A 228,901-nucleotide genomic window follows, 5' to 3' on the forward strand; every position below is an offset into this window, starting at 1 on the left:
GTCCAAGGTTGAATGTGCATAGAATGATTCCAGAAAGGTATCAAATGTTTACTCTGGACCAAGCACGCAGTTTCGTTGCCGTTGCCGAGGAATTGCACTTCGGCCGTGCCGCCGAGCGGCTGAACATGACCCAGCCGCCGCTGAGCCGGCAGATCCAGAAACTAGAGCGCACGGTCGGCGTGGAACTGCTCGAGCGCGACAACCGCCGCGTGGCCCTCACCGCGGCGGGCCACGCTTTCCTCCAGGATGCCCGCCGGCTGGTCGTGGCCGCCGAGCGTGCCCCGGACAATGCCCGCCGCATCGCCGCCGGCCAGCTGGGCGAGCTGCGCATCGGCTTCACCGCGGCCTCGGGCTTCAGCCTGCTCGGCCCGCTGCTGGGAGAAATCTCGGCGCAGATGCCGCAGGTGCACCTGGAGCTGTCGGAAATGGTGACCGGCGAGCAGGTCGACGCCCTGCTGGACGGCGACATCGATCTGGGCTTAGCCCGCCCGCCCTTCGACGAGAAGCTCTTCGAATCCGCACTGCTATTAACCGAGGGGCTCTACGTGGCAGTGCCCTCCGGCCACCGGCTGGCCCGGCTGCAGCGGGAGGTATTGTTCGATGACCTGCGCAACGAACCGCTGATCATGCACTCCCCCACCAAGGCCCGCTACTTCTACGACCTGGTGGTGCGCCGCGTCGACATCGAGCACAAGAACGTGCGCCATACCGTCAGCCAGGTGCTGACCATGCTCGCGCTGGTCTCCGCCGGGCGCGGTATTGCTTTCGTCCCGGAGAGTGCCAAGCTGCTGGGCGTGGGCGGGGTCAGCTACCTGCGGCTTGGCGAGGTTACCGACGATCCGGTGCAGCTGCACGCCATCTGGAGCAAGTCCTCGCGCAATCCGGCGCTGGAACGGGTGGTCTCGATCGTGCGCCACGCGCTGCACGCTGAATGATGCACAGTAGGTATCAAACAATACAAATATGGGCTTGGACAGGCATCATAGAGGGTTCCTAGGCTGAGGGTAATACCAATGCACCGCCCCCAGCTTTCCCGTCTCGCCTGAGGTGGGAACCAGTCAAAGGAACAAACCATGGCCCAGTACACCCCCGCCGAACTTGCCTCCAAGCTCAAGGACGGGTTGCTCTCCTTCCCGGTCACCGCATTCGACGCGAACCTGGAAATCGACGAGGCCGCGTACCGCAACCACCTGGCCTGGCAGTCCAGCTTCGATGTCGCGGGACTGTTCGCCGCCGGAGGCACGGGCGAAGGCTTCACGCTGACCCCGGCAGAGGCCTCGCGTGTGGTCCGCATGGCAGTGGAAGAAGCCGGCTCCAAGGTTCCGGTGCTGGCCTCGGCCGGCGGTTCGACCAAGCAGGCCATCCAGAATGCGCAAGACGCCGAGGCCGCAGGGGCCGAGGGCCTGCTGCTGCTGCCGCCGTACCTGACCGAATGCGACCAGGAAGGGCTCTACCAGCACGCGTCGGCCATCTGCGCATCGACGACGACCGGCGTAATCGTCTACAACCGCGCCAACGCGATCTATTCGGCGGACACCGTGGCCCGGCTGGCCGATAACCACGAGAACTTCATCGGCTTCAAGGACGCGCTGGGCGACATCGAGCACCTGACCAAGGTGTACGCCAAAAACGGCGACCGCCTGTTCTACCTGGGCGGGCTGCCTACCGCGGAGACCTTCGCGCTGCCGCTGCTGCAGCTGGGCATGAGCACCTACTCCTCGGCCATGTACAACTTCGTTCCGGAATTCGCGCTGGACTTCTACAAGGATGTGCGCGCCCAGGACCTGAAGGCGGTCAACGAGAAGCTGAACCGCTTCGTGCTGCCGTACCTGGAAATCCGCGACCGCGTCAAGGGCTACGGCGTATCCATCGTCAAGGGCGGGCTGAAGGCCATCGGCCGCGACTCCGGCTCGGTGCGCCCGCCGCTGCAGGATCTGACCGAGCAGGACCTGGCGGACCTGTCCGCGCTGATCCAGCAGGCAGGCATCGTTCCCGCCGGCGCGAGCCTCTAACCAGCACTGGCACTTTACGACACACCAATCAGTCGACTCAGGAGCAATTCATGAGCACAACCACGCAGAACCTCACCGGCCAGTCCATCCTCGCCGGCGCCAGCACCGAAGGCAACGGGCGCAAGGTCAACGGCTATAACCCGGCGACCAACGAGCGCCTGGAACCTGCCTACAGCCTCATCGATGAGCAGCAGCTGAAGCTGGCCACCGCTGCGGCGGCCGAGGCCTTCGAGTCCTTCCGGTCCTTGGAACCGTCGAAGCACGCAGAGTTCCTGGAAGCCATCGCGGAGAACATCGAGGCAGTGGGCGCCGAACTGGTCGCTCGCGCCATGGCCGAAACCGGCTTGCCCGAGGCGCGCCTGACCGGCGAGCGCGGACGCACCACCGGACAGCTGCGCCTGTTCGCGCAGGTCGTTCGCCAGGGCGACCAGCACGGCGTGCGCGTGGATCCGGCCCTGCCCGAGCGCACCCCAGCCCCGCGCGTGGACATCCGGCAGCGCAAGATCCCGGTGGGCCCGGTCGCGGTGTTCGGCGCGTCGAACTTCCCGCTGGCGTTCTCCACCGCCGGCGGCGACACCGCCAGCGCGCTGGCGGCCGGCTGCCCGGTGGTCTTCAAGGCCCACAATGCGCACCCCGGAACCAGCGAGATTGTTGGCCATGCCATCAGCAAGGCCGTCGCCGACTTCGGGCTGCACCCGGGAGTCTTCTCCCTGGTTTATGGCCCCGGCGCGTCGATCGGCCAGGCGCTGGTGAAGGATCCGGCCATCAAGGCCGTGGGCTTCACCGGTTCGCGGGCCGGCGGCACCGCCCTGATGGCCGCCGCGGCCGCGCGACCGGAACCCATCCCGGTGTATGCCGAAATGAGCTCCATCAACCCGGTGATTTTCTTCGAGGGAGCCTTGGCGCAGGATCCCGTTGTGCAAGCCAAGGCCTACTTGGCTTCTGTTGTCGGCTCTTCCGGGCAGCTATGCACCGCACCGGGACTCGTCTTTGTTCCCACCGGAGCTGCCGGCGACGCATTCGCCCGCGCCGTCAGCGGCCAGGCACCGGAAACTTCCGGGCAGACGATGCTCACCGAGGGAATCTACAATTCCTGGACCGCTGGTGTCCAAGCGCTCGGCAGCCAGGACGGTGTCGAACTGCTGGGCCGTGGCACCGAAGGGGCAACCGAGAACGCTCCGGCACCAGCCATCTACACCGCTGGAGTGGAGCAGCTGCTGGCCAACCCGGTGCTGCAAGACGAAATCTTCGGAGCCGCCTCGCTGGTGATTCGCTACGCCGATGCCGCACAGCTGCAAACCGCGCTGGGCCGGCTGGAAGGCCAGCTCACCGCCACCTTGCAGCTGGACGATTCGGATCACGAAGCCGCAGGGCAGATCATCGGGACGCTGGAAACCAAGGTCGGGCGCATCCTGGTCAACGGATGGCCAACCGGTGTGGAAGTGGGCCACGCGATGGTGCACGGAGGTCCGTTCCCGGCAACGTCCGACCCGCGGACCACCTCGGTGGGCACCCTGGCCATCGAGCGCTTCCTGCGCCCGGTCGCCTACCAGAACCTCCCGGAAGCGCTCTTGCCCAAGCCCATCGCGGAAGACAATCCGTGGAAGCTGACCCGCCGGATCGACGGCGTCCTGCAGGCGAAAGGCGAATAGTCCATGACTTCCCAGCCCACCATTGCCTCGGTGAAGGTCATCCCGGTCGCCGGGCACGACTCCATGCTGCTGAACCTCTCCGGGGCGCACGGGCCGTTCTTCACCCGCAATATCGCCATCATCACTGACTCCGAGGGCTGCACGGGCCTCGGCGAGGTACCTGGCGGCGAAGCGATCCGTTCGACCATAGAGGAGGCCGGCACACTGATTACCGGCGCCCCTGTGGCGACTTACCGTTCGCTGCTGCGCCAGGTGGCAGCCCGCTTCGCAGACCTCGATTCCGGCGGACGCGGTGCACAGACCTTCGATTTGCGCACCACCGTGCACGCAGTCACCGCACTTGAGTCTGCACTGCTGGATTTGCACGGCCAGTTCCTCGGAGTGCCGGCGGCCGAACTGCTCGGCGACGGGCAGCAGCGCGACGCGGTTCCGATGCTCGGCTACCTGTTCTACGTGGGCAACCCGGATACGACGGATCTGCCGTATCTGCGCGAACCGCAGGGCAACGACGACTGGGAGCGCTTGCGCCGCGAGGAAGCCATGACACCAGAAGCCGTGGTGCGCCTGGCCGAGGCGGCTCAGGCCCGTTACGGGTTCAAGGATTTCAAGCTGAAGGGCGGCGTCCAGGACGGGGACTCCGAGGTCGATGCTGTCATCGCTTTGAAGGAACGCTTCCCCGAAGCCCGGATCACGCTTGACCCCAATGGCGGCTGGCTGCTCGAAGATGCTATCCGGCTTGGCAAGCGCATGCGTGGAGTGGTGGCCTATGCCGAGGATCCGTGCGGCCCTGAGGGCCGCTTCTCGGGCCGCGAGGTCATGAGCGAATTCCGCAGGGCGACCGGTCTGCAGACCGCCACGAACATGATTGCGACTGACTGGCGAGAAATGGCGCACGCGGTGCGCACCAATGCGGTAGACATCCCCCTGGCAGATCCGCATTTCTGGACCATGTCCGGTTCAGTGCGTGTTGCCCAGCTGTGCAACGAGTTCGGACTGACTTGGGGGTCGCACTCGAACAACCACTTCGACATCTCGCTGGCGATGTTCACCCAGGTCGGCGCCGCTGCTCCGGGCGAGATCACGGCACTCGATACCCACTGGATCTGGCAGGATGGACAGGGCCTGACCGAGGAACCATTGGTGATTCGGGACGGAGAGATCAAGGTTCCGCAGCGGTCCGGCTTGGGTGTCAGCCTGGACATGGATCGGGTCGCCCAAGCCCACGAACTGTACCTGGAACATGGGTTGGGCTCGCGTGACGACTCGGTGTCCATGCAATACCTGATTCCCGGCTGGACCTTCGATTCGAAGAGTCCCGCGCTGGTTCGCTGACAGGCTGCCAGGGAATCTGAATAATGCACCGTGGACGGTAGAGGGAGCTTTCGCACCCTCGCCGTCCACGGCTTCGAGAAGCCCCGGAGCTGGGAACACCAGTACCGGGCGGGAAAGGCAATATGCAAGGAGTTCTACAGGGATTCTCCGTTGTCTTGATCCTCATCGGCATCGGCCTGCTGACGTCGGTCGCACTGCCGCGACAACGCGCGGCCATTGCCCAGGGGCTGACCCCGCTCATCTTCTACATCACCAACCCCGCCCTGATGTTCACTCTGCTTGCCAGCACCGATCTGCATGCGGTGGTTGGTGTATTCACCCCGATAGCCTTGATGGTTGCCGTGCTGACCGGCTCCGCTTATGCCTTGGTCGCGCGGCTGGTCTTCAAGACTCCAGCTCGTCGGCTGCCCGTTGCGGCCATGTCCACGAGTTATGTGAATGCTGGAAATATCGGTGTGCCGCTGGCCCTTTATGCGGTGGGCAGCACCAGTCCCGTAGTGTCGGTGCTCATCGCGCAGTTGCTGATCATCGCTCCCGTCTACCTGTGCATGTTCGCGGTGCTCTCCCGCGCCAAGTCGGGTGGCGCGGATAGCCTGCCCGGTGCGAAAATGATCCTCAAGTCCATCGCCAACCCTGTCACTATTGCGACCTTCCTCGGTGCGGTGTTCTCCTTCTTTGGCCTGGCACTGCCCGAAGTCATTCGTGCGCCAGTGCAAATGATTGGCGACGCATCCATCCCCCTGTTGCTGATGTCCTTTGGAATGGCGCTATACGGCCAGCGTCCATTGTCAGATAAGAACCTGCGCGGCGAAATCTATCTGGCGACCGCGTTCAAGGTGTTCTTCATGCCTTTGCTCGCCTGGCTCGTAGCCCGCTTCGTTTTCGGCCTATCCGGAATCGAACTTATCGGAGTGGTGATCATGGCGGCGCTTCCAACCGCGCAAAACGTCTTGCTGTTTGCCCAGCAATTCAAGCTGCCCGTCGCCGTGCCGCGCGAAGTGGTGCTGGCAAGCACCCTGCTGACCTTTCCCAGTGTGCTGGTCATTGCCTTCTTGCTGGGCTAGATACGTGCAGCACCGGTATTCGCTCCGGTGGGCATCTTGAGCTTGCCGAAGCAAGCCGTTGCCAGCTGTCTCCCGAAGGGTAACTCGGCGGAACTGATTAGTTGGCGAAGCCTCCAGCCGATGAGCTGGCAACCAAGGCGCTATCGGCCATCGCACGGTGCCGAATCCGGAGGGACCCCATTTATTCAATGAATTAGCCAAGATACCTATCACGCTTGGAACACGGCTTCGACGCCAGGAGAGCTGGATCCCGGAATGTACTTCTAGCGTGAAACAACTTCGGAAAGATAGCGTTCGCTATGCAAATAATTATGTGTTTTCCATGGTCAGTGCGGATCTGAAAATTTCGAACTCCCCAAACATGCAGATAACCATCATTCATTTTTCGAATCTGCGAGTCCGCCGGGATAGTTCCACAGAAATATGTGAAACACCTTTTTAGTACATGAGCGAATATAAAAGATTTATTTGAGAAGTACTTCCTTTAGGAGTTGCCGAGCAGTTACGCTCCTACCGGCACACACCACATCGATTGATCACCGACCTTTGTGCGCCCAAAAACCCTACAAGGAGAACATCAATGGCACGTTTTTCTACCCCTCTTCGGAGAACCCTGGCCGTCTCCGCGGCCGTAGTGATCGGCATGAGCGGCTTCGGCGCTGGCGCCTTGCCAGCTACCGCCTCCCCCGTGTCGGCTCCCGCTGAAAAGTCCCTCCCCAAGGCAAATGGCGAAGACAAGGTCAAGATCGGTTCGGTGCAATCAGGCGAGGCCTACGACCAGTTCATCGTCACCTACAAGGCTTCAGCCACGCAGACGGGCAAGTCCTCCCGCGCCAAGGCCTGGGGCAAAGCAGCCAAGGCAGCAGGCGTTACCGTCAAGGAAATGCGAGCCATGGCCACCGGCAGCTTCGTGGTGAAGGCCGACAAGAAACTCAAGGGCAACGGCGCCAAGGAGTTCATGGCCGATATTGCGCAGTCTGGTCTCGTGGAATCGGTGGAACCCGATGCCATCATGAAGATTTCCATGACGCCTAACGACACCCGGTACGGCGAGCAGTGGCACTACAGCGGCACCAACGGGATGCGCTTGCCTTCGGCCTGGGACATCGCCACCGGCGAGGGCAGCATCGTCGCAGTCCTGGATACCGGCATCACCTCGCACTCGGACCTGAACGCCAACATCGTTTCCGGCTACGACTTCGTCTCCAGCTCTGCCTCGGCCCGCGACGGCAACGGCCGCGACGCGAACCCCCAGGATGAGGGCGACTGGTACGCCGCTGGTGAATGCGGCGGCAGCTACTCGGGCAATTCCTCTTGGCACGGCACCCACGTGGCCGGCACCGTAGCCGCAGTCACCAACAACTCCAGCGGCGTGGCCGGAGTTGCACCGGATGCCAAGATCCAGCCGGTCCGCGTCCTGGCCAAGTGCGGCGGCAGCCTGTCCGATATCGCCGATGCCATCATTTGGGCTTCGGGCGGTGCGGTCCCGGGAATTGCCAATAACCCAACCCCGGCAGACACCATCAACATGTCCCTGGGCGGTGGCGGCGCTTGCGGAACTACCTACCAGGCGGCCATCAACGCCGCGGTTTCGCGCGGCACCTCGGTGGTAGTTGCCGCCGGCAACGAAAGCCAGAACGCTTCGAATTCCCGCCCGGCCAACTGCGAAAACGTCATTACCGTAGCGGCAAGCAACCCTTCGGGCGCTCCGTCGTACTACACGAACTACGGCTCGGCCGTTGACGTCACCGCACCTGGTGGCGACACCCGCTACGCCGGCCAAGGCGTGCTGTCCACCATCAATACCGGCACCACTACTCCATCCAGCCAGGGCTATGCCTTCTACCAGGGCACTTCCATGGCCACCCCGCACGTAGCGGGCATGGTCGCACTGATGAAGTCGGCAGACCCTGGGATGTCCCCCGCCTCCGTGGAAACTGCGTTGAAGCAGGGCACCCGCGCGATGCCAGGCGGTTGCAGCATCGGTTGCGGCGCCGGACTGGTGGATGCCGCCAAGATCATGAATGCCCTGGACGGCAGAAACCCAACACCAACCCCGGAGCCAAGCGGCAACCTGCTGAAGAATGCTGGCTTCGAGAACGGGGCGGATTACTGGACCGCCAACCGCGCCGACACCTTCGAGTCCGGCTCGGCAGCCCGCTCCGGCAGCGGATTAGCTGGGCTGAATGGTTGGGGCAATTCCAACACCTACACCCTGGACCAGAAGGTCGCCATCCCGGCAGATGCCACCAATGCGCAGCTGGAGTTCTACCTGCATGTGCTGACCAATGAAACTACTGCCTATAGCCAGTACGACAAGCTGACCGTACAGGTTCTGGACGGCTACGGAACCTACAACGTGGGCACCTGGTCGAACTTGGATGCCGGCTCGTCCTACGAACTGCAGGCTGTTGACCTGAACAACTTCCGCGGTAAGACCGTTACTTTACGTTTCAAGGGCGTGGAAGACAGCTCGCAGGCTACCTTGTTCCGCATTGATGATGCATCGGTAGACGCCAGCTAGAGGATCGACCAGAAAAGTCCACTATTACGTGCGCAAGCGCGGCACCAATCGGTGCCGCGCTTGCTGCGGGAAAGATAGGGAGATCGCCTAGCTCAAGGTCCAGGAGCGCTTGGACAGGCCGTACCAGAAACCGTCAATTGCCGTCTTGGCATCGATTCCACCCGAGGCGTATGCCGCTCCCAGCGCAACGTACAGCGGAGCCCAATGCTCCGAGCGAGGGTGCGCTTCACGGGCCGCCGGGGCCTTGTGCAGGAAGTCGAGGATCGAGTCCACATCCCCGCGGACCATCGCCTCCTCAGCCCAGTGGTCGAACTCGCTGGAGGCCGATGGCGGCGCCGAATCCGGCCCGCCGGCTGGGTTGAACCAGCGCAAGTTGTGGGTGGTGAATCCGGAGCCAACGATCAAGGTTCCCCGCTCGCGCAAGGGTGCCAAGCTCTTGCCCAGATCAAAGAGTCCTGCAGGATCCAGTGTTGGCATGGACATCTGCACCACAGGTACATCCGCATCCGGGAACATTTCCTTCAGCGGCACGTAGGCGCCATGGTCCAGTCCACGCGTCTCGTCGCGCTCCACGTGATGGCCATAGGCCGAGGTCAGCCGTTCGACTTCATTGGCCAGCCCGGGCGCCATTGGCGCATCGTAGCGAACGTCGTAGTACTTCTGGTCGAAGCCCCAGAAGTCGTAGACCAATTCGTTCTTCTGCTGGGTAGCACTCAGCGTCACCGGCGCATTTTCCCAGTGCGCGGAGATCATCAGAATATCTTTCGGCTTCTCGAAAGTGCCGGACCAGCTAGCCAGCTCCTGGGTCCAGCGCTGGTCGTCGGCGAGTGGCGGTGCACCATGGCTAAGGAACAAGACGGGAGGGGTATCGGATAGCTGATTCATGATTAAAAACTACCAACCATTAGTTGAAGCGTCAAGCTTTATTTTCATGAATCCCGATATCCAATTCATGCAAGACCCTCAATGCTCTCCAAGAGGCCCGTGGACAGTGCGGACAGATTCGCCGCACCACGTTGGGTCCAACGCCAGCGGCAACGGAGGCCATGGCTTTCTTGCTCTGCTTCTGAGCGGCGGCGGAAATCTATTGCTTCTCTAATCACGAATGCAATTGGCAAGTCGTTCCTAAGCTGCGCCGGAGAAGTGGAACTGTACGGCTTTGCAGGCATCAGGCGTTGTCTGGCCAGTCTTTTCCAAGCCATTAATTACGCTCAGCTGGGGATTCGCAGTGCGTTCAACACTTCGGCTCCGAACGGCTGCGGAGTCCAAAATCAGACTTATTGGCCATTAATCTTTAGAATGGTTCGTATGCAAGAAGAAGAACTGATGCAGACGGTCGAAGAAGAATTCACCGCCATCTTATTGCGCGCCCGCCAGATGCTGATCCGTCGCGCCAAGATCATCCACCCGGACCTGCAGGATCCGGGGTACCGCTTGCTTGCAGTGGTCATCCGTGATGAAGCCCAGCAACAGGGAGCACTCGCAGAAAAGCTGCGTCTGGATAAGGCAACTATTTCCCGCCTCGTGCAGCACCTCGAGTCTCTGGACCTTGTCACCCGCACCCAGGATCCTTCCGATGGCCGGGCCCAGCTGGTCTCGGCAACAGAAATCGCCAAGGAGAAGTGGCGCTCCAGCGGTAACACGCTGCGTGAGGAACTGCGCCGCCAGCTCAAGGAATGGGAAGCCTCCGAACTGAAGAATTTTGGAGATCTCCTGCACCGCCTCAACGACAGCTTTGAACAGATTCTCTAGTTCCCGATCATCAGCTGAAGCCTTGGAGACCTTGTGGTTTCCAAGGCTTCAGCTTTTTAGGCTCATTCCATCAGCGCCAGGAAATCATCGGCACTTAACGCCGCACTCTGCGCGGCTTGGGCAGTCTCTCCCAGGACATCATTGAACAGCTGCGTCTTCTTGGCCTGCAGCGCGAGCACCTTGGATTCGATGGTGTCCTTTGCCACCAAGCGATACACATAGACCGGACGAGTTTGCCCAATGCGATGGGCCCGGTCAATAGCCTGGGCTTCAGCCTGCGGGTTCCACCATGGGTCCAGCAAGATGCAGTAGTCGGCGGAAGTGAGATTAATGCCGAAGCCGCCGGACTTCAGCGAGATGAAGAAGACCGGGAAATCTCCTTCGCTGAAACCGTCAATCAGTTCCTTGCGCCGAAGGCCAGTGGTGGATCCGTCAAGGTATCCGTGCTCGATGCCCAGCTCTTCTGCGACGTCGCGCGCCTTGGCCAAGAAGCTGGTGAATTGGCTGAAGACCAGAATCTTATGCCCTTCAGAAACCGCGTCCCCCATGAGTTCGCGCAGCATTTCCAGCTTCACGCTCGGGGCATCGCCCTCGCCTACCAAGGACGGATCCAAGGCCAGCTGGCGCAGCAAGGTCAGCGATTGGAGAATCTGGAAGCGATTCGAATCAACGTCGTCAACCAGGCCCAGGACTTCTTGCCGCACACGCTGGAAGCGGCGGTCATAGGCTTTGCGGTGCCCCGGCTCCAGTTCGACTTCCAGAACCTGCTCGGTCTTCGCCGGCAGCTCTGGAACGACCTGTTCCTTGGTACGGCGCAGCACGAACGGACGCAGTCGGCTCTTCAGTCGCTCCAGGCGCTCCTGGTCTCCATCGGCAATTGGCTTCTGGTAGTTGTCCTTGAAGGACTTCGCACCGCCCAGCAGGCCTGGTGCAGCCAGTGAGACCAACGCCCACAGTTCCAGAAGGTTGTTTTCCATGGGAGTGCCAGTGACCACGAATTTGCACGGCACAGGCAGCTGCCGGGCCTGCTTATAGCCTTTGGAGGCATGGTTCTTCAGTTGCTGGGCCTCGTCCATGATCATGACGTTGAAGCCGGCGGCTTCAAAATCCTCATAGGCCAGGCGGAAGATCGTGTAGCTGGTAACTACCAGCTGGGCATCACCGATCTGCGCAGCCATGCTTTGGCCGCTCTTTCTGGCTGTTGAAGTGATGCCGGTGACGCTCATCTGCGGCGCAAACCGCTGCGCCTCATTGATCCAGTTGCCCACCACCGAGGTAGGAGCCAGCACCAAGAATTTCTGGGCAGGATCCTCGACGCGCGCTTGTTCAAGGCAAGCCAGCAGCTGGACGGTCTTGCCCAGACCCATATCGTCGGCAAGGACGCCACCGAGATCATGGGTACGCAAGAAGTTGAGCCAGGAAAGGCCGTGTCCCTGATATGGGCGCAGTTCAGCGTCGAAGGTTTCCGCTAGTTGGACCGGCTGCATTTCTTCGCCGCTTTGCAGCTCCTTCATGGTCTGCAGCCACTGGTTGTGCTGGGCTTCGATAATGCCCAGATCCACCAGTTCTTGCCACCAGTCGATGCTCAACTTGTGGATGCGGATCGTATCGCCTTGCACCGTGCCCAGCTCCCCGGTCTCGGATATCAGCTGGCGCAGCTGCGTGAAATCTGCACCATCAATCGGGATCACCGTAAGGTCATCGAGAACGAGGTACTCATCTTGCTTGGTCAAGGCCTCCAGCAGCAGTGGGAAAGGGACCTTGGTCTCGTCCAGGAGCACTTCCACAGACAAGTCGAACCAGTCCCCCGTGCTTTCGCCGGCTTCGACACTGACAGTGGCCGGCGCGTGGCTGATCCGGTACTTCGGCAGCCTGTTCTGCTCTTCAACGACCACATCGGGATGCTCTGCCAACAGCGGCAATGCGTAGACCAAGAATTCAATGGATTCGGACGTGCTGAATTCCTTCGGCGGGAATATTCCTGAAGAGGTCAGTTGCCCCAAGAAAGCCTGCGCGCCGAGCTTATCCTGCACCGAAGCTGCAATTTCCTTTTCCACGGCATACTGGCGGGGGCCCGCGGAGGCGTACTCCCAGGAATAGCTCACGGTCAGCGGAGTTCGGATGCTCTCCAGGGACAGCTTGAGGCTGGGGCGTGCTGGAACAGGGATGCTGTAGCTGTCATCCTCGCTCTTCAACGGTGCCATCAGGCGCAATCGGTCCAGGTGCTGGCGCTCGAAAAGCTCAACGCCTTCCTGCGGGATGGATTGCGCACCGGATTCAATAAATGTTGCCAGTTCCTTCGTGACCGGTTCAGCGAACCGGGCCAAACCGATTTCCCTGGCCTTGGGCAAGGGGCTGGATGCGTAAGCCAACAAGGTCGGCGGCGTGCCTATCGGCAAGAGGTAGACGTGCTCTTCGCTCGGCCCGCGCAGCTTCCCCTCCATGCTCAGGCCATGTTCACCGCGACGCACATCCACGTGTGCCATGGCTGGTTGCTCGCTGAACTCCACCGGGGCCTTGGCCGTAGAACCGCCGTTGACGATCTGCACTCCAGCTTCATGCAGGGCTTCGAACGCATCCAGCAGGTCCTGGCCTGGAAGATCCATCAAGGAGATCCACTCCTTGGGATCCCACGAATGGCGATAAGTATCGTGTTCAACGTGTTCACGCAACCGGTCCAGCTCAACGACCGCACGACGCTGCTTCTTGGAGAAGCGCGCATCAAAGGCAACATTGCGCCAGCTGATCCCGGTTTGGATCCAAGGGCTCTTGGTGCCCTGACGGGCCGGGCGTGCCTGCAAGGTCAGTGCGTCCTCGCCGCCATAACGGGGTTCACTGACCACCTTCAGGATCAATCCCAGCGGTTCTTCGGCAGCCAGCGGCTCATCGGAAATGACTGGAAGCAGACGGTCAAGGGTACGTTCCCACTGCGGCTTGCTATTGCGTTTCCATGCGTGGGGATCCACCCCGGAGTCGGAGACGAAGAAGCCCTGGTCTTCTTCGGTGGTGACCTCAATGAGCAAGGCGGCCACATCTTCACAGGACTGAACCCCCGGATGCTTGCCGCAGAAGCTGGTGAAGCTGATATTGCCCTCGGTGATTTCCAATTGGGCCATCACCGATTCGCGCAGCACCACACCGGAAATGCGGGTAGATCCCGGTTGCATTACCCGGTTGGCGATCTGCACTTTTCCGGAATCACACAGGAACTGGCCCAGGTTGTATTCGGATTCGGTCACCAAGGTCTGGGCCGCAGAAAGTGTCAGCTGGAATTCCATACTCGCCGTTCATTGTTCGTGCAGTGGGCGCCCGAGAGCTAGATTCCATCTTAGCGAGCCGGCAACCAAGATGCCCGGTGACGAAAAGTTACTTCTGCCATTTACCCGCGGGCCCTGCAACCGATAGAAAAGAATCACTGAATCACGAGTTCCACTCTTTGAGCCCTGGCTGAGTGGACGGCAACCCTCCTGCGTCATTGTGCGGGGTGCCCCAGGTGAAGATTCGACGCATCTTGAACGCCAAGATGCGTAAGCGATGGCGCCCCTTGCGCCAGAAAGGGGATCAATTCCCCATGACTAATGCAGCATCTGCCCCGACCGTATCCGAAGACCGCGCACAGCGCCTGCAGGAAGCAGGCAGGGGCTGGGGCGAACGAATCTCGGCTGCCCCGCAAAGTGCCCAATTGACCTTCACCGTCGAGGGCGAAGGCTTCGATTCTGTAGCCAGCAACATTGTCTCGGGCAAGCACACCTTCCAGGTCGACGAACCGGCTGCCCTGGGTGGCAGCGACCTGGCCGCAAGCCCCGTGGAATACGCGCTCGGAGCGCTCATCTCCTGCCAGGTTGTGGTCTACCGCTTGTACGCGCAGAATCTCGGCATCCAGGTGGACGACGTGAAGATCCAGGCCAATGGCCACCTCGATGTCCGCGGACTCTTCGGCATCGACCAGACCATCCGCCCCGGCTTCTCGTCGGTGTATCTGGACATCCGGATTGCCGGACCGGAATCAGCTGAACGCTATGAAGAACTGCGCCGCGCAGTGGATGCCCACTGCCCGGTGCTGGACCTCTTCGCCAATCCGGTGCCCGTGACAACCGCGGTAAGCATCGCAGAGACCAACTAGAGTTCGCTGAACCAAAAAGCACCGCGGCGGCCCCCGACTTCAGGGGCCGCCGCGGTGCACCTCTAGCTGAAGCCAACTACTGCCCCAGGAAGTTCAGCAGGACTTTGCCGGAGCGAGCCGAATCCTTGGCCGTTTCGAAGGCTTCAAGCGCATCGGCGACCGCGAACTCGTGGGTTACCGCGTCGGAAACCTGCAGCGATCCGTCGGCCAGGGCAGCGAGCACCTGGTCGATTTCGTCGTTGAAGCGGAAGGAACCAACCAGTTCCAGCTCGCGGGTAATAGCCAGCGAAATGAGTGCTGGCTGTTCTCCTGAGGGCAGCAACCCGACCATGACCACTCGACCGCCGCGCACGGCACCGCGCACTGCGGAGGCCAACCCGCGGTAATTACCGCTGGCCTCGATGACCACGTCCGCGCCCACCTGGGCAAGAGCTTCCTGGTCATCGGCTCGCAAGGTTGAAGTGGCACCGAGTTTCCTGGCGATTTCCAACGGCTTGTCGTGCATGTCCACTGCGATGATTTCTTTGGCTCCGGCACGCTTGAGCACTGCTATGGCGAGAGCTCCGATCGGTCCAGCACCAATAACCAGCGCCTTCTTGCCGGCGACTTCACCGGCGCGCGACACCGCATGCCAAGCAACCGCAGCCGGTTCTGCCAGTGCCGCATCACGCAGTGCTAAGCCAGCAGGCAGCTCACGCAGCATGCGTGATGGCAGGTTCACTTCGCGGGCGAATGCGCCCTCGGTGTGCGGGTAGCGGGCGGCCGAGCCCAGATAGGTGCACCCCGGGGAAAGATTCGGGCGGTCGGCCGGGTAGGGTTCCCCGGTCTCGCCTGGTGTTGCCGGGTGCACGGCGACTTTGGTTCCGGATGCCGGCCCGCTGCCGTCAGCGGCGGCCTGCATGACGGTCCCGACGATTTCATGCCCGAGAACCATTGGAGCCTTGAGGATCGATTCCCCGGCGGCGCCGTGGCTCCAGTAATGCAAGTCTGATCCGCAAATACCGCCGTAAGCGATGGCAACGCGTGCTTCATCTGCTCGCGGCGCTGCCAGCTCGATTTGTTCAATACGCAAATCACCGGCTGCATGGGCTACGACGGCCAACGTGCTGGTGGCGAGGGAATTAGACGACAACGCTCATGCCTCCGTCGATGAAAATGGTCTGCCCGTTCACGTAATTCGATCCATCCGAGGCCAACCAGACTGCTGGTCCGGCCAGATCCTCGACAGTTCCCCAACGGGCAGCCGGGGTGCGGCCCAGAATCCAGGAGTTGAATTTTTCGTCATCCACCAGATTCTGTGTCATTTCGGTGTGGATGTAGCCCGGTGCGATGCCGTTGATCTGCAGTCCCGAACCAGCCCATTCGGCGGTCATGGCGCGGGTGAGATTGCGCAGGCCGCCCTTGGCCGCGGTGTAGGCGGAGATGGTGGGGCGGGCCAGGTCGGTTTGCACCGAGCAGATGTTGATGATCTTGCCTTCGCCACGCTGCACCATGGAGCGTGCGACTTCTCGGCCTACCAGGAACGCGCTGGTGAGGTTCGTGTCGATCACGCGCTGCCAGTCAGCCACCTCCAGATCCAGCATGGGCACGCGGTGCTGGATACCCGCGTTGTTCACCAAAATGCGGATGGGGCCGATGTTCTTTTCAATGGCTGCGATGTTCTCGCGCACGGCGGCATCATCGGTGACATCGAAACAGGCGCTATGGATTCTTTCGGTGCCATAGCGGGTACCGAATTCGGCGGCAGTTTCGGCCAGGCGTTGCGCATCCCGGCCGTGAAGGATGATGGTGGCACCGGCATCCGCCAAGGCGCTGGCAAGTTCGCGGCCAATGCCGCGGGAGGATCCGGTGACCAGGGCCAGGCGTCCGGACAGGTCAAAAAGTTGGCTCATGAATTCCCTCGCATGAAGTGTCGATGGTACATCGACGGGAACACATCAGCGGTATGAACCAGCTGTTTAATCCGAAAAATCAGCCCCGTCGCTTCCCCAAAACATATCAGATATAAGAGGCGCGAGGGGCAATAAAGTCCGACTTATTTATTTGAAACTATCCTGCCGGATCTAGCGGGTCTGCGAGTAGAACCAGTTGATGTGCTCTTCGAGCAGCTGGGCCGCCCGTTCGCGCTGGTTCGTCGCGAATGCGTGGTGGATGGCCTTGTGCTGGCGGCGCAGGACGCGCACCACCGGCTGCCAGGCCTCGTCGCTGGGCACCGATTCGGAGACATAGTCGCTGATCGAGTTGCGCAGCGATTCCATCATCGATTCCACTACCGCGTTGCCGGCCATGGAGGCCAGGAGCACATGGAACTCGGCATCAATGCGGTGGAAGGCCTCGCGCGAGAGCTGCGCGTCGTCCATGCGCATGATCAGCACCGCGGTGCGGTCAATGACCTGCTGGGCATGGATTGGATCGCGCGGCGTCATTTGCGCTGCCCAGGTTTCCAGCAGGATACGGGATTCGACGATCTCGCGGACGTTGATCCCCTTGGCCGCCAGATGCAGGCGCAATGCCTGCGAAATGCCAGCCGAGGGGTTGGAGATGATCACCGCTCCGGAGTTGGGCCCGGAGCCGGTTGAAGTCTTGATAATGCCCATCACATCAAGGATGCGGATGGCATCGCGGACCGAGGCCCGCGAGATCCCATGCTGCTCCGCGAGCGCACGCTCGCCGGGAAGCTGGTCTCCAACGGAGAGCTTCTCCTTGCGCAGATCCTCTTCAATTGCTTGGAGAACAATCTGGTACGCACGCGGAGCTGGGTTTACTGGCATCGGATCTATTTTAGCCGTTCACGGCTAAGGCAGCATCCAGGACAGAACCGGGGTGGACTGCAGGTAAACCAAGCAGCACAGCACCAGCAGCATGCCTACGGACCAACCGGCAACCTTCTTGAGGATCACCGACTCCTGGCCTTCCATCTTCACCGAGGTAGCGGCGATGGCCAGGTTCTGCGGGGAGATCAGCTTGCCGACCACGCCGCCGGAGGTGTTGGCGGCAACCAGCAGGTTCGGATCGATGCCGGCATTGATGCCAGCGGTCTGCTGCAGCTTGGCGAACAGCGCGTTGGCCGAGGTGTCCGAGCCGGTCACCGCGGTGCCGATCCAGCCCAGGATTGGCGACAGGAAGGCGAAGAATGCGCCGGTGCCTGCCAGCCAGGTGCCAATGGTGATGGTCTGGCCCGAAAGGTTCATTACGTAAGCCAGGCCGAGGACCGACAGGATGGTCAGCGCGGCGTAGCGCATGTTGTAGACGGTCTTGCCGATTTCGGCAGCACCCTCGGCGAAGGTCATCTTGTACTTGCCGTTGCCGTCGTTCTTCGCGTAGACCAGGGCCACGATCAGGCCGGTGATCAGCAGCAAGGTGCCCGGGGAGGATAGCCACTGGAAGTTGTAGATGGTCGAAGATACCGCTTCGCCATCAGCATTCAGGATCTTGCCGTCCAGTCCTGGCCAGCCGAACTTGATGTCCGTGGTTGCCAGCCATGCAGGAATGTCCACGCCCAGCTTCCACAGCTTGGCCACGCCGAAGATGACGATAACCAGCAGGTACGGGAACAAAGCCATCCAGGTGTTGACCGGGTGCAGCTTGGCATTGGCCTCGTATGGAATAGCGGCGGCTTCAGCAGTCAGCACGCGCTGGCGTGCCTCGTCGGCACCCTTTGGAGTCCAGAAGCGCAGCAGGATCACTGCGGCGGCCAGGCCAACCAGCGCAGCAACGATATCGGTCAGCTCATAGGAGAAGTAGGTCGAGCACAGCCACTGGGCGACACCGAAGGAAATGCCGATGGTCAGCGTTGCCGGCAGGGTCTGGCGCATGCCGCGCCAGCCGTCGAGGATCAGCACCAGGATCGACGGGACGAACAGCGCCAGCAGCGGGGACTGGTGGCCAACGATGGCGCCGATGTCGGCAGCCGGGATGCCGGTCAGGGCACCGGCGGTGGTGATCGGGATCGCCACGGCGCCGAAGGCCACCGGGGCGGTGTTGGCGATCAGCACGGCGCAGGCTGCGCGCAGCGGCGACAGGCCCAATGCCAGCAGCATGGTGGCGGTAATCGCCACCGGTGCGCCGAAGCCTGCCAGCGCTTCAAGCAGGCCGCCGAAGCAGAAAGCAATCAGCACGGCCTGGATGCGCACGTCGCCGCCGCCGATGACGTCGAAGACGCGGCGCAGGTCTTCGAAGCGGCCCGACTTGACGGTGACCTGGTAGAGGAAGATCGCCATGACAACGATCCAGACAATAGGGAAGGCACCGAAGACCATGCCCATCAGTCCGGAGTTCAATGCCAATCCAACCGGCATGTTCCAGCCGAAGATCGCCACGAGGATGGCAACAGCGAGCGAGCCGAGGCCGGCCCAGTGGGCCTTGACCTTGACTACCGCCAGAAGTACGAAGAAGGCTACAAGCGGGATCAGTGCGATGAGCGCTGAAACAGCTATGCTCCCCGCGATCGGATCCGTGGAGGGTGTAAACACGGTGTGGGCGTCCTTACTCGAGATGGTCTGACCATATGTGGTCCGACCACCTAGAGTACAAGGTGAGAGCTATCACAACAAGTCTTGACTATTACGAAGTGCGTGGCATAGTATGGTCTGACCACACCCTGAAAGAGTCATTTATTATGCGAATTGCTCTCTTTGCCACGTGCATTGTGGATGCTATGTATCCGGAAACCGCCAAGTCGACAGTGAAAATCCTGGAACGCTTGGGCCATGAAGTCATTTTCCCCAAGGCGCAAGCCTGCTGTGGGCAAATGCACATGAATTCCGGTTATATGCCTGAAGCCCTGCCCGTGGTCGAAAACCACATCAATGCCTTCGACACCGAAGACTATGACGTCGCGGTGGCCCCCTCGGGCTCCTGCGTTGCTTCGGTCAAGCACCAGCACCCTTTCCTGGCAGAGCGCCTGGGCAAGCCGGAGCTCAAGGAACGCGCAGTTGCCGTGGGCAAGCGCACCTATGAACTGAGCCAACTGCTGGTGGATGTCCTGGGGATCACCAACGCCGCCGAGCAGCTGGGCAGCTACTTCCCGCAGACCATCACCTACCACCCTTCCTGCCACGGCATGCGTTCGCTGAAACTCGGCGATCGGCAACTTGATCTGCTCAAGACCGTCGGCGGCATCACCGTCAACGAGCTTCCGGAAGCTGACCAGTGCTGCGGCTTCGGCGGTACCTTCTCGATCAAGAACTCCGATGTCTCCACGGCAATGCTCGAAGACAAGATGAAGAACATCTGCTCCACCGGCGCCTCGGCCTGCGCGGGCGGCGACGCCTCCTGCCTGATGCACATCGGCGGCGGACTTTCGCGCACCGGAGCCAAGCCAAAGACCCTGCACCTGGCAGATATCCTGGCCAGCACCATGGAAGAGACGGTGTCACTGTGACTCAGGTATTCCTCGGCATGCCTGCCGGCGGGCAGGGCAACCTGTTCGAGACCGAGCCATTCCCCAAGGCCGCGCACCGCGAACTGGGCAACACCCAGATGCGCAAGAACCTGCGCCACGCCACCCACACCATTCGCGACAAGCGGCTGAACGTCGTCGGCGAGCTTCCGGACTGGGAAGAGCTGCGCGACGCCGGCAGCGCCATCAAGAACCTGACGATGGCCAACCTCGAAGAGCGTTTGGAAGAGTTCGAGAAGAACTTCACCGCCCGGGGCGGCATTGTCCACTGGGCCCGTGACGCGGACGAAGCCAACAAGATCGTTACCGAGCTGGTCAAGGCGACCGGCTCGAAAGAGGTCGTCAAGGTCAAGTCCATGGCCACCCAGGAAATCGGCCTGAACGAGCACCTGGAGACCGAGGGCATCGAAGCCTTCGAAACCGACCTTGCCGAGCTGATCGTCCAGCTGGGCAACGACAAGCCAAGCCACATCCTGGTTCCGGCGATCCACAAGAACCGCACCGAGGTGCGCGACATCTTCCTCAAGGAAATGCCGGTAGTGGATCCGAACCTGACCGATGAGCCAGCCAAGCTGGCCGAAGCTGCCCGCAAGCACCTGCGCAAGAAGTTCCTTTCCGCCAAGGTCGCCATCTCCGGCGCGAACTTCGCGCTGGCTGATACCGGCACCCTGGGCGTAGTGGAATCCGAGGGCAACGGCCGCATGTGCCTGACCCTGCCCGAAACCCTGATCACGGTCATGGGCATCGAGAAGGTTCTCCCCCACTGGGAGGACATCGAGGTCTTCATGCAGCTGCTGCCGCGGTCTTCCACCGGCGAGCGCATGAATCCCTACACCTCGCTGTGGACCGGCGTGAGCGAAGACGATGGCCCGCAGAACGTGCACATCGTGCTGCTGGATAACGGCCGCACCCGCGCCCTGGCCGACCGCTTCGGCCGCACCGCGCTGAACTGCATCCGCTGCTCGGCGTGCATGAACGTGTGCCCAGTGTACGAGCGCACCGGCGGCCACGCCTACGGTTCGACCTACCCGGGCCCGATCGGCGCAATCCTCTCCCCGCTGCTGACCGGCATCCAGGTCGAGGAAAACGGCTCCTTGCCATATGCTTCCTCGCTGTGCGGCGCCTGCTACGACGCTTGCCCGGTGAAGATCAACATCCCGGAAATCCTCGTGCACCTGCGCGGCGAGGATGTGGATGCCAACCGCGACAAGCACAAGCTCCCGACCCAGATGGATCTGCTGATGAAGGGCGGCTCCTGGGCGTTGGGCAAGGGCAAGAACCTCGGCCTGCTCGAAAAGGCCTTGCCGCTGGGCCGGCTGATGTCCGGCAAGGAAAAGAAGATCAAGAAGCTTCCGGGCATCGCCGCAGGGTGGACCGCCAGCCGTGACATTCCCGCCCCGCCAAACAAGTCCTTCCGCGACTGGTGGAGCGACGAGAAGGAGTCCAAGTGAGCGCAAAAGACGAAATCCTGGGACGGATCCGCTCGGCACTAGCCGATGCTCCCGTCGCCCAAGAGGTACCCCGCGAATACCGCAAGACCTCGGATATGGGTGAAGCTGAGCTCATCGACCTGCTGGTGGACCGCTTGGTGGATTACAAGGCCGGGGTGGACGTCATTGACGCCGCGCAGATCCCGGAATACGTAGCGGCCAAGCTGGCGGGAGCCTCCAGCGTTGTCTACCCGCATGGCTTGGACACCGGCTGGCTCTCAGGGCTGGGCGAGAAGGTCGAGCAGCGCATCGATGCCCCGGGCGCACGGCTGAGCATCGCCGAACTGGATGAAACCAGCGCCGTGGTCACCTCGTCGGCCGTTTCGGTCGCCGAGTCCGGCACCATCATCCTCGATGGCGAGCCAAACCAGGGCCGCCGCGCGATTTCGCTGGTACCCGACCACCATGTGTGCATCGTGCCGATCTCGTCGATCGTGCGCCTGCTGCCAGAAGCCATGCCGCGACTGGCCATCACCCGTCCGCAGACCTGGATCTCCGGCCCGTCGGCCACCAGTGATATCGAGCTGGAGCGCGTTGAAGGCGTGCACGGCCCGCGTACCTTGGACGTCCTGATGGTTCGCGGCCTGTAAGGCTGGCGCAATAAGCTTTCGCGGCCGCTTCCCCCCTCCTAAACCTCCAGGGGAACCGGCCGCGAGTGCATTTAAGCGTGCTGTCGGCTTCTGCCTTAGCCGCCGGCAATGAAATCCTTCAGGTCCGCTTCTATTCGATCGCGCGCGGCAAAAACCGAAGCCGACAGCCCGGCCTCGAACATTTCGCGGAAGCGCACCGGTGGAATGGAAACGCTCAACCCCGCGATGACTTCCCCGGCTCCATCGTGACGGCAATCCGTTATGCTTCCCTTGCCTCGGATTTTCATTACCGGATATACCTGACGCACCCAGCCCGCCAATCCTGTCCAGGCTTGGACGTGTCCATGGTGCTGCCGCTGGACGCGACCGGTGAGTTGGGCGAATTCTTCGCTCAATTCATGACTGAAGCACCAGTAACTGCCTAGCTGCCGATCCGTCATCTGCCCGTGGCAGCTGTCATCCAAAACGGCATCAGCGGGCAGATTCTGATTACATGGATAGGCAGGCGGAAGATTCTCACTTGAAGGGCCGGGATGGAGAAACAACAGGACCTTCGGATTTCGGTACGCACCATTCCCGATTCGGCTTTGCGCTTCGTCGGCTTCCTTTCCTTCTTCGACCGCTATGGCACCCCTCCCATGCTGGTCGCACTTTCGCTGGGCACCTCGCTCAGTTTCGCCCAAGCCGTCCAACTGGTAGCTTCCTATGCCTTGTTCTATGCCATAGGCCAGCCGATCTGGGGCGTGCTTAGCGATCGTTTCGGGCGTCTTGCGGTTTTGCGCGCGGCGCTCATGGGCGCTGGCCTCGGCGCGGTCGCCAGCATCATGTTCACCGACTATTTGCCGCTACTCATTGCTCGCTCCGTCACCGGGTTCATGTTCGGCGCACTGTATCCAACCCTGATGACGCTCCTGGGCGATACCCGCACCGGGGTGGAACGCGCTCGCGGCTTATCTGATTTGCAGATCTATTCCTCGCTGGGCACCACCCTGGCGACATTGGCTTCAGGAGCATTGGCAACATACGCGAACTGGCGGCTGGTGTTCCTGTTGCCTGCACTGGGTTGCTTAGCGGCCCTGTATAGCTTGCGGAAGGCGGCAGAGCCCGAGCATTCGCGTTCCGGATTCAAATTCCGTGCAGCTTTGCGTCCTATGAACTTGGCTCTTTATGCCATCGTCTTCCTCGAAGGCGGGCTACTCATGGGATTGCTGACCTATATCGTTCCCGCCTTGCAAGAATCCGGTGTCGCTATTGGCTTGGCAGGAGCGCTAGGTTGCGCTTTTGCCCTGGGAGTCATTCTGGGTGCACGCTTGATGCGCCGATTGGTGGCACGCTTCGGCCGAACGTGGCTTATTGGCGGTGGAGGCCTGGTGCTTTGCGCAGCTTTCCTCCCTTCGGCGTTCGCCCCGTCCCCTGCCTCATATACCTTCACCGCGTTCTTCCTGGGTGCCGCGAACGCGATCATGCACTCATCGATGCAGGGGTGGGCGACCGAAATCTCGCCTGACGCGCGAGCCACCACCGTTTCACTGTTCGTTTTCGCCCTGTTCGCCGGGGCCTCTGCGGCGACCTACCTAACTGCAGATCTAGCGCAGAATGGCCACTACGGACAGATCTTCGGGATCGGCTTGGCACTGAGCCTGTTACTCGTGGCGTTGGCGACTGGCACTCATGCGCTGTGGCGCAGAATGCATCCAGCCAGCTGACTTCCCTGGCAGGTACGGGGCATTCTGGCATTGCAGAGAGTTCTTCTAGAGATTAGATGTTATTGCCGGTTGCATGTGAGAATCTTGAATTAAGCGAACGAGCCTCACAAGTGGAAAGCAGGTTGCCATGACCAGTCCAGGCGAAGAACCACGAAACCCTTATTCTTCAGGGCACCAGGGTCAGAACCGGCAGTACCAGCAGCCTGGTTCCTACGATCTCAACGGCGTCCCGCAACAGCCTTACTACAATCAACAGGCACATGGCCAACCGGGCCAGTATCCCCCGGGCAACTTCGGCTATCCGACAGCATCCCAATTTCAAGGCACCCAGCTGGCACAGACCTCGATGATTCTTGGCATTGTGTCAATCTTCGTAGCAGGCGTGATCCTTGGCCCGATTGCTATTTTCAAGGCCAATAAAGCCGAAAGGGAATTCAATACGGTATCCACGGTCGGCAAAGTGACCGGTTGGATCGGCACCATTTTGGGCGTGCTCTGGATCGTGTATGTCGCATTCCTTGTCATCGGTGCTATCGCATTTTCCGTGGACCCGTCGTTCACCGGGTCCTAGGCACGTTTTCCCTCGACTTTAACGACAAAGCCTCCAGCTCACTTTCGTGAGCCGGAGGCTTTGCCGGTATCGGCCCTTATCCCGTCATCCCCATGACGGACTTCGGGAAACTTTTACTCTGCGGTTGGCAGTACGAACGAAGCGTCGATTTCGATCTTGACCTTGTCGCTGACCAGAACGCCACCGGCTTCCAGTGCTGCGTTCCAGGTGATGCCGAATTCCTTGCGGGAGATGGTCGTGGATGCGAAGAAGCCAACGCGGGTTGCACCGAAAGCGTCTACAGCTTCGCCGCCGAGCTCTGCTTCGAATTCAACTTCCTTGCTCACGCCGCGGATGGTCAGATCGCCAACGAGAATGAACTCGCCAGCCTCGCCCTTGACCGCAGTGGACTTGAAGGTCATGGTTGGGAACTGCTCGGCGTTGAAGAAGTCCTCGCCCTTCAGGTGGCCGTCGCGGTTAGCGTCCTTGGTGTTGACCGATGCGATCTGGACGGTTGCCTCGACCGAGGAATCTGCCAGGGTTGCGCCGGTGGTCAGGGTTGCGTCGAATTCAGTGAAGCTGCCGCGAACCTTGGAGATGCCTGCGTGGCGAACCGAGAAGCCAATCTCGGAGTGCGATGCATCGAGGTTCCAGGTTCCGGTGGTCAGTGCAGATGCAGTCATGTCTAAATCCTTTCGTCGGGCCATCAAGTAGTTGACGCCTCAATTTGTTTTGCTGATACCAGTATGACACTAATGAAGTTGAAGCGTCAACCACTTTCCCTAAAAAAGTTCCATCTGACTCTTCAAGAGACCCTTATTTTGATACTGACTAGGAAAGTTTCCACTGAAGTTATTTTTCATGCACCCCTTTACTCCGACGTGTACATGGCTAGACTGAGGCCATGAACGCAAATGACCCAGTTCCCGATCATGCCCAAGAAGAAGCCGAGTTATCCGCAGAGCTAGAGGAAATTTGGCAGGAAGAATCCATCGCTACCGCTGCCCCGACCGAAATCGCCGATGAAGTCGACGGCGAGCTAGGTACCCGGAATCAGCAATAGGTAGATGGCCTCCACCTATTTCCATCCTGCAAGCAAATCCATCCGAGAGAAACCAATCCCCAGTGAATCCTCGGCGACATTGAAATGGATCCCCGGCATCGCGATGCCGGGGATCCATTGCTTAATCCATGCAGTTTTCGTTGCCTCGATTAGGGATTGGAGACCAAGCCTTGGCCAACCATCCATTCGAAGGCAACATCCGCCGGTTCACGGCCAACCACGTCCACCTGGTAATTCAGGTCCATCAAGACCTGATCAGTCAGCAACGGAGCGATCTTGTCCATGATCTGCTGGATTTCCGGGTGCTTTTCAAGGAATTCTCCGTTGAAAGCCGGGGCGGCGTTGTAGCTTGGGAAATACTTCCGGTCATCTTCCAGCACGGTCAAGTTAAGCGCCTTGATGCGCCCGTCAGTGGTGAAGACTTCACCGAAGTTGCACGCGCCATTAGCGGTTGCCTGGTAAATGGCACCCACATCGTACAGACCGATATTGTCCTCAGCCACTTCTGAACCACGGTCGATATCGTAGTGTTCCAGCATTGGAGTCAGACCGTCTCGACGGGAATTGAATTCCGGGTCGACGCAGAACGTCAGATCTTCGGGGTCCAGCGTCTGCAGTTCGGAAAGCTTGGTGATACCCAGCCGCTTGGTCGTTTCTTCGTTCATCGCCAATGCGTAGGTGTTGTTCAACGGTGCCGGATTTCCCCAGATAATTCCATTGGCAACATCCTCATCGTGCACCGACTGCCACTGCTCTTCTTCACCCACAACAGGTGATTCGTGGCCCAAGTAGGTCAGCCACGCGGTACCGGTGTACTCCCAGAGCACGCTCGCGTCGCCGGAAAGCAGCAACTGACGTGCCGGCTGGGAGCCAGGAACATTGGTCAGGTCGGTGACGTCATAGCCGGCAGCCTTGAGCGCGATCACGGTGATCTTCCCCAGCAGCAGCTGCTCGGTAAAGGACTTGGACGTGACGGTCACGGTGGTGTCTTCAGCGTTTTCGACCAGCGGCTTGATCTCGGCGGGGCCGGCGTTGGGCACCGTCCCGGTCGATGGGCTAAGTCCGCACCCAGTCATTCCGATCAGCGCGGCCATGGACAGGACAGCTAAATTCAGTTTGCGGTTCACGAAAGTCCTCTCGGTCGTGCCACCTGTTCGACGACGCGGCCAAGCCAATCAATCGTCAAAGCCAGCAAGGCCACTAGCAACGAGCCGGCAATCAGCACCACATTCAGGTTCAGGTTCACTCCCGTAGTGATCAAGATGCCCAGCCCGCCGCCGTTGATAAAGGTTGCCAACGTCGCGGTGCCTACCAGCAGCACCAGGGCTGTGCGGATGCCCGATAGCATCACCGGGACGGCCAACGGCAACTCGACCTTCAACAGCACGGACATCTGGCTCATGCCGATTCCCCGCCCGGCCTCCACCAGGCGTTCATCAACCTGCTGCAGGCCAACAATGGTGTTGGAGAGTACCGGAAGAATCGCATAGATCACCAGTGAGACAATGGCAGTTTTCGGGCCGAACCCCAACCAGAAGGCCAAGAGCACGATGACGCCAATGGCGGGTGCGGCTTGGCCGAAGTTGGCAATGGCCCGCACCGCCGGGGCTGCCTTGCGCAGCCCGGGGCGAGTGAGCAGCACGCCGAGCGGAATCGCGATCAGCAGAACGATGAGCGCCGAGATGACCGTGATCTTCAGGTGGTCGAGGGTGTAGCCCCAAATCGTTGCCGGATCCAGCGTTTGCTGTTCGGTCTCGGTCAGGTCGGCTGTTACCAGCCAACCCACCAAGATGGCGAAAGCAGCTGCGATTCCGGCGATCTGCCAAATCAAGCTGCGGGTTTCGGATCTCATGCCGATTCACCATCCTGCCCGGTGGCCGCACTATCGATATTCACGACGTTGATGGCACCCGAGTTCAGGCCAACCGGCGCCTCGTGATTAGCATCCGTGGTGTTGTTCGCGGCCGCGATCGCCTCCATGACGGTCTGCACCGTGATGACACCCGTGAGCACATCACGGCGTCCCGTTACCAGGGCCGACTCGGAACTGGCCACCAGCATGGTGTCCAATGCGTCGTTCAAGGTGGCCTGCTCACCGACGACCGGCATGGATTCATCATAGGTACCCTCGATGATCTGGGCACGCGACAGTTGCCGGCGGTCCATGCGGCGCAGCGGACGTCCCCGCGAATCAAGCACTACCGCGTATTTGCGTCCGGCGCCCTGCAGCTGCGAGAGCACCTCCGAAGCATTCTTGCCCGGTGTGGTGGTGATGGCTTCTCCCAGTTCCACTTCGTTCACCCGCGTCAGGGTCAGCTGCTTCAAGCCGGCACCCGAACCGATGAAATTCTCCACGAACTCGCTGGCCGGATTGGCCAGGATCCTTTCTGGGGAGTCGTACTGCTCCAGCTGCGCGCCTTCGTTGAAGATCGCAATCCAGTCGCCGAGCTTCACCGCTTCGTCGAAGTCGTGGGTCACGCACACGATCGTCTTCTGGACTTCAGACTGGATGTTCAGCAGCTCATCCTGCAGACGCTGGCGGGTAATGGGGTCAACTGCACCGAATGGCTCATCCATCAGCAAGACCGGTGGATCCGCTGCCAATGCACGGGCGACGCCCACACGCTGCTGCTGGCCGCCGGAGAGCTCCTTGGGGAAACGGTCCCGGTAAAGTTCCGGATCCAGCGAGACGAGTTCCAGCAGCTCGTCGACGCGGGCAGCGATCTTCTCCTTGGGCCAACCCAGCATCTTTGGAACCATGGCGATATTGGTCGCCACGGTCATATGCGGGAACAGGCCGCCAGCCTGGATCACATAGCCAATGCGGCGGCGCAGTTCATCACCGTTCATGCCGGTGACATCTTCGCCATCAATGACGATCTTGCCGCTGGTCGGCTCGATCAGGCGATTAATCATCTTCAGGGTGGTCGTCTTGCCGCAGCCCGATGGCCCCACGAACATCACGATGGACCCGGCAGGGATCTCCAGGGTCAGGCCGCCTACGGCCGATTTCTTTTGTCCCGGGTAGGTCTTGGTTACTTCTTCAAGCATGATCGAAGCGCCAGTGACATTCTGGGCCACGGCATTTTCAGGGATCTTATGTTCAGACACGGATACCTCGCGGGGTAGTCAGTCGGCCAATGCCGAGCAAAATCAAATCAAGGATGAGCGCCAGGATCACGACGCCAACTACGCCGGTGATCACGGATTCCAGGGAGTTCGCGCCGCCCAGACGCGAGAGTCCTTGGAAGATGAACCCGCCGAGGCCAGGACCCAGGGCGTAGGAGACCACTGCAGCGACGCCCATCACCATCTGGGCTGAAATTCGTACGCCAGTCAGGATCACCGGCCAAGCTATGGGAATTTCTACTGATATCAGAGTCTTCAGCCGACTCATGCCGATGCCGCGCGCTGACTCGATAATGGTTGGTTCGATGTTGTTCAGCCCAACGATCGCGTTGCGCAGAATTGGCAGGGCGGCGAAGAACGTCACCACGATGACTGCCGGAGTAACCCCGAAGCCCACGGGGACAATAAGCAAACCGATCAGGGCAAAGGACGGAATAGTCAGGCCGATGGCGCTAATGCCGTTAGCCAAGCCTGATAGGGGCTTGTTGCGGTATACCAATACGGCAATCAGCACAGCAATAATTGTCGCCAGGATCAAGCACTGCGCGACTAGCGAGAAGTGCTGCCACGAGGCGAAGAGGATATGGCGAGATCGCTCGCCAAAAAAGTCACCCACATTAAAACCTGCTTCACTTTAGTTTCGTATCTAGATCGTTATTTCAAGACTGGTCTCTGGGACCGTAGCTTGCCATGAGTTTAGCCGGGTCAGCGGAGCATGGCCAAGCCACGTTTTCCAGATCAAAGCTCTGGCTCGGCCGTATTTAAGGCCAATTGCTATCAATTGCCGATCACGAAATATGGTGCACTTTCAGCGAAAAGTGTAGTGAGATAGATTCATGAAACTTGCAACGCTCCGCCTCGCCAGCGAACCAGGCCATACCACCGCTGCTGTCATTGAAGATGGCCGCGCCTACTACTTGGACAACCTCGATTCAGTGCAGCGTTTCCTGCGTCTTGATGACGCAACTCAGCAAGAAGTAGTTGCTCGCGCTTTGGTGGGTGATTCCATCGCCGAGGGCGAAGCCGACTACGCTCCGCTGATCCCCAAGCCGGAGAAAATCTACTGCATCGGTTTGAACTACAAGACGCATGCGGCCGAGGTCGGCGAAGACCTGCCGAAGTATCCGACGGTGTTCGCGAAGTTCGCTTCCACCCTATGCGGCGCCAAGGACACCATCGAAATTCCAGTGGAAGACCACCGGGTGGACTACGAAGCAGAGCTGGCTATCATTATCGGCAAGCCGGGTCGCCGCATCAGCCAGGAGGATGCTGCCGCGCATATTGCCGGCTACGCCGTGGCCAGCGATGTGTCGATGCGCGGCTACCAGGGCCGCACCCAAGAGTGGCTGCAGGGCAAGATCTGGGATCGTTCCACTCCCCTGGGCCCGTGGCTCGTGACCCCGGATGAGCTGGATCCCGCCGCCCGCATTACCAGCACGGTCAATGGCACCGTGGTGCAGGACGAACAGATCGATGATCTGATTTTCTCGGCTGACGCCTTGGTTTCCTACCTCTCGACATTCAATGAATTGCAGCCAGGCGACGTCATCCTGACGGGTACGCCCTCTGGTGTTGCGTTAGGCCGCCGCGACGAGAATGGGCGTCACCCGTGGCTCAAGCACGGCGATTCACTTGAAACTTCGATCGAAGGCCTGGGTACCTCTGCGGTAGTTTTCAACGCGCCGCAGAACTGATATTCCTTGTCGCTTCCGGGGGCCTGTCCGCATTGGCGGGCGGGCCCCCGAGGCGTTAAGCCCCGTTCCCAATTTTGCTATTGAGACTCATTCTCATATAAGCTTGAACGCGTGAATCTCATCGTTCTCTCCGCACTTGATACTTCCAGCCGCGACTCCGGCCTCAGCCACCTGGGACACCACCATCCTGACGCCGTCATCTTGCGCTATGACTTCGTCGACGGCAATCGGCTGGTGCGCCACGTCTCCGGATCTGCAGCCGCAGAACATGCCGAAACCGTTCTTGGGCACCCCTGCATCGGCTGTGCCACGAAGTTCGAGATCCTGCCGACGATCCAACGCCTGGCCCCCGAAGATTCCGAGGCCACAATGATCCTGGCGTTGCCCGCCACATGGCATAGCGGAACAGTACTGGACATGCTCGGGACAAAGCTCGAACCACTGGAAATCCGGATCAGCAGCATCGTCTTGTCCCTGGATCCCGCCGAATTGGAAAACCAGATGTGGGACCGGCACACCCTCTGGGAATCGGGATTCAACGCCATGGAACGCGATGCGAGGACGTCGGGAGAGTTCTTCTTCACCGAATTGATGCAGGCAGATACCCTCATTCCGGTCGAAGGACTGGAAACCCAGCTGCTCGAAAGCGCCACTGGTCCACGACGCGCTGGTGGCGCCGACTATGAAGCCGGCCTCGAATTAGCTCGGCAGATGGCACCGCATGCGCATATCTGCGTGCACGAAGAAGGACTCGGCTCCTTCCACCCCGGAGCAGCGCGCCAACGCACCAGCGCCGGGCACCTGCCGCGAACAGCAACCAATGCCCGCACTGCGCCGATCCGCCTGCACGCCGAACGTCCGCTTCATCCCGAGCGCTTCCGCAAGGCCCTGCCTTCCCTGGCCGAATCCTGCACCTGCATCCGCGGCATCCTCTGGGTGGCTAGTGCCCTCAGCGAGCGCGTGGCCATCGGCGGAGCCGGTCCGCGCATCTGGATGGAAAACACCGGCGCGTGGAATTCGAATATCGCCGTCTCGGAATTGCTGCTCTACGGATCCGAACACGAAGCTTCGCAGATCGAGACGGTCTTCGAGCAATGCCAGGTCACCGAAGAAGAACTCAAGGACCTGTTCAGCTCCGCACATCATGAAGGAGGTGAATGGCATGAAAGTTAGGAATTCCATCCGCGCATTGAAGAAGGCGCCCGGCTCCCAGGTAGTCAGACGACGAGGTCGCGTCTTCGTGATCAACAAGCAAAATCCGCGCATGAAAGCGCGGCAAGGCTGAAGCCCGGAAATTGCCGGCGTCCACTTCGGTGGACGCCGGCAATGCAGCAGCCAGCCCGAGCCCCGGGCCTGATCGTGAAATAAAGTTAACAAACCGGACATGGCATCCGCCAGCGCGCTTTGTGACACGGCTCTCCCCTTGTCATATGATGGCACTCACATAAGGGGATCGGCTTCTGGCTTGAGACTCTTGATCATCAGTCACTCGCAAATAAGGATGTTAAATCCATGGACGATTTGGGCGCTCTCTTCGGAGATATTTCCTCCGTCATTTGGGGACCGTTTGTCCTCATCCCGCTACTTTTGGGCACTGGCCTGTACCTGACCATCCGCTTGGGCGGCCTGCAATTCTTCAAGCTCGCTGCCGCATTGCGCCTGGGCCTGCTCAAGCGCAAGGATGCCGAGGCAGAAGGCGACATCTCGCAATTCCAGGCACTGACCACAGCGCTGGCCGCCACTGTCGGAACCGGTAACATCGTCGGTGTCGCAACCGCCATCGGCATCGGCGGCCCAGGTGCCCTGTTCTGGATGTGGGTCACCGGCCTGCTGGGCATGGCATCGAAGTACACCGAGGCCTATCTCGGCGTGCGTTACCGCGGCACCGACGCCGCAGGCGAAAAGTCCGGCGGTCCGCAGTACTACTTGGAACGCGGCGTCAAGGGTCCGTTGGGCAAGTTCTTGGCCCTGTTCTTCGCTATCGCTGCCACCCTGGCCAGCTTCGGCATCGGCAACATGACCCAGGGCAACTCGATTGCCGCCAACTTGGATAATTCCTTCCATGTGACCCCTTGGGTTACCGGCGTTATCCTGACCGTGCTGTCCATCGCCGTATTGGTTGGCGGCATCAAGTCCATCGGCCGCGTTACCGCTGGTTTCGTTCCAGTGATGATCGTCTTCTACGTAGCAGCATCGATCTACATCCTGATCGCCAATGTGGGCGGCATTCCTGCCGCCTTCGGCGAGATCTTCACCGATGCCTTCTCCGGCACCTCGGCAGTGGGCGGCTTCGTCGGCTCGGCCATCATCATTGCTATCCAGTATGGTGTGGCCCGCGGCATCTTCTCCAACGAGTCCGGCATGGGTTCAGCAGCGATCGCCGCCGCTTCGGCACAGACCACCCACCCGGTTCGCCAGGGCCTGGTCTCCATGACCCAGACCTTCATCGACACCATCATCGTTGTTACTTGCACCGGCCTGGTCATCATCACGACAGGTACCTGGAAGATGCTCGATGGGGAAACCGGCGAGCAGATCTCCGCTGCACTGATGACCGGCCAGGCATTCACCAATGGCCTGCCCGGACAGTGGGGCCACTGGATTGTGACCGTCGGTCTGGTCATGTTCGCCTTCTCCACCATCCTGGGCTGGTGCTACTACGGCGAGCGGAACATCGAGCGCCTCTTCGGCCGCAAGCTCGTGATGCCGTTCCGCATCGTGTTCTCGCTGGTCGTCTACGTAGGCTGCACCACCGAGCTGACCGCCGTTTGGAACTTCTCGGACATGATGAACGGCCTGATGGCGCTGCCGAACCTGATCGGCCTGCTAATCCTCTCGGGCATGGTGGCCCGCGAAACCCGCTGGTACCTCAAGCATGACCCGAAGCTGGAAGCCAACAAGGCGCAGATCGAGGACTTCATGAATGAGCGTCCGGGTTGGGCTGAATGGAAGGCTGGCGACGTCGTCGGTTCCTCGCGCAACCGCGGTGCCCACGAGGCATAGGCTCCGCAAACAGCAAAGAACCCGTCCAGCATCTGATTGATTCCAGATGCTGGACGGGTTCTTTTCTATTGGAAGACAGCTAAAAGCTTAGGCGTTCCACAGGCCGTAGGAGTCGGCCAGGTCGGCAATCTTCTGGGCACGGGCCAGACGCGGCAGGTATGAGCCATCGCCCACCGAAGCGCCGGCAGCGTGCGCTTCGAGCAGTTCCATGGCCCAAGACAGCTCGTCTTCACTGGGTGCCAATGCGGCGTTGATGCCATCAACGTGATCGGTGGACAACGACAGCTTGCCGGTCATGCCCATGGAGGCGGTGATGCGAGTTTCCTCCGTCACCTTGGCGGCGTCGGCACCTGCCGGTGGAGGTCCGTCGATAGCGCCAGGCAGCTTGCCTACACGCGAAGCGATCACGAGCCGTCCGCGTGCGTAGGCCAATGCCATCGGGTCGTCGGAGACACCGGTGTCCTTGCGGAAGTCGTTGATGCCGAACGCTAGGCGGAAGGTACCCGGGGCCGAAGCGATCTGCGTAGCATTCTCGATACCCAAAGCGGTTTCGATCAAGGCCAGGACGGGAGTACCCGCGCGAAGCCGCATTGCGCTGTAGGTAACCTGTTCAGGCTGCTCGGTCATGGCCAGCATGATTCCACGCAGGCCGGGAGTTCCCGACAGCGCGGCAAGATCATCGGCCCAGAAATCAGTGTCAATGCCATTGACGCGTACCCACGCAGTCATGCCATTGGACAGTGCTCGCACTACGTTGTCGCGAGCCTGGATCTTCTGGTCGTCAGGAACGGCAGCTTCCATGTCAAAAATCACCGAGTCCGCTTCACAAGCCAGTGAAGGAGCGAAAGTTTCCTCCTTGGCCGCATTGACCAAGAGCCAGGAACGGGACAATTTTGCAGGAAGAGCCGCAGCTCGACGATTTCGGAATGCCATACGTCCTACACTACTCACTCGGCCCTCCAAGCTTCCACTGGCCATGTACAGTATTTGCTTCAAGTGAACCGAAAGGCGCGGAATGCAGCACTGGAGCAGTCCGGATGCACGGCACCAACCTGAACCGGGTAGCCTTCTGCGCAGTGGAGCTGAGCATGGATGCAGTGTTGCCTGCGGCGCTCCACGGGCTCCCGCGTTCTGCCATTTCCGAAATCCTACCGCAGGCTGGAAACGCGGGAATTGATCATCGGTGGTTCTGATTCTGCAGATCAACTGCCTCCCGCTAACTCCATTCGCCGGAACCGGAGGATTTCCTTCGCATAGTTTCCCGCGGCTTCATTCTCGGACACAGGCTGCCACCCGGAGGTCCAGCAGCAACCAAATGCCCCATTCAAGTGCAGGTTCAGCCCATCTGGCCACTGCGCGAAGCAGCGGACTACCTACCCGAATCCAGTGGCGTATAACCAACTTCACAACTGTTAAGCTTGCTCGCAGTCCAAGGTGACGAACAAATATAGCTGGTCAATATATCTGCGATAACCTCTTTCAGCGGTCTCGTTCTCCTTCGAAGCAGGCCGTCTCCTTCGAAAAACCGAAGGGATCTGCTCATGAAAGGTGCAGCCGTGGCGATCGATTCCACGCAACTGAAAACCGTTTCCGATGGAACGAATCTTGAGCGCGGACTGTCCAGCAGGCACATCCAGCTCATGGCGATCTCCGGAGCGGTCGGCACCGGATTGTTCATGGGCTCCGGCAAGACCATTTCCGCTGCTGGTCCGTCGGTCATCTTCGTATACATGATCATCGGCTTCATGCTCTTTTTCGTCATGCGTGCCATGGGCGAGATCCTGCTCAGCAACTTGAACTACAAGACCTTCGCAGATTTTGCCGGCGATCTCTTGGGACCTTGGGCTGCCTTCTTCACCGGCTGGACCTACTGGTTCTGCTGGGTCGTCACCGGCATTGCGGACGTAGTCGCGATCGCCCAGTATGTCGCCTACTGGTGGTCCGAGATCCCGCTATGGCTCCCGGCGCTATGCTGCATCCTGCTATTGGTCGGGCTGAACCTGCCCACCGTCAAGGCTTTTGGTGAAACCGAGTTCTGGTTCTCATTGGTGAAAATCGTTGCAATCCTGGCATTGATCGTTTGCGGCTTGGCAATGATTGCCACCGGATTCAGTTCTCCCGAGGGAGACACCGCTTCTTTCGCCCACTTGTGGGCGCACGGTGGCATGTTCCCCACTGGTTTCATGGGCTTCGTCGCAGGCTTCCAGATCGCCGTTTTCGCCTTCGTCGGCATTGAATTGGTAGGTACGGCCGCGGCTGAAACCAAGGATCCTGAAAAGAATCTCCCGAAGGCCATCAATTCCATTCCGCTGCGCGTGATCCTGTTCTACGTCGGTGCCTTGACCGTCCTGATGGCCGTCACCCCCTGGTACAAGTTCTCCGCGGATGCATCGCCATTCGTTAGCATGTTCTCGATGGCTGGTTTGGCCGCAGCTGCGGGTCTGGTCAACTTTGTCGTGCTGACGGCCGCCGCTTCAAGTGCAAATTCCGGGATCTATTCAACATCGCGCATGCTGTACGCCCTGTCGCAAGACGGAGACGCTCCGCGGAAGTTCAGCAAGCTTTCTGCCACGCAGGTGCCACGCAATGCGTTGCTGTTCTCCTGCATTTTCCTTCTTGCTGCCGTCGTGCTGTTGTACGCGGGTGACTCCGTAGCCCAGGCCTTCACGTTGGTGACCACGGTGTCTGCCCTGTGCTTCATGTTCGTCTGGTCAATGATCCTTATCAGCTATTTGGCCTTCCGCAAGCGCCGCCCGCAGCTGCATGATGCCTCCAAGTTCAAGGTCCCCGGCGGCATGGGAGCCCCGTACATGGTCCTAGCTTTCTTCGTATTCGTCCTGTGGGCATTGACCACGCAGGCCGATACGCGTGCTGCGTTGCTGGCTACGCCCCTGTGGTTCCTGGTAGTTGGAATGTTCTACCTGAAGGTGCGCAAATCCGATGGCCATCAGGCTCTGCGCGCAGCACATCGGGCAAAAGTCCGCGCGGAGAACGAGGCCGCTGCAATCCATCGGCGAAGCTAGGCCCTTGGCAAAGGATGCCAAGGGCCTAATTGTGCCGGGCAACTACATATTCGTAAGGGATATCCCTGCCGACGAGTAAGACTTCTAGCAGCCCCAGGCTTTCTCCGTATCTCTGATAAGCCAAGGGCACCTGCTTGCGGATCCCGGTACTGATCTTGGAGAAGTACAACAGTGTTCCGTCCTTCCAGCGGCCGGTGTGCCCGTGGGCGAAAACCTCATTCCATTCCAGCACGGACGCAGAAAATCCGTTGAGCATCTGGATGCTGTCATCCATGTCCAGCCCTCGAACAAGGAATTCTGGGTGCCCGATGCGACTCAGGCCAACGGTGTAGGCAAGCGATGGGCTGATCCGGTCCGACTCAACAAAAATCACTTCATGTCCGTAGTCGCGGATCCGCTGGGCGATCAGGGCTTCCAGTTGCTTGCGTGTCATGCCATTGCACATATCGCACATGGTCAAGTTCCTTTCCTCTGCCTGCTCATCTTTTGACGATGCGGCGCAGTTCCTAGTGAGCCGACTGTTGCTGGATCACGGCGAAGTCCCTGGGTTCCGTGCAATGCAGAGTTCTTATCGGGATGTCGCCAAGGATCAGACTGGTGAGGGGAAGAGTGTTCAGTTCCGCCTCTGGCTCCGAGAAAATGAGCTCGCTAAATAGCGATGTGTTGTGGGTACCTTCGGAAAAGACTTGTCCATGCTCGACGACTTGTGATGCCAGATGCGTGAGAAGCCCAAAAACATCATCTTCGTCTCCACCGATACTGACGATTTCAGGATGCCCTCGTTTCGCCAATCCCAGTGTGTACCCCAGGACCTGTTGCTGCCTTGCCATAGTGCTGAGCACTACGGCATACCCCTTCTCTGATATTTCGCGCAGCGCAACAACGCCAAGTAGCTGCATTTCGGGCAACGAGCTGCGGACACTGAGATGGACGCCTTCAGGATTACTCATCGCATTCCTCCTTGGTTGATCTGATGCCAGCAAGTGTGGCGCGAATTCCTCGCCCCGGCAGGAACTTTCTACGATTGTGGATATCCCAAGACAACGGCCTCAGAACAGGCCGGCGCATGAAAAAAGCACTGCCCGCAACGAGTCGTTGCAGGCAGTGCTTTTTCGCCAGTTTTTTCTACTTGGCCTTTTCTGCTTCCGCAGCCACAGCCGCGGCAACAGCAGGCATCACGCGGTCATCAGTTGCCGAAGGAATGATGTAATCCGCTGCCAGATCATCGCCAACCAGGTCGGCAATGGCATGGGCCGCCGCGACTTTCATGCCCTCGGTGATCTTCTTGGCGCCCGAGTCCAGGGCGCCGCGGAAGATGCCCGGGAAGGCCAGCACGTTATTGATCTGGTTCGGGAAGTCGCTGCGGCCAGTGGCCACCACGGCCGCATACTTCGCGGCAGCATCCGGCATGATTTCCGGGGTCGGGTTGGACAGCGCGAAGATGATGGCGTCCTTGTTCATCTTCGCCACGGCAGCTTCTTCGAAGGTCGAGGAGGAAAGTCCTACTACGACATCCGCGCCGTCCAGTGCCTCGGCCAGGCCACCCATGACATCTTCACGGTTGGTGCGGCTGGCCAGGTCGGCCTTGACCGGATTAAGGTCGTCTCGATCGCGGTGGATGGTGCCACGCGAGTCGAGCACGATGACGTCATCCACGCCGGCCGAAAGCAGCAGGTTGGTGACGGCGACGCCAGCCGAACCAGCGCCGGAGATGACGACCTTCAACGAGCTGATGTCGCGCTTGGTCTGGCGGGCAGCGCCGATCAGAGCTGCCAGCACTACCACCGCAGTGCCGTGCTGGTCATCGTGCATAACCGGGATATCCAGCGCCTCGATCAGGCGCTTTTCGATTTCGAAGCAGCGCGGGGCGGAGATGTCTTCCAGGTTCACGGCGCCGAAGCTCGGGCGCAGGCGAATGACGGTTTCGACGATTTCATCGACGTCGGTGGTGTCCAATACCAGCGGGATCGAATCCAGACCGCCGAATTCCTTGAACAGGGCGCTTTTGCCTTCCATGACCGGAAGCGAGGCAGCGGCGCCGATGTTGCCCAGGCCCAGCACAGCGGTGCCGTCCGAAACCACAGCAACCAGGCGGGAGGCCCAGGTGTGGGTGGCGTGCTTGGCTGGATCATCTGCGATGGCCTGGGATACCTTGGCTACACCCGGAGTGTAGGCGATGGACAGGTCGCGCTTGGTGTTCAGCGGCATTTGCGATGAGACGGAAAGCTTGCCGCCAAGATGGGCGTCGAAAATCTCTTCGTCGGTGATGGTGGACAGGTCTTTAGTGGATTCAACAGACATTGAATAGCTCTTCTTTCAAGAAAGTTCTGATTGACGAAAACGCAGTACCCACGAAATTGGTGGCAGAGCGTAGGAACGCGCATGACCATTCATCCGACCGCAATGGAGCGTGACCCACAGGCAATTAAGGAGGGCGTCAGGCTTCCATGTACACAATTCCCAGAGGGGCTCCGCCGGGTGAGGCTGAAGGATCCGTCATGGTGTGCCGGAAGATGGCTGGTCAGTACTTTCTTTAGACCTACGTTTTCCACCATACGGGAACCGCTTGGCGCTGTACAACCCCCATTCGTCGCATCTGTGTCATAAAGGAGTTGCGACAGGCAGTCCATTTGCAGCGTCATGAGGTGCGCCCGAAGGACATCTCAGGCAAAATAAGGGCCATGGCATCACCGACTTCAGCACTGGGCAGGGTCCGCACCTTCGAGGCGTTAGATGAGAAGACCACCGCGCGGCTACGCCGCGCGCTAGACGAGTCGGATGACACGACCGTGTTCGTCAACGGCACCGCGTTGAAGTTGCCCAAAGAAGCGCACCAGGCGCTGATCGAGGTGCTTTCACGGTTTGCAGATGGCGAGTCCGTCAGCATCGGCACACCCGAGCTGCTCCTTAATACTTCCCAAGCAGCCCAAATGGCCGGGATTTCCAACAGCTACCTGCGCAAGCTGGCCGATGCGGGGATTATTCCGGTGGAATACCGTGGAACGCATCGCCGCATTCGCCCAAGCGCCATCCAGTCTTGGCTGGATTCCCGCACCGAAACCGAGAAGTGAGCCAACCAGCCGGCGAATACGCCAGCGGCCCGCAGGAAGTCGGGTGATGGGATCGCCTGCTGATCAGGGTCCCGGATTATTCCCTGTTCGCATGGATGGGCGCCTCCCGGTCTTGGGTATTTCCGGGCTTCGGCGGGCTGCGTCGATTTGCTGGTCCTCTTGGTCCGGCAGTGCTGGCTGGCCGGGAGCTAACCGCGAAACCTTTCCGAGAAACTTCACGGCCGCGTCAATGCGGCGTTGGGCCAGCTGAAGATTGAGGAACGCAACGCCTCGCCTGGAGCAAAGAATCACGTGGTTGAAAACTCAGCTCTTGCCAAGCCTTGAATTTCCTGCTGGAATACCAAAGTATTCTATTTGAAAACAATTCTTGTGCCGCACCCAGCGCAGGAACCCCGCTCCCCCGCCCCGGGAGCCTTGCCGAGGAGAACCATGACCACCGCATCAGAACCGCTGACCACTTCGCACGAATCCTTGCTATCCGAGCGCGCGGCCGGAATCAAGCAGTCCGCGGTGCGCGACGTATTCGAGCTCTCCTTGGACCCTTCCCTGGTCTCCCTGGCCGGAGGCAACCCCTACCTGCAGCTGCTCCCGCTGGAAAAGGTCGGTGAAATGGCCCGGCGCATCATCGTCGAGCAGGGCCCCGAAGCATTGCAATATGGCTCCGGACTTGGCACTCCTGAACTGCGTGCACAAATTATCGATGTCATGGCAGCTGAAGGCATCACGAACGTGGGGGTCGAAGATGTCGTGGTCACCAACGGCTCCCAGTCAGCACAGGACATGGCCTGCAAGGTCTTCTGCAATCCCGGAGACACTGTGCTCTGCGAAGATCCGACCTACGTCGGGGCCCTGAATACCTTCGAGGCCTACCAGGTGTCCGCCCGCCCCGTGGGCACCGATGCAAATGGCTTGATTCCTGATGCCTTGCGTGCGCGCATCGCCGAATTGCGCGCCGCCGGCGAGCGCATCAAATTCCTCTACACCATCCCGAACTTCAACAACCCATCAGGGATCACTCTGGCGGCCGAACGCCGCCAGGAAATCGTGGACATCTGCCGCGAAGCCGGCATCCTGATCCTGGAAGACAACCCGTACGGAATGCTGCGCTACGAAGGAGCCCCTGCGCCCACCCTGCGGAGCCTGGACCCGGAAAACGTCATCTACATGGGTTCCTTCTCCAAGATCTTCGCGCCCGGCCTGCGCATCGGCTGGGCCGCGGTCCCGACCCACCTTTTCCGCCGCTTCTACCTGGCCGGCGAGGCGGTAGCCCTGTGCCCACCGACCTTGAACCAGATGATCATCAGCGCCTACCTCAACGAGCATGACTGGAAGGGGCAGATCACCAAGTACAACGACCTGTACCGTTCCCGCCGCGACGCGATGCTCGAAGCATTGGCCAAGTACCTGCCGGCAGGTGTCACCCACACTCGTCCCGAAGGCGGCTTCTTCGTCTGGTTGACCTTGCCTGAAGGCATTGACACCTACGCGCTGCTGCAGCAGGGCGTGAAGGCCGGGGTCATTTTCATTCCAGGCGCGGCATTCAGCCCGAGCGGCCAAGCCGACAATAAGCTGCGCTTGGCATTCTGCTCCGTTGACGAGAAGACCATCGACGAAGGCGTCCAGCGTCTGTCGGGTCTGCTCAAGAACGAGATCTTCAAACTCTAAGTCCGGAGGCTTGTACCGGGAGCCCACGGCCCGGTACAAATGGCCGCCCTGCATCCTTGATGGGAAGCTTGCTGTCCGCCTCCTGGCCAAGTCCGCACAGATCCAGTCGGGGCTGGATCTCCGGCTAGCCCTGCGCGATCCGGGATTCCACGGAAATCTCAAGCAGCTTCTGCTCGGTCGCTTTCAAGACACGGTGCGCAGGCCATATCGCCCGCAGCTCGCGTAACAGCGCCGGCCCATCAAACGGGATCTCGACGAGCAGCCCCTGCTCCAATTGGCTCTCTACCGCCAAATGGCTGAGCACAGCGGGTCCCATTCCGCGCGCCACGCACTGGCAAATCGTTGCGTTCGAGTTGAAGACAGCGACCGGATTCGGGCGTTCGGCATGGGCAATGTAATCCAAGAATGCCCGGGTGCCGGAGCCTTCCTCGCGTTCTATCAGCGCCGTGCTTTGCAATTCGTGAAGGCTCAGCGGTTCCTTCCGTTGTGCCCAAGCATGTGAAGGCGACGTGACCACGAGCATTTCATCGTGAAGTACCTGCCGGCTTTTCAGGCCCAGAGGAATGTGCGGGGTTTCCACGAATCCTAGTCCCAATTCCTCCTGCTGCACTGCACGAATAACATCTTGGGAATTCATGATCTTCATTCGAGGGATGACTCGTGGCAGGGCACGATGCAGTAGTCCGATCCAATTTGGCGCCAAGAATTCTGCCACCGTCATGCTGGCTCCGAATTCCAGCTCTCCCTCTCCGGTTTCAGCCAGCGAGCGCGCGCCAGCGGCGAAGGCTTCCAGGCTGGACAGGACTTCACGAGCCCACTGGACGGTCAGCACTCCCTCTGCCGTCAAGCGCGATCCGGTGGTCTTGCGTGCCACAAGCTGGTATCCCAGCCGGCGCTCCAACGTTTTCAATGCGCGGGTGGCATTTGGCTGCGCCATCCCGGCCGCACGGGCACCGGCGCTCAGGCTCCCGTGATCGGCGATGCCGACCAGCAACTCCAATGAGGAGGGTTGAATCCAGCGGGCAATGTCTTCGAGAGATGACGAGCTGCTTTCCATATCATGATCATATGTCCGCGATAGCAAGAAGTGGTATACCGCAATTCGCCATGCCGGAGAAGAATTATTTCCATGCACGACTCCACAAGTCCCGTCAAAGAATCTGCCACCTCCAAACGTGACCAGTCCGGACATCGAAAACCTGCTTCGCGTTTCGCTCCGGCTCTTCCGGGACTGCTCCTCTGCCTTGCCGCCGGCATCTTGTGCATGTTCGCCAGCCGCTACATCCATGGCCTGAGCGCCCTGCTGCTGGCTATCCTGCTCGGTGCGCTGTGGCGCAATCTTGCCCCGGTCCCGCAGGCTTTTGCCCCCGGCACGGCAATTGCCGGCAAGAAGCTGCTGCGCCTGGGCATTGTGCTGCTGGGCTTGCAGCTCTCGCTGGGCACCATCCTCGGCTTGGGCCCCGGGGTACTGCTGGTGGTGGCCCTCTCGGTTGGCATCACGTTCTTGGCCACCTTGTGGATCGGCAAGAAGCTCGGCATGGATCTGCCGCAGCGCCTGCTCATCGCCACCGGCTTCTCCATCTGCGGTGCCGCCGCGGTCGCAGGTGCGGAGAACGTCGTCAAGGCCAAGCAGGATCAGGTCGCCACCGCGATCGGGCTGGTAGTGCTCTTCGGGACATTGATGATTCCGCTCATGCCGGCGGTGGGCTTGCTGCTCGGGCTGGATGAACGCAGCATCGGCATGCTCATCGGCGCGTCCACCCATGAGGTCGCACAAGTCGTCGCCGCCGGCGGTTCGGTAGGTGCCGGCGCCTTGGCCGTGGCGGTGACCGTCAAGCTGGCCCGGGTGGTCCTGCTGGCTCCAATCATTGCCGGCGTCGGCGTCTTCATGCGGCGGCGCCAATCGGTGCCAGGCGGCAAGAACCCGCCACTGGTGCCGCTGTTCGTGCTCGGGTTCCTGGCGGCAATGCTGCTGCGCACCACCGGGCTGGTGCCCGAGGAGTGGCTTGCAGTTGCGGCCAGCACGCAGACGCTCCTGCTTGCCGCGGCCATGTTCGCCTTGGGGCTCGGGGTCCACCTGCGCAGCATCGTAAAAACCGGCGGACGTTCATTGCTGCTGGGGTTGCTGTCTACCTTGGTGATCATCGCCGTGTCGATCGGCGGAACCCTGCTGTTCCCGCCGGCCTAGGCATGGCAGCCATGCGGGCCCGCCGCACCTATTTCGCGCTCCAGCCGCCATCCATGGTGTAGGACGCTCCGGTCACCATGCCCGCGGCATCCGCACTGAGCCAGGCCGCCAGCGAAGCGACTTCCTCTGGCTCAACCAGGCGCTTGATGGCCGATTCGGCAAGCATGATCTTCTGGATGACATCCGACTCGTCAATGCCATGCGAATTCGCTTGATCGGCAATCTGCCGCTCCACCAACGGGGTACGCACATAGCCCGGGTTGATGCAGTTGCTGGTGATCCCGTAGTCGGCACCTTCCAATGCAGTGACCTTCGACAGTCCCTCCAACCCGTGCTTGGCCGCAACGTAGGCGCTCTTGAACGCACTGGCCCGGAGCCCGTGGATCGAAGAAATATTGATGATGCGGCCGAAGCCGCGCTCGCGCATGCCGGGCAGTGCTGCCCGGATCAACAGGAACGGCGACTCCAGCATGAGCCGATGGATCAGCCTCCAGGCTTCGGGGTCGTACTCATGGATTGGAGCCACCCTTTGCACGCCGGCGTTGTTAATCAGGATGTCGGTATCCACGCTGAGATCTTCCAACGACGCGGTATCCGAAAGATCCACAGCCCATGCTTTTCCGCCGAGCTCGCGGGCCGCTTCTTCAGCGGCCTGTTCATTGAGGTCGGCAATCGTCACAGTGGCACCGGCGTCGGCCAATGCCCGGGCACTGGCCAGGCCTATGCCGGAGGCGCCACCGGTAACCAAGGCGCGGCGCCCCTTCAGACCCTGAGGCCATGGGCCAATTTGTTCCGCCATTGCGCTCATCCTCTGCTCGGCTCCCCTGCGGCTTCCAGTTGCGATGCCCGCAGCTTCGCGCAGGTCTCTGTGATTCAAACTAGGCTCCGCCAGGAATCCGGTCAACGGCATTTGCTGTGCAGATTCCGCAGGTCAATGTGCAAGCATGCACAGCGGTTTCTGCCGGTTGCCCGTTTGCTGTGCGCTGGAAGCTAAGCTGGCTCTCGAAGGCTATTTTCACTTCCAAGAGCCAAGGACATGGTAGGCAATGACGACTTCCCCGATACCTGCGACTCCCGCAGAGGTCCCGATCCGCAAAGCGGCCAGTGTTTTGCTGCTGCGCGAGGCAGCTGGCGGGTTTGAGGTTTTCGTCCAGCATCGCGTGAACACCATGGACTTCGCAGCCGGCATGGTGGTTTATCCCGGCGGCCGAGTTGATGCCCAAGACGGCCAAGCGGTGGCGGCAGGAGAGCTGGATCCCGCCTTGCTCAGCGAGCACGCCCGGCAATGGGCGCGCACCTCGATCCTTGGGGAAGGACCAGATCGCGCGGAGCATCTGGCCGGGGAGATCCTGGCCGCAGCACGTCGTGAAGTCTTCGAGGAGACAGGGCTGCTGCTGGATCCTGGTCAACTGCGCCCCTGGGCCAATTGGGTCACCCCAGCCGGTTTCCCGCGGCGGTTCGATACGTACTTCTTTGTCGCGGCCTTGCGCCCCGGCCAGGAACCAGTCCACCAGACCACCGAAGCGGTGATCTCCACATGGATCAGCCCCCAGGAGCTCTTCGCTTCCCTGGAACGCGGCGAGATTAAAATGATGCGCCCCACCCAGCGCACCTTGCGGGATGCGATGGAGCAGGGCGGCATCGAGCAGATCATTTCCAGCGAGCCGGCCATCTCATCGGTTCATCCGGATCCCCGCGATTCCCTCTCGGGAAACGCTGTGCGGAATTCGGAAAAGCAGTTCAACGCCTGATTGCCGCCGGTCAGGATTCCAGCAGCGTGCGTCCAACGATGAGCGACATGATCTCGTTGGTGCCTTCCAGGATCTGGTGCACGCGCAGATCCCGCGTGATCTTCTCCATCCCGTAGTCCGCGAGGTAGCCGTAGCCGCCGTGCAGCTGGATAGCGCTGTTGGCGGCGTTGAACCCGGCGTCCGTGGCCATCTTCTTGGCCATCGCGCAGAGGCGGACGCGGTCCGGGCTCTTCGCGTCCAGTGCGGCGGCGGCACGGCGCAGCAAGGAGCGGGCGGCTTCCAGCTCCATGTCCATTTCGGCCAGCTTGAAGACCAGCGCTTCCTGTCTGGTCAGCGGTCCGCCGAAGGCCTGGCGCTCCTTCAAATACAGCGCCGACTTCTCCAGCGCGCTCTGCCCGCCACCCAGCGAGCAGGCCCCGATGTTCAGGCGGCCGCCATTGAGTGCCTGCATGGCCATGGAGAATCCCTGGCCTTCCTCGCCCAGCAGGTTGGCGGCGGGAATGCGCACGCCTTCCATGATCACCTGGCGAGTGGGCTGCGCCTTCCAGCCCATCTTCTTTTCGTTCGGCCCGAAGCTCAGGCCCTCGGCATCCCCGGGAACAAGGAAGGCGCTGATGCCGCGCGAACCGGTATCAGCGGTACGGGCCATGACGATGTAGAGCGCCGAGCTTCCAGCTCCCGAGATGAATTGCTTGACGCCGCTGAGCACATACTCGTCACCGTCCTTGCGGGCACGGGTTGACAGGGCCGCCGCATCGGAGCCGACTCCGGGCTCGGTCAGGCAGTAGGAGCCCAGGTCGTCCATGGCGGTCATCGATGGCAGCCATTTGGCGCGCTGCGCGTCGTTGCCGAAGGTGTCGACCATCCACACGACCATGTTGTGGATGGAAATGTAGGCGGCCAAGGTCGGGTCGGCCTTGGCGAGTTCCTCGAAGACCAGCACCGCATCGCTGCGGCTCAGACCGGATCCGCCATGATCTTCAGAAACATAGATTCCGCCCATGCCCAGCTGTCCGGCTTCGGCCAGCACATCCACCGGGAAGTGCTGTTCCTGGTCCCACTTCAGGGCATTGGGAGCAATCCTGGTCTCGGCGAAATCATGGACCATCTCGATCAACGACTTCTGGTCTTCGCTTACTTCAAACAACACCGGCTCCTTTGCCTGCACCTTGCGTCTTTGACCTCAGTCTATGTGACGCAAGATACAATGAGGGCCAATAGGATGAGTTCCGAAGCATTCATTTCGAAAGAGTTGGGCTAAGCGCATGCAAATCCGGACAAGCACCGCCGGGGATTGGCCTGGGATCTTCGGCTTCTACCGCAAAATCATGGATGAGGGACAGACCTACGCCTTCCCCCAAGGCCAAACCCTTGAAGAAGCCCGCCCCTGGTGGATGGAGACGCTACCGGGGCAAACGGTCGTTGCCGTGGCAGATGGCAGGATCATCGGCTCGGCCAAGATGGGGCCAAACAAGCCCGGACGGGGAGCCCACATCGCCACCGCGTCCTTCCTGGTCGATCCGGAATGCCGCAATCGCGGCGTGGGACGAGCACTGGGCGAATACGTGATCGACTGGGCCCGGCAGGAAAATTATCACGGCATCCAGTTCAATGTGGTCGTCGAGACCAATGAGGCTGCAGTGCGTCTATGGCAATCGCTGGGCTTCAAGATCCTGGGCACCATTCCGGGCGCCTTCAACCATCCGACCAAGGGGCTGGTGGGCCAGCACTTCATGTTCCTGCCGCTGCGTCCTGCTGCTCCACCTGGCCATTAGCCGCGCGCGTCGAACCGCTCACGGGCAGCGAGCACTTTGGGCACATGCTCCTCGGACCACAGGCGCAGGATTTCCATGGGTTCCAGGATCCCGCGTCCCAAATCAGTCAGCTCGTAGTCGACCCGCACCGGCACCTGGGCATATACGGTGCGCTGCACCAACCCGTCACGCTCCAGGTTGCGCAGGGTATTGGTGAGCACCTTCGGGGTGACCGCGCCGATGCGCTGGCGTAATGCAGAGAAACGTTGCGGGCCGCCAGCCAGGGACAGGAGGACCAGCGGAGTCCATTTATCGCCTAGGCGCTGCATGATTTCACGTGAAGGGCATTGCTGCACGAACACGTCAAAAGAGCCATGGCTATCCATGAGGAAACCTAGTTTCGTTGTAGTGGGCGGTATCTAAAAGATACCATTGTGCCGGACCCAATTTCCCAAGGAAAGAGAACACCATGAAGATTGCAGTTTACGGAGCTACCGGCATGGTCGGCTCGGAAGTCGTTGCCGAAGCCATTTCACGCGGCCATGAGGTCACCTCGGTCTCCCGTTCGGGCAAGGGAATCGACGGAAGCACCACCGTGGCCGCCGAGCTGGGCGACGGGGCAACCTACCGCGACCTGGGAAAGAACAACGACGTGCTCGTCATTGCCGTACCGCCATCGCGCACCGGTGGCGACCACCAGGAATACCTGGATGCCTTCGAGCAGATCACCGAAACCCTGGTCCCAGCCCGCCTGCTGGTTGTCGGCGGCGCCGGCGCTACCGAGGTAGACGGCGTCCGCCTGGTCGACACCCCGGGCTTCCCGGAGGAATACAAGGCCGAAGCCACCACCTGCGCCGAGGTCTACGACATGTTCACCTCGGTTTCCGGCATCACCTGGACCGTCGCGGCTCCAGCCCCGGTGATCATGCCTGCACGCCGCACCGGCAGCTACACCCTGGGCACCGATTCGCCAGCAGGCGACTTCGTTTCCTCCCAGGACTTCGCCGTGGCCATCCTCGATGAAATCGAAACCCCGGTCCACCAGAACCGCCGCATGACCGTGGCCAGCGAAAAGTAGATCCCTCGCGCAGTGCCGCTAGCCAGGTTTCGTCGGATCGGAGCGATTCGCTCCGATCTGACGAATGCGTTCCAGATGGCTAGAGTTGGTTTGGTCATCACCACTAGTTCATCGAGGTAAGCCCTTCCCCATGCAACGAAACTCGCGCGCGTCCAGGATCCTTGGCTGCGCTATCGCGCTCCCGCTCCTTGGATCCCTTCTAGCCAGCTGCTCGGCAGGTGCAGGACCCGATTCCCCCGCAGAGGAGGCGAAGCCGGTTGCCGGCGGCACCCTGGTCTATGCTTCGGGCGACGCCGAGCCGGCCTGCCTGGATCCGCATGTGGGCGGCAACTACCCGCAAGCCCTGGTAGCAAGCCAGTACCTCGAATCCCTGTTCACCAAGGATGCGGACGGGAAGATCATCCCGTGGCTGGCCGAAAGCACCGAAGTTTCCGAGGACGGCCTGACTCGCACCATCACCCTGCGCGATGGGATTTCCTTCACCGACGGCACGAAGCTCACCGCCAAAGCCATCGAAGCCAACATCGAGCACCTGAAGGATCCGAATACCGCGTCCTCCACCGGCTACCTGGCCGTGGGCAAGGTCGTGGATATCGAGATCGCCGATGAGCTCACCGCCAAGCTGACGCTCTCCGCCCCGGATAACGCGCTGCTGGAATCGCTGTCCATGCCATGGACCGCCATCGAATCCCCCAAGGCGCTGGAACGCGACCAGGCGACCAACTGCGCCTCACCGGTAGGCACCGGCCCGTTCAAGGTCGAATCCTGGGAGCACCAGAAGGCCGTGAACCTGGTCCGCAACGAAGACTACGTGCCGCCGGTCAAGAACACGGAGCGCTCCGATTCCAAGGCCTATCTGGAGGCCATCACCTGGCGCTTCATCCCTGAGGCCGCCACCCGCTACGCAGCCCTGGTCTCGGGCGAAGTCGATGTCATCGACAACGCGCAGCCGGACACCATCGCCACGGCAAAGCAGGACGGCTCGCTGGGCCATCTGGACGCCCCGCGCCCGGGTGCTTCCAACCGCCTGGAGCTGAACAGCTCCAAGGCGCCATTCGATGACCAGCGCGTGCGCGAGGCCTTCATCCGTTCCGTGGATGCCAGCGCCGGCGTCAAGGCCCTCTATTTCGGCACCACCGAGCGCAGCTACTCGCTGCTGTCGTCAGCCGAGCCGCTGGGCTACTCCGATGAATCGCTGTTCGGCACCGATGCGGCCAAGGCCAACGCGCTGCTCGATGAAGCAGGCTGGAGCGAACGCGACGCCGAAGGCTACCGCGTGAAGGACGGCAAGCGCCTGTCGCTGGACTTCCCGGTCTCCACCAACCAGTCGGTTCCTGCCGAGCAGTCCCTGTTCGAGCAGTTCCAGGCCCAGGCCAAGGCCGTGGGCTTCGAGGTGAAGATCCAGCTGCTGGACCTGTCCAGCTGGTACGGCGCCCTGGCCAAGCACGATTACAATCTGGTCTCGGCTCCCTACACCAAGGTCGGCCCGTCGGTGCTGCGCATCCTGTACCACTCCGACTCGACCGTCCCGGCGCCATCGGGCTACTTCGCCAACAACGCGCAGGTGAAGAACGAGAAGCTCGATGGGATCCTGGCCCAGGCCGAAGAGGCCAACGATGAAGCCCAGCGCGCTGCGCTGTACGAGCAGGCCCAGAAGCTGGTCCTGGAGGGCTACTACGTGCTGCCGCTCTACGACCAGCAGAACCACTTCCTCTACGGCAAGAACGTGCACGGCATCGGCGCCACCACCGCGGTGTCCTCGCCGGTCTACTACGACACCTTCATCACCAAGTAGCACCCCATGGGCACGATTGCTTGGGCCGGGCGCAAGATCGGCGGCGCGCTGGTGGTGCTGTGGCTGGTGGCCACCGCCATCTTCATCGCCATCCGGCTGATCCCCGGCGACCCGGCCGAAGCAATCATGGGCGGCCCCGGTTCCCAGGCCTCGGCCGAAGCGCTGGCCGCGGCCCGCGCCGAGTACGGACTGGACCTGCCGCTCATCTCCCAGTACCTGATGTACCTGGGCAAGCTGGCCACCTTGGACTTCGGCACCTCCTATTCGCTCAAGCAGCCGGTCGCCGGCATCATGGGCGATCTCCTGCCCAATACCCTCTGGCTTGCGCTGCTGGCCCTGGCGGCCGCCTGGGTGCTGGCCATGGGCTTCGCGGCATCGGCCATGCGGGCCAACCGCTTTGGCGCATGGCTGGGAAATATCGTGGAGATCATTGCCGCCGCCGTGCCGCACTTCTGGCTCGGCGCGGTGCTGATCATGCTCTTCTCCTCGATGCTCGGCTGGCTGCCGGCCGTGGATAACGGCACCGCCCAGGGTTTGGTACTTCCCGTGCTGACCTTGGCATTGCCGCTGGCCGGGTTCCTCACACAGCTGATGCGCGATTCGCTGAGTGCAGCCCTGGGCAGCCAGTTCGCGCTGGCCGCGCGTGCCCGTGGCGAAAGCCGGCTGGCGGTCTTCTGGCGCCATGGCTTGCGCCATGCCGCCTTGCCTGCCCTGGGCCTGACCGGCTGGGCTTTCTCCTCGCTGCTTTCCGGCGCGGTGGTGGTCGAGGCGATCTTCGCCCGTCCGGGTCTGGGGCGCTCGCTGCTTTCTGCGGTGCTGGCCCGCGACATCCCGATGGTCACCGGCATCGCGCTCTTCTCCGCACTGGTCTACATCGTGGTCATGGCGATCACCGAAGGCATCGAGCGAGCCATCAATCCGGCAGGGGCGAGCTCATGAGCCGCACCGCAAGAATCTTCGCCGCCGCATTCGTCGCCCTGTGGGTGCTCATCGCGCTGGCTCCCTCGGTGCTGGCCCCGGGCGACCCATTGGCCATCAACCCGGCCGAGGCATTCAGCAAACCCGGGGCCGCGCATTTCTTCGGCACCGACGAATCGGGCCGCGACATCTATACCCGTGTCATCCATGGTGCCCGCGACTCGCTGGCTATCGGCCTGGCGGCCACGGGATTGGGCATGGGATTGGCCATCGTCTTGGGCACAGTTGCGGCATTGTCCCCGCGCTGGCTCGACGAGATCATCCTGCGCGTGCTCGAAGCGCTCTACGCGATTCCATCCTTGCTCATGGCACTGCTGATCATTGCCTTCACCGGCCCCGGTGTCGGTCCGGCCATCGTCGCGGTGGGCCTGTCCACCGCACCGGGATATGCCCGGCTGGTGCGCAGCCAGATCCGCACGCTGAAGAGTTCGGAAATGCTGGAGGCAGCCACCGTGCTGGGCCGCGGCTCGTGGCTGTTGGTCCGCAACCATTTGGTTCCCAACGCCCTCAAGCCCCTGCTGGCTCTGGTGACCTTGGGGATCGGCCAAGCCGTGATCTGGGCTGCTGCCCTGTCCTTCCTGGGCTTGGGCACTCCCCCGCCAGCTCCCGAATGGGGTGCCATGCTTTCGGCCGGGCGCACCTACCTGCACTTCGCGTGGTGGATGAGCTTGTTCCCCGGCTTGGCGATAGTTGTCGTGGCCGCAGGCGCCACGCTGATTGGCCGCGCGCTGGGCGGAAGGGCAAGGACAGCATGAACGAGCAAGCACTGATTACGGTCAAGGACCTTTCGGTCCGTTTCGGTTCCGCCGTGGCGGTGAAGAACATTTCCTTCACCGTAAAGGCCGGACGTTGCCTCGCATTGGTCGGCGAATCAGGGTCGGGCAAATCCGTGACTGCCCGCAGCCTGCTGGGACTGTCCGGAGGCATCGCGAAAGCCGACGAGCTGACTGTCTGCGGGCAGGACGCCTTGGAGCTTTCCGACCGCGGCTGGCAGCAGATCCGCGGGAATTCGGTGTCCATGATCTTGCAGGATGCGCTGATGGCGCTCGATCCGCTGCGCCCGGTGGGCCGGGAAATCGGTGATGCGCTCAAGGCGCACGGCAAGATGTCCAAATCCGAGCGCCAGCAGCGAGTGCTCCAGGTGCTGGAATCCGTGCGCATGCCCGAGCCCGGGCGCCGTGCCAAGCAGCGTTCCACCGAGCTCTCTGGCGGCATGCGCCAGCGTGCCCTGATTGCCCAGGCCCTGGCCGGCAACCCGCAGGTAGTCATCGCCGATGAGGCAACCACCGCCTTGGACTCGGCGCTGACAGCACTGGTCCTTTCGCAGCTGCGCGAGCTCAAGGAGCAGGGCCGCGGCGTGCTGATGATCAGCCACGATCTGGCCCAGGTAGCGCATTTGGCCGACGACATTGCGGTGATGCGCAACGGTGCAATCGTTGAGGCCGGCAGCACCGGGCAGATCCTGGGCGACCCGCAGCACGAGTACACCCGCCAATTGCTGCGGGCCGTGCCTTCGGGGATACCGCGCTTCGCCCCGTTGTCGGCAGCCAGCAAGCCGTTGACGGCACCACCGCCAGAAGCACCCGCCACTACTGCCCCCGCGTTATCAGTCACGCAGCTGTCCAAAACGTTCGGCAAGCACCAGGCCGTGGATGCGATCAGTTTCGAACTGCCCCGGGGCAAGACCCTGGGCGTTGTCGGCGAATCCGGGTCCGGGAAGACCACCACCGCGCGCATGGTGCTGGGCTTGCAGAAGCCTGATGCAGGCAACGTCAAGCTGCTCGGCGAGCACTTTGCCCCGGCCCTCGAATCCCAGCGCCGAAAGCTGCGCGAACAAATGGGTGCGATCTACCAGAACCCGTTGGGGTCTTTCGATCCGCGCTATTCGGTGGGGCAGCTGCTGGCCGATGCGCTGAGCCGCGGCAAGTCCAAGCGCGCAGCCGAGTACCGCAAGCCGGCGGCTGAACTGCTCGAACAAGTCGAGCTGTCCACCGAATTGCTGGGCCGCAACCCGCGCGAGCTTTCCGGCGGGCAGCGCCAGCGCCTGGCGATTGCACGCGCGCTAGCGCCCAAGCCGCAGGTGCTGGTCCTTGACGAGCCGGTCTCGGCCTTGGATGTATCAATCCAAGCCACGGTGCTGGACCTGCTGGATCGGATCCAGCTGGACACCGGAACCAGCTACCTGTTCATCAGCCATGACCTGTCGGTGATCGAGCACATGAGCGACTCCGTTGCGGTGATGCATGAAGGCAAAATCATCGAGCAGGGCTCTACTGACCAAGTCTTCGGCGCCCCGCAGCATGACTACACGAAACTGCTGCTCTCGGCGATGCCGCGGTTGCGCTAGACCAGATCGACCATCTGGTCCTTGACCTGCTTGCGCAGGATCTTGCCCAGCAGCGAGCGCGGCATCTCATCGATCTGCACAATGCGCTTAGGCACCTTGTAGGCGGCCAGCAGCTCGCGGCAGTGGGCGCGCAGCGCGTCCTCGTTCAGCCCGCACCCCTCTTCGAGCTGCACCGCGGCAACTACCATTTCGCCGCCGCGGGCCAACGGCTTTCCGAAGACCGCGGCATCGGCCACGTCAGCGTGCTGGCGCAGGGCGATCTCGACCTCGGTCGGTGAAACGTTGAAGCCGCCGGTGATGATCAGCTCCTTGGCGCGGTCCACCACCTGGGCGAAGCCGTCCTCGTCAACGGTGACCACATCGCCCGAACGCAGCCAGCCGTCCCCGGTCTTGGCCTTGGCCGTTTCCTCCGGGTTGTTCCAGTAGCCCTGGAACACCTGCGGGCCCTTGATCAGCAATTCGCCCGGTTCTCCCTGGGCCACTTCCCGGCTCGGGTCCTCCACGTCGACGACCTTCATCAGTGTCGAGGGGAAGGGCACGCCGATGGTGCCGGTGCGGCGGCTGGGGTGGAACGGGTTGCCCAAGGCCACCGGCGAGGACTCGGTCATGCCGTAGCCTTCTACCAGCAGGCCGCCGGACATCGATTCCCACAGCTCCACCACATGGTCGGGCAGGTTCATCGCCCCGGAGATGCAGTACTTGGCGCTCTTCAGCGAGACACCGCGCTCCTTGGCCGCCAGGGCGGTGCGCTCGTAGATCGGCGGCACCGCGCAGTACACGGTGGCCGGGGACTTCTTCCAGGCATCCAGGATCATCTGCGGATCGAACTTCGGGAAGAGCACCAGCAGGCCCTGCTTCTTCACGCCGAAGGTCAGGTACAGGGTCATGCCGAAGGCATGGAACATCGGCAGGATCGCGTAGAGGATTTCCTCGCGCTCCTGCGCCCCGAGCATCCAGGCCTCGCCCTGCAAGGCGTTGGAATAGAGGTTGAAGTGGGTGAGCATGGCGCCCTTGGGATGGCCGGTGGTCCCCGAGGTGTACTGGATGACCGCCAGGTCATCGACATCCGGATGCGGGTGGTTCGCATCCAATTGCGCACCGGAGAGCAGGTCCTTCCATGCCACGGTGCCCGAGGTGCGGGCCGTGAGCGACGCCTTGGTCTCGCGCAGCTTCTTGACCGGCAGGTTCAGCGCCAGGCGCTTGACCGCGGGGAAGGCTTCGAGCAGGTTGACCGAGACGATCGAGTCCAGCTGCACGTCCTTGGGGAATTCCTGGACGTTGGCCACGACCTTGTCCCAGGCAATCGCGATGCGCGCCTGGTGGTCCTCGAACTGGTGGCGCAGTTCCCGCGAAGTGTACAGCGGGTTGTGCTCCACCACGACGGCGCCAAGGCGCAGGATCGCGTAGAAGGCGATCACGTGCTGCGGGCAGTTGGGCAGGATCAGCGCAACGCGGTCGCCGGCGCGCACGCCGAGCTTGCGCAGGCCCTCGGCGGCCTTGGCTACCTGCGCGCCCAGATCGGCGTAGCTGGTGCGGCGGCCGAAGAACTCGGTCGCAGGGTTCTGGCCGGCTTCACGCACGGAGCGCTCGAACATGCGGCTGAGCGGTTCGGTGGGCAGCTCGATTTCGGCCGGGACTCCCGGCTGGTAATTTGCCACCCATGCGGGCGCAGCACTATTTTCCATACCTCCAATCATGCCCTGTAACGAAGCGCGGCGCGATTCCAGGGCTTCCCAGGCGCAAACGACGCGCTGCAGGTGGCGGATCCGCCCGCTGGCAGAAATACCCCGGCACCGCACAGCTGGGATTTTCCTGCGAACACCCGGAGCAGGGCAGCGATCGGCGATAGCGTGTGCGTGATTGCACGGCTACGCAACTACCGGGAGGCGTCCATGGCAGCACGCCGAAGCAAACGGCTTCCCATCACGCGCCGGCGCGCGGGAACCGGCTTCTTCTATCTGGAAGGGGCACGCACGGTGAAGGACCAGCACCTGCTGGATCGGATCAGGCAATTGTCGATCCCGCCGGCATGGAAACAGGTCCAGATCGCGGCCAGTGCGCGGGCCAAGGTCCAAGCTCGCGGAATCGATGCGGCAGGGCGCACCCAAATGATCTACCACCCTGATTTCCGCGAGCGGCAGGATGCCGCCAAATTCGACCGGTTGCCGGCGTTCGGCCGCGCACTGCCCAATCTCCGCCGCCAGCTGCTGCGGGATCTGCGCCGGGGAAGAAACGACAAGGACAGGGTCACTGCGGCCGTGGTCCTGCTGCTGGATCTGCACCTGCTGCGCATCGGCACGCACGCCTACTCGCGTTCCAACCAATCCTTCGGGGCCGCTTCGCTGCGAGCCAAGCATCTGGAGGTCCAAGGGCATTGCGCCACCCTCGAGTTTCCCGGCAAGAGCGGCCAGCAGCAGCATGTGAAAATCAGGAGCCGGCGACTGGCACGAGTGCTGATCCAATTGCGCGATCAGCCGGGCTACGAGCTTTTCCGCTACCTGGATGACGATGGGCACTCGCACCTGCTCCAGCCTGCGCAAATCAACCGGTACCTCGAGGAGCACCTGGGTAGCGGATTCACCGCCAAGGACTTCAGGACCTGGGGCGGCAGCTTAGCGGCTTTCAGGGCACTGATCGAGGCTCCCGCCTCGGCTATGGCTGCCGATGATGCCAGGAATCTGCGCAAGCTGGCCATCGAGCAGGCCGCCGGAAAACTGGGCAATACTCCCGAAATCGCGGCCGGCTCCTATATCGATCCCCGTGTGCTGGAGCTGGCGGACGATCCGGAAAAATTGGCGGCGCTGCGCCGTTCCAAACGGCAGCTGGGGACCAAGAACCATTTGGATCCGGCTTCGCGCTGCCTGCTGCGGTTCCTTGAAAGGGCCAGCTAGGTTCAGAATCTAGAAGTTCAGTCCGCGGGCCGCTACATCCCATACCTCGCTGGTGCCGTCCTCATGCACTGCCAGCACGTTGTCGACCAGGTTCACCGCGACGCAGACATGGTTCGGGATGACGTGGAGCTGCTCGCCGTGGGCTGGCAGGTCCAAGTGCTCGGGCCACAGCACGGTGGCGTGATGCTCCGATAGTGCGCTGATGCGGGCTTCAGGGCACTGGGCGATGCGCCCGTATCCGGTGGCCCAGGCCGGGCGGTCGCTTCCGAGCACCTTGCTGCCGGCGTCCAGCACGATGCGCCGGGGAATCTGCCTATCGCCTTCATGGCGGCTGATCACGGTGGACGCGACGGTCAGGGAAATATCCTCCCAGCGCACGCGCCCCAGCTCGAACTGCTGCGCATCGCCGAAGACGTACACCCCTGGACGCACCTCGGTCAGCACCGAGTTGTCGCTCAGTTCGGCGGTCGGGGTGGAGCCCCCGCTGATGCGTTTGATGGCATGCCCGGCCTCGCGCAGCAGGCACGCCGCTTCGGCCAGGGCCTTGTGCTCATCGTTGAGTGCCGCGTCGATGCCGTCCGGCGAGTAGCTGTGGCCGGGGAAGGTGAAGATCCCATGCACGCGCATGCCTGCCGCACGGGCGGCATCGGCTATTTCCACCGCGCCTTGCGGGCTGGTGCCGCTTCGGTGATGGCCGCTGTCGATCTCGATGACGAGCTTGATCTTGGAGGCCTTCTCCCCCAGCATCCTGGCCATCTGCTGCACGGCCTGGACAGAGTCCGTGCCGATGCTCAGCTTGGCACGGCGCATCAGCTCCAGGATGCGTGCCGCCTGGGATTCATTGACCCACAGAGGGTAGGCGATGAAGATCTTCGCGACCCCGTGCAGCGCAAACGCGAGGGCTTCGCCGACAGTTGCCACGGTGAGTCCGGCGGCACCGGCGTCCATCTGGCGTTCGGCGATTTCATGCATCTTATGCGTCTTGGCATGCGGGCGCAGTTTCAGGCCCTGGCTCGCCACCCGGTGGGCCACCCGGTCAATGTTCTGCTGGAGCTTCGCTACGTCAACGATGACCTGCGGGGTGTTGATTCCGGCCGGGATAGTGCCCAAATTTTCCGTCCTTCTGCACTTGGCTGCGTCACGGAGAATCCTGGAAATAGGCATTCCCGCCGATCTGAAAGATTACCGCAGGAAGCTTTGTACAGGGGAAGGAAAAACTAGCGTGGCAGCGTGCTTGACCGGGCCGACAGCTTGGTGGACAACTCATGCGCGTGGTGCAGCAGCAGGTTGCCCAGCTCTTCGCGGCGGTCCGCTTCAAAGCGCGTTTGGATCCCGGTCAGGCTCAGTGCCCAGGCAGGCTGTCCCGAGTTGTCGAAAACCGCAGCACCCATGCCCCAGCTGCCCTCGACGATCAAGCCGGGGTTGACCGAATAGCCCAGCTGGCGGGTTTCGGCGACCTTTTTGCGCAGCTCTTCGCGCGAATGCGCCGGCCCATATCCTGGCTCTAGATCGGCATCGCGCAGGTAGCGCTCAATGCCCTGTTCAGGCAGGAAAGCAAGGATCGCGATTCCGGCCGAAGCGACTCCCAGCGGGAAGCGCCGTCCTTCATACAGCACGAACGAGCGGATGGGAAAGGCTCCATCCTGGCGCAGCAAGCACACGGTTTCGTCGCCTCGCCGCGCCGAGAGGAACGCACTTTCCCCGGTCGCCTCGGCCAGCGCGGCGACATGCTCGCGGGCCAGTTCGCTGATGTCGTAGCGCTCGGCTGCCACCGCGCCCATGAGGTAGAGCTCGGGGCCAAGCAGCCAGCGGCCGGTGCGATGATCGTGGTCGCAGAATCCTTCGGTGGCCAACGCGCTGAGCAGCCGATGCACGGTGGGCCGGGCCAAACCGGTGCTCCGGGCAGTTTGCGTCGTGGTGATGCCCTCGGGCATTGCTGTGCTCACGGTGCGAAGCACGGCAGCCAGCCGCCCTACGACTTGGGTTCCAGCCGGGGAATTGCTCATGACCACATTATGGACGATCGGTTACGGGCCGGATAATTCCCGCTTCATACTTTGTCGCCGTACCCCTGTTGCTATCGAGCTGGTCGGCGGATAATTCAGCACATGGAAAATACATGGCAAATCGTCATCGACTGCGCCTGCCCGCAAGCAATGGTCCGGTTCTGGGCCGAAGCCTTGCGCTACGTTCCCGAGCCCGCCCCGGACGGGCATCCCACGTGGCGCGCCTACTGGCAGTCCATGGGCGTGCCGGATGATGAATTGCCGCCCGGAACCGGTGATGAACCGGAGTCGCTGGTCGATCCGCAAGGTGGTGGGCCAAGGATTTGGTTCCAGCAGGTACCGGAGGCCAAGAGCATCAAGAATCGCCTGCATCTGGACTTGCTGGTCAGCGGCGGCCGCGGCGTTCGCTTCGAGGAACGCAGGCAAATCATCACCGACGAGGCAGAGCGCCTGGTGGCACTGGGGGCCAAAGTCCGCACCGTTCACGACATGCCGGAGATGGGCCATTTCGCTATCTGCATGCTCGATATCGAAGGTAACGAGTTCGACATCGTCTAGCCCTCTCAGATGTGTCCATAATATGGACCCCTTGGCCATTCCTCCTCACCATCCGACCAGTTACCCGGCAATGCACCGGGTCTATTGCATGCTCACCTGCGACTACGTACGTTAGAGGATAAGCAGATCCGCGCTCCACATAGTGGACACATGGAGGAATCGATGACAACGAAGTTTCGGGATGACGCAGCCGCCGCCTTGGCTGCCGTCGTCAAGGATGGCATGACCATCGCAGTGGGCGGTTTCGGCCTCTCCGGCATCCCCAACCGCCTGATCACCGCACTGCGGGATTCGAAGGCAACCAACCTGACCATCGTGTCAAACAACATGGGCGTAGACGGCAAAGGGCTGGGCATCCTGCTGGAAAATAAGCAGGTCTCCAAGGTCCTGGCCTCCTACGTCGGGGAGAACAAGCTGTTCGCACAGCAGTTCCTCGATGGGGACCTGGAAGTTGAATTCTGCCCGCAGGGGACCTTGGCCGAGCGCTTGCGCGCCGGCGGGGTGGGCATTCCCGCCTTCTTCACCCCCACCGGCGTGGGAACTCCGATCGCCGAAGGCAAGGAAGTCATGGAATTCAACGGCAAGCCAGCGATCCTCGAGCGTGGAATCTTTGCCGATATCGCACTGGTCAAGGCGCACCAGGCCGACGCCGAAGGCAACCTGCGCTACCGGATGACCTCGAAGAACTTCAACCCGCTGGCCGCCATGTCCGGCCGCCATACCTTCGCCGAAGCCGAGGAAATTGCCGAGGGCTACCTGGATCCGTCGCTGGTGGAGACCCCCGGCATCTTTGTGCAGACCCTGGTGCAGGCCGATGCGGTCAAGGACATTGAACAGCGCACCGTGCGCAGCCGACAGGAGGCCTGAGCATGTGGACTCGCGATGAAATGGCGGCCATTGCCGCTAGCGAATTAACCGATGGCCAGTATGTGAATCTCGGTATTGGAATCCCCACGATGGTGGCCAACAACCTGCCGGAAGGCGTTTCGGTCAAGCTGCAAAGCGAAAACGGCCTGCTGGGCATGGGTCCCTTCCCCTATGAAGGTGAAGAAGATGCGGATCTGATCAATGCAGGCAAGCAGACCGTGACCATCCTGCCCGGCGGCAGCTTCTTCGATTCGGCGACCTCCTTCGGCATGATCCGCGGCGGCCACGTCCAGACCGCGATCCTCGGCGCCCTGCAAGTGGCTGCCAATGGCGATCTGGCCAATTGGACCATCCCGGGCAAGCTGGTCAAGGGCATGGGCGGCGCCATGGACCTGGTCGCCGGCACCCCGCGCGTGATCGTTCTGACCGATCACGTGGCCAAGGACGGGACATCCAAGATTGTGGAGAAATGCGACCTGCCGCTCACCGGAGTCGGCGTGGTCAACCGCATCATCACCGACCGAGCAGTGTTTGATATAGAAAACTCGACCTTGACCCTGCGTGCAGTAGCCCCGGGTGAAAGCGTGGAAACCATCAAGGACATCACGGCAGCAGAATTTGCCGTGGATATTGTGGAGGATCTGAAAGCATGACCGCAAAAATTGTGGGCTACGCCCGTACCCCATTCGTGAAATTCAACGGCGCCTTCGCCGCTGTTCCAGCCACCGAGCTCGGCGCCCATGCCGGCAAGGCCGCGCTGGAACGTGCCGGAGTTGATCCCAGCGAAGTCCAGCAAGTCATCGCCGGCCAGGTGCTGCAAGGTGGCGCCGGCCAGAACCCGGCCCGTCAATCCGCTGTGGGTGCCGGTATTGCGCTGGACGTTCCGGCCATCGCCGTGAATGCCGTATGCCTCTCAGGTGCCGAGGCCGTTGTGGCAGGGGCCCGCCTGATCAATAGCGGCGAGGCAGACGTTGTCCTGGCTATCGGCCAGGAATCCATGTCGCTGGCTCCGCACGTGCAGCGCGCCCGTGCCGGAACCAAATACGGTGCCATTGAACTGATTGACACCCTGGAATACGACGGCCTGACCGATGCTGCCGAGAAGCGTTCGATGGGCGCTTCCACCGAGGAGCACAATGCCAAGTTGTCGATGACCCGCGAGGCCCAGGATACGGTCTCGGCCGCATCCCACCAGCGCGCTGCCGCGGCCCGAGATTTCGCAGCCGGCGAGATTGCGCCATTTACCATTTCCAGCCGTCGCGGCGACACCACGATCAGCGAAGATGATGGCATCCGCGAAGCAACCACCGTGGAATCCTTGGGCAAGCTGCGTCCGGCCTTTGCCAAGGAAGGCACCATTACCGCAGGCAACTCCTCGCAGATCACTGACGGCGCAGCAGCCGTGGTGTTGGCCAGCGATGCGGCCATTGAGCGCCTGGGCCTGGAGCCGCTGGCTGAAATTCTCTCGCACGCTTTCGTTGCCGGCCCGGACCGCACCCTGCACGAGCAGCCATCCAATGCCATCAGCGCAGCCCTGGAGAAGGCCGGCGCCAAAGCCCAGGATCTGAAGGCCGTCGAAATCAATGAGGCGTTCGCCGCTGTTTCGGTGCAGTCCACCAAGGCACTGGGTCTCGATGCCTCCATCGTGAATCCGCATGGTGGCGCGATTGCCCTGGGCCACCCGATCGGCGCTTCCGGTGCACGCATCATTGGCACGTTGGCCCGCCAGCTCCACGAGATGCCGGCCGGCTCGCTGGGCGCCATCGGCATCTGCGGTGGCGGCGGCCAGGGCACCGCAATGGTGCTGCGTTCGCTGTAGCCGCTGTCCGATTAGCCAGTGCGGTTGGGTCTGTCGGGATCCAACCGCACCGGCTTTTCCTTTTACCGGTGAAGTGAAAGGCGGAACTCGCTCCTTAACCCGCCGCATGTTTCTTAACTGGACTTTGTTCTTCCACTTACTTGTTATGTAATTGGAAGGTCATATTCCAATTGTTCGACTTTAAGTTTCCAAGAACGCCCGGATGTGACGCCATCATCGCACCATGTGAGGACTCACCTTGGAAAATACGCAATTGCCTGATGATCCGAAGGTGCCACCGGCACCTTCGGATCCATTGCCAGCGCCGGCGGCACCGGCGAACCCGTTCCAGAATGCCGGGCAGAACCGGCAGGTCAGGAAATTCACCAACGCGGTCCTGGAACTGAAGTCCCGTGCCAGCCTGCAGCTTCTTGGATTCCAAGCCGGCGCCATTGCGGCCATTGGCATCGTCCTGGCTCTTTGCTACCTGATCCCCCTGGCCTCGATGGCCAAGGAGATCGGTGGCGGCAGCTCCGCTGAATTCAACGTGGCGTCCCAGCTCAATTCCTTCAAGGCCTTCATCATGGTCTTCGGTGCCGTCCTGGGCGGCGGGCTGAAGATCACCGGATCCGGAGGCGGATTCGGCATGTTCGGCGAGCTCAGCCTCGCATTCGCCCTCGTTTCGGTCACCTCCATCGTGGCAATCTGCGCCGCGAACTACCTGATCGTGCGCAAGCTGCGTCGTGGCGCACGCAACGGCGGTTGGAAGAGCGCTGCATTGGCCTCCGGACTGCACGCGCTGGTCCTGGCATTGGTCTTCCTGGTCATTGCGCTCTTCGGGAAGCTCAGCATCCAGGGTGGCGAATTCTTCTCCGCCGCGGTGTCCCCGCGATATGCAGGTGTCTTCTTCACGATTGCCTTGGCCGTTTTCTTCTCGCAGTTCCTTGCCACCGCACCCCAGCGCGCCAACGCCGGATCCCCATTGCTTACCGGCGTCCGCGAGGCCGTGGCCCTGGCCGTTTCGACCTTGGCGGCTTTCGCCTTGGTCGGCATCATTGCCGCATTCACCCAGCGTCCAGATGACATGCCCTGGAGCTTGGGCCTGATCCTGCTCCCGCTGCTGGGAACCATCGGTTCATATGTGGCAGCGTTGGGCTTCCTCGGGGCGCTGGCTCCGAATGTCTCCGGCATGGCCAGCTTCCTGGGCGAATACACCGCCGATGCCATGCCCGAATCCGTCCTGCGCATCTGGGATATCGCCGACGGCAAGGGTGCTTGGCTCCTGGTCCTGAGCGCCCTCCTCGTACTCCTGGCGGCTATCCGTATTGGCGTGCACCGTGGTCGGCTGGCCACTGGTTTCAACCTGCAGCGCGCTTGGCAGCTGCCAGTAGCGGCTTTGGTCCTGTGGATGATTCTTGCCGGGCTGACCAACATCTCCCTGGGTGGCGCCATCACCGCCAACGAGATGGGCAACATGAGCGGCAGCATGTCCTATGGCATCACCTGGTACTCGGTGATCTTCTTGGCACTCGGGGCCGCAGTTGTCTCGCTGCTGGCAGAAGTCCTGCCCCTGCAGGTCTATCGCTTCGCCCCATCCCTGCTGGCAGTGATTGCCGGCAAGGACGCCGCAGCGCGATGGATTTCCGGCCAGGCACCCGCCGTTGTTCCGGCTTCGCCGGTTGCAGCCGCACCCAGCCAGGCTGCTCCAGTTGCCGCCGCAGCCCAATCCACCCCTGCCGTGTCCGCCAACGGCCAGCCGATGGCTGGTGAACCGGCTCCGGCGCTGGCCCCGGCCTCGGAAGAATCCAAGAAGAAGGCCAAGGCCGTTGGCTTCTCGATTCTCGCGCTGGCAGTCATTGCCGGTCTGGGCTTCGGTGCCATCGCCTACCTGAACGGGCAGCGCAAGCCCGAAGCTGAAGTTGAGAAATACCTCGCGCTGCTTGCCGAGGGCCAGGCCGGCAAGGCGACCGAGATGGTCGACCCGGGGATCGACAACGCCTCGCGCGTCCTGCTCAGCGACGATGTCCTGGGCAACGCCAAGCAGCGCTTGGAACTCGTTGATGTCATCGAGGAATCCAAGGGCAAGGACTCGGCCCGTGTGCGAGCGATCTACTCCATCAACGGCGAGCGCCACGAACGCTCCTTCAATGTCGACGCGGGCGACAAGGACTTCGGCCTGCTCGATACCTGGGTGCTCAATGAAGCATTGATTGTTCCGGTGGAGATCACCTCCGATAAGAGCTCGGAAGTCACTGTCGGCAAGGCCAAGGTCAAGCTGCTTGAAAGCGAGGACTACTACGGCGAGGGACGTTCCTTCACCGGCAGCTTCTACGCCTACCCGGGCATCTATGATGTCTCAGCGCCTGGCAATGAATACCTGACGAGCGAAGCGCAGGAATTGCGCGTCAAGCATCCTGATTCGCAGCCGGCACAGGCGGCGCTGGTTACGACCACCACCGAGAAGCTCGACGAGCTGGTTCTGGATGAGGTCAAGAAGTTCGCTACTGCCTGCGTGACCGTTCCAACCAACCTCGATGACGGTTGCCCGAGCACCTTGCAGTCCAAGGACATCGCATCGTTCTCTGTGAAGTCGCATGCTGAAAGCGTGGCCATCGAGGAATCGGGCAGTTTCTCAAGCTCCGAGATCGTCTTCAAGTACAAGCTCAATGACACGGAGTTCATTGATTACGACGAAGAAGAGCTCACCCGCAGCTTCACGGGCAGCGTGGATTGGTACGGCGAGAAGCCCCAGGTCACCGTCGAAGGCGCATCCTGGTGGTAAGCCGCTGCTTCAGCTGTTGCTAGCCCGCCGCTGACTAGAACGCAAAGCCGCGTGCCGGCCATGATCCATGGCCGGCACGCGGCTTTGCTCTTTGCTTCCTAATGCCACAGCGGTTCGCGCGAGACGTGGTTGACCAGTAGCTGCGCATCCAGCTCGACATAGGTTCCATTGGCCATGCGCGGATTGCTTTCGCCGGTGAGCGCGGCGATTACCGAGCAGATCAAGGCGCTGTGGCTCACGACCATCACGTTCTGCCCGGGATGCTGATGGCAGATCTTGAACAATGCGTTCACTGCACGCCCCACCAGATGCTCTTCGGTTTCTCCGGTGCCAACCAGCAGTTGGCGCTGTTCGTCGGCGCCATCGGCCACCAGGGTGCCTTCGAGATCGCCGAAGTCCTGCTCCATCAGTTCCTGGTTTTCGTGCAGGGCACGGATGCCCAGGCTATTGGCGAGGATCTGCGCTGTTTGACGGGCACGGAACAACGGGGAGGAATACACTGCGCCCCAAGTGCCTTCGGGTGCCAGCTCGGTGGCCAGCTGCTGGGCTTGGCGGATGCCGGTATCGTTCAGTGGCAGGTCGCTGCGTCCATGCAGGCGTCCTGCCTTGTTCCATTCGGTCTGTCCGTGGCGGATCAGGATCAGTTTCTTTGCGCTCATCGTCTTCTTCTTTCTGGCATGCACCGAAGCAACAGGTGCCCGGTGCGAAGTAGTGTTCTGGAGTCAGTTGCCGGTCTGCGAACTCTTGACCGGCGCTGGCAGCGGGGTGCTCGCGTGCAGCGCGGCGTACTGGCCGCTGGATGCAGCGAACGCGTCGACCGATTTCGCCCCGACCTTGATGACATTGAATCCCGCTGCGGGCTCGTCAACGATCTGCGTCGGGGCAAATGGATTCATGTTGTAGGACACTGCAGGAGCCATGAACACCGGGGTGCTCAACAGCTGGCTGGTGGACGCCTGATGGTAGTGGCCGCAAAGGATTGCACGGATATCGCTTCCGGCGGCGATGGCCGCCAGCTCCATCGGGTTCTCCAGCCCGCGGCCGGCGCGGGCTTCATTGGCGGCTTCCACCGGAGGATGGTGCAGCAGAAGCAGGGATCCGCGCGGCGCCGGAACCGCCAGCAGCGAGGCAAGCCAATCGAGCTGCCGCTGTTCCAAGCGTCCCCGGGCCAACTGGAATCCCCCGCTGTCCAAGCCGATAATCCGAAGCCCCAGGACCTCGTGCACCGTGTCGGCTGGATGCGGACCGGTGGACAGACGCCTGGTGTTGAAGGATTCTCCAATCGCGCCCAACGGATCATGGTTGCCCGGAACGGTGATGACCGGGCAATCCAGTTCGCGCTGGGCCTGGTTGAAGATCCCTGCGGCCCGCTCATGGATGTCCGAACCGCGGTCTGCGATATCGCCGGTCACCACAATGGCATCCGGATCCAGGCACGCGGCTGCTTCCAGCGCCTGTTCTGTTCGTTGCCACGAATCAATGGATCCGTGAAGCAACTGCCCTTCGGGACGCAGGTGGGTGTCGCTCAATTGGATTATCGTCAGAGGTTCCATTTTTTCCTCCTTCACGGCTGCTGCATTTCATCCCATTGAACGCCGGGGTTCTGGCCAGCAGGTGAACAGGGCGTCGACGCCATATGAAGTCCTGAAGAATCGGGGTTTTGCCGATAATCGGACAAATGGGCCATGGAAGGCAGGTAAAACTGGCTGACACATGCTTTCTGGCGCATATGAACGGCGAGTAGCATCCAAAACGACTAATCTTAGAAGAGAAGATTTGAATCCACCGAGGAGCTATATCCATGACCGGCAGCAAAGTCGTCGCCTTTGGCCACTTCCAGCCAGAGCGCATCGTCCCTAACACCGAGCTGGAAAAGTTGGTGGAAACCAGTGATGAATGGATCACCCGACGTGTCGGCATCGAAGAACGCCGCTGGGGAACCGGTGTTGAAACCGTAGACTCCATGGCCATCAAGGCCGCAGAGATGGCGCTGGGCAACGCAGCTGGCATCAAGGCAGCCGATATCGACATGATCATCGTCGCCACCTGCACCGCTACGGACCGTTCGCCGAACATGGCCGCACGCGTAGCTAACGCCCTGGGCATGGACCAAGGGCCGGCAGCGGTGGACGTGAACGTGGCTTGCGCAGGCTTTGCCCACGCAGTTGGCCTGGCCCAGGGCGCCATTGCCGCTGGCTCGGCGACGAATGCCTTGGTTATCGGCTCGGAGATGCTCACCGACTACACCGACTTCACCGATCGCACCACCTGCGTGCTGACCGCGGACGGCGCTGGCGCTTTCGTGATCACCGCATCGGAAGACAACGGCATCTCGCCGGTGGTCTGGGGTTCGGTTCCATCCCTGTCCGATGCAGTGCGCATCGAAGAGGAAAACAACATGAAGTTCGCGCAGAACGGCCAGAGCGTTTACCGCTGGACCGTCACGCAGCTGCCGAAGATCGCTTCGAAAATCATCGACCGTGCCGGCATGAAGCCTGAGGCGCTGGATGCCATTGTCCTGCACCAGGCCAACCTGCGCATCATCGAGCCATTGGCAGAGAAGATCGGCGCACCGAACGCGCGCGTGGCCACCGATGTGGTGTACTCGGGCAACACTTCGGCCGCTTCGGTTCCGCTGGCCCTTTCCAAGTTGATGGCTTCGGATGAGCCATTGCCTTCGGGTTCCAAGGCGTTGCTCTTCGCCTTCGGTGGCGGCCTGGCTTACGCCGGCCAGATCATCACGATCCCTTAAGTATTTTCGCCATGAGTGGGCGCTACGGCATTTTGCCGTGGCGCCCACTAGTGCTTTAACGGCGCCTTCCGCATCAGCCTAAAAAGCTGCTCCGAACCCCTTGCAACAACGCGTTAGTGACTGCTAACGTATTTTTCATGCTTGATCTACTGGAAGTCGCTTCCGAGCCAACGCGCAGGCGCTTGATTCAGTTGCTGGGTTCCGGGGAACGCACGGTGACGGAACTGGCCGCGAACTTCGCCGTCAGCCGCTCCGCCATCTCGCAACACCTGCTGCTGTTGATTGACGTAGGACTGCTGCAAGCCCGCAAGGATGGCCGCAGCCGCTACTACTCGCTGGACCCTGCAGGCATCACGAAGCTCAAGGCCCTCCTTGACTCGTTCTGGAATACCGAACTCGACCTGCTCGTTGCCGAGGCCGCCGAATTGGCGTCGTTCAATGGGCCACCGCACCAGCCACCAGGAGAAAAGCCATGAGCTTTGAACGAACAGTCATCCTCCCCGTTGACGCCGACACCGCCTTTGCACTGGTCACCAACCCGGAACGCCTTCGCCGCTGGCAAACCGTTGCCAACCGCGTTGACCTGCAGACCGGCGGCAGCTACCGCTTCACCATGGGTCCGGGCCACCAGGCCTCGGGCACTTTCACCGAAATCGAGCCCGGCAAGCGCCTGGTCTTCACCATGGGATGGGAAGGTTCGGATGCCGTTCCGCCCGGCGATTCGACGGTTTTCATCACCCTGGAACCGCTGGATCAGGGCACGGCCCTGACCTTGCGCCATGAGGGGCTGGACGCCGAGCAGTCCTCGGGCCACGCCGAGGGATGGAACCACTTCCTGGATCGGCTGAAGGAGTTTGCCGAAACCGGCGAAGCAGCCATCGACGAGTGGAACGCCGTGCCCGAGCCGCAGAATCCGATCGTTTCCGCCGAGGGCTCCGTGGCAGCCCTGCAGTTCATCCTGAACAACATCTGCGCAGCGGACCTGGCCAAAGCCACTCCCTGCTCCGAGTTCTCCGTGAGCGAGCTGCTGGATCACCTTGCGGGTTCGGTCTCGATGATCGGCGGTGCTCTGGGCGCTGCGGTATCCGATGACCCGGCCCTGGCGCCGGAAGCACGCATCGCCAACCTGGTGCAGCCGACCCTGGAGGCTTTTGCCGCTCGCGGCGTTGCCGGCGAGATTGATCTCGGATTCGCTGTCATGCCGGCTTCAGTGGTTGCCGGGATCCTGAATCTGGAACTGATGGTTCACGGGTGGGACTTCGCCCAGGCGACCGGCCAGGAGTTCGCGATCCATCCTGGCCACGCGGAATACGTACTGGGCTTGGCACGCAAGACTGTGGGACCGGCTCAGCGCACCTCCGGTTCCTTCGCGGAAGAAACCATGGTCGCCGAATCCGCCAGCAGCCTGGATCGCCTGATTGCGTTCACCGGCCGCGTTCCCGCAGGAGCCTGAGGACCTCCCATGGTTGACGTCTCCACGAGCATCGCTATCGACCGGCCACGTTCGGTGGTGGCCGGCTACGCGATGAACCCGCTGAACGCTCCAGCGTGGTACCGGAATATCCACTCGGTGCGCCGGCTGGATCCCCATGGCTTCGGCCTCGGATCACGCACCGCCTTCGAAGCCAGGTTCCTTGGACGGAAGCTTTCCTACACCTACGAAGTCACCAGGTTCGCGCAGAACGAGGAACTGGTCATGGCCACCGCGCAGGGCCCGTTTCCCATGCGCACCACCTATCGCTTCGAAGCGATAGGGCCAACGGCGACCCGGGTCCACCTGCGCAATGACGGCGAGCCAACTGGCTTCGGCAAACTGGCCGGCCCGCTGATGGAAATGATGATGCGGCGAGCCAATATGGCTGATCTCCGGGCGCTGAAAAGCATCCTGGAGAAAGACTGAGGACCAGCGGCGAACACCGCGGATACCTTGCCTGTGGCATCGTGTCCGCGGTGTTCGCGCGTCACTGACCTGAGCATTCCCGATTGCTCCAGTTCTCGACTTGACGTTAAGTGGATCACACCCCAGACTGGTACACGTGAACCTGTCTGACAGCTGGACACCCGGACAGCAACCGATCGAACGACGATCCGCTGCCGAAGGCGTCTTCCATGCACTCCGCCTAGCCATTGAAGCCCAGGAAATCGCCATCGGCGCGAAACTGGGATCCGAAGCTGCCCTCGCGGCCGACTACGGCGTGAGCCGCTCGGTCATCCGCGAAGCGCTGCGCTCCTGCGCGGCCCTGGGCCTGACCCGCACCGAAACCGGGCGCGGCACCTTCGTGGTCTCCCACCGGCCCACCCGCGAGCTGAAACTGGGCACGTTCTCCTCCGACGACCTGCACGAAGCCCGTCCGCATATCGAGATCCCGGCTGCCACCCTCGCCGCCACCCGGCGCACCGCCGAGGACCTGGAGCGGATCAGCGGGCTGATCGAGGCGATGGAGCAGGAAGACGACCCGGCAGCCTGGGTCGAGCTGGACGCCGCCTTCCATGCCGCGATCGCCCAGGCCAGCGGCAACTCGGTGTTCTCCAAGGTCGTCGCGGACATCCGCGAGGCCATGGCCCGCCAGTCCGAGACCGTGAACCTGGTTGCCGGCCGCCGGTCGCCGTCGAACTCGGAGCACCAGGAAATCTACCAGGCCATCGCCGCCCAGGACCCGCAAGCGGCCAACAATGCGATGGCCAAGCACCTCAATGCGGTGCAGCAAGCAGTATCCACCATAGTCAGGAGCAAGAAGTGACCCCCGCCGATCCCCAGACCCTGCGCGCTTCGCTGGTCGTTGAGGCACTGCCGCAGCACGAACCGCTGGTCATCGCCACCCGCGGCGAGGCCGTGGAGTCCATCCACTACGGCTCGGCCGTGCTGCTGGATCCCGCCGGCTCCATCGCCGCCAGCCGCGGCGATGCCCAGGCCGCGTTCTACCCGCGCTCGGCGCTCAAGCCGCTGTTCGCCGTGGGCATGCTGCGCGCCGGACTGCAGCTCGATGACCAGCAGCTGGCCTTGGCCTCGGCCAGCCACTCCGGGAGCCCGCGCCACCTGCAGGTCGCCGAATCCACGCTGGCCGCCGCCGGCCTGGACCACACAGCGCTGCGCAATTCCACCGACCTGCCCTACGGCATTGCCGAGCGCCAGGACTACCTGGCCGCTGGCGGCAAGGCCACCACGCTCGCGCAGAACTGCTCGGGCAAGCACGCCGCACTGGCGGCCCTGTGCGAGCTCAAGGGCTGGGACACCGCCAACTACCTGCACGACGAACGCCTCCTGCAGCTGCTGCAGGACACCGTGGAGGATCTTTCGGGCGAACAGATCTCCGGGGAGAGCACCGACGGCTGCGGCACCCCGGTCTACCGGATGACCCTGGCCGGATTGGCCCGCGCCTTCGGCAAGCTGGCCAGCGCCGCGCAAGGCACCGCCGAGGCACGCGTGGCCGCGGCAATGGCCGGCTACCCGGAACTGGTAGCCGGCGTCGGCCGCGATGTCACCGCCCTGATGCGCGCGGTGCCCGGCTCCGTGGCCAAGGACGGTTTCGAGGGCATCCAGGCCGTGGGCCTGCCCGATGGCAGCGCGCTGGCCGTGAAGATCGCCGACGGCTCGGACCGCGCCCGGATGCCGATCACCGCCAAGCTGCTCGCCGAGCACCTGGGCTCCGAGGCCGCATTGGCCCTTGAACCGCTGGCTACCAGCCCGGCCTTTGGCGGCGGTGCGCCCGTGGGCCTGCTGGCCGCACTGTAATTTTTTCCGTTCCAACCATTTCAACGAATCCTGGAGAAGAATCCACCATGCCTGAAACCTTGCTCAGCGGCCAGACCCGCAGCGAGCATGACCTGATCGGCGACCGCGATATCCCGGCGGATGCCTACTGGGGCGTGCACACGCTGCGCGCCAAGGAGAACTTCGACATCACCGGCACCGAGCTGTCCGGCAACCCGCACCTGATCCGCGCATTGGCGCGCGTGAAGCAGGCCGCGGCGCGTGCCAACCACGAGCTGGGGCTGCTGGACGCCCAGCGCGCGAACGCCATCGACCAGGCCTGCGAGGCCATCGCCGGCGGGGCGCTGCATGAGCAGTTCATCATCGACCCGATCCAGGGCGGGGCCGGCACCAGCACGAACATGAACGCCAACGAGGTCATCGCCAACCTGGCGCTGGAAATCATGGGCCATGCCAAGGGCGAGTACTCCTTCTTGCACCCCAACGACCATGTGAACCTCTCGCAGTCCACCAACGACGCCTACCCGACCGCGGTGAACATCGCCACGCACTTCGCCACCCAGCCGCTGCTGGCAGCCATCGAGGTGCTGCAGGATTCGTGCATCGCCAAGGCCGCCGAGTTCCGCACCGTGGTGAAGATGGGCCGCACCCAGCTGCAGGACGCCGTGCCGATGACCGTGGGCCAGGAGTTCCGCGGCTGGGCCGTGACCCTGGGCGAGGACCGGGCGCGGCTGGAAGAATCGCTGTGCCTGGTCACCGAGATCAACCTCGGCGCCACCGCCATCGGCACCGGGCTGAACGCCCCGGCCGGCTATGCCGAGGCCGCCTGCCGCCACCTGCGCGAGCTGACCGGCCTGCCGCTGACCACCAGCCCGGACCTGATCGAAGCCACCTCGGATGTGGGCGCCTTCGTGCACCTCTCGGGCGTGCTCAAGCGCGTGGCGCTGAAGATCTCCAAGATCTGCAACGACCTGCGCCTGCTCTCCTCCGGTCCGCGCGCGGGCCTGAACGACCTGCAGCTGCCGGCCGTGCAGTCCGGCTCCTCGATCATGCCCGGCAAGGTCAACCCGGTGATCCCGGAAGTGGTCAGCCAGATCGCCTACCAGGTGGTGGGCCACGACTTGACCGTGACCATGGCCGCCGAGGGCGGGCAGCTGCAGCTGAACGCCTTCGAGCCGGTGATTGTGCACTCAATCGGGCTCTCCCTGAAGCACCTGGCCAACGGCTGCCTGACCCTGGCGCACAAGTGCATCGACGGGATCACCGTGGACGAGCAGGCGCTGCGCCGCGAGGTGGAGAACTCCATCGGCCTGGTCACCGCGCTGAACCCGCGGCTGGGCTACGCGGCATCCACCTCGGTGGCCCTCGAAGCGCTGCACACCGGGCGCGGCGTGGCCGAGCTGGTGCTCGAACGCGGCCTGCTCTCGGCCGAAGACCTCAATGAGCTGCTCTCCCCCGAGCGCCTCGCCAACCTCACCGACTAGATCCGAGGAATCATATGGATAATTCCACTCCGCACGCCACCGCGGCGCACGTCCCCGATGCCGCGCTGACGGCCGGCGACAACGATTACCACAAGGGCCTGTCCTCCCGGCAGATGCAGATGATCGCCATTGGCGGCGCCATCGGCACCGGGCTGTTCATGGGTGCCGGCGGCCGGTTGGCCGAAGCCGGACCGGGCATTGTCATCAGCTACGCAGTCTGCGGCTTCTTCGCCTTCCTGATCCTGCGGGCGCTGGGCGAACTGGTCATGCACCGCCCGTCCACCGGTTCCTTCGTGTCCTACGCCCGCGAGTTCTACGGCGAGAAGGCGGCCTTCGCCACCGGCTGGCTGTACTGGCTGAACTGGGTAATGACCGCCATTGTCGATATCACCGCGGTGGCCCTGTACATGGGCTTCTTCGGCAAGTACGTGGGGTGGATCAGCTCGGTGCCCCAGTGGCTCTGGGCGCTGCTGGCGCTGGCCGTGGTGCTGGCCATGAACCTGATCTCGGTCAAGGCCTTCGGCGAGATGGAATTCTGGTTCGCACTGGTCAAGGTCGTGGCCCTGGTGGCCTTCCTGATCATTGGCTGCTACTTCGTCATCTTCGGCACGCCGCTGGCAGGACATGAGGTCGGCTTCTCGCTGCTCAGCTCCAATGGCGGGCTGCTGCCCAATGGCCTGCTGCCGGTGCTGGTGCTGATGCAGGGCGTGGTCTTCTCCTATGCTTCCATCGAGCTGATCGGCACCGCCGCGGGCGAAACGGAGAATCCGGAAAAGGTCATGCCCAAGGCGATCAACACCGTGATCATCCGCATCGCCGTATTCTACGTCGGCTCGCTGGTGCTGCTCTCGCTGCTGCTGCCCTACACCGCGTACAGCGCCGGGGAATCGCCGTTCGTGACCTTCTTCGGATCCATCGGCGTGCAGGGCATGGACGTGGTGATGAACCTGGTGGTGCTCACCGCGGCGCTGTCCTCGCTGAACGCCGGGCTCTACTCCACCGGGCGCATCATGCGCTCCATGTCATTGAACGGCTCGGCGCCGAAATTCGCCGGGCGGATGAACAAGGCCGGGGTTCCCTACGGCGGCATCGTGATCACCGCTGTGGTGGCCGTGTTCGGCGTGGTGCTCAACGCCGTGGTCCCGGCCAAGGCCTTCGAGATCGTGCTGAACTTCGCGGCCATCGGCATCATTGCCTCCTGGGGGATGATCGTGCTGTGCCAGATGGCGCTGGTGAAGTCCGCCAAGCGCGGCGAGCAGCAGCGCCCCGGCTTCCGGATGCCGCTGGCTCCGGTCTCCGGCTGGGTCACCCTGGGCTTCCTGGCCCTGGTGCTGGTGATGATGGCGTTCGATAATCCCATCGGCACCTGGACCATTGCCTCGCTGGTGGTCATCATCCCGTTGATCATCGGCGGCTGGTACCTGTGCCGCGGACGAATCAACGAGATCGCCAAGGCGCGGCTGCACAACGAGCAGCCGGCCAACCAGCGGTAGCAGGATCCCGGGACCGGCCCGGAAGCAGCCCCGCGCTGCTTCCGGGCCGGTCTTTTCTTGCGTTCCGGGCTTGGCCTAGCCCTTGGCCGGCTGCACGCTGAGCAGGATTTCGCGCACCAACGCGTATTCCTGGGTATCCAGGAACTGCTGCGCCTGCTGCTTCACCGGGTCATCCGGGACGCCGTGGTCTTCCAGATAGTCCTCTTCGACCCACATCATCGGCGACTGCTCGCCGACCTTGAAGAAGTTCAGATCCGGGTTCTCATTGCGCTGGGCGAGCACTTGGTCATCGACCAGGGCAATATCGAACCCGGAATCCTTCTCGCCATCTTCCTGGCTGGTCGATTCCCAGAACTCGGCAATGAGGCTGGCGGGATGGAAGCCGGTGCCAGCTCCGGGGTCCGGCAGCTCTTCGCGGTCCAGTAGCTCCCGCTCGTACAGCGACATGTCCCCATCCGGCGAGGTTGCCGTGGTGGGGATCAGCGTGAGCACATGCTTGCCCTGCGCGTCCTTGATCTCCCATTCATCCCATTCGGTGCATTCACCCTCGCAGTCATCCCCGGTGGCGGTCCACTGCTCCGGGGTCATGAACTGGATGCCATGCACTTCATGCTCCTGGCTCAGCTCGGGCGCCGCCGTGCTTGGCGCATCCGGGCTTTCGGCGCCTGGCGATGGGCTGGATTCGGGACTCGAAGCCTCCGGCGAGCTGGCACTTGCCGATGGCGATGCGCCGCTTGGCGCAGGTTCCTGGCTGGGTGTCGAGTCCGGCTGGGCTCCCTGGCAGGCAGCCAGCATCAGGGCTGCTGCGCACATCATCGGGAGCGCGCCGAGACGGGTTCTGGCACGGTTCATCTTTTCCAACTCCTTGATCCATGATCCGGTCATGCAGCTGACATCGCGAGCTCCCCCATTGAATTCATCCTCCACTCAATTGCAGGTTTTTCCAATGGCGGCGGCATCACGCCTTGGTTGCAAGTTGTCCCGATCTTGTTGCCGATGCCGGGTAATTTTCGATTTCCGGTAGTGCCCAGCCGCGAACAGTGGCAAGATATGTGAAGTGGAACACTCTAAGCATTCATTTCATAATTTAGATTCATTTATCGGCCTGGGCCGCCTCGGCGGCCTGGCGCTCTCCCCCGACGGCACCAAGCTCGTCACCACCCTCAGCGAACTTTCCGAGGACGGGACGAAATACGAAAGCGCCCTTTGGTCGCTGGATCCCAAAGGCGAAGCACCAGCACGCAGGCTGACGTTCGGCGAGCACGGCGAATCGCAACCGCAGTTCACCGCCAACGGCGACCTGCTCTTCGTGGCCAAGCGCTCGTCGAAGGAAGACGCCAAGGCCGAAGGCTGGATCCTGCCGGTAGCAGGAGGCGAAGCCCGCTCGGTGATTTCCCACCCTGCCGGGGTGCAGTCCTTGCGGATCTGCCAGCAGTCCCCGCAGACCATCGTGCTGCGCACCTCGGCTTTCTCCCGCGCCAAGGACCTGGACGCCGAAGCGGCACTGCGCACCGGCCGCAAGGACAAGAAGGTCTCGGCGATCCTGCACACCGGCTACCCGGTCCGCTACTGGGACGAAGATCTGGGCCCGTCCACCCCGCACTACTACACCGGGTCCCTGCCGGGCCTGCAGGACGCCACCAGTACCCAGCTCACCGACCTCACCCCGGGCATCGGCGCGAATCTGGAGGATACCTCCTACGACGTTGCTTCCAATGGCAGTTTCCTGGTCACCGAATGGCAGGTTCCCGAAGGCCGGGCTTCCTCAGCCCCGGGAGTGATGCGCATCGACCTGCACACCGGCGCCCACGAAATGCTGCTGGCCCCCGACGACACGTACGAATATACGCTGGGCAAGATCAGCCCGGATTCAACCCAGCTGGCCTACGCCCGCTGGGAGCGTTCCACCGCCGATACCGCCCCGGTCTTCGAGTTGTGGCTGATGGATCTGGCCGACGGCGCCACCCACCGGATCGCCGCCGGCTGGGACCGCTGGGTCAATGACCTGCAGTGGGTTCCCAACGGGCGCTCGCTGCTGCTGACCGCCGATGACAACGGCCACGCCCCGGTCTTCCATCTGAGCCTGTACAACGACAAGATCACCCGGCTCACCGATGACGGCGCGTACACCGATCTGGCCATCAGCAGCGACTCGCGTACCGCCTACGCGCTGCGTTCCAGCTACCTGTACCCGGCCGAACCGGTAGCCATCGACCTGGCGCATACCGGGGACCTGGAGCAGGGCGAATTCGCGGCCTTGACCGAACTGCGCTCCCCGGTCTCCCGCCCTACCCTGCCCGGAACGCTCACCGAGGTCTCAGCCACCGCCGAAGACGGGTCGAACATCCGCGCCTGGCTGGCCCTGCCCGCTACCGCTTCTGCCGCCGACAAGGCGCCGCTGCTGCTGTGGATCCACGGCGGGCCGCTGGGCTCGTGGAATGCCTGGAGCTGGCGCTGGAGCCCGTGGCTGCTGGTGGCCCAGGGCTATGCCGTGCTGCTGCCGGATCCGGCCCTGTCCACCGGCTACGGCCAGGAGTTCATCCAGCGCGGCTGGGGCCGCTGGGGCCAGGAACCGTACACGGACCTGCTGGCCATCACCGATGCCACCGAGGCGCGGCCGGACATCGATGAAACCCGCACCGCCGCCATGGGAGGCTCCTTCGGCGGCTACATGGCCAACTGGGTGGCTGGGCACACCGACCGCTTCAAGGCCATCGTCACCCACGCCAGCCTGTGGGCGCTGGAAGGCTTCGGCAAGACCACCGACGCCGCGTTCTACTGGACCCGCGAGATGAGCCCCGAAATGCGCGAGCAGAACTCGCCGCATCATTCGGTGGGCAGCATCGTCACCCCGATGCTGGTCATCCACGGCGACAAGGACTACCGGGTGCCCATCGGCGAGGGCCTGCGCCTGTGGTACGAGCTGCTAGCCGATTCGGGGCTGCCCCAGAAGGAAGACGGCAGCACCGAGCACCAGTTCCTGTACTTCCCGGATGAGAACCACTGGGTGCTGTCCCCGCAGCACGCCAAGATCTGGTACCAGGTAGTCACCGAGTTCCTCTCCCAGAAGGTGCTGGGCAACGCGCCGCAGGAACTGCCCGAGCTGCTGGGCTAGAACCGCGCAGTGCCGGACTGCCGGGGCGGAGTCATTGCCGCCCCGGCAGCTGGACTTCCGCCGGCGCATCCCCGCCGGCACCGCGGCTGGCCAGCACCAGCGCCTTGGCCCGCCGCGACACATCGGCATCGCGTTCGCCCAGCAGCGCTACCAGCCGGGCCAGATGCGCCGCACGCTGGGCATAGCCTGCGGCAAGCCGCTGGCCCAGGGTCATCGAGGATAACTCCTGGGCTTCGCGCCAAGCCATCATCAAGGCCCGCTCGAACAATCGCTGCCCTGCCTCGTCCGCATTCGGGGCCGCGGTCGCGCCGAGCACGGCCACCGCATTGATCTGCGAATCCTCCAAGCCCATGGCCAGCTCCTCCAGCTGCCGGCGCGAATGCTGGACGGACCGCGAGCCGCGGGAGAACCGGGTCAGCTGCGACGTCGCCCCGAGCAGGTACTGGAGGACCTGGACCACATTGACCACCGTGAAGAACAGCATGAACACGAGCATCCAGTACAGCAGCGAGGTGCTGTAGTCCGGCTGCTCGTACCCGGCCTGCTTGAGCACCACGGCGAAGTCCTCGGCCGCGCTGGCAGCTTCCATGGCCGGATAGTTCGACTCGTAGATGCTTCCATGCTCCCACCCGCCGGTCGTGCCCCAGGAGGCGGTGCCGCTGATGACTGCCCCCGAGATCAGCCCGGGGACGATTCCCTTGCCCTCGTCGGTGATCAGCAGCGGGATGATCGTCAGGTCCTCGGGCAGCTCGCCGTTGGCCGGATCCGCGCGATCGGAGTATTCGTCCTTGATCCGCAAGATCGCTGTGCGCACGCTCTCGGGCGTCGAATCACGGTATTCCGAGCCGTCGAAGTGCTTGAGTTCCAGGTAAGCTTCGGCATCGCGCACCGCAACCAGGATCTGCTGCGGGGTGTCGAAGTCCTCTTCCATGTACCGGCGGATCTCGGCCTCGTCGACCAGCTTTCCCTGGTCATCGATGTCAAGTTCCATCCCCCGTCCGGACCCCTCATGGGTGCGCCCGGGCTCGTTGGCTACCGACGACACGATGAGCCCCGCGGCGATCAGGCTGCCCAGCAGCAGGGCAGAGAGCAGCCCCGCCGTCCACGCCCGGCGCAGCTTGGGCGGTTCATCGCCCTGGGTGCCCACGGTGCCGGCGAACTTGGCCAGCGCGCGCCGCCAAGCACCGGGCTCGCGCGGCATGCCGTCTGCCTCGTGGTCGGTCTGAAGCGTATCGCCGAGAATCCCGCGTGCCAGCGAGTTCGCCGTGGCGATCTGCGCCAGCGCACCCTGCTTGGATACCGGCGGCAAGCCCAGGCTGGAGCGCAGCTCATTGTGCTGGGCGCCGATCTGGGGCACCGGCTGCTGCAGGCCCCGCGGATACCGGCGCAGCCGGGCAGCGATCTTCCCGGCGAGCTTCGCCAGCCGCCGTTCGGCCTCGGCCCAGCGCTCGATGGCGGTGCGCTGGCTGGTATCGCCATGGGCGGCATTGAGCAGTTCGCCGAGGGCACTGCGGAAATCCGCCAGGTCCTTGCCGGCCACCATGGTGCCCGGGGCGGTGTCCAGCCGGATCAGCAGCGCCGTGGCCGCATCGTTGATCGGGCTGCTGAGCTTGTCGAAGGTGGATCCGGTGCCAGCCAGGTGCGCATGCACCGAGCCGGCGCCCATCAGCGAGTCGGCCAGTTCCGTCAGCTTGCGCGTGTCGGCCTCGAAGGCCGCCAGCTGCTGCCCGGTGCTCTGCTCCAGGCATTCAGCCCGGGTGAACAGCGAGCGCACCAAGGGCGCTTCGCGGCGGGCGGCATCCAGGGACAGGGATTCGAGCTGCCGCCACGCCTTGGTGAAGCCGGCAGGACGGCGCGATTGCTCGGTGGCCTGGTAGGTCGCTTCCAGTGCTTCGAGGTCAAGGAGCACGCGGGCCAGCTTGCGCTGCGCCGCGGCCAGCCGCCGGTGGCGCGATGCCCACCGCGAGCGGTAGCGCAGGGCGCTGGCCAGGAACGCGGCGGTGAGCATGGCGCTCGCACCCACGGCCGCGAACCAGAAGATCGCCGAGCTGCTGGGCGAATCGTCCAGCAGCACGGCGGCAGTATGCGCGGCGGCCACCGCCGCCTTGGGCCCATGGCCTACCGAAACGTTCTTGGTGAAGGCGTGCTCGATGTCGAAGCGCAGGTCGGTATGCGCGTCGTCGGATGCTGCAAGGCTGCGGTCCAGGCCCACCCCGGCGAAGCGCTGATCAGCGTCGCTTAGCCCGGGATCCCTGTTCTCCATCCTGGTCGAGACGATGATCTGGTTTTCCGGCACCTGCCCGCGCAACAGTTCATCACCCGTGAGCCAGCGGTCGGTGATGACCAGCTCCAGCGGGGCCGTGGCACGCACCGGGTGCCGGGCCAGCTCGGCGTCCACCGCCTGCTGGGTGATGTTGAAGCCGTTATCGCCGCGGACCACCACCTGGACCTCGTAGGGGTCCGGGACGTTGGCTGCCTGCACGGCCAGCACCGCGCGCACGCCCAGCGCGGTGGTCACCAGCGCCATGATGATGGCGGCGATGGCAGTCCAATGGAAGGGGCGGTGCAACCGCCGCCCGGTGGAATCGTGCATCAAGCGGGCCGGCATCAGCGGGTCCCGCTTCCTGGCGCGAAATTCCGGAGCACCGCGATGGGATCGTCCTCCATCGGATCGGTTTTCCGCTGCGCGCTTTCCATCGACTCGCCCAGGCCGTGGGGAATCTTCAGCCTCGCCTGGCCGGCTTGGGCCAGTGCATCGTGCAAGACGCCATCGAGTTCGTCGCGCAGTTCCCACAGCCTGTCCAGGATCCCCGGGGCCGTATCCGCGCCGCTACTCCTGCGGCTCAGGCGGGTGTGCAGCAGCTGCAGCTCATCGGTATGCGTGATGATCACGGTGCGCGCGGCCTGCGCGCAAGCCAGTTGCCCGGCACCGGGAAGATCGAGGAACAGCGCCAGGTCCTCCAGCCGCGCACGGTGGTATTCGAAAATCCGGTTCCAGGACTCGCGCGAATCCCGTGGCCGTGCCGTGAAGGCGTGGGCCAGCTGCACCGCTCCGCGCAGCAGCGAGAGCTCGTGCTCGCGGTCGCGCAGCTGGGCCAGCTGCGCTTCGGAGACCTGCTGCGGCTGCAGGGAATCCGGGGCCATACCCAATGCGCGCCAGGCCCCTGGCTGGGAGCCGGCCCGTTGCCTTTCAAGTTCTGCCATGACCTGCGCCAAGCGGCTCTCCCGCGTCAGGCCGGGATCGGGCACCGGATGGCGGTCCAGGTAAATGCTTGCCCGCTGGATCCGTGATTCGAGCAGCTCGGCCTGCTTGTTGCGATCGGCGGCGGCTGCCTGCCGGGCCTTGCGGCGCTTGGCACGCCAGGCCCATGCGAGCAGGAACGCAACGGCGGCGGCGAGCGCGCCCACGGCGATCACCTTGGCCAGTGTCCGGTCCGGCGGTGCCTGCAGCTGCTGGGTGGTGGCCAGCGCGACGGCGGTGATCCCCGCGGTGTAATCCCCGGCGGCGAACTCGCCCTGCCCTGCCTCCAGGATCCGCTGCTGGCTTCCCGGTGCGGTTTCGCGCACGTCGCGCCCGGGAACCACGGCGATTTCCACCGGATCCCCGGCTTTCTCGGGAAGCATCACGCCGATGGCGATCCAGCCTTCCCCGACATAGCCCAGGGTCTTTCCGTTCTCCAGCCAGTCATCGCTCAGCGCGTCGCTGTCGCCGAACATCAGCATCCCGCGCACCAGCTGCCCTGCTCCCTTGAGGTTGTTGGGTTCCTGGTCCACCCCGAGCAGGATCTTCGCATCCTGTTCGCCCACAGCCTGCCGGACCTGGTCCATGATCCGTTCCGAATCCACCTCATCGAGTGCCGCATCGGTGACTGCCAGGTAGAAGTTGCCTTCCTGCGAGGTCACCGACGGGATGAGGACGGTGCCTTCATCTGCGGAGTCATCGTCGGGCGTCGCCGAGGGGTAGACCGGAGCCGTGGCCTCTGGCTGAGTTGGATCCGCGGCTGCCTGCGCCGGCACGGCACCCAGTCCCAGGCCCAGCCCCAGGGCTGCGAACAGGCCCGCGAGCAGCAGCTTGCCGGGGTACTTCAGGTCGGTGCAACACGTGCGGTTCATGGGAACAACTGTATCAACAGGGGTTTGAATAACCCTGCTCAAGGAACATTTCGAACCGCGGGGACGACACCGCCCCGCGCAGATCCCCGAAAGGTTCTGCGCGGGGCGGTGGGCTGCCTCGCTGGCCCGGGAGCCCTTAGTCCAGCAGCATCGCCGGTTCCTGAAGGATCGATGCCACGTCGGCCATGAAGCGGGCCGAGAGGTCGCCATCCACCACGCGGTGGTCAAAGGATCCGCCCAGGGTGGTGATCCAGCGCGGGACCACTTCGCCGTCGATGACCCATGGCTTCTGGCGGATCGTGCCGAAGGCAACGATGGCTACTTCGCCCGGGTTGATGATCGGGGTGCCGGTGTCGATGCCCAGCGCGCCGATGTTGGTGATGCTCAGCGAGCCATCGCGCATGTCCTCGGGACGGGTCTTGCCGGCACGCGCGGTGGTGGCCAGATCGTTCAGGGCGATGGCCAGTTCCTTCATGTTCAGGTTCTGGGCGTCCTTGATATTCGGCACCAGCAGGCCGCGCGGCGTGGCTGCCGCGATGCCCAGGTTCATGAAGCGCTTCTGGTGGATCTCGGCGCCGTTTGCGGTTTCCACCCAGCTGGCGTTCACCGAAGGGTTGCGGGCCGCCGCCCAGATCACGGCACGGGCCAGCACCAGCAGCGGCGAGACCTTGATGCCCTCGAAGTCGCGGGACTTCTTCAGGCGCTGCACGTATTCCATGGTTCGGCTGGCATCCACATCCACGAAGATCGAGACATGCGGTGCAGTGAAGGCCGAGTCGACCATGGCCTTGGCGGTGGCTTTGCGCACGCCGCGCACCGGGGTGCGTTCCACGCGGGCATCGGCCAGCTGGCCGTGGGCCCAATAGGTTGGCGCCGCTGCATGCTCGGCTTCGCGCTGGGCCTGGTAGCTGTTGACGTCTTCGCGGGTGATCTCGCCCTGGTTGCCGGTGCCCACCACGTCGTTGATGTCGATGCCCAGCTCCTTGGCCAGCCGGCGTACCGGCGGCTTGGCCAGCACGCGGTCCACGAAGCTCGCCACCGCAGGCTTGCGGCGGTCGACTTCGCGGGTCACCGCGGTACCCAGGGACTGCGCGCGGCGCGAGATGGTCTCGGCCAAGGCGGAGCCGGAGGCGCGCACCGCTGCGGTTCGCGCACCGGCCGTCGAAGGAGCGGGGCGGTTGGTGCGTGCCCGGCGCACCGAGGCATCAGCGGTGGGGCCCGATCCGACCAGCGGGCCGGGTTCCTCCGAGGCCTGCGGTGCGGCGGTGCTCAGGGCTTCGGCTGCTTCGGGCACGCCGGTTGGAGGTGCCGCGTTGCCTTCTTCATCGATGGTGATCAGCGGGTTGTCCACGAGTACGGTATCGCCCTCGGCCGCGTGCAATGCGGTGACCACCCCGGCGAAGGGGCAGGGCAGCTCGACCAGCGACTTCGCGGTTTCGATTTCCACGAAAATCTGGTTGACCTCAACGGTGTCGCCCACCTTGACCTTCCAGGAGGCGATATCCGCTTCGGTCAGGCCTTCGCCCACGTCGGGGAGATTAAAGACTGTCATTACTACTCCTTGGATTCCGCTTAGTAAGCGAAAGACCGGTCGAGGGCTTCAAGCAACTTGTCGATGTCCGGCAGATACTGGGACTCCACCTTGGAAATCGGGTAAGGCATGTGGAATCCGCCCACGCGCAGCACTGGGGCTTCCAGCGAGAGGAAGGCGCGCTCGGTGATGCGGGCCGCGATTTCGCCGCCCAGGCCGCCGAAGGTCGGCGCTTCGTGGGTGACAATCAGCCGGCCGGTCTTCTGCACCGATTCGGTAATGGTGTCGAAATCGATCGGCGACAGCGAGCGCAGGTCGATGACCTCGATGGACCGGCCATCTTCCAGCGCGGCATCAGCGGCAGCCAGGGCGATCGGCACCAGCGGGCCGTAGGCGACGATGGTCGCGTCGGTGCCCGGCCGGACCACCTGCGCCTTGAAGGCATCCAGCGCCGGGGTTTCGGTATCGACCTCGCCCTTGAGCCAGTAGCGGCGCTTGGGCTCGAAGAAGATCACCGGGTCCTGGCAGCTGGCTGCCTGCTGGATCATCCAGTAGGCGTCATGCGCGTTGGACGGGGTGATGATGCGCAGGCCCGCGGTGTGGGCGAACAGCGCCTCCGGGGATTCGGAGTGGTGCTCGATGGAGCCGATGCCGCCGCCGTAAGGGATGCGGATGACTACAGGCGTGGTCAGACGCCCCTCGGAGCGGGCGTGCATCTTGGCCAGCTGGGTGGTGATCTGGCTGAAAGCCGGGAAGACGAAGCCGTCGAACTGGATTTCCACCAGCGGGCTGAAGCCGCGCAGGGCCATGCCCACGGCGGTGCCGACGATGCCGGCCTCGCCCAGCGGCGAGTCGATGACGCGGTGCTCGCCATACTTGTCGATCAGCCCGTCGGTGATGCGGTAGACGCCACCGAGGCGCCCGATGTCCTCGCCCATCAGCAGAGACTTGCCATTGGACTCCAGCACCTTGTCCAGGCCGCTGGTAATGGCCTTGGCCAGGGTCATTGTGGTGGTCATTTAGTGCTCTCCCTCAGCCGCATCGGCGAATCCTGCTTCGTATTCCAGATGCCAGGCCAGTTCTTCCTGGATCAGTGGATGCGCTTCGGCGTAGACCTGCTCGAAGGACTTGGCCAGCGGCGGGACAGGGAAGGCCATGGCGTCTTCGCGGACCTTGGCAGCCATCGCATCAGCGTCGGCGGCCAGCTGCTCGAAGTAGGCGTCGTCAACCAGGTTGTTCTCGCGCAGGTAGGTTTCCAGGCGGATCAGCGGGTCCTTCGGGGCCCACTGGGCCTCTTCTTCGCTCATGCGGTATTTGGTTGGATCATCGGCGGTGGTATGCGCGCCGAGGCGGTAGGTGACAGCCTCGATGAGGACCGGGCCCTTGCCGCTGCGTGCGTGTTCCAGCGCCCAGCGGGTGACCGCCAGAACGGCCAGCACGTCGTTGCCATCCACGCGCACTCCCGGCATGCCGTAGCCTGCGGCGCGGTTGACCAACGGCACCTTGGACTGGACCTCGAAAGGAACGGAGATCGCCCACTGGTTGTTCTGGCAGAAGTAGACCACCGGTGCGTTGAAGGAGCTGGCGAAGACCATGGACTCATGGGTTTCGCCCTCGGTGGAGGAGCCATCGCCGAAGTAGGCGACTACGGCGTTGCCCTCCTTGGCGCGACGGGCTTCATCCCAGCCGTGCTGTTCCATGTTCAAAGCCATTGCATAACCGGCGGCATGCGGCATCTGCGCGGCAAGCACCATGGTGTACATGTGGAAGTTGTTTTCCCGGGGATCCCAGCCGCCTCCGGAGATGCCGCGGAACAGGCGCAGCATTTCGGAGAAGGACACATCGCGGGTCAGTGCCACACCGTGCTCGCGGTAGGTGGGGAAGATGTAGTCGCTTCGGCGGGTGGCACGGCCGGAACCGATCTGCGCCGCTTCCTGCCCGCGCAGCGGGACCCAGAGGCACAACTGGCCCTGGCGCTGCAATGCTGTGGCCTCTTGGTCGAATCGACGGGTCAATGCCATGTCGCGGTAGAAGCCGCGAAGCATGTCATCATCAACGTCACCCAGATACGCATCGTACGTTCCATGGGACTGACGCTGGCCGTCCGGAGTCAGGATCTGAATCAGATCCGGCTCCGTCGCCTCGGTCGCAGCACGCGTCATTTATCATCCTTCGGTCATAAATATGCCCCACACGGAATACATTCCGCATGGGACATATACGGCTTGTCTAATTTCTAAGCCTATAGGCACTGACCGCTAAAACGCGAGAAATCAGCACCAGTTGCCCCTATGCCAGGTCTAGTGATTCCTTGCACAGATCAATAAAACGATCGTTTGCTTCAACTTCGCCGATGGAGACGCGCACTCCTTCGTTCGAGAAGCCGCGCACCGACAGCGCCACGGCGTTTGCCCGCTCGACGAACTCATCGGTCTTTTCGCCCAGCGGAAGCCAGACGAAGTTCGCCTGGGTGGAAGGAATCTTCCAGCCCTGCCCGGCCAGGGCCGAGGCAACTCGTTCGCGTTCCATGACCAAGCCCTCAACGCGCTCAAGCACCTGGTCGATGTGGGCCAGCGAAGCGACCGCGGCATCCTCGGCCACGCTGGAGACGGCAAACGGGGTGGCCACTACGCGGATGTTATCGGTGATCTCCGGGTGGGCCACCGAGTAGCCCACCCTGAGATTCGCCAGGCCGTGAGCCTTCGAGAAAGTGCGCAGGAGAACCACATTTTCGTTCTCGTTGTAGGTATGGATGCCATCCACCGATTTCTCGTCGCGGACGAACTCGGTGTAGGCCTCATCCAGGACAACCAGCACGTTCTTCGGAACCCGTGCCAGGAAGTCATCGACTTCGGCCTGGCTGAGTACCGGACCGGTGGGGTTATTCGGTGTGCACAGCAAGATGACTGAAGTGTTCTCGTTCACCGCTGCGATCATGGATTCCAGATCGTGGCGCCCGTCTTCCAGCAACGGGATTTCAACGGGCAGCGCACCGGCAGTCTGCACGAGGATTGGGTAGGCCTCGAAGGAACGCCACGCATAGATGACTTCATCCTGGATGCCGTCTTCGTTCTGGCCCGCGAAGGCGTTCAGGATCTGCACCAACGCGCCAAGGGAACCGGCCCCGGTCACGATGTCTTCCGCAGGAACGTCCAAGTACTCGGAAAGTGCTTCGCGCAGCTTGGTCGATAGCGGATCAGGGTAGCGATTCAGGCTGGACTGCTCCACGACCGCCCGATGCACAGCGTCCAAGGGACCGAAGGGAATTTCATTCGATGACAGCTTGTAAGCTCTCGCGCCTTCAATAGGGGCAGGCGGCTTGCCTGCAGCGTATTTGGGCAAACGTGCAACTACAGAGCGTGGCTGCACCTGATCTTGGGTCACCGGGTTCTCAGTCATACCTCAAAGCCTAGCCCTCACTAAGGGTTTAGCGATATCTGCGGTTCATCCTAATCCCAGATTTCTATGCCAAAGTTAAGGCATGAGCTTTCTGATTCGAGTCATCGTCAATGCGCTTGCCCTCGCCGCCGCCGTCTGGATTGTGCCCGGCCTCAAGATCGTCGCGGCCGGCGAAGGTGCAGTAAGCACGGTCATCGCCTATTTGGCGGTTGGCGCAATCTTCGGATTGGTCAACGCCTTGGTCCGTCCGATCGTCAAGCTGTTCTCCTTGCCAATCACCTGCCTCACCTTGGGCTTGTTCACCATCGTGATTAACGCCCTGATGCTCCTGCTGACTTCATGGCTGACGACCTTCACCCCGATTGAACTGGTCATCGAGCAGTTCTGGTGGGATGCCATCGCCGGCACGATTATCATCTCCATCGTCTCTGCGGTCCTCGGATTGTTCGTCAAGAGCGAGAACGAGTAAGCGGTATTCGACGCAGTACAAGAAGAGGACGGCATCCGACAGGTGCCGTCCTCTTTCGTTGATACCCTATTCGCCGGCCCCGATCAGCGTCCCATCTTCTGCCCTGATCCACAGCACCATTCATCAGCACGGTGATACCCGGTGATGCTGATCCGGCCGGCTGGTTGCAGTTCTTGAGCGCTTTAGTGGCGTGGTGCCATGTGCTTGAGCCGCTCCTTGTCTTCTTCCTTCAAGGGCGGACGTTCTTTTTGCTTGCGCTCCAGCTTGAACATGCGGATTTTCAGCGGGGATTCGGGAAGGTAGAACTGCTTCAGATGCTCTCTGATTTCCAGTTTCGGGTCCTCATCGAGTTCCAGGAGGTGGTCACCGTAATTCTTGAGGTGATGCGACGGGCCAAAGAGCCCGTCTTCGGGCAAGATGTCCTGCATGTGCTCGCGCGGACCTGGGAAAGTGGTGGTGTAGTGCTCGCCCTTGCGGGGATTGGGTCCGCCATCGGTGCCGGGCACCATATCTTTTCGGTCTTCTACGGATAGGCTGCGGACATCCTTTGGCAGATCAATAGTGCCGATGGGAGAACCAAGGGTCAGCACCTTGTTCAGCTTGTACTTGCGCTTCAAGAACTTGTTCTTCGTCAGCTGGGCTACGTGAATGCCTCCTTGCGAGTAGCCGGAAAGGATTACTTCATCGCCCTCTTTCGCTCCGCTGAGCCTTAATGCTTCATCGAGCGGTTCCACAAAATTCTCGGATTCCACCCCGAAGCCGTCAGCGATGCCTTCCGGGCCAAAAGGCGAAGGAACTTCGGCGTCATCCTGCGTCCCCGGAAAGAGCGCGATATAAGTATCATCGTCAGCTTCGACGATCATGATCTTTCCGTTGTTCTCCGTGCCTTCGCCCTCCAGCTTTTCGTGCAGCTGGAAATAGCTTCTCATCTTGCCATCCAGTTCAACCGTCTGAGCTGGATCTTGCCCTGCGAGCTCTATTTCGGTATTCCGGTTTGACCCCAGCAGCCGCATAATCCGCGACAGCGACTTGGCGGTACCTTCGATTTGCTCGGTCAAGGTCATATTCGGCGCCAAGGGCCAGTGCGGGATGTAGGACATCAGCAAGCGCAAAAAGGACTCCATGCTTTCCCTCGGCGGACGCCAGCCGTTATCGCGGGTCTTGGATATGAAGTCCCCGACCAGTACTGCGCTGGTGCTTACGAGCATCATCCGTTCAACTGCGGCTTCGGCAACCTCATAATTCCGCATGGCCGCAGAGACCTTTCCGGTAAGTTCGAACGCTGTGATTTCGCCTTCCCTGGCCTGCTGATAGCTGTCTCTGATCAAATCGCCTAGATGCCCGATGCCATAGCCCCTGGCTTCAATGCCTGCCGCCATGCACTGCAGATTCAGGTCCCCCTGGCAACTGTCCGCAGCCTGCGCGGCCCTGAGTAAAGCGTCGGATATGCCATTGATGTCGCGAGCAACCCGCTGGCAGATTTCCCCTGCCTGGGCGTAATCCGGCTCGTTGTAATTGACTTCATATCCCATGGCTACGAGGCCATTCTCTGGTTCATGATTTGCGCTTCGAGGTTTTGGATCTCACGCATGGCAACCCCCAAGTACTCTTCAGCGTTGTTCAGCTCGCCATTGAGCATTTCCAGTCGCTGGCTCAGCTCCTCAACATTGTCTAGAAACGCCTTGCCAGCCTTTGAATTCCAAGTCAATGCCCGGATTGAACCCAACTGTGCGATGGCAAACTTAGTGGTTTTCTGGGCGTCATCGAGCTGACTTGCCACCGTCAGCAGCGTCGCTTGAAACATCATTTCCTTGCTCCGCATCCTTGAGAATTTGTCCACCATCATGGACAGCAACAATGGGGCACCAGCACGTTTGGCGACCGGTTGTGGAAACAGCAGTGAAGTAAAAGATGTGATGTAGCGCCGAGGATGGAAGAATATGAGTATGGCTGAGATTGCGCGCACTTCCCTTGCTAATGAACCACTGGCTTTGACTGCCCTCGACGGACGCTACCGCAGCGCCGTGGCACCGCTGGTCGACTACCTTTCCGAAGCGGCTTTGAACCGCGATCGCGTTCACGTTGAAGTTGAATGGCTGATCCACTTGACCGATAACTCCGTTCTTCCAGGCACCTCCCCGCTTTCTGCGGAACAGAAGGCAGCACTGCGCAAGATCGTCACCGATTTCAACGCTGATTCCGTGAAGGAACTGGCAGAGATCGAAGCTGTCACCGTTCACGATGTGAAGGCTGTCGAGTACTACATCGCTAACCGCCTGGAAGCGATCGGCATTGGCAACCTCAAGCCGCTGGTGCATTTCGGCTGCACCTCTGAAGACATCAATAACCTGTCCTACGCTCTGGGCGTCCAGGGCGGCGTGCAGCAGGTATGGCTGCCGGCAGCCCGCGACCTGGTGGCACAGCTGGCCAAGATGGCCGAGGACTCCCGCGACGTGCCGATGCTCTCGCGCACCCACGGCCAGCCAGCCACCCCAACCACCCTGGGCAAGGAACTGGCAGTTCTGGCGTGGCGCCTGACCCGCCAGCTGGATCGCGTCGAGAAGACCGAGTACCTGGGCAAGATCAACGGCGCTACCGGCACCTATGCTGCCCACTACGCTTCGGTCCCGACCGCGGACTGGCAGCAGATTTCCAAGGACTTCGTTGAGCACCTGGGCCTGGCTTGGAACCCGCTGACCACCCAGATCGAATCCCACGACTGGCAGGCAGAGGTCTACGCAGACATTGCACGCTTCAACAGCATCCTGCACAACCTGTGCACCGATGTCTGGAGCTACATCTCCATCGGCTACTTCGCGCAGATCCCAGTGGCCGGCGCCACCGGATCCTCGACCATGCCGCACAAGGTCAACCCGATCCGCTTCGAGAACGCAGAAGCCAACCTGGAGATCTCCAACGGCCTGCTGAACACCCTCGGTTCCACCCTGGTCACCAGCCGCTGGCAGCGCGACCTGACCGATTCCTCCTCGCAGCGCAACATCGGTACCGCGATCGGCCACTCGGTGCTGGCGATCTCCAACGTTGCCAAGGGCTTGGACCGCCTGTCTGTCGCCGAAGCCGTGCTGGCTGACGACCTGGACCACAACTGGGAGGTTCTCGCAGAGGCCATCCAGATGGTCATGCGCGCCGAGGCTATCGCCGGTGTCGAGGGCATGGACAACCCCTACGAGCGCCTGAAGGACCTGACCCGCGGCCACCGCGTGGATGCGGCCCGCCTGAAGGAATTCGTTGGCGAATTGGGCCTGTCGGCTGAAGCCGAAACCCGCCTGCAGTCGCTGACCCCGGGCAGCTACAACGGCATCGCTTCGCAGCTGGTTGACCACCTGCAGAAGTAGCCCGCACAAGGTAACAGCGCGTTAGACGCAAAATTAGCGGCGCCCGGCCATTGGCCGGGCGCCGCTAATTTCATGCCCTCCCAGTGGGCGGGCTCAATCTCAGCCGTTCACCTACTTAGGGCCTGACCTTCAGCTCCTCGCTCACAGCTTCACGCTGCGGGCTGAACACCCCAGCGCCATGGCGCCAGCGGTAATAGGCCAAGCAGGCAAGGGTGAACGGGACACCGAAGTACAGTGCTGGACGCTGCGCTGGATCAAAAGCCACGCCCACCAGTGAAGCGCCAAGCAGCACCAAGGCGATGATCGGCAGAATCGGGAACAATGGTGCCCGATAGGGCAGGGAATCGGTGGATCCACGCAGGGCAACGTAGTGCCGGCGGGACGACAGATGCGATGCACAGATCACGATCCACACCGCTACTACCGCAAACCCGGCAATGGACACCAAAGCCATGAAGAGCGACTGCGCCGCGATGAAGCTGGAGAACAGCGATACCAGTCCGCCGAGGATCGACAGGCTCAGGGCCAGCATCGGAATGCCCCTGCTGTTGGTCTTGGACAGGGCCTTGGGCGCCTGGCCTGCGGCTCCCATGGAATGCAGCATGCGAGCGCATGAGTACAGTCCGGAGTTGCCTGCCGAGAGCAGGGCGGTGATGATCACGAAGTTCATGATGTCCGCACCGGCTGGCAGGCCGGCGACATCCAGGACCGTGACGAAGGGACTTTCATTCGCGCCCGCCTCGGCAAACGGGATGATTGCGGCTACGACCACGATGGCACCGATGAAGAACACCGCCAGGCGAACCACGGCGGTGCGGATGGCCCGCGGAATGCTCAGCTGCGGGTTCTTCGCCTCGCCGGCCGCGACGCCGATCAGCTCGGTGCCGCTGAATGCGTAGAACACCGAGAGGACGGTGACCAGTACTCCGGTAATCCCCGCAGGGAACAGTCCCCCTTCGGTGCTGAAATTGGACAGGCCAATCGCGCCGGCGTCACTGGCCGGGTTGATGCCGATGATCGTGGCGGCGCCAACGACAATCACCAGCAGCACCGCCGCCACCTTGATCAGCGCAAACCAGAATTCGGTTTCTCCGAAGACCCGCGATGAAGTCGCATTCAGCGCAAACAGCAAAGCAGCGAAAACCAGTGAGAAGACCCAGACGGAAATTGACGGGAACCAACGTTGCATCAGCAGCCCGGCTGCGGTGAATTCGCTGGCCAGGGCTACCGCCCAGCACAGCCAGTAGAGCCACGCCGTGGCAAAACCCCACGCTGGTCCAAGATCACGGGTGGCGTGTGCATGGAATCCTCCTGCCACCGGATGCCGCGCCGACAGCTCTCCCAGCCCGCTCATCACCATGTAGGCCACCAAGGCTCCGACTGCATAGGCCAGCACTGCGCCCAGCGGCCCGGCTTGGGCAATGGTGTATCCGGAGGAAACGAACAGGCCCGAGCCGATCACCCCGCCCAAAGCGATCATCACCAGATGACGCGAGGTCATGGTTCTCAGCAGTCCGGAATCGGCTGGTGCAGTCTCGTTGGTGCTGACGATGCTCTCGGTCATGGGGCTCCTTGTGGAATGAATGCGCTTGCAGGATATCGAGATTGGACGGCAGTCCCGGACGGGCATGTCATCTGTGGTCACACGGCGTCAAGGCCGGTCATCCAAGCACTCGCCGTGTACCCTCGATGACGTGCATATCCCAAACCACCCCAGCAATTTCCGTGACGCATTGCGCGCCGAAGGCAGCCGGCCGATCATCCTCGACGGCGGTCTCGGCACCCATCTGGCCGATCGCGGCAATGACGTGACCGGGCACCTGTGGTCAGCGCAGATCCTCATGGACCGTCCCGAAGAGGTCCGCGCGGCGCACCAGGACTTTTTCGCTGCCGGCGCCCAAGTTGCCACGACCTGCTCCTACCAGGTCAGCTATGACGGCCTGGCTCAAGTGGGCTCTGAGCAGCAGATGGAACAAATGCTGCGCACCAGCGTGCGCCTGGCTAGAGAAGCCTCCAGCGCTGGGAGCGCGGACGCAGCACGCTGGGTGGCCGCCTCGGTGGGTCCCTACGGTGCCGGACCGGGCGCCGGGACCGAATACGACGGCGCCTATCGCAAGACGGCCTCCGAGCTGGCCAACTGGCACCGCAAGCGCTTGGAAATCCTGGCTGATGCCGGTGCCGATCTGGTCATCTTTGAAACCGTGCCGAGCCTGGCAGAAGCAGAAGCATTGACCGTATTGGCTCGGGAGCTGCAACTGCCGGCGTTGCTCAGCCTTGCGGTGCGCGCCGATGACCAAGGCCGAGTGGTTCTGGGCGATGGCACCGATCTGCGAGTCGTAGCCGGAATCGTTCAGGAATCCGGCGTGTGGGACGCAGTCGGCGTGAACTGCTGCCCGGTACCCCAAGCGGTGGCCGCGTTGCAGATCCTGGGAGAAGAAACCGGCTTGCCGCTGTCCGCCTACCCGAACAGCGGCGAAATTTGGGACCACGAAGCTCGTGTGTGGGTCCCAGGAACTGACGGCAATGATCTGCCCGGAGCGGTTCCCGAACTCGTGGCCGCGGGCGCTCGCCTGATCGGCGGTTGCTGCCAGGTCACCCCGGGACAGATCACCCGGGTCCGCGAAGCCATCCAGCTCGGCTAAAGCCCGTCCAGGCACTTCGGCTTCCGCTGAGCCAGCGGCTTGTCCGCAGGCCTGGACAGCGCGCGAAAAAGCCGGCAGCAACTCGCAGTTGCTGCCGGCTTGAGACCAGTTACTTTAGAACTCGAAGTCGCCGAAGTCCCCACCGGCGCCGCCGAGGAAGTCCCCGAACATGCCTTCGGCCTGGCCGCCCAGGCCTTCACCGGCCGCGGAGAGCTGTTCCCCGGCACCGGATACGGTATCGCCCAGGCCCTCGGCCATGGAACCGAACTCTTCGCCAATACCGGCGAAACCATCAAGCAGCGGTCCGGCAATGGCGGTGCCGATGAACGCACCTGCCACGCCGCCGAGCAGGCCGACACCCAAGCCGCCGGCCGCGCCGGCAGCCATGCCCATGCCCCGTCCCCTGCCGCCGGAACCCAAGATCTTGTCCATGAACCCGGGACGCGACATCTCCGCGCGGGTTGCCGAACGGGCCAGGTCCCTTGGATCCTGGCTCATCGGGCGTTCTGCTGGCGGCAACTGCTCGGAGAGCTCATGATGCAGCAGTTCGCGTTGCTGCGGGGTCAGCCGGGCGAAAGCCTCGGCGTGGGCGCGTTCCATATCCTGCGGCGGTGCGGTACGGAGCATGTAGCGGTACTTCTCGATCGCGGCCTGGTCCTCGCGCGACGGTGCCGAGGCCGGCTGGTTGCCGTAGCCGCGCTCGCCGTAGTTCTGGTGCTGCGGCTGCTGCTGGTAGCCGCCGGGATTCTGCTGGTAGCCGCGTTGCTGGTTATTGGAGCCGCGCTGGTTGCTATTGGAGCCGCGTTGGTTGAGCTGTTCCCGGACGTACTCGCCGGCCATTTGCTTGCCCTTGCGCAGCAGCTTGTCGAACATGGACATGGAATTGGCCTCCTAGACGTTGCGGGCGCGGTGCACGAAGCACCGCTCTCCCCTGTTTAAACTCCCCAGCATTGCTCCTTGTTCCCCACGTTAGACAATTCTCATAATCGACCGCCGGCCCCGCATCTAGGCGCTGCGCACCGGCTGCTTTGCCCCGGACGTGATCCTCGCCAGCAAGTCGGCGGCCACGGACACGGCAATCACCGCCGGCTGTTTGCCCCGCACCTGCTCGATCCCAATGGGGCACTGGATCGCCGCGATCTGTTCGTCGCTGAAGCCGCTGGCACGCAGATTCTTCTGGAAGCGGGCCCACTTGGCGCTCGAACCGATCAATCCGATCGATCCCAAGCCCGGGTGGCGCAACGCGGCATCGCATAGGTGGAAATCCTCGGCATGATCGTGCGTCATGATCAGCACGTGCGTTCCCTCCGGCAGGCAGCTGAGCACCTGCTCCCCGAGCACCGCCACCGCCGAATGGATCCGCGCCACGCTCGGTTCAAGGACCGGCAGGTCCTCCAGGAATTCCGGGCGCGAATCAACCAGATGCAGCTCCAGGTCATGGCGGGAGAGAATGCGGGCCAATTCCATGCCCACATTTCCCACCCCGAAGATCGCCACCGTGGCAGGAACCGGCAAGGGCTCTAGCAGCACCGTGATCTCGCCGCCGCAGCATTGCCTGCCGTACTTGGCCGGGGCCTTGTCGCTGAGCTTCATGGTGATGCTCTGCGGCTGGTTCCCGCCCGCGCTGATCATCTGCCGGGCCCGTTCCATGGCCGCCATCTCCAGGTTGCCCCCGCCGATGGTTCCGAAGATCTCCTGGCTGGCAATCACCATTTTCGCGCCGGCCTCGCGCGGGGCATGCCCGCGCACCGCGGTGATGGTGGCCAGCACCGCGGGACGCCGTTCATTGCGCAGCGCGGTGACAGCTTCAATCCACGACAGCATGGCTACCGCTCCTCCCGCGCCGCTTCGATCGCCCAGAACACCGCTTCCGGAGTCGCCGGGGACGCCAGCGGCACCGAACGCCCGGAGCGGCCGAAGGAGGCAATGGCCTGACGCAGTGCCTCGCGCACCGAGAAAGCGAGCATCAGCGGCGGTTCTCCCACGGCCTTGGATCCGTAAATCGCGCCTTCCTCATGCGCCTTGTCCAGCAAGCTGACGTTGAAGACGTCGGGCATCTCGGAGAAGCTCGGGATCTTGTAGGTGCTCGCGGCTTGGGTGGCCACCCGTCCGCGGCCCGGGCCATCGGAGGTGTCCCAGCGCAAATCCTCCAGGGTCAGCCAGCCAGCCCCCTGCACGAATCCTCCCTCGATTTGCCCCAGATCCACCAGCGGCGAGAGGGAATCGCCCACATCATGGACGATATCCACGCGGCGCAGCACATAGGAGCCGTCAAAGCCGCTGACTTCCACCTCGCTGGCCGCCACCCCGTAGGAGAAGTACTTGAACGGGCTGCCCGTCATCCGCGACAGGTCCCAATGCAGCCCTTCGGTCCGGTAGAAGCCGGCGGCCGAAAGCTGGACCCGCTGGAAGTACGCGGCGTTGACCACTTCTTCCCACCCCAGCGATTCGCTCTTGCCCAGCGCGGTGACCCTGCCGCCGCTGAAGCGCAGGTCTTGCGCCGGAACCCCCAATTTCCCGGCGGCCACCTGCGCGAGCCGGCCGCGGATCTGCTCGCACGCATCCTTGACCGCGCCGCCATTCAGGTCGCTGCCCGAACTGGCTGCGGTGGCCGAGGTATTGGGCACCTTGTCGGTGCGTGTGGGGGCAATGCGCACCTTGGACAGCGGCACGCCCAAGGCGGTGGCGGCCACCTGCAGCATCTTGGTATGCAGGCCCTGTCCCATTTCGGTGCCGCCGTGGTTGACCAGCACCGAACCGTCCTTGTAGACCAGCACCAGCGCGCCGCCCTGGTTGAAGGCGGTGAGGTTGAAGGAGATGCCGAATTTCACCGGCGTCATCGCCAGCGCCCTTTTGGCGTGCTCGTGCCCGGCATTGAATTCTGCGATCTGCTCCTCGCGCGCGGCGATATCTGCCGAGCCGAGCAGCTGGCTCCAGGCAGCCTCCAAGCGCTCGGGATGCCGGACCGGCTGGTAGTACGGAGTGTCCTGTCCCTGGGTGTAGAAATTGCGGCGGCGCAGTTCCCGGGCGTCCAATCCCAGCTGCGGGGCCACCCGGCCCAGGATGTCTTCCATGACCAGCATGCCCTGCGGACCGCCGAAGCCGCGGAACGCGGTCTGCGAGGTCTTATGGCATTTGGCGATGCGCCCGTTGACCCTGATATTCGGGATCCAATAGGAATTGTCGATATGGCACATCGCGCGGGTCAGCACCGGTTCGGACAGATCCAGGCTCCATCCGCCGTCAGCGGTCAGCTGGGCCTGCAGGGCCAGGATCTTGCCCTGCGCGTCGAAGCCGATTTTCCAGGTTGCATGGAATCCGTGGCGCTTGCCAGTCATGGTCATGTCCAGGGTGCGGTCCAGCCGCACCCGCACCGGCCGTCCGGTGAGCACCGCACCGAGTGCCGCCACCGCGGCATAGCCATGGGGCTGCATTTCCTTGCCGCCGAAGCCGCCTCCCATGCGCAATACCTGCACGGTGACCTCGTGGGCTCCAATGCCCAGCACATGCGAGACGATGTCCTGGGTTTCGGTGGGATGCTGGGTGGAGCAGTGGATCATGATCTGCCCGCTCTCATCCACCATCGCCAGCGAGTTCTGGGTTTCCAGATAGAAGTGCTCCTGGCCGGCGAACTCGAAATCGCCCTCGAAAACGTGGGCCGCCTGCGCGAAGGCGGCCTCCGGATCGCCCTTGGAGATCTCGGGCTGGATACCGTGGAAGCTGTTGGCCTCGATCGCGTCCTTGATGGTGATCAGCGACTCCAGCGGTTCGTACTCCACGCGCACCGCCCTGGCCCCGGCCTTGGCAGCTTCCAGGTCTTCGCCCAGGACCCACGCCACCGGCTGGCCGAAGAACATGATCTCGTGAACCGGGAGCAGCGGCTCGTCGTGCTTGGCGCCCTGGTCATTGACCCCGGGGATGTCTTTCGCGGTGATGACCCGGACCACCCCGGGTACCTGCAGCGCCGCGCTGGCATCCAGGCCCAGGATTTTTCCATGGGCGCAGATGGACTGCACCGGGTAGGCATGCAGGACCCCGGCCAGGCGCGCGGCCAGGTCGTCGGTATACAGCGCGGTGCCGGTGACGTGCGCGGCCGCCGATTCGTGGCGGTGGCGCTGGCCGACTACCGGTGCATCGGGGCGTTGGGATAGCTGGCTCATGAGTTCTGCTCCTGTCCTGCTTCAAAGCGGCGTTCAAGCTGCTGGGCATAGAACCGTTCAAGCGAGGAGGCCAGCATGGCCTTGCGGTAGTTGGCGCTGGCCCGGTGGTCATCCATCGGCGTTCCTTCGGTGCCCATGGTGCGTGCCGCGGACCGGATGGTTTCCAGGTTCCACGGTTGGCCTTCCAGCAGTGCTTCGGTGGCCACGGCGCGCAGCGGGGTCGCGGCCACGCCGCCCAGCCCGATCCGCGCCCTGGTGATCATGCCGTCCGACACCGTGAGCGCATAGCCGATGGCTACCGAGGAAATGTCATCGAAGCGCCGCTTGGAAATCTTCTGGAAGCTGGTCAGCGGCGCCAGCGGCAACGGGATGCGGATCGCGGTGATCATCTCCGCCGGCTCGCGCACGGTCTGCCGGTAGCCGGTGAAGTAGTCCGAAAGCGCCACCACCCGGTTGCCGCGGATGCTGGAAAGCACCAGCTCGGCCTCCAGCGCCAGCAGCGCCGGCGGGGTATCGCCAATGGGCGAGCCGGTCCCCAGGTTCCCGCCGATGGTCGCGCTATTGCGGATCAGCCTTGACGCGAACTGCCCGAAGAGCTGGGAGAGCAGCGGAACCTGCCCGGCGAGCTTGCGTTCCAGTTCGCTCAGGGTGCAGCCTGCACCCAATTCGAGGTACTGCTCGTTCCAGTGGATCTGGCGCAGCTCGGGCAGCCGGTCGATGGCCAGCACCGAGCGGGCGCGGGCGCCCTTGATGTTGACCTCCACGCCCCAGTCGGTGGCACCGGACACCAGTACGGTCTGCGGTTCGGCGGCCAGGATCTGCAGTGCCTGGTCCAGATCGATGGCCCGGCGGAAGCGGCCCAGGTCCCCGGTAGGGGTATCGGCGCGCTGGATATCCGTGGCTGCCGGGGCCGGTGCGGCGCGCTGCGCCCGGGCTGCCAGCTGGTCGTCCCCGGCGGGCTCGCCCAGGGCGTAGGCGGCGTCGCGGATCGGGCGGTATCCGGTGCAGCGGCAGAGATTGCCCGACAGCGCGTGCAGGTCGAATCCATTGGGTCCGCACTCGTGCTCGCCGCTATCCTCCGCGCTGACTGCGGGATTGGCGGTCCGCTCGGGGCGGTAGTATTCGGCGGCCATGGAGCAGACGAATCCGGGGGTGCAATAACCGCACTGGGATCCGCCGCGGTTGGCCATCTCTTCCTGCACCGGATGCAGCGCCGCGACGCTGCCCAGCCCTTCGGAGGTGATGATTTCCTGGCCGTCGAGTGCCGCGGCCGGCAGCAGGCAGGCGTTGACCGCCGTCCACCTGCTGCCTTCCCCATCACTGCGGGCCACCAGGATCGAGCAGGCGCCGCACTCGCCCTCGGCACAGCCTTCCTTGCATCCGATCAATTGCTGCCCGCGCAGGAAATCCAGCGCGTTGGTATGCGGCGGCCCGTCGAATTCCCGGACCTTTCCGTTGACCGTAACCAGGCATTTTGTCTCTTGCGTTGCCTCGGCGCTCATGCCGTTGACACCTCCTGCGCCCGGGCGTCGCCCGGCGCACCATGAATGAATTGGATGATGGGTGGGATCTGGCGCCCTGCCGGAGGTTCCAGGCTCGTCCAGGGCGCCGCCGCGTGCTGCGGCGGGATCAGTTTCCGTGCGCGATCTGGCCCTTGGACCAGGCGAGGCATCCGCCCATGATTACCCTCCAGAATTCGGATCATTCACATCCATGCAAACCATCAAGGTGAGCCACCTCACCTCAGTGGATCCTTACTATAGCCCGTATCAGCTCAGGCCAGTAGGGCCGTAATCGGGCCCCGTGCGAAGTACACCAGGAAGCCCAGCGCCACCACCCACAGCAGCAGATGGATCTTGGCATACCGCCCGGCCGCGGTGTTCACCACCACCCAGGCGATGAACCCTGCGCCAATGCCATTGGCAATGGAGTAGGTCAGCGGCATGGTGATCAGGGTGAGGAACGCCGGCATGGCGCTGGAGAACCGCTTGAAGTTGATCTCGCGGATCTGCGCGCACATCAAGGTGCCCACCAGAACCAGTGCCGCGGCAGCCACCTCGATGGGAACCACCGAGGTCAGCGGCGTGAAGAACATCGACCCCAGGAACAGCACCCCGGTGATGACCGAAGCCAGCCCGGTGCGCGCTCCTTCCCCGATGCCGGCCGCCGAATCCACGTAGACGGTATTCGAGGAGGAGGAGCCCATGCCTCCGGCCACCGCGCCCAGGCCCTCGACCACGAACGCGGCCTTCAGCCGCGGGAAGGTGCCGTCCTTGCGCGCCAGACCGGCATTCTTGGCCAGTCCGGTCATGGTGCCCATGGCGTCGAAGAAGTTCGTGAACACCAAGGTGAACACCAGCATCGTCGCCGCCAGCGCGCCGATCCGCCCGAAGGAGCCGAACAGGTCGAACTCCCCGGCCAGCGACAAATCCGGCAACGAGACGATATTTCCCTGCAGCACCGGCATGTTCAGGTGCCAGCCATGCGGGTTATCCGCACCGGCTGGCCCGATCCTGAACACCAGCTCGGCGATCATCGCCAGCACCGTGGAGATCACGATGCCGATCAGGATCGCGCCCTGCACCCCGCGGGCCACCAGCGCACCCATGATCAGCAACCCCACCACGAAGACCATGGTCGGGATCGAGACGATCGACCCGCCATCGCCCAGCTGGACCGGAGGCCCGGCGGCGGTACGGGTGACGAAGCCGGAGTCCACGAACCCGATGAAGGTGATGAACAGCCCGATGCCCACCGTAATGGCGGCCTTCAGGTCCTTGGGGATGGCCCGGAAGATCGCGGTGCGCACCCCGGTCATCCCGAACAGGACGATCAGCACGCCGTTGACCACCACCAGTCCCATGGCCTCGGGCCAGGTGACATCCTGGATCACCGAGACGGCCAGGAAGGAGTTGATGCCCAGCCCGGCGGCCAGGCCGAAGGGCAGGTTGGCGATCAGCCCGAACAGGATGGTCATGGCCCCGGCCGTCAGCGAGGTCATTGCCCCGACCTGCGCGGCCGGAAGCCAGTTGCCGGCCACATCCACGGGTGCGGCCTCGGCGCTGAATCCGCCGAGGATCAGCGGGTTGAGGATCACGATGTAGGCCATCGTGAAGAAGGTGACGATCCCGCCGCGCAATTCCCGCGCCAGCGTGGACCCGCGTTCGGTGATGCTGAAGAACGCGTCCAGGATGCCGCCCGGCCCGCCCGGCCGGCGCGGTTTGCTGCCGCGCTGCGCGCCCTGGGGGCCAGCTGGCAAGCGACTTGTCGTGGTCATGGTCCTGGACCTTTAGTAGTCGGTCCGGGATTCTTGCGAATCCCATGCCTTGAACGGCAACAGGTGCTCGCCGCCTTCGGACTGGAAGCAGTTCACCGGCATCAGCGAGCGGTTGGATTTTGCTTCGAAATAGTCGTAGAACACCGCGTCGTCGAATCCGGCGGCAGCCGCATCATGCCTGTTGGCCGCGAAGAAGACCTTGCCGATGCGGGCCCACAGCGAGGTGGCCAGGCACATCGGGCAGGGTTCGCAGCTGCTGTAGAGCACGCAGCCGCTCAAGTCGAAGGTCCCCAAGGCGGCGGCCGCGGTGCGGATGGCCACCACTTCGGCGTGCGCCGATGGATCATTGTTGGCCGTGACGCGGTTGACCCCTTCGAAGACCTGGCCGTCGGGGGTGACCACGACGGCGCCGAAAGGCCCGCCGGCGTTGTGGACATTTGTGGTGGCAATATCGATGGCCATCGAAAGATAGTCTTGGCCAGTGGTAGTAACGCTCATCGCGTGGCTCCTCATGCTTTGGACAAGAGAACCGCAGCGCGCTGCTTGGCGCTTGCTACCGGTTGCGCTTGTCACCTGAAATCGATCAGTTGCATGCCCGGTAGATAGCGACCCATCAGGTGGGTGCCCGCCATAGACAGCTACGAGATTATCAGCGGATTGTGACGCGCGCAACACTTCTTTTGAAATCTCTTTTTCGCATCATGAACAAAAACTTGCCGTCTTGCCGCTCATCCCCTCTCCCACTAGCAGCGATCCGACGGGACTGGCCCCTCCCTCCAGCACCGCGAATCCCGAAGCTGGATCCTTGCCCCGGCGCTCGGGTTTCCAACACATTACAGCCGCCTATCGGCGCACCGATCCGGCGGGTGAATTTAAGTTCCCTTTGGCGCAACAACCTGAGCACCTAGGCGAAATACCTCTTTGAGAAGCTCAGATGCATCAAGTGATAGAGAAGGGATCGGATAACGTGAGCGCACAGCTAGAAGCATCTGACACATCGCAGGCACTGCAGGTGCAACCGGGACGCTGGGTCAGCAACTGGACCCCGGAGGATCCAGAATTCTGGAAGCGCACCGGATCTGCGGTAGCCAGCCAAAACCTCAAGTGGTCCATCTTCGCCGAGTTCCTCGGATTCAGCGTTTGGCAGCTGTTCGCCATTGTCGTGGTCTATCTTCCAGCAGCGGGATTCAGCTACAGCACCACGCAGCTGTTCTGGCTGATCTCCATCCCGAGCCTCGTCGGTGCCACCTTGCGCATCCCCTACACGTTCATGGTGGCCCGTTTCGGCGGGCGCAACTGGACGGTCATTTCCGCGCTGCTCCTGCTGATTCCGGCCGGCGGCATTTCCCTGGCCCTGGCTGATCCGTCCACGCCATTCTGGGTCATGCTCAGCCTTGCGGCGCTGACCGGCTTCGGCGGCGGAAACTTCGCTTCCTCGATGGCTAATATCACCTACTTCTACCCCGCTTCCCGCAAGGGGTGGGCGTTGGGCCTCAACGCCGCCGGCGGCAACCTCGGCGCGGCAGTCGCCCAGCTGCTTGTACCGGTCATTGTCACGGTCTTCGCCGCCGGGGCGTTGCAGCTTCCGCTGGCAGGGATGCTCTGGATCCCGTTGATTCTGCTCTCCGCATGGGGTGCCTGGAAATACATGCACAACCTGTCGTCGGCCCGCTCAGATATCCGCGGCGCCATTGCCTGCCTGAAGGTAAAGCACCTGTGGATCATCTCCGCCCTGTATGTGGGAACCTTCGGCTCGTTCATTGGATTCTCGGCAGTATTCCCCAAGCTGATCGTTGACACCTTCCCCGAATACGCGGCCTTGCCGTTGGGCACCGCAACCATCACCCTTGCCTTCCTCGGCCCGCTGGTCGCGTCCCTGGCCCGTCCATACGGAGGCAAGATCGCTGACAAGCTCGGCGGCGCACGCATCACCGTGGCGACCTTCGGAGCCATGGCCTTGATTACCGCTGCGCTAGTGCTCAGCCTGCCACGGGCCAACTTCTGGATGTTCCTCTTCCTGTTCTTGCTGCTCTTCACCGCAAGCGGCATCGGCAATGGCTCGACCTACCGCATGATCCCGGCAGTCTTTGCCCTGAGCGACGAGGGAAAACAGGCAAGCCAGGTGGATTCTTCGCGCAAGGCGGCCGCAGGCCTCGGTTTGATCTCGGCCATTGGCGCCTACGGCGGCTTCCTGATTCCCCAGGCCTTGGGCCTGTCCGTATCCAGCACCGGCGCCTACACCACGGCGTTCATCATCTTCATCGCGGTCTACCTGCTGCTCATGGCCACCGCATGGTTCGCCTATGCACGCTCCGGGACCCGATTCGCCCAGCACGGAGTCTAGGATGACCGACACTCATTGCCCCTATTGCGCCCTGCAGTGCGGCATCACCTTGGAACCCAACCAGCAGGATCACGGCACCGAAACGGTGAGCCTGAAGGGACGGGACTTCGAGACCAATGGCGGGGCACTGTGCCGCAAAGGCTATAGCGCCGCCACGCTGCTCGATCACCCAGAACGCCTGCAATCGCCCCTGCTCCGCCAGCCCGATGGAAGCTTTGCCCCGGTTAGCTGGGAGCATGCGCTGGATCTGGTTGCCGAAAAGGCGCTGGGCATCCGGGCCGAATCCGGAGCCGACGCACTCGCGGTCTTCGGTTCCGGTTCGCTGACCAATGAGAAGGCCTACCAGCTGGGCAAGTTCGCGCGGCTGGCCCTGGGTACCTCGCGGATCGACTACAACGGACGGTTCTGCATGTCCTCGGCGGCCGCCGGCACCAACCGCGCCTTCGGCTTGGACCGGGGATTGCCTTTCCCGCTGGCTGATCTGGATTCGGCCGGGATGATCCTGATGCTCGGTTCCAACGTGGCCGATACGATGCCGCCCTTTGTCCGGCATCTGGCCGGAGCCCGTGAGAACGGCGGGCTGATCGTGGTTGATCCTCGCCGTTCAGCTACAGCCAAGCTCTGCGCTGATAATGCTGGCTGGCATCTGCAGCCGACCCCGGCCACCGATCTTCCGCTGTTGCTGGGCTTGGCCCACGTGCTGGTGGCCGAGTCCCTGGCCGATACCGGATATTTGGCCGCCCGCACCAACGGTTTCGATTCTTTGAAAGCCTCCTTGGCCAGCTGGTGGCCAGAACGCACCGCCCAGGTCACCGGCGTTCCTGCCGAGCAGATCCGGCACACCGCCCGGGCCTTGGCGCAGGCAGCCAGCGAAGCGAAGGCCGGCGGCAAGCCGGTCTACATCCTCACCGGCCGCGGCATCGAGCAGCATTCCAACGGCACCGATACGGTCACCGCCGCGATCAACCTCGCGCTGCTGCTCGGCTTGCCCGGAACCTTGGCTGGCGGCTACGGCACCATCACTGGCCAGGGCAACGGGCAGGGCGGTCGGGAACACGGGCAGAAGTGCGACCAGCTTCCCGGCTACCGCAAGATCACCGACCCGGAACACCGCGCGCAGGTTGCCCGCGTCTGGGGTGTTGACCCCGAAACCATTCCCGGTCCCGGGCTTCCCGCCGTTGAACTCCTCGACGCGCTCGGTACCCCCACCGGTCCGCGCATGCTGATGGTCCACGGGGCCAACCCGGTGATCTCCGCACCCGATGCGTCTCGCGTGATCCACGCACTGTCCAGGCTGGATTTCCTGGTGGTCTGCGACTTCTTCCTCTCGGAGACCGCAGCCCAAGCGGACCTGGTCTTGCCGGTGCTGCAATGGGCTGAAGAAGAAGGCAGCATGACCAACTTGGAGGGGCGGATCCTGCGCCGCCGCGCTGCCTTGGCGGCACCGGAACATGCGCGCGGAGAACTGTGGGTCTTCGCCCAGCTCGCCCAGCGCCTGGATGCTCCCGGCCACTTCTCCCCCGATGCCCGAGAAGTCTTCGAAGAACTCAAATTGGCTTCAGCCGGCGGCTTGGCGGATTACTCGGGAGTGCGTTGGGATGACCTCGATGCCGGGGCGGCCATCTACTGGCCGTGCCCTGCAGGCACCGAGGTGAAGGCCGAGCGCGGCATCCGCAATGGAACCCCTCGGCTATTCCTTGACGGTTTTGCCCATGCGGATCGGCGTGCAGTGCTGGTGCCAGTTGCTTTCCAACCGGACCCCCGGAGGAGCAACTCGGCCGTGTCCCTGGTGACCGGCCGGCTGCTGGAGCACTACCAGTCTGGCGCGCAGACCCGCCGTGTTCCCGAGCTGGCCCAGGCCGCCCCGGAACCGCTGCTGGAAATCCATCCAGCAACCGCCCTAGCCCACCAGATTGTCCAAGGACAAAAGGTCGTGATCAGCAATGAACGCGGTGAAGTCACCGCCCGCGCACTGCTGAGCTCCGATGCCCGGCTGGACACGGTCTTCCTGCCCTTCCACTACCCGGATTCCGGTACCGCAAACCTGCTGACCGAGGCGAAACTCGACCCGCACAGCAAGATGCCGGAATTCAAGCACGCCCATGTTTCGCTGAGCGCTGTGAAAGAGGAACAATGAACGAGCAACGCCCGCAACGCATCGTCATCATCGGCTTCGGCCCCGTCGCCGCGTCCCTTGTCGAAGGGCTGCTCCCGGCAGCGGCGGCCGGCCACTGCGCCATCACCATCATCAGCGCCGAAGACCACCTGGCCTACAACCGTGTGCTGCTCGCCGAGCTGGCAGCCGGAGCCGCCGAGTTCGAACACCTGAGCATGGTGGATCCGCTGCGCTTGGCCGATGCCGGAATCCAAGTGCGCTTGGGCGTGCAGGCTACCGGCATCGATCGCTCACGGCGCCGGATCCATCTGGGCGGCAATGACTATGTGTCCTACGACCGGCTTGTTTTCGCCACCGGCGCCCGAGCGGTGATCCCCACGCTCAACGGCCTGAATTTCGATCCGCACGCTGATGCTTCACTGCCAGCCGGAGTTTTCGCCCTGCGCACGGTGGATGATGCCCACCAGCTGCGCAATTCAATCGATCTTGGCCAGCGCATTTTGATTCTCGGCGGCGGTGTTCTGGGTATTGAGGCGGCGTTGGCCATTGCGCGTACCGGGGCGCAGGCCGTGCTGGTGCATCACGGTCCGGCCCCCTTGGGACGCGTCGTGGATGCAGATGGAGGGGCGCTGCTGACGCGTAATCTGCGTGAAGCAGGTGTCGAGGTGATCCCTGGTGCGACGGCCAGTGGCATTCAGAAGGATGCACAGGGTTTCACCGGCCTGATGACTTCCACCCACGGACTGATCCAGGCTGATGCCCTGCTCATTTCCACGGGTGTGAGAGCCAGAACAGAGCTGGCCTCGGGCTGCGGATTACCGGTGGGCCGCGGTATTAAGACTGATGAATTCCTTTGCGCCGATACCGAGCAGCGAATTTTCGCCCTCGGTGACTGTGCCGAAGTTGCCGGACAGCCACCGGTCGGACTGCTGGCCCCGGGCTGGGCCCAAGCTGCATGGTTGTCCCAGCAATTGTTGCAGCTGGCTGGTTCCACTGGCGCCGAGCCGCTTGCTGCCCCGGACTTCTCTGCTTCTGATGTATTGATGCTCAAGGGACAAGGCATCGAGCTGACTGCAGCCGGCGATATCAGCGCCGGTTATTGGGACGATACCGATCTGCAGGCAACCGTCTATGCAGATCCTGCGCGCGGACGGTATCTGAAGATCGTCACCCGGCAGGATACGGTCACCGGATTCCTGGCCATGGGATTGCCGCAAACCAGTGCCGAACTCGTTCTGGCCTATGAACGGGCCACCGCGTTGCCTGAAGACCGTTCGGCCCTCTTGCGGCTGGATGATCCGGCAACGGATCAAATCGCTGCTATCCCCAGCGATGATGATCAGCTGTGCCGCTGTTCGGGCGCTACCTACGGCCAGGTAGCCCATGCTGTAGGCGCTGGATGCACCACCGTCGCCGAGGTCGGCGAGAACTGCCGTGCGGGCACCGGTTGCGGCGGGTGCAAAGCGAAGATCGAAGAGTTGCTGGCCAAGGCGCCTGCCCTGGCGCAATGACTCCAATGGGCGGTCGGCTCCCAGCGAGCTGGCCGCCCTTGCCTATGCCCGGCCGGAACGCAAAGACGCAGGGACGAAAGCCATGAGCTTTCGTCCCTGCGTTTGGATGATGATGCGAGTTGCCTTATTCTTGCACGCCACCGCTGGAAAACGCGATAGCCGGAGCTAGTTGGTTGCAAGCGAATCCGTCTCGTCGTTCAGTTCATACCAGCCTTGCCAGGCCGAATGCTCGACGTTCAGGCTGCGATCTGATTTGATACTCATTTGCTCTGCTCCATCCATAGCTGTCCCTCGATTTCCATGAGCCGCTGCACTGGCAGCGGCAGCGAATCGGCGTTCAGGCATTCGCCGGTATCCAGTCGGTACACTTCCTTGTGCAGCGGGCAGGCAACGGTGGCCACGCTGGTTCCTTCGACCATGGTGTCGCCCAGAATGCCGCGGGCCATGACCTTCGCGCCGCTGTTCGGGCAGTGATGCGAGGTTGCGTAGAAGGCATCTTCTTCGGTACGGAACAGGGCTAGCTGTGTGGCCTCAAGCCACAGCGCCTCTCCCCATCCACGCTCCAGCTCTGCACTGCGGCAAAGCGGAGCCAAGCTCAAAGTAGCTTCACGGGTGTCTTCTGCAATTTGCGTGCTCATGAACGTAAGCCCTTCGTGGTTGGCATCTGCTGACATACCGAGCTTAGAAGCCGCATGTTTCGCCCGATGCTTCCAGCCGTTGCCAGTCCGTAAAGCATGCCTAACAGCAAAAATGGGCACCGTGAATCCTGGATTCTCCCGGAAATCCGCTGGTTTATCCTGTCCTTTTCCCTTTGCACAGCGATTGCCCATTGCGAATGATTCGAATATGTTTCAGCCGCTTCACCCGGCTTTCGTCTGATGGTGGAGAGAATTGCTCCGGCCGAAACACAAGGGTAATTGCGGCGCAAAGCATGCTTTCTACAGTGGACTCATCAGCCTGAAACTCACCGTTTCCCAGCGAAAGTCGAAATTGATCATGGGTACTCCACACAATGCACGCAACATCCTGGTTATCGGCGGCGGTCCCGCAGCCCACCGCTTCACCGAAGCCCTGGCCAGCCGCGCACCGCAGGACTTGAGCATCACGGTATTGACCGAAGAAGCCCACCTTCCCTATGATCGCGTGGCGCTCTCCCAGGCGTTGACCAACCCCGGAGTCGATCTCACCCTCGGCGATCCGAAGCTCTGGGAAGCCGAGCACGTCACCTTGGAAACCAACGCCAAGGCCATCGCTATCGACAGCACCAAGCGCACGGTCACCACGGAAGACGGACGCATCTTCAGCTACGACGAATTGGTGCTGGCCACCGGTTCCAACGCGGCCACGTTGCCCATTGCCGGCAACGAGCACACCTTTGTGTACCGCACGCTGGAAGATGTCTGGTCCATCGCGCAGAAGGTCAAGGAACTTTCAGTTTCCCTGGGCCGCACCCCGGTGGTAGCTACCATCGGTGGCGGGCTGCTCGGATTGGAAGCTGCCGCGGGTGCCCAAGCACTGGGTGCGGAGGCAGTGGTCATTGATGGCGGCAAATGGCTGATGGGCACCCAGCTGGATGAAGGCGCTGGCCAAGCCATGGGCCGGCTCATCGAGCAAACCGGATTCACCGTCCACAACGGCGTTTTCCCGCAGGAAATCCTGACCAGCCAGGGGTCTGGCAGCACGGCTGTCACCGGCGTGCTGATGGCTGATGAACGCACCATCGATGCGGATATGGTGGTCGTTTCGATCGGTGTTCGTCCCCGCGATGAACTGATCCGCAATTACAACGCGGCCCTTGACGAAGCAGGCAGCCCGGCACCCCGTTTCGGCATGGGCCCCCGCGGCGGCGTGGTCATCGACGCGCAGTGCGCCACCGATATCGAGCACATCTGGGCTATCGGCGAGGTCGCGAACTACGAGGGTTTCTGCATCGGCCTGGTCGCTCCGGCCAACGCCATGGCGGAAATCGTGGCCGAACAGCTGGCCGGGGGCGAAGCCGAATTCGCCGGCTTCGACACCGCCACCAAGCTCAAGCTCTCCGGTGTGGACGTGGCCAGCTTCGGCGATGGCTTCGCCCGCGCCGAGGGGGCGCTGGAAGTGGTCTATGCCGATGCCCCGCGCGGCCTGTACCAAAAGCTCGTGGTCTCCTCCGACGCCAAGACCCTGCTCGGCGGCATCTTCGTGGGAGATGCCACCCCGTACCAGTCGTTGCGCCCGCTGCTCGGCCGGGAACTGCCCGGCGAGCCGGGAGCGTACCTCAGCGCCCTGGGCGGCGAGGCGCCAGAAGGCGAACTGCCCGATGATGCGGTGCTGTGCTCCTGCAATTCGGTCACCGCCGGCACCATCCGCGATGCAGTCTCCGGTTGCGGCTGCTTCGAGGGCGAGGCTCCGGTGACCACCGTTTCCGGGCTGAAGGGCTGCACCCGTGCCGGCACCCAGTGCGGGTCCTGCGTGCCGATGCTCAAGAAGCTCATGGAAGCGCAAATGCTCAAGGACGGCGCGGAAGTGTCCACCGCCCTGTGCGAGCATATTTCCTTCTCCCGTCCGGAGCTCTACGAAGCCATCCGCGTGGCCGGGCTGCAGGCCTTCGGCGAGGTGATGGAACGCTTCGGCACCGGCCAGGGCTGCGATATCTGCAAGCCGGTGATCGCCAATATCCTCTCGTCGCAGACCAGCGCCCACCCGATGGATGCAGGTCTTGCCGGCGCCCAGGACACCAACGACCGCGTGCTGGCCAATATGCAGAAGGACGGAACCTATTCGGTGGTGCCGCGCATCCCGGGCGGGGAGATCACCCCCGAGAAGCTCGGCGTGATTGCCGCGGTGGCGCAGAAATACGGCCTGTACACCAAGCTCACCGGCGGCCTGCGCATCGACATGTTCGGCGCCCGCCTGGAGCAGCTGCCCGAGATCTGGCGTGAGCTGGTGGACGCCGGCTTCGAATCGGGCCAGGCCTACGGCAAGTCGCTGCGCAATGTGAAGACCTGCGTCGGTTCATCCTGGTGCCGATACGGCATGCTCGATTCCACCGCGCTGGGCATCGAAATGGAGCTGCGCTACCGGGGCCTGCGCGCACCGCACAAGCTGAAGATGGGCGTTTCGGGCTGTGCCCGCGAGTGCGCCGAGGCCCGGGCCAAGGACATCGGCGTAATCGCCACCACCGATGGCTGGAACCTGTACGTGGGCGGCAACGGCGGCGCCAACCCGGCCCATGCCCAGCTGCTGGCCGGCGGGCTGGATGATCATACGCTGTTCAAGTACATCGACCGCTACCTGATGTACTACATCCGCACCGCGGACAAGCTGCAGCGCACCGCGCATTGGCTGCAGGACCTGGATGGCGGATTGGAACGGGCCAAGCAGGTGGTGATCGAGGATTCGCTGGGCCTGGCCGACGAGTTGGAAGCGGCCATGGAAACCCACGTGGCCAACTACGAGGACGAGTGGGCCGCCACCTTGGCCGACCCGGTGAAGCTCAAGCGCTTCCGTTCCTTCGTGAACACCGCCGCACCAGATACCGAGCTGGAATATGTTTCCGAGCGCGGACAGCAACGCCCCGCCGAGCCAGTGGCACTAGGTGCCAGCATCCCGGTCGGGGCGCCGCAAGGCTAAGAACGGCATCCCACCCGTGCTGCTACCAGCGCGGGTGGATCTGTTCGCGCAGCTTGGCGTCGTAGAGATCGCGGACCGAGGCATTGAAGCCCTCGGAAATCTGCAGCGAGCCGGCAGCCGCGTTGGCGCGGGCCTGCTGCGCATTGCGGGCTCCGGGGATGATGGTGCTCACCCCGTCCTGGGCGGCCAGCCAAGCCAAGGCCACCTGGGCACTGGTGGCTTCGGGCGCCTCTGCGGCAGCCAGCTTGGCGAACTCGCCAGCGGCTTCCAGACCGGTGGCGTAGTCCACGCCGGAGAAGGTCTCCCCGACGTCGAAGGAGGAGCCGTCGCGGTTGAAGTTGCGGTGGTCGTCCTTGGCGAACTCGGTCTGCAGGGTGTAGCGGTTGGTCAGCAATCCGCTGGCCAGCGGCACCCGGGCGATGATCCCCACCCCTGCCTCGCGGGCTGCCGGAAGCACGGTTTCCAGCGGCTTGTGGCGGAAGGCGTTGATGATGATCTGCACGGTGGCAATGTTCGGGCGGGCAATAGCTGCCAGCGCCTCGTCCACGGTTTCCACCGAAACGCCGTAGTTGGCCATCCGGCCTTCATCCACCATGGTGTCCAGCGCATCGTAGATCGCATCGGTGGAGTACACCGGGGTTGGCGGGCAGTGCAGCTGGACCAGGTCCAGGGTGTCCACGCCCAGGTTCTTGCGGGAGCGGTCATTCCACGCGCGGAAGGCCTCCAGGTTGTAGTTCTCCGGCAGCTGCTCGACACGGCGGCCCATCTTGGTGGCCACGGTGACCCCGGCGTCCGGGTTGGCCTTCAGCCAAGTGCCGATCAGCTGCTCGCTGCGGCCATCGCCGTAGACATCGGCGGTGTCGAAGAAGCTCACGCCGGCTTCGTAGGCGGCATCGAGCACGGCCAGCGCGTCGGCTTCATCCACCGAGCCCCAGTCAGCGCCTAGCTGCCAGGTGCCCAGGCCAATGGCCGATACGTTGCGGTGGGTACGTCCAAGTTCTCGTTTTTGCATGCCTCCGAGCCTAGTGCCCGAAGTGCCTATTTCCGGTCGATGGCAGATCATATTTCTGTGTTGCGGTGCCTGAATTTGTTCTCAATTATCTAAACGATAGAATATAAATTACCGTCACACCATCGAGGAGATCATGTTCCCCACTATTCTTGCGGTCATTTGCGCCGTCGTAGGATTGCTCGTCATGCTTGCCAGCAAATCCATGAAGCCAGAAAACAAGAACCGCTCTTCCACGCGCTTCACCGGAATCAGCATCTTCATCGTCTCGCTGATTGTGCTGGCCATCATGTCCACCACCATCGTGCAGCCACGCACTGTAGGCGTGAAGGTCGCGCTGGGCAAGCCGACCTCCGTGGTGAGCAACGGCTTCCACCTGAAGTGGCCATGGGAAAAGGTCGAGAAGCTGGATGGCTCGGTGCAGAACGACGTCTACTCCGCCAGCAGCGCCATCCCGGTTCGCCTGGGCAACAATGGCCGAGCCGACGTTGACGCCTCGATCCAGTGGCAGCTGAAGACCGACGATGCGATGGACGTGTTCCTGGATTACCGCACCTTCGAGGGCATCCAGTCCAACCTCGTCGACCGCAACTTCCGCGCCGCATTGAACGAGGTCATGGCCACCTATGATCCGCTGGAATACGGCGAACCGGCCAGCGGCGGCCAGGACCTGGAAGGCCTGGCGAAGTCCGTCCAGGAAAAGATGCAGGCCAAGGTCAAGACCCAGATCGAGATCCGCTCGGTGACCTTGCCGATCATCAACTTCGACGAGCCGACGCAGAACCGCATCAACGAGCTGCAGGCGGAAACCGCCAAGACCCGCGTGGCCCAGCAGCGCAAGCAGACCAGCACCGCTGAAGCAGAAGCCAACAAGATCCTGGAACGCTCACTGACTCCGGAAACCTTGACGTCCAAGTGCTTGGACATTGTCGCGGAGTCCGGCCAGAGCCCTATCGGCTGCTTCCCGAATTCCGGGGTCCAGCCCATTACGATGACTGGCGACAAAGACAGCAAATAGTCCCCCTTTGGTCATCGCCCCCGTCCACAGGACAGGGGCGATGACTAGCTTAACTTGGGACCTGCACTAATGAACTTCGTTGCGCTGGTGTTTACGGGGTGACTCGTGGGGAAAAGTTTTATGGATCGCTACTTGCTAATGAGATGAGCGGGTCAAGTTTCTGAAACAGAGTCGTTGATGATCCCTCAATACTTTCAAGCCGCGAACCTGTCGGCGATGTCTGAGGCGTTTTCCACTGGCTGTTCAGCCGGGTCGTCTTAGAAGGTCATGTCGTGTTTTTCCGAGTCTCTTTCTATCAATTGGTTGGAAGTCCTACACAGTTCATCTGACTGGCTTCGCGCGAGTGCAGGCATGGTTCAGATCCATCTCGCGTGAAAGTGCTGAAAGGGATCATCGAGACTGCTTTATAGGAGAACATCAGTATTTGATCTGGAGGAAGACCTGCTCTCCGCAAGCCGGAGCAGGTGGCAGCCGATGAGGTCAATGAATTTGAGCACGCCCCAGTGCGAAGTTTCTACGACGCCAAAAATCGGCTGACTCCTATGTGTTCGCGTCTGAAACTGAACGGTCAATAAGCGTGCGGGCGCGCTTCGAATTTGGCGACACAAATTCTGCACTGATCTAGTCAGCTTCCATTAGGAGCACCAGAACCCTAACCGTATTGGCCAGAGGATTCTGTTGTTCTCAACCACGTGATAGCTCAAGAAACTTTGGTCACACAACGGTCACTCGCAGCTTTGAGCTCTCCACTCGTAGCGGATATTTCCGACAGCAGAAAAGCTTTTCGATGATTTCAAATCTGTCTTATAAATAACCCGAAGCTGTGAAACTTCAGCGTTTTCCACACCATTCTCCACGGCACCTTCGAGACCTACCTGCACATTTTCCCCGGCAGGGACTTCGATGGGAATTTCTAAAGGTGCTAATCGCTTAGCGATTTCTTTGAATTCTGCCTCTTTGAGGCTCTCATTAGTCCACGCCAACAAGCTAGTCTCACCTTCGGGTAGCAGTGCTGCCACGGATCGCTTTGATTCCCAGCCCGTGGCCTCTACAGCTTGCACGTCGGTGATCCATAGCGGATCCCCTGAGGTGCTGGATGCTACATCCCCGACAAAGTTCTTCTCGTGAAATACGCCGCACAAAGTGTTTTCTACGTCGCCTCCAGGAGCGCCTAGGGCCAATGCCCCAGTCTGCGTGGCTTGAACCCCGCCGCAAGCGGAAAGGGCACAAATAGTTGCTAAAGCAAGATAACCTGAATAGATCTTACGTATCATCATTTGAGCTAATGCTACCGGGATTCTGCGCCGGCCAATCGCGATGACCATACGCGATTTATCTTTGATTAAAGTCATGTTCTTGTCGAATGTTAAATATGGCTGAAATGTCCCACATTCTAGGCGAGCGCCAACGCGTCTGAAACCCTCAGAATCTACCAGAATCCGACCGATGAACGGCTTGAAAACTGTTCATATTCAAGGTCAGGATGAACGGCTATGCGCCCAATCCTCCATTCAGATTTGGGCTCGGTAGACGAATGCTTCCGCGGGGCTAGCCCTGCGGCATCGGACGGTCACCGGCGTGGCCGGGCTGCTCCGAGATGACCTGGATTTCCAGACCCTTCGAGTCGTACAGCTTGCCATCGATCAGGCGGTCGCCGTCTTCAAGGCCGGCCAGCTGGTACTTGTAGACGGTGCGCAGCGACGTTTCCTTCTTGCCCCAGTTCAGCTCGTTGAAGATGATGTTCAGCAGCACCGCCATGATGGTGGCCGAGGAGATGCTGGACTGGAAGATGGTGCCAACCCAGGCAGGGAATTCGGCGTAGAAGTCGGGCTTGACCATGGGAATGCAGCCGAAGGCCAGCGAGGTCGCGATGATCAGCATGTTCATGTTGTCATCCTTGGCCTTGGCCAAGGTGCGGATGCCTGCGGCCGCTACCGAGCCGAACAGCACCACGCCGGCGCCGCCCAGCACCGGGGAGGGGATGGAGGCGACCACGCGGCCAAGCACTGGCAGCAGGCCGAGGACCACCAGAATGCCGCCACCGGCGGCCACCACGAAGCGGCTCTTCACACCGGTAATGGCCACCAGCCCGACGTTCTGCGCGAACGCCGACTGGGTGAAGGTGTTGAAGATCGGCGCGACGGTGGAGGAGAGCATGTCGGCGCGCAGGCCGTTGGCGATGCGCCGCGAATCCACCTTGGATCCGGTCACCTCGGCCACGGCGAGCATGTCTGCGGTGGTTTCGGTATAGGTCACCAGGATGACGATCATCATCGAGATGATGGCGCCGATCTCGAAGACCGGGGCGCCGAAGGCGAAGGGCGTGGGAACCGCGAAAATGTCACCGGTGAGCACCTGCGAGAAATCGGCCATGCCCATGAACACTGCCACTAGGGTGCCCAAGGCAATGGACAGCAGGATCGACAGCCGCGAGAGCGCAGGGATGCCGGACTTGGACAGCGCCAGCAGGATCAGCAGGGTAATGGCGGCCAGGGCGATGTTCTTGATCGAGCCGTAGGAATCCCCTGCGCCCGCCCCGCCCATGGCCCAGTCGGCGGTGACCGGGAAGAGCGAGACGCCGATAATCGTGATCACCACGCCGGTGACCACCGGCGGGAAGAAGCGCAGCAGCTTGGCGAAGAACGGGGCAATGACGATGCCTATGGCGCCCGAGGCGAGCACCGCGCCGAAGACTGCCGGCATGCCTCCCCCGCCGTTGAGGATGGCGATCATGGTGGCCACCCCGGAGAAGGACGTGCCCTGGACCAGCGGCAGCTGGGCGCCGAAGAATGGCACGCCCAGGGTTTGCAGGATGGTGGCCAGGCCGCCGATGAACAGGCAGCTGGCGACGAGCACGCCCATTTCGGCCGTGTCCATTCCCGCAGCCCCGCCCATTACCAGCGGCGGGGCGATGATGCCGCCGTACATGGTCAGCACATGCTGGAAACCGTAGGCCACGGTTTTCGGCGCGGGCAGGCGTTCGTCTTCGGGTCTGATGCTCTCAGCGGATTGGCTGCGGGCAGCACTCATGGGGAATTTCCTCTTCGGTGGACTGCGGATTGGCGCACCCCATGCGTTCGGGATGCGCCCCGCCGTCAATTCTCCCGCACAAGCCCGCCAGGTTGACAGCTGGTGAAGCGCAAATGGCTGCGAGGTGCATTACGTCAAGCGCTTAGCACTGCTCCAGGTCAGCTATCCAGCGTGCGTCCGGGCTGCTGGGTGTGCTCGACGAAACGCACCATCATCGCCTTGAAACCCGGGGTATTGGACTCGCGGGCCACCAGATCGCGGTGCACGAGCGCGTTGGCCTCCGGGTAGTAGGCCGCCACGCAGCCCTTGGCCGTCGGGTAGGACACCAGGCGGAAACGGTTGGCGCGGCGCTCGGAGCCGGCGAAGGTGGAGATCACGTCCACCAGGTCCCGGTCGCTGTACCCGGTCTCGGCCAGGTCCTCCGGGTTGATCAGGATGACCCGGCGGCCGTCCTTGATCCCGCGGTAGCGGTCATCGAGCCCGTAGAAGGTGGTGTTGTACTGGTCGTGGCTGCGCATGGTCTGCAGGATCAGGTGGCCTTCGGGAGCTTCCAGCGCTTCAAAGTCCGACACGGTGAAGCGGCCTTTGCCGATGTCCGTGGCGAAGGAGCGGGTATCGCGCGGCGGATTGGGCAGCACGAAGCCGTTCTTCTCCCGCACCCGGGTGTTGAAGTCCTCGAAGCCGGGCAGCACCTTCTCGATGTGGTCGCGGATCACGTCGTAGTCCTCGGCCATGGCACGCCAGTTGACCGGGTGCCCATCGCCCAGGATGGCCTGGGCCATGCGGGCAACGATGACCGGCTCGGCCAGCAGGTGCTCGGAGACCGGGGTGAGCCGGCCGCGGGTGGACTTGATCACCGACATGGAGTCCTCCACCGAAAGGAACTGCGCACCGGTGGGGTGCTTGTCGTCCTTGTCGGTGCGGCCCAGAGTCGGCAGGATCAGCGAGGTCTTGCCGTGCACCACATGCGAGCGGTTGGGCTTGGTGGAGATGTGCACGGTCAGCTTGGCACGCTGCATGCCCGCCTCCAGCGCTTCGGTGTCCGAGTTGGCCAGGGCGAAGTTGCCGCCCATGGAGACGAACACGTCCACTTCGTCCTTCTCGAAGGCATGCAGGGCCTCGGTGGAATCGTAGCCGTGGGCGCGCGGGGATTCGATGCCGAATTCGGCATCGAGCGCTTCGAGCAGCTGCTCGCCGGGCTTCTCCCAGATGCCCATGGTGCGATCGCCCTGCACATTGGAGTGCCCGCGCACCGGGCAGGCGCCAGCACCTGGCTTGCCGAAGTTGCCCTGCAAAAGCAACAGGTTGATGATTTCCTTCAGCGTCGGCACCGAGTGCGGCTGCTGGGTCAAGCCCAGCGCCCAGCAGATGATGGTGGCCTTGGACTTGGCCAGCAGCATCGCGATCTCGGTGATCTGGGTGCGGGTCAGTCCGGTGGCCTCCTCGGTAGCTTCCCAGTCCAAGGTGGCGCGCGCGGCCTGGTAGGCCTCGAACCCGTCGGTGACCCCGGCGATGAACTCGTGGTCCACCACGGTGCCCGGATGCTTCTTCTCTTCTTCGAGCAGCAGGTGGCCAAAGGCCTGGAACAGGGCCAGATCGCCACCGACCTTGATCTGCAGGAAGTCGCTGGAAATCGGATCGGCCTTGCCCAGCATGCCGCCCACGGTCTGCGGGTCCTTGAACCCGAAGAAGCCTGCCTCCGGCAGCGGGTTCACGGCAACGATGCGGGCGCCGCGCTTGCGCGCATCGGCCAGCGCGGAGAGCATGCGCGGATGGTTGGTGCCGGGGTTCTGGCCCACCACGAAGATCAGGTCCGCATGATCGAAGTCTTCCAATGACACGGTGCCCTTGCCGATGCCGATGGTCGGGTTCAGCGCGCTGCCCGAGGATTCGTGGCACATGTTCGAGCAGTCGGGCAGGTTGTTGGTGCCCAGCGAGCGGGCGAGCAGCTGGTACATGAACGCGGTCTCGTTCGCGGTGCGCCCGGAGGTGTAGAACACGCACTTGTCCGGGGTGGTCGCGTTCACGTGCTCGGCGATGGTCGAGAAGGCCTGCGCCCAACTGATCGGGGAGTAGTGAGTCTCCCCCTCGCGAATGATCATCGGAGCGGTGATCCGGCCCTGCGAGCCCAGCCAGTATTCGGTCTTGTCGCGCAGGTCCTCGATGGAGTGCTGCGCAAACCACTCCGGGGTGACGGTGCGGGCGCTGGCTTCCTCGGCGATGGCCTTGGCGCCGTTCTCACAGAACTCGGCGGGCTTGCGCTTGCCGGTGATGGATTCAGGCCACGCGCAGCCCGGGCAGTCGAAGCCGTCGTGCTGGTTGACGCGCAGCATCGAACGCAGGGTACGCGACGGGCCGGCTTCGGCGAAGCCGCGCTCCATGGATACCATCACGGCCTTCAAGCCGGCGGCGGCGTGCTTGGGTTCGCTGACCTTCAGTTCATCTTCGTTGATGTCCTTTTTGGGTGCCGAACGATGCATGAGACCCTCCTATTGGTAGCGCGGCCGGTACTGATATCCAGCTCACATATTACAAGGCTACGCCCTGATCACCCGATCCGCATGTGTATAAATGTTCACGCTGTGCCTGCGGGAAAAAGCGGCCAGCGTCAGACCCGATTCCTCGGCCAGGTCAGCGGCCAGCGACGAGGGCGCACTGACCGCTGCGAGCACCGGAATTCCAGCCATCGCGGCCTTCTGCACCAGCTCGAAGGAGGCGCGTCCGGAGACCTGCAGGACGGTGTCGCCCAGCGGCAGCAACCCGTCGCGCAGGGCCGCTCCGATGACCTTGTCCACCGCATTATGACGCCCGACGTCTTCGCGCAGGATCAGCAATTCCCCGGCGGTGGAGAACAACCCGGCCGCGTGCACTCCCCCGGTAGCGGAGAACAGCTGCTGCGATTCGCGCAAGGTGTCAGGCAGGCCCAGCAGCGTTTCCAGCCCAACCCGCCCCGATTCCGGGGAGGGTGCGAAGGCGGCTTTCTTGCGCACTTCGTCAATGGAGTTGGTGCCGCAGATCCCGCAGGCTGAACTGGTGACCACATTGCGGGCAGCCAGGAGATCAGGATGCTTCGCCCCCGCGCCCAGCTGCACCTCGATGACGTTATAGGTCTGGTTGCCTGCTTCATCGGTGCCGGCGCAGTAGCGCAGGGAGGCCAGATGCTCGGGCGCGGAAATGATTCCCTCGCCCACCAGGAATCCGGTGACCATGTCGAAGTCGTCGCCCGGGGTGCGCATGGAGGTGGTGTAGGAGGTATGGCCGAAGCGGATCTCCAGCGGCTCCTCGCCAGCCAGCTTCTCCTCGCGGACGCGGGAGCCCTCCAGCGTTGCCCTGACCACGCGGCGGCGCACGATCTTGCGACCCATATAAACGCTCCTTGTGCTACATCTTGCGACTTCCGCCGCTTTCCGCATACTGCTAGAGGACACTCTACGTTTACAGACCCCGGCGCAGCCAACCCCCATGCTGGATTGAGGCAAATCCAAGGCTCCACCGGGGCCGCAATTCGCTGGGCCCAACTATTTCGCGGTGCTGCCTAGCCTGCTTCGCTGCCGTCTCCACTCGGCGCTGCAGCTTCCAGCAAAGGTGCCTGCAGGCGCGTGTCGCAGCGCAGCTCCCTCATAAGCGACATCCCCAGCAGCGTCACAATCACCGTGAACGGCACCGCCGAGAGGATGGCTGCCTGTTGCAGGGCCTCGAGCCCGCCCACCAGCAGCAACACGATCGCGCAGACGCCGGTGAGAAGTCCCCAGACCACTAGGACCGGCCTCTTGGGGTACATATTTCCGCCGGAGGTCAGCGTGCCCAGAACATAGGTATTGGAATCCGCGCCGGTAATGAAGAACAGCACCACGAGAATTACTGTGAATGCCGAGGTCACTTCCGGTATCGGCAGTTCGGCCAGCATCGCGAAGAAGGTGCTGTTGGTGTCTTCCAACGTTGCCTGGCCGATCCCAGAGCTGCCGGTCATCTCCTGGTGGATCGAGGTGCCACCGAAAATGCTGAACCAGATGCTGAAGACCAGAGACGGGACACCCATCACCGCAATAACGAATTCGCGAATGGTCCGGCCCTTGGAAATCCGCGCCAGGAAGATGCCGACGAAGGCGCCCCAGCTCAACCACCAGGCCATCATGAAGTACGTCCACCATTGCATCCACTGCAAGTCTTCGGCTCCAGAGGGAGTCAGCAGCGCCACGGCCGGGAACTCGCCCAGGAACTGCCCCATGGAACGGAAATAGATGTTGGAAATAAATCCGGTGGGACCGGAAACCAGGACAAAAACCCCGATGGCGGCGGCACCGATCATGGTGCCCTGGCTGAGCCATTTGATGCCCTTGCCAACGCCGGAAAGCGCCGAGGGAGTGAATACGATGGTAACGCCTGCAATGATCACGATCTTGACGAACAGATCCGTGGGAATCCCGAACAGGCTGTTCAGCCCCTCGGCGATTTGCGAAGCGCCCAAGCCCAGGGAAGTGGTCGTGCCGAAGAGGGTGGCCAGCACGGTGAACACGTCAATGGTCTTCCCGAGCCATCCGTCCATGGATTTTCCAAGAACTGGCCTGAGCATCACCGAGACGAGTCCCGAGTTGCCCCGGCGGTGCGTCGAGTAGGCAATGGCCAGGCCGAACACGCCGAACAAGGCCCAGGCGTTCGGACCCCAGTCGAAGTACGAGAACTGCAAGGCCAGCACTGCCGCATCCATGCTTTCCGGCTCCGCCCGTCCGTGCGGAGGGACCATGAAGTGGCTCATGGGTTCGGCCGCGCCATAGCTGATCAACCCGATGCCCATCACGGCACCGAGAATCATCGCGATCCAGGCCCATGTGGAGAACTCGGGCCGGTCCGCGTCCTTGCCCAGCCTGATGCCTCCGTAGCGCGAAAAGGCCAGGAACAGCATCAGCACGATGCAGCCGAGAGTCACCAACAGGTAGCTCCAGCCAATGTACTGCGCTGACCAGGTGGATGCCCCGGACATCAGTTCATTGAGCCGGCCCGGTGCAATAGCCGCCCAGAGCACGAACACCACGACCAGCGCCAGCGAAACGAAAAGGACACTGCCCGGACGCTGGAGTTGCTTGTAGACCTGTTTCGATTCGTTCTTGTCCGCGGCCCGGCGCAATTTGCCGCCGGTGAGCGTGGGCCCTCCGCGTGGCCCCTTGCCCTGCTTTTCGTTGGTTTCGGTTTTCATGGCTCTCACACTTCGTTGTATTGGAGGAATCTGCCGACGCCGGGCTATAGCGCGGTCAGTTCGGCGCCGTCGTAGAACCGGCCGGCCTTGTAGACCATCGGCTCAAGCTGGGCGACTTCGGAATGCTTTACCTTGGCGATGAACACGGTATGGGTCTTGGCTTGGAAGCGCTCCTTGATTTCTGCTTCGATGGAAGCGGCCGAGCCATCGATCAGCGGGTTGCCGTTCGGCCCCTGATGCCATTCGAGCTCGGCGAACTTGTCATCACCCTTGGAAGCGAAGGTGCCCACGGTGTCGCGCTGCCCGTTGCTCATGATGTTGATGCCCAGATGGGTGGACTTGAACAGCGATGCATAGGTGCTGGTGGTCTTCTGCACGCACACCAGCACCAGAGGCGGCTCGAGCGAAACTGACACATATGAATTTGCGGCTAGCCCGCGAGGCTTGCCATGTTCATCCATGGTGGTCACGACAGTCACGCCGGTAATGAATTGGCGGTTGAACCCCTTGAGCGCATCGAGATTCGGCACGCCGCTCAAATCGTCCACTACCACGCCATCATCCGTGGACTCGAAGGCGGACTTGAGCGATGGGACCCCCACGTCTTCGAGCAGCTCGCTCTGGTCCCAAGTCACCTGCTCCGAGATGATTTTCCCGTCCTGGACTTCCATCAGGTTGGAACCGCGGGTTTCCACGGTGTTGCCCGTGGCCGGCACACCCTGCAGATCGTTGGTGAACGTTCCGGTGGTGTGCCAGAAAATCGCGATGGACTGCTCCTGCTCATCCACGAGCAGATGGTCGATTTTTGTCACCAGATCAGGGAAGGCCTCCCGCACGGACAAAATCTCTTGCTTCAGCTCTCGGATGGTGGTGACGTTTTTGGATTTCTTGCTGATTCGCCGGAAGTCCGCGTGGAAGATCTCGTCCAGTGCATCGACCTGGCCCCGATCCCATGCCGCTTCCCAGGCGTTGACGAGTGATTCTTTGACAGGCTGGAGTGAATTTACAATTTGTTGCATGCAAGAAATGCTAGCAAAGGTTGTGACGGAGTCAACATGTTTCAGGAAATTCTCTTAAATTTAGCGGATTCAAGGCGATTCCTTGAATTTCTGTTGCATACAAGAGAATCTATGGATAGAGTTCTTGTATGCAAGAGAGTTCAAGCGTGGAATCAAAAACCAGGAGCACCCCGGAGACGCCGTTGCTGGGCCGGCTCCGTCAAATGATCGTCACTGGAGTTGTTCAACCCGGAGACCTATTGGCAGAGACAGCCCTGGCGCAAGACTTCGAGGTCAGCCGTACTCCAATTCGAGAAGCATTGAAGCAGCTGGAGCGCGAGGGCCTAGTTGAGGTGCGTTCGCGGGTTGGAACATTCGTCAGGAAGCCCACCCAGCGCGAAATTCACGAGATGTTTTCCCTGAAGGAGGCCTTCGAGGGACTAGCCGCTGGCCTGCTGGCCAGACGTGGAGCCGTACCTGAATTGGAGCAGCTCAAGGAAAACGTTGCACGCAGCCAACGGGCCGTCGAGCGCGGCGACGCGGAACTCTATTCGCAACTGGTCCATGAATTCCACAGCACGTTGGTTGCCGGGGCTGACAACAGGAAGCTCACCGAGCACTATGACCTGTTGATGAACCAGCTGGCCTACCATCGCATCGTTTCGCAGACCCTGAGCTTGCCCGGGCGCTTGCAGAATTCGAAGGACGAGCACCAGGCAATCATCGACGCCATCAGCTCCAAAGATCCGTTGGCCGCAGAACTTGTGATGCGCAGGCATGTTGCCGCATCAAGCCAGTCGGCGGCCCTGGCCGCAATGAAAGAAGAAGACGAAGAACAACCGGGTTAGCCCCAAAAAAGCCATGCAAAGGAATACCAGATGAATTCTCCACTGGCCCAGCCGCCTCAGCTCATTGATTTGAGCACCCGATCAACGCTCGAAGACTACCAGGATTTGGCCCAGGCCATTGGTTTGCGCAAAATCTCGTGCACGGTGGAAGAAGTTCCCCACCACGAATTAGGCAGCATCACCCGCGCGACCGCCACCGCAGTCATCCCCAATCCTTGGCTCGGCACTGGAACGTCGCAAGATTTATCCGAGCGGACCGAGGCCATCGCCCCATTGCTCGCCAAGCTGCTGTCGGATCGCCTGCTCAATGCCCTGGGCGGAGCCGAACAAGTTGAAGCTTTCGGCAAGGCCGCATTGGTTGGCAGCGATGGGGAATTGGAGCATGCCGGAGCGCTGATCCACACCCCGTTCTTCGGCAACCTGCTGCGCGAAGCCCTCGGCGGCACCTCGATCATCTGCTTTGTCGACGGCCGCGGCGTTCCTGGTGAATCCCTGCGAGTACCGATGTGGCATAAGACCGCAGCTGCCACCCGAACCCACTACCAGACCCTGGAGCTGTCCTTGCCCGATGCCCCGCATGCTGGCGAGATCGCGGTCATTGCCGCGGCATCAAGCGGCCCCCGGCCACATGCACGCATCGGCGATCGAACCACCGACCGAACGGTCACTTCCGAAATACTGAAGGGAATACAACTATGAACTACCGCAAACTGGTAACCATCGTCGAGGAAATTGCCACAGAGGGCGGACGCCCGGTGGATCCGGTAGCCCGCGTGGTCATTGTCGCCGCCGTATTCGACAACCCGTGGGCAGGGCAAGGATTCGTCGAGGACTTGAACCCGGGAATCGACTCGGTCGCCTCGGACCTCGGAGCGCTGCTGGCACCGCGGGTCATCGAAGCGCTGGGCGCCCCGCTCCAGGCCTATGGCAAGGCTGCAATCGTCGGCCTTGACGGTGAAGTCGAGCACGGCTCGGCCCTGATCCACACCCTGAAATTCGGCAACCACTTCCGCGACGCAGCCAAGGCCACCACCTTGCTGCCGGCCGTGGAAAAGCGCGGACAGGCCGGAGTGCAGTTCGACATCCCGCTCAAGCATTTCACCGATGCCACGATCCGCTCGCACCACCAGAGCGTCGAGGCCAGGATCGCCGATGCTCCGCATCCTGGCGAAATCCTGATCGCCCTGGCCGGCGCAACCCGTGGCCGGCCGCAGGAACGCCTGGCCCCGCTGTCCACCGAACAGTAGCAGAGCGCATCAGCCGGAACGGAGCGAAGCACGCATGACAAGCACGAAGCAGCCATTGGTTGTCCTCCTGCATGGAGTCGGATTGGACCGGACCATGTGGAAGCCGCTGCGCGAGCAGCTGGCGCACCAATCAGTGGCCCTGGACCTGCCTGGGCACGGGTTACGCCCGCCCCTGCGCAGCGAGCAGAATCTGGCGAGCTTGGCCGCCGATGTGCTCGAACGCCTTGAAACTCGCGAGCCTGTGCATCTTGTGGGATTCTCGCTCGGTGCCTTGGTTGCCCAGTACCTTGCGCGCTTCGCTCCCGGGCGCGTGCTGACCTTGTCTGCGGTGAACTCCGTATGCCGGCGCACCGCCGAAGAGTCGACCGCGGTGGAAGAGCGCCTGGCTACCGCCGGCACGAACTTCTCCCAGGGAGTGGACCGCGCCATCGAACGCTGGTTCCCGGCCGCGGCCACCACGGTGGACGCGCAGCTCATCGAGGCTACGCGCCAAACTATGGCGGGCAACGATCTCGAATCCTATCTGCACGCCTACGCGGTTTTCGCCCGCGGTGACCAGGAGATTGCCGGCGAACTCGATGCGATCAAGCAGCCGACACTGGCCATCACCGGCGAGCTGGATCCCGGATCGACCCCGGAAATGTCCCGCCGGCTGGTTGCCGCTGTGCCGCAGGGGCGGCTGCGCATCATCCCCGGAGCACGGCATATGCTTCCGGTCGAGAATCCGCTGGCCTTGGCCGCGGAATTGAACAGTTTTTTCAGCGATAACGAAGGGAAACAGGCATGAGCGAGCGTTACATGCATTTCATCAACGGAGAGCACATCGCTCCCAGCGAAGACCGTTTCTTCACCAGCTCCAACCCGGCAACCCTCGAAGATCTTTACGAGGCCGCGCGCGGCAATGCTGAAGATGTGGACCGTGCTGTCAAAGCCGCCCATAAGGCATTCTCCGCGCCCTCGTGGAGCGCCCTGAGCGCCACCGCCCGTGGACATCTGCTGCGCCGCCTAGGCGATCTAATCGGTGAGAATGCCGAGAAGTTGGCCCGCTACGAATCCTTGGACAACGGCAAGCTGCTGCGCGAAATGCGGGGCCAGCTGGCCACCCTGCCGGAGTACCTCTACTACTATGCCGGGCTGGCCGACAAAGTGCAGGGTTCCCAGATCCCAAGCATGAATCCGGCGATTCTAAACTACACCCAGCGCGAAGCGCTCGGCGTGGTCGGGGCTATCACCCCGTGGAACTCGCCTCTGACTTTGACCACTTCGAAGATCGCCCCTGCGCTGGCTGCCGGGAACACTGTGGTGATCAAGCCCAGCGAATACACCTCGCGCACGGTGCTGCTGCTGGCTGAGCTGGCTGAGCAGGCCGGATTCCCTCCGGGCGTCATCAACGTGGTCACCGGGTTCGGGGCCGAGGCCGGCGCGGCGCTAGTCAGCCACCCACTGCTGGCCAAGATCTCCTTCACTGGTTCTACGGCCACCGGCTCGAAGATCGCCGCCGAGGCGGCCGGCCGCTTCATCGGCTGCACCTTGGAGCTGGGTGGCAAGAGCCCGAACATCGTCTTCGACGACGCCAACGTCGCCAACGCGGCTATGGGCGTGGTGGCCGGCATCTACGCCGCGGCCGGCCAGACCTGCATTGCCGGCAGCCGGGTCTTCGCCCACAAGTCTGTCTACGACGAGCTGCTGGAACGGGTTACCGAACGTGCCAAGTCCATTGTCATCGGAGACCCGCTCTTGGATGCCACCGAGCTAGGCCCGCTGGCGTTCGCCGACCAATTGGAAAAGGTCGCTTCCTATGTGAAGATCGGCGCAGACGAGGGCGCCAAAGTACTGGCCGGCGGCACCCGCCCCGAAGGCCTGGACCTGCCGGGCTACTATTTCTCCCCCACTGTGCTCACCGACGTCAATAACGACATGCGCGTGGTCCGCGAGGAGATCTTCGGCCCGGTGGCTGCGATCATGCCCTTCGAGCACGAAGACGAGCTGCTGTCCATGGCCAATGACACCGAGTACGGGCTGGCCGCCGGCGTGTGGACGCAGAACCTTGCCCGCGCCCATCGCATGGCCCGGAGGCTGGAGGCCGGCACGATCTGGGTGAACACCTACCGCGCGATGTCCCCGATGTCCCCTCGCCAAGGCTTCAAGAACTCGGGCGTCGGCATCGAGCACGGCCTCGAATCCATGAACGAATACACCCGCCTCAAGAGCGTATGGATCAACACGGACGAGTCCCCCGTCGCAGATCCGTTTGTGATGCGCGGCTAAGGAAAGGGAGCCCCATGCCACTGATCGATGTATCCATTGCCAAGGGCCGCAGTTCCCAGCAGCTGCGCGCCCTGATCGACGCCTTGCACCGGGCCGCCGAAGAAACCGTTGATGCGGCCCCCGAAAACATCACGGTCATCGTGCGCGAAGTCGATCATGAGCATTGGTCCCGGACCAATCAAACCATCGCCGAACGCAACAGCACCCAGGCAACTGCCTAAGGGCAGCAGAGCAACGAAAGAAGGACAGATATGCGCTTTTCACTGTTCATCCACATGGAACGCTATGACGACTCGATCAGCCACGCACAGCATTTCGAGAACCTCGTCGAACTGACTCAAATGGCCGAAGCCGGTGGCTTCTCCACAGTCTGGATCGGCGAACACCACTCGATGGAATACACCGTCTCCCCGAACCCGATCCCGCAGCTTGCTTACCTCGCGGCTCGGACCTCCACGATCCGGCTCGGAGCCGGCACCATCATCGCACCATTCTGGAACCCGATCCGAGCAGCCGGCGAACTCGCGCTGCTCGATGTCATCAGCAATGGCCGTGCCGAATTAGGCGTGGCACGCGGTGCCTACCAATTCGAATTCGATCGCATGACCGATGGCATGAAGGCCACCGACGGCGGTGCCTCCATGCAGGAGCTCATCCCCGCAGTCAAGAAGCTGTGGGAGGGAGATTACGCCCACGACGGTGAAGTCTGGCAGTTCCCGACGTCCACCTCGGTGCCCAAGCCAACACAAAAGCAGATCCCTGTCTGGGTTGCCGCCCGCAGCCCCGAGTCGCACGAGTATGCTGTGGCCAACGGGTGCCATGTCATGGTGACTCCGCTGATGAAGGGCGACGAAGAAGTCGAATCATTAGTCCAGAAGTACGAAGCCGCCATCGCTGCCCACCCGGAGGTGAAACAGCGCCCTGACATCATGGTGCTTCGCCACACTTATCTGCACTCCGCCAACGAGCCAGAGGCCTGGCGCCCTGCTGCCGAAGGCATCAACAAGTTCTACCGCACCTTCGATGCGGTCTTCGGCAACAAGGTGGAGCCGGTCAACGGATTCATCGATCCCAGCCCGGAGGAGAAGTTCTCTGAACGCGAGGAGTTCACGCCTGAGTCCCTGCACCGCACCGCAATGATCGGCACGCCGGACGTGGTTGTTGAGCGCCTGCGCCGCTACGAAGATCTGGGCGTCAGCGAATACAGCTTCTGGAGCGACAACGCCCTGAGCCACGAGGAAAAGAAACGCTCGCTGAAGTTGTTCATTGACGAAGTTGTGCCGAATTTCGTGAAGTAGGCTGCGAAGGACCAGCCCGAACCGAGGCCGCCGTGCATCCGATTTTTCGGTGCCGGCGGCCTTTGCCGTCAGGCTTCAGATTCCTGTTTGCGCGACGGAGCGATGATCGCGAACTCTGCGCCGGTGACGTCGCTGAGCACGGCCATGCGGCCAAAGTAGGAATCATGGGGCTCATGGATGATCGTGCCGCCGAGCTTCTCGGCGAGCGCCACGGTCTGTTCGGCATCCGCCACCGCGAAGTAGGCGCGCCAACCGGCCTTGGAATCCGGATAGCTGGAGATATCGAAGATTCCGGCCACCGCCTCGGAACCTTGGCCGTAGGTGTGGTAGCGGAATTCGTCCGTGTCCGAGACCGGGGACAGGCACCAGCCCAGTGCTACACGGTAGAAGCGGGCCACCGCCTCGAAGTGCCTGGTGTGCAGCTCGTTCCAGATGCGGGTGCCCGGTGCACGGCTGGCGGTTGTGTCTGCTGATTGGAATGCCTGGAAGAGTCCAACGCCGGTTCCCGCTGGGTCCCCGATGATGGCCATGGTTCCCTGGCCGGGAATGTCGATGGGCTTTAGGTAGACCTTGCCGCCGTGCATCTTGGTGGCATAGGCGGCGGCGTGCACATCGGTCACATTCAGGTAGGTGGTCCAGGCATCTTGCACCTCGGAATCCGGGTCATTGGCAATGAAGCCGGTGACCATTTCCCCGTTGAGGTAGACCTCGGCATATCCCTCGTCGCGGGTTTCCTCGTCATGGCGGACTTCCCAACCGAAAAGCTGCCCGTAGAACTGCGTGGAGCCCTCCATGTCGCTGGTGAGCAAATCGACCCAGCACGGCTCGGCTCGAGGATCCTTTGGTGCCGGCATCGCTTCCCCATTCCACAATTCATCCAGCTCGTTTGGGCTGAGTCTATGTCCTTTTTATCCAGATCAGCAACGGAAATTTTCCATCGGTCAGGATATTGCGAAACTCAATACCTCGCACTGAACCGCAGTTCCAATATGGTTTAATGTGACACGGCACACAATGCAGTGCTGGGCAACCCGAGGAGTTCACCATGAGCGTTTCCACATCCAATCTCACTGTTTCAGTGGCGGCCATCCTCGCAGAAGGGGCTGCCCGCTACGGCGAGCTGAACGCCATCACCGTCGATGGCCGCAGCACCACCTATGAGCAGCTGTGGGAGCAGGCCCGGCAATACGCCGGAGCTCTGCAAGCCCAAGGCATCGAGGCGGGCGACCGGGTGGCCTTGCTCATTCCCAACGTCACGGACTTCGCCCGCGCCTACTACGCGGTTCTGGCCCTGGGCGCCGTAGCGGTACCGGTCCACGCGCTGCTCAAGGCGCGCGAGATCTCCTACATCCTGGAGGATTCCGAAGCCAAGCTGATGATCTGCGCCGCACCCCTGCTCGCAGAAGGAGCAGCGGGGGCCGCCGCTTCCGGGGTGCCGGTGCTCAGCGTGCTGGCTCCGGAGGAATCGGGCGCCATCCGGTTGGAAGACCTGGCCCGGCACGCCGCGCCGATTGGCACCTACCTGCCGCGCCGCCCCGAAGACCTGGCCACGATCCTGTACACCTCGGGCACCACCGGCAAGCCCAAGGGTGCGCTGGGCACGCATCTGGCGTTGATCGAGCAGACCCACACCACATTGCTGAACACCATGGAATTGCGCCGCGGCGACAAGCTCTTCGGCGGGTTGCCGCTGTTCCACACCTTCGGCCAGACCTGCGTGCTCAATACCGGGCTGCGGGTGGGGGCCGAGGTCATGCTGTTGCCCAAATTCACCGCCGAAGGGGCCCTGGAACTGGTGTTGGAGGCTGGCATCGACGTCTTCTTCGGGGTGCCCACGATGTATGTGGCTCTGCTCGAAGCGGGCAAGCAGCGCGAAGGGATGCCGGAAAAACTGCGCTACGCCATTTCCGGAGGAGCCTCGCTTCCGGTATCCATCCTCACCGCCTTCGAGCAGCGCTTCGGCGCGCGGATCCACGAGGGCTACGGGCTGACCGAGACCTCGCCGGTGGCTTGCTTCAACCATGTGGGCGTCGACCCGCGGCCCGGGACCGTGGGCACCCCGGTCTGGGGCGTGGATGTGGAAATCGCCGATCCTGCCTGCCCCGATGAAATCCGGCTGCTGCCGCGCGGGGAGCTGGGCGAGCTGGTAGTGCGCGGGCACAACTTGTTCTCCGGCTACCTGAACCGGCCTGAGGCCACGGCCGAAGCGGTGGTTGATGGCTGGTTCCGCACCGGGGATCTGGGGACCAAGGACGAGGATGGCTACCTGCGCATCCTGGACCGGACCAAGGACATGATCCTGCGCAACGGCTACAACGTGTACCCGCGCGAAATCGAAGAGGTACTGGTTTCCCATCCGGAGATTTCCAATGCCGCCGTGTACGGGGTGCCGCACGAAACCCACGGACAGGAGATTGCCGCATCGGTGACCTTGGAGGCCGGCTCCACGCTGGGCGCGCAGGAGCTGGTGGCGTGGGCCAGCAAGCAGATGGCCGCGTACAAGTATCCGCGGCTGATCGAGATCGTCCAGGAATTCCCGCTGGGTCCCAGCGGGAAGATCCTCAAGCGCGAACTGGTTGCGCAGTTCACTGCCGAGCAGGACTAGCGAACACTACTGGGGCAGTCCACCGTAATCCGGTGTGCGGCGCGAGCAGAACGCGGATCTGCCTTCGGCCAGGTCCGCGTTCGCCCCGTTCTCTTCCCACATCGCTTCCCACCAGCCCTCGGTGGCTTCTCCCTGGCGCACCAAGTTGATGGCCTCATTGGTGCGCGCAATGGAATATGGCGAGTTCGCGGACAGCTTGCCCAGCAGTGCGGCCAGCTCTTCTTCGAGCTGCCCATGGGCAATCACGCGGGTGAACATGCCCCAGCGTTCCGCCTCGGCAATGGAAATCTCCGCGCCGGAAAACAGCAGGTACTTGGCCCGGTGCTCCCCCACGGTACGCACCAGCCGTTCGATGCCCGGCCGCGGGAAAACCAGCCCGATTCTTGCTGGGGTGATCGCGAGTCGCACGTTATCCGAGGCCAACTGGATATCGCAGGCCGAGGCCAGCTGCCAGGCCCCGCCAAAGCAATGGCCTTCCACCACCGCGATGGTGGTTTTCGGGCAGCCCACGATGATCTTGTCGAGCAGGTCGAAATGGTTGATCAGCTCCCCGTCGGCGTCCCGGTCGAAGAGCACCTGGTCCATCTCGTCGATGGCAATTCCAGCGCAGAAGTTCCCTTCCGCGCCGCGAACCACAATGGAACTGACCTCGTCGTCGGTCGAAAGGCCGGCAAAGGCGCCCACCAGCTGCAGGCACATGTCCTTGGTGAGCGCGTTGAGTTGGCCCGGGTTATCCAGCAGCACCACGGCAGTGGACCCGGCTATTTCTACGCTGACCCGTGCTTCATTGTCCTTGCCCATCAGGTTCCTCCCAGTCGCGTGCAAGCCGCAGAAGTTTTAGAGGCAATAGCAATGCCCCCACTTCGCAATCTATCGCGAAATGGGGGCAAGCTGTTGTCCAGGCTGGAAATTATTACTTCCCGGTTCGTTGTACGCGAATTGGAGCTAGGTGGCTGGATACGACCCAGGGCCCGGTACGCTAATACCGGGCCCTGGGCCCTTCCCTTCCGGGCTTAATTTCGCCGCAAGGTAAGAATTCGTTGCAAGACCACGAAGATCAGCAGCAATCCGCCGATCACGATCTTGGTCCACCAGGAACTCAAGGTTCCCTCGAAGGTGATGATGGTTTGGATCAGTCCGAGCACCATCACGCCAACCACCGAGCCGAGAATGAAGCCCATGCCGCCGACAAGCAGGGTTCCACCGATAACCACTGCGGCGATCGCGTCGAGCTCCATGCCCACACCGGTCAGCGCATAGCCCGAGCGCGAGAACATGGCGAAGAGGATTCCGCCCAGCGCCGCACAGGTGCCGGAGATGACGTAGACAACCACCTTGGTGCGTGCCACACGCAATCCCATCAGGGTGGCTGATTGCTCGCCGCCGCCCACCGCGTAAACGGTGCGGCCGAAACGGGTGCGGTGCAGCACCCACCAGGACCCGGCAATCACCAGCACGGCGATGACCACGGCCGCGGTCAACCGCCAGCGCCCCGCAGAAACACCCCAGCTCGACAGGGCGACAAAACCCTCATCGCGGATCGGCACGGATTCCGGGGCGAAGATGAAGCACAGGCCGCGGGCCAAGAACATGCCGGCCAAGGTAGCCACGAAGGGCTGCACCTCGAAGTACTGGATCATCACTCCCATGCCCAGGCCGATGATCGACCCGCTGAGAATCGCGATAGGCAGCACCAGGGACAACGGGATCCCGGCATTGAGCATGGTTGCGGTGATGACCGAGGACAGGGCCAGCACCGCACCGACCGACAGGTCGATGCCGCCGGTGAGAATCACGAACGTCATTCCTGCTGCCAGCACGATCAAGTGGGCATTGTTGATGAACAGGTTGGATAGTACAGCGGGCGAAAGGAAATTCTCGTAGCGCACTCCGCCGATGACGAGCATCAGCCCGAAGACGACCACAGTGCCCAGAACCGGCAGGTAGCGCCGGTCCACATTCAATTTGGATATGGACTTGCGCGGAACACTGAGGATGCTCATGCTCCCACCTCCTGGTAGCGGCGGCGTTCGCGCAAGGAACCGAGCATGGCGCGCAGCCGGGTTGACATCATCAAGGTCACGGCAATGACCACGATGGCTTTGAATAGCGAAGTGACCAGCGGTGAAACGCCCAGAACGGTCACAGCCAGGCTCAGGGTGGTAATGATCAGCACGCCAATCATGGTGCCCGCGAGGTTGAACTTGCCGCCGGCCAGGGACGTGCCGCCGATAACCACGGCGAGAATGGCATCCAGCTCTATGAACAGTCCCGCATTGTTGGCATCAGCGGCCATGGTGTTGCCGGCGAAGATCAGTCCGGCCAGGCCCGATAGCAGGCCGCACAACACATAGACGGTGAATACCAGAGTTCTTGATTTCACCCCTGAAAGCCGGCTGGCTTCCGGGTTGATGCCTACCGCTTCGAGCAGCATGCCCAGCGCAGTACGCCGTACCACGAGGGCCACCACCGCAAACACGCCGTAAGCGATGATCGCGGCCACCGGCAGGCCCAGCACATAGCCCGAGGCCAGTTTGCTGAAAGGTGCGCTATTGACCGTGGTGATCTGGCCGTTGGTAATCAGCATGGCCACACCGCGGCCGGCAGTCATCAGGATCAGCGTGGCGACGATCGGCTGGATGCCGAAGTTCGCCACCAGCACGCCGTTGAATGCGCCGAGGATCAGGCACAGCCCCAAGGCCACGATGACGGCGCCGACGGCTGTACCTGCGGATCCCGGATTGGCCGAGCTGGCGATGAATGTCAGCGCCACGGCTCCGGAGATCGCGACGGTGGCACCCACCGACAGGTCGATGCCGCGGGTGGCGATCACCAGAGTCATGCCCACGGCAACCAGCAGCAGCGGCGAGCTATTGCGCAGGATGTCTATGGGGGCACCGAACAGGTGCCCGTCCAGCACGCTGATGCCCAGGATGTCCGGGCGCTTGATGGTGCAGGCTAGCAGCAGCGCGAGCAGCGCAATCGCTGGCCAAAACAGGCGATGCTTGTAAATACGGGTCATTTGTTTTCTTCCCCGGTGGCGATGATTTCGATCAGGCGTGGCACATCCACATCTGGAGTGCTTGGAATTTCGGCAACCTTGGCGTGATCGCGCATCACAACGATGCGATCCGAGAGGCGCAGGACTTCTTCTAGCTCAGCGGAGATGAAGACCACCGACATGCCCTGTTCAGCTAGTTCGGAGACCAGGTTCATGATTTCGGTCTTCGCGCCGATGTCGATTCCGCGGGTGGGCTCATCGAGGAGCAACAGCTTCGGAGCGGTGGCGAGCCAGCGGGCCAGCAGAACTTTCTGCTGATTCCCGCCCGAGAGGTTCTTGAGCAGGGCGTTCGGATTGGCCGGACGGACGCCCAGTGCCTTGATATAGGCGTCCACGATTTGGGTGGCTTTGGTCTTGGGCAGCGGGCGGATCCATCCGCGCGCTGCCTGCAGGCCGAGGATGATGTTCTCGGCCACGGTCAGCTCCCCCACAACCCCTTCACCCTTGCGGTCTTCGGATGTGTAGGCGATTTTGCGGCCCAGGGCCTGCCGGGGAGTTCGCAGCTTCACCGGTTTCCCGCCCAGCTTGATCACCCCGTCATCTGCCTTGTCCGCTCCGTAAAGCAGGCGCGCGAGTTCGGTACGGCCTGAGCCCAGCAGGCCGGCCAAGCCGATGACTTCCCCGGGATAGAGGTCCAGATCGAAAGGCTGCACCGCTCCCTTGCGCCCGAGTCCCACTGCCTGCAGCAACGGTTCGGCGTCGGCCGCGCGTTCGGTTGCGGCGGTGCGTTCATTGGCGCCGCCCACTTGGGCATCGGAGGTGCCAGCGATCATCAGCGAGACCAGTTCACGTTGCGGCAGCTGGTCCTTCTCTCGTTCTTCCACCAATTGCCCGTTGCGCAGCACGGTAATGCGGTCGGCAATGGCGTAGATCTGGTCCAGGAAGTGCGACACGAAGAGGATCGCCACACCATCATCACGCAACTTCCGCATGACTTCGAAGAGCTGGGCCACCTCGTCGGTATCCAGGCTCGAGGTCGGTTCATCGAGAATCAGCACCTTGGCGTCGACCACCATGGCGCGGCTGATGGCCACCAGCTGCTGGACGGCCAATGAATGGGACCCCAGCGAGCTGGCCGGGTCTATCTTCAGCCCCATCCGTTCCAGATAGGTTTTGGCCTGGCGCCGCATGGTTCGCCAGTCAAGACCACCGAAACGGCGAGGCTCGCTGCCGAGCATGATGTTTTCGGCCACGGTGAGATTGGTGCAGAGATTCACCTCTTGGTACACCGTAGAGATGCCGCGTTCGCGGGCATCGGCGGGGCCTGTGAAGCGGGTGTCGTTGCCGTTAACCGTGATGGTTCCGGAAGCGATCGGATTCACTCCAGTCAGAGCCTTGATCAGGGTAGACTTTCCAGCGCCGTTCTCCCCCATCAGGGCGTGGACTTCACCGGGAAAAAGCCGGAAGCCAACGTTGTCCAATGCTTTGACCCCGGGGAACTCCACGGATATTCCAGCCATTTGAACGATGGGCTTCGTTGTAGGGGAATGCTGCACGGTGATTTCCTCAGTCCGTGACATGGGTGTTGAATCAATCATTAACTTGCCTCTGCGAGTTGCTTGTCCTGCCACCTGGTGGTGAACCGGCGGGCCAGCTTTTGGCCCGCCGGTTCGTGCTCTTGCCTGCGTTTCTAGTAGGTGCGATCGGCCAGGACCTCGGCCGCTTCATCCTGGGTGAAGGCGGCGTCTTCAACGACGATGCGCTTCTCCACAGATTCGCCGGCTACAACCTTCTTGGCGATTTCTGCCAAATCCTCGCCCAGCAGCGGGTTGCATTCGACGATGTAGTTGATCTTGCCGTCAACCAATGCCTGCATGCCGTCCTTGACCGCGTCAATGGTGACAATCTTGATGTCCTCGCCTGGCTTCTTGCCTGCTGCCTCGATGGCTTCAATGGCGCCCAAGCCCATGTCATCGTTATGGGCGAAGACCAGATCGATATCGTCATGGGAGTTCAAGAAACCTTCCATGACCTGCTTGCCGCCTGCACGGGTGAAGTCACCGGTCTGCGAGTCGATAATCTCGATGTCCGTGCCCTCAATGGCCTTTCCGAAGCCTTCCTTGCGGTCGATGGCCGGTGCCGAGCCGGTAGTTCCCTGCAGTTCGACAACCTTCAGGTCCTTGTCCAGATTCTCTACAACCCAATCCCCGGCCCGCTGTCCTTCTTCAATGAAGTCGGAGCCGATGAACGAGGCAAAGAGCGTGTCATCGGTGGTGTCAACGGCGCGGTCCGTGAGGATCACCGGGATATTGGCGCTCTTGGCTTCTTGCAGCACAGCATCCCAGCCCGTTTCTACCACTGGGGAAAACGCCAGGACGTCAACGCCCTGCGCGATGTACGAGCGCAGAGCCTGGATCTGGTTCTCCTGCTTCTGCTGGGCATCAGAGAAGCTGAGCTTGAAGCCGTTTTCTTCGGTCAGGGTGTCTTGGATGTCCTTGGTATTCGCCGCGCGCCACCCGGACTCGGCGCCAACCTGCGAGAAACCGATGGTAATGGTCTCAGAACCGGATCCTCCGCCTTCGCTGCCACTGGAATCCGAGCCGGCGCATGCGCTCATGGCTGCCATAGCTGCGATGCTGAGCGTTGCCAAGCCAGTGCGCAAAAAGGTCTGTCGTTTCATCGTGAGTTCCTCCTCGTAGGTCCCCGCCGGATAATGGTGGAGTGAATGGTCTCCGGCACCAGAAAAATGTGTCGATGGTCACAATGTTAGCGCTAACAATTTAGGGTGTGAAGAGCCTTCCGGCTTTTGATTTCTTTTTCCATTGCCAACGGGCGACGGTTTTCAATCTAAATCGATATCCGACTAGGTAAAAAGGAATCAATGAGAGAAGGGAAATTATCCGGATTTAATCAATTGTTTGTTCGTCAGCTCGGCATTCGGAACAAATATCCCTGAATTCTTGTCCTGCTTGACGGTGCGCCTCATGTAAGGATGCAGTGTGCGAAACTGGGCATGTGGATGCACAAATTATTTACACGATCATCGCCGGGCTGCTGCTAGTTGTATCGGCATTGGGCACCATCTTCCCGGTGCTGCCCGGCTCGTTGCTGACGATCGGCACGCTCTTGGGCTGGGGCTGGCTGCTGGGTTCCGGCGCTTCCTGGTGGGCGGCCGGCCTGGGTATGGCGATCGCACTGCTGGGCTGGTCCGCCTCTGCGATCCTGACCGGCAAGAAACTCAAGGAACATCAAATCCCCAAGGGTTCCATTCTCTTTGCGGTCGTGGGTGCCATCGCCGGTGCTTTCCTCATTCCCGTGATCGGCATGTTCGTCGGTTTCGCAGTGGGCCTATTCGCCGGTGAAAGCGTGCGCCGGCGCGAAGTCTCCGGCGCGCTCGGCTCATCCTGGGCTGCGTTGAAGGCCATGGGCCTGGGCATCGTCGTGGAATTCGGCTGCGTGCTGCTGGCCTCCTCCATTTGGGTTATCGGCCTGATTACCCACTTCGTAACGCGCTAGATCCAGCCCATCTCGCGGGCGTAGCGCGCGGCCTCGATGCGGTTGGCAGTGCTGGTTTTGCCGATCGCATTGGACAGGTGGTTGCGCACGGTTCCCACCGACAGGTGCACCGCCGAGGCAATCTGCGATACCGGCGAGCCGGAGGCGGCCAGTGAAAGGATCTCGCGCTCACGCCCGGTCAGCGGGTTGCTGCGACTCTCCACGCTGAGCATGGCACGCTGCGGATCCACTACCTTGTCCCCGCAATAGACCCTGCGGATGGCGGCAATCAGCTCGGCCGGCGGAGAATCCTTGACCAGGAAGCCGTGCGCTCCGGCTTCGAAGGCCTGGCGGAAATATCCGGGACGGTCAAAGGTGGTCAGGATCAGCACCTTCACCTCGGCGTGGCTGGCCTTGAGTTCTGCTGCGGTGCGCAGCCCGTCGTGCCGTGGCATCTGCACATCCAGCAACGCGATGTCGGCAGGGTGCGCGTCCAGTGCGGCGGCGACCTCGTCACCATCGGCGCATTGCGCAACGACGTGGATGTCTTCTTCGAGGTTCAGCAAGGCTGCCAGCGCGCCCCGGACCAGGTGCTGGTCATCGGCGATGAGTATCCGGATCACGCTGCACTCCCCTCTGCCTCGAAGGCCACTTGCACGCTGGTTCCGCCCAGCCGCGATGCCCCTACTGTACAACTGGCACCGAATTGCTTGGCGCGTTCCTGCATTCCCCGGATGCCGTGGCCTGGCGTGCTGGCTTGCAGGCCATCCCCGTCGTCATCGACGCTGACTTTTCCGGGTTCCAGATGCAGCACGATGGTGCTGGCGTGCGCGTGGCGCAGCACATTGGTGACCGCTTCGCGCAGGATCCATGCCACATGCGAACGCAGCTGCATCGGGACTTGCTCGGCGGTTCCTGCCACCGTGAATTCGAGGTTGTTGTCGTCGCACGCCTGCTGCAGCTCGGCCAGCTCCCCGGCCAGGTCCTGGCGGCTGAGCCCCTGCACCGTCGTGCGCACGGAGTCCAGCGCGTCCACGGCCAGGGCGCTGAGTTGTTCCAGTTCTCCGCGGGCCTGGGCGTACTGTTCCTGGTCCATCAGGCGCAGGGCCAGCTGCGCCTTCAAATTCAATGCGGTCAGCGAATGCCCGATGCCATCATGCACGTCCCTGGCCACGCGCTCCTGCTCGGCGACCAGCAGGTAGTCGCTGCGGATCTTTTCTGCTGCGGCCGAGCGCCGAATAGCGGCCACGGTAATCGCGTACACCACCATCAGCACGAGGTTCAGGCCGATCAGGAAGATCGCGTCCATGAACTGCCCGAAGATGATGGGCAGCGCGAAACTGAGCACCAGCACCGCGGCATAGGCCGCGATGGCCCATTTCCTGTTCAGCAAGAAGATCGCGAAGGAGGTGATGAAGGGGAAGAGCCCCATGGCGGTCAACCCGATGACCGGAATGCCCAGGGCGATAATCGCGCAGAGGACCAGGAAGTTCGCATGCGCCCGGCGAGCGCTGGTTCCGCCCTGCCCGATCTTCTGGGAGAACCTGGCGTAGGACTGCAGGTAAACGGCGGCGAAGAGGGCGATCAGCGCCAAGCCGATGATCCGGGTGGGCAGCGCGTAGTCTTCGATAACCAGGTCCAGCACCGGGAAGACCAGGAAAATCACCCAGACGCCGGCGACCAGCCAACCTCGGCGATCCCAGAATTTCTGGTCCTCGTCGATCTCGCAGAGCGGATCGTCCGCTGGCGCGGTGCTGGGCAGGTTGCGGCTCACTGGCGTGCCTTGGCCTTCCTGGTGGCGAGTACCGCGAAGAGAACGAAGATGAGTGCCCATGCCACTAGGTTAGCGGTTGGGATCCACAACGCGTCCGGGGCCATTTCTACTCCGGCGGGCATGTCCTTGAGCAACGGGTAGCGGGCCAGGGCTACGTAGCCGTACATCGGGGTGAAGCGGGCCGCGTCGAGCATGCCTCCTTCCAGGGGCATGAAGACATTGCCGAAGAAGGCGAAGAACACCATCAGGCCTGAGGCCAGGCCCAGGGCCGATTCGGATTTGAACACCATGCCCACCCCGATGCCGTAGCAGGCGAAGACCATGGCGCCGAGCAGGATGATCAGGTAGCTCGCTCCCCAGATCCAGCCTTCTTGCACTTCGGCTCCAGTCGCGGCGCCCAGGGCGAAGACTACTGCTGCCGAGGCACCGGCTACGGTGGCCGCGACGATCATCTTGCTGCTGACGAACATGGCCGGCGGCATTTTGGTCAAGGCTATTTGCCTGCCCCATCCCTGCATGGTTTCGGTGGCCACGGTCCCGGCGATTGCCACAGTGCTGACCGCCGCCCCGTAGGCTGCCATGGAAATCATCAGATAGAACTTCACGTTGCCTGCGCCCAGCTCGAACTCGGTGTAGCTGGGGATGTTGCCGAACAGGATGTACATGGCGGCGGGCAGCAGCAGGGCGAAGATCAGGTTGTACCCATCGCGGAAGTGCCGTGCGAATTCCACGCGGATGTAGGTGCTCATCATGATGCGTCCTTGGTCAGCTGGATGAAGGCCTCTTCCAGGCTCGGCGAGGAAATTTCCAGGTCGTAGCCCTGGTAGTCGGCGAGCAGGGCGGCCGCGAAGCGGTCCGAATCGACGCTGTGGAAAGCGAAGCGCAATCCGTTGCGTTCGGCTACCTGCACCGAATTATCAAAAGCTCCGGCTCGTTCGGCATGCTCCGCCGAGGGGAAGGAAGCGCTGACGGTGCGTCCGGAGATGAGCTTGCGCAGCTCTTCGGTGGCGCCGTCGGCGACAATGCGGCCTTGGCTCATCAGCACGGTGCGTTCTGCGAAGTTCTGGGCTTCTTCCAGATAGTGCGTGGCGAAAATGACGGTGCGCCCTTCGGTAGCTTCTTCTCGCATCGTGGCCCAGAAATCCCGGCGGGCCATCACGTCCATTCCGGCAGTTGGCTCATCGAGGATCAGTACATCCGGGTCGGGCAGCAGAGCCAAAGCGAACTTGATGCGCTGCTGCTCGCCGCCAGAGCATTTGCCCACGCGCCGCTTGGCGATTTTATCCAGCCCCGTGCGTTCCATGACCGGCCCAATGCGATCTGCTTGCTCATGCATGTGGGCGATGACTGACACTGTCTCCTTGACGGTCATATCGCGCAGCAACCCACCGGTTTGCAAGACGGCAGAGACCCTTCCAGCGGAGATGGCTTGGCGCGGATCCAAGCCGAGGATTTCCACCGACCCTCCTGTGGGTTGGGTCAGGCCCAGGATCATGTCCACGGTTGTCGTCTTGCCAGCTCCGTTGGGTCCTAGGAAGGCCACGATCTGTCCGGTCTGGATCTGCAGGTCAATGCCCTTGACTGCTTCAACTTTGCTGCGCGGCGTTGAGAAGGTCTTCTTCAAGCCGCTGAGCGAAACTGCATTCGTTCTAATCAGCGTTTCCATGCTTCTTAGTCTTCCCCCTTTGCCGGGTGTGCAGAAGAGCAGAAAGTCATGCGTTGCCCATGACCGTTGTCATGGACCGAATCCAGGTGGCTCGATGCAACCTCGCCGACTTTTACGTCGAATCCCGCTGTGAGCTTGGCAACTTGCCGCTTCCCAATGCTCCCTCGGCTCTCGTTGCTGGCCCCGTGAAAAGCCATGATCACTACGGGTCAACGAACAACTTGGAGATTTTCGCCCTTGTGGCCGGGTTGTCCCCCATCAGAGATTACGGATGGCACTCTGGGAAACTCACAGCGTACTCACGTAGGATTTTTGCTGTGCTAGATCATTCTTCGTTTCTTTCCCTTGTGACCGATTATGCGGCTCCAACCATGGGCGCGGCTTTCCTGCCCGACTGGTTGAACCCAGTCGTCTTCCTGAACAACCCCGCGCTTGGCCCATGGGTCTTGCTGCTGGTTTGCGCCATTGTCTTCGCCGAGACCGGCTTGCTGGTGGGCTTCTTCCTGCCAGGCGACTCGATGCTCTTCACCGTTGGCATGCTCATTGCCACCGGCACCATCCAAATTCCGTTGTGGCTCTTCGCCGCCGCGATCTTTGTCTGCGCCTTCGCAGGTGACCAGACCGGCTACATCATTGGCAAGAAATCCGGACCTGCCATCTTCAAGAAACCGGATTCCCGCTTCTTCTCGCAGAAGAACGTTGAGCGGGCCCACGAGTTCTTCGAGAAGTTCGGCGGCCGCGCGGTGATCCTGGCACGCTTCGTTCCAGTGGTCCGCACCTTCGTCCCGGTAATCGCTGGCGTAGCGAGGATGAACCACAAGACCTTCATCCTCTACAACCTGATCGGTGCCGCCCTGTGGGGTATCGGCGTCACATTGCTGGGTTATTGGCTGGGCCAATTCACCTGGATCGAAGAGAACATCGACCTGATCTTCATCCTGATCGTCCTCATCTCGGTGATCCCTATTGGTGTTGAACTGCTCAAGGCCCGCAAGCCGAAGAGCAAGACCCCCGAAAACTGATCTTCAAGCACTTCGGCGGCGGAACTGACCGCCGCCCCACTGTACGCCGCGGCGCATCAACCAATGTTCACATGGTTGGATTGTGCCGCGGCGTACTCCTTTGCAGACAAGATTTTCGTCATTGTCCACGGCTTGAATCGCTTCACGCGTGATCGGGCGGATGGCATTGGCCAGCACTTCGCAGTCGCAGAATCCGCCCAGCAGCTGCATTTTCCGGTCAATCGCGGTAGCTCGCGGAGCGCTCGCATCGCGATAAGACAAGAGGAAGAGATGGGTCCCGTCGCATCCTTGCGCGCAGACCGCACGATACAAATAGCACGCAAGGCATTCATGTTCGACAGGTTCGAGTACTGCAGGCATTGGTGGCTCCTTGAAACAGTGGATGGCAGTAACGAAGCGTTACTGCCATCCACTGTCCATTTTGAAGCGCCGCGCGCAGCGCATTGCTCACCTAATGTGGAAAACTAGCTTCCTGCCAAGCTCTGCCGTAGGAAAGCCGCAACGCGTTCCAGGGCTTCTGCCACACGCTCATATCCGGCCGCGAAGGACAAGCGGATAAACAGGTGGACTTCGAACGGATCAAAGTCGCCGCCAGGGGTCAGCGCAACATGCGCATGCTCCAAAACCGCTTGGCAGTACTTGCCCGCAGAACCGAAATGCTCCAAGACTTCGGGGGCCAACCGGCCGTAGAGGTAGAAAGCCCCATCGGCGGGAGCTGCCTCGCTGATGCCCAAGCTGCTGAAGTGCTCCAACACGTGGGCTCGGGTGCGGGCGAACTCGTCCACGCGCTCATTGGCTTCATCGAGGCTCCGCTGTTCAAAGGCAGCTACCACCGCGCGCTGTGCTGGCGCTGGAGCGCACAAGGCGAGGTTCGAAGCCAGTGCGTCCACCGTTGGCACTAGCTCATCGGGCACGATCATCCAGCCCAGGCGCCAGCCGGTCATCCCCCAGTATTTGGAGAAGGAGGAGACAACGATGGACGAGCGGGAGAACTCCCACGAGGTATGTGCCTTGCGGTCTGGGACGAATTCAATGCCGTGATAGATTTCATCGCTAATCAGCCGCACATCATTTGCTTCGCACCAGGTGGCCAAGTCCGAGAGCTCGCCTGCGCTGAACATGGTTCCGGTGGGATTATTCGGCGACGCAACAACCAGCCCATCGAGGCGTCCATGCTCCTTCTTGGCCGCCTCAAGCAGCTGCACGGTGGGCTGGTAACGCTGCGCTGCACCGGTGGGCAGGTCGACAACTTCCAGCCCCAGGGCACCCAGAATATTGGCGTAGGCCGGGTAGCCGGGACGGGCCAGCGCCACCACGTCTCCAGCATCGAAGGCTGCCAAGAACGAAAGCTGGAATGCACCGGAGGAACCTGTGGTCATCACGAAGTTCTTTGCGGGGATCTGTAAGCCATAGGTATCGAGGTAGTGCTTCGATAAGGCCTGTCGGGTTTCGAGCAGTCCCGCAGTTGAGGTGTACCCGAAGTCGGCATGCTCGGCATGCAGCTTCGCGGCCAGGTCATTCACGGCCGCTGGAGCACCGCCGCCAGGTTCTCCCACGCACAACGAGATCACGTCGTGGCCGGAGGTCCGCATCGTGGCGACCTGATCAACAATTTGCATCACTTCAAAGGGAGCTACCTTGGAACGCTGGGAGGCTTGCACTGTTTGTCCTTCTTTTCGCAGGCGTGGAAAACCGAAGCGCCCTCGCTTTGATCTTCTCAGCTATCTGCTTCAAGGCTATCGGCTCCAGCTTGGTATTAGTGCGCGAGACAGCCGGTGAGCAGGCTCACCGACCCAGTTCACCCTTCGTTTGCCTCATATCCACCCTTGGGGCACGCGCCCCGGGCATCCTCAAGGTACCCGCCTTTTGCAGGCGACACCTCGCACAGGAGAACGCACTATGAACAACAAGCCCCTCTCGGCCGCACTTGCCGCCGCTGTATTGATCCCGTTGGTCTTGGCGCCGGCAGCCAGCGCCGCTGCTCTGCCAGGAACCGCTGCTTCCGCGCTTCCAGCGGTAACGGCCTAGTCCCCAGAACCGGGTTTCCGCGTACTGCCCTACCTCCAAGCTCCTGCTGCCACGTCGATGACCATCAACTGGATCAGCGAAACCGATGAGCCGGGCACGATAAGCCTCTCGGGACCGGGACTGGGAAAGTCCGGGAAGCAGAGCAGCGCACCACAGTACCTGGATCTCATGGAATACACCCGGGCCGAACTTGATCAGCAGATCGAGGGCTTGGAACAGGGCTCGTGGTTGAAGTCGAATTCGAACTACAAGCACTCGGTGACCTTCCAGGGCCTGCTGCCCGGAAAGTCCTACAACTACACCGTGACCCAATCAGGAGAAACCCACAGCGCGGCTTTCAAAACAGCTCCCAAGGGCGGGGCGTGGAAAAACGTGCGCATCATTGCGTTCTCAGATTCTGAAACCGAACCACGCGGACGCACCGAACACCGCGAGTGGGAGCTCTCCCCGGTCAACGTCTACACCGCAGATTCCATCCAGCGTCCGGGCGCGGGGTCCAAATGGGACCAGCAGTTCGGCATGACCACCCGCAACGGCGAACCGACCCTGCGCTACCCGCTGGACCAGTCCACCGCATTCAACGAGAACCTCAAGCACATCGAAGCTGCCGATCCGGACCTGGTCATGATGGCAGGCGATCTCACCCAGGGTTCGGGATACCAGCCGGCGTGGGATGAGTTCTTCGGCCATGTGGCCGGCGAGCATTCGGACTTGGCCTCCAGCGTTCCGCTGCTTCCAGCTTTGGGCAATTGGGAAACCTATGCGGCGCTGAACGGCGGCTACGGCACGGAAACCGACCTTGACCCCGGTTCACATTTTCCCCCAGCAGGATTCGGAATACCAGTTGGAAAAGACCGAGCGACGCGCCTATGACGACGTCGTGAGCTTCGCGGTAGGCAAGGATGGCGTGCCGCTGGCGAAGTAGTGCCCACGGCAGCGACGACTTGTCGCCACGGCTGCACGTAGTGGAGTATTGAAGCAGACGGCAAGACGCTGGTCAGAGCATCGTAGAGAGTAAGGCAGCAGATGAGTGAGCAACGCGTTTTCAAGGCAGTAGTCGGCAAGGAAGGCGGCTGGTGGAACATCTGGATTCCGGAATTGGACCATGTGACGTCCACCCGGAAATCACGCAAGATCGCCCTTTACACCCGCTCACTGATCGCTGCGGTTCTGGGGATTGACGAGTCTTCCTTCCGCGTGGAACGAGAAGTGGTCAGCGCCGAAGAATTCGAACGCCGCTACACCGAAGCCGTGCGCAAAGCCAACGCCTGAGTTGGTATTGGCCGCCGTTTCCCCTACGCGGGCAAACGGCGGCCTTTTGCTATTTGCCCGTCTTTTCCAGTTCGCGTTCCTTGACCGGGTGACGGGAAAGGATCGAAATCCGGTTGAAGGCGTTCATGGCGGCGGCAATCCATTGGATGGCTGCCACTTGCTCCACGCTGAGCACCAGACGGGCCGATGCCACCGCGGCGATACGCTCTTCTGGCTTGGGCAGGTCGGTAGCGGCTTCAGCGATGGCTAGTGCTGCGCATTCTTCTTCGCTAAACAGGCCGCCGCATTCATCCCATGTGCTCAGCAGGTTGATGCGTTGCAGGCTCTCCCCTGCGTCCAGTGCCTTGCGGGCATGCAGGTCCAGGCAGTAGGCACATCCATTGATCTGCGAGACGCGCAGGTTCACCAGCTCGGCGGTGCGGTCGCTGATTCCGGCTGCGCGGTAGGACTTGGCGACATCTTTGGAAAATCTGCCAATCGAGTTCCATAGCTCTGGATTGGTCTTATCAAGGAAAAGCGGGTCTGAAACGGCCATATCAGAACCATACATGCAGTCGTAGACCTCCTGCACGAGGAGGGGTCGTTAACGCACCGTGGAGACCAGCGAAAGCTGGTCTCCACGGTAAATGCTACTTGTCGCCGTCGGCTGCGAGCTGGCCGCAGGCGCCGTCGATTTCCTTGCCTCGGGTATCGCGCAGCGTGGTTGGCACGCCGAGCTCATCGAGGCGGCGAACGAACTTGGAGGTGATATCCGGTTCGCTGCGGGTCCAAATGGAGCCCGGCACCGGGTTCAGCGGAATCGGGTTCACGTGCACCCAGCCGCGGCCACGCGCGTTCAGCTTCTTGGCCAGCATTTCTGCACGCCATTCGTGATCGTTCATGTCCTTAATCAGCGCGTACTCAATGGAAACTCGGCGACCGGTCTTCACGTAGTAGTCGTACGCGGCATCCAGTGCCTCGTCGACCTTCCAGCGCGAGTTGACCGGGATCAGCTCGTCGCGCAGCTCGTCATCCGGCGCATGCAGCGACAGCGCGAAGGTGACCTGGACATTCTCCTCGGTCAGCTTGCGGATCGCCGGAACCAGGCCAACGGTGGAGACGGTGATGCCGCGGGCGGCCATGCCCAAGCCCTCAGGGGCATCGGCGACCATGCGGTGCACGGCGTTCATCACGCGCTTGTAGTTGGCCAGCGGCTCGCCCATGCCCATGAACACGATGTTGCCCACGCGCTCCTCGGGGTGCTGGCGTCCGCCCAGTCCGCCTTCGGCGATCACGCGGTTGGCCTGGACGATCTGGTCCAGGATTTCAGCGGTGGACATGTTGCGGGTCAAGCCCGCCTGGCCGGTGGCGCAGAACGGGCAGTTCATGCCGCAGCCGCACTGCGAGGAAATGCACAGGGTGATGCGGCCCGGATAGCGCATCAGCACGGACTCGACCAGCGAGCCGTCGAACAGGCGCCAGAGGAACTTGATGGTCTTGCCATCATCGGTTTCCAGGCGCTTGACCTCGGTGAGCAGCTTCGGGAACATGGCCTCGGCCAGTTCCGCACGGCGCTCCTTGGGAAGATCGCTCATCTTCTCCGGGTCGGTGGTGTAGTGCTGGAAGTAGTGCACGGAGAGCTGCTTGGCGCGGAAGGCCGGCAGTCCCAGTTCCTTCAGCTTGGCCTGGCGCTCGGCCAGGGACAGGTCAGCCAGGTGCGTTGGCGGCTGGGAGACACGGCGCTTGGTGGCGAACTGCAGCTCTGGACGACCATCGGCACCCATCTCCTGCTTCCAGCCTTCGGCGGTTGGAACGACCTGGGCGCGGCCTTCGGCTTCGGCTCGGGACTTGGAGATGCGCATCTGCTGGGCGCGCTGGGCCGCGGCCTGCTCATTGCGCAGTGCCTTGCGTTCTTCGGCGGAAAGTGGGGTGGAATCGATGGAAGTCATTGCTACCTATTGTTTCATGTATCCGCGAGTATTTGGCGGTGAGTTTGGGCACGCAAAAACAGTGCCGCACCGCCAATCTACCGGCGGCGCGGCACTGCTGCATTCGGGTGTTCAGTACTTGAAGGATTCCTTCAGGTGGCCGAGGTTGCCCACGGCACCGGCAAGGTCCATGTCTCCCAGATGCCCGCTGGTGGCAGAGGCCGGTCGGTCTTTGCTCCAGTGCCGGAATCCATCCTGATGCTCGTAGGTGACCACCGCATCACCGGTGCCGGCCATGACCGCCTCCAGCTGGAAGGTCTCGCCCCAGATGGACTCGCCGTGGTCGGTTTCACCCAGGTAAGCCCTGACTTCTCCGCTGACCGAGCCGTTGGCGAGCTGCATGTCGATGTGCACTTCCTGCGCCGTTGGGCGCCATCCGGATAGATGCTCCATTCGCAATCAGTCTTCGAAACGTTGCCATTTCGTCATGCGACGGGAACCGAACGCTGTCCGGGACCGGTCATCGTGAAGTCGCGCGCCACCTTCTCATGCAGCCAGGCACTGGAGGCCAGCCGGGAAAACGCCGAATCCCGCAAAGGGACGGCCCAGCGCGGCAGTGCACGGCCCAGCAGCATGTTCGCCTGCGCACGCCGGGCCGCACTGCGGGCGGCCCCGAGCCGCAGGTCGTCCAAGGCTTCAAGGGGTGCCCTGGCGGCAATGAGCTGCACCACCGCCTGCGCATCAGCCAGCCCCAAGCTCAGCCCCTGCCCACCGATCGGGCTGATCTGGTGGGCCGCATCGCCCAGCAGCACCACGCGCCCATGGACCATCGAGGGCACCATCCGGGTGGCAGTGCCGAAATTGCTGGTCATCGTGCAGGCCTCGGCGTCAAGAAGGTATCCGGTGCGGTCCAAGATGGTCTCGGCCAGCATGCCCGGCGAATCATCGACCTGCGTTTGCTCGATGCGCACCACCCAGCGCCGCCGCGCAGCGGGCAGCGGGAAGGATTCGACAATCCCCTGCTGATGCAGGAAAAGCGCGGCAGTGTGCGCCAGCCCAGTGGTCTCCGGGAAGTCCCCCATCAGGTAGCGGTCCCGATGGTCCCTTCCGGCAAAGCCCACGCCGAGATCCCTGCGGACCGCGGAACGGACCCCGTCGGCTCCGGCCAGCCACAGGGCCCGGTGAACCACGCCGCCAGCGGCAAATTCCACGGCTTGCTCCGATTGCCCAAGTACCTGCTCGAAAGCGCACTCCATCATCAATGACCCCGGTGCCAGCTGCTCCAAGCGCTCGCGCAGCAATTGCTCGGTGTCCTGCTGCGGCAAGGACAGCACATAGGGATACTGGCCGCCAATAGTGGAGAAATCCATCGAAGCGATACTCCGCCCGCGCGAGATCCCCAGTCCGCCGCGGATCTGCACGCCGCCGCGCTGCACCGCCGGTCCCACGCCGAGCCGCGCCAGGACCTCTTGCGCTGGAGGATGCAGGCCGATGGCGCGCGAGTGGGCTACCGGTGCGCCGCGCTGCTCGAAAACCCGAACGGCATGCCCGCTTTGGGCGAGCTCTATGGCCAGCGCCAGGCCCACCGGCCCGGCGCCGATGATCGCGGCGTCATCCATGGCCGCCAGCTTCCCAGAGCAGCAGGTTGCGGTAGGGCCGCTGCGTGCGCACCTCCCAACCAGGGCGGAGCAATGGCCCCAGTTCCCCCGGCACGAAGCTGCGCCGAATGGAGGTCAGGCCATCGCGCCGGATCAGCGAACTGCCTGCCAGCGGCAGGGTCGCCAGCCCGAACAGGCCCAGCGCCACCGGGGAACGCCGGATATCGCTGTGCAACCCGATCCCGGTGCACAATTGCTCGGTCTCGTCCTGCAACTGGCGCAGCTGGTCCGTACCCAGATGGTGCAGCAGGTGGTTGGAGAGCACCAGGTCGAACTGCTCGCCGTCGGCCGCTAGCCGGGTGCTGGTCGTTTCCCGGAATTCCAGCACCCCGCGCGGCAGCTTGCAGCGTTGCAGCGCTTGCCGGGCGTAGGAGATGGCCCGGGGATCCGGGTCGATACCGCACACTGCCACCTCGAACCCGTCGGCGAGCGCCCAGCGCGCCAGATTCGCCGCAATGTCTCCTCCCCCGCAGCCCACGTCCAGTATCCTGGCCCGGACCCGGCGCGCCAGCAACGGGCGGATGCACTGCACGTAATTGCCCCGCCAGCCGGCTACTATCCGGTTCACCAGAGGGAACTGGGCGTAGGTGCGGCGCAGCAGCACCGGGTCGCAATCCGGGCGGTCCATTTCCTCGATGGCTTCCGCTGCCCGCGCCAGCCGGAGCATTATCCTTGCCGGCATATGGTGAACAGCCCGGATTCCACGGTCAGCCCCGGACCGAATGCCATGGAGCAGACCCTTTCGCCCTGGTCCGCAGCGGCCGCTTCCAGGATTTCCTTGAGCACGAATAGCACCGTGGCGCTGGACATGTTCCCGTAGCGATCCAGGATCGCGCGGGCTGGCACCAGCTGCTGGTCATCCAGGCCCAGCCGGTTTTGCACCCGGTCCAGGATGGCCCGGCCCCCGGGGTGCAGACCCCAATGCTGGATCCGGTCCACGGAGAGTTCCGGGTCGGCGTCCTTGGCCAAGAGCGGCTGCAGCGCCCCGGTGATGTGCTCGTCGATGATGTGCGGAACGTAGGTGCCCAGCACCATCTCGAATCCGTGATCGCCGATATTCCAGGCCATGGCCTCCTCGCCCACCGGGGTGAGCACGGTTTCGAAGCCGTCCATTTCCAGCAGCCCGCTGCCCTGCGCCGAGACGATCACCGCAGCGGCCCCGTCGGCGAAGATGGCCGAGCCCATGATGGTGTCCGGGTCATTGGAGCTGTGCACATGCAAGGTGCACAGCTCGGCGCAGACCACCAGCACGGTGGCTTGCGGATCGGCCAGGCAGAAGTCGCGGGCCGCGCGCAGGGCTGGGAACGCCGCGTAGCATCCCATGAAACCAAGGTGGTGGCGCACGGTGCTTGGTGCCAGCCCCAGTGCCCGTACGATCTGGTAGTCCGGGCCCGGGTTGTAGAACCCGGTGCAGGAGACGGTAATGACGTGGGTGATGTCTTCCGCGGCAAGATCCGGGCACGCATCCAGTGCTTTTTTCGCGGCGTTCGTGAACAGCATGCTGGCCTGCTTCGCGTAGATGCCGTTGCGTTCGGCGGTGCTCGGGGAGAGCAGCCGGCCTTCAACCCGGTCGTAGAACAGCGGAGTTTCGGGTTCGGGCAGGGAGAGGTCGAATTCATCGACGCAGCTGTACCTGGTGCTGATCGCGGCGGAGTTGAACGAGGTGGCGATGAGCCGTTCACCCAGCCGGCTCAGGTTCGGCTGGCTGGCGAAGACATCGCGGATCTCTTCCTGGGCCAGGGTCGTCGCGGGAACTGCGGTTTGAATCGTGCGGATCTTCACTGACATGACCCGAGCCTAGGACCGATGCGGCGGAAGGTAAACAGCTTTGGCGAATTACCAGCAATAGCCCGGGTATTCTGTTCCGCCGTGCGCGTGGATTATCTATCCCCTGCGAAGAATATGATTATTGTTATTAACATCAGATTCAATCGATCACGCATGAAGAGGTCAGCTTGGCAAAGGCATCAGTTCATTCCCTGGAGGGTATCCGCCGAACCATCCTTGATGGCTTCTGGTCCCCCGGTGACCGCCTTCAGCCGACCACTTTGGCAGAGCAGTTCGAGACCAGCACCACCGTGATCCGCGAATCGCTGACACGGCTAGCGGGGGAAAACCTGGTGGTCATCCGCCCAAACCGCGGTTTCTTCGTGCCGGATCTGAACCTGCGCGAACTGGCGGATATCACCGAACTGCGGTGTTCCACCGAGGCACTGGCCGCCCGCTTGGCGGTGGAGCGCGGAGATGTCGCGTGGGAATCGAACTTGATCGCAGCCCACCACAAGCTTTCGCGCACTCCGCGGCGTTTGCCGGAGGAACCTGGCACCGTCAACCCCGCATGGTCCGAGGCGCACCGCGAATTCCACCATGCATTGCTGGTACCGTGCGATTGCCAGCCGATGCTCAAGCTCTCTGCCGACCTTTCGAACTTCACCGAGCTGTACCGCCGCTGGGCTGCCCCGTCGAAGGCCGCAGGCAAGCGCAACGTTGAGAAGGAGCACCAGGAAATCCTGGATGCCGCCTTGGATCGTAATGCAGCCCTGCTCGGCGAGCTGCTCAATAGCCATTACCGCTCCACTATCCAGGTGGTCATGGATGCGGGATTGAGCACCCTGCGCTGAATCATCGCGCAGTAGTCTTTCCTTGCGGGCGCCGTCCAGCTATTTCTTGCCAGGCGCGGGCGGAATGACGCGCTGGGTAACGATGGCGGCGTTCATCGCTGCCACTGCCCGTTGCGCCGAGTCGGCTGCCGGTGAATCCTGCGCGAGTTCCGCAATCCGGGACTGCGCCTGGCTTCCCGTCATGGGTGCGAGCTCTTCTTCCAGCACATCGTTCACCAGGCCTATCGCCTGCAAGATCGCGAGCACGGTGGTGTCGCTAGTTCCCGGGATCTTCTGCCCGTGCAGGGCGCCCTGCAAATCGGTCCGGATCTGCCGCTGGATCTGCTGGTTGATGATGCGGACCCGCTGCTTGCCCAAGCCCAGCAGTGTGCGTTCACCGTATTCGATAATCCCGCCCTTGGCCAAGGAATCGGTCAGCGAGCGGGCCTCGCACAAGGAATTGATCTTCACCGCTTCGTCGAGGCTCAGATTGCCTCTCTTTTCCAGCTTTTCCAATGGCGCGGCGAGAACTGGATCCGGGCAAGGGCCGGCACCGATGAGTTGGATCTGCCGCTGCTGATCCTCGCTCAGCGCCACACGCCCAGCGATCATCAAGTCGGTGATGATGGCAGCATTCATGCCGTATCCCGTAGCTGATACAACTGTCTCCGGCTTTTCGGAGTCATCGGCCATTAGCAAGTAGAGCTTTTCTGCAATCAACATATTTTCAGGCTACCGGCCCGCAGAGGCGAAATTCTTCAGCCTTCCGACGGATATTCAGGCTCGGCCGCCCTTACCCGCGGACTTCTTCGCCTTGGCTACTTCGGAAGGCGAATGGGTGGTGCGAGGTTCGGAACGGTCCTGGGTCATCGCCGACGTCGTGCGGATGAATACCGAGATCCAGCTGAACATGATGGCCACGACCGAAAGCTCGAAACCGGTCAGGTTGTAGTACGACCATTCGGTCCACAGCTGGAAGGCCGCCCAGATCGCGCCAATGGCTGCGTAGGAGAGCATATGGAATACCGCAGGGTAGCCAGGCAGCAGCACGATGGTGCCCAGCAGCAAGAAGATCATGGCTGCCGAGACCAACTGCACGAAGGCCGAATGCACTTCCATCGACAGATCGAAGGGGACCAGGCCAATGCCGATAATGCCGACCGAGACAATCAGCAGGCACCAGCGCACGAGCCGCGGCCGGGGACGCACCATTCGTGCAATCCTGTACCTTTCCAGCGCCGGGCGGCAACGGTAGGACTGGGCCAGGCGGACCAGGTCGCGGGTCAGGAATTCGGTGAAGGCCGCCAGCACCAAGCCGGAAATCACCAGCGTGAGGTTGAAGGTCCAGAACGAGCCCATGCCGGCCTGCGTGGTTCCCAGCGAAGAGAACATGCTCTGCCACCAGCCCTGGTCTTCGGCCAGCAGCATGCTGATCAGCACCCCGGCGCTCATGAAGATGCCCAGCACCACGGAAAGTGATTCCGCGTTGATGCGCGCGGTTGCTTCCAAGGACAGGTAGGCGGAGATGCCCGTGGCGACGCTGACTGCCAGCGCGCCTGCAAGCACATCCAAATGCAGCCCGTAGAAGGCCTGCTGGAACAAATGGAAGACCACCAGCAGGATCATGACAGAACTGGCTACGTGCACCAATACGAGACCCAGGGCCGTGACGATTTGGCGCCATTTGGGAATCTTCTTCAGCCACGGTTCCCGTGCCCTCAGCATCGAACGGAAAGCATAGGCGCTGCTGGTTCCGGCCGAGACAGCACCGCAAACGGCGGAGACGATGCCCACGGACAGATCGCCAAAGAGCGGCGGACGTTCTCCGGCGAAGATAATGAGCCCCACAACCAACCCGAATAGGGAACAGAACAGGCCGGCCCACAGGGCACGGCGCTCAATGTCTAGCTCGCTGACTCGTTTGCTGAGAGTTACATCGGGATATTGGGAATGCACGGAGTACATTCTCTCATTTTCATTGAAAAACGTGTACCGCCCGCGGCGCCGCCGCACGCCGCGCAGCAGCGCACTGCGCTAGTTGGAGGCCAAGTCGACCAAGCCGCTGGCCATCAGGCTCACGGCACCGCCGAAGGCAATCAGTATCACGAATGCGCGACTGAACTTTTGCGGGATCCTCGGAGCCAGGTAATTGCCCAGCAAGATGCCCAGCACCATCGCGCCAAGGCAGGCGCCCCACTGCTGCCAATCCAGTTGAGGCATGCCGCCCTTGGCGGCCAGGGACGTCAGCGACAGCACCAGGAAGTAGAGCTGCACGGAGATGGCGAATTGCGCCTGCGGCCAGCGGCTGGCCACGGCGTATCCCGCGATGGCCGGGCCGGAGACACCGGCGGTCACCGACATGAATCCGGAAACTGCCCCGGCGCCGATGGCCAATCCCTTGCTTTGGGCCATCGCGAGGTTTCGAATCATGAAACTCGAAACCAGTGCCAAGATCACCATGAACGATATGCCGATGGAAAGCCATGGACCCTCCAGCGAGTTCGCCAGCCAAGCTCCGGGAACGGTCATGAGCATGGCCGGTATGAGCATGAAGGCGACCTTCCGGTACTCGACCTGACGGAAGACTTGCGCAAAGATCAGCAAACTGCTGCAGGCGCCGAGCAGGTTGACCAGCATGACCCCCTCATGGGGTCCCAAGACCATGACCAGGAAGGGCGATGAGACCAGCGCGAACCCCATTCCAGAGATCCGTTGTGTCGAGGCGCCCACGAAAACTGCAGTTGCCAAGCCGATTACCGCCGCTAGTTGCACGCTTTGCTCCACGCTGCCTCCGCTTTCCCGATCGCCATCCTCTATTACGTTAGTCCACGGCCAATGAGTCAATTGAATGGAGCCCGCTTCAGTTGGAGTTTTACGCTGTAGAGGTGAGCAATGACGTAGATTTCCTGATTATCGGCGGCGGCGCGATGGGCTCGGCGGCCGCGTGGTCCCTGGCCTCTGCCGGGCACGAGGTCCTGCTGCTGGAACGCTTTGCCCCGGGCCATGTGGAAGGCGCCTCGCACGGAGCAACCCGCAACTTCAATCCTGCCTACACCGAACCGGAGTATCTTCGCCTGCTGCAGCGTTCCGACGCTTTGTGGGATTCGCTTTCCGAGCAAGCCGGCACCCGGCTGCTGGAGCGCACCGGATTGGTCAATCACGGAATCGTTGCCGAACAACGGGCAATGCACCAGGTCCTCGCCCACGCAGGATTCGGCAGCGAGCTGCTGAGCATCGCTGCGGCAGAAGAGCGTTTCGCGGGAATGAAGTTCGAGACCGAAGTCCTGCATATCCCCGCCGGCGGCCAGATCAATGCCGATCTTGCAGTGGCTTCGCTGCAGAAGCTGGCCCTAGGGCACGGAGCTGCCGTGGAATACGGGCACCGGGTGACCGGTCTGGAGGTGATTGCCGATGACCGTGTCGAGGTGCAAGTCCAGCACCAGGGCACCGTTTCGGCTATGCGGGCCCGCCATGCCATCGTCACCGCGGGGGCTTGGACCGCGCTGCTGCTGGGCGATGCGCTCAAGCTTCCTGCCATCCACGTCACCGAAGAGCACCCGGTGCATTTCGCGCAGAAGGACCTGCCGGCGCACTGGCCGGGGTTCAACCACACCCTGGATCCGGCACGGGATATCGGATCACGCGTCTTCGGGCCCATCTACGGCATGCGCACCCCGGGGGAAGGCATCAAGGTGGGCTGGCATGGTTCCGGACGGATCATCGATCCGGAGCACCGGCCGCACCATACCAGCGACGAGCAGCTGCGCGGACTGCAGGACTACGCGGCACGCTGGCTTCCGGGAGCGGATCCTTCGCGCTACGAAACGGTATCCTGCACCTACGCCAACACCGCCGACGAGCACTTCATCCTCGATTCGCTGGGGCCGGTCACCCTCGGCGCGGGATTCAGCGGCCACGGCTTCAAATTCGTGCCCGCCATCGGCGAATACCTGGCCGACCTGGCCCTGGGCCGGCGTGCGGCCGACCCCCTGTTTTCCGCGACTCGCACGGCGGCGAAACCGGTCTTCCTGGAACGCCGCCGCGCGGTCGGCCTGGGCTAGGCGCCTATCCCCGTTCGGTGGCGGGCAGCTGCTGGGTGATGCAGTGGATGCCGCCGCCGCGGGCGAAGAGCTCGCGCGCATCCACGCTGGTCACTTCCCGTCCGGGATAGGCCGCAGCCAGGATGCTCGCGGCCTGGTGGTCGTTGGGATCATCGAAGCTGCAGGCGATGACCCCGCCGTTGGTCACCAGGTGGTTGATGTAGGAATAGTCCACCCAGCCTTCGGCATCGCGCAGCACCGTCGGTGCCGGCACGGCAATGAGCTCCAGCACCCGTCCCTGCGCGTCGGTTGATTGCTCAAGCCGTTCGCGCACCGCCTGCGAAATCGCGTAGTCCGGGTGCCGAGGATCCTGCTGGTCGTGGTAGAGCACCACGCCGGGCCGGGCGAAGCAGGCGACGATGTCCACGTGGCCGCGCGTGCCGAATTCCTCGTTGTCCCGGCTCAGCCCGCGATCGAGCCAAATGGTCTTCCGGGTTCCGAGCAGCCGGGCGAACTCGTCCTCGATGTCCTTCTCGGTCTGGCCCGGGTTGCGCCCCGGATCCAGCTGGACGCTGCGCGTGGCCAGCACCGTTCCCTCGCCGTCCACGTGGATCCCGCCGCCCTCATTGGTGATCGACGCCCGGATCTCCTCTGCCCCGGCAAGGCGCGCGACATGGCCCGCCACCAGTCGGTCCTTGTCCCAAGATGCCCAGCTCTGCGCGCCCCAGCCGTTGAAGTTCCAGTTCACCGCCTTGAGCTGGCCCTGTGCGGTGCGCACGAAGCTCGGGCCGGAATCGCGCATCCAGGCATCGTCCAGCGGGTGCAGGCTGTAGCTGACCGCATCGCCCAGATGGCGCCGGGCCTCGGCTTCGCTGGCCGGGTCCACCACCATCGTGACCGGGGTGAAGGTGCTAACCGCCCGGGCTACGGCGCTCCAGGCGGCGCGGGCCGCTTCGGCCTGCGCTTCGGTTTCTCCCAGCGTGTAGCCGCCGGAGGGAAATGCCATGAAGATGCGCTCATGGGCTTCGGTTTCTGCCGGCATGCGCAACTCAGGCATGGGTCTGCGTCCGTTCTCCCAGCTGGGCGTCTTCGCGCGGCGCCGCCAGCGCCGCGTAGGTATCGGGACGGCGGGTGCGCAGGAACGGGAAGAGCTCCAGCCAGTCGCGCCGGGCGTCCAGGTCCAAGGTGGCCACGAGCACCGCTGAGGCATCGCGCGGGGCGCGGGCCAGGATGCGGCCGTAGGGGTCCGAGATGAATGACGAACCGTAGAAGTCCAGTGCTCCCTCGTAGCCCCAGCGGTTGGGGACAACCATGAACAGCCCATTGGCAATGCCGTTGCCGATGATGGTCTGGCGCCACAGCGGCTCGGTGTCGAAGTCCGGGTGGTCCGGCTCGGAACCGATTGCGGTGGGATAGGCCAGCAGGTCCGCTCCGGCCAGCGAATAGATGCGTGGCGGCTCGCTGAACCATTCATCCCAGCAAGTGGGCAGGCCCATGGCCAGGTCCCCGAGCGCCGCGATGCGGTGTACCGGATAGGGCTCGTCATTAGGCCCTTCGCGGAAGTACTTGTCCTCGTAGTAGCCTGCGGTCCGCGGAATATGCAGCTTGTTGGTCAGCGCGACGATCCGGCCCTGCGGGGAAAGAACCACTGCGGTGTTCAATCCCAACCCGTCGGCGGCCGGAGCCTTGCGGAACAGCGAGATGTGCACGTGCAGGTTGTACTTCGCGGCCATCTCGCGGGCGAAGGACACGGTCGGCCCGTGCTCCAGATCCTCGGCGGTCTCGTCCGCTGCGTCGGCGTCCGGGATCTCGAAGGCCGGATATTTGCCCATGGTCAATTCCGGGAGGAAGACAATGCGCGCGCCATGCTTGGCCGCGCGGGCAATGCCGTCCTCCAGTTCCCCGCGCAGTTCCCGCGGGTCTTCAAGCCAGCGGTGCTGCACCAGCGCAATGGTGATCTCGCCGCGCGACTTGGCTTCGGCACGCGCCGGGGAAACGGGTGGTTCAAGGGCCAAGATCTCTTGCATTGGGCTCCCCTTCGGATATTAAACGAATGGTATTCGTTTACAGATTAGGTCCAGCGACGGCCTCGGCGCAAGAGATTTAACGAATGACTTTCGTTTATTTGTGTAAGCTCTACCCAGAACCTTCAACAACGGGAGAATTCATGGCCAGGCCTTCCAAGCCGAAGCTCAGCACCACCGCGATCGCCGATGCCGCACTCAAGCTCGTTGACGCCCATGGCGAGTTCACGCTTCCGCAATTGGCCAAGGCCCTGTCGGTCTCCGCTTCGTCCCTGTACAACCACGTGTCCGGCAAGGATGAGATCATCGAGCTGATGAGAGGCCGGGCCATGTCGGCGATCAGCCTGCCAGATAACGATTCCAGCGACTGGCAGGATATCGTACGGCAAATTGCCACGTCCTACTGGGAGTCGTATTCAAGGCACCCACGGCTGATCCCGCTGCTCACCAGCCACACAGTCCGCGACAGCACCACGCTGCGCGTCTACGATGCACTGGCCGAGGCCTTCGCTATGGCCGGGTTCGAACCGAAGCGGCGGCTGCAGGGCATCACGATCGTCGACTCCTTTGTGCTCGGATCCGCCTTGGACGCTGCGGCACCCGAGAATGTATGGGAAATCGACGGAGAGTCGACACGCGCTTTCAGCGAGTCACTGGCCACTGCCCTGGGCGACGAGGACCGGGCGTCAAATACCTTTGCGGTGGGCCTTGATCTGATTATCAATGGTCTATATTCGCTGCCAGACTAGTGCGGTTGGCAGGTTAGACGCTTGTTGCTGCCCAGAAGTCCAGCGCTGCCATGAATTTGAGTAAAGCTCACGGGGGCTGAACTCCATGATCCGTAATTCGCCCTGATCGCCACCGTGAATTTTCTGTCGAAGCCTACGAGCAAATCCAGCAGGGCACCCAGTAGACCCTGGCTCGAAGACAGGGATGTCGTGTAGCTTCGTGTGTTGCCAGCAAGCGACTCTGTCTTTACCGTCGAGCTGCCATTGAGTTGTCCGGTGATGGTATAGGACGTTGGTTCTGGTCCGGAAACTGACCAATCGAATCGGATGGTTTGCTGGTCCCCGACATTCTCTGTGCATTGAGTGTTGGCTGGGGGCAGAGCCGTGAGCGCAGTAGCCGTGGCGGAAGCCGCAGCTTGGCTGGAGAAAGCTGCCTGGGTTTGTTCGATTTGAATCGGCAAAAGGCACAACGTGAGTATTGAAAACATGCCAGCCATCTGAATCAGGGTCCGTCGCCGAGATCGTTGCGACATGGATTCCCGCCTAGCTCCGGATACCCGAAATTCAGTGGCTTGATGCTCGCGACCGGCAAAAGGGCCTGGGTCCATTTCGGCCTCATTCATGCCCTGCCCGGATGAAAGTCGGCCGCTTTCACCATCCCTCTTGATGAACGCGACATAGAGCAGGTAGGCGCACAGCAGTCCGCCGAGAGAATAGGCCCATGGCTGGGACAGCCACGATACGACGTAGCCCAGGACCGGTATACTGGCCAGCAGCTGGTCGACGCTGTCCACCGCATACGGTTGCAGGTCCGCGACGGGATTGGCATCACCCTTGAGGATCAGCCCCGCGTCCGTCTTTTCGACAACCCGGTGCGTCACCCGCACTTCGTCACTGATCACCACCGAAACCACGTCGCCTATGGCGGCGTCCTCTACCGCGGTCGGAACAGCCAGACCCAGCGAACCAGTGGGGATGCCCGGTCCCATTGATCCCGAGGCGAAAACCAGGGGCTTGATCCCGAAAGCCAACGCCAGCACCGCCATGACCAGGCACAGGGTCCCGGCCGCGGCGCAGGCGTTCAGCACGAGGCGCTGGAACAGCGTCAGCGAAGATCCTGTGCGGGGTCCAGTTCGATTCGACTTCATCTCATGAACCCACCGTCGAGGTGAAGTCCAGGGTGATTGCCGTCGTGGCGCCCTGCAGGGTATTGGCCGCGGTTACTGGCAGCGAGTACTGCACGCACAGGGTTTCGCTGCTGCCGGCGGCCAAGGGCCTGGCGGCCGAGGCACTGCCGAACTGGGATCCAGCGTTCTTCGACAGCAGCGTCGTTCCGCCCAAGCAAGTAACACTGGAGCCGGTGCCGCTGACCGTGGCGCCTGTTTTTACAACGATATTGAGTGCCGCCCCCAGCGCAGCGTTGCCCGATTCGGTGATTCTTCCGCCGAAAACATAGGGCGCCGAGATGGAACCGGTGTTCTTCACTGTCACGACGGATGCCGATGTCGAGCCCGGAAACAGGTTATTGCCGCTGATGGGCATCTGGTAGCTGGCCGAGGTTGCGGTGGTCGCAGTAGCTCCAACTCCCAGGGCAACGGTGGCCGTGCTGACGTTCGAGGTAGCTGTCGCTTGTCCGGTCCATGAGGCCAGCGTCGAGACGGTGCCGAATCCTACGAGGATGCCCAAGGACAGAATTGCCTTGATGCGCATTGAACGGTCGCTCATCGTTCCACTCCGTCCGTTTCAATTTCCTTTTGTTTCCTGCGTTGCGCAGCAAGCAACGATAATCCCCCGATGCCCGCGATGCCTGCCGCCGCAAGCAGCGCCGCACCGCGGAACCCGGTATCTCCGAGCCCATCATGCCGCTCGGGAGGATCCGATTGGGGCAGCTCTTCCCTCGGCGCATCGCTGTCGGGCGAATCCCCTTCGTCAGGCGGCCGCGAAGAATCCGGAGCTTGCCCATCTCCGCCTGCTAATTCGACGGCGTCGATGCGCACCTGCAACGAAGGCACCTGCTGGTCCTCCGACTCATTTTTCGCCGACCAGGGCAGTCCGACCCTCAGTCCGAATTCCGCGGCTTTGTCCGGTTCCAACCGGACTACCGTGGCTCCGGCTGTTTCGAAATAGATCCTGGTTGACGCAGCGGGCTCGATCGTCCGGATGCGGACTTCGATATCCGACTCCCGGTCATTGCGAATCCACAAGGATCCTGTGGATTCAACGCCCGGCGCCAAGACCGGGGCTCCTCCAAATACCTGCGGTGGGGCATCGGAATAGACCCGGCCGTCCAAGCTGTAGCTTAGGCCCTGGTCAGTTTCCGCGGCTGATGCGGGCAGTGCTAGACCGAGTGCCGCGCAGGGAATCACGGCCGTCATGGCCGCACTGGCTGCAAGAAAACGGAGCTTCATCGATGCCCTTTCCCCTGCCGTTCACGCCATGCCCCGCCGAACATCACCAGCGAATACACGATCAATCCGCTCGTTGCGATCCAGGTCAGCCACGTTCTCTGCTGGAGTGACAGAGCGCTGTTCACGTATCCCAGGAGCGGGACGGAATACCAGAGCTTGCCCCGGATCTGTTCGGGTTGCACCGGAGCGTCATCGGTGTTGTTTGCATCCCCGCGGAAAATGAATTGTTCTTCCCCGCCCAGGCTCGCGCCGATAGCGGAAACACGGTGCGTAACGACTTCAGGCTCACCTGATTCCAGCTGGTAGGTGGCAACCTCGCCAATGCGAAGGTGCTCCGGGTCAATCGGCTTCACCACCACCAAAGTACCGGGCGGCAAATGCGGCCGCATGGATCCGGTGAGCACGGTATACGCCGTCGCCCCGCCCAATTTCGGAACCACGATCATGACGGCAATCAGGGCAAGGACGATGAACAGCACGAGCCAGGAAAGCACCTGACCGCACCACCACCGGATCCCTGTGCGTTCCTGCTGTTCCCTGCGCCGGACGCGATTCCCAATTGTCATCGTTGCTGCCCCGCGAACCCCAGCTTGAGCGCTACTTTCCCGCCGGAAGCCGTTTGAGGTGCCCCGGAGGGAACCGAAACACGAATGCACAAGGCCTCATTCGCCATCGCCGGCGCGGCGCGCAGCACCCTGGCAGCTGCGAAGGCGGCGGTGGATCCCAGCGGCCCGGCATACAGCCGTTCCCCGGCCAACGGCTGGTCGGCTTCGCAGGCCTCTTGGTCCATGCCGGAATAGATGCTCAGTTGCAAAGCGCTGGACAGGGCACGATCAGCGGCAGTCGGCGAAGCGGTCGCATTGACCGCCCCATCCAGCTGATAGGTCAAGTCCACAGTGCCAGCATTGGTGATCACCAGTGGTGCTTGCGTAAACGCCCCGGGGATCAGCTCGCTGCCGGACAGCTTCGCGAACTGGTGCTCGGTTTCGCCACCGGCCAGCAATGCCAGCGAACCGGTTTTCAAGGCTGGCGGATCCACCGTGCTTTCGGCGCGCCAAGTTGCGGCCGTGCTTTGCGCGCTGATACCCAGCAGCAAGAGCACAACCGCGACTATGGCGAACTTCAAGGGTTTGGGCATGCACCAGCCAATCCACGTTTCATGACTAAGCGCGGACTTGGTCCAAGGTCAGCGTCAGCGCTTCAAGATCCAGCGGCTGGTCGTAGGTCGACGGCGGGGTGTCCCCCACCGCTCCTTCGGCAAAGGTGACGGTGATCAGGAATGGAACTGAATAGGTGCCCGGATCGGCAAAGCTCAGTGTGCCGTCAGCTTCCTCCGTAATCCCCGGCGCCGATGCATCGACCTGCAGAGCGACGGTCACGTATCCTTCCAACGCTCCCAGCGCCGTAGCCGCCTGGTCGACGCTCAGCGATCCAGCAATGTTCTTGCCTTCGGCATCGATGGTGGCGGTCTGGCTGAACGCAACAACGTCCCCGGGAACGAGCTGCTGGGTTGCCGGGTCGAACGGCTCGGGCGCTTCCGGATTGCTGATGTCCTGCCAGCTGCCCTCCCCGTTGGTCGTCAAGTTCAGGTGGCCGGTTTCCACGGTGCCCGCGTCAATAGTCTGCTGCGCCTGCCAGCGCGCGATCGTTCCAGCGCCGCCGAGCAACAGCGCTCCGGCTGCAACAGCAGCAATGGTTGCCTTGGTTACTTTCTTCATGAATTACGCATCCTCAAAGTTTCAGGTGCCCCCAGTGACACACACTTTAAGTAAAGCTTGTTTAGTAGGTTTTACAACCCCCGGACGTCACATGTCGCTGCCGCCGGCCTGCACCGCCATAGGAAAGAATGCAACCGCCGCGGAAGCGCATTCTCATGGCGTCGAAGGTTTTGGCTAACCAGTAGCTGATCAGTACCTTTGCATGGTGCTTCCAACTCTCGAGACGATCCGGCGCCGGATGGCGAAAGATGGACGGCAAAGGCCATCCACCTGTCCATAAAAGTCTAGCTAGTTAGCGAATCAATCCGCCTTTTGGATAATGCGTGAAACGCCCGGGATCAGCTTTCCCGATCTGGCGCCGACGCAAACAGATTCAGGCCCATGGCACGCGAAAGCTGCCCGATGGCCAGCTGCGCGCGCACCGAGTTCCCGGCCATGTCCAAGGGCGGCGAGAACGCGCCAATGGCGCCCTTGCCCGGAGCTACCGCGACAATGCCGCCAGAAACCCCGGACTTAGCCGGAATCCCGATCTCGAACAGCCACTCGCCAGAACGCTCGTACAAGCCGTTGGAGGCCACGGTCGCCAGGGTATCGCGGCAAACGTCTGCATCGACGACGCGCTTTCCGGTCACCGGGTTCACTCCGCCATCGGCCAGCGTCGCGCCCATGACGGCAAGATCATGCGCGCTGATATTCAGCGAGCACTGCTTGGTGTACACATCAACGGCATCCGCAGGTTCGTTCTCCAGCCGCCCATAGCTCTTGAGCAAATGCCCCAAGGCCTTGTTGCGCTCGTTGGCCAGCGATTCTGAGTGATAGACCTCGTCATCCAGGCTCAGCGCCCGGCCGGCAAAGGCGGATAGCCCTTCCCGGACGTTCTCCCACTTCTTGGCAGCGGTCTTACCGGGCATCATTGCTGTCGTGGCGATGGCGCCGGCATTGACCATGGGGTTCATCGGCAAGCCGTTGTTCAATTCGACGGCCATCACAGAGTTGAAAGACATGCCCGTATTGTTCACGCCGATGCGTTCGCGAACGACCTCGCGCCCATGCTCCTGCACCACCAGCGCGTAGACGAACATCTTGGAGATCGACTGGATCGAGAACAGGTGATCGCAATCGCCAACCATGTGGACAGAGCCGCCGACGTGGGACATGGCGATGCCAAAGAGATTGGGGTCCGCTTGGCCCAGGATCGGAATGTAGTGGGCAAGGAGCCCGTCGTCTGCATCCGCGTATCGCTCATGGGCTTCCTTGAGCAGGGAATCGATGCGATCATGTTCCAGCTCACCGGTAGAAACTTGCTGAACGACGTCGTCGAAATCGGTGGGAATAGTTTCGTTATTCCCTTCCGAAGGATAGGTCATCTTCACCTGCCTTTTAGTCCTGGGTCCGTTGATTCATGCTGCTTGACTTGACCTTATCAACAGCATTGCCGCTTAGCACCTTGGATACAGCCATCAGCAGGCAGGAAGCATTGGGCCAGTTCTCCCGGCACCCGCCCCAATCACGCGTCCACTTGGTATTCAATGCATGAATCGCATGTGTTTTCCCCTACATTGTGGAGCACCTTACAGCGCAATGCACCCGATCTGACTTAGCATTTTGTGTATGGCTAAGGGTATTACTTTTCATACGCGCAAGTGGGTTCGCCCAGAAGACTTGAACGCAAACGGCACGCTGTTCGGCGGCAGCCTGCTGCGCTGGATCGACGAAGAAGCTGCGATCTACTCGATCATCCAGCTGGGCAACAAGCACGTTGTCACCAAGTTCATGTCCGAGATCAACTTCATCGCCTCCGCAAAGGAAGGCGACCTGATCGAGATGGGCCTGACCGCTATCGACTTCGGCCGGACTTCGGTCACCCTGCGCGCAGAGGTGCGCAACATCTTCACCCAGGAATCGATCCTGACCATCGAGAAGATCGTCTTCGTGAACATCGGCGAAGACGGCAAGCCGGCACCGCACGGCTACGACCACATCACCTACACCCGCGATCGCATCCCGCTGGAAATCACCAAGGCACTGATCTAGTCCCCGCTTGAATGCCCGAAGCCCTCAAGAATTCAAGGGTTTGGTTCAAGGCCCCGCACGGCCGCGCTTAACTGCGTGCCCTAGCGGGGCCTTGTTTCATTTCAAGGTTAATCCCGCATAGCTCTTGCGCTCGGTTCATGCGTCCAGCAAAGTTGTTTTTGCACTGAGGAATTCCCCCTACGCAGAAGCGAGAAACCCATGGGCCAGATGATTTTCGTCAACCTACCGACCGCCGATCTAGCCAGAGCCGACAAGTTCTACGAGGCCATGGGCTTCACCAAGAACACGACGTTCTCCGATGAAAATGCCACCTCATGGATCATCGCCGAGAACATTCTCGTGATGGTGCTGCGCCAAGAGTTCTTCGCAAGCTTCCTGGTCAACGGCGATAAGCCGGCGCTCGGAAGCGGCCTGCGCGAAACCCTCAATGCCCTCTCGGCAGAAACCCGCGAAGGCGTCGACGACTTCGTCGCACGGGCCGAGGCCGGTGGCGGCAGCATCTACCGCCCGGCAGATGAGCCATTCCCGGGCATGTACCAGGCAGCCGTCCAGGACCCGGATGGCCACGTCTGGGAAATCGCGTGGATGAGTCCAGAAGCAATGGAAAACCCAGGCAGCTAGGCAGCTAGCCGACCTCGGAATTCCGCAGGTGCCGCAGCTCTTCTGCTTTGCGGCGCTTGCGGAACTGCTTCTTCATCCCCTTGGCCGGATGCATCGGCTCCGGCCAGCGGGGACGCAGCTGGTCCCCCAGGGTGATGCCGCGCATGCGCCGCCCGAACATCGGCAGCACCCACTGCCTCAGCCATTCCACGTCGCGCTGCGTGGCCTGCCAGAATCCGACCCGGTCCGCGGCGCCAAAAGGATCGAAAACCAGCTGGTGCGGATACCCGAGGATCTCCAGGATCCTGATGGCCATGTAGCGATGACCGGCACGATTCATGTGCAGCTTGTCGATATCCCACATGCGCTTATCCCGGTAGGCCTCCCAATTCCAGTAGTCAACGAGCACTACTGAGTCCGGATAGCGTTCAGCGAGCCGGCGCACGTGGTCATTGAAACGCCAGTTGCGCCGCTTGAACGGGGCGAGCACCGGGTGCACGGGGATATCGAACCCGGTGAACAGCAGGACCTTGGCACCCGTGGAAACCAGGGCTTCGACAGCTTGCGAGTATCGGGCAAGGAATTCCTTCATGTCCTTGCGGAATTCCAGGATGTCGTTGCCGCCGGCATAAAAGGTGATCACCTCCGGCCTGAGTTCCAGGGCTATGGGGATCTGCTCGTCGATAATCGACTGGAGCCGTCGGCTGCGGATTCCCAGGTTCACGTACTGCCACTCGGGATCCGCTTTGGATAGCTGCTTGGCCACGCGATCGGCCCATCCGCGTACACCGTTGGGCAGCCTGGGTTCCCAGTCCCCCACACCTTCGGTAAAGGAATCCCCGATCGCCATAAACAGCCGTCCCATGCTACCGACGCTAGAAGCCGAAAGTGCATAGCATGAAGCTTGCGGTTGAATTTCTGGTAAACCCTGGCGGTTCAGAAAACCATGCGCATGATCAGCCGGGGCATCCTGCTGGCCTGGGCGTCGCTGACCCCGACGACCTCGAACCCGGCCTGCTCGAACATCTTCCTGGTTCCGACGAAGGCCATGGTCAGGTCCATCCGCCCTGCCGGATCCACGGGGTAGGCTTCGACCGCTGGCGCCCCGAGGTCCCGCGCATACTGCACTGCGCCTTGGACCATTTCCCGATTCACGCCCTGGCGGCGGTAGCCGCTGCGCACCACCATGCAGGTGATGCTCCAAGCCTCCAGATCATCCACGGGCCTGATGAGCTTGGACTTTTCCAGCAGTGGGATCCTCGATCGCGGAGCGATGCTGCACCAGCCCACCGGTTCCCCTGCGCGATAGGCGATCACTCCCGGGGCAATCGGCTCGGTGCTCAGCGAGCGCATGGCGGCGAACCGGTCCCCTGCACCTCGTTCCCTGATCTCGGCGGCACCGATCCGGTGCGACAAGCACCAGCAATGATTCTGCCTCCTACTCGGATTCACTACTGTCGCGAAGTCATCCATGCGTTCTTCGGCCAGGGGCCTGATCTCGATGGGCGCTGTTCCTGCCGCCTGCGGATCCTGGTTCGTGTCCATCTGTCCATCCTGCGCTCCGAAAAGCCAAAAGGGCACCCTGGGAGGCAAATTCTTCGGGTTTTCCATAATGAAGAACTCCGGTTCCCTCGGTGTTGGCGCTGACCTGCGCGCTCTAGTGTTGAGGTATGACTTCGACACCTAAGGTTCTACCGGGCACCGCTCCTGCCCGTCCCCCACTGAGATTGGGCATGACACTGCTGCATATGGCATTGTTCGGGTCTGCCGGCCTGATCCTGTTTTCGCTGCTGCTGGCCTGGCTCTCGGTAGGCGTCGCGCTGACCCCGATCCTCGGTTTGGGCCTGGTCGTCTTGGCCGGATTGGTCTATGCGCTCTTCGGCCTGGCCCGCTTCGAGCTGACTCGAATCAGCAACCTCTACGATATGGACGTCGCTCCGCTGACCTGGCGGCCGCGCCGCCGTGAAGGCTTTGGCGAATACGTCCGTTCGCTCGGACGCAATGTGTCCAACGGACGCATGTGGGCGCTGCTGGGAAGCTTGCTCTTCGCCTGCCTCGCCGGTTCGCTGATGCTCACTGCCCTGCAAATGGCCGTGCGTTCGTCCATCGTTGCCTTCGCCCCGGTCTTGCAGGCAGATAATGCCGACCCGCTGGGAACCGTTCCCGGGCTATGGGGCCTCCAGACCCCGGTAAGCCAGGCACCTTGGCTGGTGCTGGCGGCGCTGCTGGGAATAGCAGTGGTTATCGGCTTGGTTTTCTTGCACCGGATGGTCACCGTGGGAATCGTCGGCTCTATTGCCCGCGAGAGTGCACTGGTCGAACGCGTGCGCACCACCGCGGTGCAGCGCGAAGGAGCGGTGCGCGCCGCAGAGGTGGAGCGCACCCGCATCGAACGCGACCTGCACGATGGGGTCCAGCCCCGGCTGGTCTCCGTGGCCATGACCTTGGGGCTTGCGCACCAGCAGATCGACAGCGATCCGCAGCAGGCCAAGGAACTGGTAGCCGAAGCCCACGCTTCAACCAAATCCGCGATTACCGAACTGCGCCAGCTCACCCGCGGAATCTACGCCTCGGTGCTCGATGACCGCGGACTGGATGCGGCGCTCTCGGCTATCGCAGGCCGCTCGCATATCCCGGTTGGCCTGGATATCCAGCTCAATGGGCGCTATCCGCGCGTGGCCGAAGCGGCGGTGTACTTCGCCATTGCCGAGGCGCTGACCAATGCGGCCAAGCACTCGCGGGCCCAGCGCTGCCAGGTCACCGTGAGGGTCCGGGAGCATGAGGGCCAGCAAACCCTGTGGGCCCGCATCGAGGACAACGGCACCGGCGGGGCGCGCATCACCCCCGGCGGCGGCCTGGATGGAATCAATAATCGGGTGCTCGCCGCCGGCGGCACCTTTAGCCTGGACAGCCCCCAGGGCGGGCCAACTGCAGTGGAGGTGAACGTGCCATGCGCGTACTGATTTGCGAGGATTCGGTCCTGCTGCGTGAAGGGCTAGTCAGGTTGCTGGCCCACAGCGGCCACCATGTTGTCGCGGATTTGCCCGAAACCAGCGGGCTGATGGATTTCCTGGACAACTCGTCCGCCGATGATTTCCCGCAGATCTGCATCCTGGATGTCCGCCTCCCGCCGACCTACACGGATGAAGGCATCCGTGCGGCGCTGGAACTGCGCAAGAAGTATCCGGATCTGCCGGTGCTGGTGCTCTCCCAGTACGTCGAGGAGCGCTACGCCTCGGAACTGATTTCCACCCAGTCCGGAGCGATCGGCTACCTGCTCAAGGACCGTGTTGCGGATGTCAGCGAGTTCATTGCCTCGCTGGAGCAGATTGCAGGTGGTGGAACCGTCTTGGACCAGGAAGTGGTGGCACAGCTGTTGACTCGGCGCAATCACGATGACCGCATGCAGAAGCTGACCGACCGGGAACGCACAGTCCTGGCCGCACTGGCCGAAGGAAAATCCAACCAGGCGATCGCCGCGCTGCTCTTCCTCTCGGAGGCCAGCGTAGAAAAGTACATCACTTCCATCTTCCAGAAACTCGGCTTGGAAGCCGACGGAACGGGCAACCGGCGCGTGCTGGCAGCCCTGGCTCATATTGAAACCCTGGGCACCAACCGCACAGACAGGACAGGATCATGACTACCACGCAAACCATGCCGCTACCGCCAAACCCACCGGCGCCACCCAACAACGGCAAGCCGCTGAATATCATCCTCGCGGTGCTCGGCGGGCTGGTCATTCTCACCTTGGTCATCGCCACGGCACGCAGCGCCTTTGCCTCGGTCTCCCGAGAGCATTCGGTCCACGAAGCAGAGGTCTCCGGGGTGACCGCCTTGGAAGTTTCGGCGAGCTCGGGACGCTTCGATCTGGTCTTTGCGGACACCGACAAGGCAACGCTTGAAGTCAAAAGCGCCAAGTCCGCGAGCTGGAAGCTGCATCGGGAGCGCGATCGGCTCATCGTCGAAGCCCCGAATGCCTGGGACAACTTCTGCTTCTTCGGCTGCGGATTCGACGACAACGAGGCAACGCTGGTGCTTCCGCAATCCATGGACAACGGAACGCTGGATGCGGACTTCGAGCTGTCCGCCGGATCCTTCAACGCAGTCGGTGCCTTCAAGGACCTGGTGGTTGAAGTCGGTGCCGGGGAGCTGAACCTCACCGGCAGCGCGCACACCGCCGATATCGACTTGGGCGCAGGGGAAGCAACGGTGCGCCTGGACAATGTCCGAAGCGCCCGGTTTGATATCTCGGCCGGCGAACTCATTGGCGAACTCTCAGGCACGGCGCCCAAGAGCATCGAGGGCAGCGTCAGCGCCGGCTCGCTGGAGCTGGAACTGCCCGAGGCCACCTACGACCTGCGGCAGAATACGGCCGCCGGATCCGTCGAGAACCTGCTCGCCACCGATCCGAACTCCCCCAACAAGATCACGATCGATGTCTCCGCAGGCAGTGCCACCTTGCATCCAGCAGGCACCGCCCAGGAATCGGTTGGCCGCTAGACCCGGTTTCCACGAAAAAGGCAAAGCGTCCCTTCCCGGATCAGTAGTGATCCGGAAAGGGACGCTTTGCCGCTTGCGGCTAGGACCTAGGCCTGGTTCTTCTTCAAGGCAGCCAGGCGTGCCTCGATCTCGGAAACCTGCGGTGCGCCGGCTTCGATCTGCGCGGCGCCGTCGGCTTCCTCGAGGATGTCCTGCGGGGCGTTGCTGGCCTTCAAGGCTGCCAAGCGCGCATCGACTTCGGTCTCGGCACCGAGGTCTTCCAGCTGCGCGAACTGCGCATCCAGGGAAGATGCCGCCAGTTCCTGCGCACCGCGGACCTTGGCTTCGTCCTGGCGGATCTGCTGCTCGAAGCGGCTGATCTCGCTGGTCGGGTCGTTGATGTCCAGGGCCTTGAGGGTGTCCATCATCTGGTTCTGGGTCTTGGCATTGCGCGCGCGGGCCACCAGCTCATCGCGCTTGGCCACCAGTTCCTGGCGCTTGGTCTGCATGGTGTTCAGACCGGTCTTCAGCTTGGCGACGACATCACGCTGGGTAGTGATCGTGGATCCCAGGTTCTTGGCGCGCTTCTCGGCGTCCATCTGGCGCTGGATGGCCACCGTGGCCAGCTGGTTGAACTTCTGCTGGTTGGTGCTGTCACCGGCGGCAGAATATTCGTCAGCCTTGTTCGACGCGGCCAGCGCCTTGTTGCCCCAGTCCTTGGCTTCCTGCTGGAACTTGGCGTGGTCGTCCTCGGCCATGCGCAGGTTGCCGATGGTCTGGGCAACCGCCTGCTCGGCCTGGGCAATGTTGTTGGTGTATTCGCGAACCGACTGGTCCAGCATCTTCTTCGGATCCTCCAGAGCATCCAAAGCGGCGTTGGCGTTAGCCTTGCCGATACCGAACATTCGAGCCCAAATTGAGCGCTTCTTGGCCATAGTGCGTCCCTTCGTCTTCCGTTGCTTAAAGCTTAGGGGAATTAGCTGCGCTGCTCTAACTCATGTCCGGCACTGGACCGCACCTGGAAGATTAGTTAGCGTTACCCTAACTAATCAGGTTAGGGTAGACCCTACCCATGTACCAACCATGAAAGCAGAGGTTCTCATTCCCATGGATGTCACCATCATCATCGGCGTCGGCGGAATGGGCCAGGCCATCGCCCGGCGCATCGGAGCTGGACAGCAATTGCTGCTGGCCGATTTCAACGAGGAATTGCTCGAAACCGCTGCGGCTGCCCTGCGCGCGGATGGATTCCAGGTCCAGACCGCCTTCGTGGATGTCTCCCAGCAGGATTCCATGCGCGAGCTCGCTGCCACTGCGTTCGGGCTGGGCCCGGTCGTGAACGCCGTGCACACCGCCGGGCTGTCCCCGGAAATGGCTCCGGCCAATGCGATCTACGCCGTTGACTTGGCTGGAGTGGCATTCTTCCTTGAGGAATTCGGTCCGGTGATGGCACCGAATGGTGCCGGATTGGTCATCGCTTCAATGGCCGGCGCGATTGCGGCCTCTTCCCTGCCAGCCGAGTTGCTGGACCCCCTGGCCACGCTACCGGCAGATCAGCTGCTCGATTTCCCGCCTCTTGCCTCTGCACCGCTGCAGGATCCCGGAGCTGCCTACACGCTCTCCAAGCGCGCCAACCAATTGCGGGTCCAGCGGGCCGCCACTGCGTGGGGGAAGCACGGCACGCGCGTGAACTCGATCAGTCCGGGTGTCATTTCCACACCCATGGGTCAGAAGGAACTGGCCGGTGGATCCGGCGCCGGAATGCGCGCCATGATAGAGAATTCGAGCACCGGACGCCTGGGAACTCCCAACGACATCGCCAATGCCGCGGCCTTCCTGCTCAGCGCCGATGCCAGCTTCATCTCCGGCACCGATCTGCTGGTGGACGGCGGAGTGGTGGCAGGTCTCGCGGTGTCCGGCTCGAAGCGTTAGGCCGGCAGCGCTGCGTCGGCTATCTAGTCATTGAAATGGCGCAGGTACCGACCCGGGGCATCCAGGAAAAGCCGCCAGTTCCGCACCATGTCCAACTCGTCGTAGTCCGATTCGCGGATTCCCCACTCGCCGATTTCATAGATTCTCGCCTCTGGCAAGGAAGCAAGAATTGGCGAGTGGGTGGAGAGAATTACCTGGGAACCGGAACGCAGCAGATCTGCAATATGCGAGAGCAGCATGAGGCAGCCATTGAAGGACAGCGCTGACTCGGCTTCGTCGAAGACCCACAACCCATTGACATACGAGCGCTCGGTGAAGAACTCGACGAAGGATTCGCCATGGCTCTGGAAATTGTGCTTTCCGCGCGAGCCGATGGAGCCCAGATAGGCGAAGTGCCCGTGCATGGTTTCCGCACGCAAGAACACTCCGGCCTTGGACGCACCGGCTCCGCGTTCCAATTGCAGGTGCGAGGACAACCCGGATTCGGTGGGCTGGGTATGGTGCATGCTGTTGCGGGTTCCGCCCTCGGCATTCAGTCCAAAGGCCGCTGCAATCGCCTCGACGAGCGTTGATTTTCCCGCGCCGTTCTCACCCACCAGCACTGTCAGCTGGCCCAGCTCAAGGCCCTCGTCAAGCAGTTGCTGCACCGCCGGGATCTGGGCCGCCCAATCGGAACGATCCATGGGTGCCTTGGGATGTTCGGTGATGCGGCGAACCGGCAGAGTGTCGAAAAGTGCGCTCATGCACCCGAGGCTACCAGCCGCGCGCGACAGCTTGGCGGCCGTTATGCAGGCTTGGCCCCTTGGCCGCACCCATGGTTCAGTCGGGTGCGGCCAAGGAGCCAATAGGGTTTTCTAGCCGTTGGCCGGAAGCATGTTCCCCGCGAAGAACCCGGCGATCTCCTCACGCGCATCCAGCGGGAAGATCCCGGCGACGTACTGGTCCGGGCGGACCACCACGATGGCGCCGTTCTTGCTGATTTCGCGGTCGCGGAAGATGTCGCGGCCGTGGCCGGCTGCGAATACCTGGTTGATGTCGTGCAGGCCGTACGGGACCTTCAGCGGCTGGAAGGCCTTGGGCACATCATGCAGCTCGACCTGCGTATAGTCCTGCTGGTAGATGGCCTTGGTATCGAAAACGGCATCCTCGTCCCCGCCCGCCGGGGTGTACAGGTTGCGCGGCGATGCCGGATCGGCGCTCCACCAGGCGGCGAAGTCGGCCATTGCGGTGCCCTCCAGTGCCGGTGCGGCCGCGTCGGCGAAGGCGTAGATGCGCCAGCGCCCGTCAGCCTCGTGGAAGTGGCCCAGGTGGCGCCAGCGGTTATCCGAACGGCGGATGACCTCGGCGGATTTGAAGCGCTTGCCCACCGGGAAGCCCGGGGCCAGATCCTGGTGCTCCAGGCCGGCGGTGATCGGCGATTGGGTGTACTGCGTCATGAACCCGGCAGGGAATTCCTGGGTCTTGGTGTAGTACTTCTCCAGCTCGTCAGGGTCTTCCCAATCGTCCACCGACTTGGCCATCAGGGTGGACCATTCCTTGTCGAAGTCGATCAGGTTCTGCGCGATGACCTTGCGTTCCCCGGCGTAGGTATCCAGCAGCGCATCCGGGGCGCGGCCTTCGAGCACGGCGGCCAGCTTCCAGCCCAGGTTGAAGCCGTCCTGGATAGACACGTTCATGCCCTGCCCGGCCTTGGCCGAGTGGGTATGGCAGGCATCGCCCATGATGAAGGCGCGCGCGCAACGGGTGCCGCGCTCCTCATCGGAAACGTCGTCGAAGCCGTCGGTGATGCGGTGGGCCACCTCGTAGACCGAGAACCAGGCGACGTTCTTCACGTCCATCGTGTACGGGTGGATGATGCGGTTGGCCGTGGCCACGATTTCCTCGACCGGGGTGTTGCGGATGGCCCCGGCATCCTCGGCGGTCAGCTCGCCCAGGTCCACGTAGAAGCGGACCAGGTAGCCGCCCTCGCGCGGGATGAGCAGGATATTGCCCGCGTCATGGGACTGGATGGAGCATTTGACCTGGATGTCCGGGAAGTCGGTGTTGACCATGACGTCCATGACGCCCCAGGCATGCAGGGCCGCATCGCCGTGCAGCTTGTGGCCCAGCGAGCGGCGCACCTGGCTGCGCGCGCCGTCGCCGCCAACCAGGTACTTGGCCTTCACGGTGCGCTCTTCGCCAGCACGCGGCCCCGCCACGTACTTGATGCGCGCGGACACCGGGTACTCGGCGTCCGGGTCGATCTCGCAGCCGAGGTATTCCACACCGTAGTCCGGGGTGATTTTGCCCGGCGCGCGTTCGGCGTCACGCAGGAAGTAGTCCAGGATGCGCGACTGGTTCACGTAGATGTGCGGGAATTCGCTCATTCCGGTGGAGTCGTCGGCAGCACGCGAATGGCGCTTGATGTTCGCCGGGTTCTCGGGGTCCGGGGTCCAGAAGCACATTTCGACATTTCGGTAGGCCTCTTCGACAACCTCGTTGGCGAAGCCGAAAGCTTGGAAGGTTTCCACTGAGCGGGCCTGGATGCCGTCGGCCTGGCCGACGTCGAGCCGGCCCGGGCGCATCTCGATGGCGCGGGCGTTGATGCTCGGGAAGCGCGAGAGCTGCGCGGTCACCACGGCGGCCGCCGGACCGGTTCCAACGATCAGCACATCCATTTCATCGGGAATTTGCTCGGCGCGGTCAATGCCGTAGCCGGCCGCTTCCTTGACCCGTGGATCCCCGGAAACGTATCCCCTGTGGTGAATCTGCATAATGTGGCTCCCCTATCGCTGTGCCGCTGAACTTCATTGTCTCTATAATTGCGACACTGTTCTAACTATAGAAACAATCGTAGCTTTCACGTAGGCTGTAGGCAAGACGTGGATCACACCGGGAACAGCGCGGCAGGCATCTGCGCAGGCCAGATGGAATGATTGGAACATGAGCAAAACCACCGAAGGCGGTTCGCAGACCCTGCGCCGCGGGCTAGAGGCACTGACCCTGATCGGGGAATCCGCGACGCCGCTGAGCGTTTCGGAACTCGCCGGGCTGCTGGGCGTGCACCGCTCCATGGCCTACCGGCTGGTCAAGACCTTCGAGCAGTACGGTTTCGTGGAACGCAATCCTGCAGGCGAGCTCGAATTGGGAGCCCGCCTGGGCGCGCTGGCGCGCAACGTCGCCAAGTCCCTGCAGGCCGCGGCCGCACCGCATCTGGCCACCGTCTCCGATGAGCTGCAGATGACAGCGCTGCTTGTCGTCTTCGATGGCGAGGCAGCGGTTACCCTGAGCACCGCAGAACCCCGGCTCGCCGATGCCACCGTGGCCCAGCGCCCGGGCACCCGCCATCCGATCGACAACGGCGCACCGGGACGGGTCATCCGTTCCATGCTCAATCCCCAGGAGCACCCGGCCAAGGACTTCGAATTCAGCCATGACGAAGTGATCCCGGGACTAACCTCGATAGCCGTTCCGCTGGTGCTCCCGCAGGGCAAGCCCGCGGCCATCGCCGTCATCTACCCGCCGCTGGAACGCGACCGCAACCACATTGCAGCCGTGCTCACGGCCGCCTCGGCACGCATCTCGGCAAGCCTCGGCATCCGCTCGTGAGCGGTACCTGCCCGCACGCTGCGCTAGCTAGGCGGTGCAGGCCTCATTGGAGCACCCCGCATCACGCGGGCGGTAGGTCTGGGTTCCCTCGACCTTCTCCCACACTATGTGGCGGTGCTGCCCGCAGCGATCGCATGAAGGAGCCAGGTACGTGGCCCGCTCTTCCATGGTGTATGCACGAAAATCACCCATCACAACCTCCGATGACCAGCCGCGAAGCGAAGTTCGCGGGCCTGCTGGACCTGCTTGGTGCCTTCACTCTACGCGCGGTTTGCACAACCGGCTAGGGTCCGCTGGCGGCAGTTACCCACAGCCCCTCAAGCAGGGCTTTGCACCTCGTGGCAAACTAATGCAGAGAACCGGATATGACCGCTTCGCCACCGCCGGACCGCTAGCAAGGAAGAAGCCATGAGCACCTCTGAGCAAAAGCTGCAACGCTTGAAAGAACGCATTGCCCTATTGCTGAACAAGGCCGAGAACACCACTTTTCCGCACGAAGCGCAGGCCTTCCAGGAACATGCCGAACGGCTCATGGTGCGCTATGGCATCGGCCGTGCGGAACTGGATGCCGACTCGGCCCACCGGGGCAAGAAGAAGGAAGCCATTATCGAGGAGCACTTCGATATGCGCGGCGTCTACCGCCTAGGCCAGCGCGATGGCCTGTCCGCGGTGGGCCGGGCCTTCCGCACGGTGTCCATGCTGCAAAGCAACTACTCGACCTCGTGCAGGCTGTACATCATCGGCCACGAATCGGATGTAGCTACCGTCAAGAACCTCTTCGCTTCCTTGGTTGTCCAGGCGACTGCCGCCATGGCCCACTGGTGGGCACAGGAGGGCAAGCTCTACGCGAACTGGTACACCGATTCCGAGAAAACCATTGAACGCCGCGAATTCCAGCGCAGCTTCTACCTGCAAGTCGCTTCGCGCATCGCCATCCTCTACCAGGAAGAAAGCGTGCACAGCGGCAGCGGGACCGAACTGGTCCTGGCCAGCCGCAAGGAACAGGTCGACGAATTCGTCAGCAGCCAGTACCCGTTCCTGCGCCGCAGCAGGAACCGTGCCGCAGCCGGAAGCGCCAATGCCTCATTGGCCGGACGGGTCGCAGGAAGCCAGGCAGATCTCGGTTTCGGCAAGCACGTCGATTCGGCGGCGTCCGGCGAAGTCGCCAGCTAGTGCACTTGCTTTAGTTGCGTGTCCTCGATGTAGCGCGGACGCCCGGCCATGATGCCGACTAGGGTCTGGAAAACGATCAAGCCGGCAATAAGCAACATCGGCGCAACCCATGAACCCGAAGTTTCGTGCAGCACCCCGACCAGGAACGGACCGGGGAACGCCAGCAGATAGCCGGCAGACTGGCCGAAGGTGGAGAGCTTCGAGACACCCACAGCGGTGCGGGCCTTCAAGCCGATCATGGTCAAGGCCAGCGGGAAGTTCGACCCGCAGATGCCCAGCAGCACCGCCCACAGCACCGCTCCCTGGACCGGAGCGAGCAGCATGCCGATGATCGCGATGATGCCCACGGCACCGTTGAAGATCACCAACGGCGCCTGGTTCGAGAATTTGGCAGCCAGCGCCGGCATCACGAAGGACAAAGGCACGCCCACACCCAGCAGAATCGCCAGCAGGGATCCAGCGAATGCCGGCGAGACTCCCAAGTCGATGAAGATCTTGGGCAGCCACCCCATGAAGATATATGCCACGGCGGACTGCCCGCCGAAGAACAACGCCACCCACCATGCGGTGGCGTTCTTGCTCATCGGACCGATGCCGGCCGCATCATTTGAGTTACTGGCAAGATGCCGCTGCTGGGCTGCGATCTGGTTGCGCATCCCGAAGTACACCGAAAGCCACAGCACCAGCGCCAGCAAGGCCAGAATTGCCCAGAATCCCAAGCCCATGCGCCAGTTTCCGCCCAGCATCTGGTTCACCGGCACGGCGACGCCCGCAACCCCGGAAGCACCCAAGGCAACAGCCGTAGTGTAGGCGCCGGTGACAATCCCGATCTTTCCCGGGAACCAGCGCTTGACCAGTACCGGCATCAGGATGTTGCCCACCGCGATGCCCGCAAGGGCCAATGCGGTGCACAGCAGGAAGAATCCGGTCCCCGGAGCCACCGCGCGCAGGGCAATGCCCAACAGGACAGCCCCCATGGCTGAGGCCACCACTAGTTCCGGTCCGCGCTTCCCGGCCAGCCGCGGCGCCAAGGGACCCAGCAGCGCGAAGCACAGTGGAGGGATGCCGGTGATCATTCCGGCCACGAAGCCATTCATCTGCAGGTCGCCAATCACCAGATCGAGCAGGGACCCCAAGGAGGTGACGGCAGGACGCAGGTTCAGCGAGGCCAGGATGATGGCAAGGATCAGCAGTGCACCAGAGCCCTTGGACAGGGTGGCGCGGTTTTTCGGGAAGTCAGGCATGGTATCCACAGACTATCTGCTTCAAAACCCGGATCCCATCCCCGTTGCCTGGACTACGGCAACGGGCCGTCCCAAAAGTGGGACGGCCCGTGCCGAATGAAAAGTCCAGTGTTGGCTAGCCCAGTTTGGCGCGCACCATCTGGGAGACAGCCTTGCCGTCGAAGCGGCCAGCGATTTCGGCGCCGACCAGCTTCATGGCCTGGCCCATGTCCTTCATGGTCAGGTCGTGATCGGCTGCAAGTTCGGCCATGATCCTCTCGACAATTTCCTGGGCTTGCGCTTCGTCAAGCATCTTGGGCAGGTACGTGGAGATGAAGGCGGCTTCGGCCAATTCGCGTTCAGCCAATTCGGTGCGACCGTCCTTGGCGGCCAGGCCAGCAGTTTCCTCGCGGTTGCCGACTTCCTTGCGAAGCAGGTTCTCGACATCCTGGTCGTTGAGCTCGCTGGGGTTCTTTCCCGACTTCTCCTTGGTGCCGATGGCACTGAGGATATTGCGCAGGGTCGTCTTCTCCAGCTCGTTGCCGGCCTTCAGATGGGCGATGCTGTCATCGCGCAGGCGATCTTTCAAACTCATGGGAACTCGCTTTCAATACGTGTGCTTGAAATTTTACTCGCATTATCCCTTTACCGTTTTCCGGAGTACCAGCGGTCAAGCATGAGATCGCATTTGATACAGTAGCCAGATGAATTCACTGCGCGCTGGAGCTAGCGTCATTGGACTGGCTCTTGCCGCAGCCATCCTGGTGATCTGGCAGCCATGGAATTCCTGCGACGCGCCCGATGAAGTTTGCGATTTCGTTGCAGCCGTCGAGAACCGGGACGGGGTCCTTGGCGTCCAGATGTCCTCCGGGGTCATGGATCACGATGCCTTGGCCGCACCGGATCTGTCAGTTGACCTGCAATTCGTGCTCTCGGATCAGCTCGATCCTGTGCAAGCGGAAGAAATCGTGCGGGAGATGGCACAACAGATCCAGGCTGGGGCCCATGCCCTGAACTTGCGGGACATCGACCTGGCCTTTGTCGCCGGTGAACCCCAAAATGTCCCAGGCTCAAAGACGAAAACCTACCCGCTGGAAGTCTCCGATAATTTTTCGCACTTTGGAGGCGAAGAGCAAGCGATGCCTGGTCTTCTCGGCGAGCGGGCTTCATTCGCATTCCGTCTACGCCAGCTGGGCGCGGCAAGTGCGGCTAACTACTCGGCCACGGCGCTTAGCTTGGAGCAGCTGCTGGCGCTGGGAAAATTCGCCGCACAGGCCAAGCATCCCACCGACCTGGCACTAGCAGATCAATCCGTGCGCTATTCGCCTGCGAATCGCACTGATATTCCCGAGCTCCAGCTTCTTATCGAGGCGGCCAAGCGAGGTGTCTTCGAGAGCGCCAGCATTGATCATTCCGGATTGAACCTGGTCCTCGGCAACGAGGCGCCAGCAGAGGCGGAAAAGGAAACCCGCTTATGGCTGGAGCGGCATGGACCCTTTGGCGAGCCCATGCCCTACAAGCTGGCATCGCCTCGATATGAGGTCCTTGCTGAAGGCTGGGTTGGAAACAAGAAACCACAATGGCTGATCCCCAAGCCTGTGGTTCTTCCCGACAAGGTCAAAAGCTGGCCAGCGAATCAGCCAGCTCCGTTGTGCGCAGAAGGGGACCTGGAAATAGCCCTCGGCGCACCCGATGCAGCTGCCGGTTCACGGTACATGGCGGTCTACGCCAAGAACATTTCTGCTCGCTCGTGCGCGTTGCAGTCCTACCCGCAGATCGATTTCCTCAACGAGGCCGGCGAAGCCCAGCCGGATATCGAGCTGCAGCCCGAACCGGATATCCTCCTTGAACGAGTTGCCATCCCTTCCGGCGAAGCGGTGATTTCGACGCTGGATTGGAATGCCATGTCGACGTCCCAGGATCCGGATGAAACCGTTGCCCTGGTCATCGCCGCAGCCAAGGGAATGAAACCGGTCCAGCTCGCATCCCAATACGATGGCCAGCCGACGTCCATTGACATCCTGGACGGGGCGCAGATCGCGCAAAGCCCCTGGGTCCAGGCGCGCGACGGATGGGCAATTCCTGAAGACGCCTTCAAACCGCAACCGCCCACCACTCCTAGGCCCTAGGCCTGGGAAGCCTACTGGGTGCGCGGCGGGAACGCCTTGAACTTGCGGTAGTGGTTGACCGCGTTCAACAGCAGATAGAACTTGCGGCGAGGGTTCTTCTCGGCTGCGAACTTCAACGGGTTCGAGACCTTGCCGGCCTTGAGCAGTGCTTCCGCCTTGCGGCCGGTTCCGCTGTCCAGGAAGCGGCGCAGCAGGTGGTGCGGCAGCACGGTGAACAGCCGCTGGCGCGACAGCTGCAAGACGCCTGTGCCGGTGTCCACCACCGCATCGGTTTCCGGGTTCGACTGATCGAACTGCGATCCGAGGAACTCGGTGACATAGAAACGGGCCGGGTTCACCCCGGCTGCGGTCAGGTAGAAGTGGTTGCGGCCCAGGCGCGGGTTGATCTCGAAGAATTTGATCTGGCCATCGCGGTGATCGTATTTGGCATCGATCATGGCAATTCCGCGCCAGCCCAGTTCTTCGAGCATGCGCGCGCCATCGGCGGCCATCGCATCGTTGCGACCGGTGACAATGGCGGCCGAATTGCCCAGCACCAGCGGGGCATGCTCCTCGATCACCACTTCGCCGTAGCCGGCGAAGATGACCTTTTCTTCCTGGGTGGCGAAGTAGGTGCACAGGCGCATCGCGTCATCTCCGCCCGGGATGTACTCCTGGAAGATGTAGCCCGAGTCGTAGCCGCTGCCATCGATTCTGGAAACCAGGGCTTCGAGGTCGGCGCGGCTGTCGATGGTGTGGATCTTCTGCTTGCCCTCGAACTTGGCGGCGATCCAATCCGCGGAGCTCGATGGCTTGCCGATGACCGGGTAGTCGAAGGAACCTACCAGCGAATCCAGCGGGGCTCCCGGGTAATACACGGCGGTGCGCGGATGGGCGATGCCCAATTTTCCGGCGAGCGCGTAGAAGTTCTCTTTCAGTGCCGCGCCCTCGATGGTTTCCAGCTGGGGGTACGGGATGACGTACTGTTCCTCAAGCTGCTCACGGTTCTTGGCGATCAGCATGATGTGGAAGTCCAAGGAGCCGAAGAGCATCAGCGGCCGATCCGCCGCGGCCTTCAGCTCATCGGCCAGCTCGGCCAGGGCCGCGACTACGCGCCCCTCGTCGGCCATGGAACCGATGGGGCGCAGTTCGATGGCTACCGAGTGCTCGATGACGCCGTTGCCGGCAGCCGGCAGGACCACCGAGCGCACCCCGTAGGCCTCGTAGAATTCGCGCGCCAGGGTGTAGGTGCCGATGTCCCCGCCGAGGATGACCGGGACAAATGGCTGGGTTGGATCGATTGCCAAAGTGGTGTTTTCCCTACTTCTTGCGCCAGTTCATGTATTTTTCGAAGGCCCACGCCAGGGGCTTGTTCAGCGCCAGGTCCCACTCGCCGTTGGTCTGCACGATGTCGCAGCCGGTGTTGGTCTTGAACTTGGTCAGCCCCGAGAGGTGGTGCTCCTTGTCCAGGGTCGCGCTCACGCCGCCCTGGTCCAGATAGCGGCAACCTGCCTCGATGGAATCGATGACCATGTGCTGCATGATCGCCTTCGGTGCGAACAGCTTGCGCTGCTCCGAAGAGGAAGCGCCGTACAGGTACCAGGCCAGGTTCGAGGAACGGATGACAATGGATGCGGCCAGGTCCACGCCTTCGTTACTGGCAATGTACAGGGTGCAGGAGCCCGGCACTGCTTCGTTGAGCACGGTGTGCATCTTCTCGAAGTAGCCCAGCGGGCGGCCGGTGAAGTCCTGTCGGTCCGCGGTGTGGTTGTACAGGGCATGGAAGCGGGCCATGTCCTTGGTCTGGCCGACTTCGATTTCCAGGGTGCTCTTCAGCGCCTTGCGGGTCTCGTTGCGGGTGGTCGCCGAGTAGCTGGCCATGACCTGGTCCACGTCCAGCTGGTTGCCGTCATCATCTTGCAACGCCACGCGGGCCACGAATTCGGGCTGGCCCGCAGCGAAGTCCAGTCCCACATCCTCTTTGGAGAAGCCCATTTCCAGCAAGGCGTCATTCAGCGCTAGCGCGGTGCCTGAGGTGCTCTGGGTTTCAAGGTCAGCGAGCTGGGTGAACCCTTCCTTGCCCAGGTTCTTGCGCACCGCAGCGGCACCCCAGGTGCGCACGGCCAGTCCCGGGCCCATCTTCAGCTGGAATGCGCCACGATTCTTCAGGTAGGCGGCCAGCGGCTGGATTACCTGTCCAGGAGCATACGTGCCGAAGTCGATGACCGGGCCATCGGGGATGTAGGCGAGGGTCTTCTTGATGACCGGGGCTGCGCGATGCAGCACCAGTGCGGCGCCTACCAGCTCGTCTTCCTCGAACCAGCCGAGGGATTCACCGCGCCAGCCGCCCTTGACCTGAGCCCATTCGGGACGCTGCAGGAAGCTGACGTCTTGGGCGGTCTCAAGGAATGCTGAGTGCTCGGTGCCGGAAATCGGACGCACATGAAGTTCGTTGTGGCTCACGGGTGAAATCCTACCGTGCTTCCCTCTCCGGCTGGGGGATGCTGGATACCCCTAGGGGGTACTTGACTTAATACCCCTAGGGGGTATGATCGAAATATGGATACCAACCACACGCCACATGAAACAGCTGAGCACCACGGCTATCACGCGGATAAAAGCGCGTTGGAACGACGCCTGAAGCGCATTGAAGGCCAGGTGCGCGGAGTGGCCAAGATGGTCGATGAAGACAAGTACTGCATCGACATCCTGACCCAGATCTCCGCTATCAACGCGGCATTGCACAAGGTCAGCGTGCAGCTGATCGATGACCATATCGGCCATTGCGTGGTTGATGCGGCCAAGTCATCCATCGAGACGGGTGATCCATCCATCGTGCAAGACAAAATCGCCGAGGCCACGGCCGCCATCTCCCGTTTGGTGCGCTGAGCGCGCCCCAACGGACCCATTTCCAATTCACACAGAATTCATCGAAAGAGAGCAAGATCATGAGCCACAACTGCAATTGCGGATGCTCCTCCGAAGAGAACTCCAACCAGGGCCTGCAGATCATTCCCCGCGAGCAGAGCACCCCGCTGACTAGCCATATGGAAATCAAGATCTCCGGCATGACCTGCGGCCACTGCGTATCCTCTGTCACCGAGGAGCTCAAGGAGATTGACGGAGTGCAAGAGGTGGAAGTGTTCCTCGATGCGAAGGGCGTGTCCACCGCCAACGTCACCACCAGCGCAACCGTAAGCGAAGAAAGCATTCGCAATGCCATCGACGAGGCAGGTTACACCGTCGAAGCAATTAACGCCTAGCCGCAAAAAAGCCAGGCACCAAGCCACAACGGCAAGAAAGTGCAAGGTCGTAAATCATGACTTCCCATGCCCCGCATGAAGCAATCCCCGAATTGCGCACCGTCGATCTGGACATCCAGGGAATGACCTGCGCCTCGTGCGTGAATCGGGTGGAACGCAAACTCGGCAAGCTGCCCGGTGTCAGCGCGACGGTGAATCTGCCCCTGGAAACCGCCAAGGTCCAGGTCCCAGCCGATGTCACCGATGAGGCACTGATCGATACGGTGCAGGCCGCCGGCTATACCGCTTCCCTCAAGCACCCGCCCAAACCCGCCGGTTCGGATCATCAGGGACATGGGGAGCATGATCACGGCGGGCACGAGCACCTGGTGCCCAACCACCTGCTGCGCCGCCTGCTGGTCTCCGCGATCTTCACCATTCCGCTGTTCATCATTTCCATGATTCCCGCTGCGCAGTTCCCGCATTGGGGTTGGGTCGCCTTCGCGCTGGCCACTCCCGTGGTCTTCTACGGAGCCTGGCCTTTCCACAAGGCAGCGGCCGTCAACGCACGGCACCTGGCCTCGACCATGGACACCCTGGTTTCCCTCGGTGTGCTCGCGGCCTACTTCTTCTCTGCAGTGCAGCTGATCCTCGATCCGCAACTGACCGCCCATATCGGCATGTCCATGTCCGAGCATGCGCTCTACTTTGAAACGGCCGGCGTCGTGGCCACCTTGCTGCTGCTGGGCCGCTTCCTGGAGCACCGCGCCAAGTCCTCGGCATCCGATGCGCTGAAGTCTCTGCTGAACCTGGGCGCCAAGGATGCAGTGGTGCTTCGCGACGGCGCGGAAGTGAAAATCCCTGCCGGGCAGGTGCAGGTCGGGGACCATTTCGTGGTGCGCCCCGGCGAGAAGATCGCTACCGACGGAGTAGTCATTGACGGCGCCAGCGCGGTAGACACCTCGCTGCTTACCGGCGAGTCGGTACCGCAGAAGGCCGGCCCCGGCGATGAAGTCACCGGCGCGACCTTGAACGCCTCGGGCCGGCTGGTGATCGAAGCTACCCGTGTTGGCGCAGACACCACCCTGGCCCAGATGGGCAAGCTGGTCTCCGAAGCCCAATCGGGCAAGGCGCCCATTGCCCGCCTGGCTGACCGGATATCCTCGGTCTTCGTGCCGATCGTACTGGCCATTGCGCTGCTCACGTTCGTGATCTGGTTCTTTGCCAGCGGCGATCCCTACCAGGCGTTCACCGCTGCGGTCGCCGTGCTGGTCATCGCCTGCCCCTGCGCGTTGGGCCTGGCGACCCCGATCGGCTTGCTGGTCGGTACCGGCCGCGGCGCGCAGCTGGGCATCCTGATCCGCGGCCCGCAGGTCCTGGAAGATACCCGCAAGCTGGACACCATCGTGCTGGACAAGACCGGCACCGTAACCACCGGGGTCATGGCCCATCAGGGCACCGAGGCCATCGACGGGGTCGATCCCGATGAGGTCCTGGCCTTGGCCGGTGCCGTGGAGCATCATTCCGAGCATCCGATCGCCCAGGCCATCGCCAAGGCCGCGGCCGGCTTGGGCCCGCTGCCCGAGGCCAGCGACTTCGATTCCGATCCGGGCGGCGGCGTGGTCGGCACGGTCAACGGGCATCGCGTTGCCGTAGGCCGCTTCAGCTGGCTCGAAGCCCAGGGCGCGTCCCTGGATGACTCCGCCAAGGCCATGCTCGCGCAAGCCGAGCAGGCCGGCGCGACCGCCATCCTGGTCGCGGTGGACCAGCAGTTCCAGGCAGTGATCTCGGTGGCGGACAAGATCAAGGACAGCTCCGCGAAAGCTATTGCCGAACTCCAGGAGCGCGGCCTGCGCGTGGTGCTGCTGACCGGCGACAACCAGTCGGTGGCTACCGAGGTTGCCGCCCAGGTAGGCATCAAGGCCGAGGACGTATTCGCTGGGGTCTTCCCTGCCGGCAAGGCCCAGGCGATCACCTCATTGCAAGAGCAGGGCAAGGTCGTGGCCATGGTGGGCGACGGCGTGAATGACGCGCCAGCACTGGCGCAGGCCGACCTCGGCATCGCGATGGGCTCGGGCACCGATGTGGCCATCGAAGCCGCGGACATCACCCTGATGGGCAACGACCTGCATCAGGTCACGCAGGCCATCGACCTGTCGGCCAGGACCCTGTCCACCATCAAGATGAACCTGTTCTGGGCTTTCGCCTACAACACTGCCGGCATTCCGATTGCGGCCCTGGGCTTGCTGAACCCGATGATCGCCGGAGCGGCCATGGCAGCCAGCTCGGTGCTGGTGGTACTGAACTCGCTGCGGCTGCGACGTTTCGGGAAGTAGCTCTCGGCACCTCCCCACGCGGGGCATCGGTTGAACCGATGCCCCGCTTTGCCGTATCCATGCCCCTTGCTTCCCGAATCATTACGAAGCGGAAAATCCCCCATTTCGCCCGCCGCTTTCCCCGATTGGCGTGGCCAAGCGGTTATCCGGGGCCCGAAGTGTGAAATTGCGACTTGCACCACGTTCATTTTTCTGCGCATACTGTGATGGCAATCACCACATATGCCGTTGATGCGTGGCGGGAGAGATCCGTCCACACCATGGGCGGGCGCCGTAGGAGCAATTTCCTCCCCGGGAAACTCTCAGGCACCCGTACCGCCACGACGAGGCAAATCTGGAAAGCAGCGCGGTTGTACCGCGCTCACCGAAGGAGCAATCTTCGCCCAGTAGTCGGGCCGAAGTGAAAACTCTCAGGTATACATACAGATTGGGGAGGGACCTAGAACAGTGCCGCACCGAGCGCACCGGTTTCGAGGTACTCCCCGTGGCTTACCCGGCTCCTGCTCCTTGCGCAGCTTGCCGGGCATGCCAGCTGGAATCCTCCGTACCGGATGTGTTCAACGAAGCCAGTCCCTGCGCTCCAAGCCATGAAGGCTTGGAGGCAGGACACCTTCAGGGCGTCACGCCACACTCCTGGAAGGCAACCAGCATGAGTACCACCAGTTCTGATCCCACTCTCGAGCGCGGGCTCTCCAATCGTCACATCCAGCTGATCGCCATTGGCGGCGCTATCGGCACCGGCCTGTTCATGGGCTCGGGCAAGACCATTTCGGTCGCCGGCCCGTCGGTCATCTTCGTTTACATGATCATCGGCTTCATGCTCTTCTTCGTCATGCGCGCCATGGGCGAGCTGCTGCTGAGCAACCTCGAATACAAAACCTTCGCCGACTTCGCCGGGGACCTGCTGGGCCCGTGGGCGGCGTTCTTCACCGGCTGGACCTACTGGTTCTGCTGGGTAGTCACCGGCATTGCCGACGTGGTGGCCATCGCCCACTACGTCGCCTTCTGGTGGGGCGACCTTCCGCTGTGGATCCCGGCGCTGGGCTGCATCGCACTGCTGCTGGTGCTGAACTTGGCCACCGTGAAGGCCTTCGGTGAAACCGAATTCTGGTTCGCGCTGATCAAGATCGTGGCCATCGGCGCGCTGATCGTGGTCGGCCTGGTCATGGTCATCACCGGCTTCGAGCACGACTCGGCCACCGCTTCCTTCTCCAACCTGTGGACCGAAGGCGGCATGTTCCCCACCGGATTCATGGGCTTCGTCGCCGGCTTCCAGATTGCGGTGTTCGCGTTCGTGGGCATCGAGCTGGTCGGCACGACCGCAGCGGAAACCAAGGACCCGGAAAAGACTCTGCCCAAGGCGATCAATTCGATCCCCATCCGCATCCTGTTCTTCTATGTCGGAGCCTTGATCATCTTGATGACCGTGGAACCGTGGAACCTGTTCTCCGCCGAGCAGTCCCCGTTCGTGGGCATGTTCGCCCTGGCCGGCCTGGCCGGTGCCGCCGGCATCATCAACTTCGTGGTGCTCACCTCCGCGACCTCCAGCGCCAACTCGGGGATCTACTCGACCTCGCGCATGCTGCGCGGCCTGTCCATGGAAGGCGATGCGCCCCAGGGCTTCGCCAAGCTGTCCAGCCGCAAGGTGCCGAAGAACGCGCTGATGTTCTCCTGCATGTTCCTGCTGGCAGGCGTCGCGTTGCTCTACAGCGGCGACTCGGTGATGGGCGCCTTCACCCTGGTCACCACCGTCTCGGCCCTGTGCTTCATGTTCGTGTGGACCATCATCCTGCTCAGCTACCTGGTCTTCCGCGCACGCCGCCCGCATCTGCATGATGCTTCGAAGTTCAAGGTGCCCGGCGGGATCGTCATGCCCTACGTGGTACTCGGCTTCTTCGGCTTCATCCTGTGGGCACTGACCACCCAGGCCGATACCTTCAGCGCTCTGCTGATTACCCCGGCATGGTTCCTGATCCTGGGCGCAGGTTACCTGTACATCCGCCGCAACCCCCAGCACCAGGCACTGCGCGCCGCGCACCTGGCCAAGGTGGTGCACGAACGCTACGAGGCTTCCGCCTACCGCGATGCGAAGTCCTTCGCCAAGCTTGAAGCGGAAACCGCGGAGCAGGTCTCCGAGGATATCCACCAGTAGCCCGAGCACCTGACAGGTCTCTCGATCGGGCCCCGGCATCACCAGATGCCGGGGCCTAACTGCATAGTCGCTGGGATCGCTACCGCGATCGCCGGGGTCGATGCGATCATGGCGGCAGGCAGCAACCACTTGCATAGTCCGACCCGCTGCCGCTTGGAGGAGAGAACCATGGCATCAACCGGTCCGTTACCGCGCTTCGAATTCGATCAGAGGCTGGGCGCCTTGCCTGATTGGAAGCGTGATGACTTGGGTTTGCGGGCCGCTTACCGTTTCGATTGCGCGAGCACGGCCTTGCAGTTCATTGTCCAGGTAGGGCTGCGCGCCGAGCAGGACAACCGGCATCCGCACCTGGAGTGGCGCGTTTCCATCGTCGAGCTGCGCCTAGCGCACAACCAGCCCGAGCATCTGGGAGCATTGGACCTGGAATTAGCCCGCCATATCTCCATCGAGGCCGGCAAGCTCGAAGCGCAGGTGGTCACCGAGCACTGGTAGCCCCCGGCGTACGGCCTTGGTGGCGGCGGGCCACCAGCAGCGAGATGGCGATGCTCTGCACCGCACCCACCAAGGCGCCCAGCGCCGTCATGGAAATGCGGTCGATGAGCAGGGACGCGGCCGGTTCAGGGCTGACCAGGTGGACCATGAGCAGTGCGGTGACCGTCATGAAGACCATCCCCACCGCATAGTTGCGCAGGATCACCAGCTCGATGACGAACTGCGAGGCCAGCGCAGCGGCCAGGATCACCCAGACCGGGGAATCGAAGGCGAAAACTATTGCGGTCAGCGCTACGCCAATGCAGGTGCCTGCGCAGCGCTGCAGCCCGCGGGCTACCCGCGCATAGGCATCAGCGCCGGTGACCGCGGCGATCGCGCCGAGGCTGGCCCAGTACCAGTGGCCGTCGCTGAGCAGGTGCCCAGCGATGCCCGCCAGCAACACGCCCGTGCCCATTTGGAGCGACTGGGCCATGGCCCGGGGCGAGGGCGACCAGGCGTATCCGGTGCGCAGGGTATGGAGCAGGTTGGCCTTGCGCATCGACAGGCCGAGCATCAGCAGCATGCTGAAGGCCATGGTTCCGCCGCCGGCCAGCAGCACCCCGGTGAAGCTTTGCGAAGTGGCCGGGATGCCCAGGCAGGCGCCGCCGGCGAAGACCGCGAAGACCGGTCCCGGCGGCATCCAGCGCGCGGCATGGGAGACGTAGTTGGCGCCAAAACCAATGAATGCCAGCACGAGCACGCGCACCGGGAACGGTGCCTCGATGAGCGAAAAATAGGTGCCCAGCAGCATTGCGGCCAACTGCACGATGCCTGCCGAGAGCTGCTGCCAGAAACGCGGCGCGTACGCGTCAAAACGGCCGAAGACCGCGCAGAAAGCGCCGAACGCCGCATACATTGCCCAGTCAAGGCGGCCCAGGCCGGCCAGCAGGATCAGCGGCACGGCCAGGCTGATCGTCGCCTTGGCTGCCGGGATGAGCGACGGGCGGTGCGGGGCCACGACGACGCTGCGCTGCACTATTTCTTCCAGGTGGCGCTTCACTGGCGTGCCTCGCTGTCCTGCGTGGCGATCAGCTGCAGCAGGGCGCGCAGCTGCTCCCGCTGCGGCTCATCCAAGGCGCCAAAGACCTTGGCTTCGTTATGCGAGGCAGCCTCCATCGCCCGGGCAGCGAATTTCCGGCCCTCGGGAGTCAGCGTGATGACGTTGCGGCGGCGGTCTTCCGGATCAACTTCGCGTTCCAGGATCCCCCTGCTCGACAGCTGATCGAGGTAGGCCACCAGATGGCCGCGGTTCACATTCGAGCGTTCTGCCAAGTCGTTCTGGGAGACGCCGCCGAACTCCTCCAGCGCGCAGATGATGGTGAAATGATGCCGGGACAAGGACTCGGATTCCATCAGCTCGGTGAGCTCCTGGGTGCCGATGCGTCCGGCGCGGGCGGTGAGATAGCTCAGCGAGTTCCATTGGAACTGCGGAATCCGGTGTTCGTTCATCCCTTCAAAATATCATTTCGGCTGGAAACGATTTCGCCATGAAGCAGTTTATTCGATGAATCTCACACGGATGGCGGCCCCGCCATCAAGCGCTCATGGCGGGGTCTCCGATGCAGCTAGCCTCCGTTGCTCTGGCTGATTCCCTCAGCCAGGGCCTCGAAGGTGTACACATAGCCGCCGGACTTGCCGCTGACCGTCGCATAGCCTTGCGTCGTGCCCGGCTCGATCGCGATGTTGGTCGCAGATTCCAGTCCCTGCGCGTCATCCGGAAGCCGGATTTGCGCCTTGAGCTGGCCGGTCTTGGAATAGACATCGATCCGCGCATCGTGCTCGAACATCTGGTAGATATTCCCGGCTGCATCCACTGCATTCGAGTCGACCTTGGCCACTCCGGCATTCACATAGATCGCCGGCTGCACGGAGGCAGCCTTCATGCCCGTTTGGTCAAGGGCCAGCAGATCGATGCGGTTGGCCGCATATTGGCTGAGCCACAGCCCCGAGTAGTCCTCGTTGAAGGAGATGCCATTGGTGGAGGGCAGGTTCTCGGCAACGACGCTGCCCTGGGCAGTTTCCCCATCGATGCGGATGATCCGCCCCGCCTGGGCCGCATCCACCCCGGCACCCGGGAAGGCCGTGAAGTCGCTGACGAACAGGTTTCCTTCCTTGTCGAAGGCGATGTCATCGGGACTGACCCTGCGCCCGTCCACGTCCCCTTCGAAGAACACCTGCACGTCGCTGCCGTCGGCATTCATGCTGATAATCCGGCCGCCGGCGATGTCGCTGAGGTACATCCGCTGGTCTGCCGGGGAGAACTGGGCCGAGGAATAGGCGCCAGTGCCATCGGTGTGCACCTGGGAGACATCCTTGGAATTCAGATCGATTTTCAGCAGCTTCGCTTCGCCAGCGGGCGCCGGCACATCCACCACGAACAGGTTGCCCTGCCCATCAAGGACCGGGCCTTCCAACAGGGTCATCCCGGTTTCGGCATGCACCTGCGTGACCTGGAGCAGTTCGGTGGCCGCATGCTGCGCCACGCCCTCGGAGACCGGGGCTTCCTGGCCGCAACCGGTCAGTGCCAGCATCAGGCCGAGGCCGGCCAGGCCCAGGGCCGGAATACGGCGGCTCATGCGTTCACCTGCGCAAAGCGTGCGGCGAAGGCAGCCAGCTCGGTCTCGCGCCAGTTGGCGAGCAACCGGTGGAAGGCCACTGGCCCGGGCCCGAAGGCATTGGACTTGCCGCTGGGCTTGCCCTCCTGGTTGTAGTATCCCGGGGTGCAGGCCTGCAGATACGCGGTGTTGTCCACCGCCAGCTCGCTGATGGAGGCGGTCCATGCCTGCTGCTCTTCGAGCGTCGGCTCGATGACCTCGGCGCCAGCCTGGCGCGCCGCGGCAATGACGGCAGCCACATGTTCGGCCTGCTCCTGCAGGATGTGCACGAAGTTCACCGAGTTCGCCGAGTTCGCCGTCTGCAGCGAAGAGAGGTGGAACAGGTTCGGGTAGCCATGGGAGTAGAAGCCGTGCAGGGTCTGCGGGCCGGCCTGCCCCCAGGCATGCAGCAGCTGGACGCCGCCTCGCCCGTAGACCGGCATGGTTCCGGAGATGACCCCGGAGACTCCCACCTCGAAGCCGGTGGCGAAGATGATGCAGTCCACCTCGTACTCGTCCTCCCCGACGAAGATCGAGGTCTCGCTGACCTTGCTCACTCCCCCGAAGTCCGCGGTATCCACCAGCGTGGTGTTCGGGCGGTTGAAGGACTGCAGGTAGGTGTCCGAGAAGCCCGGGCGCTTGCACATGTAGCGGTACCACGGCTTAAGCAGCTCGGCCGTGGCCGGGTCCTCCACGATGCTGTCCACCCGGTCGCGGATCTGGTTCATCTTGGCGAAGTCCAACAGCTCCTCGGTGCGTTCGCGTTCCTCGGCACTGATCGAATCATCGATCTTGCCGGTGATCATGGCCCGCTGCAGCTGCGGCACGGTGGTCCAGCCATCCTGGATCTGGTCTTCGCCGTACTCCTCGCCGGAGACGATGCGCAGGAAGTTGTCCTGGCGCTCCTTCTGCCAGCCCGGCTTGAGGCTGGCGGCCCACTGCGGGTCGGTATCGCGGTTGGCACGCACGTCCACGCTGGATGGGGTGCGCTGGAAGACGAAGGTCTGCTTGGCGCTGGCAGCCACATGGGGAATGGCCTGCAGCCCGGTAGCGCCGGTGCCGATCACGGCCACGCGCTTGTCCGCCAGCTTCTCCAGTGCGCCATCGGCGGATCCGCCGGTGTAGCCATAGTCCCAGCGGCTGGTGTGGAAGGTGTGGCCCTTGAAAGTTTCCAGGCCTTCGATACCCGGCAGTTTCGGCTGGGTCAGGGTGCCCGAGGACGTGATCACATGGCGGGCATGCATGGCATCGCCGCGGTCGGTTTCCACCAGCCAGTGGTTGCGCTCCTCGTCCCAGGCCAGGGAAGTGACCCGGGTCTGGAAGGCGGTGTCGCGGTAGAGATCGAACTTCCTGGCGATGGCCATGGCGTGCTGGCGGATCTCCTCGCCCGGCGCGTAGCGGCGCTTCGGAACGTAGCCGACTTCCTCAAGCAGCGGCATGTATACGTAGGATTCGATGTCGCAGTGGATTCCCGGGTAGCGGTTCCAGTACCAGGTGCCGCCGAAGTCGCCGGCTTCATCGAGCATGCGGATGGACCCGACGCCGGCTTGGCGCAGCTTTGCCGCGCTGACCAGCCCGCCGAACCCGCCTCCGATCACCAGCACTTCGACGAAGTCCGTCAGCGCTTCGCGTTCTTTCCAGGGCGTGTAGGGGTCCTTGGCGTAGTAGCCGAATTCTCCGGCTGCCCGGCGGTACTGGGAGTTGCCGTCGTCGCGGATGCGGCGATCGCGTTCTGCGGCGTATTTCGCGCGCAGCCCGGCTATATCGATTTCAGCTTCGTTAACAATGGGGGTCGTTGGGTTCTCGCCCACAAATTCCTCGTCTTTCGTCACGCACTTGTGCTTCTTGCTGTCCCGGAGCCTGCAGGCAGCGAGTGCGAGGAATGACGTTGGCGGGAAGGCCCCATGGACTTGCCGCGTGGATTGCCCGCAGGTTCGGAACTCCTAAAAGCTTAGCCTCACCCTAAGTAATCAAGCAAATGGGACCGTCGGACCACCGGCCGGGCGGTCACTATGATGGGAACATGTCCAGCATTCCCCACGGTTCCGCTTCCCGGAACGAATTACTGCGCCAGCTGCACCACTGCAGGGACGCCATCGCCACAGCTGCCCTGCCGTCCTCCATCCTGCCGTTGCTGAAGCTGGATTTGACGGCGCAGCAGGTCAAGGTGCTGACCATCCTTGTCACCACGGAAGATGGCTCCACCGGGCAGTCCCTGGCCAAGGAATTCGGCGTCTCCATGGCCTCGATGTCCGGGATGCTCGACCGGCTGGTCTCCCGCGGCGCGGCCGAACGCTACCCCGACCCGCATGACCAGCGGGTCCGGCGCATCAAGGCCACCCCGCTGGGCCGCGAGGTGGTGCGCCAGCTGGTCGCCGACCGGCCGGAACTGGCCGACGAGATCACCGCGCTCTTGAGCACCGGCGATCTGGCCGCATTGGTCCAGGGAATGGCCGCGGTGGCCCAGGCTATGGAAACCCTGGCTGGCTCCGGCCAGAACTCGTGAGCCCTTGGGTGCCGCTTGGCCACGGCCATAGTGCGCCGCCTGTCAGAGCCGGAGATCAGCCAAGAGGAATTTGGCGCCCAGTTCGCCGATGAGGATGGCCGGGGCATTGGTGTTGCCGGTGGTGATCTTTGGCATGATCGAGGCATCGATGACCCGCAAGCCCTCCAGGCCCTGGACCCGCAGCTGCGGATCCACCACGGCCTGCGCATCAGTGCCCATGCGACAGGTACCCACCTGGTGGTGGTAGGTCACGACGTTGTTCCGGATGTAGTCCTCCAGCTGCTCATCGCCGCGAATTCCTTCGCCCGGGTAGACTTCCCTGGCTCCCCAGTCCCCGGCCAAGGCATCTTGCTCCACCATCGCGCGGCATTGCTTCATCGATACCAGGAATGCCTGCATATCCCGCGGATCATCCAGCGCATTCAAATCGATGTTCACCGGGTCATCCAGGCCAGGCCCGCCCAGGGTGATTTCACCGCGGCTGTGCGGGGTGACGATCCCGGAGTGCAAGGTGAACGCAGTGCCGTCGACCGGTTCCATGCCCGGGGAGTACATGGGCACGGCGAAGAAGATCGGCTGGGTGTCCGGGCGGTCCAGGCCCTCGCGGGATCGGGTGAACATGTGCGATTGCGAAACGGAGACCCCGGCACGCGGGGCGGGAATCGCCCGGGTAGTGGTTTCGGCAATCACCGGCGCCAGCAGGTGGTCATGCAGGTTCTTTCCCACCTGGTCCAGCTCATGCAGCGGCATGACGCCCGCGGCTTCGAGCTCGGCCGCCGGGCCGATCCCTGAGCGCAACAGGATTTGCGGGGATCCCAGGGCACCGGCACTGAGCACCACCTCATCTGCGCGCAGCTCCTGCAGCTGCCCGCCGATCCGGTAGCGCACACCTACCGCGGATCCGGATTCGAGGATCACCGAATGCACTTCGGCATCCGTGATGATTTCCATGCGCTCGCGCACCGGCTTCAGATAGGCCTTCCAGGTGTTGATGCGTTCGCCGCCAGCAACGTTGATCTGCTCCTTGGAAACGCCTTCCAGCTGCTCGCCGTTGTAGTCGGGATTGAACCGGATTCCGGACTGCACCGCGGCGTCGATAATCGACTGGTGGATCTCATCCAGCTCGTAGTCGTTGTCCACCGGCACCAGCCCGTCGCTGCCGTGGAATTCGCTGGCGCCGCCAGAGAAGTTCTCGATTTCCTTGTAGATCGGCAGGACATTCTTCCAGGCCCACTGCTCGCCGCAGTCCTTGGCCCAGTCATCGAAATCCTGCGGGGCGCAGCGCACCCAGATGGTCGCATTCAGCGCGTGGGAACCGCCGAGCACCTTGCCCCGGGGCAGGTGCATCGGCTTGTTGGCTGCCCCGGCCATCGGGACGGTGTGGTAATCCCAGTCGTCCTTGCTATGCCACAACTCGCCCATGCGCGAGAGGTCGTGGATGGCTGGGTTGGTGTCCTCGGAGCCGGCTTCGAACAAGGTCACCCGTGCCCCGGCATCCACGAGCCGGCGCGCGACCACCGAGCCAGCCGAACCTGCGCCTACGACTATGACCGACTTGCTGCCCATGGGTTTTCCTCCAGCTAGGATGCCTGCGAAACTTGTTTCTCCCAGCCTGTACAGGTCAGCGGGTTTTCCCTTGGCATCCGGCGCACAACAATTGGCATCGCGTGCGCGTTTTACCCTACGGGCCGCTTAGATCCCCTTGCGGGCCGCACGCAGTTCATCGACACGCACCAGCACCACACCGCACACAATCAGCAGGCCGCCGAACAGCTGCACCGCACCAGGCAGCTCGGAGAGCAGCAGCCAAGCCCACAGCACCGCGAAAAGCACCTCGGTCAACGAGATGAAGCTGGCCACCTTGGACCCCAGTTCCCGGGCGGCCATCACCCCGGTGGTGTAGGAGAACACGGTGGCGATCAGGATCAGCCCGGTCAAGGCCAACCACCATGGGGTTTCATACCCGGCAAATGATCCGCTGCCGGCGGCCCACTGCATTGGAAGGATTCCCAAGCCGCCAACCAGCAGCATGGTTAGCGCTCCAACGGCCATGCCGCCGGCCGACAGCATGATCGGTGGCAGCGCGCCATCGACCTTGGCGCTAATGAAGAAGTAGACCGTCAGGCCCACCGCTGCCCCCAAGCCCCAGAGCACGCCGATCGGATCAATCCGCGTGGTGCCGGTCAGATCCAGCACCGCCACCAGGCCCGCCAATGACAACAGGGTGCCAGCGATCGTTGCCGCCGACGGGCGCTTCTGGTGCTTGGCCCAGAGCACCAGCACGATGAGCACCGGAGCCAGGTACTCCAGCAGCAAAGCCACCCCGACATCCAAGCGCTGCACCGCCAAGAAATAGCACAGCTGGCAGGCTCCCACTCCAAACAATCCAAAGAGCACAATCGACACCCAGTTGGTGCGCAGCAACGTCCAGCGGCCGCGCATCGCCAGGACCGCAGGGATCGCCAGGACCAGCGCGGCGCCGGCCATGCGCGCTGCCACGGCTGCGGTGGGACTCCACCCTGCTTCGAAAAGCCCCTTGGCGAAGGAGCCGGAAATCCCGAAGGCCGCGGAGGATGCCAGCGCAATCCAGATCCCCCGGGACTGGCTTTGACGCAGTACTGGACTACCGGCAGTGGCGGCCGGAAGGCCGGAATCAGACAGGTCGCTCATGAGGGTCTTTGAAGTCTTTCGCGGAGAATTTCATGCCGCCGTTCAGGGGCAAATGGGGGTATGAGCATGACGATACGGTTAGGCTTGAGTGGCAGTCAATCTACCCAGCTTCCAGGAACGAATTATGACCTTTGCACCAGATATCGAAGCTTCATTGAAGTCCGTGGTGAACCTTCTGAATACCGAGGTGCAAATCGTGGATATGCTCTCCACCGTCGCTGATCTCGATGAGTTCCTTGATGCCGAGAATTTCGAAGGCTCCCGCGCGCACAACCAGGCAGAGCTTCGCTCCATTCGCCAGTTGCGTTCCCAGCTGAAGAACATCTGGATAGGCACCGAAGAAGAATCCGTCTTCCGGGTCAATGCGATCCTGCGCAACGCCAACGCCCAGCCTCAATTGATCAAGAGCGAATCGCTGGGTTACCACCTGCATGCCACCACCAACAGCACCCCGCTCTACGACCGCATGGCCGTGGACGCCGCGATGGCGCTGGCGGAAGTGATCCGCTCCGGCGGATTGCAGCGGCTGCGGATCTGCGCCTCGGAGGACTGCGAGGCGGCCCTGCTGGATCTGTCACGCAACCGCTCCAAGCTGTACTGCGATACCGGCAACTGCGCCAACCGCGAGCACGTGCGCGCCTACCGTGCACGCAAAGCCGGAAAGCGTATCGACTAGCCAGAACCCCGACACTGGGCACACCAAGTCGTGTTTCGTCCGTGATCGGCCAGCGCCCCTGCGCACTGCATCGCCGCAGCGTGGCCGAGCAGTCCGCTGTGGCCTCGGGACCGCCGCCCATCCCCGTGACCAGCGGCCAGCACGTGGCCAAACTGTCGTTGGGCGATGCCCCTCGCCTTTTACCTTGCCCGGGCCATATGATGAACACACAACCGGGGATACCGGCAGTTGCAGTAGTGGAAGGGGCAGGTCATGACTCAGGAAACCCACGCTTCGGATGATTACGAAGCACGGATAGAAGCAGCTGAGAGCGGACCATTGAAAGCCGCGGCCCGCTGGGTTGTAGCTCTGGCTTCTGCCACGCTGGGCGATGCCGAGTACGAAGCGAACGAGCCCCAGGTAGTCGTGCATTCCCGCCAAGATGATTCGGTACTTCTGCGCATGACAACCTCCAGCCTCGAAGAAGCTGAGCGGCTGATCGTCCAGATCCGCGCGGACCTGGAGGCCTTGGGCACCGAGGAGTTCAAGGCGGAATGGGAAGGCGCAGGCGACAAGCCCTAGCTGGATGGGCTAGCGGCTAGTTCTCGACAAGAATCCCGTCGATATCCGCATACACCATCGCGCCCGGCCGGACCTTCACATCCCCGATGCTGATCACTTCATCCACCGAACCGTGCGAGCGCTTGACGGTTTTGCGCGGGTTGCTGCCCAGTGCCTTGATCCCGAGTTCCATCTCAGCCAGTGCCGCACGGTCGCGTACGGCGCCGCTGATGATGACCCCGGCCCAGCCATTGGCTTCGGCATTCGCGGCAATCATGTCACCCATCAGGGCGTAACGCAGGGATGCTCCCCCATCGACCACGAGCACCGCGCCGTTGCCCGGGAAGCTCAGGATCTCCTTGACCAGGCCGTTGTCCTCATGGCACTTCACGGTACGTGCAGGCCCGTGGAAGGACAGCCGCCCGCCGAAGTCCTGGAATTGCGCCGAGACGGACTGCAGCGCATCCCCATGCTGGTCGTAGAGGTCGGCGGTGCTGATCGGTTCCTGGTGCATGATGCTTCCTTCATGAGCTGCGATAGTGGTCCACCACACAGCTTAGCCCGCAGTGCCCGCAACCCCAGCGCATGACGAAAGTGTCAGAGGTTCAGTTCCGCTTCATAGGCCTTGGCGTCCAAAGCGCCGAGGCGCGAGTTGCGGCGGCCGAAGCCCAGATAGATCGCAGCTCCCACAGCCATCCAGATGGCGAAGACCAGCCAGGTGATGCCGGCCAGGTTGAACATCAGGAACAGGCAGGCCGCGATGCCCAGAATCGGGGTCACCGGATACAGCGGGACGCGGAAGGTGCGCGGAGTATCCGGCTGGGTTTTGCGCAGGTACATCACCGAGACGCCGACCAGCGAGAAGGCGAACAGGGTGCCGATGCTGGTCGCTTCGGCCAGCTGGCCCAGCGGGATCAGCGAGGCGGCAATGGCCACGACCGCACCGGTGACGTAGGTGCCGATGACCGGGGTGCGGGTGCTGGGCGAAACCTTGGCGAAGAAGCGCGGGATCAGGCCGTCGCGGCCCATGGAGAGCAGGATGCGCGTCTGCCCGTACAGGGTGGTCAGCACCACCGAGACGATCGCGATCACCGAGGCCAGGGCGAAGGCCAAGACCATCCATTTCTGTCCAGTGATTTCGGAAACGATCTGCACCAGGGCGGCTTCCGATTCGGCGAACCAGTTCCACTCCCGGGCGCCAATGGCGGCTACGGCAACCAGCACGTAAATGGTGGTTACCAGCACCATGGCGATCATGATTGCCCGCGGCAGGTCCTTCTGCGGGTTCTTGGCTTCCTCGCCGGCGGTCGAGGCCGCGTCGAAGCCGATGTAGGAGAAGAAGACCATGGACGCTGCCCCGGTCACGCCCGCGGCGCCCATGGGCAGCAGCGGAGCGAAGTTCCCGGCATTGAAAGCGGTGAAGGCGACCACCACGAAGAAGACGAGGATGGCGATCTTCACGATCACCATGACGGTGTTGGCCAGTGCCGATTCGCGGGCACCGCGTACCAGCAGCAGGGTCGCCAAGATGACCACGATCAAGGCCGAGAGGTTGATGATGCCGCCGTCGCCCGGGCCGGCGGCCAGGGCTTGGGGCAAAGCCAAGCCGAAGATCTCCAGCGTCTGGTTCACGTAGGCGCCGGCACCCACCGCCACCGCTGCCGCGGAAACTGCGTATTCCAGCACCAGGCACCAACCGCACACCCAGGCCATGCCCTCGCCCAGCGTGGCGTAGGAATAGGAATAGCTGGAGCCGGAGACCGGGACCATGCCCGCCATTTCGGCGTAGGAGACCGCCGAAAGCAGCGCGGTGATGCCGGCCAGCACGAAGGCGATCCAGATCGCCGGGCCGGCGACCGGAACGGCAGATCCGAGGATCACCAGGATGCCGGTACCCAGGGTGGCTCCGACGGAGATCATGACCAGCTGGGTGACGCCCAGCGAGCGCTTGAGCGTCCCGAGCCCGGCGTTGTTCGCGGCGTCGTTGGCCATCGCCTGGATGGATTTGCGGCGTCGCAGCTGCTTGCCCAGTGGGGTGCGGCCATGCTGATCAGAGATACTCGTGCTACTCACTTGAAATCCTTGGTGCGTGCTTGAGGCGTCCTGCCTCGATCAATTGGCCCGGCAAACGACAACGCGCTGGGACTATCTGTGGATGGACAGTCCCAGCGCGTCATGCCGCGTGGCTAAGCTTTATTATCAGTCTTCAAACTTCTTGTCCGGGTTGGATGAGGATCGGTTTACCCCGGTCCCCTTTCCCAGGTCAGGATCATTGTCCTTGGCGGCCATGGTCATCACCGAGATGACCAGCAGGCTTGCGACAAAGGCGATGCCGAAACAGGCCAAACCGATATCGAAGCGCAAGGGATTCTGCGATCCGCCGGTGGAGCTAACCAGGCCGACCACGCCGGCGACGATGGCCAGGATCAGCGAGAAGCTCAGTGGGCCCTTGATTGACTGGCTCCACGGTTGCTTCTTCTTGTTGTTTCCCACCAGGAACTCCGTTTCTACTTTTACTGCAGACCTAAAGACTAGTTGCTTTCCTGGTCCGGCGAATTGATCGTGGTCGGGGCGGCTGACTTCATTTCATGGCGATGGCCGAAGGCGGCAATCAGCGCGAAAACGGCCAGAACGATAGTTCCGCCGCCAATCAGGCCGAACAATGCGTGCGCATCCATGCCACCGCTGAAGCACAGCGAAATGGCCAAGATCACGCCTACCGCGCCGGTAACCAGCTGGTTCCTGAACGGCGGGAAGGCCTCGCGATGCTTGGCGAAGACGATGAGCTCGGCAATGCCTCCGGCCAGGAATGCAAAGGCACCCACATAGCCGACCCAGGCAATCGAGCTGACGAAGATGGTGGCGATACCAGCCAGAAGCATCAGTCCCGCACCCAGCGCGTAGGGGGCGCGCGACTTCTCCGGCGCGCTTTCCACAGATACGTACTGCCACATGAACACGCCAGTGACAACGAGGAACGCTGCCGTGGAGTAAGTGACAACCTTGTCATCTGCGCCGATCCAGAAAATCGACATCAGGGCATAGGCCAGGGCTGTCAGGCCGCGCAGGAAGACTGGGCGGAAAACATCTGAAGCTTGAACTGGGGTGGTTTTTGGTGCAGGCACAATTTCTATTCTACCGCTCATAGAACTAACCGCCACTTCGCCCGGGGTTAATCACATCGTCACGGTGCCCGCACTGGCCGATGCCCCTTTCAACCCCTCACCTTGCTGCGTTCGTGGACCAGCTCTCCGTCGATCCATGTCTGATGCACGCCGATATTGCCCAGCTCGGACGCTTCCACTGCAAAGGGGTCCGCCTCCAGTATCGCGAAATCTGCTTGCATGCCAGTTCGGAGGGTGCCGCGGAGGTGTTCCTGGCGATTCGCGTAGGCAGCCCCCGCAGTTTGCGCATACAGTGCATGCTGCAGTGAGATCGCTTCATGGGCAAGCAGGGGCTGGGTCTGGGACCGATGGTCGGTGGCATGCGGATCCACCGGTGGAGCGGTGCGATTGACAGCAGTGTGGATGGCCCACATCGGGTCGGGGCTGGACACTGGCCAGTCGCTGCCCATGGCCAGAGGTATCCCCGCCGATCTCAGGGTCTCGAAGGCGAAATGGGATTTTTGGTGCCGGTGGTCGAGGTAGGGAAGCTTGGTTTCCACAAGCACCGGATCTTGCCGCGCCCAGAGTGCCTGGATATTGGCAATGGCACCCGTCCGAGAAAACAGCTCCAGATCGGCTGGATCCAAGATGTCGATGTGTGCAAGCTGGTGGCGAGGATCCCACCCGTCGCGTACCGGCAGCCGCAATGCTTCCAGCGCGTCATGCACAGCTTGGTCACCGACCGTATGGATGTGCATGTCGAATCCCGCAGCGTCCAGTTGGCGCGTGATCTGGTTCAAGTCCTGCGCGGGGATCAACTGCATCCCTCGGTTGCCCGGATGCCCTGAATACGGTCTCGTCATCGAGGCAGTCAGGTTCTCACAGACACCGTCCAGCATGAGCTTGACCGCACTGGCACGGAATCGGCCGCCTGTGCTTTCACGGCGACGGATCATCTCGGGAATCTGGTCCAAGCCCTGGTCGGCATGCCACCAAAGTGCCCCGGTCACGCTGGCGGCCAGCTTTCCGGAACGTTCCAGGGACCGGTATCGTTCGAAGAAGTCCGGCATTCCCAGTGCTTGGCCCACTGCGGCATCCTGCCAGGCCACGATTCCCATCGACAGCAGATAATCCTGTGCCGCAAGCAGGGCTTGGTCGATCTCGGACTCGCCCGTCTCCGGGAGCATTTTGTTCACGAGTTCCGCCGCGCGTTCCATCAGCATGCCGGTGGCCCGTCCGTTGGGATCCCGCTGGATGATCCCGCCGGCCGGATCCGGAGTGCTGTCCGTAATCCCGGCCAGCTGCAGTGCCCGGGAATTAACCCACGCCCCGTGGCCATCATGGCTAAGCATGTATGCCGGTCGGTCGGGAACTAGTTGGTCCAATAATTCCTTTGTGGGGAACCCCCCGGGGAATACATCCCCGTACCAGCCACCGCCACTGATCCAATCGAGCTCCGGGTGCGTTCGGTCATAGGAGCTGATGATCTCGCGGTACGCGGCAAGCGAATGGACGGCATCCAGGTTGCATTGGAGCAGCTGGAGCCCTCCCAACAGCGGATGAACGTGCGCATCGTGGAAACCAGGCAGCAAGGCTTTGCCTGTCAGGTCGACGACCTCGGTACTTGGGCCGCTCAGTTGATGCGCCGCATCATCCACAGCGATGATCCGGCCGTCCCGCACCGCCAAAGCTGAAGCTTTCGGGTATGACGGATCCATGGTGTAGATCGGACCGTTGGCGAATAACAGTTCTGCCTGCATTATTTCTCCCAGTCAGGGGTGGTCGAAGTCGCCGTTTCGGCTATTGCGTGGACAGCGGATGGCACCTTGCGGCAAATCGCCAGATAGGCAATTCCGCTGAACAGCAAGCCCACCAACCACGCGATATCGATGCCACCGAGCACCTCCGCTGCAGGTCCGGCATAGAAGGCCGTGGACATGAATGGAATCTGCACCACAACTCCCAGCACGAATACAGCCAATGCCCAACGATTCCATGAACCGTATCGTCCGCCCGATGGCAAGTAGAAATCATTGACAGCATAGCTTCCGGCGCGCACCAGATAGTAGTCGACCAGATTGATCGCAGACCAAGGAATCAGCAGATACAGCAAGATGCTCAGGAAGCTGAAATAGCTCGAAGCGAAGGAAGTAGCTGCCGCCAGTGCCAACACTGCACCGATGACGTGGAGCAGTGCGGAGCCCGCGATGCGGTGCTTTGCCGCCGGCCGCCATCCGGTGCGGAACGTTTCCACCAGGGTCAGGAGGCACAGAGTGCTGCAGTACACGTTGACCGAATTGCCCGCAGCCGCGGCCAAGGCGAAGCCGAACAGGATCAGGTAGCCGAAAAATGGACCGGCAATCGCCGACATGGCGCTCATCGTCTCGAGATTCGCATAGGCTACTCCCACCCCTGCTCCAAGGAGCATCAACAGGACACTGGAGACTACGCAACCGAGGTATGTGCCCCAAAACGCGCCGCGTGCCCCGGAGTCCCGCGGCATGTAACGCGAATAATCAGACACATACGGGGCATAAGCCAGTTGCCAGACAACACCGATTGCGACCATGGCGCAGAAACCTGACCAGCTGAACTCCCCAACCAGCACGTTGCCCCAGAATTCCGGGGTGCCTAATAGGGCCGCGAACGCGATGACCGCCAGTGCGCCGACCACGTAAGCACTGATCTCAGTGACTTTTCGGATCAAGTTGTAGCCGAAGGCCGCAATTACGAAGCTCAGCGCAGCACAAGCGATGATGATTGCCGATGGATTGCTCTGCGGAATGATGGCCCTAACCGACGCTGATGACACCACGAGATTAGATGCGAAGTAGCCTACGAACATCAAAATGGCGATGACCACGACCAGGTTTGCGCCTTTGGTGCCGAATTGTCCGCGGGCCTGAAGCATTTGCGGAATTCCCAGCACAGGCCCTTGGGCCGCGTGAAGCGCCATGCCGATGCCACCGATGGCATGGCCCAGGAGAATAGCGAGTGCTGCCGGCAGGAAGGGCAGATCCAGCAGCGTGGTCGCCGTTGCGCCAGTGACGACAGTCAGCGGCGTCATGTTCATGCCCATCCAGATCGCAAACAGCTGCTTGCCGCTGCCGTGTCGTTCATGAGCCGGAATTGGCCCAATGGATTCCTTCTCTATGGCAAATAGCCGGTTCTTCGCGAGGTCGCTCATGATGTTCCTTGCTCGTCGGGAAATGCTTTCCGCTGGCCGAATGCAGACGTACTCGAAAACCTGCATCGGATGGTCTTGGGGGAAGCCGAGGAACCGAAGTCATCGGGTAGCGGGCAGTTGCTGCTGGCGAACCGACACTTATCGGCCAGTCGACCAATACGGATTTACAGCGTGTTCCCCATCACGTTATTTCTAGGGTAGACGACGACTTGAATTACGTAAATGTGCGAATATAGATACTTTGAATCTGTAGAATCGATTCACTTTTCAGAGCAATCGTCGGGGTTGCGACTCTCACTTCAACCCATCTGCGGCTAAGTTAAAGCGCCCGACTTCGAATCTTCGGAGACGAGCGACGGTGCTTCCCTGAGCTACCTTCCAGTTTTTATCGAATGCGCGTGTTATCAAAATTCGACGGCGTTCTCGGAGCCATGCCCGAGCATGGACCCGAGGTGCCCGCTAGCATACAGCGGCATTCCGTCCGTCAACGGCAGCTAGCCATGCTGAATCCAGGTCGTCTTCAAGCCCGTATAATTTTCCAGCGCATGGACGGACAGATCACGCCCAAATCCAGACTGCTTGAAACCGCCAAACGGCGTGGCCAGGCTCAGGGCGTCAACGGTGTTGACCGAGACGGTGCCCGCCACCAGTCGGGATGAGACCCGATGTGCACGGGAAAGGCTGGCTGTCCACAACGATGCTGCCAAACCGTAGTCCGTGCCATTAGCCAGCGATACTGCTTCATCTTCTGTGTCGAAAACCGTCACGGTAGCGACTGGACCAAAGATCTCGGTTCGGTGCAGCGGGTGGTCTTCAGGCAGCCCGGTGATGACGGTCGGCTCGATGTAGGCATCCGAACCGTTCAACGTCAGCCTCCGCCCGCCCGCGAGCACCGTTCCGGCTGCACGACCGGCACCGATCGCCTGTTCCACCTGATCGGCATGTCCACTATTGACCAGCGCACCGCACCCGGGATTCTCCGGGTCCAGGGGATCGCCGGGTAGATAGTCGGCGCTGTGCTTGACTAGGGCCTCAAGGAACTGCTCCGCGACCCCGCGTTGCACCAGGATCCGCGAGTTCGCCGAGCAAACCTCGCCTTGGTTGTAAAAGGCCCCGAAGGCCGCCTTCGCCGCAGCAGTATCCAGGTCCTCTACATCATCGAAGATCAGGTTAGCGCTTTTCCCTCCGGCTTCCAGACCCAGCTGCTTCATATTCGACTGGCCAGAACATTCCAACAGGCGCTTGGCCACAGCAGTCGATCCGGTAAATGCCAAAGCATCCACACCCAGGTGGCGCGCAAGGCCTTCCCCGGCAATCCTGCCTGTGCCGGGCACGACGTTCAGCACCCCCGCTGGCACACCTGCTTCGATAGCCAATTCTCCAAGGAGCAGCGCAGATAGCGAAGACTGGCCCGCCGGTTTGAGCACGACACTGTTCCCCGCGGCCAACGCCGGCGCGAGCTTCCAGCAGGCAATCTCCAACGGATAGTTCCACGGCGTAATCGCAGCAATGACACCCAACGGTACGCGACTCACCAACGCCGTGGATCCCGGTGGGGTGGAAGGGACTTCATCGGACAGCTTGTCCACCAATTCGGCGTACCAGCGGAAGGTCTCGACGCTTCCAGGAACATCCACCGTGCTGGATTGCGCGATGGGTTTGCCCATTTCAAGACTGTCCAGCAATGCCAGTTCTGCCCCATGGGCTTCCATAAGTTCTGCCAGCTGCAGCAGAATGCGCTTGCGCGATTCTGCCCCCAATCCGCTCCAGCGGCCGTCTGCGAATGCCGACCGGGCCGAGGCAACAGCCGCATCCACATCGGAGGCAGAGCAGCTCGCGATATCTGCGAGGTGCCGTCCATCGATTGGGCTGATGCTGGCGAAAGTAGCGCCGTTCTCAGCATCCCGGCGTTGCCCGTCGATCAGTGCCCGCCCGTCAAGGCGCAGCGAACCTGCGAGTTCGCGCCAGGACGTGCCAGTCGATTCTTTGGTCATGATTTTCTCCATCGCTCAGTAGTGGTTGGCGGGTGCCGGATTTTCGAGGGGGCCACGCACCCCGGAGCCGGTGAGCCGGTCCGGATTAAGCGCCTGTTCGAGTTCTTCCGGATCAAGCAGCTTGCGCTCGGCGATCAGCTGGATGAGGTTCTTGCCCTCTTCCAGGGCTTCCTTAGCCAGGCTCGCAGAGCTGGCATAGCCCAGCAGCGGGGTCAGTGCAGTGACCACGCTCAGAGATTCAGCCATGCGGCGGGCCAGCAGCACTTCGTTGGCTTCGATCCCCACGACGCAGCGCTGGCGCAGTAACCGGCAGGCCGATCCGAGCCACTGGATGGACTCCATCAGCGCGTCGACCATGACCGGCTCAAAGGCGTTGAGCTGCAGCTGTCCAGCTTCAGCTGCCATAGTGACTGTGGTGTCTGCCCCGGCGATCCGGAAGGCCACCTGGTTGACCATTTCCGGAATCACTGGGTTGACCTTGCCGGGCATGATCGAGGACCCTGCCTGCACGGCGGGCAGCTTGATTTCGTTAAATCCTGACTGCGGCCCGGAAGACAGCAACCGCAGGTCATTGCAGATCTTGGACAGTTTGATGGCAGAACGCTTGACCACGCCGGAAACGAGCATGAAGACCCCGGTGTCACTGGTCGCTTCGACCAGATTCTCAGCGCTGGAGACCTCGATTCCTGTCAGCTGCGCCAGCTGTTTGACCGCCTCGTGGCGATAGCCGCCGGTAGCAGTGATTCCCGTGCCAATAGCTGTCGCACCAAGGTTGATTTCCTTCAAGTGGACCAGCAGCTCCAGCATGCGCTGCCGGTCCTCGGCTATGGTGTCGGCAAATGCGCCGAATTCCTGCCCCAACGTCATCGGTACCGCGTCTTGCAGCTGAGTGCGCCCCACTTTAAGGATCCCGTCGAATTCTCCGGACTTGGCGCGAAAGGATTGCTCCAGCAGCTGATGCTCGCGGCACAGCTCCACCAGCTCCACGTGAAGGGCGAGTTTGGCGGCCGTCGGATAGGTGTCGTTAGTGCTCTGGCTGCGATTGACGTCGTCGATCGGGTCCAACCGGGCATAGTCGCCTTTGCCGAACCCCATGATTTCTAGAGCCCGATTGGCAATGACCTCGTTAACATTCATGTTGGTACTCGTACCTGCGCCTCCTTGGATCCGGTCCACGACGAAGTGCTCATCCAGCCGCCCGTCCATTACCTCGGATGCGGCCTGATCGATGGCGTTGGCCTTGCCTTGATCTATAACTCCCTGCAGTGCATTGGCCCGGGCCGCGGCACGCTTGATTGCGCCAAAAGCCCAGATCAAATTACGCTGGCTGCCGATATTCCTCCCGCTAACCGGGAAGTTGTCCATGGCCCGCTGGGTGCTGATGCCGTAATAGGCTTGCGCTGGCACTAGGCAGATGCCCAGCGAATCTCTTTCGGCACGCCAAGACTCAGTTGCTGGGTTCATGACTCGTCTCCTTGCAATGCCAGATAGTCCAGGCTGGTCAATGCCAGTGAAATCGAGCCATCATGGATCGCGCGGTTGGCGGCCTCCCCGATGCAATATGCCTCGAATTCCGGTTGATGATTTGATACCGGGTAGCAATCCAATCCGATATAGGGGTGAATTGCCGGAACGACCTGCGACACGTTGCCCATGTCTGTCGAGGCTCGGTTCATGGTGGCCTGTTCAGCGGGTGCATCGAATCGCCGACCCAGAGACTCCGCGTGGCGCTGGTAGATGCCCAGTGCGCGCAGATCCGTGCGGAATTCAGAATACGGTTCCGACTCAGGGGTCAGTTCCAGCTCGCAGCCAGTTGCCAGGGCACCAGCTTCGAAGCAATCCTTGACCCGCGATTCCAGCTTCTCCAATTCGGCAAGAGTCTGGGCACGAACGTACCAGCGGCCTTCGGTCTTCCCGGGAATTGCGTTGGGAGCTTGTCCCCCGTTGGTCTGGATGCCATGGACGCGGGTCCCGGACGGGAGTTGCTGTCGCATGAGCCCCAGGGCAACTTGCGCGACGATGAAGGCATCGTTGGCGTTGACCCCTTGTTCCGGGTAGGCGGCGGCGTGTGCTGCCTTTCCCCGGTATTCCACGTGGTGGTGCCCTACCGCATAAGGATTGGCTTCCGCACTGTCTACTGGAGCCGGATGCGCCATCAATGCCAGATCGAGGCCATTGAAGGCTCCTCGGTTCAGCAGCTCGATCTTGCCGCCTCCGCCTTCCTCGGCCGGCGTTCCATATAGTTCGACGGACAGCCCCGCATCCTCGGCAATGCCTGCCAGCGCGATCGCCGCCCCGCAGGACATTGCCGAGATGATGTTGTGACCGCAGGCATGGCCTAGTCCGGGCAGGGCATCGTATTCAGCCATCAGACCAACACGGCGAGGCCCGCTGCCGTAAACTGCGTGCAGCGCGGTGGGCAGACCCAGATAGCCTCGTTCGACGCTGAAACCGTGCTTTTCCAGCAACTGCGCAGTCCATTCAGCGGCTCGGTGTTCATCCCATCCCAGCTCGGGATTGGCATGAAGCAACTCGGAGAAGGCAATGAGCTCGTCCTGGAGCGATTCCGCAGCGGTTGCGGTTCGCTGCCGCAGTTGCGCCAGCGATCCGGTCTGAAATAGTGGTTCAGCGCTCATCGCCGGGCACCCCGTATCCCGCCGAGGCCGCTGGCTCCAGGGCTCGCTGCACATAGTCGTCGCGCTGTGGCAGCCATACTCCCAGGAGCCTTTCCAACTCGGCAACGGGGTTATCGTGCCAGTCCACGCGCAGATCGGTATCGCGCCAACCATGGCCCGATACAACAGCCAAACCTGCCGAGTGAACGGGTCCGGCTTCGCCTCCGGCGGCCACCCCGGCTTGCAAAGCTGCCAGCAAGCGTTCTTCCAGCTGGCCTTCGGCCGCGATGAATCCCCGCGCCACGGCTTGCGGCACCTGGCCGCTGGCCAACATGTTGCCTGCCGCTATGCAGTTCTCCTGAGCGTAGCCTCCGTGGATTCCCAAGGTTTGTTCGCCTTGGAAAAGCGCATTGCCACCGCTGGCATCCAGAACAGTTATTTGCCGGAACGGTGCGTACCGGTAGCCCTCCAAAGCCGTATCCAGCGCCTGCTGGGCTGATGCCCCGTATTGCATCAGGTCCAGGATCCTGGGCCCCAGCCGTGGGTCTGTGATGTTCTGCGAGCTTACCGCCCCGACGTTGTCTCGCAAGTGCGTGCATCGGGCCGCAACAGCCGGCGATGACGAGGAAACTGCCAATCCGAAACGGCCGTTGCCGTCGGTGCCGATTACGCTGAAAGTCATTGTTCCTCCTTATGAGATAACGGCGGTTGCGTCGATTTCGACAAGCCATTCGGGGCGTGCCAAAGCCTGGACGACCAGCCCCGTGGACACCGGATAGACGCCCTTGAGCCATTTGCCCATGGTCCGGTAGACGGCCTCGCGGTAGCGGGGGTCAATGAGGTAAACCGTCACTTTAACGATGTCTTCGAGGCTGCTGCCAGCTTCCTTGAGCAGCATGTCGATGTTCGCCATGGCCTTTTCGGCTTGCGCCTCGACATCGCCGATGCCCACCGATTCCCTGGTATCGAGGTCCTGTCCGATCTGGCCGCGCAAGTAGACCACGCCGTTGGCGACAACTGCCTGGCACAAGTCGTTGTCCAGATTCTGCTCAGGGTAGGTGTCCTTGGTGTTAAACGTGCGGATGCGGGTGTGGTTCATGTGATTCGTTCCTTGGATTTGCGGGGGTGTTCAGGCCAGGGCCGTAGCGGAAAGCCCGAGGGAGGAGTCCATCGGCAGGTGCTCGGCGTAGGAGCGCTGGATGCTGATCTGATCGGCGATGTACTGCGCGTCGTGCCACACACCCCAGATGAAGCTGGATCCTCGGCGGGACTGCCATGGCAGACCGAGGAAATACACTCCCGGCTCTTCCGAGACGCCTTTCTGGTGCTTGGGCCGGCCACGCTCATCGAAGGTGTCTGCTTCCAGCCAGCTGTAGTCCACAGTGAATCCGGTGGCCCACACGATGGTGCTGACACCAGCGGCCTGCAGGTCGAGTTCGACCAGCGGATCGGTGATGCATTCGGGCAGTTCACCCAGGTCCCGGGCTTCGGGTTCGAGTGGAAAATCCAGCCCGTTGCGCTCGATATAAGCGTCTGCCTCGTCCAGGAGGGACAGGTAGTTCTCATCGCCACTGGCTACATTCGCAGCGAGATCCGGGTCGAAGCGCAGCACACCGTCGCTGTAGGTCGTGGCCCGTCCAACCAGGGTGATGCCCTGGTGGCCGAGAGTTCGGAAGTTGACAGTCTGTCCACCGTTGGCGCCGCTGACTGCGATGGTGACGTGCTCAGCACCTTGGGGCGGCGCAGACATCTCCCATTTATTCAGCACTCCTAGCCACCAGCAGAAATCCTGGCCCCGGTAGCGCCGCGGCGGACGGTCATGCGGTCCCACTGCGAGGTAGACCTGGCGTCCGGACGCGCGCAGTTCTTGGGCAATCTGCACGCCCGAGGAACCGGCGCCGACCACCAGGACATTTCCCTGGGACAGCTGCTGCGGATTACGGTAGGCACTTGAGTGGATCTGATTAACAGGGTTGCTTTCCGGAATGATCCGAGGGATGACCGGCTTCTGGAATGGGCCGGTGGCCGCAACCACGTAATTGGCCTGGATGGCGCCTTCGCTGGTTTGCACGGTGAAGCCGCGGCGACCTTCGTTGCGCGTCACCTTCGTGACTTCAACGCCAGTGCGGACGGGGGCGCCAAGCTTGGAGACGTACTGCTCGAAATACTCGGCAACCTGGTCCTTGGTGGCGAAGGCCTCAGGCTCGATGCCGTTGAACTCCAGATTCGGGAAGCGGTCGTGCCAGGCTGGGCCATTGGCGACCAGCGAGTCCCACCGTCCGGTGCGCCAGCGCTCGGCAATACGGTCCCGCTCGATCACGAGGTGCTTGATGCCGCGCTGTCCTAGGTGCTCGCTCATCGCAATGCCGGCTTGGCCGCCGCCGACCACGAGAACATCTGTGTGGGATTCCTGCATTATTCTTCTCCGTCCAGGGAAAGCTGTCGATTGGTGTTGATTCCAGAATTGCCGATGCAAAACAAATCTGTAAAGAAGTTCTTTTAGTGCATATAAATCTGAGAATTAGATACAGATACAGTGCCTTGACGGTCCTCGCTCTCCGATGGGTCTGGCAGGAAACGGGCCAGGACGCTCAGGCAGATAACGAGCGTCAATTCGAAGGCAACCATGCCCAGCATCAACTCCTCATGCCCGCCAGCCGCGGCAGGCAGCGGCCCGCCACCGTGCTGGTGCCCTCCAGTCTGCGCATGAGCAGTAATGAATCCCATGTGCACTATTGCGCTAGCCCCGGATGCTCCGATGGACCATAAGGCTTTCTGCCGCAATCGGCATTTGGATAGCAAGGGGTGCACCGAGCACCAGAAGCAAAGCAACCCGCCGGCGATCATGAACAGCTTCATGGATCCATCCGAGCGCGCCGCCAAGGCAAAATGCGCCGCGGCAGAGACGAGGGCCAGCGATGAAATGGTCCCCCTGGCCCAATATTCGGCCGTCCCCCGATCATTGCCCGAAGCCCCGATATTCATGGGCGCACGCCCTGTTCCTGGCCGAGCTGCCCCTGGACGATTGTTGGCGCCTTATCATCGATAGCAGTATTGCCGGCCCGGCGGACCTTGCCGCCGCGAAGATAGCCCGCAATACCCAGTGCGAGAATGACCGCCAGCGTGCCCAAGGCAAAGAGCTCGTACTCCAGCTGGGACACGCCCCAGATTCCCTCGAAGTCGTATTCAACAGCGAAGACTGCCTCGAGCGTCCCAGGGAACAAGGCCACCCAAGACCCGAGCAGGATCCAAGCGAAGCAAATGCCGCCCAACACCTTGAAAATGGGATCTGATACCGGCACCCGGAAGGGCCGCGGCACCTCGGAGAATTTGGTGCGCAACCGGACTGCCGCTGGGATGGCAATGAGGTAGCTGAGCAGGAACGTGGAAATCGAGATGGTCAGCACGATGCCGAAGATCGCTCCGCTGGAACCGCTGAGCTGCATGGCTACCAGCATGAAGACCGTCGCCACTACCCCGGAGAGGGTATTAACTCGCATCGGCGTGCCCAGCTTTGGGTTGAAGCGGCCGAAATACCCTCCGAAAAATGAGCCATCTGCTGCAGCCATGGCCTGCATTCGGTCTGAGATGATCATCCATGCACCGCCTTGTGAGACTAATACGAAGCAGAACACCACAGCGGCAATTGCCAGCATGGCAGGTGCACCAGCACCGAAGATGGAGAAGACTTGCTCCACTGCTCCGAACAATCCTCCGATACCGGTAATCTGGTCCAGCGGAACGACGAGCAGAATTGCAAGCACCGGCAACAGGTAGCTGCAAGCAGCGAGGATCGAGGTGCGCGCAATCGAGATGGGCACGTCCTTGGCAGGATTCTTCATCTCCCCGGCGGCGCTGTTACCGGATTCGAAGCCGAGAAAGGAGAACAGCAGTAGCGGAGTCAAGCCGAGGAATCCGCCTAATGTCGGGCTGAAATCCCCGAAAGACAATCCATTAAAACCGTTGACGAAACCGTAGATCAATGTGACGACAAGGAAAAATACGAGGAAGGCCAGCTTGAGAATGGCACCGAGCGAAGGGAGCCACTTTCCGTGCTTAAGGCTGATAATCGCGGAAGTCACGGTGATCCAAATGAAAGCTAGCTTGAACAGGTAATCCCACACCGACCCGGCTTCGATGGCGGAGACATACTCCGACCAAGTCTCGACGGCCACGAAAGCCATTGCCCCGCCAACCCATACTGGCTGGGTCACCCATGTGAGCAGCGCGGCAATAGCAGCAACGACACGGCCGAAAGCCATCCTGGTCCAGACGTAGACTCCACCCTCCTCGGTGAACGTCCCACCAGTTTCGGCGAAGATCAGGCCATAGGGAATCATGAAGGTAATAGCCAGGATGAAGGTCCAGGTGAACGTCTCCGCGCCAAAACCGGAGACGGAGCCGAGAATCTCGATGGAGACTACTGCGGCGACTACCAGGAGCAGGATATCCAGGCGCCCAAGGCTCTTTTGCAGGTGCTGTGTTTGATCCTGGGCTAGTTGTGTTGATGACGCGTCGTTATGCATGTCTATGTCCCTTTGCCCTTGCTTGCCTGCGGGGCACGCTCGTGCCAGCAGGAACTGTGGTGCTCTGGAATCCGGCCGCGCGGGGAATCCCAGAGCAATTAGCGGCAACGCTGTGGCACTATCCAATCCAAGAAGTGCTCCGCATCACATGAATTAAGGCTAAGGCCGCATTTGAATCAAGTAAATAAATATAATTCGATGATTCGAATCGGATTCCCAGATTTAGATACCCCACTCCCGTGGGAACTCGACACTCTCGCAAACAACCCGCAGCTACAGTCATTACATTTGCCAACCACCGAAACTCAGGGGCTGGAAGCGAGTTTGACAAAGACCCGCCGCGAGGGAGGTCGGAAATTCCTTTCGCGAAACTCTTTACCTTTGACCATGGCCTCTGTCACAATCGATATTGTTTTTGAACAACTGTTCCACCAAAGCAATAGGAGATATCGATGACAACTCAGGATTCCACCACCGCAGTGGGCACTGCTCACCCGCTGGAGCAGATTACCTCCGAGGAAATCGAGCTCGCCCGACGCCTCCTGGATAGCGCCGGGCTCATAGCGGACACCACCCGCTTCGCCTATCTGGGGCTTCTCGATCCCCCTAAGGACCTGTTGTATTCAGCAACCGAGATGGAGATTCCCCGCAAGATCCGTGTAATGCTCTATGACCCGAGCAAATCCTGGTCAGCGGATATCATCCTGTCTCTGACCAGCGGGGAGATCGAGTCCCAGCGGGACATCGATCCAGAATTCGATGGACAAGTCCCGGTTCTGCTGGAGGAATTCGATACCGTAGAAGAAATCTTGGCCGCCGACGAAGGATGGATCAACGCTCTGGCCAGCCGCGGATTGACGCCGTCCCAAGTTCGCGTCGCGCCGCTGTCCGCCGGAGTCTTCGACTACGAGAACGAAGAGGGGAAGCGCCTGCTGCGCGGTCTTGGATTCGTGCAGAACTCCCCAGAGGACCATGCTTGGGCGCACCCAATCGACCGGCTCGTCGCCTTCGTCGACCTGGAGAACCGCCGAGTGGACAGGCTCATCGATGACGGCCCGGTTCCCGTCCCCGAAATCAATGGAAATTACACTGATTCTGCCGTGTCCGGCGAGCTCCGTGATGATATGAAACCCATCGAGATCACCCAGCCGGAAGGCGCCAGCTTCACGCTCGAGGGCAACCATCTCTCGTGGCTCGGCTGGGATCTGCGCGTAGGATTCGACGCCCGCGAGGGCTTGGTCCTGCACCAAATCCACCACACGCAGAATCAGAGACGCCGTTCGCTGATCCACCGGGCTTCCATTTCGGAAATGGTTGTCCCCTACGGCGACCCGGCACCCTACCGCAGCTGGCAGAACTATTTCGACACCGGCGAATACCTGGTGGGCCGCGATGCGAACTCGCTGAAGCTAGGTTGTGACTGCCTAGGCGAAATCCACTACATGTCCCCCGTGGTTGCCGATGACTTCGGCAACGCACGAGTCATCGAGAACGGCATCTGCATCCACGAGGAAGACGCTGGCATAGGCTGGAAGCACACCGATGAATGGGCCGGGTCAAACGAGGTGCGCCGCAATCGCCGACTTGTCGTGTCCTTCTTCACCACCGTGGGCAACTACGACTACGGCTTCTACTGGTACCTCTACCTGGATGGAACCATAGAATTTGAAGCTAAGGCCACCGGAATCGTATTCACCGCAGCGTTGCCGCACAAGGGATACAAATATGCTTCGGAAATCGCTCCGGGCCTGGCTGCCCCATACCACCAGCATTTGTTCGGAGCTCGATTGGACATGATGCTCGATGGGCACACGAACGCCGTCGATGAGCTGGACGTAGTCCGCCTGCCCAAATCCTCGGAGAATCCGCATGGCAACGCGTTCACACAGAGCCGGTTGCGCTTGGGTCATGAGAAGCAGGCGGTGCGCGATGCCAACGCCGCAGCCGGTCGCATCTGGCAGGTGAGCAACCCCAATTCGCTGAACCAAGTAGGCGAGCCGGTGGGCTACACCCTGTACCCGCAGAACAACCCAACCCTGGCCATGGCGGATAACTCGTCCATCGCCGCCCGAGCTGCTTTCACGCGCCATGACTTATGGGTCACGCGCTTCGCCGAAGGCGAGCTCTATGCCGCCGGCGACCTGGTCAACCGCAATCCCGGTGGTGCTGGCCTGCCTGCATTCGTGGAAGCAGACAGGGATATCGACGGGCAAGACATCGTCCTGTGGCATTCCTTCGGTCTGACTCACTTCCCACGTCCCGAGGACTGGCCGATTATGCCGGTGGATACCGTAGGTTTCTCGCTGAAGCCGCACGGGTTCTTCAATGAGAACCCGATGCTCAATATCCCGTCCTCGGCTGGCTCGCACTGTGCCACCGATGCCCCCGGCTCAGGCGGGCATTGCGGAGCGTAGCTCACGCGTACCTTCGAACATGCAAGGATAGTCAGGTGGTGGGGCCTTCAAGGTCCCAGCACCTGTCCTTTTCCACAGAGCCATCTGCGAATGGCCTTTACCGCCGGAAAGCTGCGTAACCATGCCCCGCCTTGTCGACCATGAAGAACGCCGTGCGGCAATAATCCGCACCACATGGAACATCATTGCCACGAGAGGGATCGACAACGCGACGATGCGCGACATCGCCAGCGAATGCGGCTACGCCACGCCTGGAATTATTTCCCACTACTTCGCAAACAAGAACGAGCTGCTGCTCGCGGCTTACGAGCTGATCTGCCAGCATACCGACCAACGCATCGCGCGGGTCCTGAAATCCCGCCAAGGACTGGATGCCCTGTTGGCACTGTGCTTTGAGATCATCCCCGCCGATGAAATCACCACAAACGAAGCCCGCGTTGCCATTGCCTTTTGGCAAAGGGCCCAGACCGATGAGGCATTGCGAAGAATTGGAGCGGCAGCTCTCAACGGCTGGAAGGTTCAGATCATGCAGTGCCTGAACGCAGCTAAGACCCTTGGTGAAGTGCCCCGTAATTTGAATTTGAGTCATGCTCGCAGCGAGCTGATAAATACCATGATGGGCTTGCACATCACCTCGATGCTGGATCCGGCAGAAGTCACGTCCTCTCACCAACGGCATCTGCTCAAGAAAATGATTGACCGCTATCGGTCATCGAACTAGCGGATTACTGCGTGATTTTGGCAAGGGAGATCGTAGCCTGTTCCGCGACCTGCGCGTGAACGGCTTCGGCCACCGCGCGCATTCTCCCGGTAGGTCGTTGCGAACGAAGGTAGGCAAGGACCGTGCGCAATTCCGGAACCTTGTCTGCAATCTCCACAATGGCTACCTGATTGCCGTCGTAAGTCGACGAATGCGTTGGCCGCTGGTGGAGAATCGAGTAGCCGTGCGAGTGCGCTACGAAAGTTCGCACAGTTTCATAGCTCGCTGATTGGTATCGAACTTTTGGCTCCACACCTGCATTCCGGAGAATCGAGAGCATCAGTTCCCTGGAATGCGGCATGTCCAGCAAGATGAAAGGCTCATCGCTCAGCTGCTGCAGCTTTAGGGCTTTCGCACCAGCCAGCTCATGCTCCATGGGCAGGGCAATATAAGGTCTAGCGCTGCTGACGGTATTCATCGCTACATTTTCCGGCAGCCCCAGATCGTAACAGAGAGCCAGATCAGCCTGCCCCTCGCTCAAAGCCCTCGCACAGCCAGCTGCATCTGCTTCCAAAACCTCAAGCACAAGTTCGGGATGCTCGGCTTTGAGCCGACTTACCAGTTCTGGGATATGAAACGGTGCCAATGTGCTGAAGCAGGCCAGTCGCACCACTCCGGAAACTCTGGATTGGTCGCCCTTTGCGTTCTCTACGATCTCTTCAAGATGTGCGAGCACCGCATTGGCGTCCTTCAGGAAGAGCTCCCCCGATTGGGTCAGCAATAGCCCCTTGGCACGCTGGCGGATAAACAGCTGGGAACCGAGCTGTTTTTCTAGCTGTGCCACAGCACTCGATACGGCTGACTGAGCGACCTTCAGCCGTTCAGCGGCGCCTGTCATCGACAGCTGTGCCGCTGCTTCGCTAAAGTACCTCAGCTGCGTCAACGTGATATCCATACGGCCAGTATAGAAGTCCTAGATCAGGAATAGCGATGAAATTTAGCAATTACCATCTAATAATCCGTTGATACTTTCCATGCGATATGTCTAGTTGCTCAAGCTTTTCCCTTCTAGAGCCGGCGGCGAATCAGCGACTGGTCCAGATCCCCGATGCTCGCCGCGCCCATCAGCTGCATAGTCACTTCCACTTCCTTGGCCAGCAATTCGATGGCACGGCTGACACCTTCCTCTCCCCCAGCCATCAAGCCGTAGAGGTAGGCACGGCCAATCAGCACGAAGTCCGCTCCGGCACACAGCGCGGCGACAATGTCCGCACCGGACATGATGCCCGAATCCATGATGATTTCCATGTCCTCACCGACTTCGGCACGCACTTCGCCCAAGGCCTCGAAGGCGATCGGCGCGCGGTCCAGCTGCCGGCCGCCATGATTGGAGACCACCAGTCCGTCAGCACCGGCGGCCTGTGCCTTGGCAGCGTCTTCGCTGGTGAGCACGCCCTTGACGAAAAGCTTGCCCTTCCACAGCTCGCGGATCCATTTCAGATCCTCGAAGTCCAAGGAGGAATCGAACATGGAGTTGATGATCGTCGGCAGGTCTGCCGACGTATCCGACAATGATGCGAACTTCAGCGAATCGGTGGTCAGGAAGTTGTACCACCATTCGGGTCGGTACGACGCGTCGAGCACGGTCTTCACGGTCAATTCCGGCGGGATCTTCATGCCGTTGCGGGTATCGCGGTGGCGCTGGCCGGCCACCGGGGTGTCCACGGTGACCAGCAAGGTGTCATAGCCCGCTGCAGCAGCACGTTCCACCAGCGCCCTGGACTTCTCCCGGTCCTTCCACAGATAGAGCTGGAACCATTTGCGGCCCTCGGGTGCTGCCTCGGCGACCTCCTCGATGGATCGGGTGCCCATGGTGGACAGGCTGAAGGGAATCCCTGCTTTCTGGGCAGCCCGCGAGCCGCCGATTTCGCCCTCGGAGTGCATGAAGCGGGTGAAACCGGTGGGGGCGATGCCGAAGGGCAATGCCGATGGGGCACCGGCAATGGTGGTGGAAAGATCCGACTGCGCGGTTCCGTGCAGGATTCGCGGCAACAGCTCAACGCTGTCGAACACCGCGCGGGCGCGGGTCGCGGTGATTTCTCGCCCGGCAGCGCCATCTACATAGTCGAAGGCCGCGGCGGGCGTGCGGCGCTTGGCGATCTTGCGCAGATCCCAGATGTCGGCGGCACCGGCCAGCCGGGCGGCGCGAGGGCTAGTGGAGGGGAGCTTGAACTTCATCAGGCTGACCAGTTCGGCCACGTCGGGCAGTTGGCGCTTGAGATTACCCATGGATTGTTCCTTTACTTCGGTGGAAATTGCCGGTCTAGTACAGGGTGCGCGAGCTTGCGCGGGTGCCGATGAAGATTGCAATGGCCGAGGACAGGCAGCACAACGCCAGGTATCCCGCTGGCATCGCGATGGAGCCGTTGCCCGCTTGCAAGAGCGCGGCGGCAATCAGCGGTGAGAGCCCAGCGACGATGGCGCCGTTCAGTTCGCGCGCGATGGCAATCCCCGAGAAGCGCACCGAGACGGGGAACAGCTCGGTGAGGAAGGCCCCTTGGGCACCGGAAGTGCACGGGATCACCAGCGCGTAGCCGGCGGCGATGCCCAGGAACCCGAGGACGAACTCGCCGGTGGAGATCAGTGCGAAGATCGGGAAAGCGAGGACCAAGCCGGAGATATTTCCTGCCGCCAGCACCTTGGAGGCGCCGAACCGGTCGGCTAGCCAGCCGCCCACCGGCGTGAGCAATACGGAGACCAGGGAGCCTAAGGTGACCGCCAGCAGCGCATGGCTGCGTTCCATGCCGCTGGTGACCATCAGGCTCAGCGCGAAGACCGCAAGGATGTAGTTCACCGCGTTGTGCCCGGTGATGGCCAGGAAGCCCAGGGCCACGCGGCGCCAGTGCGCGGCGAAAACCTGCACGATGGGGAGCTTGGCCTGCTGCTGCTCGGCACGGGCCGAGGCCATGGCGGCGGCATAGTCCGGGGTCTCTTCCAGCTTGTTGCGGATGTAGATGGCCACGACGAACAGCAGTGCCGAGACCAGGAATGGGATGCGCCAGGCCCACCCGAGCAGTACTTCGTCACCGGCCAGCGAGACCAGGAAGAAGCACACGGTGGCCAGCGCAATGCCCAGCGGCGGGGTGGAGAGCACCAGCGAGGTGTAGAACCCGCGTTTTCTCGGCTCCACGTATTCGGCCACCAGCGTCATGGCACCGGTCAGTTCCGCGCCAGCGCCGAATCCCTGGATCAGGCGCAGCAGCACCAGCAGGCCCACGGACCACACGCCCCAGGTCTGCGCGGTCGGCAGCAGGCCGATGCCCACGGTGGCGATGCCCATCAGGATGACCGAGAGCAGCATGGCCGGGCGGCGCCCGAACCGGTCCCCCAGGTGGCCGATGAGCACACCGCCCAGCGGGCGGGCCACGAAGCCCACCGCGAAGGTCGCAAAGGACGCGATCGAGGCCGCCGATTCACCGGCCCCGGCGAAGAACAGCGGACCGATCACCACCGATGCGGCCGCGCCATACAGCGCGTAGTCGTACCATTCGATGGCCGTGCCGAAGACAGAGGCGAACAGGGCCCGGCGCCGGTTGCGCGCTTGCTGCGTGCTGGCAGAGTTCTGGGTGATCGGCACAGTCGTAGTCCTTGCGATAAAGTGGTGTTCCGTAAGATACCTGAAATATATTTCATCCCAGACTAGAGTGTTGCCCAGAGCGATAGCTAGATCAGGTCGCCAAGTTACGCCCCTTAGGAATCGGAAAACCATGGCCAGCTCGCTCTCCGAACAGCTCACGCTCACCTTGCGCGAACGCATCAACCGCGGGGAACTTGCCCCGGGAAGCCTGATCATCGAGCCGGCACTGGCCCAGGAGTTCGAGGTCTCCAAGACCCCGGTGCGCGAGTCCCTGCGCCAACTCACCAGCGAGGGCCTGCTGCAGGTGCTGCCCAAGAAGGGCTATCTGGTTCGCGCCATCTCCATGAATGATGTCTATGAAGTCCTGGAACTGCGCAGCTTGCTCGAACCGCATGTGGCGGGACAGGTAGCCAGCATGCATTCGGCAGCGCTTGTAGTTTCCCTGGCCGGGCACCTTGAAGCCCAGCAAAAGCTGGCGGTCTCCGACCCCATTGCCTCCATGCATGCCGCCCAGTGCTTCCATAGCGAACTGGCCGCGGCATCGCGCAACTCCCGCATTGTGGACAGCCTGGAGAACTGCTTCACGCAGACCGCTCGGGCCCACTACGTGTTGCCCTCCATGCAGCCATACATGTCCCAATCGGACGAGCTGGCCGAGCACCAGTCGATCTTTGCCGCCATACAGAATTCGGATCCTTCAGCGGCCACCGAGGCCATGGCGCTGCATCTGGAATCCATCCGCCGAGCCATGCTGGGCCATCACTAGCGGCCAACCATTGGTGCATCACGGGTAAGGCACACAGCATCTCCGTGCTCGCCGGCAGACGATGCCCGATAACCGGAGTGAGAAGCTTGGCGTGCACGACACGTTCTTCTCCGGCGCAGTGGGGCAGCCTGCCGCAACTCCGCCAGCCAGGGGACGTGGACTTCTTCGTGGTCCGCGAGAACATCTTCGAAGGCACCGAACGCGAGACCGTCATCCGGTAAACGGCAATGACCCGTACCGGTGTCGGCCGCACCCTCAGTCCAACGCAATAGTCGTTGCCTCCGGATCCGGATGCCGGGCACCACCAGTTCGCTGGACCATACGGTCGCCCATGAGATTGCCGCCCAGACGATGAAGCTCCAGGTGATCAGTGGCGAGCGGCCTGGCGGCCTGGGTTCAGCTGCCCAACCGCATCCATGCACTATTCCTGGCACGCAGGGACAGGCTCACGCCGCGAGCCGCCATGTAGCCGATAGCGAAAGCGACCCATATCCACAGAATCGCTGACGTGGAGTCCTTGGCAAAGACCTGAACCGCCCAGAGCATCGGCACGTAGAGAACAAGGTTGGCTACGCCTACCAACCCGAGATAGCGGGCATCCCCCGCACCGATGAGCACGCCGTCCAGCACGAACACTAAACCGCACAACGGCTGGGACAATGCCAGCACCCACAGCCCAACGGTGGTCAGCTGGCGGATCTGCTCATCCGGGGTGAAGATCATCGGGAAGACCCACGAGGTGGCAAGCAGCAGGATCCCGGTGACCACGCCGAAGCAGATGCCCCAGCGGCTCATGATCCCGGTGAGCTTGCGGACCTGCTCTGCATCCCCGCGGCCCAGCTCCTGGCCAATCATGGCCTGGGCCGCAATGGCCAATGCATCCAGTGCAAAGGCCAGGAAACTGAAGATCGTGAAGACCAGCTGGTGCGCTGCCAGTGTCTGGGTGCCGGCGTTGGTGGCGACAAGAACCGTGAGGAGCAACGCGGCGCGCATGCTCAGGTTGCGCAGCATCAGCCAGGAACCGACTTGCCCGGTGGAAATGAACCCGGACCAGCTCGGCGCCATGGAAATTCCTTGCTTGCGGATTCTTGGCAAGATCATCCACAAATACACCACCGCCATCATCCACTGGGCGATCGATGTGCCAAGCGCGGCACCGGCTACGGACATATCGGCCCAGTAGACCAGCACGAAGTTCAGGACGATATTCAATCCGAAGCCAGCAGTGGCCACGATCAACGGTGTTTTCGTGTCCTGCATGCCACGCAGCACGCCGGTGGCTGCCAGGACCAGCAGCATCGCGGTCAGGCCAGGCATCGAGTACTTGATGTAATCGACGGCGAATCCAGCGGTTTCCCCCTCGCCGCCCATCAAGCCCACAAGCCGATCGGCACTGAAGTATCCGAGCAGCGACAGCACCACCCCGAGGACTACGGCAAACCACATGCCATCACGCCCCGCCGCCATGGCCTTGCCGGGGTTGCCTGCGCCCAGGGCTCTGGCTACAGCTGGCGTGGTGGCATAGGCCAAGAAGATCATCAACCCGACCGCAGTGTGCAGCACCGTGGTGCCCAGTGCGGCACCGGCCAGCTCGGCCACGCCAAGGTGGCCCACGATGGCCGAATCGGCCATCAAGAACAGCGGCTCGGCGATCAAAGCACCCAAGGCGGGAACTGCCAAGGCAAGGATCTGCCGGGCCAAGCTCCGCGGGGATTCGGTGGGGGTTGAAGGATTCACAACCTCAACTCTACGAAGCAGAGTGGACTTTCACCATTTGCTTGCGCGCAAGAGGATTCCCGATGCAGTCCTCTTTCCTGCGTCCGGAGCGAGTACTAGGTTTGGAAGCAAGCAGGGCATAGCCAGCACCGCCACCAGAAAACAGGTTTCCCATGGGACAAGAACATATTGGCCATTGGCAATGCGCGGGTTGCGCCGTGGAGTTCCCGCCGGGCCCGCAACCTACCGGCACCTGCCCCATCTGCGCCGACGAACGCCAGTATATTCCGGGCGGAACCCAGCGCTGGGTGCGCACCGAAGACCTGGCAGCAGCCGGCCATCAGCTGACGATCACTTCCCTGGAACCGGGGCTCAATGCGATTGCGTCGCCCGAAATCAGCATTGGCCAGAGCTCCTTGCTCGTGGAGACCACCGCGGGCAACCTGCTCTTCGACGTGCCCGGGCTGATTACCGGAGAAATCATTGATTGGCTGGAAAGCCGCGGAAAGCTGGCGGCCATTGTGGCAAGCCATCCGCACATGTACGGGGTGCAGCAGCAATACAGCCAGGCGCTGGGTAATGCGCCGATCCTTGTCGCCGAGAAAGATGCGCAGTGGGTCCAGTATTCCTCAGCCGCCATCAGGACCTGGTCCCAGCCTTTTGAGGTGCTGCCCGGGATCAGGCTGATGCAGCTCGGCGGCCACTTCCCGGGCAGCACTGCGGCTGTTTGGGAAGCAGGAGCCGATGGCCGCGGAGTCCTGCTGGCTGGCGACGCGATTTTCCCCGTGGCCGATGGCAATGCGACCTTCTTGCGCAGCTACCCCAACCGCATCCCGCTCTCGGCTGCCGTGGTGCGGCGCATGGCCAAGGATCTGGAGCCGGTGAAGTTCGACCGCCTCTACAACAACTTCGCGGCCTGCATTCAGGCCGATGCCCACCGGGTGGTCCAGTTCTCTGCGGAACGCTATGCCAGGTGGGTATCAGGAGAATTCGACCATCTGACCTGATATTCCGCGCAAAGTTGAGTATTCCGAATGCGGAATAGGAATTATCCGCGGAGGGATGGGTCCCTTTTGGAGAGCAAGGAAGCCAGGATCAGGGCAACCACCTGCAACGCGCCAACGCACAGCACGACGCTGGCCCAGCCGTAGTGCATGAAGGGGATGCCGATGAGCCAACCAAGCAGTGATGAGCCCACATAGTAGAACAAGTTGTACAGGCTGGAGGCCTGCGCCCTGGCTTCGGTGGCCAGCACCGGCACCCACCCGCTGGCGACCGCGTGGGCCGCGAAGAATCCAGCGGTGAAGATCAGCAACCCGCTGATGATCACGACCAGGTTCCCGGCCAGGGTCAGCAGCAGGCCCAGGGCGCTGGTGAGAATGCTGAGGCGCAGGGTATTTCGCCGTCCGGCCTTGGCGACGAGTTTGCTGCTGGCCACCGAGGTGTAGGTTCCAGAGAGGTAAGCCAGGAAGACCAATGCCGCCCACGAAGCCGGAATCAGGTACGGCGGTGCTTCCAGCCGGAAAGCCAGGTAGTTGTAGACGGCCACGAATCCACCCATGAGCAAGAATCCCTGGGCATAGACCAGTGCCATTTTGCCGTGCAATGCATGTGCGAACTTCTTGGCGATGCTGCGCAGGTTCTGGCCGTGGATGGGGTCGAAGCCCTGGGCGCTGGGCGCCTTGAACAGGAAGAAGAGCGTCGCCAGGCCGGCCATGATGCTCACTGCCGCGATCCCCCAGCGCCAGCCGGCGGGGTCTGCGACAAAGCTGGCGACCAAGCGTCCGGCCAGCCCGCCAAGGGTGGTGCCGGAGATATAGGTGCCGCTGGCCACGGCCACGGCTCGCGGATTGACTTCGTCGACGAGGAAGGCCAGTGCAGAGCCGGGGACACCTGCCAAGGCGATGCCCTCGAAGAAGCGGATCGCCACCAGGAACTCGAAGCTTGGCGACAGGCAGCTGAGCAGTCCCAGGGCAACCGAGGAGATCAGGGCGATGCTGATGACCTTGCGGCGTCCGACGCGGTCGGAAATGATGGCCCATGGAGTAACGGCCAACGCCAGACCCAGGGTCGCTGATGAAACGGCAAGTGCCGTGTGCGAGGAGGTGATGTGGAAATAGCCGGCGATGACCGGCAGCAGCCCCTGCACCGCATAGAGCTGGGAGAACGTGGCGACGCCGCCGGCAAAAAGCGCCAGCAGCATGCCCCGATAGGCGGGGGGTGTTCGGTTCGAGTCCGGTAAATGCCACTGCCTAGGCTCCGGCGGGAAGCAGCGGGTAGATCAGGTACACCACCAGCAGCGCTACGGCATTGTTAATGACATGCAGCATGTAGGAGTAGGCCAGCGACTTGCCGCTGAGGATGTAGGCAACACCCATCATGACGCCCAGCATGAAGTACGGCACGACTTCCAGCCACGAGCCGATGCCCGCGCCAATGAAGTGGATGCTGGCGAACAGCACCGTGGAGATCAGTGCGCAAAGCCAGACGTTGAGCTTGCGTGAAAGCTTGCCGATGAGCAGATGGCGGAACAGGTATTCCTCGACGAATGGGCCGAAGAGCGCAGTGACCACCAGCATGACCGGCAACGGCACCGTTCCGGCCATGGATTCCAGGGCCGCCTGGTTCTCGCTGGTGGCCGCTTGGCCCGTCAAGGCGGCGATGATTCCGTTGGCCATGATGGTCAGGAACCAGCCTCCGGGCAGCATCAGCCATTTGGCCCAGGGGTGGTACCGCATGGTCTTGAACGACTCGAAGAACTGCGGGCCGCACTGCATCATCGCGAGAATGAAGAAGGTGACATACAGGATCAGGTTGATCCCGAACAGCGCCTGCTCCTGGGTGGAGAAGGCATCCATGTAGCCAGGGATCAAGCCGATGAGGCCCGCCGCGCCCCCGACAAAGAAAACGAGGTAGGCAAGAACTGTCCAGAAGTCGCCCTTGGTGAATTGCCCGGCGTTGAAGACGCGTTGCTTGGGCCGTGGAGCCAAATAAGGGTTCATGTACTCTGGCCGTTGTTGCATATGACAAGCCTAATCGCCTTCTATGTGGATTCGCCCAACGCGTGGCCCCAATTACTCCGAGTTCTTCTTGGGCTTCTGTGCCCGCTGCGATGGGCATTGGACCCCTTAGCCAGGGCTGATGAGACGGATCGGAGATCCAGGTGCCGTTGCGCTCTCCATCTAGCCGACGGACATCAAACCAAGCGGCCTGGGCAATATGAAAGCCTGATCTTCTGGGGTTCGACTCTGGCATACCACGTTATGTGATCGGAGCTATTGGCCTGGGACAACAGACGCATCGTATGGAATGCCGAGTGCATTGTGGACTGCACAGAGGGCTGTGTGAAGTACGGATCGTCGCGAAACTAATCGTCTAGGCGAATAATGTGAAACTCCAGCTTCACCGTGTCTATCTCCATCTTCAGGCCATGTGGTCTCGAGAACCGATCATGACAGCCCTTCGACACAGGGTCTTGGGTTCTGCAAGGGGATAAAACAAGCCGACGTCAAATGAAAAACATCCGATATTTCCGCCACTTGCTATAGATTGGAAATCACCTGACCTGAAACTATCCGATCGGAACGAATCTTGCTTCCATTTGCCCTGCAACACGTTGATCTTGTTAGAGCCGATGGAACAAGATCTGTCATCCGGGATGCCAACCTCGTCGTCAATTCCCAGGGAATCATCGAGTCAGCGGGTGCGGGCGCCGCCATCCCTGAGGGATACCGCATCATCGACGGCACCGGCCGGTTCGTACTTCCGGGCCTGATTAACGCCCACGCCCATCTGTTCGCCGACGGACGTCGCATGCCGTCATATTTGACCAGCGAAACTGCCGAAGCGGCACTGCTCGCAGTTCTGCATTCTCCGGTCGGAAAGCTCATTCTGGACCGCCGGACCAGAACGAACGTGCAGACCCAACTTCACAGCGGCGTGACCACCATCCGATCTCTTGGCGACGTGCGCTATGAAGTGGTGCGTGCCCGCGACGCAATTTCTGCGGGGAAGTATCCCGGCCCACGGCTGATCCCGGCAGGACCATTGCTGGCAGTCTCGGGCGGACACGGCGCTCCGCAGATCGCTTTGGTCTCCGACAATCCGTGGGATGCCCGGAAGAACGTGCGCCTGAATCTGCGCAAGGGAACCACCGCAATCAAGATTGCCGCCACCGGCGGGGTGACTGATGCACGAGCCATCGGCGAAGCCGGACGTCCGCAGATGACCGTGGAAGAAATGCGTGCCATCTGCGAAGAAGCGCATAACGCCGGCGTGCTGGTCGCTGCCCATGCCCAAAGCGCCGAGGGCATCACTCGGGCCTTGCGAGCCGGCGTGGACACCATCGAGCACGGGGCCTCGATGACCCAGGAAATGATCGAGTTGTTCCTCGACAATCCGAACTCGCTCCACGGCACCAGCGCGCTGGTTCCCACCATCACCGCCTGCCTTCCCCTGGTCACCTTGGACCCTTCGGTCACCGGCATCAACCGCATTGTGCGTGCCAACGCCGAATTGGTTTGGGAAGAAATGCTTTCCGGAATCAGCTCCGCGGTGGAAAACGGGATCAGCCTCGGCTTCGGCACCGATTCGGCACTGACGTACGTCACCCACTACGGCGCCTGGCGGGAAATGGACTACGCGGTGCGCTATGCCGGCCTCACCCCGGCCCAAGTGCTGCATTCGGCCACAGGAGCCAATGCACGGATTCTCGGACTGGAGCAAACCACTGGAGCGCTGGAGCCGGGCCTGGAAGCAGACTTCGTCGTGGTCCGGGAGAACCCGCTGGAGAACCTGCGCACCTTGGAGCATCCGGTCATGGTCTCGGCCCGGGGACAACTGATCGAGAACCCATCGGTGAAACGCTTCCCGGAAGTCGACCAGATCCTCGACTCGCTCTAGCAGCCCCACCACGCACCGCATTCACCCTACGAGAGGACCCGCATGTTCGAGGCCGACGTCCAAGATGTCCCCCAGCATTCCTTCACCGGCGACCTTCCCACCAAGGAGCGCGTAAAACAGGTCATCGATGCAGCGCACGCCCGTTACGCAGACCATGCCGATGGCGACGTAGCCGACTACATTCCGGTCCTTGCACAAGCAGACCCGGCCTGGTTCGGCATCAGCATGATCGATGTGTTCGGCGGGCACTACGCCGCGGGGGATACCGAGTTGAAGTTCTCCATCCAGTCCATTTCCAAGGCCTTTGTCTTCGCTCTTGTCTGCGAAGCCCTCGGGCACGAGCGAATGCACGAGCGTATTGGGGTGAATAACACCGGGTTGCCATTCAATTCGGTCATGGCCCTGGAATTGAACGACGGCAGCCCCATGAACTCCATGGTCAATGCGGGAGCGCTGGCCACCACCGCGCTGATGGCCGGCGGCTCACCGGCGGAGCAGTGGGAGAACATCCGCTCGGGGCTCTCGGCATTTGCCGGACGCCAGCTTGAACTGGACGGCGAGGTATACCGTTCGGAGATGGCCACCAACACCCGCAACAAGGCCATTGCAAGACTGCTGGAGAGCTACGGGCGCATCACGATCGACCCGCTTGAGGTCGTGGACATCTATACCCGCCAGTGCTCGCTGTCGGTGACCGCGCACGATCTGGCGATCATGGGTGCAACGCTGGCTGACGGAGGCGTCAATCCGGTGACCGGACAGAAGGTCATCGGGGCTGAAACCGCCCGGGATACGCTGGCCCTCATGGCCTCCTGCGGCTTGTACGAACGCAGCGGCGAATGGCTCTTCGAGATCGGATTGCCGGCGAAGTCCGGGGTAGCCGGAGGCATGGTGGCCATCTCGCCAGGCAAAGGCGCGCTCGGCTTGTATTCCCCTCCGCTGGATCGAGCCGGCAATTCGGTGCGCAGCCAGCGCGTCTGCGCCTACCTGTCCAAGGCTCTTGGCCTTAATCTCTTCGCTTCCTCCGCCCATGTGAAAGGCACCCATGTCTAATCCGAATACCACCACAGCTCCCGAGGTGAAGCGCTCCTGGGCACCCATGGTAGGGCTCTTCCTCGCCCAGGTGCTGATGTCCTTCAACGTCGCCGCGCTGCCGATCTCGCTAGGCGGAATTGTCGAGGACTTCGGCGTTCCGCCGACCACCGCCAGCTCCACCATCGTGGTCTACGGCCTGGCTGTGGCCGCCCTGGTGATGACCGGTGCCAAGCTCGGTGCGCGCGTCGGCTGGGTGCTGATCTTCCGGACCGTGGTGGCGCTCTTTGCCATCTCCAGCTTGATGATGATCTTCTCCCCCACCGTGGGCTGGGCCATCGGCGGCCAGGTAGTGGCAGGCGCCTGTGCGGCCATCATCGTTCCGGCGCTGGTAGCGCTCATTGCCGAGAACTACCGTGGCGAACAACAGGCTACCGCGGTCGGTTCGCTGGGTTCCGCCCGTGCTTTCTCCGGTGTCAGCGCCTTCCTGATCGGCGGTACTCTGGGCACCCTGGTCGGCTGGCGTCCGGTGTTCCTGGTGACCTTGGGCCTGGCCGTCCTGGTCTTCATCCTCAGCTTCAAGCTGCGTTCAGATAAGGGCAACCCGGGCGTCAAGATCGATCTGGTGGCCTCGGCGCTGATCGGTGCGGCCATTGTGCTACTGACCTTGGGCTTCAACAACCTCAACACCTGGGGCGTCCTGGCCGCGAAGGATGCGGCGCCGTTCTCGCTGGGCAGCCTCTCCCCGGCACCGCTCTTCGTGGTGCTCGGCGTGGTCTTCGGCCAATTATTCTTCATGCGCACCCGCGCACGCATGCGCGCTGGCCGCGAACCGCTGGTGGATCTGCGCGTGCTCAACAACCCGACCGAGCGCTCGGCGGTGTACGCGATGTTCATCATCGTGGCCATGGAAGCCGCGGTGAACTTCACCGTGCCGACCTACATCCAGGTCGTCCAGGGACGCACCCCGTTCGACACGTCGCTGGCCATGATGCCGTTCAACCTGACGGTGTTCATCACCGCCACGCTGATCGTGCGCTTCTACCGCCGCTTCTCCCCGCGCGCTATTGCACTGTTCTCCTTCGCGTTGACCACCGCGGCGCTGATCTGGCTGTCTTTCGTGGTGACGAACAACTGGGAGACCCTGCCGACCATCATCGGCCTGATCGTCTTCGGCATTGGCCAGGGCGCCCTGGTGACCGTGGTCTTCAACGTGCTGGTTACGGCCGTGCCCAAGAAGCTGGCCGGCGACGTCGGTTCGTTGCGCGGCACAACGCAGAACCTTGCTTCCGCCATGGGCACCGCCGTGATGGGCGCCGTGCTGGTCACTGTGCTTACGGCAGGAGTCACCACCTCGGTCAAAGAGCACCCGGAATTGCCCGGGGAACTCGTAGCCCAGGTTTCCCTGGACAACGTGAACTTCGTCAGCAATGACGAATTGGCCAACGTGCTGGCCGGAACCACCGCCACCGACGAGCAGATCGCCGCGGCTGTGGAGCTGAACGAGGAGGAGCGCCTGCGTACCCTGCGCCTGGGCTTCCTGATCCTGGCCGGCCTCAGTGCGGTCGCCGCCCTTCCAGCTTCCCGGTTGCCGCGCTACCGACCAGACGAGATCCCCGATCCGTCCGAGTAGCCTTTCCTGAACCTGTCCTGGCTGATACGAGTGGTCTTCGCGTTCATCGCCGAATTCATCGGTGACGGAAAGTTCGACGGCTGGTTCAGGGCCCTCGGGCTGCTGTTTCTGTTCATCGTCCCGTTCTTGACCGTATGGCGCTGCGTGGTCGGCCGCGGCCGGGGAATGGCCGAGGGCCAGGACGCCCAGCTGCAGCGTTCCTGGAACGGCGCTGTTTCCCATATCCGCTACATCACCGCCGAAGAATATGCCATCCTGAAGTCCAAGGCTTTGGCCTGGCAGCTTGGCAACTGATGCTCATCGGCCCGCCGCGCCGTAGTACGGCGGGCCGTCTCCTGCGAAAGGTGGCAACCGCATGGTCGCCTGGAATTCGACGCTGAAAGCTTGGCTGCGCCGCGGCGTGCTCTTTGCCTTGGGATTGGCGGCCACGATCGCCATCGTGCGCATGATGCGCTCGATGGACTGGGAATCCGTTGGCGGCGCCCTGGGCCAGCTGTCCTGGTGGCACCTGCTGATTCTCTTGGCCGTTCTGGTGGCTCGGCAGGTGGCCAATGCCGCCCCGCTGTCCTACTACATCGAGGGCATCTCGCTTTACCGGGCGACGATCAATGACCTGGCGGCCACGATGCTGACCGCTTTTGCTCCGCCGCCCAGCGATATGGCACTGCGTGTGGCGATGTTCTCTTCGTGGGGCATCAGTACCCCGGTGGCCATTGCCGGCACCACGATGAATGCCCTGACGTTCTTCATCGTTCGTTTCGCCGCGCCGCTCTTCGGCTTCGCCCTGGTGCTAGCCACCGGACGGGCCCTCGGATTCCGCTGGCTGGATGCCATCAGCTTGCTGATCGCCGCAGTGCTCATCGCCGTGGTGCTGGTCATCACCCGTTCGGATACCGCGGCGAAGGCCTTGGGCGAAAGTTGCGGCAGGTTCGCCTGCCGCTTCAAGCGCAGCATCAGCCCTGCCAGCTGGGGGCAGAAATGCCTGGACTTCCAGCGCGAGCTCTCCACGCGCTTCAGCTATGCGTTCCCCAGATCTGTGGCGGTTTCATTCGTCATGGTGTTCCTCGACGGATTGCTGCTCTTGCTGGCGATCCGCTTCGTGGGCCTGGATTCAGGGGCCCTGTCCATGATGGATATCGCCGTCGCGTTCCTGTTTGCGTTCCCGCTGACTGCCTTCCCGATGTCCGGGATGGGCGTGGTGGACGTGGCCATTTCGGTTGCGTGCATCGAGGCCGCCGGGACGGACGCCGTGCAGGAGCCGGTGCTGGCGGCCCTCATCATCTGGCGGGTGTTCAACGTCGCCGGACCGCTGCTGCTCGGTGTGGCAGCTAGTGCCATGTGGAAGAGAACCGTACGCCCCGGCAGGCAATCCTTGCCGCATAGCCCATAGGCTATCGCGGGCACGGCCGGGTGCTGCTGCGCGGCTTTGCCCGGTGATGCGGCACGCGTTGATGCCCGCTGCACTGTGGACGATCTCCGGAAATCGGCAGGCTGAGCAGCTGCCGCGCATCATCGCTCAAGTGCCGGTTGGCATGGCGCAAGGCTGGCCGGACGCGCTCTTGGAAACAGCAATGCCGCAGCACCAGGGAACTGATGCTGCGGCATTGCCATTGCTATAGGCGGGTCCGTCCGTCGACAAGACCCGCCGGATTCCCCGGTACTGGAACTGCAGTTCCCGGGAAATCGGAGGAGGATGGCTAGTTCTTGTCGAAACCCTCGCGAGCCTTGTCCACGAAGGCCGGGAAGAGCACCTTGTAGCTGACACCGGCAATGGCCGCACCGATAATCGGTGCCAGGATAAACAGCCATACCTGGCCCAGGGCTTCCGGACCGGCGAACCATGCAACGCCCAGGGAACGCGCTGGGTTAACCGAAGTATTGGTGATGGGAATGGACACCAGGTGGATCAGGGTCAATGACAGGCCGATAGCGATCGGCGCGAAGCCCTGCGGTGCGCGCCTGTCGGTGGAACCGAGGATCACGTACAGGAAGATCGCAGTCAAGACGATCTCTGCGACCAGGGCCGCAACCAGCGAATAGCCATCTGGTGATCGCTCGCCATAGCCATTGGAAGCGAAACCGGATTCGACGGCATTGAATCCGTCCTTGCCCGAAGCGATCCAGAACAGCACGGCGCCCGCCACGGAAGCAGCGATGATCTGCGTGGCGATGTACGGGAGGACATCCTTCCACGGGGTGCGCCCGGCAAAGGCGGTACCCAGGGTGACGGCAGGGTTGAAATGGCCGCCGGAGATATGCCCTACCGCGTACGCCATGATCAGCACGGTAAGACCGAAAGCCAGAGCTACGCCCAGGAATCCGATGCCCATGTTCACGGCTTCATCTGCAATGACCTTGGCCGCGAAGATCGCTGAACCACAGCCACCGAAGACCAGCACGAATGTGCCCAAGAATTCTGCCGATAGTTTTGCGCCAACAGTTGGCACAGCTGCATCTGACATGCTTTTTCCTTATCCTCAATGAATTATGCGATTTCAAGGCAAGCGTAGTGGCTTCAACAGCTCATCGGAAAGGCTTTTACCATTTATTGTCTCGTGTTCTTCTTTCTGTTTGCTTGTCGGAACGGTAAATCAGGGAGTTGTTCCGGAAGACAGCAATGCCGCTGCATCGGGAAATCCCCATGCAGCGGCATTGTTCTTGCAGTGCAATCGCACTAGCTCACGGCGTTGCCGTCCGTGGCCTCGGCCTCCG

Annotated in this window: 212 protein-coding genes and 2 riboswitches (1 of these 214 running past the window's edge); of the genes, 95 read left to right on the top strand and 117 right to left on the bottom strand. The window is 62.2% G+C overall.

Annotated elements, in window-relative coordinates:
* The first annotated feature begins 44 nt into the window (after positions 1-44).
* The 6 genes from AAZQ98_RS00795 to AAZQ98_RS00820 all read left to right on the top strand — a co-directional run bounded on the left by AAZQ98_RS00795 (position 45) and on the right by AAZQ98_RS00820 (position 8,584).
* Positions 45-935 carry a LysR family transcriptional regulator gene (locus tag AAZQ98_RS00795; RefSeq protein WP_105656282.1) on the top strand — a complete coding sequence of 297 codons (891 nt, stop codon included), beginning with the start codon at positions 45-47 and terminating at the stop codon, positions 933-935.
* Between the two features lie 138 nt (positions 936-1,073).
* Positions 1,074-2,012 (top strand): 5-dehydro-4-deoxyglucarate dehydratase, encoded by a 939-nt coding sequence (gene kdgD, locus AAZQ98_RS00800; protein ID WP_105656281.1) that lies wholly within the window; start codon positions 1,074-1,076, stop codon positions 2,010-2,012.
* A 50-nt stretch (positions 2,013-2,062) separates the two neighbouring features.
* Positions 2,063-3,664: an aldehyde dehydrogenase (NADP(+)) gene (locus AAZQ98_RS00805; RefSeq protein ID WP_434689166.1), complete on the top strand. Its 1,602-nt coding sequence runs from the start codon at positions 2,063-2,065 to the stop codon at positions 3,662-3,664.
* A 3-nt stretch (positions 3,665-3,667) separates the two neighbouring features.
* Entirely contained in the window at positions 3,668-4,996 is a 1,329-nt protein-coding gene (locus AAZQ98_RS00810; RefSeq protein WP_434689167.1) for an enolase C-terminal domain-like protein, read from the top strand.
* 122 nt (positions 4,997-5,118) lie between these two features.
* A complete protein-coding gene (locus AAZQ98_RS00815; protein ID WP_400289481.1) occupies positions 5,119-6,060 on the top strand; it encodes an AEC family transporter in 942 nt (313 codons plus the stop codon).
* Positions 6,061-6,640: 580 nt separating this feature from the next.
* Positions 6,641-8,584, top strand: a complete 1,944-nt coding sequence (locus tag AAZQ98_RS00820; RefSeq protein WP_434689169.1) for a S8 family peptidase — start codon at positions 6,641-6,643, stop codon at positions 8,582-8,584.
* Between the two features lie 87 nt (positions 8,585-8,671).
* On the opposite strand, the gene AAZQ98_RS00825 is transcribed toward AAZQ98_RS00820, so the two are convergent.
* Positions 8,672-9,469, bottom strand: a complete 798-nt coding sequence (locus AAZQ98_RS00825) for a dioxygenase family protein (protein WP_359185434.1) — start codon at positions 9,467-9,469, stop codon at positions 8,672-8,674.
* A gap of 423 nt (positions 9,470-9,892) precedes the next feature.
* Between AAZQ98_RS00825 and AAZQ98_RS00830 the strand changes: the two genes are divergently transcribed.
* Complete coding sequence (locus tag AAZQ98_RS00830; RefSeq protein WP_434689171.1) at positions 9,893-10,336, top strand: MarR family winged helix-turn-helix transcriptional regulator; 444 nt, start codon at positions 9,893-9,895, stop codon at positions 10,334-10,336.
* Between the two features lie 62 nt (positions 10,337-10,398).
* On the opposite strand, the gene AAZQ98_RS00835 is transcribed toward AAZQ98_RS00830, so the two are convergent.
* Entirely contained in the window at positions 10,399-13,614 is a 3,216-nt protein-coding gene (locus AAZQ98_RS00835) for a DEAD/DEAH box helicase (protein WP_434689173.1), read from the bottom strand.
* 140 nt (positions 13,615-13,754) lie between these two features.
* Positions 13,755-13,876, top strand: a riboswitch (SAM riboswitch).
* Positions 13,877-13,907: 31 nt separating this feature from the next.
* Here AAZQ98_RS00835 and AAZQ98_RS00840 point away from each other — a divergent pair.
* On the top strand, positions 13,908-14,459 hold the full coding sequence (locus AAZQ98_RS00840; RefSeq protein WP_434689175.1) for an OsmC family protein: 552 nt from the start codon (positions 13,908-13,910) through the stop codon (positions 14,457-14,459).
* Between the two features lie 76 nt (positions 14,460-14,535).
* Here AAZQ98_RS00840 and AAZQ98_RS00845 read toward each other — a convergent pair whose 3' ends face one another.
* The 4 genes from AAZQ98_RS00845 to AAZQ98_RS00860 all read right to left on the bottom strand — a co-directional run bounded on the left by AAZQ98_RS00845 (position 14,536) and on the right by AAZQ98_RS00860 (position 18,931).
* Positions 14,536-15,591 carry an L-idonate 5-dehydrogenase gene (locus AAZQ98_RS00845; protein ID WP_434689177.1) on the bottom strand — a complete coding sequence of 352 codons (1,056 nt, stop codon included), beginning with the start codon at positions 15,589-15,591 and terminating at the stop codon, positions 14,536-14,538.
* Positions 15,581-16,351: an SDR family oxidoreductase gene (locus AAZQ98_RS00850; protein WP_388023217.1), complete on the bottom strand. Its 771-nt coding sequence runs from the start codon at positions 16,349-16,351 to the stop codon at positions 15,581-15,583. Before AAZQ98_RS00850 ends, AAZQ98_RS00845 begins: the two co-directional genes overlap by 11 nt.
* Positions 16,352-16,522: 171 nt before the next feature.
* Complete coding sequence (locus AAZQ98_RS00855; RefSeq protein ID WP_105656270.1) at positions 16,523-17,230, bottom strand: FadR/GntR family transcriptional regulator; 708 nt, start codon at positions 17,228-17,230, stop codon at positions 16,523-16,525.
* Positions 17,231-17,254: 24 nt separating this feature from the next.
* On the bottom strand, positions 17,255-18,931 hold the full coding sequence (locus tag AAZQ98_RS00860; RefSeq protein WP_105656269.1) for an L-lactate permease: 1,677 nt from the start codon (positions 18,929-18,931) through the stop codon (positions 17,255-17,257).
* 146 nt (positions 18,932-19,077) lie between these two features.
* On the opposite strand from AAZQ98_RS00860, the gene AAZQ98_RS00865 reads away from it, so the two are divergent.
* The 3 genes from AAZQ98_RS00865 to AAZQ98_RS00875 are packed head-to-tail and all read left to right on the top strand — an operon-like array spanning position 19,078 to position 21,940.
* Entirely contained in the window at positions 19,078-19,842 is a 765-nt protein-coding gene (locus AAZQ98_RS00865; RefSeq protein WP_105656268.1) for a (Fe-S)-binding protein, read from the top strand.
* Positions 19,843-19,859: 17 nt separating this feature from the next.
* On the top strand, positions 19,860-21,311 hold the full coding sequence (locus AAZQ98_RS00870) for a LutB/LldF family L-lactate oxidation iron-sulfur protein (RefSeq protein WP_105656386.1): 1,452 nt from the start codon (positions 19,860-19,862) through the stop codon (positions 21,309-21,311).
* Entirely contained in the window at positions 21,308-21,940 is a 633-nt protein-coding gene (locus AAZQ98_RS00875; protein ID WP_105656267.1) for a LutC/YkgG family protein, read from the top strand. Before AAZQ98_RS00870 ends, AAZQ98_RS00875 begins: the two co-directional genes overlap by 4 nt.
* A gap of 95 nt (positions 21,941-22,035) precedes the next feature.
* Here the strand turns inward: AAZQ98_RS00875 and AAZQ98_RS00880 are convergent, their stop codons facing one another.
* On the bottom strand, positions 22,036-22,335 hold the full coding sequence (locus tag AAZQ98_RS00880; protein ID WP_434689180.1) for a hypothetical protein: 300 nt from the start codon (positions 22,333-22,335) through the stop codon (positions 22,036-22,038).
* A gap of 138 nt (positions 22,336-22,473) precedes the next feature.
* Here AAZQ98_RS00880 and AAZQ98_RS00885 point away from each other — a divergent pair, with 138 nt between their 5' ends.
* Both AAZQ98_RS00885 and AAZQ98_RS00890 read left to right on the top strand, forming a co-directional pair.
* Positions 22,474-23,646, top strand: coding sequence for an MFS transporter (locus tag AAZQ98_RS00885; protein ID WP_434689181.1), 1,173 nt, complete (start codon positions 22,474-22,476; stop codon positions 23,644-23,646).
* 127 nt (positions 23,647-23,773) lie between these two features.
* Positions 23,774-24,217 carry a hypothetical protein gene (locus AAZQ98_RS00890; RefSeq protein WP_434689183.1) on the top strand — a complete coding sequence of 148 codons (444 nt, stop codon included), beginning with the start codon at positions 23,774-23,776 and terminating at the stop codon, positions 24,215-24,217.
* 113 nt (positions 24,218-24,330) lie between these two features.
* Here AAZQ98_RS00890 and AAZQ98_RS00895 read toward each other — a convergent pair whose 3' ends face one another.
* A complete protein-coding gene (locus AAZQ98_RS00895) occupies positions 24,331-24,879 on the bottom strand; it encodes a YceI family protein (protein WP_105656264.1) in 549 nt (182 codons plus the stop codon).
* A gap of 221 nt (positions 24,880-25,100) precedes the next feature.
* On the opposite strand from AAZQ98_RS00895, the gene AAZQ98_RS00900 reads away from it, so the two are divergent.
* Positions 25,101-25,259, top strand: coding sequence for a hypothetical protein (locus AAZQ98_RS00900; protein ID WP_434689185.1), 159 nt, complete (start codon positions 25,101-25,103; stop codon positions 25,257-25,259).
* 149 nt (positions 25,260-25,408) lie between these two features.
* On the opposite strand, the gene AAZQ98_RS00905 is transcribed toward AAZQ98_RS00900, so the two are convergent.
* From AAZQ98_RS00905 to AAZQ98_RS00920, 4 genes are read right to left on the bottom strand one after another with little or no spacing between them, the layout of a single operon-like run.
* Positions 25,409-26,386: a glycine betaine ABC transporter substrate-binding protein gene (locus AAZQ98_RS00905; RefSeq protein ID WP_219844107.1), complete on the bottom strand. Its 978-nt coding sequence runs from the start codon at positions 26,384-26,386 to the stop codon at positions 25,409-25,411.
* Positions 26,383-27,111 (bottom strand): ABC transporter permease, encoded by a 729-nt coding sequence (locus AAZQ98_RS00910; protein WP_105661999.1) that lies wholly within the window; start codon positions 27,109-27,111, stop codon positions 26,383-26,385. The genes AAZQ98_RS00905 and AAZQ98_RS00910 overlap by 4 nt, the downstream gene beginning before the upstream one ends.
* Positions 27,108-28,370: a betaine/proline/choline family ABC transporter ATP-binding protein gene (locus AAZQ98_RS00915; protein WP_105656262.1), complete on the bottom strand. Its 1,263-nt coding sequence runs from the start codon at positions 28,368-28,370 to the stop codon at positions 27,108-27,110. The genes AAZQ98_RS00910 and AAZQ98_RS00915 overlap by 4 nt, the downstream gene beginning before the upstream one ends.
* The gene (locus tag AAZQ98_RS00920; protein WP_105656261.1) at positions 28,363-29,004 is read right to left on the bottom strand and encodes an ABC transporter permease; all 642 of its coding nucleotides are present in this window, start codon (positions 29,002-29,004) and stop codon (positions 28,363-28,365) included. Before AAZQ98_RS00920 ends, AAZQ98_RS00915 begins: the two co-directional genes overlap by 8 nt.
* Positions 29,005-29,224: 220 nt before the next feature.
* Here AAZQ98_RS00920 and AAZQ98_RS00925 point away from each other — a divergent pair, with 220 nt between their 5' ends.
* The 4 genes from AAZQ98_RS00925 (at position 29,225) to AAZQ98_RS00940 (ending at position 33,085) form a co-directional block, all read left to right on the top strand.
* Entirely contained in the window at positions 29,225-30,082 is an 858-nt protein-coding gene (locus AAZQ98_RS00925; protein ID WP_105656260.1) for a fumarylacetoacetate hydrolase family protein, read from the top strand.
* Between the two features lie 111 nt (positions 30,083-30,193).
* Positions 30,194-31,255, top strand: a complete 1,062-nt coding sequence (locus AAZQ98_RS00930; RefSeq protein WP_332727031.1) for a GTP-binding protein — start codon at positions 30,194-30,196, stop codon at positions 31,253-31,255.
* Positions 31,245-31,367 carry a type B 50S ribosomal protein L36 gene (ykgO, locus tag AAZQ98_RS00935; RefSeq protein WP_081461171.1) on the top strand — a complete coding sequence of 41 codons (123 nt, stop codon included), beginning with the start codon at positions 31,245-31,247 and terminating at the stop codon, positions 31,365-31,367. The genes AAZQ98_RS00930 and ykgO overlap by 11 nt, the downstream gene beginning before the upstream one ends.
* 227 nt (positions 31,368-31,594) lie before the next feature.
* Positions 31,595-33,085 (top strand): alanine/glycine:cation symporter family protein, encoded by a 1,491-nt coding sequence (locus AAZQ98_RS00940; protein WP_434689189.1) that lies wholly within the window; start codon positions 31,595-31,597, stop codon positions 33,083-33,085.
* Between the two features lie 87 nt (positions 33,086-33,172).
* Here the strand turns inward: AAZQ98_RS00940 and AAZQ98_RS00945 are convergent, their stop codons facing one another.
* Positions 33,173-34,018: an HpcH/HpaI aldolase/citrate lyase family protein gene (locus tag AAZQ98_RS00945; RefSeq protein ID WP_105656257.1), complete on the bottom strand. Its 846-nt coding sequence runs from the start codon at positions 34,016-34,018 to the stop codon at positions 33,173-33,175.
* 608 nt (positions 34,019-34,626) lie between these two features.
* Between AAZQ98_RS00945 and cycA (AAZQ98_RS00950) the strand changes: the two genes are divergently transcribed.
* Complete coding sequence (cycA, locus tag AAZQ98_RS00950) at positions 34,627-36,108, top strand: D-serine/D-alanine/glycine transporter (RefSeq protein WP_434689191.1); 1,482 nt, start codon at positions 34,627-34,629, stop codon at positions 36,106-36,108.
* A 25-nt stretch (positions 36,109-36,133) separates the two neighbouring features.
* Here cycA (AAZQ98_RS00950) and AAZQ98_RS00955 read toward each other — a convergent pair whose 3' ends face one another.
* From AAZQ98_RS00955 to AAZQ98_RS00965, 3 genes are all read right to left on the bottom strand, one after another.
* Positions 36,134-36,541, bottom strand: coding sequence for a DUF4262 domain-containing protein (locus AAZQ98_RS00955; RefSeq protein ID WP_434689192.1), 408 nt, complete (start codon positions 36,539-36,541; stop codon positions 36,134-36,136).
* Between the two features lie 73 nt (positions 36,542-36,614).
* Entirely contained in the window at positions 36,615-37,058 is a 444-nt protein-coding gene (locus AAZQ98_RS00960; protein WP_105656254.1) for a DUF4262 domain-containing protein, read from the bottom strand.
* A 175-nt stretch (positions 37,059-37,233) separates the two neighbouring features.
* On the bottom strand, positions 37,234-38,409 hold the full coding sequence (locus AAZQ98_RS00965) for an NAD(P)-dependent malic enzyme (protein WP_434689195.1): 1,176 nt from the start codon (positions 38,407-38,409) through the stop codon (positions 37,234-37,236).
* A gap of 380 nt (positions 38,410-38,789) precedes the next feature.
* Between AAZQ98_RS00965 and AAZQ98_RS00970 the strand changes: the two genes are divergently transcribed.
* Together AAZQ98_RS00970 and AAZQ98_RS00975 are read left to right on the top strand one after the other, a co-directional pair.
* Complete coding sequence (locus tag AAZQ98_RS00970) at positions 38,790-39,179, top strand: helix-turn-helix domain-containing protein (protein ID WP_105662004.1); 390 nt, start codon at positions 38,790-38,792, stop codon at positions 39,177-39,179.
* Between the two features lie 429 nt (positions 39,180-39,608).
* Positions 39,609-40,844, top strand: coding sequence for a PLP-dependent aminotransferase family protein (locus AAZQ98_RS00975; protein ID WP_434689197.1), 1,236 nt, complete (start codon positions 39,609-39,611; stop codon positions 40,842-40,844).
* Positions 40,845-40,968: 124 nt separating this feature from the next.
* Here the strand turns inward: AAZQ98_RS00975 and AAZQ98_RS00980 are convergent, their stop codons facing one another.
* Positions 40,969-41,901, bottom strand: a complete 933-nt coding sequence (locus AAZQ98_RS00980) for a LysR family transcriptional regulator (RefSeq protein ID WP_133834057.1) — start codon at positions 41,899-41,901, stop codon at positions 40,969-40,971.
* Between the two features lie 72 nt (positions 41,902-41,973).
* On the opposite strand from AAZQ98_RS00980, the gene AAZQ98_RS00985 reads away from it, so the two are divergent.
* Positions 41,974-43,032, top strand: a complete 1,059-nt coding sequence (locus tag AAZQ98_RS00985) for a YeiH family protein (protein WP_434689199.1) — start codon at positions 41,974-41,976, stop codon at positions 43,030-43,032.
* A 28-nt stretch (positions 43,033-43,060) separates the two neighbouring features.
* On the opposite strand, the gene AAZQ98_RS00990 is transcribed toward AAZQ98_RS00985, so the two are convergent.
* Positions 43,061-43,831, bottom strand: coding sequence for a 3-hydroxybutyrate dehydrogenase (locus tag AAZQ98_RS00990; RefSeq protein WP_332498844.1), 771 nt, complete (start codon positions 43,829-43,831; stop codon positions 43,061-43,063).
* 247 nt (positions 43,832-44,078) lie between these two features.
* On the opposite strand from AAZQ98_RS00990, the gene AAZQ98_RS00995 reads away from it, so the two are divergent.
* Positions 44,079-44,783, top strand: a complete 705-nt coding sequence (locus AAZQ98_RS00995) for an NUDIX hydrolase (protein ID WP_332730912.1) — start codon at positions 44,079-44,081, stop codon at positions 44,781-44,783.
* A 10-nt stretch (positions 44,784-44,793) separates the two neighbouring features.
* Here AAZQ98_RS00995 and AAZQ98_RS01000 read toward each other — a convergent pair whose 3' ends face one another.
* Positions 44,794-45,930: an acyl-CoA dehydrogenase family protein gene (locus AAZQ98_RS01000; RefSeq protein ID WP_332488881.1), complete on the bottom strand. Its 1,137-nt coding sequence runs from the start codon at positions 45,928-45,930 to the stop codon at positions 44,794-44,796.
* Positions 45,931-46,048: 118 nt separating this feature from the next.
* Here AAZQ98_RS01000 and AAZQ98_RS01005 point away from each other — a divergent pair, with 118 nt between their 5' ends.
* A complete protein-coding gene (locus AAZQ98_RS01005; protein ID WP_434689202.1) occupies positions 46,049-46,558 on the top strand; it encodes a GNAT family N-acetyltransferase in 510 nt (169 codons plus the stop codon).
* Here AAZQ98_RS01005 and AAZQ98_RS01010 read toward each other — a convergent pair.
* Positions 46,555-46,923 (bottom strand): winged helix-turn-helix transcriptional regulator, encoded by a 369-nt coding sequence (locus AAZQ98_RS01010; protein WP_105656244.1) that lies wholly within the window; start codon positions 46,921-46,923, stop codon positions 46,555-46,557. The two genes, AAZQ98_RS01005 and AAZQ98_RS01010, sit on opposite strands and share 4 nt — an antisense overlap.
* A gap of 83 nt (positions 46,924-47,006) precedes the next feature.
* Here AAZQ98_RS01010 and AAZQ98_RS01015 point away from each other — a divergent pair, with 83 nt between their 5' ends.
* The 5 genes from AAZQ98_RS01015 (at position 47,007) to AAZQ98_RS01035 (ending at position 52,735) form a co-directional block, all read left to right on the top strand.
* A complete protein-coding gene (locus AAZQ98_RS01015) occupies positions 47,007-47,615 on the top strand; it encodes an NAD(P)-dependent oxidoreductase (RefSeq protein WP_332488877.1) in 609 nt (202 codons plus the stop codon).
* A 130-nt stretch (positions 47,616-47,745) separates the two neighbouring features.
* The gene (locus tag AAZQ98_RS01020) at positions 47,746-49,410 is read left to right on the top strand and encodes an ABC transporter substrate-binding protein (protein ID WP_332488875.1); all 1,665 of its coding nucleotides are present in this window, start codon (positions 47,746-47,748) and stop codon (positions 49,408-49,410) included.
* A 6-nt stretch (positions 49,411-49,416) separates the two neighbouring features.
* Positions 49,417-50,349, top strand: coding sequence for an ABC transporter permease (locus AAZQ98_RS01025; protein ID WP_402741611.1), 933 nt, complete (start codon positions 49,417-49,419; stop codon positions 50,347-50,349).
* Positions 50,346-51,143 (top strand): ABC transporter permease, encoded by a 798-nt coding sequence (locus tag AAZQ98_RS01030; RefSeq protein WP_402741610.1) that lies wholly within the window; start codon positions 50,346-50,348, stop codon positions 51,141-51,143. The genes AAZQ98_RS01025 and AAZQ98_RS01030 overlap by 4 nt, the downstream gene beginning before the upstream one ends.
* Entirely contained in the window at positions 51,140-52,735 is a 1,596-nt protein-coding gene (locus tag AAZQ98_RS01035; protein WP_402741609.1) for a dipeptide ABC transporter ATP-binding protein, read from the top strand. The genes AAZQ98_RS01030 and AAZQ98_RS01035 overlap by 4 nt, the downstream gene beginning before the upstream one ends.
* On the opposite strand, the gene AAZQ98_RS01040 is transcribed toward AAZQ98_RS01035, so the two are convergent.
* Positions 52,732-54,420: a long-chain-fatty-acid--CoA ligase gene (locus AAZQ98_RS01040; protein WP_133834068.1), complete on the bottom strand. Its 1,689-nt coding sequence runs from the start codon at positions 54,418-54,420 to the stop codon at positions 52,732-52,734. The two genes, AAZQ98_RS01035 and AAZQ98_RS01040, sit on opposite strands and share 4 nt — an antisense overlap.
* Before the next feature lie 207 nt (positions 54,421-54,627).
* Here AAZQ98_RS01040 and AAZQ98_RS01045 point away from each other — a divergent pair, with 207 nt between their 5' ends.
* Positions 54,628-55,626, top strand: coding sequence for a DNA topoisomerase IB (locus AAZQ98_RS01045; protein WP_133834069.1), 999 nt, complete (start codon positions 54,628-54,630; stop codon positions 55,624-55,626).
* Positions 55,627-55,635: 9 nt separating this feature from the next.
* Here AAZQ98_RS01045 and AAZQ98_RS01050 read toward each other — a convergent pair whose 3' ends face one another.
* Together AAZQ98_RS01050 and AAZQ98_RS01055 are read right to left on the bottom strand one after the other, a co-directional pair.
* Entirely contained in the window at positions 55,636-56,736 is a 1,101-nt protein-coding gene (locus AAZQ98_RS01050) for an alanine racemase (protein WP_133834070.1), read from the bottom strand.
* Positions 56,737-56,843: 107 nt separating this feature from the next.
* Positions 56,844-57,632, bottom strand: coding sequence for an IclR family transcriptional regulator (locus AAZQ98_RS01055; protein ID WP_332502957.1), 789 nt, complete (start codon positions 57,630-57,632; stop codon positions 56,844-56,846).
* Positions 57,633-57,734: 102 nt separating this feature from the next.
* Here AAZQ98_RS01055 and AAZQ98_RS01060 point away from each other — a divergent pair, with 102 nt between their 5' ends.
* From AAZQ98_RS01060 to AAZQ98_RS01080, 5 genes are all read left to right on the top strand, one after another.
* Positions 57,735-58,190 (top strand): VOC family protein, encoded by a 456-nt coding sequence (locus AAZQ98_RS01060; protein WP_434689207.1) that lies wholly within the window; start codon positions 57,735-57,737, stop codon positions 58,188-58,190.
* 162 nt (positions 58,191-58,352) lie between these two features.
* Entirely contained in the window at positions 58,353-59,057 is a 705-nt protein-coding gene (locus AAZQ98_RS01065; protein WP_133834073.1) for a CoA transferase subunit A, read from the top strand.
* 2 nt (positions 59,058-59,059) lie between these two features.
* Positions 59,060-59,710: a 3-oxoacid CoA-transferase subunit B gene (locus AAZQ98_RS01070; RefSeq protein WP_133834074.1), complete on the top strand. Its 651-nt coding sequence runs from the start codon at positions 59,060-59,062 to the stop codon at positions 59,708-59,710.
* Entirely contained in the window at positions 59,707-60,876 is a 1,170-nt protein-coding gene (locus AAZQ98_RS01075; RefSeq protein WP_332498838.1) for an acetyl-CoA C-acyltransferase, read from the top strand. The genes AAZQ98_RS01070 and AAZQ98_RS01075 overlap by 4 nt, the downstream gene beginning before the upstream one ends.
* A gap of 238 nt (positions 60,877-61,114) precedes the next feature.
* The gene (locus AAZQ98_RS01080) at positions 61,115-63,637 is read left to right on the top strand and encodes a hypothetical protein (protein WP_400341283.1); all 2,523 of its coding nucleotides are present in this window, start codon (positions 61,115-61,117) and stop codon (positions 63,635-63,637) included.
* Positions 63,638-63,735: 98 nt separating this feature from the next.
* Here the strand turns inward: AAZQ98_RS01080 and AAZQ98_RS01085 are convergent, their stop codons facing one another.
* Positions 63,736-64,296 carry a histidine phosphatase family protein gene (locus tag AAZQ98_RS01085; protein WP_434689209.1) on the bottom strand — a complete coding sequence of 187 codons (561 nt, stop codon included), beginning with the start codon at positions 64,294-64,296 and terminating at the stop codon, positions 63,736-63,738.
* A 63-nt stretch (positions 64,297-64,359) separates the two neighbouring features.
* Positions 64,360-65,190: a metallophosphoesterase family protein gene (locus tag AAZQ98_RS01090; protein ID WP_332498835.1), complete on the bottom strand. Its 831-nt coding sequence runs from the start codon at positions 65,188-65,190 to the stop codon at positions 64,360-64,362.
* A gap of 248 nt (positions 65,191-65,438) precedes the next feature.
* Here AAZQ98_RS01090 and AAZQ98_RS01095 point away from each other — a divergent pair, with 248 nt between their 5' ends.
* The 8 genes from AAZQ98_RS01095 (at position 65,439) to AAZQ98_RS01130 (ending at position 73,078) form a co-directional block, all read left to right on the top strand.
* Entirely contained in the window at positions 65,439-66,389 is a 951-nt protein-coding gene (locus AAZQ98_RS01095) for a beta-ketoacyl-ACP synthase III (RefSeq protein ID WP_332498834.1), read from the top strand.
* Positions 66,390-66,526: 137 nt separating this feature from the next.
* A complete protein-coding gene (locus AAZQ98_RS01100) occupies positions 66,527-66,865 on the top strand; it encodes an ArsR/SmtB family transcription factor (RefSeq protein WP_105656228.1) in 339 nt (112 codons plus the stop codon).
* Positions 66,862-67,842: a TIGR03086 family metal-binding protein gene (locus AAZQ98_RS01105; RefSeq protein ID WP_105656227.1), complete on the top strand. Its 981-nt coding sequence runs from the start codon at positions 66,862-66,864 to the stop codon at positions 67,840-67,842. The genes AAZQ98_RS01100 and AAZQ98_RS01105 overlap by 4 nt, the downstream gene beginning before the upstream one ends.
* Before the next feature lie 9 nt (positions 67,843-67,851).
* Positions 67,852-68,289: an SRPBCC family protein gene (locus AAZQ98_RS01110; protein WP_105656226.1), complete on the top strand. Its 438-nt coding sequence runs from the start codon at positions 67,852-67,854 to the stop codon at positions 68,287-68,289.
* Positions 68,290-68,425: 136 nt separating this feature from the next.
* Positions 68,426-69,130: a FadR/GntR family transcriptional regulator gene (locus AAZQ98_RS01115; protein WP_105656225.1), complete on the top strand. Its 705-nt coding sequence runs from the start codon at positions 68,426-68,428 to the stop codon at positions 69,128-69,130.
* Entirely contained in the window at positions 69,127-70,122 is a 996-nt protein-coding gene (locus AAZQ98_RS01120; protein WP_434689212.1) for an asparaginase, read from the top strand. Before AAZQ98_RS01115 ends, AAZQ98_RS01120 begins: the two co-directional genes overlap by 4 nt.
* A 47-nt stretch (positions 70,123-70,169) precedes the next feature.
* Positions 70,170-71,585, top strand: coding sequence for an aspartate ammonia-lyase (locus AAZQ98_RS01125; protein ID WP_332727513.1), 1,416 nt, complete (start codon positions 70,170-70,172; stop codon positions 71,583-71,585).
* A gap of 14 nt (positions 71,586-71,599) precedes the next feature.
* Positions 71,600-73,078, top strand: coding sequence for an amino acid permease (locus AAZQ98_RS01130; protein WP_105656223.1), 1,479 nt, complete (start codon positions 71,600-71,602; stop codon positions 73,076-73,078).
* Positions 73,079-73,153: 75 nt separating this feature from the next.
* Here AAZQ98_RS01130 and AAZQ98_RS01135 read toward each other — a convergent pair whose 3' ends face one another.
* Positions 73,154-73,930 carry a hypothetical protein gene (locus AAZQ98_RS01135; protein WP_434689214.1) on the bottom strand — a complete coding sequence of 259 codons (777 nt, stop codon included), beginning with the start codon at positions 73,928-73,930 and terminating at the stop codon, positions 73,154-73,156.
* Positions 73,931-74,135: 205 nt separating this feature from the next.
* On the opposite strand from AAZQ98_RS01135, the gene AAZQ98_RS01140 reads away from it, so the two are divergent.
* Positions 74,136-76,193, top strand: coding sequence for a S9 family peptidase (locus tag AAZQ98_RS01140; RefSeq protein WP_388023310.1), 2,058 nt, complete (start codon positions 74,136-74,138; stop codon positions 76,191-76,193).
* Positions 76,194-76,224: 31 nt separating this feature from the next.
* On the opposite strand, the gene AAZQ98_RS01145 is transcribed toward AAZQ98_RS01140, so the two are convergent.
* The 6 genes from AAZQ98_RS01145 to AAZQ98_RS01170 form a co-directional block, all read right to left on the bottom strand.
* The gene (locus AAZQ98_RS01145) at positions 76,225-78,801 is read right to left on the bottom strand and encodes a hypothetical protein (RefSeq protein ID WP_400341284.1); all 2,577 of its coding nucleotides are present in this window, start codon (positions 78,799-78,801) and stop codon (positions 76,225-76,227) included.
* Complete coding sequence (locus AAZQ98_RS01150; protein WP_434689216.1) at positions 78,801-80,306, bottom strand: hypothetical protein; 1,506 nt, start codon at positions 80,304-80,306, stop codon at positions 78,801-78,803. The genes AAZQ98_RS01145 and AAZQ98_RS01150 overlap by 1 nt, the downstream gene beginning before the upstream one ends.
* Before the next feature lie 136 nt (positions 80,307-80,442).
* Entirely contained in the window at positions 80,443-81,858 is a 1,416-nt protein-coding gene (locus AAZQ98_RS01155; RefSeq protein WP_434689218.1) for a dihydrolipoamide acetyltransferase family protein, read from the bottom strand.
* A 20-nt stretch (positions 81,859-81,878) separates the two neighbouring features.
* Positions 81,879-82,856, bottom strand: a complete 978-nt coding sequence (locus tag AAZQ98_RS01160) for an alpha-ketoacid dehydrogenase subunit beta (RefSeq protein WP_133834092.1) — start codon at positions 82,854-82,856, stop codon at positions 81,879-81,881.
* Complete coding sequence (gene pdhA / locus AAZQ98_RS01165; protein ID WP_434689221.1) at positions 82,857-83,999, bottom strand: pyruvate dehydrogenase (acetyl-transferring) E1 component subunit alpha; 1,143 nt, start codon at positions 83,997-83,999, stop codon at positions 82,857-82,859.
* Between the two features lie 127 nt (positions 84,000-84,126).
* Positions 84,127-85,236, bottom strand: a complete 1,110-nt coding sequence (locus AAZQ98_RS01170; protein ID WP_434689222.1) for a histidinol-phosphate transaminase — start codon at positions 85,234-85,236, stop codon at positions 84,127-84,129.
* An 82-nt stretch (positions 85,237-85,318) separates the two neighbouring features.
* On the opposite strand from AAZQ98_RS01170, the gene AAZQ98_RS01175 reads away from it, so the two are divergent.
* Complete coding sequence (locus AAZQ98_RS01175; RefSeq protein ID WP_105656214.1) at positions 85,319-85,705, top strand: phage holin family protein; 387 nt, start codon at positions 85,319-85,321, stop codon at positions 85,703-85,705.
* A gap of 182 nt (positions 85,706-85,887) precedes the next feature.
* On the opposite strand, the gene AAZQ98_RS01180 is transcribed toward AAZQ98_RS01175, so the two are convergent.
* Positions 85,888-87,237, bottom strand: a complete 1,350-nt coding sequence (locus tag AAZQ98_RS01180) for a hypothetical protein (protein WP_434689225.1) — start codon at positions 87,235-87,237, stop codon at positions 85,888-85,890.
* Between the two features lie 2 nt (positions 87,238-87,239).
* Positions 87,240-87,671: a hypothetical protein gene (locus AAZQ98_RS01185; protein ID WP_133834095.1), complete on the bottom strand. Its 432-nt coding sequence runs from the start codon at positions 87,669-87,671 to the stop codon at positions 87,240-87,242.
* On the opposite strand from AAZQ98_RS01185, the gene purB reads away from it, so the two are divergent.
* Positions 87,652-89,061 (top strand): adenylosuccinate lyase, encoded by a 1,410-nt coding sequence (purB, locus tag AAZQ98_RS01190; protein WP_434689227.1) that lies wholly within the window; start codon positions 87,652-87,654, stop codon positions 89,059-89,061. The two genes, AAZQ98_RS01185 and purB, sit on opposite strands and share 20 nt — an antisense overlap.
* A 115-nt stretch (positions 89,062-89,176) precedes the next feature.
* Here the strand turns inward: purB and AAZQ98_RS01195 are convergent, their stop codons facing one another.
* Entirely contained in the window at positions 89,177-90,625 is a 1,449-nt protein-coding gene (locus tag AAZQ98_RS01195; RefSeq protein ID WP_434689228.1) for an amino acid permease, read from the bottom strand.
* 130 nt (positions 90,626-90,755) lie between these two features.
* Between AAZQ98_RS01195 and mmuM the strand changes: the two genes are divergently transcribed.
* On the top strand, positions 90,756-91,703 hold the full coding sequence (mmuM, locus tag AAZQ98_RS01200) for a homocysteine S-methyltransferase (RefSeq protein ID WP_434689230.1): 948 nt from the start codon (positions 90,756-90,758) through the stop codon (positions 91,701-91,703).
* Positions 91,704-91,817: 114 nt separating this feature from the next.
* On the opposite strand, the gene AAZQ98_RS01205 is transcribed toward mmuM, so the two are convergent.
* From AAZQ98_RS01205 to AAZQ98_RS01230, 6 genes are all read right to left on the bottom strand, one after another.
* The gene (locus AAZQ98_RS01205; RefSeq protein WP_434689232.1) at positions 91,818-92,582 is read right to left on the bottom strand and encodes a hypothetical protein; all 765 of its coding nucleotides are present in this window, start codon (positions 92,580-92,582) and stop codon (positions 91,818-91,820) included.
* 126 nt (positions 92,583-92,708) lie between these two features.
* Complete coding sequence (gene xdhC / locus AAZQ98_RS01210; RefSeq protein ID WP_434689233.1) at positions 92,709-93,527, bottom strand: xanthine dehydrogenase accessory protein XdhC; 819 nt, start codon at positions 93,525-93,527, stop codon at positions 92,709-92,711.
* 2 nt (positions 93,528-93,529) lie between these two features.
* Entirely contained in the window at positions 93,530-95,863 is a 2,334-nt protein-coding gene (gene xdhB, locus AAZQ98_RS01215; protein ID WP_434689235.1) for a xanthine dehydrogenase molybdopterin binding subunit, read from the bottom strand.
* The gene (locus AAZQ98_RS01220; RefSeq protein ID WP_434689237.1) at positions 95,860-97,365 is read right to left on the bottom strand and encodes a xanthine dehydrogenase small subunit; all 1,506 of its coding nucleotides are present in this window, start codon (positions 97,363-97,365) and stop codon (positions 95,860-95,862) included. Before AAZQ98_RS01220 ends, xdhB begins: the two co-directional genes overlap by 4 nt.
* A gap of 272 nt (positions 97,366-97,637) precedes the next feature.
* The gene (locus AAZQ98_RS01225; RefSeq protein ID WP_434689239.1) at positions 97,638-99,140 is read right to left on the bottom strand and encodes an NCS2 family permease; all 1,503 of its coding nucleotides are present in this window, start codon (positions 99,138-99,140) and stop codon (positions 97,638-97,640) included.
* Positions 99,141-99,152: 12 nt separating this feature from the next.
* Complete coding sequence (locus tag AAZQ98_RS01230) at positions 99,153-99,638, bottom strand: nucleoside deaminase (RefSeq protein WP_388023371.1); 486 nt, start codon at positions 99,636-99,638, stop codon at positions 99,153-99,155.
* A 436-nt stretch (positions 99,639-100,074) separates the two neighbouring features.
* Between AAZQ98_RS01230 and AAZQ98_RS01235 the strand changes: the two genes are divergently transcribed.
* From AAZQ98_RS01235 to AAZQ98_RS01245, 3 genes are read left to right on the top strand one after another with little or no spacing between them, the layout of a single operon-like run.
* Complete coding sequence (locus tag AAZQ98_RS01235) at positions 100,075-101,484, top strand: MFS transporter (RefSeq protein WP_434689241.1); 1,410 nt, start codon at positions 100,075-100,077, stop codon at positions 101,482-101,484.
* Position 101,485: 1 nt separating this feature from the next.
* Entirely contained in the window at positions 101,486-103,621 is a 2,136-nt protein-coding gene (locus AAZQ98_RS01240) for a molybdopterin oxidoreductase family protein (RefSeq protein ID WP_434689243.1), read from the top strand.
* Complete coding sequence (locus AAZQ98_RS01245; RefSeq protein WP_434689245.1) at positions 103,618-105,111, top strand: FAD-dependent oxidoreductase; 1,494 nt, start codon at positions 103,618-103,620, stop codon at positions 105,109-105,111. The genes AAZQ98_RS01240 and AAZQ98_RS01245 overlap by 4 nt, the downstream gene beginning before the upstream one ends.
* Positions 105,112-105,371: 260 nt before the next feature.
* On the opposite strand, the gene nirD is transcribed toward AAZQ98_RS01245, so the two are convergent.
* Complete coding sequence (nirD, locus tag AAZQ98_RS01250) at positions 105,372-105,749, bottom strand: nitrite reductase small subunit NirD (RefSeq protein ID WP_105662151.1); 378 nt, start codon at positions 105,747-105,749, stop codon at positions 105,372-105,374.
* A gap of 358 nt (positions 105,750-106,107) precedes the next feature.
* On the opposite strand from nirD, the gene nirB reads away from it, so the two are divergent.
* Positions 106,108-108,723 carry a nitrite reductase large subunit NirB gene (gene nirB / locus AAZQ98_RS01255; RefSeq protein ID WP_434689247.1) on the top strand — a complete coding sequence of 872 codons (2,616 nt, stop codon included), beginning with the start codon at positions 106,108-106,110 and terminating at the stop codon, positions 108,721-108,723.
* Between the two features lie 22 nt (positions 108,724-108,745).
* Here the strand turns inward: nirB and AAZQ98_RS01260 are convergent, their stop codons facing one another.
* Complete coding sequence (locus AAZQ98_RS01260; protein WP_434689249.1) at positions 108,746-109,735, bottom strand: aldo/keto reductase; 990 nt, start codon at positions 109,733-109,735, stop codon at positions 108,746-108,748.
* Positions 109,736-109,868: 133 nt separating this feature from the next.
* Between AAZQ98_RS01260 and AAZQ98_RS01265 the strand changes: the two genes are divergently transcribed.
* Positions 109,869-110,750: an SPFH domain-containing protein gene (locus tag AAZQ98_RS01265; protein ID WP_400289437.1), complete on the top strand. Its 882-nt coding sequence runs from the start codon at positions 109,869-109,871 to the stop codon at positions 110,748-110,750.
* A 725-nt stretch (positions 110,751-111,475) separates the two neighbouring features.
* On the opposite strand, the gene AAZQ98_RS01270 is transcribed toward AAZQ98_RS01265, so the two are convergent.
* From AAZQ98_RS01270 to AAZQ98_RS01295, 6 genes are all read right to left on the bottom strand, one after another.
* Positions 111,476-112,102, bottom strand: coding sequence for a hypothetical protein (locus AAZQ98_RS01270; protein ID WP_434689251.1), 627 nt, complete (start codon positions 112,100-112,102; stop codon positions 111,476-111,478).
* Between the two features lie 196 nt (positions 112,103-112,298).
* Complete coding sequence (locus AAZQ98_RS01275) at positions 112,299-113,780, bottom strand: nucleobase:cation symporter-2 family protein (protein ID WP_105656189.1); 1,482 nt, start codon at positions 113,778-113,780, stop codon at positions 112,299-112,301.
* A gap of 158 nt (positions 113,781-113,938) precedes the next feature.
* Positions 113,939-116,260, bottom strand: a complete 2,322-nt coding sequence (locus tag AAZQ98_RS01280; RefSeq protein ID WP_365942740.1) for an FdhF/YdeP family oxidoreductase — start codon at positions 116,258-116,260, stop codon at positions 113,939-113,941.
* A 57-nt stretch (positions 116,261-116,317) separates the two neighbouring features.
* A complete protein-coding gene (gene fdhD / locus AAZQ98_RS01285; protein ID WP_105656187.1) occupies positions 116,318-117,145 on the bottom strand; it encodes a formate dehydrogenase accessory sulfurtransferase FdhD in 828 nt (275 codons plus the stop codon).
* A gap of 170 nt (positions 117,146-117,315) precedes the next feature.
* Positions 117,316-118,974: a BCCT family transporter gene (locus AAZQ98_RS01290; protein ID WP_434689254.1), complete on the bottom strand. Its 1,659-nt coding sequence runs from the start codon at positions 118,972-118,974 to the stop codon at positions 117,316-117,318.
* A 44-nt stretch (positions 118,975-119,018) separates the two neighbouring features.
* Entirely contained in the window at positions 119,019-119,993 is a 975-nt protein-coding gene (locus tag AAZQ98_RS01295) for a flavin reductase (protein ID WP_434689256.1), read from the bottom strand.
* A gap of 146 nt (positions 119,994-120,139) precedes the next feature.
* On the opposite strand from AAZQ98_RS01295, the gene AAZQ98_RS01300 reads away from it, so the two are divergent.
* From AAZQ98_RS01300 to AAZQ98_RS01330, 7 genes are read left to right on the top strand one after another with little or no spacing between them, the layout of a single operon-like run.
* Entirely contained in the window at positions 120,140-120,820 is a 681-nt protein-coding gene (locus tag AAZQ98_RS01300; RefSeq protein ID WP_286134632.1) for a GntR family transcriptional regulator, read from the top strand.
* A 30-nt stretch (positions 120,821-120,850) separates the two neighbouring features.
* On the top strand, positions 120,851-121,519 hold the full coding sequence (locus AAZQ98_RS01305; RefSeq protein WP_105656183.1) for an amino acid synthesis family protein: 669 nt from the start codon (positions 120,851-120,853) through the stop codon (positions 121,517-121,519).
* Complete coding sequence (locus tag AAZQ98_RS01310; RefSeq protein WP_133834116.1) at positions 121,516-122,067, top strand: amino acid synthesis family protein; 552 nt, start codon at positions 121,516-121,518, stop codon at positions 122,065-122,067. The genes AAZQ98_RS01305 and AAZQ98_RS01310 overlap by 4 nt, the downstream gene beginning before the upstream one ends.
* Before the next feature lie 34 nt (positions 122,068-122,101).
* On the top strand, positions 122,102-122,854 hold the full coding sequence (locus AAZQ98_RS01315; RefSeq protein WP_133834117.1) for an alpha/beta fold hydrolase: 753 nt from the start codon (positions 122,102-122,104) through the stop codon (positions 122,852-122,854).
* Entirely contained in the window at positions 122,851-124,335 is a 1,485-nt protein-coding gene (locus AAZQ98_RS01320) for an aldehyde dehydrogenase (protein WP_133834118.1), read from the top strand. The genes AAZQ98_RS01315 and AAZQ98_RS01320 overlap by 4 nt, the downstream gene beginning before the upstream one ends.
* 14 nt (positions 124,336-124,349) lie before the next feature.
* Positions 124,350-124,556: a tautomerase family protein gene (locus tag AAZQ98_RS01325; protein WP_286172207.1), complete on the top strand. Its 207-nt coding sequence runs from the start codon at positions 124,350-124,352 to the stop codon at positions 124,554-124,556.
* Positions 124,557-124,586: 30 nt separating this feature from the next.
* Entirely contained in the window at positions 124,587-125,633 is a 1,047-nt protein-coding gene (locus AAZQ98_RS01330; RefSeq protein ID WP_133834120.1) for an LLM class flavin-dependent oxidoreductase, read from the top strand.
* Between the two features lie 68 nt (positions 125,634-125,701).
* Here AAZQ98_RS01330 and AAZQ98_RS01335 read toward each other — a convergent pair whose 3' ends face one another.
* Entirely contained in the window at positions 125,702-126,487 is a 786-nt protein-coding gene (locus tag AAZQ98_RS01335; RefSeq protein ID WP_133834121.1) for a VOC family protein, read from the bottom strand.
* A 191-nt stretch (positions 126,488-126,678) separates the two neighbouring features.
* Between AAZQ98_RS01335 and AAZQ98_RS01340 the strand changes: the two genes are divergently transcribed.
* Positions 126,679-128,238: a long-chain-fatty-acid--CoA ligase gene (locus AAZQ98_RS01340; RefSeq protein ID WP_434689260.1), complete on the top strand. Its 1,560-nt coding sequence runs from the start codon at positions 126,679-126,681 to the stop codon at positions 128,236-128,238.
* A gap of 6 nt (positions 128,239-128,244) precedes the next feature.
* Here the strand turns inward: AAZQ98_RS01340 and AAZQ98_RS01345 are convergent, their stop codons facing one another.
* The 5 genes from AAZQ98_RS01345 to AAZQ98_RS01365 form a co-directional block, all read right to left on the bottom strand.
* A complete protein-coding gene (locus AAZQ98_RS01345; protein ID WP_388023419.1) occupies positions 128,245-129,039 on the bottom strand; it encodes an enoyl-CoA hydratase/isomerase family protein in 795 nt (264 codons plus the stop codon).
* Positions 129,040-129,251: 212 nt separating this feature from the next.
* Positions 129,252-130,241: a galactofuranose ABC transporter, permease protein YjfF gene (yjfF, locus tag AAZQ98_RS01350; RefSeq protein ID WP_332727657.1), complete on the bottom strand. Its 990-nt coding sequence runs from the start codon at positions 130,239-130,241 to the stop codon at positions 129,252-129,254.
* On the bottom strand, positions 130,238-131,260 hold the full coding sequence (locus AAZQ98_RS01355) for an ABC transporter permease (RefSeq protein WP_105656173.1): 1,023 nt from the start codon (positions 131,258-131,260) through the stop codon (positions 130,238-130,240). Before AAZQ98_RS01355 ends, yjfF begins: the two co-directional genes overlap by 4 nt.
* On the bottom strand, positions 131,257-132,819 hold the full coding sequence (locus tag AAZQ98_RS01360) for a sugar ABC transporter ATP-binding protein (protein WP_332731235.1): 1,563 nt from the start codon (positions 132,817-132,819) through the stop codon (positions 131,257-131,259). Before AAZQ98_RS01360 ends, AAZQ98_RS01355 begins: the two co-directional genes overlap by 4 nt.
* A gap of 110 nt (positions 132,820-132,929) precedes the next feature.
* Positions 132,930-133,919 (bottom strand): ABC transporter substrate-binding protein, encoded by a 990-nt coding sequence (locus tag AAZQ98_RS01365; RefSeq protein WP_105656171.1) that lies wholly within the window; start codon positions 133,917-133,919, stop codon positions 132,930-132,932.
* A gap of 335 nt (positions 133,920-134,254) precedes the next feature.
* Here AAZQ98_RS01365 and AAZQ98_RS01370 point away from each other — a divergent pair, with 335 nt between their 5' ends.
* Positions 134,255-134,755, top strand: a complete 501-nt coding sequence (locus AAZQ98_RS01370) for a DUF456 domain-containing protein (RefSeq protein ID WP_208294262.1) — start codon at positions 134,255-134,257, stop codon at positions 134,753-134,755.
* Here the strand turns inward: AAZQ98_RS01370 and AAZQ98_RS01375 are convergent.
* The 4 genes from AAZQ98_RS01375 to AAZQ98_RS01390 are packed head-to-tail and all read right to left on the bottom strand — an operon-like array spanning position 134,752 to position 138,174.
* On the bottom strand, positions 134,752-135,357 hold the full coding sequence (locus AAZQ98_RS01375; protein WP_105656169.1) for a response regulator transcription factor: 606 nt from the start codon (positions 135,355-135,357) through the stop codon (positions 134,752-134,754). The genes AAZQ98_RS01370 and AAZQ98_RS01375 overlap by 4 nt on opposite strands.
* Positions 135,354-136,508, bottom strand: a complete 1,155-nt coding sequence (locus AAZQ98_RS01380; RefSeq protein WP_388023429.1) for a sensor histidine kinase — start codon at positions 136,506-136,508, stop codon at positions 135,354-135,356. The genes AAZQ98_RS01375 and AAZQ98_RS01380 overlap by 4 nt, the downstream gene beginning before the upstream one ends.
* Positions 136,505-137,257: an ABC transporter permease gene (locus tag AAZQ98_RS01385; protein WP_286134633.1), complete on the bottom strand. Its 753-nt coding sequence runs from the start codon at positions 137,255-137,257 to the stop codon at positions 136,505-136,507. The genes AAZQ98_RS01380 and AAZQ98_RS01385 overlap by 4 nt, the downstream gene beginning before the upstream one ends.
* A complete protein-coding gene (locus tag AAZQ98_RS01390) occupies positions 137,257-138,174 on the bottom strand; it encodes an ABC transporter ATP-binding protein (protein ID WP_105656166.1) in 918 nt (305 codons plus the stop codon). The genes AAZQ98_RS01385 and AAZQ98_RS01390 overlap by 1 nt, the downstream gene beginning before the upstream one ends.
* 347 nt (positions 138,175-138,521) lie before the next feature.
* Here AAZQ98_RS01390 and AAZQ98_RS01395 point away from each other — a divergent pair, with 347 nt between their 5' ends.
* Entirely contained in the window at positions 138,522-139,196 is a 675-nt protein-coding gene (locus AAZQ98_RS01395) for a DedA family protein (RefSeq protein WP_388023432.1), read from the top strand.
* Between the two features lie 3 nt (positions 139,197-139,199).
* Here the strand turns inward: AAZQ98_RS01395 and AAZQ98_RS01400 are convergent, their stop codons facing one another.
* Both AAZQ98_RS01400 and AAZQ98_RS01405 read right to left on the bottom strand, forming a co-directional pair.
* The gene (locus AAZQ98_RS01400) at positions 139,200-139,556 is read right to left on the bottom strand and encodes a DUF2695 domain-containing protein (RefSeq protein WP_105656164.1); all 357 of its coding nucleotides are present in this window, start codon (positions 139,554-139,556) and stop codon (positions 139,200-139,202) included.
* A gap of 104 nt (positions 139,557-139,660) precedes the next feature.
* Positions 139,661-140,857 (bottom strand): pyridoxal phosphate-dependent aminotransferase, encoded by a 1,197-nt coding sequence (locus tag AAZQ98_RS01405; protein ID WP_434689266.1) that lies wholly within the window; start codon positions 140,855-140,857, stop codon positions 139,661-139,663.
* A 238-nt stretch (positions 140,858-141,095) separates the two neighbouring features.
* Between AAZQ98_RS01405 and AAZQ98_RS01410 the strand changes: the two genes are divergently transcribed.
* From AAZQ98_RS01410 to AAZQ98_RS01420, 3 genes are all read left to right on the top strand, one after another.
* On the top strand, positions 141,096-141,224 hold the full coding sequence (locus AAZQ98_RS01410) for a hypothetical protein (RefSeq protein ID WP_286134044.1): 129 nt from the start codon (positions 141,096-141,098) through the stop codon (positions 141,222-141,224).
* 24 nt (positions 141,225-141,248) lie between these two features.
* Complete coding sequence (locus tag AAZQ98_RS01415; RefSeq protein ID WP_434690090.1) at positions 141,249-142,097, top strand: fibronectin type III domain-containing protein; 849 nt, start codon at positions 141,249-141,251, stop codon at positions 142,095-142,097.
* Between the two features lie 153 nt (positions 142,098-142,250).
* A complete protein-coding gene (locus AAZQ98_RS01420) occupies positions 142,251-142,496 on the top strand; it encodes a hypothetical protein (RefSeq protein WP_434689267.1) in 246 nt (81 codons plus the stop codon).
* A gap of 49 nt (positions 142,497-142,545) precedes the next feature.
* On the opposite strand, the gene AAZQ98_RS01425 is transcribed toward AAZQ98_RS01420, so the two are convergent.
* From AAZQ98_RS01425 to AAZQ98_RS01450, 6 genes are all read right to left on the bottom strand, one after another.
* Positions 142,546-143,031 carry a carboxymuconolactone decarboxylase family protein gene (locus AAZQ98_RS01425; RefSeq protein ID WP_365942754.1) on the bottom strand — a complete coding sequence of 162 codons (486 nt, stop codon included), beginning with the start codon at positions 143,029-143,031 and terminating at the stop codon, positions 142,546-142,548.
* Between the two features lie 94 nt (positions 143,032-143,125).
* A complete protein-coding gene (rlmN, locus tag AAZQ98_RS01430) occupies positions 143,126-144,337 on the bottom strand; it encodes a 23S rRNA (adenine(2503)-C(2))-methyltransferase RlmN (protein ID WP_166650787.1) in 1,212 nt (403 codons plus the stop codon).
* A gap of 198 nt (positions 144,338-144,535) precedes the next feature.
* The gene (locus AAZQ98_RS01435) at positions 144,536-144,856 is read right to left on the bottom strand and encodes a hypothetical protein (protein ID WP_434689268.1); all 321 of its coding nucleotides are present in this window, start codon (positions 144,854-144,856) and stop codon (positions 144,536-144,538) included.
* Positions 144,857-144,888: 32 nt separating this feature from the next.
* Positions 144,889-146,022: an FAD-dependent oxidoreductase gene (locus tag AAZQ98_RS01440; RefSeq protein WP_434689269.1), complete on the bottom strand. Its 1,134-nt coding sequence runs from the start codon at positions 146,020-146,022 to the stop codon at positions 144,889-144,891.
* Positions 146,015-146,743: a methyltransferase domain-containing protein gene (locus AAZQ98_RS01445; protein WP_286134635.1), complete on the bottom strand. Its 729-nt coding sequence runs from the start codon at positions 146,741-146,743 to the stop codon at positions 146,015-146,017. The genes AAZQ98_RS01440 and AAZQ98_RS01445 overlap by 8 nt, the downstream gene beginning before the upstream one ends.
* Positions 146,728-147,849, bottom strand: coding sequence for a type III polyketide synthase (locus AAZQ98_RS01450; RefSeq protein ID WP_434689271.1), 1,122 nt, complete (start codon positions 147,847-147,849; stop codon positions 146,728-146,730). Before AAZQ98_RS01450 ends, AAZQ98_RS01445 begins: the two co-directional genes overlap by 16 nt.
* Positions 147,850-148,016: 167 nt before the next feature.
* Between AAZQ98_RS01450 and AAZQ98_RS01455 the strand changes: the two genes are divergently transcribed.
* A complete protein-coding gene (locus AAZQ98_RS01455; protein WP_105656154.1) occupies positions 148,017-148,682 on the top strand; it encodes a GntR family transcriptional regulator in 666 nt (221 codons plus the stop codon).
* A 39-nt stretch (positions 148,683-148,721) separates the two neighbouring features.
* Here AAZQ98_RS01455 and AAZQ98_RS01460 read toward each other — a convergent pair whose 3' ends face one another.
* The 3 genes from AAZQ98_RS01460 to AAZQ98_RS01470 form a co-directional block, all read right to left on the bottom strand.
* The gene (locus AAZQ98_RS01460; RefSeq protein WP_332730845.1) at positions 148,722-149,384 is read right to left on the bottom strand and encodes a GOLPH3/VPS74 family protein; all 663 of its coding nucleotides are present in this window, start codon (positions 149,382-149,384) and stop codon (positions 148,722-148,724) included.
* Positions 149,385-149,438: 54 nt separating this feature from the next.
* Positions 149,439-150,617, bottom strand: a complete 1,179-nt coding sequence (locus AAZQ98_RS01465) for a hypothetical protein (RefSeq protein WP_434689274.1) — start codon at positions 150,615-150,617, stop codon at positions 149,439-149,441.
* Positions 150,618-150,695: 78 nt separating this feature from the next.
* Positions 150,696-151,433, bottom strand: coding sequence for a sulfite exporter TauE/SafE family protein (locus tag AAZQ98_RS01470; protein ID WP_434689275.1), 738 nt, complete (start codon positions 151,431-151,433; stop codon positions 150,696-150,698).
* A 113-nt stretch (positions 151,434-151,546) separates the two neighbouring features.
* Between AAZQ98_RS01470 and AAZQ98_RS01475 the strand changes: the two genes are divergently transcribed.
* A complete protein-coding gene (locus AAZQ98_RS01475) occupies positions 151,547-152,722 on the top strand; it encodes an FAD-dependent oxidoreductase (RefSeq protein ID WP_434689277.1) in 1,176 nt (391 codons plus the stop codon).
* A 4-nt stretch (positions 152,723-152,726) separates the two neighbouring features.
* Here the strand turns inward: AAZQ98_RS01475 and AAZQ98_RS01480 are convergent, their stop codons facing one another.
* The gene (locus AAZQ98_RS01480) at positions 152,727-153,758 is read right to left on the bottom strand and encodes an agmatine deiminase family protein (RefSeq protein WP_434689279.1); all 1,032 of its coding nucleotides are present in this window, start codon (positions 153,756-153,758) and stop codon (positions 152,727-152,729) included.
* The gene (locus tag AAZQ98_RS01485; RefSeq protein ID WP_434689281.1) at positions 153,751-154,728 is read right to left on the bottom strand and encodes a nitrilase-related carbon-nitrogen hydrolase; all 978 of its coding nucleotides are present in this window, start codon (positions 154,726-154,728) and stop codon (positions 153,751-153,753) included. Before AAZQ98_RS01485 ends, AAZQ98_RS01480 begins: the two co-directional genes overlap by 8 nt.
* A gap of 140 nt (positions 154,729-154,868) precedes the next feature.
* Between AAZQ98_RS01485 and AAZQ98_RS01490 the strand changes: the two genes are divergently transcribed.
* On the top strand, positions 154,869-155,474 hold the full coding sequence (locus AAZQ98_RS01490) for a TetR/AcrR family transcriptional regulator (protein ID WP_434689283.1): 606 nt from the start codon (positions 154,869-154,871) through the stop codon (positions 155,472-155,474).
* Here AAZQ98_RS01490 and AAZQ98_RS01495 read toward each other — a convergent pair.
* From AAZQ98_RS01495 to glsA (AAZQ98_RS01525), 7 genes are all read right to left on the bottom strand, one after another.
* Positions 155,471-156,601 (bottom strand): signal peptidase I, encoded by a 1,131-nt coding sequence (locus tag AAZQ98_RS01495; protein WP_434689285.1) that lies wholly within the window; start codon positions 156,599-156,601, stop codon positions 155,471-155,473. The genes AAZQ98_RS01490 and AAZQ98_RS01495 overlap by 4 nt on opposite strands.
* 1 nt (position 156,602) lies before the next feature.
* A complete protein-coding gene (locus tag AAZQ98_RS01500; RefSeq protein WP_434689286.1) occupies positions 156,603-157,178 on the bottom strand; it encodes a hypothetical protein in 576 nt (191 codons plus the stop codon).
* Complete coding sequence (locus AAZQ98_RS01505; protein ID WP_434689288.1) at positions 157,175-157,861, bottom strand: hypothetical protein; 687 nt, start codon at positions 157,859-157,861, stop codon at positions 157,175-157,177. The genes AAZQ98_RS01500 and AAZQ98_RS01505 overlap by 4 nt, the downstream gene beginning before the upstream one ends.
* A complete protein-coding gene (locus AAZQ98_RS01510) occupies positions 157,858-158,355 on the bottom strand; it encodes a signal peptidase I (protein ID WP_434689289.1) in 498 nt (165 codons plus the stop codon). Before AAZQ98_RS01510 ends, AAZQ98_RS01505 begins: the two co-directional genes overlap by 4 nt.
* A 68-nt stretch (positions 158,356-158,423) precedes the next feature.
* Complete coding sequence (locus AAZQ98_RS01515) at positions 158,424-158,999, bottom strand: hypothetical protein (protein ID WP_434689291.1); 576 nt, start codon at positions 158,997-158,999, stop codon at positions 158,424-158,426.
* A gap of 25 nt (positions 159,000-159,024) precedes the next feature.
* Positions 159,025-159,579 carry an alternate-type signal peptide domain-containing protein gene (locus AAZQ98_RS01520; RefSeq protein WP_332489206.1) on the bottom strand — a complete coding sequence of 185 codons (555 nt, stop codon included), beginning with the start codon at positions 159,577-159,579 and terminating at the stop codon, positions 159,025-159,027.
* 338 nt (positions 159,580-159,917) lie between these two features.
* The gene (gene glsA, locus AAZQ98_RS01525; RefSeq protein ID WP_105656141.1) at positions 159,918-160,946 is read right to left on the bottom strand and encodes a glutaminase A; all 1,029 of its coding nucleotides are present in this window, start codon (positions 160,944-160,946) and stop codon (positions 159,918-159,920) included.
* A 244-nt stretch (positions 160,947-161,190) separates the two neighbouring features.
* Here glsA (AAZQ98_RS01525) and AAZQ98_RS01530 point away from each other — a divergent pair, with 244 nt between their 5' ends.
* Positions 161,191-161,613, top strand: coding sequence for an acyl-CoA thioesterase (locus tag AAZQ98_RS01530; RefSeq protein WP_105656140.1), 423 nt, complete (start codon positions 161,191-161,193; stop codon positions 161,611-161,613).
* Positions 161,614-161,811: 198 nt separating this feature from the next.
* Complete coding sequence (locus AAZQ98_RS01535; RefSeq protein WP_105656139.1) at positions 161,812-162,234, top strand: VOC family protein; 423 nt, start codon at positions 161,812-161,814, stop codon at positions 162,232-162,234.
* 4 nt (positions 162,235-162,238) lie between these two features.
* Here AAZQ98_RS01535 and AAZQ98_RS01540 read toward each other — a convergent pair whose 3' ends face one another.
* Both AAZQ98_RS01540 and AAZQ98_RS01545 read right to left on the bottom strand, forming a co-directional pair.
* The gene (locus tag AAZQ98_RS01540) at positions 162,239-163,078 is read right to left on the bottom strand and encodes an SGNH/GDSL hydrolase family protein (RefSeq protein ID WP_105656138.1); all 840 of its coding nucleotides are present in this window, start codon (positions 163,076-163,078) and stop codon (positions 162,239-162,241) included.
* A 71-nt stretch (positions 163,079-163,149) separates the two neighbouring features.
* Positions 163,150-163,758: a GNAT family N-acetyltransferase gene (locus AAZQ98_RS01545; RefSeq protein ID WP_434689294.1), complete on the bottom strand. Its 609-nt coding sequence runs from the start codon at positions 163,756-163,758 to the stop codon at positions 163,150-163,152.
* 125 nt (positions 163,759-163,883) lie between these two features.
* Here AAZQ98_RS01545 and AAZQ98_RS01550 point away from each other — a divergent pair, with 125 nt between their 5' ends.
* Genes AAZQ98_RS01550 through AAZQ98_RS01560 form a run of 3 tightly spaced genes read left to right on the top strand, consistent with a single transcriptional unit; the run spans position 163,884 to position 166,713 of the window.
* Positions 163,884-165,176, top strand: coding sequence for a histidine kinase (locus AAZQ98_RS01550; protein ID WP_434689296.1), 1,293 nt, complete (start codon positions 163,884-163,886; stop codon positions 165,174-165,176).
* Entirely contained in the window at positions 165,164-165,853 is a 690-nt protein-coding gene (locus tag AAZQ98_RS01555; protein ID WP_332727922.1) for a response regulator transcription factor, read from the top strand. The genes AAZQ98_RS01550 and AAZQ98_RS01555 overlap by 13 nt, the downstream gene beginning before the upstream one ends.
* The gene (locus tag AAZQ98_RS01560) at positions 165,850-166,713 is read left to right on the top strand and encodes a hypothetical protein (protein WP_434689298.1); all 864 of its coding nucleotides are present in this window, start codon (positions 165,850-165,852) and stop codon (positions 166,711-166,713) included. The genes AAZQ98_RS01555 and AAZQ98_RS01560 overlap by 4 nt, the downstream gene beginning before the upstream one ends.
* Before the next feature lie 86 nt (positions 166,714-166,799).
* On the opposite strand, the gene AAZQ98_RS01565 is transcribed toward AAZQ98_RS01560, so the two are convergent.
* Positions 166,800-167,627, bottom strand: coding sequence for a PspA/IM30 family protein (locus AAZQ98_RS01565; RefSeq protein WP_105656123.1), 828 nt, complete (start codon positions 167,625-167,627; stop codon positions 166,800-166,802).
* 148 nt (positions 167,628-167,775) lie between these two features.
* On the opposite strand from AAZQ98_RS01565, the gene AAZQ98_RS01570 reads away from it, so the two are divergent.
* A complete protein-coding gene (locus AAZQ98_RS01570) occupies positions 167,776-168,624 on the top strand; it encodes an SDR family oxidoreductase (protein ID WP_434689300.1) in 849 nt (282 codons plus the stop codon).
* A 23-nt stretch (positions 168,625-168,647) separates the two neighbouring features.
* Here AAZQ98_RS01570 and AAZQ98_RS01575 read toward each other — a convergent pair whose 3' ends face one another.
* On the bottom strand, positions 168,648-169,367 hold the full coding sequence (locus AAZQ98_RS01575) for an AAA family ATPase (RefSeq protein WP_359185163.1): 720 nt from the start codon (positions 169,365-169,367) through the stop codon (positions 168,648-168,650).
* Between the two features lie 111 nt (positions 169,368-169,478).
* A complete protein-coding gene (locus AAZQ98_RS01580) occupies positions 169,479-171,377 on the bottom strand; it encodes an FAD-dependent monooxygenase (protein WP_434689302.1) in 1,899 nt (632 codons plus the stop codon).
* Between the two features lie 169 nt (positions 171,378-171,546).
* On the opposite strand from AAZQ98_RS01580, the gene AAZQ98_RS01585 reads away from it, so the two are divergent.
* Positions 171,547-172,212, top strand: coding sequence for an IclR family transcriptional regulator (locus AAZQ98_RS01585; RefSeq protein WP_434689304.1), 666 nt, complete (start codon positions 171,547-171,549; stop codon positions 172,210-172,212).
* 27 nt (positions 172,213-172,239) lie between these two features.
* Here AAZQ98_RS01585 and AAZQ98_RS01590 read toward each other — a convergent pair whose 3' ends face one another.
* Positions 172,240-172,404 (bottom strand): hypothetical protein, encoded by a 165-nt coding sequence (locus AAZQ98_RS01590; RefSeq protein ID WP_400341377.1) that lies wholly within the window; start codon positions 172,402-172,404, stop codon positions 172,240-172,242.
* Positions 172,405-172,620: 216 nt separating this feature from the next.
* On the opposite strand from AAZQ98_RS01590, the gene AAZQ98_RS01595 reads away from it, so the two are divergent.
* Positions 172,621-173,385: a DUF2786 domain-containing protein gene (locus AAZQ98_RS01595; RefSeq protein WP_434689305.1), complete on the top strand. Its 765-nt coding sequence runs from the start codon at positions 172,621-172,623 to the stop codon at positions 173,383-173,385.
* Here AAZQ98_RS01595 and AAZQ98_RS01600 read toward each other — a convergent pair.
* Both AAZQ98_RS01600 and AAZQ98_RS01605 read right to left on the bottom strand, forming a co-directional pair.
* The gene (locus tag AAZQ98_RS01600) at positions 173,382-174,629 is read right to left on the bottom strand and encodes an MFS transporter (protein ID WP_434690092.1); all 1,248 of its coding nucleotides are present in this window, start codon (positions 174,627-174,629) and stop codon (positions 173,382-173,384) included. The two genes, AAZQ98_RS01595 and AAZQ98_RS01600, sit on opposite strands and share 4 nt — an antisense overlap.
* 115 nt (positions 174,630-174,744) lie before the next feature.
* Positions 174,745-175,203, bottom strand: a complete 459-nt coding sequence (locus tag AAZQ98_RS01605; protein WP_434689307.1) for a GatB/YqeY domain-containing protein — start codon at positions 175,201-175,203, stop codon at positions 174,745-174,747.
* A 109-nt stretch (positions 175,204-175,312) separates the two neighbouring features.
* On the opposite strand from AAZQ98_RS01605, the gene AAZQ98_RS01610 reads away from it, so the two are divergent.
* Positions 175,313-176,737 carry a DUF4232 domain-containing protein gene (locus AAZQ98_RS01610; protein ID WP_434689309.1) on the top strand — a complete coding sequence of 475 codons (1,425 nt, stop codon included), beginning with the start codon at positions 175,313-175,315 and terminating at the stop codon, positions 176,735-176,737.
* An 11-nt stretch (positions 176,738-176,748) separates the two neighbouring features.
* Here AAZQ98_RS01610 and AAZQ98_RS01615 read toward each other — a convergent pair whose 3' ends face one another.
* Both AAZQ98_RS01615 and AAZQ98_RS01620 read right to left on the bottom strand, forming a co-directional pair.
* Positions 176,749-178,023 (bottom strand): carbamoyl-phosphate synthase, encoded by a 1,275-nt coding sequence (locus AAZQ98_RS01615; protein ID WP_434689310.1) that lies wholly within the window; start codon positions 178,021-178,023, stop codon positions 176,749-176,751.
* A 13-nt stretch (positions 178,024-178,036) separates the two neighbouring features.
* Positions 178,037-179,179, bottom strand: a complete 1,143-nt coding sequence (locus tag AAZQ98_RS01620; protein WP_133834168.1) for a lipid II:glycine glycyltransferase FemX — start codon at positions 179,177-179,179, stop codon at positions 178,037-178,039.
* Positions 179,180-179,275: 96 nt separating this feature from the next.
* On the opposite strand from AAZQ98_RS01620, the gene AAZQ98_RS01625 reads away from it, so the two are divergent.
* From AAZQ98_RS01625 to AAZQ98_RS01645, 5 genes are all read left to right on the top strand, one after another.
* Positions 179,276-179,605 (top strand): metal-sensitive transcriptional regulator, encoded by a 330-nt coding sequence (locus tag AAZQ98_RS01625; RefSeq protein WP_105656113.1) that lies wholly within the window; start codon positions 179,276-179,278, stop codon positions 179,603-179,605.
* 59 nt (positions 179,606-179,664) lie between these two features.
* On the top strand, positions 179,665-179,979 hold the full coding sequence (locus AAZQ98_RS01630) for a heavy-metal-associated domain-containing protein (RefSeq protein ID WP_434689313.1): 315 nt from the start codon (positions 179,665-179,667) through the stop codon (positions 179,977-179,979).
* A 56-nt stretch (positions 179,980-180,035) separates the two neighbouring features.
* Complete coding sequence (locus AAZQ98_RS01635; protein ID WP_434689315.1) at positions 180,036-182,294, top strand: heavy metal translocating P-type ATPase; 2,259 nt, start codon at positions 180,036-180,038, stop codon at positions 182,292-182,294.
* A gap of 229 nt (positions 182,295-182,523) precedes the next feature.
* Positions 182,524-182,622, top strand: a riboswitch (glycine riboswitch).
* Positions 182,623-182,943: 321 nt separating this feature from the next.
* Positions 182,944-184,446 (top strand): D-serine/D-alanine/glycine transporter, encoded by a 1,503-nt coding sequence (gene cycA / locus AAZQ98_RS01640; RefSeq protein WP_434689317.1) that lies wholly within the window; start codon positions 182,944-182,946, stop codon positions 184,444-184,446.
* Positions 184,447-184,614: 168 nt separating this feature from the next.
* Positions 184,615-184,938, top strand: a complete 324-nt coding sequence (locus AAZQ98_RS01645; RefSeq protein WP_365942785.1) for a 4a-hydroxytetrahydrobiopterin dehydratase — start codon at positions 184,615-184,617, stop codon at positions 184,936-184,938.
* Here AAZQ98_RS01645 and AAZQ98_RS01650 read toward each other — a convergent pair.
* From AAZQ98_RS01650 to AAZQ98_RS01665, 4 genes are all read right to left on the bottom strand, one after another.
* The gene (locus tag AAZQ98_RS01650; RefSeq protein WP_434689319.1) at positions 184,922-185,977 is read right to left on the bottom strand and encodes an FUSC family protein; all 1,056 of its coding nucleotides are present in this window, start codon (positions 185,975-185,977) and stop codon (positions 184,922-184,924) included. The two genes, AAZQ98_RS01645 and AAZQ98_RS01650, sit on opposite strands and share 17 nt — an antisense overlap.
* Entirely contained in the window at positions 185,974-186,426 is a 453-nt protein-coding gene (locus tag AAZQ98_RS01655; RefSeq protein WP_434689321.1) for a MarR family winged helix-turn-helix transcriptional regulator, read from the bottom strand. The genes AAZQ98_RS01650 and AAZQ98_RS01655 overlap by 4 nt, the downstream gene beginning before the upstream one ends.
* Before the next feature lie 116 nt (positions 186,427-186,542).
* Complete coding sequence (locus AAZQ98_RS01660; protein ID WP_434689323.1) at positions 186,543-187,553, bottom strand: SMP-30/gluconolactonase/LRE family protein; 1,011 nt, start codon at positions 187,551-187,553, stop codon at positions 186,543-186,545.
* On the bottom strand, positions 187,550-189,403 hold the full coding sequence (locus tag AAZQ98_RS01665) for a flavin-containing monooxygenase (protein WP_434689325.1): 1,854 nt from the start codon (positions 189,401-189,403) through the stop codon (positions 187,550-187,552). The genes AAZQ98_RS01660 and AAZQ98_RS01665 overlap by 4 nt, the downstream gene beginning before the upstream one ends.
* A gap of 191 nt (positions 189,404-189,594) precedes the next feature.
* On the opposite strand from AAZQ98_RS01665, the gene AAZQ98_RS01670 reads away from it, so the two are divergent.
* Positions 189,595-190,077, top strand: coding sequence for a MarR family transcriptional regulator (locus AAZQ98_RS01670; protein ID WP_434689326.1), 483 nt, complete (start codon positions 189,595-189,597; stop codon positions 190,075-190,077).
* Positions 190,078-190,119: 42 nt separating this feature from the next.
* On the opposite strand, the gene AAZQ98_RS01675 is transcribed toward AAZQ98_RS01670, so the two are convergent.
* Positions 190,120-191,643, bottom strand: coding sequence for a GMC family oxidoreductase (locus AAZQ98_RS01675; RefSeq protein WP_434689328.1), 1,524 nt, complete (start codon positions 191,641-191,643; stop codon positions 190,120-190,122).
* Between the two features lie 126 nt (positions 191,644-191,769).
* Complete coding sequence (locus AAZQ98_RS01680; protein WP_105656105.1) at positions 191,770-192,747, bottom strand: EamA family transporter; 978 nt, start codon at positions 192,745-192,747, stop codon at positions 191,770-191,772.
* A 124-nt stretch (positions 192,748-192,871) separates the two neighbouring features.
* On the opposite strand from AAZQ98_RS01680, the gene AAZQ98_RS01685 reads away from it, so the two are divergent.
* A complete protein-coding gene (locus AAZQ98_RS01685; RefSeq protein ID WP_105656104.1) occupies positions 192,872-193,423 on the top strand; it encodes a CGNR zinc finger domain-containing protein in 552 nt (183 codons plus the stop codon).
* Between the two features lie 252 nt (positions 193,424-193,675).
* A complete protein-coding gene (locus AAZQ98_RS01690) occupies positions 193,676-193,984 on the top strand; it encodes a hypothetical protein (RefSeq protein WP_105656103.1) in 309 nt (102 codons plus the stop codon).
* A 16-nt stretch (positions 193,985-194,000) separates the two neighbouring features.
* On the opposite strand, the gene rraA is transcribed toward AAZQ98_RS01690, so the two are convergent.
* The 14 genes from rraA to AAZQ98_RS01760 form a co-directional block, all read right to left on the bottom strand.
* Positions 194,001-194,477 carry a ribonuclease E activity regulator RraA gene (gene rraA, locus AAZQ98_RS01695; protein WP_105656102.1) on the bottom strand — a complete coding sequence of 159 codons (477 nt, stop codon included), beginning with the start codon at positions 194,475-194,477 and terminating at the stop codon, positions 194,001-194,003.
* Between the two features lie 83 nt (positions 194,478-194,560).
* The gene (locus AAZQ98_RS01700) at positions 194,561-195,955 is read right to left on the bottom strand and encodes an amino acid permease (protein WP_434690094.1); all 1,395 of its coding nucleotides are present in this window, start codon (positions 195,953-195,955) and stop codon (positions 194,561-194,563) included.
* Positions 195,956-196,162: 207 nt separating this feature from the next.
* Entirely contained in the window at positions 196,163-196,456 is a 294-nt protein-coding gene (locus AAZQ98_RS01705) for a hypothetical protein (protein WP_286134039.1), read from the bottom strand.
* Between the two features lie 38 nt (positions 196,457-196,494).
* Positions 196,495-197,088 (bottom strand): DUF308 domain-containing protein, encoded by a 594-nt coding sequence (locus AAZQ98_RS01710; RefSeq protein WP_434689331.1) that lies wholly within the window; start codon positions 197,086-197,088, stop codon positions 196,495-196,497.
* Between the two features lie 89 nt (positions 197,089-197,177).
* Positions 197,178-198,827 (bottom strand): amidohydrolase, encoded by a 1,650-nt coding sequence (locus tag AAZQ98_RS01715; RefSeq protein ID WP_434689333.1) that lies wholly within the window; start codon positions 198,825-198,827, stop codon positions 197,178-197,180.
* The gene (locus tag AAZQ98_RS01720) at positions 198,827-200,254 is read right to left on the bottom strand and encodes a purine-cytosine permease family protein (RefSeq protein WP_434689335.1); all 1,428 of its coding nucleotides are present in this window, start codon (positions 200,252-200,254) and stop codon (positions 198,827-198,829) included. The genes AAZQ98_RS01715 and AAZQ98_RS01720 overlap by 1 nt, the downstream gene beginning before the upstream one ends.
* A gap of 494 nt (positions 200,255-200,748) precedes the next feature.
* Positions 200,749-202,248, bottom strand: a complete 1,500-nt coding sequence (locus AAZQ98_RS01725; protein WP_434689336.1) for an aldehyde dehydrogenase — start codon at positions 202,246-202,248, stop codon at positions 200,749-200,751.
* 15 nt (positions 202,249-202,263) lie between these two features.
* Positions 202,264-203,712, bottom strand: a complete 1,449-nt coding sequence (locus AAZQ98_RS01730) for an aspartate ammonia-lyase (RefSeq protein WP_434689338.1) — start codon at positions 203,710-203,712, stop codon at positions 202,264-202,266.
* A complete protein-coding gene (locus AAZQ98_RS01735) occupies positions 203,709-204,884 on the bottom strand; it encodes a M20 family metallopeptidase (protein WP_434689341.1) in 1,176 nt (391 codons plus the stop codon). The genes AAZQ98_RS01730 and AAZQ98_RS01735 overlap by 4 nt, the downstream gene beginning before the upstream one ends.
* A complete protein-coding gene (locus tag AAZQ98_RS01740; protein WP_434689343.1) occupies positions 204,874-205,545 on the bottom strand; it encodes a DUF1028 domain-containing protein in 672 nt (223 codons plus the stop codon). The genes AAZQ98_RS01735 and AAZQ98_RS01740 overlap by 11 nt, the downstream gene beginning before the upstream one ends.
* A 9-nt stretch (positions 205,546-205,554) precedes the next feature.
* Positions 205,555-205,962 carry a RidA family protein gene (locus AAZQ98_RS01745; protein ID WP_431491711.1) on the bottom strand — a complete coding sequence of 136 codons (408 nt, stop codon included), beginning with the start codon at positions 205,960-205,962 and terminating at the stop codon, positions 205,555-205,557.
* Positions 205,963-205,992: 30 nt separating this feature from the next.
* The gene (locus AAZQ98_RS01750; protein ID WP_434689344.1) at positions 205,993-207,279 is read right to left on the bottom strand and encodes a flavin-containing monooxygenase; all 1,287 of its coding nucleotides are present in this window, start codon (positions 207,277-207,279) and stop codon (positions 205,993-205,995) included.
* 83 nt (positions 207,280-207,362) lie between these two features.
* Positions 207,363-207,848: a hypothetical protein gene (locus AAZQ98_RS01755; RefSeq protein ID WP_434689345.1), complete on the bottom strand. Its 486-nt coding sequence runs from the start codon at positions 207,846-207,848 to the stop codon at positions 207,363-207,365.
* The gene (locus tag AAZQ98_RS01760; RefSeq protein WP_434689346.1) at positions 207,845-209,389 is read right to left on the bottom strand and encodes an APC family permease; all 1,545 of its coding nucleotides are present in this window, start codon (positions 209,387-209,389) and stop codon (positions 207,845-207,847) included. The genes AAZQ98_RS01755 and AAZQ98_RS01760 overlap by 4 nt, the downstream gene beginning before the upstream one ends.
* 452 nt (positions 209,390-209,841) lie before the next feature.
* Here AAZQ98_RS01760 and AAZQ98_RS01765 point away from each other — a divergent pair, with 452 nt between their 5' ends.
* A complete protein-coding gene (locus AAZQ98_RS01765; protein WP_434689348.1) occupies positions 209,842-211,803 on the top strand; it encodes a primary-amine oxidase in 1,962 nt (653 codons plus the stop codon).
* A gap of 121 nt (positions 211,804-211,924) precedes the next feature.
* A complete protein-coding gene (locus AAZQ98_RS01770; protein ID WP_434689350.1) occupies positions 211,925-212,524 on the top strand; it encodes a TetR/AcrR family transcriptional regulator in 600 nt (199 codons plus the stop codon).
* A gap of 4 nt (positions 212,525-212,528) precedes the next feature.
* Here AAZQ98_RS01770 and AAZQ98_RS01775 read toward each other — a convergent pair whose 3' ends face one another.
* The 3 genes from AAZQ98_RS01775 to AAZQ98_RS01785 form a co-directional block, all read right to left on the bottom strand.
* A complete protein-coding gene (locus AAZQ98_RS01775; RefSeq protein ID WP_434689351.1) occupies positions 212,529-213,458 on the bottom strand; it encodes a LysR substrate-binding domain-containing protein in 930 nt (309 codons plus the stop codon).
* A gap of 113 nt (positions 213,459-213,571) precedes the next feature.
* Positions 213,572-214,792: an alpha-hydroxy acid oxidase gene (locus tag AAZQ98_RS01780; protein WP_434689353.1), complete on the bottom strand. Its 1,221-nt coding sequence runs from the start codon at positions 214,790-214,792 to the stop codon at positions 213,572-213,574.
* A 34-nt stretch (positions 214,793-214,826) separates the two neighbouring features.
* Complete coding sequence (locus tag AAZQ98_RS01785; protein WP_434689355.1) at positions 214,827-216,140, bottom strand: MFS transporter; 1,314 nt, start codon at positions 216,138-216,140, stop codon at positions 214,827-214,829.
* Between the two features lie 130 nt (positions 216,141-216,270).
* Between AAZQ98_RS01785 and AAZQ98_RS01790 the strand changes: the two genes are divergently transcribed.
* Together AAZQ98_RS01790 and AAZQ98_RS01795 are read left to right on the top strand one after the other, a co-directional pair.
* Positions 216,271-216,906 (top strand): GntR family transcriptional regulator, encoded by a 636-nt coding sequence (locus tag AAZQ98_RS01790; RefSeq protein ID WP_434689357.1) that lies wholly within the window; start codon positions 216,271-216,273, stop codon positions 216,904-216,906.
* Between the two features lie 86 nt (positions 216,907-216,992).
* Positions 216,993-217,127 carry a hypothetical protein gene (locus AAZQ98_RS01795; RefSeq protein WP_434689358.1) on the top strand — a complete coding sequence of 45 codons (135 nt, stop codon included), beginning with the start codon at positions 216,993-216,995 and terminating at the stop codon, positions 217,125-217,127.
* Positions 217,128-217,302: 175 nt separating this feature from the next.
* Here the strand turns inward: AAZQ98_RS01795 and AAZQ98_RS01800 are convergent, their stop codons facing one another.
* A complete protein-coding gene (locus tag AAZQ98_RS01800) occupies positions 217,303-218,643 on the bottom strand; it encodes an MATE family efflux transporter (RefSeq protein WP_434689360.1) in 1,341 nt (446 codons plus the stop codon).
* Between the two features lie 152 nt (positions 218,644-218,795).
* Between AAZQ98_RS01800 and AAZQ98_RS01805 the strand changes: the two genes are divergently transcribed.
* A complete protein-coding gene (locus AAZQ98_RS01805) occupies positions 218,796-219,629 on the top strand; it encodes a hydrolase (RefSeq protein WP_434689361.1) in 834 nt (277 codons plus the stop codon).
* A gap of 41 nt (positions 219,630-219,670) precedes the next feature.
* Here AAZQ98_RS01805 and AAZQ98_RS01810 read toward each other — a convergent pair whose 3' ends face one another.
* Both AAZQ98_RS01810 and AAZQ98_RS01815 read right to left on the bottom strand, forming a co-directional pair.
* Positions 219,671-220,825, bottom strand: coding sequence for an MFS transporter (locus AAZQ98_RS01810; RefSeq protein WP_434689362.1), 1,155 nt, complete (start codon positions 220,823-220,825; stop codon positions 219,671-219,673).
* A 49-nt stretch (positions 220,826-220,874) separates the two neighbouring features.
* On the bottom strand, positions 220,875-221,645 hold the full coding sequence (locus tag AAZQ98_RS01815; protein WP_434689363.1) for a lysostaphin resistance A-like protein: 771 nt from the start codon (positions 221,643-221,645) through the stop codon (positions 220,875-220,877).
* A 568-nt stretch (positions 221,646-222,213) separates the two neighbouring features.
* Here AAZQ98_RS01815 and AAZQ98_RS01820 point away from each other — a divergent pair.
* The 5 genes from AAZQ98_RS01820 (at position 222,214) to AAZQ98_RS01840 (ending at position 227,579) form a co-directional block, all read left to right on the top strand.
* Positions 222,214-223,524: an amidohydrolase family protein gene (locus AAZQ98_RS01820; RefSeq protein ID WP_434689365.1), complete on the top strand. Its 1,311-nt coding sequence runs from the start codon at positions 222,214-222,216 to the stop codon at positions 223,522-223,524.
* A gap of 42 nt (positions 223,525-223,566) precedes the next feature.
* Positions 223,567-224,577, top strand: coding sequence for a glutaminase A (gene glsA / locus AAZQ98_RS01825; RefSeq protein WP_434689367.1), 1,011 nt, complete (start codon positions 223,567-223,569; stop codon positions 224,575-224,577).
* Positions 224,570-226,189 (top strand): MFS transporter, encoded by a 1,620-nt coding sequence (locus AAZQ98_RS01830; protein WP_434689368.1) that lies wholly within the window; start codon positions 224,570-224,572, stop codon positions 226,187-226,189. Before glsA (AAZQ98_RS01825) ends, AAZQ98_RS01830 begins: the two co-directional genes overlap by 8 nt.
* 30 nt (positions 226,190-226,219) lie before the next feature.
* Positions 226,220-226,483 (top strand): hypothetical protein, encoded by a 264-nt coding sequence (locus AAZQ98_RS01835; protein ID WP_434689370.1) that lies wholly within the window; start codon positions 226,220-226,222, stop codon positions 226,481-226,483.
* Positions 226,484-226,544: 61 nt separating this feature from the next.
* Positions 226,545-227,579 (top strand): lysylphosphatidylglycerol synthase domain-containing protein, encoded by a 1,035-nt coding sequence (locus AAZQ98_RS01840; protein WP_434689372.1) that lies wholly within the window; start codon positions 226,545-226,547, stop codon positions 227,577-227,579.
* Positions 227,580-227,886: 307 nt separating this feature from the next.
* On the opposite strand, the gene aqpZ is transcribed toward AAZQ98_RS01840, so the two are convergent.
* Together aqpZ and AAZQ98_RS01850 are read right to left on the bottom strand one after the other, a co-directional pair.
* Positions 227,887-228,651 (bottom strand): aquaporin Z, encoded by a 765-nt coding sequence (gene aqpZ / locus AAZQ98_RS01845; RefSeq protein ID WP_434689373.1) that lies wholly within the window; start codon positions 228,649-228,651, stop codon positions 227,887-227,889.
* Positions 228,652-228,863: 212 nt separating this feature from the next.
* On the bottom strand, positions 228,864-228,901 hold the 3' end of the coding sequence (locus tag AAZQ98_RS01850) for an ABC transporter ATP-binding protein (protein ID WP_434689375.1). It continues 2,053 nt past the right edge of the window; 38 of the gene's 2,091 nt are visible here — the last part of the coding sequence; its start codon lies beyond the right edge, outside the window; the stop codon is at positions 228,864-228,866.

This window comes from Glutamicibacter sp. Je.9.36, from assembly GCF_051129975.1.
Classification (GTDB): domain Bacteria; phylum Actinomycetota; class Actinomycetes; order Actinomycetales; family Micrococcaceae; genus Glutamicibacter.

Coding starts and splice junctions, on each gene's coding strand:
- AAZQ98_RS00795 (WP_105656282.1), top strand. CDS start 45: ATGTTTACTCTGGACCAAGCACGCAGTTTCGTTGCCGTTGCCGAGGAA.
- kdgD (WP_105656281.1), top strand. CDS start 1,074: ATGGCCCAGTACACCCCCGCCGAACTTGCCTCCAAGCTCAAGGACGGG.
- AAZQ98_RS00805 (WP_434689166.1), top strand. CDS start 2,063: ATGAGCACAACCACGCAGAACCTCACCGGCCAGTCCATCCTCGCCGGC.
- AAZQ98_RS00810 (WP_434689167.1), top strand. CDS start 3,668: ATGACTTCCCAGCCCACCATTGCCTCGGTGAAGGTCATCCCGGTCGCC.
- AAZQ98_RS00815 (WP_400289481.1), top strand. CDS start 5,119: ATGCAAGGAGTTCTACAGGGATTCTCCGTTGTCTTGATCCTCATCGGC.
- AAZQ98_RS00820 (WP_434689169.1), top strand. CDS start 6,641: ATGGCACGTTTTTCTACCCCTCTTCGGAGAACCCTGGCCGTCTCCGCG.
- AAZQ98_RS00825 (WP_359185434.1), bottom strand. CDS start 9,469: ATGAATCAGCTATCCGATACCCCTCCCGTCTTGTTCCTTAGCCATGGT.
- AAZQ98_RS00830 (WP_434689171.1), top strand. CDS start 9,893: ATGCAAGAAGAAGAACTGATGCAGACGGTCGAAGAAGAATTCACCGCC.
- AAZQ98_RS00835 (WP_434689173.1), bottom strand. CDS start 13,614: ATGGAATTCCAGCTGACACTTTCTGCGGCCCAGACCTTGGTGACCGAA.
- AAZQ98_RS00840 (WP_434689175.1), top strand. CDS start 13,908: ATGACTAATGCAGCATCTGCCCCGACCGTATCCGAAGACCGCGCACAG.
- AAZQ98_RS00850 (WP_388023217.1), bottom strand. CDS start 16,351: ATGAGCCAACTTTTTGACCTGTCCGGACGCCTGGCCCTGGTCACCGGA.
- AAZQ98_RS00855 (WP_105656270.1), bottom strand. CDS start 17,230: ATGCCAGTAAACCCAGCTCCGCGTGCGTACCAGATTGTTCTCCAAGCA.
- AAZQ98_RS00865 (WP_105656268.1), top strand. CDS start 19,078: ATGCGAATTGCTCTCTTTGCCACGTGCATTGTGGATGCTATGTATCCG.
- AAZQ98_RS00870 (WP_105656386.1), top strand. CDS start 19,860: ATGCCTGCCGGCGGGCAGGGCAACCTGTTCGAGACCGAGCCATTCCCC.
- AAZQ98_RS00885 (WP_434689181.1), top strand. CDS start 22,474: ATGGAGAAACAACAGGACCTTCGGATTTCGGTACGCACCATTCCCGAT.
- AAZQ98_RS00890 (WP_434689183.1), top strand. CDS start 23,774: ATGACCAGTCCAGGCGAAGAACCACGAAACCCTTATTCTTCAGGGCAC.
- AAZQ98_RS00895 (WP_105656264.1), bottom strand. CDS start 24,879: ATGACTGCATCTGCACTGACCACCGGAACCTGGAACCTCGATGCATCG.
- AAZQ98_RS00900 (WP_434689185.1), top strand. CDS start 25,101: ATGAACGCAAATGACCCAGTTCCCGATCATGCCCAAGAAGAAGCCGAG.
- AAZQ98_RS00910 (WP_105661999.1), bottom strand. CDS start 27,111: ATGAGATCCGAAACCCGCAGCTTGATTTGGCAGATCGCCGGAATCGCA.
- AAZQ98_RS00925 (WP_105656260.1), top strand. CDS start 29,225: ATGAAACTTGCAACGCTCCGCCTCGCCAGCGAACCAGGCCATACCACC.
- ykgO (WP_081461171.1), top strand. CDS start 31,245: ATGAAAGTTAGGAATTCCATCCGCGCATTGAAGAAGGCGCCCGGCTCC.
- AAZQ98_RS00940 (WP_434689189.1), top strand. CDS start 31,595: ATGGACGATTTGGGCGCTCTCTTCGGAGATATTTCCTCCGTCATTTGG.
- AAZQ98_RS00945 (WP_105656257.1), bottom strand. CDS start 34,018: ATGGCATTCCGAAATCGTCGAGCTGCGGCTCTTCCTGCAAAATTGTCC.
- cycA (WP_434689191.1), top strand. CDS start 34,627: ATGAAAGGTGCAGCCGTGGCGATCGATTCCACGCAACTGAAAACCGTT.
- AAZQ98_RS00955 (WP_434689192.1), bottom strand. CDS start 36,541: ATGACACGCAAGCAACTGGAAGCCCTGATCGCCCAGCGGATCCGCGAC.
- AAZQ98_RS00960 (WP_105656254.1), bottom strand. CDS start 37,058: ATGAGTAATCCTGAAGGCGTCCATCTCAGTGTCCGCAGCTCGTTGCCC.
- AAZQ98_RS00965 (WP_434689195.1), bottom strand. CDS start 38,409: ATGTCTGTTGAATCCACTAAAGACCTGTCCACCATCACCGACGAAGAG.
- AAZQ98_RS00970 (WP_105662004.1), top strand. CDS start 38,790: ATGGCATCACCGACTTCAGCACTGGGCAGGGTCCGCACCTTCGAGGCG.
- AAZQ98_RS00975 (WP_434689197.1), top strand. CDS start 39,609: ATGACCACCGCATCAGAACCGCTGACCACTTCGCACGAATCCTTGCTA.
- AAZQ98_RS00980 (WP_133834057.1), bottom strand. CDS start 41,901: ATGGAAAGCAGCTCGTCATCTCTCGAAGACATTGCCCGCTGGATTCAA.
- AAZQ98_RS00985 (WP_434689199.1), top strand. CDS start 41,974: ATGCACGACTCCACAAGTCCCGTCAAAGAATCTGCCACCTCCAAACGT.
- AAZQ98_RS00990 (WP_332498844.1), bottom strand. CDS start 43,831: ATGGCGGAACAAATTGGCCCATGGCCTCAGGGTCTGAAGGGGCGCCGC.
- AAZQ98_RS00995 (WP_332730912.1), top strand. CDS start 44,079: ATGACGACTTCCCCGATACCTGCGACTCCCGCAGAGGTCCCGATCCGC.
- AAZQ98_RS01005 (WP_434689202.1), top strand. CDS start 46,049: ATGCAAATCCGGACAAGCACCGCCGGGGATTGGCCTGGGATCTTCGGC.
- AAZQ98_RS01010 (WP_105656244.1), bottom strand. CDS start 46,923: ATGGATAGCCATGGCTCTTTTGACGTGTTCGTGCAGCAATGCCCTTCA.
- AAZQ98_RS01015 (WP_332488877.1), top strand. CDS start 47,007: ATGAAGATTGCAGTTTACGGAGCTACCGGCATGGTCGGCTCGGAAGTC.
- AAZQ98_RS01020 (WP_332488875.1), top strand. CDS start 47,746: ATGCAACGAAACTCGCGCGCGTCCAGGATCCTTGGCTGCGCTATCGCG.
- AAZQ98_RS01025 (WP_402741611.1), top strand. CDS start 49,417: ATGGGCACGATTGCTTGGGCCGGGCGCAAGATCGGCGGCGCGCTGGTG.
- AAZQ98_RS01030 (WP_402741610.1), top strand. CDS start 50,346: ATGAGCCGCACCGCAAGAATCTTCGCCGCCGCATTCGTCGCCCTGTGG.
- AAZQ98_RS01035 (WP_402741609.1), top strand. CDS start 51,140: ATGAACGAGCAAGCACTGATTACGGTCAAGGACCTTTCGGTCCGTTTC.
- AAZQ98_RS01040 (WP_133834068.1), bottom strand. CDS start 54,420: ATGGAAAATAGTGCTGCGCCCGCATGGGTGGCAAATTACCAGCCGGGA.
- AAZQ98_RS01045 (WP_133834069.1), top strand. CDS start 54,628: ATGGCAGCACGCCGAAGCAAACGGCTTCCCATCACGCGCCGGCGCGCG.
- AAZQ98_RS01055 (WP_332502957.1), bottom strand. CDS start 57,632: ATGAGCAATTCCCCGGCTGGAACCCAAGTCGTAGGGCGGCTGGCTGCC.
- AAZQ98_RS01060 (WP_434689207.1), top strand. CDS start 57,735: ATGGAAAATACATGGCAAATCGTCATCGACTGCGCCTGCCCGCAAGCA.
- AAZQ98_RS01065 (WP_133834073.1), top strand. CDS start 58,353: ATGACAACGAAGTTTCGGGATGACGCAGCCGCCGCCTTGGCTGCCGTC.
- AAZQ98_RS01070 (WP_133834074.1), top strand. CDS start 59,060: ATGTGGACTCGCGATGAAATGGCGGCCATTGCCGCTAGCGAATTAACC.
- AAZQ98_RS01075 (WP_332498838.1), top strand. CDS start 59,707: ATGACCGCAAAAATTGTGGGCTACGCCCGTACCCCATTCGTGAAATTC.
- AAZQ98_RS01085 (WP_434689209.1), bottom strand. CDS start 64,296: ATGAGCGCAAAGAAACTGATCCTGATCCGCCACGGACAGACCGAATGG.
- AAZQ98_RS01090 (WP_332498835.1), bottom strand. CDS start 65,190: ATGGAACCTCTGACGATAATCCAATTGAGCGACACCCACCTGCGTCCC.
- AAZQ98_RS01095 (WP_332498834.1), top strand. CDS start 65,439: ATGACCGGCAGCAAAGTCGTCGCCTTTGGCCACTTCCAGCCAGAGCGC.
- AAZQ98_RS01100 (WP_105656228.1), top strand. CDS start 66,527: ATGCTTGATCTACTGGAAGTCGCTTCCGAGCCAACGCGCAGGCGCTTG.
- AAZQ98_RS01105 (WP_105656227.1), top strand. CDS start 66,862: ATGAGCTTTGAACGAACAGTCATCCTCCCCGTTGACGCCGACACCGCC.
- AAZQ98_RS01110 (WP_105656226.1), top strand. CDS start 67,852: ATGGTTGACGTCTCCACGAGCATCGCTATCGACCGGCCACGTTCGGTG.
- AAZQ98_RS01125 (WP_332727513.1), top strand. CDS start 70,170: ATGCCTGAAACCTTGCTCAGCGGCCAGACCCGCAGCGAGCATGACCTG.
- AAZQ98_RS01130 (WP_105656223.1), top strand. CDS start 71,600: ATGGATAATTCCACTCCGCACGCCACCGCGGCGCACGTCCCCGATGCC.
- AAZQ98_RS01135 (WP_434689214.1), bottom strand. CDS start 73,930: ATGAACCGTGCCAGAACCCGTCTCGGCGCGCTCCCGATGATGTGCGCA.
- AAZQ98_RS01145 (WP_400341284.1), bottom strand. CDS start 78,801: ATGCCGGCCCGCTTGATGCACGATTCCACCGGGCGGCGGTTGCACCGC.
- AAZQ98_RS01150 (WP_434689216.1), bottom strand. CDS start 80,306: ATGAACCGCACGTGTTGCACCGACCTGAAGTACCCCGGCAAGCTGCTG.
- AAZQ98_RS01155 (WP_434689218.1), bottom strand. CDS start 81,858: ATGACAGTCTTTAATCTCCCCGACGTGGGCGAAGGCCTGACCGAAGCG.
- AAZQ98_RS01160 (WP_133834092.1), bottom strand. CDS start 82,856: ATGACCACCACAATGACCCTGGCCAAGGCCATTACCAGCGGCCTGGAC.
- pdhA (WP_434689221.1), bottom strand. CDS start 83,999: ATGACGCGTGCTGCGACCGAGGCGACGGAGCCGGATCTGATTCAGATC.
- AAZQ98_RS01170 (WP_434689222.1), bottom strand. CDS start 85,236: ATGACTGAGAACCCGGTGACCCAAGATCAGGTGCAGCCACGCTCTGTA.
- AAZQ98_RS01175 (WP_105656214.1), top strand. CDS start 85,319: ATGAGCTTTCTGATTCGAGTCATCGTCAATGCGCTTGCCCTCGCCGCC.
- AAZQ98_RS01180 (WP_434689225.1), bottom strand. CDS start 87,237: ATGGGATATGAAGTCAATTACAACGAGCCGGATTACGCCCAGGCAGGG.
- purB (WP_434689227.1), top strand. CDS start 87,652: ATGGCTGAGATTGCGCGCACTTCCCTTGCTAATGAACCACTGGCTTTG.
- AAZQ98_RS01195 (WP_434689228.1), bottom strand. CDS start 90,625: ATGACCGAGAGCATCGTCAGCACCAACGAGACTGCACCAGCCGATTCC.
- AAZQ98_RS01205 (WP_434689232.1), bottom strand. CDS start 92,582: ATGTCCATGTTCGACAAGCTGCTGCGCAAGGGCAAGCAAATGGCCGGC.
- xdhC (WP_434689233.1), bottom strand. CDS start 93,527: ATGCTGTCGTGGATTGAAGCTGTCACCGCGCTGCGCAATGAACGGCGT.
- xdhB (WP_434689235.1), bottom strand. CDS start 95,863: ATGAGCCAGCTATCCCAACGCCCCGATGCACCGGTAGTCGGCCAGCGC.
- AAZQ98_RS01220 (WP_434689237.1), bottom strand. CDS start 97,365: ATGAGCGCCGAGGCAACGCAAGAGACAAAATGCCTGGTTACGGTCAAC.
- AAZQ98_RS01225 (WP_434689239.1), bottom strand. CDS start 99,140: ATGACCACGACAAGTCGCTTGCCAGCTGGCCCCCAGGGCGCGCAGCGC.
- AAZQ98_RS01230 (WP_388023371.1), bottom strand. CDS start 99,638: ATGAGCGTTACTACCACTGGCCAAGACTATCTTTCGATGGCCATCGAT.
- AAZQ98_RS01235 (WP_434689241.1), top strand. CDS start 100,075: ATGCATCAAGTGATAGAGAAGGGATCGGATAACGTGAGCGCACAGCTA.
- AAZQ98_RS01240 (WP_434689243.1), top strand. CDS start 101,486: ATGACCGACACTCATTGCCCCTATTGCGCCCTGCAGTGCGGCATCACC.
- AAZQ98_RS01245 (WP_434689245.1), top strand. CDS start 103,618: ATGAACGAGCAACGCCCGCAACGCATCGTCATCATCGGCTTCGGCCCC.
- nirD (WP_105662151.1), bottom strand. CDS start 105,749: ATGAGCACGCAAATTGCAGAAGACACCCGTGAAGCTACTTTGAGCTTG.
- nirB (WP_434689247.1), top strand. CDS start 106,108: ATGGGTACTCCACACAATGCACGCAACATCCTGGTTATCGGCGGCGGT.
- AAZQ98_RS01260 (WP_434689249.1), bottom strand. CDS start 109,735: ATGCAAAAACGAGAACTTGGACGTACCCACCGCAACGTATCGGCCATT.
- AAZQ98_RS01265 (WP_400289437.1), top strand. CDS start 109,869: ATGTTCCCCACTATTCTTGCGGTCATTTGCGCCGTCGTAGGATTGCTC.
- AAZQ98_RS01270 (WP_434689251.1), bottom strand. CDS start 112,102: ATGACTTTAATCAAAGATAAATCGCGTATGGTCATCGCGATTGGCCGG.
- AAZQ98_RS01275 (WP_105656189.1), bottom strand. CDS start 113,780: ATGAGTGCTGCCCGCAGCCAATCCGCTGAGAGCATCAGACCCGAAGAC.
- AAZQ98_RS01280 (WP_365942740.1), bottom strand. CDS start 116,260: ATGCATCGTTCGGCACCCAAAAAGGACATCAACGAAGATGAACTGAAG.
- fdhD (WP_105656187.1), bottom strand. CDS start 117,145: ATGGGTCGCAAGATCGTGCGCCGCCGCGTGGTCAGGGCAACGCTGGAG.
- AAZQ98_RS01290 (WP_434689254.1), bottom strand. CDS start 118,974: ATGAAAACCGAAACCAACGAAAAGCAGGGCAAGGGGCCACGCGGAGGG.
- AAZQ98_RS01295 (WP_434689256.1), bottom strand. CDS start 119,993: ATGCAACAAATTGTAAATTCACTCCAGCCTGTCAAAGAATCACTCGTC.
- AAZQ98_RS01305 (WP_105656183.1), top strand. CDS start 120,851: ATGAATTCTCCACTGGCCCAGCCGCCTCAGCTCATTGATTTGAGCACC.
- AAZQ98_RS01310 (WP_133834116.1), top strand. CDS start 121,516: ATGAACTACCGCAAACTGGTAACCATCGTCGAGGAAATTGCCACAGAG.
- AAZQ98_RS01315 (WP_133834117.1), top strand. CDS start 122,102: ATGACAAGCACGAAGCAGCCATTGGTTGTCCTCCTGCATGGAGTCGGA.
- AAZQ98_RS01320 (WP_133834118.1), top strand. CDS start 122,851: ATGAGCGAGCGTTACATGCATTTCATCAACGGAGAGCACATCGCTCCC.
- AAZQ98_RS01325 (WP_286172207.1), top strand. CDS start 124,350: ATGCCACTGATCGATGTATCCATTGCCAAGGGCCGCAGTTCCCAGCAG.
- AAZQ98_RS01330 (WP_133834120.1), top strand. CDS start 124,587: ATGCGCTTTTCACTGTTCATCCACATGGAACGCTATGACGACTCGATC.
- AAZQ98_RS01335 (WP_133834121.1), bottom strand. CDS start 126,487: ATGCCGGCACCAAAGGATCCTCGAGCCGAGCCGTGCTGGGTCGATTTG.
- AAZQ98_RS01340 (WP_434689260.1), top strand. CDS start 126,679: ATGAGCGTTTCCACATCCAATCTCACTGTTTCAGTGGCGGCCATCCTC.
- AAZQ98_RS01345 (WP_388023419.1), bottom strand. CDS start 129,039: ATGGGCAAGGACAATGAAGCACGGGTCAGCGTAGAAATAGCCGGGTCC.
- yjfF (WP_332727657.1), bottom strand. CDS start 130,241: ATGAGCATCCTCAGTGTTCCGCGCAAGTCCATATCCAAATTGAATGTG.
- AAZQ98_RS01355 (WP_105656173.1), bottom strand. CDS start 131,260: ATGACCCGTATTTACAAGCATCGCCTGTTTTGGCCAGCGATTGCGCTG.
- AAZQ98_RS01360 (WP_332731235.1), bottom strand. CDS start 132,819: ATGTCACGGACTGAGGAAATCACCGTGCAGCATTCCCCTACAACGAAG.
- AAZQ98_RS01365 (WP_105656171.1), bottom strand. CDS start 133,919: ATGAAACGACAGACCTTTTTGCGCACTGGCTTGGCAACGCTCAGCATC.
- AAZQ98_RS01385 (WP_286134633.1), bottom strand. CDS start 137,257: ATGAGCACCTACATCCGCGTGGAATTCGCACGGCACTTCCGCGATGGG.
- AAZQ98_RS01390 (WP_105656166.1), bottom strand. CDS start 138,174: ATGGAAACGCTGATTAGAACGAATGCAGTTTCGCTCAGCGGCTTGAAG.
- AAZQ98_RS01400 (WP_105656164.1), bottom strand. CDS start 139,556: ATGCCTGCAGTACTCGAACCTGTCGAACATGAATGCCTTGCGTGCTAT.
- AAZQ98_RS01410 (WP_286134044.1), top strand. CDS start 141,096: ATGAACAACAAGCCCCTCTCGGCCGCACTTGCCGCCGCTGTATTGATC.
- AAZQ98_RS01420 (WP_434689267.1), top strand. CDS start 142,251: ATGAGTGAGCAACGCGTTTTCAAGGCAGTAGTCGGCAAGGAAGGCGGC.
- AAZQ98_RS01425 (WP_365942754.1), bottom strand. CDS start 143,031: ATGGCCGTTTCAGACCCGCTTTTCCTTGATAAGACCAATCCAGAGCTA.
- rlmN (WP_166650787.1), bottom strand. CDS start 144,337: ATGCGCATCTCCAAGTCCCGAGCCGAAGCCGAAGGCCGCGCCCAGGTC.
- AAZQ98_RS01435 (WP_434689268.1), bottom strand. CDS start 144,856: ATGGAGCATCTATCCGGATGGCGCCCAACGGCGCAGGAAGTGCACATC.
- AAZQ98_RS01440 (WP_434689269.1), bottom strand. CDS start 146,022: ATGGATGACGCCGCGATCATCGGCGCCGGGCCGGTGGGCCTGGCGCTG.
- AAZQ98_RS01445 (WP_286134635.1), bottom strand. CDS start 146,743: ATGCCGGCAAGGATAATGCTCCGGCTGGCGCGGGCAGCGGAAGCCATC.
- AAZQ98_RS01450 (WP_434689271.1), bottom strand. CDS start 147,849: ATGTCAGTGAAGATCCGCACGATTCAAACCGCAGTTCCCGCGACGACC.
- AAZQ98_RS01460 (WP_332730845.1), bottom strand. CDS start 149,384: ATGTTGATTGCAGAAAAGCTCTACTTGCTAATGGCCGATGACTCCGAA.
- AAZQ98_RS01480 (WP_434689279.1), bottom strand. CDS start 153,758: ATGCCTGAGTTGCGCATGCCGGCAGAAACCGAAGCCCATGAGCGCATC.
- AAZQ98_RS01485 (WP_434689281.1), bottom strand. CDS start 154,728: ATGCAAGAGATCTTGGCCCTTGAACCACCCGTTTCCCCGGCGCGTGCC.
- AAZQ98_RS01490 (WP_434689283.1), top strand. CDS start 154,869: ATGGCCAGGCCTTCCAAGCCGAAGCTCAGCACCACCGCGATCGCCGAT.
- AAZQ98_RS01495 (WP_434689285.1), bottom strand. CDS start 156,601: ATGAAGTCGAATCGAACTGGACCCCGCACAGGATCTTCGCTGACGCTG.
- AAZQ98_RS01500 (WP_434689286.1), bottom strand. CDS start 157,178: ATGAGCGACCGTTCAATGCGCATCAAGGCAATTCTGTCCTTGGGCATC.
- AAZQ98_RS01505 (WP_434689288.1), bottom strand. CDS start 157,861: ATGAAGCTCCGTTTTCTTGCAGCCAGTGCGGCCATGACGGCCGTGATT.
- AAZQ98_RS01515 (WP_434689291.1), bottom strand. CDS start 158,999: ATGCCCAAACCCTTGAAGTTCGCCATAGTCGCGGTTGTGCTCTTGCTG.
- AAZQ98_RS01520 (WP_332489206.1), bottom strand. CDS start 159,579: ATGAAGAAAGTAACCAAGGCAACCATTGCTGCTGTTGCAGCCGGAGCG.
- glsA (WP_105656141.1), bottom strand. CDS start 160,946: ATGACCTATCCTTCGGAAGGGAATAACGAAACTATTCCCACCGATTTC.
- AAZQ98_RS01530 (WP_105656140.1), top strand. CDS start 161,191: ATGGCTAAGGGTATTACTTTTCATACGCGCAAGTGGGTTCGCCCAGAA.
- AAZQ98_RS01535 (WP_105656139.1), top strand. CDS start 161,812: ATGGGCCAGATGATTTTCGTCAACCTACCGACCGCCGATCTAGCCAGA.
- AAZQ98_RS01540 (WP_105656138.1), bottom strand. CDS start 163,078: ATGGGACGGCTGTTTATGGCGATCGGGGATTCCTTTACCGAAGGTGTG.
- AAZQ98_RS01545 (WP_434689294.1), bottom strand. CDS start 163,758: ATGGACACGAACCAGGATCCGCAGGCGGCAGGAACAGCGCCCATCGAG.
- AAZQ98_RS01550 (WP_434689296.1), top strand. CDS start 163,884: ATGACTTCGACACCTAAGGTTCTACCGGGCACCGCTCCTGCCCGTCCC.
- AAZQ98_RS01555 (WP_332727922.1), top strand. CDS start 165,164: ATGCGCGTACTGATTTGCGAGGATTCGGTCCTGCTGCGTGAAGGGCTA.
- AAZQ98_RS01560 (WP_434689298.1), top strand. CDS start 165,850: ATGACTACCACGCAAACCATGCCGCTACCGCCAAACCCACCGGCGCCA.
- AAZQ98_RS01565 (WP_105656123.1), bottom strand. CDS start 167,627: ATGGCCAAGAAGCGCTCAATTTGGGCTCGAATGTTCGGTATCGGCAAG.
- AAZQ98_RS01570 (WP_434689300.1), top strand. CDS start 167,776: ATGAAAGCAGAGGTTCTCATTCCCATGGATGTCACCATCATCATCGGC.
- AAZQ98_RS01575 (WP_359185163.1), bottom strand. CDS start 169,367: ATGAGCGCACTTTTCGACACTCTGCCGGTTCGCCGCATCACCGAACAT.
- AAZQ98_RS01580 (WP_434689302.1), bottom strand. CDS start 171,377: ATGCAGATTCACCACAGGGGATACGTTTCCGGGGATCCACGGGTCAAG.
- AAZQ98_RS01585 (WP_434689304.1), top strand. CDS start 171,547: ATGAGCAAAACCACCGAAGGCGGTTCGCAGACCCTGCGCCGCGGGCTA.
- AAZQ98_RS01590 (WP_400341377.1), bottom strand. CDS start 172,404: ATGGGTGATTTTCGTGCATACACCATGGAAGAGCGGGCCACGTACCTG.
- AAZQ98_RS01595 (WP_434689305.1), top strand. CDS start 172,621: ATGAGCACCTCTGAGCAAAAGCTGCAACGCTTGAAAGAACGCATTGCC.
- AAZQ98_RS01600 (WP_434690092.1), bottom strand. CDS start 174,629: ATGCCTGACTTCCCGAAAAACCGCGCCACCCTGTCCAAGGGCTCTGGT.
- AAZQ98_RS01605 (WP_434689307.1), bottom strand. CDS start 175,203: ATGAGTTTGAAAGATCGCCTGCGCGATGACAGCATCGCCCATCTGAAG.
- AAZQ98_RS01610 (WP_434689309.1), top strand. CDS start 175,313: ATGAATTCACTGCGCGCTGGAGCTAGCGTCATTGGACTGGCTCTTGCC.
- AAZQ98_RS01625 (WP_105656113.1), top strand. CDS start 179,276: ATGGATACCAACCACACGCCACATGAAACAGCTGAGCACCACGGCTAT.
- AAZQ98_RS01630 (WP_434689313.1), top strand. CDS start 179,665: ATGAGCCACAACTGCAATTGCGGATGCTCCTCCGAAGAGAACTCCAAC.
- AAZQ98_RS01635 (WP_434689315.1), top strand. CDS start 180,036: ATGACTTCCCATGCCCCGCATGAAGCAATCCCCGAATTGCGCACCGTC.
- cycA (WP_434689317.1), top strand. CDS start 182,944: ATGAGTACCACCAGTTCTGATCCCACTCTCGAGCGCGGGCTCTCCAAT.
- AAZQ98_RS01645 (WP_365942785.1), top strand. CDS start 184,615: ATGGCATCAACCGGTCCGTTACCGCGCTTCGAATTCGATCAGAGGCTG.
- AAZQ98_RS01655 (WP_434689321.1), bottom strand. CDS start 186,426: ATGAACGAACACCGGATTCCGCAGTTCCAATGGAACTCGCTGAGCTAT.
- AAZQ98_RS01660 (WP_434689323.1), bottom strand. CDS start 187,553: ATGAGCCGCCGTATTCCGGCCCTGGGCCTGGCCGGCCTCGGCCTGATG.
- AAZQ98_RS01670 (WP_434689326.1), top strand. CDS start 189,595: ATGTCCAGCATTCCCCACGGTTCCGCTTCCCGGAACGAATTACTGCGC.
- AAZQ98_RS01675 (WP_434689328.1), bottom strand. CDS start 191,643: ATGGGCAGCAAGTCGGTCATAGTCGTAGGCGCAGGTTCGGCTGGCTCG.
- AAZQ98_RS01680 (WP_105656105.1), bottom strand. CDS start 192,747: ATGAGCGACCTGTCTGATTCCGGCCTTCCGGCCGCCACTGCCGGTAGT.
- AAZQ98_RS01685 (WP_105656104.1), top strand. CDS start 192,872: ATGACCTTTGCACCAGATATCGAAGCTTCATTGAAGTCCGTGGTGAAC.
- AAZQ98_RS01690 (WP_105656103.1), top strand. CDS start 193,676: ATGACTCAGGAAACCCACGCTTCGGATGATTACGAAGCACGGATAGAA.
- rraA (WP_105656102.1), bottom strand. CDS start 194,477: ATGCACCAGGAACCGATCAGCACCGCCGACCTCTACGACCAGCATGGG.
- AAZQ98_RS01700 (WP_434690094.1), bottom strand. CDS start 195,955: ATGGCCAACGACGCCGCGAACAACGCCGGGCTCGGGACGCTCAAGCGC.
- AAZQ98_RS01715 (WP_434689333.1), bottom strand. CDS start 198,827: ATGCAGGCAGAACTGTTATTCGCCAACGGTCCGATCTACACCATGGAT.
- AAZQ98_RS01720 (WP_434689335.1), bottom strand. CDS start 200,254: ATGAGCGACCTCGCGAAGAACCGGCTATTTGCCATAGAGAAGGAATCC.
- AAZQ98_RS01725 (WP_434689336.1), bottom strand. CDS start 202,248: ATGACCAAAGAATCGACTGGCACGTCCTGGCGCGAACTCGCAGGTTCG.
- AAZQ98_RS01730 (WP_434689338.1), bottom strand. CDS start 203,712: ATGAACCCAGCAACTGAGTCTTGGCGTGCCGAAAGAGATTCGCTGGGC.
- AAZQ98_RS01735 (WP_434689341.1), bottom strand. CDS start 204,884: ATGAGCGCTGAACCACTATTTCAGACCGGATCGCTGGCGCAACTGCGG.
- AAZQ98_RS01740 (WP_434689343.1), bottom strand. CDS start 205,545: ATGACTTTCAGCGTAATCGGCACCGACGGCAACGGCCGTTTCGGATTG.
- AAZQ98_RS01745 (WP_431491711.1), bottom strand. CDS start 205,962: ATGAACCACACCCGCATCCGCACGTTTAACACCAAGGACACCTACCCT.
- AAZQ98_RS01750 (WP_434689344.1), bottom strand. CDS start 207,279: ATGCAGGAATCCCACACAGATGTTCTCGTGGTCGGCGGCGGCCAAGCC.
- AAZQ98_RS01755 (WP_434689345.1), bottom strand. CDS start 207,848: ATGAATATCGGGGCTTCGGGCAATGATCGGGGGACGGCCGAATATTGG.
- AAZQ98_RS01760 (WP_434689346.1), bottom strand. CDS start 209,389: ATGCATAACGACGCGTCATCAACACAACTAGCCCAGGATCAAACACAG.
- AAZQ98_RS01765 (WP_434689348.1), top strand. CDS start 209,842: ATGACAACTCAGGATTCCACCACCGCAGTGGGCACTGCTCACCCGCTG.
- AAZQ98_RS01770 (WP_434689350.1), top strand. CDS start 211,925: ATGCCCCGCCTTGTCGACCATGAAGAACGCCGTGCGGCAATAATCCGC.
- AAZQ98_RS01775 (WP_434689351.1), bottom strand. CDS start 213,458: ATGGATATCACGTTGACGCAGCTGAGGTACTTTAGCGAAGCAGCGGCA.
- AAZQ98_RS01780 (WP_434689353.1), bottom strand. CDS start 214,792: ATGGGTAATCTCAAGCGCCAACTGCCCGACGTGGCCGAACTGGTCAGC.
- AAZQ98_RS01790 (WP_434689357.1), top strand. CDS start 216,271: ATGGCCAGCTCGCTCTCCGAACAGCTCACGCTCACCTTGCGCGAACGC.
- AAZQ98_RS01805 (WP_434689361.1), top strand. CDS start 218,796: ATGGGACAAGAACATATTGGCCATTGGCAATGCGCGGGTTGCGCCGTG.
- AAZQ98_RS01810 (WP_434689362.1), bottom strand. CDS start 220,825: ATGCTGCTGGCGCTTTTTGCCGGCGGCGTCGCCACGTTCTCCCAGCTC.
- AAZQ98_RS01815 (WP_434689363.1), bottom strand. CDS start 221,645: ATGCAACAACGGCCAGAGTACATGAACCCTTATTTGGCTCCACGGCCC.
- glsA (WP_434689367.1), top strand. CDS start 223,567: ATGTTCGAGGCCGACGTCCAAGATGTCCCCCAGCATTCCTTCACCGGC.
- AAZQ98_RS01830 (WP_434689368.1), top strand. CDS start 224,570: ATGTCTAATCCGAATACCACCACAGCTCCCGAGGTGAAGCGCTCCTGG.
- AAZQ98_RS01840 (WP_434689372.1), top strand. CDS start 226,545: ATGGTCGCCTGGAATTCGACGCTGAAAGCTTGGCTGCGCCGCGGCGTG.
- aqpZ (WP_434689373.1), bottom strand. CDS start 228,651: ATGTCAGATGCAGCTGTGCCAACTGTTGGCGCAAAACTATCGGCAGAA.